Below are 230686 nucleotides of genomic sequence, written 5' to 3' on the forward strand. Positions count from 1 at the left end.
ATATCTTATACATACGCCACCTGATACCTACAAGCGTAGGACGCCACCTACCCATAAAAAACGCTGAGTCTTATATATTTGCATTACTGCAACAGTTATAGTTTTCTACATAAACTTCATTCACACACTTTTAATCCACCTCTAATCAGAACGACATCTGTTTATATTAGTGAGAGTTTAATATAGGCCCCACCGTAACTAAAAATATTAACACTCACTTAAATAACGTTGCTCAACCTAATATTTAATTAAACAAATAGGAACCGTTAAGGTTATATATATGGCAATTGAATCAGATTCACATAAGGTAGGTCTCATACCTGTAACTTTAATGGTTTCAGGTAATATTATGGGGTCAGGTGTTTTTCTCCTTCCTGCAAACCTAGCATCCACGGGCGGCGTTGCTATTTATGGTTGGCTGGTCACCATCATTGGGGCTTTAGCGCTATCCATGGTGTACGCAAAAATGTCCTCGCTGGATGCCAGCCCTGGCGGATCTTATGCCTATGCTCGTCGCGCTTTCGGCCCATTCATTGGATATCAAACTAACCTGCTGTATTGGCTAGCCTGTTGGGTCGGTAACATTGCCATGGTTGTTATCGGCGTTGGCTATCTCAGCTACTTCTTCCCTGCGCTAAAAGACCCCATGATCATGACGCTGACCTGCGTTTTAGTTCTCTGGTTCTTTGTTATTTTGAACATTATCGGCGCAAAAATGATAACGCGCGTGCAGGCTGTAGCAACGGTGCTAGCACTGGTTCCTATTCTGTCAGTGGCTATTTTTGGCTGGTTCTGGTTCAGCGGCGATACCTATATGGCCGCATGGAACGTCAGTGGGAAAGGTACGCTGGGCGCCATTCAAAGCACCTTGAACGTTACGCTATGGTCATTTATCGGCGTAGAGAGCGCGTCCGTTGCTGCTGCCGTGGTAAAAAACCCGAAGAAAAACGTCCCAATTGCCACCATTGGTGGTGTACTGATTGCCGCCGTTTGCTACGTACTCTCGACCACCGCCATTATGGGTATGATCCCGAATGCAGCGCTGCGTGTTTCAACCTCTCCGTTCGGTGATGCCGCGCGTATGGCATTGGGTGAAACCGCGGGCGCTATCGTGACATTCTGTGCCGCAGCCGGTTGCCTTGGTTCATTAGGTGGCTGGACATTACTTGCCAGCCAAACCGCTAAAGCAGCCGCTGACGATGGTCTATTCCCACCAATCTTCGCTAAAGTGAATAAAAAAGGTGTTCCGGTACAAGGTCTTATTGTGATCGGCATTCTGATGACAATATTCCAAGTCGCTTCGATATCGCCTAATGCAGCTGCGCAATTTGGTATTGTCTCTTCAGTTTCCGTTATTTTTACCTTAGTACCTTATCTTTACACCTGTGCAGCGCTCCTGCTTGTGGGACACGGTCACTTAGGAAATCAAAAAGGGTTATTTGCGTTTATCACATCGGTTGCCTTTGCTTATTGCATATGGGCTGTTATTGGCTCCGGCGCACAAGAAGTCATGTGGTCGTTTGTTGCGTTAATGGTCGTAACCGCACTCTACTCTTTAAATTACAACCGAACACACAAAAATCCATTCCCGCTGGATGTTCAAGCTTAATAACAACACTAAGTGGCCTAGTTATCACTAGGCCACAAAAAGTTATTTAATAGTTTATTTAATAGTTTATTTAATTAATAGATAGGACTAAACATGATTGAATTAAATCATCTCAAAAAACGTAAAGTACTAGTGGTAAATAGTGACATTACAAATAAAAACACTGCTAATGGGCAGTCCATCTGTAATTTAATCGAGGCTCTAGAAGAAAGAAACCTCTCGGTTATCGTTGCAACAACCTATAACGATGGAATAGCGAGCATTACCTCTGACGCCTCTATTTGCTGTGTATTCGTAGATTGGACCTCTGAAGAGGATAATGCTGATTCACACAGCCAAGCATTAAAATTGTTGCAAGAAATTCGCCGTCGAAATAAAACAGTGCCGGTATTATTGATGGCAGAGCATGCCTGCCTCGAGACGCTAACGCTCGAAACGATGGAGTTAGCGAATGAATTTATCTGGATGCAAGAAGACACCGCAGAATTCATCGCTTCGCGCAGCATCGCGTTAATCAAAAAATATTTCGACCAGCTATTACCACCTTTCACAAAAGCCTTATTCAACTACACCAACGGCTCGCCTGAATATTCATGGGCAGCACCCGGTCATCAGGGCGGTGTTGCGTTTACCAAATCGGCGGTTGGTCGTGAGTTCCTTGATTTCTTCGGCGAAAATCTTTTCCGTACCGATACCGGAATTGAACGTGATTCGCTCGGTTCGCTGCTCGATCACAGCGGCCCAATCAAAGACTCCGAAGCCTATGCTGCCAGAGTATTTGGTGCCCACCAAAGCTATTCCGTTCTGAATGGCACATCAGGTTCTAACCGTGCCGTCATGTCAGCCGTCGTTGGGGAGGGCCAATTTGCGCTCTGTGACCGTAACTGTCATAAATCTATCGAGCAAGGGCTGGTGATGACCGGCGGGATCCCGGTGTTCTTCATTCCAACACGTAACCGTTTTGGCATCATTGGGCCGATCCCTAAGTCACAGTTCCAACCAGAATCTATCCAGCAGAAAATCGATGCGCATCCACTGAAACAGCTTGCCGTTGACCCTAAACCGGTTTATTCCGTGGTCACCAACTGTACTTACGACGGTATGTGCTACAACGCAAAACAGGCTCAAGATCTTCTGGCTGAGAGCGTCGATACTATTCATTTTGATGAAGCTTGGTATGCCTATGCACGTTTTAATCCACTCTATCGCGATCGTTTCGCGATGCGTGGAAATCCTGCAGAGCATGACGCAGCCGGTCCAACGGTATTTGCCACGCAGTCTACCCATAAGCTTTTAGCGGCGCTTTCTCAGGCTTCCTACATTCACATTCGTAATGGCAAAAAACCCATTGAACACTCGCGTTTCAATGAGTCTTACATGCTGCAATCCACCACCTCACCGCTGTATGCCATTATCGCGGCCAATGAAATTGGTGCAGCCATGATGGATGACCAACAAGGTGAAGCGCTGACTCAGGAAGTGATTGATGAGGCAGTAGATTTCCGTCTTGCACTCGCAAAAGTTCACGCCGCCTTTGCCGCTAAAGGGGAATGGTTCTTCTCTCCGTGGAATGCGCCAGACGTGATTGATGCTGAAACGGGCAAAAAAGTGCCGTTCATGAGTGCGTCTAAAGAACAGCTAACCACCGATCCTGAGTGCTGGGTGCTTCGTCCGGGCGAAAACTGGCATGGTTTTGAACAGCTGGAAGACGATTGGTGCATGCTCGACCCAATCAAAGCCGGCATTTTAGTACCAGGCATGGGCGACGACGGCGAGATGCAGGAAACCGGTATTCCTGCCGCTGTTGTAACCGCATTCCTGTATCAGCACGGCATCGTTCCGTCGCGCACTACAGATTTCATGGTGTTATGCCTGTTCTCCGTGGGGATCACCAAAGGCAAATGGGGAACATTAATTAACGTTCTGATCGAATTCAAAAAACACTACGACAGCAATACGCCGCTGTCAGTCTGTCTGCCTGACCTTGCCGCCTCTCATGCTGAGAACTATGCCGGTATGGGCATGAAAGATCTGTGTGATGAGATGTTTGCCTACATGAAAACCAGCCAGATGGATAAGCTTCAGGCAGCCGCCTTCAGCCATATTCCAACGCCGGTTAAACTTCCTCGCGCCGCATTCCAAGATCATATGGCCGGACGCTGCGAATTACTGTCGCTTGATAAACTTGCAGGGCGTATTTCCGCCGTTGGGGTGATCCCTTACCCGCCGGGTATTCCGATTGTGATGCCAGGCGAAAGCTTCGGCACCACTGAGCAACCATGGCTGCAATATATTTATAGCATTGCGAAATGGGGCAAAAAATTCCCAGGTTTCGAAAAAGAGCTTGAAGGCGCTGAGCTGAAAGATGGCCAATATTATATATGGGCACTAAAAAACTAAGTCGCTCTGTAAAATAACCTATAAAAGAGATTCTTAATGAATCTCTTTTATTTCATTTCTATTAACCCCTCGTGATTTTATGAAAAATTCTATGCAGAAACTTATATGCAGAAATTAGCGACTAAATACATCAAGTTCCATTCAGAAAAAGCGATCGGTTTAGTTGTTATTATTCTGTCCCTAACGGGTTGTTCCTGTGCACCATCAATAGTTCTGTTTGGCGCATCTTTTCCTGACTGGCTGATATGTTCAGGCATTGGCGTTATTGCTATGACACTCATGCACACAATGTTAAGGAAAGGCGAACACCAGTGCTGGCTTGAGCCTGCCGTGATTGTCTATCCCTGTGTTACCGCTCTCAGCGCAATGTTGACTTGGTTGTTGTTTTTTACCCATTAAGAGAAATACAGAATGTCCCTTAAGAATAAGTTTTATATTTGCTTGCTCGTATTTTTAACGTTAATTGCGCTATGCATTGTGATGTTAAAGATCGATGAAGCCCCACAGACTGACGATGCATATATCTATGCCGATACCATTAATGTGGTTCCTGTAATTGAAGGGCATATAGTGACGATCCCCGTCAAAGATAATCAGCTGGTTTCCAAAGGCGATCTGCTGTTTAAAATCGACCCAAGACCCTATGAGCATGCCATTGAATCTGGTACCGCTCAGCTTGCTACCTTAGATGAACAAATAAAGCTCGCACAGCGAACCATTGATGCCCAGCAATACAATGCTCAGGCCGTTTCAGCGAAAGAAGCCAGCGCCAAAGAGAACTACCTGCAGGCACTCAGCACTTATCAACGTATATTGGCGCTTCAAGGCAAGGGATATGTTTCCGCGGAAGAGTTTGATCAAGCTAGAACGGCAAAAAATAGCGCCGAGGCTATGTATAAAGCCTCTCGCAGCGAAGTAGAACAGGCCAAATCAGCGGTAAGCAGCGTAGATGCACTCATTGCACAGCGTAAGGTTGTTTGTGTGGACATCGCAAAAGCCCAGTTAAACCTTGAATACAGTGAGATTCGTGCGCCTTTCGATGGTCGAGTAACATCTCTAAATACCACGATTGGGCAATATGCCTCGCCGCAGCAGCCGGTAATGACGCTCATTGATACCCAAGCATGGTATGTGGTGGCTAATTTTCGTGAAACCGACCTAAAAAATGTCTGTAATGGCGTTCCCGCGCGCATATACGTCATGGGCGATACCGGTAAATCCTTTAGCGGCAGCGTTGATTCCATAGGCTACGGCGTATCTCCTCAAGATGGCGGCGTGAGCAACGGCCTCCCGTCAGTAGCACGCACCATCAACTGGGTGCATGTATCCCAACGCTTTCCTGTCAAAATTCGCGTCGATAACCCAGAACCTGCGCTATTTCGCGTTGGTGCCTCGGCGATTGCCATCGTCTATCGAGATACCGCACCCTAGAGGAAATCAGAATGAAATCATTTGACCTCTTCGTCTCTCGATTTTATCAGGGGCTTGGGTTTTATCCGGGCCGAGCAAACCAGATCCTGCGAACCACCGTGGCCTGTATCATTGTGGTTATTCTCAGCCAAACGTTACAGATCCCCGATCTAGCGCTATCACTTATCGTGGTCTTTTTTGTCACCCAAACCAATATTGTAGTAACCAAGCTCACCGGCCTGTTTTTTATTATCTCTATCGCGCTGGCCGTAGCAACGTCGCTGTTAATTTTAAAAATAACCTGGGACGTGCCTTTTTTACGCATTTTACTGGCATCATTGGTGGCCTTTATTAGTCTATTTATGATGCGAGCCTCAAAGTATGGCGTGATATTCTACTTAGTCGCTCTGATCGTTATTTTTTCACAAAGTTTTGTTGATGTGAGTTCAGATTCAGAAGAGATCATCAGAAATATCTTGTGGGTATGGGTGGCGATGAGCTATGCCATTGCAGTTACTCTCATTATTAATGCTTTATTTCTTCCCTCAGAGCCTGAGAAATTACTCAATAAAACGCTTATATCGCAACTTAACCATATAGCGGACCTCTTAACTCCTGACAATGAACTCAAGAGAAAAGAAAATACCCTCGCCTCGATTGGTCAAGATTTACAATCGCTGTATAAACTACTGCAATATACCAAATCCCGCGATCGATTAAGTTCCAGCGATCATACGGCGCAATTAGCGATGGTAACAATGGTTTCTGAAATGCGCTCTCTTTCGTGCCATTTGCCAGTGGAGATAATTAACCAAAAATCCCGTGATACAGCCTTAAGGATTAAGTCTGTTTGTGAAGTTATGATAGCCAGTTTAAAAAATCACTCAGCACCTCTTACGCCAGATGCTATTAATACGAATATAGGAGATACAACCCTACGTGAAATGGCAAAGGTGATAAATAATTACGATCAAAATAAAAATGTCTCTTACGACAATAGCCCGAGCCAAAAGAAAAATTTCTCATTCTTCGTTCCTGATGCATTCTCAAATAAAATCTATGTTACCTATGCATTAAAAACATTACTTAGCGCGTTGATTTGCTATATTTTTTATACCGCCACAGACTGGTTTGGTATTCACACCATCATGCTAACCTGCCTCGTTGTTGCCCAGCCAGGTTTAGGCAAAACACAGCGAAAAATCACGCTACGTTTATTAGGTGCTATTGCTGGAAGTATTGCGGCACTGATTGCCATTGTTTTTATTCTGCCAAATTTAACCACGCTATTTGGGCTGCTATTACTTTCAGCGCCTATTTTTATACTTTGTTCATGGGTTGCCACTGGCCCAGAGAATATTAGCTATGCTGGCATCCAAATGCTGCTGACCTTCTCACTCGCCGTTCTCAATGGTTTTACGCCGGTCAGCGATCTCACCGAAGTACGCGACAGAATTGTCGGCGTCATTTTAGGCATTATTATCGCTGGGCTGATTCAAACCTTAATCAAGCCCGAAAGAAATGGGGAAGTATTGCAGCTTAAGCTCGCTGGCCTAATGGACTTAATGAAAACCAGCCTATCCATGAAAAATGCTACCGAAGATAAACGAGGTGCATTAATGCTAAGCTTTAAAGAGTGTGAGGATTTAGCCACCGAGATTGCCCTTGAGCCCACTTGGATGAAAGCAGAAGGTTCCCATGATGGGACTTGTCAGAAGTTACAGGAGGTTATGCAACAGGCAAAAAGCATGCTGATCAATACTGATGCGGTGGTGCTTTGGTGTCAGCAAAACGCGCCCGTTAACCCCGAAATTGGATGTTTTATCCAGCAAAATGTAGAAAATATCGGCGTTATAGTTAAGCGGCTAAAAACGGGGGAGAAAAACGATAATCTTACCGAACCTGATTTACCAGAGGATTTATCTAAAAATACATCGGCTATGCTGACGTTGCTCAGTGATTCGATTGAGGATTTTTGTAATGGTATCAAAAAATTATAATATTGAATTTTGAAGTCCGATCTAATTAGCGTTTTTATATAAAAAGCACAAGAGCGGTAGGGTTACTACCGCTCTTGTGGCTAATTATTATTTATTGCTTAACCCAACTGCTGCCATTAAATAGGAAGCTAGTTGGCGTATTACTATTTTTATTCATAACAAGAGTGTTTCCACTGTAGCTTATCGTAGTGTCTTGGATGGCCGCAGAAACTATTTTTACCGCAGATCCTGTTGCTGCTGTAGAAGGAAGTGTGACACTGTTAGACCAGGAACCATCTCTGAAATTATACAGAATAGATTCATACTTATTTAACGATGCAGTCACCATAGCACTTGTAATCGGATTGCCGTTTGAAACGGATTGTGCAACAAAATATCTGTTTATCACAATGTTCAACGAACTCACGTTAAATGCAGCATTGTTTACACGAGCAGTGACAGTTGTTTTTCCAGAGCCACTCAACGTGCTGCTTCCGGAACGAACCGTTGTCAGATCTGCACTATAAACCCCCGTACTTGTTTCTTTCACTGTCCCTACAGTCGATCCATTTAAGCTTGAAACGAAAGCAACAGTTTGCCCGCCGACATTACGCCCAAATGAATCTTGTAACGTCAAGGTGAGTTTAGACGCGGTTGTGCCATCAGCCTGAATCGTCATTGGTGTTGCACTTAATGATGATTTTGCAACCACCGGTGCTCCGACAACGAATGTAACGCTTACGTTCTGGCTTTTTCCATTAGCTGTTGCCGTTACGGTGCTTGACCCCACTTGTGTACTTGTTAGCGTCGTAGCAGCAGCCCCGGAACCGTCTGTCATCACTTTGCTGTTAATCACTTTAGCCGAATTGTTAGCGCTAAAAGTGACCTCAACACCTGGTACTACGTTGCCATTAGCATCAGTGACTATCGCCTTAACTTGGTTGGTTTCAACGCCATCAGCAACGGCACCGTTGCTCGTCACCGTGAATGCACCGCTAGCGAACCCCGCCGTGCTGCTGTCGGGAATAAAGGTGATATCGGCAGTACTGCTCTTACCGTTAACCAACGCCGTCACTTCATAGCTGCCAGCTTTGGTGCTGGTCATCGTACTGGTCGCAATACCAGACTCGTTGGTGGTGGCTTTCGCCGTCCCTACTTTCACATCCTTAGATGTACTAAAGTTTACCGCAACATTCGGCACCGGGTTCCCGTTCGCGTCGGTCACGATAACCTGCACCGCATTGGTGGCAGACCCGTTGGCCGCTGCGTTATTGGTGGTTACCGTAAAGGCACCGCTGGCAATTCCCGCCGTGCTGCTATCCGGAATAAAGGTGATATCAGCCGTGCTATCTTTACCATTCACCAACGCCGTCACTTCATAGCCGCCCGCTTTGGTGCTGGTCATCGTGCTGGTCGCAATACCGGACTCGTTAGTGGTCGTTGTGGCGGTGAGCACTTTCACACCTTCCGAAGCGCTAAACTTCACCGCGACATTCGGCACCGGGTTTCCGTTCGCATCGGTCACGATAACCTGCACCGCATTGGTGGCAGAGCCGTTGGCCGCGGCATCGTTGGTGGTCACCGTAAACGCACCGCTGGCAATTTCCGCCGTGCTGCTGTCAGGCACAAAGGTCACATCCGCTTTACTGCTCTTACCGTTGACCTGCGCAGTCACTTCATAGCTGCCAGACTTAGTGCTGCTCATGGTGCTGGTCGCAATACCCGACTCGTTAGTAATGGTGGTTGCAGTGAGCACTTTCACGTCACCCGGGGCACTAAAGTTCACCGCGGCATTTGGCACCGGGTTTCCGTTCGCATCGGTTACGATAACCTGTACCGCATTGGTGGCAGACCCGTTGGCAACGGCATCGTTGCTCGTCACCGTGAATGCACCGCTGGCGATCCCCGCCGTGCTGCTGTCGGGAATAAAGGTGATATCGGCAGTACTGCTCTTACCGTTAACCAACGCCGTCACTTCATAGCTGCCCGCTTTGGTGCTGGTCATCGTGCTGGTCGCAATACCGGACTCGTTGGTGGTGGTTTCCACCATCCCTATCTTCACGTCTTCCGACGCACCGAACTTCACCGCAACATTCGGCACCGGGTTCCCGTTCGCGTCGGTCACGATAACCTGCACCGCATTGGTGGCAGACCCGTTGGCCGCTGCGTCATTGGTGGTTACCGTAAAGGCACCGCTGGCAATTTCCGCCGTGCTGCTATCCGGAATAAAGGTGATATCAGCCGTGCTATCTTTACCATTCACCAACGCCGTCACTTCATAGCCGCCCGCTTTGGTGCTGGTCATCGTGCTGGTCGCAATACCGGACTCGTTAGTAGTCGTTGTGGCGGTGAGCACTTTCACACCTTCCGAAGCGCTAAACTTCACCGCGACATTCGGCACCGGGTTTCCGTTCGCATCGGTCACGATAACCTGCACCGCATTGGTGGCAGAGCCGTTGGCCGCGGCGTCATTGGTGGTCACCGTAAACGCACCGCTGGCAATTTCCGCCGTGCTGCTGTCAGGCACAAAGGTCACATCCGCTTTACTGCTCTTACCGTTGACCTGCGCAGTCACTTCATAGCTGCCAGACTTAGTGCTGCTCATGGTGCTGGTCGCAATACCCGACTCGTTAGTAGTGGTGGTTGCAGTGAGCACTTTCACGTCACCCGGGGCACTAAAGTTCACCGCGGCATTTGGCACCGGGTTTCCGTTCGCGTCGGTCACGATAACCTGCACCGCATTGGTGGCAGAGCCGTTGGCAACGGCATCGTTGCTCGTCACCGTGAACGCACCGCTGGCGATCCCCGCCGTGCTGCTGTCGGGAATAAAGGTGATATCGGCAGTACTGCTCTTACCGTTAACCAACGCCGTCACTTCATAGCTGCCAGCTTTGGTGCTGGTCATCGTGCTGGTCGCAATACCGGACTCGTTGGTGGTGGTTTCCACCATCCCTATCTTCACGTCTTCCGACGCACCGAACTTCACAGCAACATTCGGCACCGGGTTCCCGTTGGCGTCAGTCACGATAACCTGCACCGCATTGGTGGCAGATCCGTTGGCCGCGGCGTCATTGGTGGTTACCGTAAAGGCACCGCTGGCAATTCCCGCCGTGCTGCTATCCGGAATAAAGGTGATATCAGCCGTGCTATCTTTACCATTCACCAACGCCGTCACTTCATAGCCGCCCGCTTTGGTGCTGCTCATCGTGCTGGTCGCAATACCGGACTCGTTAGTGGTCGTTGTGGCGGTGAGCACTTTCACACCTTCCGAAGCGCTAAACTTCACCGCGACATTCGGCACCGGGTTTCCGTTCGCATCGGTCACGATAACCTGCACCGCATTGGTGGCAGAGCCGTTGGCCGCGGCATCGTTGGTGGTCACCGTAAACGCACCGCTGGCAATTTCCGCCGTGCTGCTGTCAGGCACAAAGGTCACATCCGCTTTACTGCTCTTACCGTTGACCTGCGCCGTCACCTCATAGCTGCCAGACTTAGTGCTGCTCATGGTGCTGGTCGCAATACCCGACTCGTTAGTAATGGTGGTTGCAGTGAGCACTTTCACGTCACCCGGGGCACTAAAGTTCACCGCGGCATTTGGCACCGGGTTTCCGTTCGCGTCGGTCACGATAACCTGCACCGCATTGGTGGCAGAGCCGTTGGCAACGGCATCGTTGCTCGTCACCGTGAACGCACCGCTGGCGATCCCCGCCGTGCTGCTGTCGGGAATAAAGGTGATATCGGCAGTACTGCTCTTACCGTTAACCAACGCCGTCACTTCATAGCTGCCAGCTTTGGTGCTGGTCATCGTGCTGGTCGCAATACCGGACTCGTTGGTGGTGGTTTCCACCATCCCTATCTTCACGTCTTCCGACGCACCGAACTTCACAGCAACATTCGGCACCGGGTTCCCGTTGGCGTCAGTCACGATAACCTGCACCGCATTGGTGGCAGATCCGTTGGCCGCGGCGTCATTGGTGGTTACCGTAAAGGCACCGCTGGCAATTTCCGCCGTGCTGCTATCAGGCGTAAACGTAATATCAGCAGTACTGCTAGCACCATTCACCAGTGCGGTAATCGTGTAACTACCGGCCTTAGTGCTGGTCATGGTGCTGGTCGCAATACCGGCCTCATTGGTTGTTGCTTCCAACGTACCGATCTTCACATCCCCCGGAGCACTGAACTTCACCGCAACATTTGGTACCGGATTCCCGTGAGCGTCGGTCACAGCAACCTGCACCGCATTGGTAGCAGACCCGTTGGCCGCGGCGTCGTTGGTGGTCACCGTAAAGGCACCGCTAGCAACACTTGCCGTACTACTGTCGGGCACAAAATTCACCTCAGTGGTTTGACTCATGTTGTTGATGGTGGCAGTGACCGTAGAGCTCCCAGACTTGGTACTACTTAACGTCGTTGTGGCAATGCCATTCCCATTTGTAGTCACTTGGACAGATGTGACAATGGCACCATTAGTAGCACTGAAGGTGACAATTTCATCAGAAACAGGCTTACCAAAAGCATTGGTCACAATCGCCTGTACTTCGTTAGTGGCAACGCCATTAGCTACAGCATCATTGTTAATAGTGGTCAGAGCACCTTTGGCAATCGTAGCCATTTTCCCGATAATTGCTGTAGCTGGGGCAATTTTTACGTTTTGAATCATTGGCGTTAGTGCAAATACGCCAATTTGCGTGCCCGCAGTCAGCGTGGCCAGATAGGTACCGGGGTGCGCTGAGTCAGCTCTAAATGAGCTCACCTTAACATCCGGTAGTGAACGTGAGGATTGGGTGATATTCATGGTAATTTCATCCGCAACCCCCACAACAGGCTGACCTTTATTGTCCTGCAAAACAAGCGTTAGCGGTGCCGTAGATTGACCATCATTAGGCAACACAATTTCGGCTGGTGTTAATAAACTATTGATGGCACTGACAGCCGCCGACGTCACGATGATCGTGGTGCTTGCCTGCGGCGATGCATTTCCCGCTTTATCGTAGGCAGTCCCGTTCACCGTGTACTGGTTCACCGAACCAGCGCCATATTGAAACTCAGGGAGGATGACGCTGTACTGGTTTTGACCTGCGTGAACGATCTGCCCACCATGGTTCATCAATTCAGGGGCAGACCAATCAATGCGTTCAACACCGTTAGTGCTATTCACAGAAACACCCAGCGATTTACTTTCACCGCTGTAGCCGCTGATTTGCGAGGCTAACCTGAGGCTGATGGTGTCTTTTTTGCGATATTCCAACACGATGTTGTTATTACGATCGACGAAGTCATAGCGATTAGCGGCCAGACTACGACTCACGGCCAGCATGCTGCTATCCAACTGCTGACTGAGCGGCGCGCCAAGGACGTAGTTCAGATCGATGCCAAAGCGGGTATCGTTTTGATTGCTTTTGCCCATGCGGTGATCGACGTTGAACTTCATCAGCGGGAAAGGTGAATAGTTGATCCCGGCGGTCACTGCAACCGGATTTTTTTGCTGATTATCTTTACCAAACAGTCCGACGCGGTCGCCGTAATACTGCTCATACACCAGCTTGCCGCCGATGCCCGGATAGGCAGGTAAATAGCCTTCTGTACGAATATCCCAACCGTTGGCCGGGCGTTCTTCGTAGTTATCGAAGTCCGGTGAATTTTTCCAATTGGTCAAGCGCATATAGGCGTTAGCGGCTACTTTGAGGAAATCGCGCTGATATTCGGCACCGAGGCCTAAACGGGAATGGCTACGCGACCAGTCGTGGTCGAAGAAGGTATTCGCCCCCAACATGTAGGTACCTTCAAAATAACGATACCCCAGCCCTAAGTTAGACTGGTTTCGGCTGTCAGTATGATGCACCGAACCCTGAGTAAACACCTGATGGGCATTGTTTTCCCACAGCGGATACAACACATCCAGCTCAGAATTTTTTAATGAGAAATCACGGTCGGCATCCAATTTTACCCGCGCTTTTCCCTTACCGTTCAGCCAACTGGCAACTTCTTGATTCGCTTTGCTGTTCGCTGCCCCCAACGCTTGGCCGCGCGCTAAATCTTTCGCGCTGTCAGAGCTGGGGTTATTTTGCAGGAAATTACCGGCCTGCTGGGCACGCTGAGCCAGTTCAGCGCTACCATCACTGCCAGCGTCGGTGACACTGCTTTTGGACTGAACAGGAACGTCGATCTCATCCCCAGCGCTCACTGATTCAAAACCGTGGGCAAAGGTTCGATATTGATTCAGCGTTTTAAGCTGCGCCACGGTGAGATGATGCTTCTCAGCGACCTGCGCAAGCGTATCGCTAGGCTGTAAAACATAAGGAATGGTTTTCGCTGCGGTGGCCGCAGCAAAAAACTTTTTTTCTCCGGTCTCGGCTCGAGCAACCATCATCGGGGTAAATGACAGGGCGAGTGGAAATACGACCTGCATTCCAATATTGAGATGCGCAATAGCGCGGATACAACCTTGAGTCATTTTTATATGACCGGATGTTGGAGGTTTTTTGTTATTCATATTTAGCTCTAATAAATAAATGAAAACATTCGATGTTTTGATTACGTGGTTTTTGCTGCGATGGCATATAGCCATTGAAAATCAACACTCATTTTTCTGAATGCCTGCAAATGGAATTATTAAACGTTCCCTAAACATATTTTATATTTAGTGTTAAACCTTTTTTCGTATCACTCCATTTAAACGCTCAATGATTAAATGAAAGAAAAATCTTTCGAATGACACAAATGAAAATAGAAATAGATTTTATTCCCCCTCATAAAAAGGTGCAGACAACATGTCCTTAAACACTCGATTTATAAAGTCCCACTTGCTCATCCTGGAACAATAAGAAAATCAATGAAGGTACTACTGGCCCTTACAGCTCATAGATAGACTGTAGAGGTTAAGGATTAATTTCTTTAGTATTTCCTATCCTTTTGACTACCCGACATGCTTGAAAAACCCATATAAACGCATAGAGAAGGGAGTTCAAAAACCATCAAATGCCGCAACAAAACTGCTTAGCATTTGTCACTAACCCTTCAACATTTAGATCATTATATCATTTTAAACAATATTGCGATCATATGATCTGAAAAATTACAAAAAACAGCATTAAATCCTGTTTAATGGTTTTTTATTCAATTCACAAGTACTTTATATGAAAAGATAAGTAAGTAATGGATTATTTATATCGAATTTATTTTTAACGCTGTCTGTTTCACTTATGTTTAAATTAAATTGTTTTATTTAAAAATAAGTAAAACCAAGTATACAAAAGAAAATAAAACAATATTAAAACTCATGTCGTTTAGTTTTTATTTAAAAAAAGAGTTAACAAATAATGGATAAACAATATATCAACCACATCTTTAATGGCTTTCATGATATTAACAATAAAAATAATAAATTTTAAACATTGAATTAACATTGGATGCTAATTATTTATTTAGAAACAAAACTGCTAGCTGGGTTTACTCATGGATAATTAAAACACTATGCATAGTAGCTTTTGCTATATTCGACGTATATAGGATGTAACCCCAATAACTGGCGTCCAAAGCTTACAGTTGTAAGGTGGCACCTACTGTCGCAGACTTGATAGTCACTGCAGTTAATATAATAAACAGCATGCCCTCTCTTAAACAGACTTCGTTAAGCTCAATATAAATAAGAGATAGTCGCTATTTTCTGTAAAATTTAAACAGAAGGGTAACGTAAAGGCGTATTACTACTGTCAGGCGAAGCTAATTAAACATTGAGTGAAATATTTTAGTTAGGTAGGAAATTATATTAAGGGAAACTTTTGCGGGTATCTGATGAGATATGATGCTAGCCCCCCTACAGGTAAGGGAGGCTAGAAAGGAGAATTGGTGGGTTACTTATAAATACGAACCTTGCAGCTTTTCCCTTTGATCTTGCCTTCCTGAAGCTGCTTGTAGGCTTTCTTAGCTGATGCTTTACGGATAGCTACATAGGCATGAATCGGGAACATATCGATTTTACCCACGTCCGCGGCGGTAAGGCCTGCGTCACCGGTCAACGCGCCCAGAATATCGCCAGGGCGGATCTTGGCCTTACGGCCACCGTCGATGCACAACGTCACCATTTCAGCTTCCAATGGCTGCATCGGTGATGCCATCATTTTATCCGCAGACAACCAAGTCGGTTTCAGGCCGATATAATCTTCCAGCGCATGAGCACGCACCATTTCTGATGGAGCCACAAAGCTCACAGCTAAGCCTTTCTGGCCTGCACGTGCGGTACGGCCAATACGGTGGACGTGAACTTCAGGATCGAAAGAAAGCTCGTAGTTCACAACCATTTCCAGCTCTTTGATATCTAATCCACGCGCGGCGACGTCGGTAGCCACCAACACGCGGCAGCTACGGTTGGAGAAACGTACCAGCACCTGATCGCGTTCACGCTGTTCTAAATCACCGTGCAGAGCCAACACGCTAATATTCTGCCCAGACAGCGCCTCGTAGACGTCTTGGCAATCACGTTTGGTATTACAGAACACCACGCATGATGCCGGTTGCAGATTGCTCAGCAGCGCTTGGAGCAACGCTAATTTCTCACCGCGTGAGGTTTCATAAAACTGTTGTTCGATATCTGGCAGCGCAGAAACATCGCCGGTTTCAATATTCACAGGCTCACGTTGAATACGCGCGCTGATGCGTTCAATGCCCTGCGGATAGGTCGCAGAGAATAAAAGAGTTTGGCGTGAAGTTGGGGTGTAACTGATCACATCGTCGATGGCATCGGCAAAGCCCATGTCCAACATGCGGTCGGCTTCGTCCAACACCAGCACTTTCATCGCATCCAAACTAACGCTTTTCTTGCGCAAATGTTCCTGAATACGGCCCGGCGTGCCCACTACGATGTGCGGCGCATGAACTAAAGAATCCAGCTGATGGCTGATTGGCTGGCCGCCACACAGTGTCAAAATTTTGATGTTCTGGGTGAAACGCGCTAAACGGCGCAGTTCTTTGCTGACCTGATCCGCCAGCTCACGCGTTGGGCACAGCACCAGCGCCTGAGTCGTAAACTGGGTAACATCAATCTGCTGTAGCAGACCGATACCAAAAGCGGCTGTTTTACCGCTGCCGGTTTTGGCCTGCGCCCGAACGTCACGCCCTTCTAAAATGGCAGGCAATGCAGCGGCCTGCACGGGGGTCATTGAGGCATAGCCAAGTTCAGCGAGGTTTTCTAGCTGCGCCGCTGGCAGCGTCAGGGAAGCAAAAGATTGGGTCACAACGGTTACTCTAATCAGACAAAAAATAAGGGGGAGCAAGTTTGCTGTTGAACGCGATTATAGACTCGTAGCGCCAGCGGACTTGTACTCATAGGCGCACATAATAACAGAGAAGCGGTGGGTCGAGCAGAAGTAAAAATAGACAACATGATGAGAGAAGAAATGCGGGGAAAATCCCCGCTTGATAATCCGCGTCGTACAGCCTTGGGCTATTTATATACTTCCGCAATAGCGCTGATTTTGCCGTGCTCACGGCCAGCGATAATTACGTAATATTTACCGCCTTTCTCATCTGCCAGCTTAGACAAGACTTCTTTAGCATCCATTGGCGATGTGGTTTCTGCCGTGGTGCTTACGGTACCAATTTTCGTATATTTTGCGGCTTCTTCTTTCGTGATTTCCTCTGCTGCCAAAGCGCCAAAAGATACTGAACTCACCAGAATCGCTGCGGTAATAGCTTTAATTGCTTTCATAAATCACTCCTTGTTGTTTGTCATTGGATAGAACAACTACAGGATTAAAGGTAGTACAGATTCATGAACGCCGCAGGAAATGCCATTTTTTTGGCCAGAATTAAGAAATATCTCCCCTAGGACGGGGAGATAAAAAGGGAGGAATAATCAGTCCAGCACTAGAGCTCATCACCGTTTGAGCGGATCACTTTTTGGTACCATTCAAAACTCAGCTTCTTCTTGCGCGCCAAGTTATTCTCACGGTCGATATACACAAAGCCGTACTGTTTTTGGTAACCGTTGAGCCAAGACAGCAAATCAATAAATGACCAAGGATAGAATCCACGTACATCGGCGCCCTGCTCAATAGCACGACCAACGGCGCGAATATGCTCGCTCAGATAATCAATGCGCGGCTGATCTAAAACCGCGCCGTCAACAATCGGATCCTTCGCGCCTAAACCATTTTCAGTAATATAAATAGGCACTTCACCGTAGCGATGACGAATACGACCAATCGCGTCGGTCAGCCCTTCTGGATAAATTTCCCAATCCCAATCGGTGTAGACCCCGTTTGGATTTTTCACGATCTTGAATAGGCCTTTGAAGCCCATTCCGCCGCCGCTGCCTTTCTGGCCTGACGTATTAAGATCGAACCCTTGCACGTCATCGTTACGCGCCACCATTTCACGCTTGTAGTAATTCAGGCCGATGAAATCAACGATGTTTTCTTTCAGTAATTCAGCATCACCAGGGTGGAATTCAGGCACGCCAAATGCAGCCTGTGCCATTTCGAGCATGTCGTGCGGATATTCGCCTTTTAGCACAGGATCATACAGCCAGTGGGTGTAAATCCCTTCGGCGATCTCCCACGCGCGCAAATCTTCAGGCTCTTGGCTGATCGGATCGTTAGGTTGAAGCACGTTAACAAAACCAATTTGGCCTTTAATTCCCATCTCACGAAAACTTTTCACCGCACGGGCATTGGACAAGAAAACATGATGACAGGCCTGAATGCCCAACTTAGGATCTTTCAGCTTCGGTGGATGCTGACCGGTGAAATACCCCATGCCAATAAATACGATGGTTTCGTTAAACGTTGACCACAGGTCAACGCGATCGCCGAAGCGTTGATAACAAAGACGGGCATATTCATCAAAGGCATCAACGATTTCACGCCCTGCCCAACCGCCAAATTTATCCTGCAATGCCTGAGGGAGATCCCAGTGATACAGCGTGATCATTGGGCGAATATTGTGGCGCAAAAGCTCATCGATCAAATCGCTATAAAATTTGATTCCGGCTTCGTTCACTTCGCCGGTGCCGTTCGGCAACACGCGTGGCCACGAAATAGAAAAACGATATGAGGTCATCCCCAATTCGGCCATCAACGCCACATCTTCTTTAAAACGATGATAGTGATCGGCTGCGACGTCGCCGTTTGTCCCTTCGTGCGTGGTGCCCGGCAAATGAGAGAACACATCCCAAACAGATAATCCTTTACCATCAGCGTCATGTGCACCTTCCACCTGATACGCTGCCGTTGCGGCTCCCCAGAGAAAATCTTTTGGAAACTGGCTCATAGTTTTATTACTCCGTTAACGCTATAAATAAAAAGATAAAATAGTGATTGCCGCTGTTACCACACGATAGCTTCATCGTCTTCTGGTGCCGGTTCGGCCTGTTCCTGTGCCAAGAGCTGCTTCTCATAAGCCTTAAAGAACGGGTAATAAATCAGGGCAGATAACGCCATCAGCAACAGCACTAATACGGTGACACGGAAATCCCAGCCCATTGCCCACGCGGCACCAATCGGCGCTGGCGATGTCCACGGAACCAGAGAAATCATGTGAGGAAGCAGATTGGTCGTCACAGCGGTGTAGGCCACAACCGCATTGATCATCGGCGATAAAATAAAGGGAATGAAGAAGGTTGGGTTCATAACGATCGGCGTACCAAAAATCACCGGCTCATTAATATTGAACATGCTCGGAACCAGACTCAGTTTCCCCATCGCCCGTAGATGCACAGATTTGCTGCGCAGGAACAACAGCACTAAACCGAAGGTGGCCCCCGAGCCACCGATTACGATCAGAAAATTCCAGAACGCCTCCGTCATGATATGCGTAAGCGGCAGCCCTGCGGCAAGATCGGTTTGATTTAACCCTAAATTCGTCAGCCAAAATGCCTGCAACATGCCGGAAACAATGGCTGAGCCGTGGATCCCTGCAAACCATAACAGATGACAAATCAGCACGGCGAGTAGGATAGCCGGTAGTGAATCAGCGGCAGAAATCAGTGGTTGGAACAGCGCCATAATCGCCTGAGGAAGCAGTTGGTCAAACAGAGCCTGCACGCCCATGCTGATCGGATACAGCGTAATAATGACGGCGAGAATCGGGATCAGCAGATCGAATGATTGTTTGATGTTTGCCGGAACCTGCGGAGGGAGCCTTATTCCAATATTGTGATGTTTGAGAAAACGCGTGAGCTCCGTGACATAAATCGCCACGATAACGGCGGTGAAAATCCCCACGCCGCCCAGTGCAACGGTAGGCATATTTCCGTTAGCCTGTGGTGCTGATACCAATAAAAATCCCATCAGGGCCAGCATTGCCGTCATGAAAGGATCAAGCTGATAGCGTCTTGCGAGGTTGTAGGCAATGGCCGCGGTGATATAAATCGACATGATCCCCATCGTCATATTAAACGGCGTCAGGATCTGGCTTTCATACTTTCCAGACAGCGCCAGCCAACTGCGCGCAAAACCCCAGCTACTCTCAGCGGAAAACGGGGGGTAGACAAATACCAGCAAAAACGAACCAACAATCATGAATGGCATGGCGGCAATAAAGCCATCGCGAATCGCCATAATATGCCGCTGAGAAGAAATTTTTCCTGCCACTGGGCTAATTCGATTTTCGATAAAGCTAAACAGCGATTGACTGATATTCATCATGCTCTACCCCTAATAAGACGCGTAAGGAACAGAGTATAAGGTGCCATTTTCACTTACTGCAACCGGTTTCAGTAACCGGTTTCATTATTCATCTAGAGTGTGAAGGCGATCGAAAAAATCGAAGAATACGCACGCTTAAATCACGCGCACCGAAGTTTCGTAACGGTTTTCCCAGTATTGATCGTCGAGGCGAGAAGTCGTTACCCCCATACTCTTTGATGCATGGATGAACTGACCATTCCCCACATACACGCCAACATGTCGCGTCTCCGGCGAGGTTTTAAAGAAAACCAAATCACCGATTTTGAGCTGCTGCTTCGCAATGTGATTACCGGAATGAATTTGCTCGGAGGTCGTTCGCGGCAGATTAACCGAGAGTTCGCCGAGCACACGGCGCGTAAATGCAGAGCAATCGATGCCATACTGAGAATCGCCGCCCCAAAGATATCTCACCCCCTGCCAGCGCCGATAATCCTGCAAAATCACCTGCTTGATATTGGCCTGCTGCGGATCGTTAAAGCTGTTGCTATTGAGCGCGCCCTGATAGGACGCTCGGTAAGAAGAGAGCGCTGAGCGATGTTTAACATGCAGGTTTTCATTCATCTTGTCGGATTTAAAATATGTGGGTAATTCAAACGCAGATGAAGGCTGAACCACAAACGCGCCAGAGCAAAATACAACGGCTGAGATAAGTTTTCGAAATAACATTTTGAGATCATCGTAGAGAGAGAAGAGCGTCCTTAAGAGGCGTCGCGACTGGCCTCAACATCAAGGGCTTCACGCTGAATCACGTCCATTGCAGGGTGAAAACTACACAGCTATTCACTCAGTCTCCACTGAATCAATTTTGAAGTTATGCTTACGAGTTAAGCATATGTTTTATGAATTTATGTTTTGCTTGGTGAACCATAGCGTTAAAACAAGAAGAGAATGTTAATAAGAAAATTTGTCAGGAATAAAAATTAAAAAACCGCCAAAGAATGGTAACGCTGTTCACTTAAGCTCGATTTTAGGGGGAGCACACCGATGGGGTCGTAGCGGCGAAAGCCGCCGACAACTTTGCTTGAGCAAAGTTGAACCACGCTTTAGCGTTGGCCCGTAGGGTGGAACACAAGGATGTGTTCCATAACGGCCCCGCGGTGTGCTAGACCCGTGTATCTCTTAAATGAGCGGCGTTACCACATAGCGATCTATGCCCAAAATAATTCAGGTGGCTTGAAAGTAAGACGGGGATAAATCCGCTATTTCCCCTGCCCATAATAGGCACCCGCACCGTGTTTACGCAGGTAGTGTTTATCCAATAAAGCACGCTGCATCGAGTCAATTTCTGGCATCAGTTGGCGGGAGAAGATCCCCATGTAAGCGCACTCTTCTAGCACCACGGCATTATGCACCGCATCTGCGGCATCGCAGCCCCACGCAAAGGGCCCGTGTGAATGCACTAACACTGCGGGAACCTGCATAGGGTCAATATCACGCAGGGTGAAGGTTTCAATAATCACTTCACCGGTTTCATGCTCATAGTCGCCTTCAATTTCGTCTTGATTCATCAGACGCGTGCACGGAACAGTGCCATAAAAATAGTCTGCGTGCGTGGTGCCCCAAGCAGGCAAATCAAGTCCGGCCTGAGACCAAATGGTGGCGTGGCGCGAATGGGTATGAACGATACCGCCAATGTGCGGAAAAGCCCGATACAGCGCGAGATGGGTGGCCGTATCCGACGATGGCTTTTTATTTCCCTCCACCACATGACCGCTGGCTAAATCTACCACCACCATATCTTCTGCCTGCATTCCGTCATATTCGACGCCAGAGGGCTTAATCACTACCCGCCCAGATTCACGATCGATTGCACTCACATTTCCCCAGGTAAACGTGACTAAGTGATGCTTAGGCAGAGCCAGATTGGCATCTAAAACCTGCTGTTTTAATTGCTCTAACATAACAAACCTCCTTCCAGCATCTTCGCTTCGATCCACTGCCGCGCTTTGATGATTTCCAGCACCGGCTCCGCTGATTTTTCCGTCCACATTTCGATCAAGAATGAACCACGATAGTTCAGCCGTTTTAGCGTTTGGAACACGCCGACAAAATCAACGCAGCCATCACCGAATGGCACATCGCGAAACTGCCCTTGGCTGGTTGCCGTCACCGGATAGGTATCTTTCAAATGAATCGCCGCAATACTATCGATACCCAACTCCAGTTCGGCAGAGACATCATTGCCCCACGCGCTCAGATTTCCCACGTCGGGATAAACGCTAAACCACGGCGATGAAAGCAAACGATCCCATTTTTTCCACTTGGTAATGGAGTTCATGAATTCGGTATCCATGATCTCAACGGCCAGCATCACCTGCGCACCTGCGGCCTGCTCCACCGCCCACGCCAGCCCCTCGGTAAAACGCTGCTGAGTGCCTTCATCTTGCTCTTCGTAATACACGTCATAGCCCGCAAGCTGAATCGTTCTGATGCCTAAGTCGCGCGCCAGATAAATCGCTTTCGTCATAATGCTACGCGCCTGCTGGCGCACATTTTCGTCGTGACTGCCAAAAGGAAAACGCCGATGCGCTGATAAACACATGGAGGGAATAGCAACCCCACTTTCCAGCATTGCTCCCACCAACGAGGTTCGCTGAGCAACGCTCCAGTCTAAACGGCTGAGTCTTTCGTCCGTTTCATCCACCGACATTTCAACGAAGTCGAACCCACAGCTTTTTGCCAGCGCTAAGCGCTCTGGCCAGCTTAAGGTTTTTGGCAGGGCTTTTTCATAAATGCCGAGTGGATGACGTCGTTTGATGATGTTCATCGTGATGCCCCCCAAATTTCATCGATCTGCTGATGAAACGCCTGTGCAACCTCTTGCGGATGCTCAGCTTCAGACAATGCACGGCCAGCGATAAACGCTCTGACGGAGATATCTTTAAACAGCGCGAGATCCTGTGGCGTGATCCCTCCGGTGATCGACAACTCCAATCCCAGATCGGAAAGCTGCTTCATTCGATCCAGATCCTGCGGGCTCCAAGATTGCCCGCTAGCCTGAGCGTCGCGCCCACGATGATAAATCGCCTGACGCACTCCGGCGGCTCGCCAGGCTTTCGCATCGTCGAGCGTCCAATTGCCAAATAGCTCAATTTGAATCTCACCGCCGCGAGACTGAGCCACCTGATGCGCTTTTATCACCGTCGCCAACGGGGCTGCGCAGATCACCGTCATCCAGTTTGCACCGGCGTCGAAGGCCTCGGTTGCCAAGGTTTCTCCGGCATCTGCCACTTTGAGGTCGGCAACAATAATGCTATCAGGACACATCTGACGCAGCGCCCGCACAGCCTGCAATCCTTCACTGATGCACAGGATCGTACCGGCTTCGATAATATCCACGTGGTTTCGCAGCGCACTCACGCTTTGCAACGCCGGGTTCAGGCTCGTGTGATCCAGCGCGAGCTGGAGCAAAGGTCGGTTCATAATGAATAGCTCCTCAAGACTTGGACAACGATGAGCAGCGCACGTGATAGCCATGCAATGCTTCAATCAAATATTGGTAACGGGTAAATTTGTGCTGATAGGCCGACCACGCCGAGCTATCGGGTTCAATGCGTTGAATGGCGTGGTTAAGCTGGCTTTGCGCCTGTTTAACGCTGGAGTACACACCGCTGCCCACCAGCGCCACCAAGGCCGCGCCTAAACAGCCCGTTTCTTCAACCTGTGGCAATTCAACGGGTAAGCCACTGACATCAGCCAGCATTTGCATCCAGACTTTTGAGCGCGCAGGCCCGCCGGTAACGCGCAGTTTGCGTACCTGCGTAAAACGTTCACGCATACGGTTGAGATGCGTCATGTGGCTAAACACCACGCCCTCATAAACCGCCTGTAAAAGATGCTCGCGCCGATGGAGCGATTGCAGACCATAAAAACCGGCGGTCATATCCAAACCGGCATTGCTGCCATACAAAAACGGCAAAAACATCACGTCGCTGCCGGCCTTCGGTAAAGCGCCTACCGACTGATTAATCTCTTCAAAACTGATACCGCCGCACTGTTGGGTTAGCCATTCCAAGTTGGCAGAAGAGGTTGGGCTGGCCTCATGCACGATGTAATTATTCTCATCGTCGCCCGGTGCATTGGCATAACGCCCATAGACGTAGGGATAGGGTTCATTCGGGGAAATATGTTTGGCAACACCGCTGGTCACCGCCCAGGTTCCCATCACGGCGTTAAGCGTGAGCTCATCCTGTAGGCCCGCACAGATCGCGGTAGAGACCACATCAAACAGCCCACCCACCACGGGAGTACCCGCGCATAGCCCCGTAGCTTCAGCCACCTCATGCGTCACTTTCCCGCATATTTCAGTGGAGCCCACAATCGGTGGCAGAGCACAAGAAACCTCGGAAATCCCAAGCCACTGCGTGAGCTGAGGGTCATATTCGCCCTGCATCATGTTGTAGAGATTGGATTCAGAAATGTTCGTCTCTTCGCAGCCGCGCTCTCCCGTCAGGCAAAAACGCAGATAGTCATGCGCCATCATTACTGAGCCAATTTTCTGATAACGCTCTGGCTGATGCCGTTTAACCCAGCGCAGTAAAGAAACCGGATGGCCGGTCCACAGAGTTTGCCGTGTCAGTGGATAGAGCATCTCCGGCAGCCCATCACGTTGCCATTGCGACACCACGTCAATCGCTCGCCGATCCGATGACAACATGGCATTGCCCAGCGGCCGGTTTTCTTTATCTAAGAGAAACAGTCCCTTGCCCTGAGCCGATATCCCGATAGCCTGCACCTGCTGACCATTTACACCGCTTTGGCGCAACAGCGTGGCGATAGTTTCTATGCAGGCTTTCCACAGCAGAGACATATCACGTTCGGCCCAGCCCAGATGCTCACTTATCACCGGCAATGCTTGGCGGCTAATACACAATTCCGCACCTTGCCTATCGTATAATCCCGCTTTGAGATAGGTTCCGCCGCAGTCGATACCCAGCCAATATTCCGTGGATGTCGCACTCATAATCATTCCTGTTATTTGCATTGATTGCCCAACCAGTCCCCCTACCAACTTCCCCCTTGTCAGGGGAAAGGGCCGATCGAGACCCTTACAAACTACGCTGAACGGTCCCCTCCCCTGCGAAGGGGAGGATTAGGGTGGGGTCTATTTATGCCGCCGTACGTTTACCTTCTGGCAGTTGCGCACCAGACTGCGTTGGCACATCACATTTTGCTGGCAGCAACAGGGCCAGCAGCGCCGCTATCGCCAGCGACAGCGCAAGGCAATAAACACCGGCGTCTTTGTTGTAATAAGTAATCAGCAAGCCAACCGCATACGGCCCGCAAAATCCGCCGAGATTACCGAGCGCATTAATTACCCCACGCGCCCCACCCGCCATTTCTGCGCTAAATAGCTTGGCTGGAATGGTCCAAAATACGCCCGCGGCCGACTGTAGAAATACGCCGCAGCCCACCAGCATTGCGTATGACCACCACACATGGTTTTTCAACGTCACAGACAGGAACATACACGCGGCAAAACCCAGCAGCGGTAAGAACACAAACAGCTTGCGTTTGCCGGTGCGGTCAGAGAGTGAAGAAAAGAGGAACATGCCTGCCATCGCTCCCACATAAGGGAGGATGGCCAACATGCCCACCTGCCCCATTGAGGTATGCGTCAGCTCTTTGAGGATGGTCGGCAGCCACAGGGTGTAGCCGTAAATACCGGTTTGATAAAAGAAGTTCAGCGCGATCAACTGCCACATGGTTTTATCGGACAGGACCGCACTCAGAGAGGCGTTTTTCACCTCTTTTCCGGCAATCGCGCGCTGCTCTTCGGCTAAGGTGGCGATCAGCCAATTTTTCTCTTTTTCCGAGATCCAGCGTGCCTCTTGTGGTCGGTCACACACCGCCATAACCCACAGAACCAGCACCGCCACCGACATCAAACCTTCAATAATGAACAGCCAGCGCCAGTCAAGCGCAGTGATAATCCAGCCCGAAAGCGGTGCCGTGATAATGCCGGCAATCGGCACAAACATAATCACAATCGCATTGGCGCGTCCGCGTTCCGCATCTGGGAACCAGTTGCTGATCATGGTGAGCACGACGGGCAGCATTCCCCCTTCCGCCACCCCGAGAGCAAAGCGCAGAAACAGGAGTTGGTAATGATTCGTCACCAAGCCGGTTAAAATGGAAATAACTACCCACGCAACCAGTGACCAGCCAATAAATTTTTTCCCGCTGCCATGCACGGCAATTTTTCCACCGGGAACTTGCAGGAATAAATAACCAATAAAAAAGATGCCGCCAGCTAAGCCTGCCATGGAGGCCGTAATACCGAGATCTGCATCCATGCCTCCAGGCATCGCAAACGCGATATTCACCCTATCCATATAGGAAATAATGCAGGCAATTAAGATCGGTGGAATTATTCTTAGCCATCGCTGACGAGGAATATCATTTGGTATATTATTTTTATGTAGGGTATCAGAGTTAGATTTCATAACTTCACGCCTTAATCATTATTGATACGGCCCGTACAGTGATATGCACAGATTTCCCCATTGACATGGGTTTATTTGGTGAAGACTTAATGCATTTAATCCATTAAAAAAAGATAAAGTTTTATTACTGATTTCGTGTCGCGATATTTAAAGCCTTAATTCCATCGCGCAATATATCAATACGATGTGCAACGCTGGCTTGCGGATCAATTTCTAATAGTTTAATTCCAGCAAAACTTAATGATTCCAATGGCGCTAACGCAAACATTTCAGACGCCAGTTCTACGGTCATTAAACTTTCAGCACAGTTAACCCGTGCGCTTGCGAACGGCGCAAAAGGCGCGTGTAAATCTTGCCAATCACCGTATGCGCCACCTGTCGTGGTGCCAGAAAACATCAACGCTTTGAGCACTCCGGCCTGCTGGCTTTGTTGCAGATGCTGTAATGGCAATTCCGTACTGCGTCCTTCAATCGCTGAACGAGCCCAGTTAATGGCTACCCCAACCTCTTTTTCCAATGCCTGTATCACCGCAATTTCCTGCTCTAAAGGCAAAAAGCCTTTGCGTGAATCAGATTTATTCATTGCGTCGCAGTGTTCAATCACCAGTTCGCACGGCCAGTCCCAGCGCACAATCTGCTGCATTGACTCAGCAAAGCATTCTGCCGCCAGCGCAACATCATCAGAGCCAGCCAATGGCGCAGACTGAATCTCCAAAGCGAGGATTTTCTTCATGCCAAAGCGATCGTTGGTACGGTTAATTTTATTCAAAATATGGCGATAGTATTCAACGCAGGCCAAGCGCTGCGCTTTATCTGCCGAAGCTAAACCAAAGCCACCATGCCCTGCACGACGGCGCATCGTTTCCATGACGGCGGTAACAACAATTTGCCAGTCCGCGGGGATCTGTTGAAATAAATAGTCATCGCCATATGGATGAAGGTTTTCTAAACAAGGCTGTTCAATCCCACTAATTCCCTCAACGTCCGCAAGGCCACGCCAGAACGCCGTCTCTTGATCGCGGTCGAGTTGATGAAATGAAGGTGCGCAGGGGTATGCCCCGACGATAAAGCCGTGATTATGATTCATTGAAAATTATCCCTTGGTGGTGGAAATAATGAATACTTTAAATAAGCTCGCTCAGTGCGACTTTTACGACAACTTTACGAATTGGCGTCGCTTTATTTTTTATACATCCGGGACGATGAACATCTTGTGGGAAGAAAATAGCATAGCTTCCCTCGGTCATCGTTAATTCTGATTCATCATTCACATCGTGATAAAAAATAATATCTCGCTCAGCTAATAATGATTCAGATATTTTATTATTTCCGCGTTCCGCCGCAACGCAGATAATTTCTTCACCCTTGGCTAAAAATTGAATATCAATATAGCGGCGATGAACTTCTGGGTGATTATCTTTTTTGGGGCGCGTTGTCATATCAATAATTTGCGCATAAATATTGCGCCCATCGATTTCGACTTCCCCAACCTTTTGCTGGCTGAAATCCGTGGTACGTAAAAAATTGAGCGCTCTTTGGATTGCCGTTGGCAATACACACGGGTTTTCATTGCTAATATGGCCGAATATCATGATATTGCGTCCTTAAAGTGCCTGAATTTTTGCCCATACGCTGTCGTCAATGGTGATACCATTGCGGCGGTTTTCGGCCAGCAGTTGAGTAAACTCATGGCCTGGCAAACGAATCGCCACCTCAGGATTAGCGCGTTCAGCCCCTTTCACGTAATCCATAATGCGCTGTAGCTTGGCATCGCGAGTCGCACCTTCAATTAAGCGATCGACCTCAATGGCGATAAAAATCTGTGAAATCCCATATTCATCAGAGTTGTCCTCTGTCACTTCAGCAACCGAGGCACCATCAGACAACAGCGTCGCAATCATATCCAGCACGATGGATAAGCCGGAACCTTTCCAGTATCCCATCGGTAAAATACGGCGATTTTTCTCTATCACGCCCGGTTCACGAGTGAGATTACCCTCATCATCGAAGCCCCCGTCAACGGGCAATTCACGTCCTGCTAAGCGGTTCACTTCCAACATGCCGTAAGAGAACATCGACATCGACATATCTACCATGGTGATCGGATTTCCCGGAATCGCCACGATCAACGGATTCGTACCAATGCGACACTCTTTTGCTCCCCACGGTGGCATAACGGCAATCGAATTCGTCCAGCAAATACCAATATAGCCCTTCTCAGCGGCCTGCCATCCGTAGCTTCCGCCACGCATCCAGTGGTTGGCGTTACGCACCGCAATTAAACCAATGCCGTGGTCTGAGGCCAAAGACATCGCGCGATCCATCATTTTTTTCGCCGTGAGATTGCCGATAGAACGCTGCGCATCCCATTGCTCAATCGCCCCCAATGCTAAAACGCGTTTTGCCTGTGCATCAGGAATAATATCTCCCGCCTCAAGCTGTTGGATAAAACGAGGAAAACGGTTCACCCCGTGAGAATACACGCCGGATTCCGTGGTTTGGGCAAACATGGTCGCGCACTCACTGGCGGTTTCAGCCTGAACGCCACGTGCCAATAGCACGCGTTCAAACTCCTGTTTTAACTGGTCAAAACTCACTCGCATACCGCTCTCCTCGTGATTCAGACAATCTATCTGTTGGTTTTTAAATCTTTAAATTTCACTATGTGAAATCAGATTCCAAAAAATAATACCGCTCAAATTTTAACAAGTCAAAGCACTGACGTTTTTTAAAAGGCATTAAAATCAATAGTTTGTTTTTTATCATTCAAGAACGTGACGTGAAACACACTTCGGGTAGGGGGAACAGGGGAAGGGAAATAATGCAAAGGAATAGCAAAAAATGGCGATAAATTGGGTTAACATCACTGCAGTGTGATTTGACTGGAAAGATTAAAGGCGAATGAAAACAAAAGAGAAAGAAACCGAGATCGAGCCAAGCAAAGAAAAACCAGCAGGAAGCCAAAGTCTTTTTCGCGGCCTTCAGCTTATTGAGATCCTGAGCAACTACCCTAACGGCTGTCCGTTAGCGCATCTTTCTGAGCTAGCGCAATTAAACAAAAGCACCGTGCACCGCCTGTTACAGGGCCTGCAATCCTGCGGCTATGTCACTCCGGCACCAGCGGCAGGCAGCTACCGTTTAACCACCAAGTTTATTGCCGTTGGACAAAAAGCACTCTCTTCGTTAAACATCATCCATGTGGCTGCCCCTCATTTAGAGGCGCTGAATATTGCCACCGGAGAAACCATTAACTTCTCCAGCCGCGAAGACGATCACGCCATTTTGATTTATAAATTAGAGCCAACGACCGGCATGCTGCGAACGCGCGCCTATATCGGCCAGCACATGCCTCTGTATTGTTCAGCGATGGGGAAAATCTACATGGCCTATGGCCATCACGACTATGTAGAGCCTTATTGGAAGAGCCATCAAGATGAGATCCAGCCGCTTACGCGCAATACCATTATTCAGCTAGATCAGATGTACCAAGAGTTAGAGCAGATCCGCCAGCAGGGAATGGCGATGGACAGAGAAGAAAACGAGCTGGGCGTATCCTGTATTGCGGTACCGATCTTTGATATTCATCACCGCGTAAGTTATTCCGTCTCCATTTCCCTTTCAACCGCCAAGTTGGGGATGATTGGTGAACAGAATTTGTTAAAACCACTCAAAGAGACCGCAGCGGCGATATCGCGCGAGCTGGGCCTCAATACCTACGAATAGTCCCGCTGTGTTGTCTACCGTTGCCGCCTAGGCGGCAACGCCTTCGCTGGCGACTCGCGTCATTAATTCATCAAACATCTGCATAACGTTTACTAACTGCTGGCGCTGATCGTGATGCAGTTTTTGATACCGACGCTCTACCGGAACCTGACTAATCACCTCGGACGCCGCGTAGTGCTCAATTTCCAGCCACCACTGGCCTTGCTCTGCGCGCAGATTTAGATGGCGGAAATGCAAGTTTTCCAGAGCTGCAAAAATATGCGGATAACAATTCAGAACCGCTAACAAACGCTGGCTATCGTCATTTTTATCTTTGCAGCGAAACTGCACGCCGCCGCGCCCTAAAATATTGCCATTATGCGCCTTCAGCCTGACGGGCTGCTGCAATCCGGTCGATCCCTGAAGATGAAAATGACTACACACCACAAATGAGCGAAATAGCGCCGTCGCTTTTTCCCGTATTTCGATCGTTAATCCCTGCGGCAAAGCAACCGTCAAACTACACGATGAGGTGCGCTCACAGGCATAAGGACGAAAATCACGCGCCACCAGATTTAACATCTGCCCAGGTCGATAACCCACAGGTTCACGCGACGTCATCAACCAATGCCACGCACGACTCAGTAACGGAACTGCGCTGTTCACCACTCACTCTCCATCGACATAATTCATATTGTTGCGTTAGCCAAGCGTGGCCAACAGGCGGCGTAATATACACAATCCGCAGACTGATGCAAAAGCACTCATGTGGATGAGGTTTAGAGAGTTTAGGGGAGAGGTATTTTGAGGTGAGATTACTATTTATTTACATTTTTGCAACTTAATCCTAATTCAAATCATGCACACGCTACCGATAAGGCCGCGTATGCATAGCTTCGTTATTTATTTAAAAAAATATTATCTCTATGAAAATCAAGATAAATAATTTGATTCGGGTTGAAAGAGCCTACATTTTGTTCGCTGATATTTTTTAATCCTAGCTTGTTCAGCTCATCCTCAGACAGATTTGGAGATACTAAGACCTCGCCAGAATCAGCAAAACTGATAAGACCTTTATCAAATAACCAGTCAATATGAGGGGCAAGCAATAAACCATTATTTCCATCGAGTCTTTCATTGCCACTTTCACAGCAGCGCCACGGTTTTATATGACTTGCAATGAGGAGGCTAGGGGTATCAATTTTGGTGATGCGGCACGATGGCTCTACTTCCTGTAGATTACGACGAAAATCGCCTTGGCCTCGTCTTGCTTTGATCAGTTGCTCTTTAATGGTATCGTTTAAATCAACATCAGCAATAACTTGTTTTTCAACCTCATCATCGAGTTTCTCTCTTAGATCTGTCGGTTCTTTATCGATACCTTTACCCACCAAATGCTCTAATTCTTCGCCAGCATTCTCAACAATGTTAAAAACATCTTCTCCAACTTCAGTCAGATAAATATGCTGATATCCATGAGCATTATCGAGCCGTATAGGGGAATAGATATTTTCTTTTGATAAATGTGGACGAAGGTCATCAAGAATATCGAATGGGCTTACAGGGTTGGAGAATTTCTGCCAATCGACAGGGAGTAACCAACCATCATTACCCCAAAGCTTACCCGCAGCCCCGAATTCTGGCTTTGACGCACTGATGGCAAAATCAGTCACTACACCAACATAGGCAACTTTTTTATTCGCATAAGAAAGCACCTTATCACCCGGTGCCGCAATACAGAGATTGTCGTAATAGCGATTTTTAATATTTCCCTTTTTGGTCTTCGGAGACCACAGAAAACCGCCATTGACCTCATGCTTAACTGTTTGCTTATGGTTAACCCACCAATATCTCATCGCAGCCTCAAAGATGTCTTAATGATTTTTTATCTATCAATTAAAACAATCTAAAGAATAAGTTAATGGCTAACAATGATATTAGATAACTCACTAATAGCTAATTTTTTGCGAGGACGATTCCAATATCCGCAACAACTTAGATGTAAATGTGCTTGGCCGCTTTAGGTCGGTGCATTTCTTAGCGCCGCAGCGCATCTGATCCCTGCATTGACCGTGCTTGGTGAATATCCACGTAGCACGTACTGAGTCGCTATAAACAACAACCCCAACATCAAACTCATTCAATGTTGGGGTCGTAGATAAGTCTTAGATTTGGGTAGAGAGGAATTAAGCCGCCACACCTTGCACCGTCACGCGATCCATCAGTTTTTGGAACATCTGCATCACGTCCAACATCAGATGACGCTGCGCGTAAGGTAAGCGTTGATAGCCGCTACATACCGGACGCGGGCCTACCAATTCTGTTGCTGCAAATAGCTCAATTTCAAGCTGCCACTGCCCTGCTTCAGAACGCAGATTCAAGCGGCGGAAATTGAGGCAATCCAACGCATCGGTGATTTCAGGGTAGCAATCCAGCACCGCCATCAAACGACGGCTATCGTCATTGCTGGTTTTGGCACTAAAACGGGTATCCCCGCGGCCAAGAATATCGGTATTTTTAGCCTGAATGTGGATCGGTTGCTGCAAGCCTGTCTCACCACGCAGATGGAAATGGCAGGTCACGCTATAGCTTCTGAAGCTGGTCACAACGCGCTCTTCAACTTCCACTTCCAACCCTTGCGGGCAAACAACGTGGAGCACGCGATCGGACAGGCGTTTGCATTCAAATGGCTGTAGGTTTTTTTCAACCAGATGCAATACTCTTCCAGGCTGATAACCGATAGGATCACGCTGGCCGCTCAACCAACGCCATAAATTATTCACGACCTGAACTTCACTGTTCATATCATTATCTCCCGTGCTCACAAAAATGAATCAAAACCAAACTTTGGCTGCTGTTGTTACGTTTTTATCCTGCTGAACTGTCTGACATGAGGCCATTCGCTACAGCGCTAATAAGTTTGGATAAATCGTCACTGGCGTACGCTACTTCTCTCGAACTTCTTTCGGACTTTTCTCTTTACTCTAAATTTAGAGTGAGTGAAGCCACACAAATTTCGCATATAGATGCAATTGATTTGTGTTTTAGTGAATAACTGAGTGAGTAATCACGACCTTGTTATTCATAAATGCCAGCTTGCCGTGACAAATACAACAGAGATAATCATCTTTAATAGTGAGGTTATTGTCAGAAGTAATAGTAATAATTTCAGTGACTAATATAGTTAGGCAAAAATAAAGCTGTTTTATTCATTTTTATATCGGCTATTTTTACTGATAAAATCGCGTTATCGGTATACGACCAAAACGAAATAAATTGCTACGCGAACAATAGGATACTTACCCATGGATACCGGCTGGTTAGAAGATTTTTTAGCACTGGCTGAATTGCGTAATTTCTCGCGAGCCGCGCAGTTACGCAACATCACTCAGCCCGCTTTTGGCCGCCATATACGCGCATTGGAAGAAAGTATTGGTCAGAAATTAGTCGATAGAAGTTCCTCACCGGTGACGCTCACGCCTGCCGGATATCAGTTTCGTTTAATTGCCCACAGCATGGTAAATCAGCTTAAAGAAGGTATTCAGAAGATAAATGGATTACCGTCCGAGATGATTAATCCCGTTCGTTTTAGTGCCCCGCATTCTCTTTCATCCCCCTTTTTGCTCGATTTAATTGACCGTATTGATCCCACAACGCCATTTTCCGTTGATATTCTGCGCGTAGATTTTGCCGTTGAATCGTTAATTGAAGGCGCCAGCGATTTTCTTTTAGCCTTTGATACCCACGCCTTGCTTCAGCCGCCTTTCACCAATTTGCTATTGGGGAAAGGCAATCTTCTGCTGGTCAGCGCTGCCGATAAGCAAGGCCAACCATTATTTAAACCCGACGAAAACCACCAGCAGCCAGTACCCTATTTACGTTATTCGCCAGACTCTTACAGCGCGAGAATGGTAGAGCGGCTCATGCCGCAGCAACCTTTTGCCTGTCAGCCGGTGTTTGAATCTTCGCTGTGTGATTTGCATCGGCAAATGGCTCTGCGCGCTAAGGGATTGGCTTGGTTACCAGATTGTCAGATTGAAAACGAACTGGCAGAAGGTAAGCTGGTTGCCGTCAACCGCAGCCGCTGGCACATTCCCTATCAAATTCGCCTGTATCGCAATCAAGCGCAGCTTCACCAGCGCGCAGAAACATTCTGGCATTGCCTGTCTCAGCAAATAACACAGGGCATCTCTTATTGGCCACCGGTGCAAAACTAGACGTCTTACACGAAACCACTCACATAGTGCCTAAACGTACCCGCCAATGCCGGAATAGCATTTCACCACTTCAGTCGCTTTATTTATGATGGCGTTTTCTTTTTTATCGATGAGCGCTGTTAATGATGCAGGATACGCAAACGATTACGTTACCAGAATTTTTCGCCAACTTCCCTAAAGTGGATCTCCATTACCATCTGCTTGGCGGAGTTCGTCTCACCACCATGCTGGCGTTGGCAGAGAAATACGGGGTGCCGCTCACCGAATCCGAAGCCAAAAGTTACTATCGCCGTTATCAGCATGAAACCAGCGTGGTGAAAGGCGGGATTGCGGCGCTTAACTTTTTATATCCGCTGATGCGCAGCGCCGAAGATTATTTCCGTGTGACCTATGAAGTCGCACAAGACGCCGCAGCAACCGGTATTCGTCATCTGGAACTGTTTTGGAATCCCTCTGATACCGAACTGTCCTATGCCGACGTCACCGAAGCGATGAGCCGCGCAATGGCGAAAGCGGGCGAAGAATGGGATATTCGTGCGCTCTTTATTCCTTCTATCAACCGCGAAAAATCGCCCGAAGAAGCCGTGGCAATGGTGGATGCCGTGCTGAGTTATCCGCACCCTTTAGTGCCCGGTATTGGCATTGACTACAAAGAGAATGACGCCCCTATCGAGCATTTTTGGAAAGCCTATCGCAAAGCACAACTCGCTGGATTACGCCTCACGGGGCACTGCTCAGAGTTTGGTTTGCATTGGCGTAACGTAGAAACGGGCTTAGATTTGATTCATCTGGAGCGCATCGATCACGGCTATACCGTATTGGATAACCCAGAACTTACCGCCCGCTGCGCCCGCGAAGGCATTCCATTTACCGTCGTGCCCAGCAATACCTATTACCTCAAAAAATGGCCGGATGCAGACCAGTGGCGTAAGCATCACCCCATTCGCCAAATGGCGCTGGCAGGCATGAATATCATCCCAGCCACCGACGACTGGCACATGCACAATACCAACGGTGCCGAATGCTATCGCGTTATGGTGGAAGAATTCGGCTTCGATCTTGATGGCGTGCGCCAACTGATGCTCAACGGCATCAATGCCTGCTGGCAGCCTGAAGAAATCAAACAGCAATGGCGACAGGCGTGGACCGCCGAATTTGACGCCCTACGCAGCAAACTGGCGCACGAACCGCAGATCGATCCGGCTCAGCATATTTCCTATCATCGTTCCCAAACGGCATAGCATCGAGAACCCCATGTTGACCTTAACTCTTGGCGTAATAATTCTGCTGTTAACCATCATCCTGCTGATCAAAAAGCAGGACACCCGCACCGTTCTGCTGTTTTCCGGCATGTTGATGTGCCTGATCTCATTAGAACCGATGGCCGCGATGAACAGCTTTGCGGAAAAGATGGTGTCTGAAGGGCTGATCCAAGCCATTCTGTCGGCCATTGGATTTGCGACCGTCATGAAATTCACCGGCTGCGATCGTCATTTAGTCCGCCTACTAAGCGCCCCACTTAAACACGTTGGACTCTTTCTCATTCCGGGCACTATTTTGCTTACCACGTTCGTGCAGTTGGCTTTGCCAAGCGCGGCAGGTGCTGCGGCAGCCGCGGGGATAACCATGATCCCGTTACAGCTAGCTGCGGGGATCCATCCCGTCATGGCGGCGGCATCGGTATTAGCCGGAACCTTCGGTGCGAGCTTACTCAATCCAGGTAGCCCGCATATGGCACTGGTGGCGAAAATCGTGGGTGGCGACGTCATGACGATCATCGGCGACCGCGTGATGACCGTCGTTTGGCTAGGCCTGATCATCATGATTGGTATGACGATCACCGCCGTGCTGCGCAAAGAACACAAGGGCTATCATTCGCGCCTTGACGCTGAAGATCCGCAAGAAGGCCCGATCAATATTTTGGCCGCGCTGATGCCGCTGGTGCCTATTGCGCTGCTGATGCTGGGTGCATTTGGCGGCGTAAACTGGTTAAAAATGGGCGTTCCTCAAGCCGTTATGTGGGGCGTTCTTGCCACTCTCGCCGTCACCCGCACGCATCCTGGCAAGGTGGTTCCCGCCTTCTTTGATGGAATGGGCAAAGCCTACAGCGACGTATTCGGCATTATCATCTGCGCCGGTGTGTTTGTAGCGGGGTTAACTTCGGTCGGGCTGATTGATGCGGCGAAAAGCGCGCTGATTGATTTCCCTGAAGCCGCCCGTTTTGGCGGTACCGTAGGGCCATTCCTAATGGCCATCGTGATTGGCTCTGGCGATGCAACTGCCTATGCTTTCAATGAAGCCATCACGCCACACGCCGCTGAATTTGGCATGAACCCCACGAATCTTGGAACTGCCGCCGCGTTTGCCAGCTACTTGGGCCGAACGGCCTCCCCGCTTTCGGCTGCGGCCATCGTGGTTGCGGGTATGGCCGGTGTTTCTCCTATCGACCTGATTAAACGAACCGCTCCCGTTATGCTGATTGGTTTAATTCTGCTGATTGTGCTTATTTAACGGGCGTAGAAATACCCTGACAGAAAATATGTTTTGATTTATAAAAGAGGGCGATAGTTATCGTCCTCTTTTATTCTTTCTTTTATTCGCTGTTTATTCATTATTTACACTAACCGTTTAGATAAGGTTCAGACTCAATCCGCTATAATTACCGGCGTTATAAATTGAATACCTACGTTATCTGCACCAATCTAAGGAAATAGTATGGACAACGACAGACCGAGATCGCGTGTTTTTCTCAGCTGATCGCATGATGTGATACTGTCCCCCTTCACATCCTGCATAGACAAAGGATGTGGTGCTATTCTCCGTTTACCACCGCAGTTTCATTGTTAAGGCTTACGCTATTTTGCGTAAACAGCCTCGTTGAATTAACACGCCTCAATCTCACAATCACGTGGTTATTAATCAGATTTATTTCTGATGAATTGCTGCTGTTTATTTTTCTGCTTATTCGCAACGGAAATAACGTTCTTCATCCTTTGTTGTGCAAGATATTGCGACAAATTAATGATGACGAAAGTTTCGTGGCACCGCCACGGGCAAAATATGCCTATTTTCGTTACTAAAAAGCAGAGTCTAATTTCTGAGGCTTATTACATGAACTTCACTCTGCATTACGAAACATTTTCTATTTTACTGGTCGCATTTTTACTCGGCGCCATTATTGGCTACGAGCGCCAATACCGCCAGCGTACGGCTGGATTGCGCACCAACACGCTGGTTGCCACCAGCGCCGCTATTTTTGTCCATTTGGCAATGAGCATCGATACGCCTAGCGGCGCTGTACGGGTGATCTCTTATGTGGTTTCTGGCGTCGGCTTTCTCGGCGCGGGAACCATCATGAAAGAAGGATTAAACATCCGCGGACTGAATACCGCAGCTACGCTGTGGGGCTCCGCCGCCGTAGGTGCCTGCGCAGGTGCAGGAATGATTGCCGATGCCTGTATGGCAACGTTTTTTGTCGTGGCATCCAATACCTTGCTGCGCCCAATGGTCAACATTATCAACCGCCAGCCGCTCACCGACGAGCGTGGTGACGCCACTTACGAGATTTGCGTTATCGCATTAGAAAACGATCAGCGCGAAGCGCTGACGCTGGTAAAACAAACGTTAAAAGCGGAGAACTGCTTTATGTCGCACCTCGACGTTGAGCCTTTCGGCGATGATGACGTGGAGATCACCGTAGCACTGATCCCTGCATCGGTTTCCGCCGATGATTTGGATAATCTGGTTAATGTGTTGCTCGATGAAAGCCTCGTCAAACAGGCCTATTACAGCCGAATTGGCGGCAGCTCCAGCTAGAATGGGAATGATGAGGGCATCACTGCAACTCGGCGCTAAGTGGTATAGGATGAAATATCGGTGCTTATCCTATACCCAATAACGAGCGAGCGACTATGAACAACAGCCCTACTCCCCTACAGCGCATCACGTCCCGTATTAAAGACGTTGGCGGGATCCCCGTTTCGCGCGCCATTCCGGTTAAGGAACGTCGTTTGATTGGCGCATGGTGTTTTCTCGATCACGCGGGTCCATCGGTGCTCAAGCAAGACAACGGTGGATTCCGTGTTGCCCCTCACCCACACACCTGTTTGCAGACGTTCACATGGATGCTTGAGGGCGAGGTTTTACATCGCGACAGCCTTGGCTACGAACAAATCATCCGCCCTGGTCAGGTGAATTTAATGACGGCCGGACACGGCATTGCCCATACCGAAGAGTCGGTACCGGGCTTTTCGCGTCTGCACGCAGCTCAACTATGGATAGCCTTGCCCGAAGCGGTTAAAGATATGCCGCCGCGTTTTGATCACTATCCAACGCTGCCCGTATGGGATGCGGATGGCATCCGCCACACGCTTCTGGCCGGAGATTACGCCAGCTATCATGCGCCAACCCTGTGTTTCTCCGATTTACTGGGCGTCGATCTCTATACGCCCGATGGTTCAAACACCCAGTTAGCGCTGCAGCCCGATTTTGAATATGGCCTGTTTGTACTGGAAGGTGAGATCAATATTGAAGGCGAACGTTTTGCGGAAAATGAGCTGGCCTATATTGGCACGCAAAATACGCAGCTCAACGTCACGCTGGCGCCAAAAACACGGGTGTTATTCCTCGGCGGTGAGCCTTTGGGTGAACAGGTGCTGATGTGGTGGAATTTCGTGGGTCGCAGCAAAGAAGAATTACGCCAATCCATTGCCGATTGGAACCAAGACACGGGCCGCTTTGGCACCGTTCACGGCTTTAAAGGCGAACGCACACCGTCGCCAGAAATGCCATAGGCGTGTATGGCTTCGCCAAAACGGGAAGCCATTTGCTCGAATATCACTGTGGGGTGTTTAGGACTCTTACAGGCATTTGATTTCTTATACCTTTCTTAAGGTAAGACGCTGACGACTTAAAATCATATAGTCTCCCAGTGACATTGATCGTAACTTCGCCCATCGCATACCCCCATGTGAACCGATCGCTATTACTCACAATAAAAGGCTCTTCATGGCTTAATTGAATATCGATAGATCGCGGGTCGATTTCTTCCCCTATGTAGTATCGATAAGTCATAGGCACGGTTGCGCCGCCGTTATTTATTTGAGTAACGTATAGATATAAATCATTCCCAATAGGCTGTACTGCGGCAATCGTAACGTTTGGCGCTGTGGGCTTTCCAACCGGAGAAAAGTATAACGCTGCAAAAACAATAAGACCGGCGATGATAGCTGCACTAATAACCGTGCTTTTTCGCATAGTCGATTCCCTGCTTTATCCAGAATTGATCATGCGGGTCATCTCCATACGGAAAGTCACCGAAACAATTATTCCACTCGGGGAGTGAGGTTCCAGCACGTTGCTGTGCGCACCCAGCGCCACGATGCAACATTTCCTCGGGTATGCCCGCGGCAATTCCTGTTGCGCCAAAATTAAAATTACCAAAATTTTGATAAGAAGAACTCTCTTGTTTGTAATCCCACTTCCCATGGTTTCTTACTTGCTTATAAAACCAAAAATAAGTCATTGGCGTTGCCATACCGTGCCCTTCCCCACGCTGGCTAGCTTCTCTCATATTAGCATCAACTTCGTATATTGATTTCCCTATCGGTATAACTGCCATTTATATCTTCCTTAATTTTATCTTTCACACCTATTCTAGATTTGTTAAGTGTAGATTTTCCCCAGTAGCGGTAGAGAACTAAGGTCAGATGAATTATTTATTCAGCATAATAGCTATCACAAAAATACCTATGCGCAAAATCACCTTCATAAAGGAAATCATTACACTCACATATCCATTTTATTTTTAATATATTGACATTAATAATCTATATTATAAGGATTATAACTTACCTATTATACTGAACCAAAACTGTTAACTCATTAGCATTATTTAATCATGCTGAAAATACCAATTTCTGAAACTTCCTTTAGTAGAGGTGACTTATATCTCTATTAATACCCTTGAATATTAAGGGGAGTAAATTAAGAAAATAAACGTGAGAATCATATGAGACATATCAGTCTCCAATTTCCGTAGCAGATATCCATCAATAAACCCAAATGAAAACTGCCACGGAATCCACCTTAACTTAAGCCATCGAGCTAATGGTTTTACGGAATCGGCTCAGGGCAAAACCAAAGAACGCCATACCAATCACTAGCAGCGTAGCAAACTGCGGCCATACGATGCTGAAATCGGCACCGCGATACAGTATCGCCTGCGCAAGGCTGACAAAGTGCGTGGTTGGCATGGTTTGCATAATGTTCTGCACCAGCTGCGGCATGCTTTCTCGCGGGGTTGAGCCACCCGAAAGCATCTGCAGCGGGATCAGCACCAGTATCATCAGCAGGCCAAGCTGCGGCATTGATCGGGCGATGGTGCCCATAAAAATCCCGATGGAGGTGGTGGCAAACAGGCTAAGCGCCACGCCCAGCATAAACAGCGGAATCGAGCCTTCAATCGGCACATGCAGCACGCCCTGCACCATAAAGATCAGCGACAGTCCCGATGCCACTAACACCACCAGCCCCATCGACCATACCTTCGCTAGCATGATTTCAAACGGCGTAATTGGCATCACCAATAGGTGCTCGATGGTGCCGTGCTCGCGTTCACGGATTAGCGCTGAGCCCGTCAGAATAATCGCCAGCATGGTGATATTGTTGATAATCGCCATCACCGCACCAAACCACGACTGATCGAGATTCGGGTTAAAGCGCGCTCTCACTTCTAAATCTACGGGTAATGCACTTCCCGCCCGATAGCGCGCCATAAATTCGCTCACTTCGTCATTCACAATATTCTGAATATAGCTGTTACCCAGAAAAGCCTGACTCATGCGCGTAGCGTCAACGTTGAGCTGAATGGCGGGCTGACGCCCAGCCAATACATCTCGCTGAAAATTCGGCGGAATATCCAATGCAAAAGTGTAGGTTCCCGCATCCAACAGCGGATCGATTTGATTCGAATCGATCATTGCCGGAGGCATAAAATAGGGCGCGTAAAAGCTATTCACGATACGGGTGGAAAGCTGGGATTGATCCTGATCGGCAATCGCAATCGGTGCCATATGCAACGAGCCCGGCGTTACGGTTGCCGAGGAGTAGATCGATAGCGTGAACGAAAACACGATCAGCGCCAGCATAGCTTTGTCGCCCAGTAAGGTGCGTAGCTCTTTGATCCCCAGATTAAAGATATTGCGTAAGCTGCGCATCAGCCCTCCTGCTTTTTCAATAGAAGAACGCTGAGCCCAATAACCACCGGAACGGCAATCAGCAACGGGATAAACGAAGCCTGAAGATCAAACAGGTTTAGCGCCTTTGAGAAGGTGCCGCGCGTGATGGTTAAAAAGTGGGAGGTTGGGTAAATATTACCGATCCACCGTCCGATCCCTTCCAACGAAGAAACCGGATCGATCATGCCGGAGAACTGCGTCGCGGGAATTAAGGTGATGATCGCAGTGCCGAAGATCGCGGCGATCTGGCTTTTCATAAAGGTCGAGATCAGCAGGCCCATGCCGGTGGCGATAATGATGTACAGCAGCGCCGCCAACGTCAGCGTGAGAAAACTGCCCTTATGCTCAACGCCAAACAAAAAGACCGATAACGCGCATAGCAGTAAAAAGTTAAACATGCCCAGTACGATATAAGGCAGCTGCTTGCCGATCAGAAACTCGGCCTTGGTCACCGGCGTCACATACAGATTGATGATTGAGCCCAGCTCTTTTTCACGCACCACGCTCAACGCGCTGAGCATCGCGGGGATCATCATCAACAGCAGCGGGATAACCGCAGGCACAATAGCAGGCAAACTTTTTACATCAGGGTTATAGCGATAGCGGGTTTCAATATCCATCAGGATATTCCCCATATTGGCCGTTGGCTGACGCGAAGCCATATCACTCAGCCACGCCAAGTGCATCGCCTGCACATAGCCGCGCACGGTTTCAGCCCGATTCGGCATTGCCCCATCAACCCAAACGCCAATTTTCACCGTATGCCCACGCGCAATATCACGGCCAAAGTTAGGCGGTATCTCAATTGCCACGGCGAGTTCACCGTCGCGCATTCGGCGCTCCAACTGCTGATAATCAGTAATCGGCGGCTGTTCGATAAAATAGCGCGAGCCCGACAGATTGAGCGTATAGGCTTGGCTGGTGCCGGTCTGATCGCGGTCTATCACCGCAAAACGCAGGTTTTCCACATCCATACTGATACCGTAACCCATGATAAACATCAGGATCACCGTCCCCAACAGAGCCAAGGTTGAGCGAATAGGATCGCGCCGCAGCTCCAAAGCTTCTCGACGGCTATAGCTGAACATCCGCGTGAAGCTAAAGTGATGGCTGATGGCAGGCGTTGTCGTTTCAACCTGAGGTGTTTCAGGCATCTGCTCCGGCGGAGCACCGCTATCACCAGAAGCCTCACGTAAGTAGGCAATAAACGTGGCCTCAAGCGTGCCTAAACCACGCTGCTTCACCAGCGCCTCTGGCGTATCGCTCGCCAGTATTTTTCCCGCATGCATCAGCGATATACGGTCACATCGCTCGGCTTCATTCATAAAGTGCGTTGAAATAAAGATGGTGACGCCATCGCGCCGTGACAAATCCACCATCAAATTCCAAAACATATCGCGCGCGACCGGATCGACTCCCGACGTTGGCTCATCCAAGATAAGCATTTCAGGTTTATGGATCACCGCAACGGCGAGAGATAAACGCTGACGGATGCCCAACGGCAGCGCCTCTGGCAGCATATCTTCTACATCACTCAGCATGAACCGCTGATTCATCTCCTCAACGCGTGCAGGAATATCCTCCTCGGGAAGATGAAAAAGACGTGCGTGCAGTTCAAGGTTTTGTCGCACCGTAAGTTCGCTATACAACGAAAAAGCCTGCGACATATAGCCTACTCGGCGGCGGGTTTCGATATCTTTGGGATCGACCTCCTGCCCAAATAACCATGCTTTCCCTTCGCTGGCGGGCAGTAATCCGGTCAGCATCTTCATGGTGGTCGATTTGCCGCAGCCGTTAGAACCGAGGAAACCAAAAATTTCGCCGCGTGGTATGCGCAAATTGACATCGTTAACCGCAACAAAATCGCCAAAGCGCATGGTTAGCCCCTGCGCCTCAATGGCTACCACGTCATCCTGCGAAGTATCACGCGGTGGGATAACCACCTTTTGGTGCGCGTTGCGTTTCTCTTCCGGCAGCAGGGCAATAAAGGCCTCCTCTAGCGTTGCGCTGCCGATACTTTCACGCAGTTCCTGTCCGCTGCCGGTGGCCAGAACCTGTCCCGCATCCATCGCCACCAGCCAGTCAAAACGCTCGGCTTCTTCCATATAGGCGGTGGCTACCAACACGCTCATGTTGGTTTGCCGTTCACGAATACGATCGATCAGCTCCCAAAACTGGGCGCGTGACAGTGGATCGACGCCGGTCGTCGGTTCATCAAGGATCAACAGTTCAGGATCGTGGATCAGCGCGCAACATAGGCCCAGCTTCTGCTTCATACCGCCAGACAATTTGCCCGCCGGACGATCGCGAAACGGAGCTAATCCAGTGCTTTGCAGTAAGTCATTAATACGCTGCTCTCGCTCTTGAGCGCCTTGCCCAAACAGTCGACCAAAGAAATCGACGTTTTCGTAAACCGACAGCGTGTGATAAAGGTTTTTCCCCAAGCCCTGCGGCATATAAGCCACTTTCGGGCATACCTTGCGTCGATGATCGGCGTCCGCCATATCACCACCCAGAACGTTAACGTTTCCCGACTGAATAACGCGTGCGCCCGCGATCAGCGATAACAAGCTGGATTTTCCTACGCCGTCAGGCCCAATCAGCCCCACCATTTTTCGCGCAGGAATATCCAACGTTATCTGCTGTAATGCCTGAGTATTGCCATAGTGCTGGCTCACCTGCTCAAGCCGAACGATGGGTGCCGCCAGCGGGTCTTTATTAGCACCTAATGGCCTCATTGCGGCAACCTCACATCCAGATCTTCTGGCCAGCTTTTATTGTTATCCAAACGCACATAGGCCATACCCGGCAAACCCGTTTTCACGTATTCGAGGTATTTTTCCAGCAGTTCAGGGGAAATGCGCGCTTTTACGCGGAACATCAGCTTCAGGCGCTCGTTATCGGTCTCGACCGTTTTCGGCGTGAACTGCGCCACGCTGGCCACAAAGGTGGCTTTTGCCGGAAGACGCAGCGTTGGTGCGGCATCAAGAACAACGTGCACGTCGCTACCGATGGCGACCCTGCCCGCCTGTTCGGTTGGCAGGAAAAACGTCATGTAAACATCGCTGAGATCGACCATATTCAGCACGCGACCACCCGCGGCTAACACCTCTCCCGGTTCAGCCACGCGGTACTGGATCCGCCCATCACGCGGCGCCTTCAAGGCGCTGTCTTCAATATCAGCGGTAATACGGCGCTCGGTGGCTTTAGCGGCTTCCACGCGTGTATTAGCCTGAATGATGCCCGCCTGTGCGGATTCGATAGCGGCCTGCGCGGCTGAAACCTGAGCCTTAGCGGATTCCAACGCTGCGCGAGCGCTTTGCGCCGCTGCCATATCGTCATCAAGCTGCTGCGCCGACACCGCCCCGCGCTTAGACAGCGCTTGTGAACGGGCATAGCGTTTATTCGCCGAGTTCAATTCAGCTTCACGCTGTTTCACCACTGCCTGCGCCGCCAGTTTTTCACTTTGCCGCTGCGCCAGTAATGACTTCGCCGTAGCTACCGCGCTTTGTGTTTCGCGGATTTGCGCTTCGGCTTCTATACGTTGCTCGTTCAAAACACGCGTATCCATGTGCGCTAGCACTTCACCCTGCTTCACAAAGTCGCCTTCGCGCACCACGATTTTATCGATACGCCCCGCCACTTTGGTCGAAATATCGATTTCCGTGGCTTCAATGCGCCCATTGCTGCTGGCGAATCCGTCAGGCAAACCGGGCGCACGCAGGCTCCACCACGCGGCAAAGGCCACCACGACGGCGATGATAATAATTGAGTAAAAAGTGAGACGTTTTCTATTTTTGATATCCATAAATACTCGCTGTGTTCCATGCTAGTAAAAACAAAAAGCGCGGCACTCGGCTACAGACGCAGCTAATCCGCTCTGTGATGAAGAGTTTCGGTCAATGGGACAAGGTTAAAAGAGGGGAAAAAATGCGTGAAAACAGATATCTGCCCATCTAAATGGCAGACATCAACGCGGATTGGGATAACGCCAACAATGGATGTTTTCATAACAAGACGTCCTATCTTTGTATGAATGAAACAAACACATTAATAGCTTTTGCTTATGTATAGTAACATGAGAAACCACATTGTCTACGTGACTATCCCACCGCTATTAGAGAATCGTTTAACGCCTCAAACCTCTCTGTCATATCCCGCCAATCGAATGTCAGGCACAGCAAAAAGATAAAACTATCCTTGTTATAGACTCATCAGGTGATGACTGGTTTTGTCGCGCCGCGACAACCCCACTCTACTAATCCATTTTTCGACCGACGGGAGGGCTTATGCCCGACAACACAGTAGCAATCCTCGACAGCGTTACGCGTTTTCTTGACCGTCAGCACGGACTTTATATTGATGGGAAGTGGTGCGATTCCTTATCGGATGCACGCTTAGCGATTTATAACCCCGCAAACGGCGAACAGATCGCCTCTTCGGCTGATGCCAACACCGAAGATGTTTCCCGCGCGGTCACGTCTGCTCATCAGGCCTTTTGCGCCGGTGTATGGTCACAACGTTTGCCCGCCGAGCGCGAGCGAATTTTGCTGCGCTACGCTGACTTAGTCGAACAACACGCAGAAGAACTGGCGCAGCTAGAAACCTTGGAACAAGGCAAATCGATTAACATTTCCCGCGCCTTCGAAGTGGGCTGTACGCTGAACTGGATGCGCTATACCGCCGGTCTCACCACCAAAATCACCGGGCAAACTATGGATGTATCGATACCGATGCCCGCCGGTGCGAAATATATGGCTTACACCCGCAAAGAACCGATCGGCGTAGTAGCCGGCATTGTGCCGTGGAACTTCCCGCTGATGATTGGAATTTGGAAAGTGATGCCAGCGCTGGCGGCGGGATGTTCTATCGTTATCAAACCATCTGAAACGACGCCGTTAACCCTGCTACGCATGGCGGAACTTGCCAGCGAGGCGGGAGTTCCCGATGGCGTATTTAATATCGTTACCGGCAAAGGATCGGTGTGCGGCAAAGCCTTAACTGAACATCCGCTGGTGGCTAAGGTCAGCTTTACCGGCTCAACGCCGGTTGGCAAGGGCATTGCTCGCGCCGCTGCCGACCGCTTGACGCGAGTCACTCTGGAACTGGGCGGTAAAAACCCGGCCATCGTGCTAAAAGATGCCGATCAGCAACAGGTGATTGAAGGCCTGATGGCGGGAAGTTTCCTCAACCAAGGACAGGTCTGCGCCGCCAGCTCACGTATCTATATCGAAGCACCGATTTTCGACAATCTGGTTGCCGGTTTTGAACAGGCGGTAAAATCGCTTTCCGTCGGCCCAGGTATGGATGCCACCACCCAAATAAATCCATTGGTTTCACGCCAGCATCGCGACAAAGTGGCGTCTTATCTGCAAGATGCTAAAGCCAAAAATGCCGAACTGATCAGCGGAGCCACTGGGCCTGATGCGCAGGGCTTTTATATTCCCCCAACGCTGGTGATTAACCCTGATGCGGCGCTGAATTTATCGCGAGAGGAAGTTTTCGGCCCCGTCGTTAACCTCATTCGGGTAAAAGACGCCGAAGATGCGCTACATCAGGCCAACGATACCGACTTTGGCCTCACTGCTAGCCTATGGACCACCAGCCTGCAAACCGCGATGGCCTATACTCCGCGCATTCAAGCTGGCACCGTGTGGGTGAATAGTCATACGCTGATCGATGCGAATATGCCGTTTGGCGGCGTAAAACAGTCAGGAACCGGACGTGATTTTGGCACTGATTGGCTGGATGCCTATACCGAAACCAAAACGGTGTGCGTGCGGTATTAAGAACGGCGTTTTCCTCAGCAACCCCCTCCCAACCTCCCCCTTCGCAGGGGGAGGAGCAGATTGAACACTTAATCAACATTAAAGCTCACTCAGCTCCCTATTCACCTAAGGGGAAAAGATTGAGCGCTTAATCAACATCGAGGCACATTCGGCTCCCTCCCCTGCGAGGGGGAGGGTTGGGGTGGGGCAAAAAAGGTGAGGGGGTCACAGCCGAAGAATAAACTACTCCTCCTACTCCCCCTTCTTCCCATTCAAATCCAACGTTGGCGTTTCACTGAAGAAGTTCCACGGTTTCAGTAATGCATGCACCCATTCCGTTGGCATAATCGGCCACTCTTCCGCGCGCGCCACGTGCGTGGTGCCGGTGGTCAGCCACACCACGTTATCCGTATTTTCAATCGACTGATTGTCTGAGGAATACTGCCCCAGACCGGTATCATGGATAGAACGGTTGGGATATTTCCCCTCAGGGTAGCGTTCTTCTGGGCTATAGCGCGTCACCCACAGCTGTTTATCCATAAAGCTCAGGCGATGATAAATCCATTCGTCTTTACCAAAGTTCGCCCCTTTGGCGATTGGATGAGTTCCGCCCGCGTAAGGGATCAACTGATAAGAAACCGGATTGCCCATTTTGTTGGTAATGTTAGCGTTGCTCAGCAAGCGGATAGTGGAAGGATCAAACTTCTGCGCCGCCTCTTTTTCGGTTTTCACATCGACCTGATCCACCTGCATGGTACTGGTGCGTGGGCCGCTACGATCGTTTGGCTTCACATCAGGATTCAACTCAACCAAGCTATTGTTTTCGCCGTCGATGTCCATATCCAATCGGAAATTGTAGATATGCTGATGCGTGGTTCCGACGATGTTGTGATCGATAAGGGTGCCGTATTTGGTATCTTCTTTGGCGGTTGGATCCTGCATGGTGCGCGCTTTCACGCCTTTCACCGCTTCGATCCCCGTTGCACCCGCGTCGATGCCAATGGTGCCGTTTTGATGGAATACCCAGTCAAAAATATAGTCATAGTTGCCCACGGTGCTGATCCAGCGCACCACCAGCTCACGGCGCTCGGCGCTCACGTTGGGCGGCCCCATTTCCTGATGCTTATATTCTGGCCCTGCGTAGCGTTCAAAGATGGCGATCGCCCGCGGAATAGTCATCGGCTGGCCGGTATAATCCGCGATCGTTTGGTCGATCAGCACCGCATTTGACGGTGCATCTTTGCCACGTGCAATCGGGGAAGTTAACGTGCCCATGCCATAATCGCCTGAATCAAGATAGGCTTTGAAGTACCAGCCAATATCCGGATCGCCATAAGGCACGATCATGCCGCCTAGCGATCCTTCATACATGATCTTGCGCTTTTTGCCCTGATCGTTGTAGGTCACCGTCGAAATGATCGGGCCAACGCGAGAGTTCAACCCCACGTGGAAATCCCAGTTCTGCCAGTGGATCGTATTGCCGGTGATGGTGTAGTTTTTACCTTCCGGCTCAACGATTTCCAGCGGTTTGATGTCTGGCGCTTTACGGTCGCGGCCATCATACGGACGCGGAGCCATCGGCACCGGGATCACTGGCCCCTCTTCTATTTTGATAATTTTTTTCTGTTCAAGATCGACCACCGCCACAAGGTTTTCGATCGGATGCGCCCAATAGTTGCCGTCACCCACATCCAGATAGCTGATCACTTTGAGCAAGCGCTGATCCTGCGTTAGCCCATCTTTACCATCGAAATAACCCACGGTCAGCGGCGTGGTGATCACCTTGCTTGGATCGGCAATTCCACGTTTTTTCAGCACGGCGGCAAAATCTGTGCTGGCGGTGATCACCGACTGAACGGTGGCAAAATCATCTAATAGCACCATGCCCTGCGCATCTTTGATTGGCGTCCACGACACCACTTTTTTGTCAGTTAAATCCACCACGCTTTCCACAACGTGCTTACCATCCAGCACGGTCACATTCGCCTGACGCGGTTGCTCAACGGTTTTTCCGCTCAACACAAACTGCCAAACCTCATCTTTTGGCGGCTCACGCAGAGAGATTTCCGTAAAGCGGAAATTATCGTGATAGTTACCTGAAGCTTTGATCGCCTCTACCGCCGTTTTGATTTCATCTGCGCTCAGCGGGTTAAGCGGATGCGCGCGTTTTTCAACGGCGAAAGTCTGGTCTAAGCCAGATTGAAAAACTTCATTGATAAAGTCTTCCGACATATAGGCCACTTTGCCGCGAAACACCACCGGCACCGCCAGTTTCAACGGTTTGCCATTCACGATGGCTTCGTTGGTATCAGGTTTAACCTTGATATAAGCGCCGTCTTTGGCAATTGTAAACATGCGGGCATAATCATCCCACTGCACATCCGCCCCAAATTCAGCCAGCGTTTTCTCCATCGGAACCATATGCGCCGCCGCACCGTGTGCCTGCGCGCTGTTTTGCCAACCCGCAGACGTCAACAGCCCGAGCGCCAGCGCAATCGCAACCGGCAGGCGTTTTTTCATCATTATTTTGCGAGTCAGTTTTTTATAGGACTGGGTTTTATAAAACATAGCTTTATTACCTCACCGCTAAAAGTTGGCATTCATGTCAGTGAATCAGTGCGCGGGATAATCTCGACCTGGTATACGAGCGTGCTATTGAAATCGGTTCCTCAAGAGATCTTTTAGAGACTTTTTTGGTGTCTTATTGTTGGTCTGCCGCCACGCGCTGCTACGGTTATGCAGGGCCAGTATCGACTGACCCAGCTCAAACATAGCAATTCGTCGGGGGGATTAATTTGTTGTGTATGCCATCAGCTTTGTCGCTGGTGACAAACTCACGAAGATGAGACTAACGATACTGTTTGCGGTATTCGCCCGGCGTAATGCCGAAACGCGTTTTGAACGCGGTAGAGAAATGGCTGTGGTCGGCAAAGCCCCACGAGTAGCCAATATCTGATAGTTTTTGCCGCACCGGCGCACTGCGCAACGCGTGGGCGCAGAGATCAAGACGGCGATTTTTGATGTATTGCGCTACCACCAGCCCTTTGCGCGCAAACATGCGATACAGGCTACGCACCGAAACGCCCACTTCGCTGGCAATCCACTCTGGACGTAGCGATTCCGACTGAATGTGTTTATCGATAAAAGTCAGCGTGCGGCTGAATACTTTATCCTGTGGCGCATCATCATCACGCGCAATCAGCGCCGGACGCAGCAAGGTAGCCACCGCATCTAAGACCGCTTCGCTTTCCTGCTGATCTAACGTGCTATTACGCATACTCTCTTGTACCAGCTGTTGGCTAAGCCGCACCATCGGCGCGCCTGCCGCCAATCGTTGCGCACAGCGCAAATCGGCAAACTGCAAATTACGTTCAAGATAGCCGCGCGGCAGCAGCAATGAAATTTGCCTAGAGGTGTCGCTGAAGGTAAAAGTGCTCGGTTTGGCGGCATCAATCAGGGTGATATCCCCCGCCGAAAGCAGCGCTCGCTGCCCTTCTTGCTCCATTTCAGAATGACCGCTGAGCTGAAATACGGTGTAAAAGTAAGAACCGTCGCTCTGGGCAATTTCCTTTGGCGTGCGGTAAAGCTTGGTTTGCGCAATATCAACCATGCTCAAACGCAGAGCACCGGTGCGAAACTCCTGCACCGAACCACTAAATCCTTCCCCCAGCGTTTTGGCAGCAAAGCGCCCACAGGCCTGATTAATACTGGCCAGCCAGCCTTCAAAATCGGCGTCTTTTAGCGGGTTGGATGTCGTCATGCTCTACCTCACACGGATATCTTATTGCAACTCAACGGTGGTAAAAGCGTCCAATAGTAGACGCTTTTTACGATAACAACTGATTAACAGTTGAGCAACAAAGATAAGCATAAGATGCGAAGCACCGCGCAATTATTAACGCGCCTTGGCCATGCACTTCTGCCAGCGCCCATCCACGCGTTTGGCAAACCATGCCGTGGTTAGTTGGCGGGTAATCTTAGGACTTTCCAGCGTGATCCCCGGCAGGATCTCACGCGGCAGCTTTTTACCACTCGATTTCTCGGCCAGCGCATATACCTGTTTATAGAGTGACGTTTTCTCGAAATCGATGCTATCCCCTTTCTCTAACGCTCGGCGGATAGTGGAATCGCTCATATCCAAACGCTTGCCCAGAGAACGCACGGCCAGCTCCGTGGATCCGGGTTTATCAGTGCCGTAGTTAATCAAATCGCCATCCAGCGCGAGTTTAATTCCGCTAACGCGGCTGACGGCGCTCTGAAACGCCGCATTCCGGCTGGCGTACCATCCGGCATTGAAGTCAGCAAAACGATAGATAGGCTGTGGGTAATTAGCCGGATAGCCAAGCAAATGCAGGGTGCCGAAATAGACACCGCCGCGCCGGCTGAAAACTTCACGGCGAATCGTTCCGTCGATTTTATACGGATAGCCTTTGGCGTGCGCTTCGGCAAACGCAATGCTGACCTGCATCGGGCCGCCGGTACGTACCGGATTCAAACTGCCAAACAGTTTTTGCCCCATTGGCACCATGTCGATAAAGTCATCAAAAATCGCGCTGAGCTCTTTCTCACTACGCACCTTATCTAAGCGTTCACTATAGCTTTTCCCATTGGGGGATTTGATCAACAGCGCGGTGTGCACCAAAAAGTTGGGGATATGCATCTGATCGGCGCGGCGGTCGATCTCCTTCCATGCAATTTTCCCCAGTCCCGGCACCTGTGGATCGGCTTGAAAGGTCGACTCCTGCTCGGTCACGGCTAACACCGCACACAAATTTTCTGCGGTTGGCGCAATATCCTGTGCGGTAAATGCGGCGGCGATATCCGTCGCCCAGCCTTGACTGTCGCGCACGTTATTCGGCATTAGCTTAACCAACTGTGATTTCACATCGGCCGGTCGTGGTGCAGGCGTTTGACTGGTTTTGGTTGAGCAGCCAGCCAAGACCAATAGAGCCAATAAACAAACGGGACGTAACGCTACAGCGTGAAAATTTGGCATTTTTCTCGAATTATCATAGAGGCAGGAGATAAGGAACGGTAACGCAGATAGCAAGACGGGTCTAGGGTTTGCAACGATGCATGGGTCATATCGACCATTTTCGCGAGGTGGATTCCAGATAAAAAAACAAACGCTGCACAACCTCTACAGTCTATTTCATCTTAAAAACAGTCGGAATATAGTTTTCGCGCTGAGAGACAAACCATTCTCTTCTGAACAAGAATCAAGCCGTCATCTTAGATGAGTGACTACCTCATCAGCGACCAAGGATTGGGTAAAACTGTTAAGTTCACATATTGTAAACCAAACATTGCTCGTCTATTATGTTCACATGATGTAAACAGAGAGTCTGACATGCACATCATATCTAGGGATCCGTTTGAAGACGCCGCGCGAAAATACCCAAACGATGCCGCATCTCTCATAGCAGCATACCGATTGCTTAAAGAGAATGAATTTGAAAGTCCTGCAGAATTACGCAAACTGTTTCCTAACCTCGATAACTTCAAATATAGGAACAAGTGGTGGGTAATCAACATTGGTGGCAACAATCTGCGGATGATTTCCTACATCAACTTTGTAAACCAGCGCTTTTACGTCAAACACATCGTCACCCACGCAGAGTATGACAAGCTAACGAGGCAGTACCGGGAGATAAAAGAATGATTTTAGAACCGACCAAAGCGCTAGAGGCCGCAAAAGTATTGGCAGATGCCGTGCCTTTTTTAGGCGGCAATACTTCTGAGGAGGCCTATCGCGATGCGCTCGCTATGGTTGATTATCTTATCGAGCACGATGACGAAAGCCCGCTAATAGATTTTCTAGCGTTAAAAATTGCTGAATATGAAGATAACAATGAGCGATTTAAAGCCTTCAATCAGGCCGTGACTGATATGCCTACTGGCGTGGCCGCGCTACGGGTTCTTATCGAACAACATCAGCTTTCCTACTCAGATTTAGCCTCAGAAATTGGTTCAAAAAGCCTCGTCAGCATGATTTTATCCGGCAAACGCTCATTAACCATTGAGCATATCAAAGCACTCTCAAAGCGCTTTAACGTTAGACCAGACCTGTTTTTCTAATGCGATTCGGTCGGTATCAGTATTCGTAAAAAAGCCACGTTAAACGTGGCTTTTTATTCATGAAAGTCAGGCTAGTTCCCCAACTTAAAAAATCCCTTTCTGACGGATTTTTTTCATTTTTTCGGTCGGTGGTGCGATATCAGCCAGATCGACCTCTTCCGCGTTGCCGTTACGGGTTGGCTCTACGACGGCAGGCGCTCGCTGGCTAAGGCGCAATTGCTGGAGCTGTAAATTTTGCTGTTCCAACAGTTTGCTCATCCGCGCAAGCTCGCTGCGCAGATGCGTAAACTCAGCCTGTTGCTCAGCGCTAATCCCTTCGGCTTGTATCGTTTCACTGACCGCGGAAGGCGTTGATTCAATGGTTTTAACTTCAGTGATCGACTGCTCAAACACCTGACGCAGTTGCTCTAACTGCTGTGCCGAGAAATCGGTATTTTGCGCTGAAGACGCCGCTGGAATCTCTACCGGTAAAAGCTCGCAGCGCACCAGTTCTTCAGCCAGTTCGGGCAGCGTTAAGTGTTCACGCCCTATCGATTCTGCCACATGATGACAGAGCTGCGGGTTGAGCTGATGCAGCTGTAAACCCGCCAGATACACATTACGATGAAAAGTACGGGTTTCCATATTTACATCGTTGCGATCGCTACCGCTCTGTTTTAGCTGACGATGCAGCTGTTGCAACACCGTCATAGTACGTAAATCGGCCTGAGACTGAGCGGGGCTGAGATAAAGCGAGAAGTTAACTCGGCTCGTCTGCCCTTTACTCATTTTCCTCTACCTCAAGCATCAAAGGCTCTGCCAGCGCATCGGCCCCAGACTCTGAATGATACAGGCAAATTTCACGCGACAACGCGCTCTGCGGATTATCAATGGTGATAATGCGATCGCCCAGCGTGGAATAGGCTTCGCGGATCGCTTCTTCCACCAGCGTTGCTCCACCGCCTACCAGATAAACGCGGTTTGGGTTTTTAGCAAACTTCTTCGCTTCATAGGCCACCTGATCGCCTAGCTCACGAATTTTGGTTTCAATGCGCTGCAAGATGTCTGGAATACGCGTTTCGTCATTCACCACGCTACGCACGAAAGCCATATCGTGACGGCGTTTAATCAGCTCATTCGCCACCAAATAGCTTGAATCGCTGTCGGCAGAAGCCAGCGCTTTGCGAATGGCATCCGTCACCATCGCCACACCGATTTCGTTGTTGCCGTAAATCGCAGATACGTCGTCAAATTCACCGACGATGACGCCCATATCCAACGTTGTACCGCCGCAGTCGACCACTAAAGAGCGGGTGAATTCGCTGGTTTCAGAATTCAATAAATGTGAAAGCGCCGCAGGCAAACTTTCTGGCATCACCTCAACGCCAACGATTTTGAACAGCTCGCCTTTGTTCAGCGAGATTTCGCGCATCAGATTGCGGCGTTTGGCTTCAATTTTATCTTCGTTGCGCTGGCAGTCATCGGGGTTATAAAACTGGGTAATCGGCAGCGTCACCACTACGTCAACTTCACACGGCTCAAGACCGCTTTGCAGCAGGGCATGATGCACCGCCAGCAGATTTAAATCGTCATACTGATACTCGATATGCGTGGTCGATAATGCTTTATCGGAGGTCGCATCGTAGGTGTATTTGGTGGTGCCAATGGTGTAGTTGAATACCTTTTGCCCACGCAGCAGGGCCGCACTTTTCCAGTCTTTACGGAATGAGTTAGGGGAAACAACGGTTTTTAGCGTGCCGTTCTCAATCCAACTGATTTTGACGTTGGTAGAGCCATCATCGATGGCAAATTTCATGCGGGCTTGGGTAGTCATAGCGTTTGTCTCAATGAGCATATTATGTGGGCAAAGCCAGCCATAGCAGAGTGCTTCGATGGGGCTTTGTCTAAAATTTTTAAAACCAATTAACAGGATATTGGGAGAGGGGATATCGACAGTGATATCTAAGCGAATACATCAATGCGAATGAATCAATGTGAATAAATCAATTGCAGAATATTGCTTCATCTCCCCGCCATCAGCAGAGATATCCTTAGAAGGTTAAGCGAATTGTATCTTATGCCAGCGACGTATTGAGGAAATGCTAACCGCATTATGATGCATGTCAGAAAGGTGAGATCTTTAAAAAATAATATTTAAGTTCTGTATTTATTGTGTCGCCATTGATCTTCTATTGCTCCAGCAACATGTTTTATATGGCGTTCAAAATTAAAGCAGCGGCCCTATTTCTGACCGCTTTGACAATCCTATCGCGCTGTTATCCCACGCATGAAGAGACATTTTTCTTGCACCTTGGGCACCACGTTTGGCACTGATTCAGCATGCTGTACAGTTGGCCCCTAATGCGCTGTTGGCAGCCCGGACACGTCACATAGCGTGACCCCAGCAAACTTTGCATACCCGCATTGTTTGCTGAGTTGCTTGCTGAGTTGTTTGCTGTACCGGCGCTCTGCTGCTGTCTCTCCGGCTTACACGCCATGAAACTAGCGTCCTTTCCAGACCGGTTCACGTTTTTCCGCAAAGGCGGTTGGCCCTTCCAGCGCATCTTCAGAGTGCAATACCGATGGATAGTGTTTTAGTTTTCCGCTGCGTGCATGACGATACCCTTCTTCAACCGCCAGCTCGCTGGTTTCACGATAAATTTCTTTAATCGCCGCGACGGCAAGTGGTGCATTAGCCGCAATTTGCGCCGCCAGTTCGCGGGCATGTGGCATGAGCTGTTCGCTCTCCACCACCGCATTCACCACGCCCCAGCGCAGCGCTTCCTCCGCGTCCATGCTGCGACCTGTCATCATCATTTCCATCGCAATCGCTGGAGGTAAAATCTTCGGCAAACGCAGCATTCCGCCGCTGTCTGGCACAATCCCTAACTTAGCCTCAGGCACTGAAAAACTGGCATTGCGCGAGCAGACGATCATATCGGCAGCCAGCGCCAACTCGAACCCGCCGCCAAAGGCATAACCGTTGACCGCCGCGATCACCGGCTTATCCAAATTAAACAGTTCGGTGAGGCCAGCAAAACCCCCGGGGCCGAAATCAGCATCGGGTGCTTCACCCTCAGCGGCGGCTTTTAAATCCCACCCCGCTGAAAAGAAACGTTCGCCCGCACCGGTGATAATGGCGACGCGTAGCTCAGGATCGTCACGAAAAGCGATAAAAGCTTCACCCATCGCAAAACTTGTTTTGGCATCAATCGCATTGGCTTTCGGTCTGTCTAACGTAATTTCTAGAATGTAGCCATTCCGCTTAATATGTAATTCACTCATGTTAAGACCTCATCTTAATAAGAAACTTCAACCAGGCTTTTTTTAATTACTTTTCCCGAGCAGCTTCTAGGTAGACTCGTTCTTATTTCAAAGAAAGAGGGAACCTTGAATTTTGCCATGTTATTTTCACAAAACGTGAAGAACTCTTTTTCCGTCATAAACTCACCGTCATTTAAAACCACGACGGCTTTTATCGCTTCATCTCGGATCGAATCTTTTAAACCAATCACCGCGACGTCCATAATTTTTGGATGGGTTGAGATAATATTTTCTATTTCAACGCAGGAGATATTTTCCCCGCTACGCTTAATCATGTTGCAGCTGCGCTCAACAAAATAAAAATACCCGTCATCATCCATATAGCCGTAATCACCGGTACGCAGCCATCCGTCTGCATTCAGGGTTCGCACACTTTCCTGAGGCAGTTTGTAATACTCTTTGAACAGCGTTTTTCCCGGAATGCCTTTTATCCAAATTTCACCCGTTTTTCCCTCCGGCATTTCATTGCCTTGCGCATCGCTGATTTGAGCTTCATAGCCCATCCCCACTCGCCCAATCGACGGCCAGCGGCGCTTATCTCCGGGCCTGTCGCCAATGGCGCCCACAATGGTTTCGGTCATGCCATACGAGGTGAGTAACCGCACACCAAAACGCTGAATAAATTCATCTTTTTCTTGCTCGGACAAATTAAGATAAAACAGCACCTCGCGCAGGTTATGCTGTTTTTCCCACGGCATAGGCGGCTGCATCATCAGCGTTTTTATCATCAGAGGGATGCATTCCGTCACGGTGGCGCGGTATTGGCATAGCTGCCCCCAAAACGCCCGGGCGCTGTATTTTTCAAGCAGCACAAAGGTGGCTCCCGCCGTAAATGTGGGCATAGCGGCGGTACACTGACAATCAATGTGAAAGGCTGGCATCGGCGTTAAATAAACGTCATCTGCCCGTAGTGCGCATTGCCAAGCCGTGTAGTAGCCCGCAAATAACAAATTATGGTGGGTGATCACCACGCCTTTCGGGCTGGAGGTCGTACCAGAGGTAAAAAGAATTTCCGCCACATCATCGCTATCAAGCTCAACCGAATAGATAAGCGTATCAGGCTGAGTCTTTTGCAATGGGTGAAAATAAAGAACATCGCGGGAACTCTGAGGATCTATATCATTATCAATTAAAATAATGGGCCACAAACAAGACGAATTCTTTGACGTGAGGTCGGCGTAGATAGAATAAAATTCCGTGGAGGTCACCACCATTTTGGCCTCACACTGATTTATGATATAAGCGCTCTCTTCACGTAATAGATTGGCGTTGATAGGCACAACGATTGCACCAATTTTCGCTAAGCCAAACCAGCAAAATATAAATTCAGCACAGTTATTAAGATGCAGAGCAACTTTATCGTCCTTATTCACACCCAGTGAATGAAATAGATTAGCCGTGCGATTAATTTCTTTATTTAACTGAATATAGCTATATTGAGAAACCTGCCTTGCCTGATCTTCGAAGACAAGCGCCGTTTTATCACCGTGCATATCCGCTAAATCATCCCAAGCCTGACGCAAGCTTCGTTTGCCTATCATATCCATATCTATCTACCCAAATAATTTCAGTGCCTAGTCAGCCTTGGCTAAACCTTTAGCCACCAGCGTTTCAATGTCGGCATCAGAATAACCAATACTGGCAAGAATGGCCGCGGTATCCATGCCGTGCGTTGGCATTCCACGCCAAATTTGCCCTGGGTTATTCTTAAACTTCGGCATAACATTTGGCCCTTTGTAGGTACGGCCATCGATGGTGTTCCACGTCGTGAGAGATTCACGGGCGATATACTGTGGATTGCTTTCTAATTCAGGGATGGTCAGGACTTTTGCCGAGGCAATATTGAGTTCAGCAAAGCGCGCCAGCGCCTCTTCATACGGCTTCGTCGCCAAATATTCATCCAGTTTGGCTTCAACCAGCTCACCAAACGGGCATTCAACGCGATGGATTAACTGTGTGCCGACAGGGATTTCAGGCGTGCCCAGCAGGTGCGCAATGCCCATATCCTCAAACATTCCCTGCATTTGGTTAACGCCAACCAGCTCCATCACAATGTAACCATCTTGGCATTTGTACAGACCACAGCCCGCGTAGTACGGATCTTTGCCTTTGGTCATACGTGGGCATACTTCGCCGCCGTTGAAGTAGTCCATCATGAAGTACTGCCCCATGCGCAGCATCACTTCATACATCGCCACATCAATACTTTCGCCCACGCCCGTTTGCTGCATTTTATACAACGCCGCCAGCGCCGAGGTGGTCGCCGTCAGGCCGGAGAAATAATCGGCGGTATATGGGAATGCAGGCATCGGCTGATCTTTATCACCGTTTTGGATCAGGTATCCGCTGAATGCCTGCGCAATGGTGTTGTAAGCCGCCAAATTGGTGTATTCCGGCGTGCCGTACTGACCAAAACCTGACAGGTGCACAATAATCAGCTTGGGATTTCGTTCCCAAAGCACTTCATCGCTAATACCACGACGCGCAAAGGCGGGGCCTTTACTGGCTTCAATAAATATATCGGTGGTTTCCATCAGCTTTAAGAAAGCTTCACGCCCTTCGTCTTTAAAGATATTCAGCGACAGCGCATGTAAATTACGGCGTGAAAGCTGAGGATAGTTTGGCTGAATACGGATCGTATCGCCGTAGGAGACATTTTCGATCCAAATAACTTCAGCGCCCCACTCGGCAAACATTTGCCCTGCAAAAGGGCCTGCGATTTCAATTCCAGAAAAGACCACGCGTAAACCCGCCAGCGGGCCAAATGTTGGCATAGACATAAAATATTCCTTCACAATGAGAGATGGTGTAGTCACTACAACACCGCCTTTTAACCCGAGATACCCGGGCATAGCGCACCGCGGGGCCGTTATGGAACACATCCTTGTGTTCCCCCCTACGGGCCAACGCTAAAGCGTTGTTCAACTTTGCTCCAGACAAAGTAGTCAGCGGGCAAGCCCGCTACGACCCCATCGGTACGCTCTCCCTAATATCTGACTTAATCTGTTGTCTATTACCGATACTGCTTCAGCACCGCACGACCCAGCGTTAGGATCTGCATTTCATCCGAACCACCGGACACACGATCCACGCGCAGATCGCGCCAGAAGCGGGTAATACGATGATCGCCTGCGATCCCCACGCCACCGAGTACCTGCATCGCCGAATCCACCACTTCAAAAGCGGCGTTAGCGCAGAAGTATTTGCACATTGCGGCATCGCCGGAGGTCATCAAACCGTTATCACTCTTCCATGCTGCTTCAAACAGCATGTTTTTCATTGAGTTCAGTTTGATAGCCATGTGAGCAAACTTTTCTTGGATCAGTTGGAAGCGCCCAATGGCTTCGCCAAACTGAACACGCTGGTTGGCATAACGCGCGGCGTCTTCAAAAGCACAGAATGCGGTGCCGTAGTTGGTGAGTGCGACGATAAAACGTTCGTGATCAAACTCTTCTTTCACGCGATTGAAGCCGTTACCTTCGCGTCCGAACATGTCTTTTTCTTCGAGCTCAACGTTGTCGAACAGGATCTCGCAGCAGCTATCCATGCGCAGACCTAGCTTTTCCAACTTATTGACCTTCACACCCGGCTTGCTCATATCCACAAACCATTCAGAGAAAATCGCTTTATCCGGTGAAGCCGCATCCCTCGCCATCACCACGATGTAAGGCGTATGCGCGCTGCTGGTGATGAAGCATTTGCTGCCGTTGAGATAAACTTTGCCGTTTTTACGGGTATACGATGTTTGCATGCTGCCCACGTCAGAGCCCGCGCCAGGTTCGGTAATTGCCGAGTTCCACATCTGCTTGCCGGTGCCGCGGAAAGCCATAATCTTGTCGATTTGCTCCTCCGTTCCTTCACGCAGCACCGTGTTAAATCCACCCGGCAGCTGATACAGCACATAGGTTGGCGCACCAAGGCGTCCAAGCTCCGCCCACACGGCGGCTAAGGTAACAAAGCCCGCATCCAAGCCGCCGTGCTCTTCTGGCAACAGCAGGCTATCAATGCCCATATCGGCCAGTTCTTTGACGAACCGCTCTGGATATTCGCTGTTACGGTCACATTCCGCGAAGTACGCTTCCCAGTTTTCTTGCGCCATCAGGTCGCGGATACCGGAAACAAATAACTCTTGTTCGTCAGACAGTGCAAAATTCATAAATCAGGCCTCTTGGTGGTTAATATCGTTCGAATTCAAACAGGGTAAAACGCTTAGTATTTCCAGTGCGTAGCCTTGGCATCTTTTAAGAAAGATATGGTTATCAGTATGTTGACGAAGAAAAGCGGACATCCTCCGGCAATGATCGCGGTTTGAATCGGTTTCAGCCCACCGAGCGCCAGCAGAATGATGCCGATAACGCCTACCAGCACAGACCAGCCAACGCGAACCCAAATCGGCGGTTCGTCATAGCCGTTTGCGCCCTTACAGGTCGACATGGCCAGCGTGTAGGAACAGGCGTTAATGAGCGTAACGGTGGCGAGGAAGCACAGAATAAAGAACGCCCACATCGTGACGGTGCTGAGCGGCAACGTGGCCCAGGTTTCAATGATGGCGCGCGCCACCCCGTGTTGTTCGATGATCTGCGGGATGTTGATTTTGCCGTTATTGATCAGGGAGAGCGTATTGCTGCCCAAGATGGTCCACAGCAACCACGTTGAAGCCGTTAACCCACCAACCATTCCCAAGCAGAGCTGGCGCACGGTACGGCCCTTAGAAATACGCGCTAAGAAGATGCACATCTGGATGCCGTAAACGATCCACCATGCCCAATAGAACACCGTCCACGCCTGCGGGAATCCACTCTTACCTACGGCATCGGTGTAGAACAGCATACGAGTAAAGTTAGAGAGCAGAATGCCAACAGAATCAGTGAAATAGTTGATGGTGAAGCTGCTCGCGCCGATGATGAATACCCACGCAAGTAGGATCAGGCTGAGATAGTTTCGAACGTCGCTAGCCACCTTAACCCCGCGCTGCAAGCCAAAGGCAACGCACACGGCGTTAAACACCACCCAACAAGAGATAATCAGCGCATCCAGCTCTAACGTGTGCGGCACCCCAAACAGATACTGAATACATTCGGTCACCAGCGGTGTTGCAAGCCCAAGGCTGGTTCCCATTGCCAAAATCAGCGCCACCAAATACAGGTTGTCGATGATGGTGCCAATAATTCCGTTGCATCGCTTTTCCCCAAAAAGCGGTACCAGCGTTCCGCTTGGACGCACCACGTCGATTTTCTTCACATACAGGAAGTAGCCGAACGCCACGGCGAGGAAGCTGTAGGTCGCCCACGGCAAAGGCCCCCAGTGAAACAGGCTATAAGCTAAACCAAGATCTTTGGCCGGATTTGAAAATGGCGTTAAGCCAAACGGCGGAGAAGAAACGTAGTAGTAGATCTCAATCGATCCCCAAAACAGCACGGCGGCTGAGGTACAGGAGGCGAACATCATGAAGATCCAGCTTACGGTACTGAACTCCGGCGCTTCTTCGCCGAGACGACGCTGGGCAAAAGGGCCAAAGATCAGCCAGAACCAGCCGACAAACATCACGACCATATACCACTCAAACGCCCATCCCCACTGCGTTGTGATGTAGTTGAATACCGAATTAATCACGATATTAGAGGCGTTCAGATCACGGATAGTTAAATAACAAAGTAGTGCGACAATTATCAATGACGGGAAAAAAACCTTCGGTTCTATCCCTATTTTCCGTTTGCTCGTTTCTGTCTTCATTTACACATTTCCCTCATGGAAAGGAGTTCCTTGCCATAACAACTTGAGATGCAATATTCAGAATAAACGTCAGAATTTCTGTCATGAAAAGACAGAACACCAACACTAATTTTGCAGGTAAATTTTCAATTAATGGTGGATCTAGTTATTACGAGTTATTTAGCTTGCCAAAAATATCTGTTAAAACTTCGGCTAATAATAGTTAAAGGTATCTGATTGAATGTGTGAAGCCTTTACCGTTTAACGCCGAGATATAATGAGATTTGGCTGTTCAATAATCCGTGATCTTAATCAAACTATTTTCTGACACCCAACACATGCCCAAGCGCCTCGAATGAGGAACACAAATTAAATCCTTTAAAATCATCAAAATAACAAAATCAAAACATTATCCACAAAGGTTTTTCGCCCCTAAGTCGTTCAATATTGGTGATCTAGGTATTATTTTGGTCTGGTGAATCATGGTATTTCTATTAGCGTGATAACAAGGCACGAATAACAACTTACAGGGATACCTTTATTAGATATTAATTAATTTACTCCATTCTTTATTTTAGTGATTTTAATTACACCACTAATAGCGTTTAAATCGGCTATGGCGTACACACATTTATATATATAGCGAACCTTCGCTTTCGTTATTTTTATTTATCTTTGCCTAGCGTTTCTCGCTGCAGAAATAATTACACCTGTCATTACGGGCATCGTCTTATGTACAGGGTATTACGGATATTGTATTGCCTATCGAAATCGGAGAAGTGATGAAAATTATTGCATGTTACAAACTCATCCCCGAGGAGCAGGATATCACCGTCAATAGTGATGGCTCTCTGAATCTCAGCAAAGCGGATGCCAAAATTAGCCAATTCGATCTCAACGCTATCGAAGCGGCTATCGGCTTGAAATCGCTCAATGACACCATCCAGATTACGGCGATGAGCGTGGGGGGCGAAGCGCTGTCCAACGCCAAAGGCCGCAAAGACGTGCTGTCTCGCGGCCCCGATGAGTTAGTTGTCGTTTCCAGCGCAGGTTTGGAGAAGATGCTTCCTCACCAAACGTCTGCCCTGCTGGCGGCCGCTGCGCGAAAAACCGGTTTTGATTTAATTCTTTGTGGTGACGGCTCAGCCGATCTTTATGCACAGCAGGTTGGATTACTGCTCGGCGAGGCGCTAGGCGTCGCCTCCATCAACGGGGTGAGCCGGATCGTATCCCTCAGTGACGACAGCATTCAGGTTGAACGCACGCTAGAAGACGAAGTTGAAACCTTAACCATTCCGCTGCCTGCGGTGATTTCGGTATCCACTGACATCAATACGCCTCAAATCCCCTCCATGAAAGCCATTCTCGGCGCGGCTAAAAAGCCGGTAACCGCGTGGCAGCCAGCCGATCTGGAACTGCCAGAGATCACGCCATACACCGAGTTGCTGAGCGTACAGGCTCCACAGCAGAAAGCGCGTGGGCGGGTCATTATCGAAGGCGATAGCGACGATCAAATTTCAGAATTCGCAGAGCACCTGCGCAAAGTCATTAGCTAATTGGGGGCAATATGAGCAAGTTTGCAACAGTATGGGTGTTCAGTGACACCCACTCACATCTACCCGAGCTGATTGGCGGTGCACGCGAGCTGGGTGAAATTATTCACGTCATCAGCCACAGCGCTGAGCAATCAGCTTTGGCTTTCCGTCTCGGCGCTAACGCCGTTTACCATATTGGCGAACAGCCCGCCGATCGCATCATTGAAGATTATGCCGATACTCTGGCTCAGGCGATCAAGACGCATAGTCATAGCTCGCGCGCTTTATTGCTGCTGCCCGCAACCCGTCGCGGCAAAACGCTGGCAGCGCGCTTAGGCGCTCGCCTAAACGCTGGGGTAGTTAACGATGCCGCGGAGCTAAGCCTCGAAGACGGATACCCGGTTGCCACGCACATGGTTTACGGCGGTTTAGCCTTCGGCAAAGAGAAAATCACCACCGACTACGCCGTCATCACGCTCGCCAGCGGCGTATTCCCTGCGGTGTCAGAAGACAGTGCCTTAGTAGGCAATGCCGAAACGCTGGCCTTTATCCCACCAGCCCATGCAATTTCCTGCGTATCACGTCGAGCCAAGCAAGGCGAAAGCGTCGATCTTGGCAAAGCACGTTTGGTGGTGAGCGTTGGGCGCGGCATCGGTTCACAGGAAAACATCGCCATTGCGGCGGCGTTAAGCAATGCCATTGGCGCAGAGCTGGGATGCTCGCGTCCGGTCGCCGAAAACGAAAAATGGATGGATCGTGAACGCTACGTGGGCATTTCAGGAATCATGATCAAACCAGAACTCTATCTGGCGCTGGGGATTTCTGGCCAGATCCAGCACATGGTCGGCGCCAACGGTGCGCAGATCCTGATGGCCATCAACAAAGATAAAAACGCCCCGATCTTCCAATACGCGGATTACGGGATCGTCGGCGATCTGATGAAGATCGTCCCTGCTCTGACAGAAAAACTAAAACGATAAAATATCGACGGAGCACGGATTAGCCAATGGCTTCCGTGCTCCATCGAATTTGGAGAGCCTATGTCTGAAGATGTCTTTGACGCCATTATTGTTGGCGCGGGCCTGTCTGGCTGCGTTGCGGCGCTAGTGCTTGCCCGAGAAGGCGCTAACGTATTGGTTATCGAGCGCGGTAACCATGCGGGAGCCAAAAACGTCACCGGTGGTCGCCTGTATGGGCACAGCTTAGAACGCATCATTCCCGATTTTGCGGCCCATGCGCCCGTTGAGCGCCGCATTACCCGCGAAAAAATATCGTTTCTTACCGACGACAGCGCAGTCACGTTGGATTATCACCATGCCAATGCGGCCGAACCGGCGCAGGATTCCTATTCGGTTTTGCGCAGTAAATTCGATCCTTGGTTGATGGAACAGGCTGAAGCCGCCGGTGCGCAATTCGTTCCTGGGATCCGCGTAGATAAACTGATTGAGCGCGATGGCAAAGTGATCGGCGTTGAAGCCGATGGCGATATTTTAGAAGCCAACGTGGTGATCCTCGCTGAAGGCGTTAACGCGCTGTTGGCCGAACAGCTGGGCATGGTGCAGAAACAGGTTTCTGCCAAGCATGTGGCCGTTGGGGTAAAAGAGCTGATTGAACTGCCGCGTGAACTGCTCGAAGCGCGCTTTAGCCTAACGGAAAATGAAGGCGCCGCCTGGCTGTTTGCCGGAACGCCGTCTAACGGCCTGATGGGCGGTGGCTTTCTGTATACCAACGGTGATTCATTGTCTTTAGGCATCGTTGTTGGCCTCAGCCATATTGCCGATGCGGGAAAATCAGTACCGCAAATGCTAGAGGATTTCAAACAGCATCCAACCGTTCGTCCATTAATCGCCGGTGGCAAAACCGTGGAATACGCCGCCCACGTAGTGCCTGAAGCCGGAATTAATATGCAGCCCAAATTGGTGGGTAACGGCGTGCTTATCGCCGGTGATGCCGCAGGCATGTGCATGAATCTGGGATTCACTATCCGTGGAATGGATATGGCGATTGCCTCTGGTGAAGCGGCCGCACGCGCCGTGCTGCAAGCCAAAGAGGCCAATAATTTCAGCGAGCAGGGATTGAACGGTTATCTCACGTTGCTAGAAGAATTGCCGGTTATGAAGGATTTACGCCACTACCGCAAAGTCCCCGCCATGCTGGAAAATCCGCGCATGTTTACCCAATACCCACAGATGGTCGCCGACATCATGGCGAATGTGTTCACCGTCAACGGCCAGCCGCCGCAGCCAATCCGCAAAATGGTGATGCGTCACTGCAAGAAAATTGGCTATCTCAACCTGTTGAAAGACGGCATTAAAGGAGTGACCGCGCTATGACCGAATCCGTCAAACCCGCCAATTCCCCCGTCAATGAGCCCGTTAACGTTGATGTGAAATTAGGCATTAACAAGTTCCACGTTGATGAAGGGCATCCGCATATCATCATTCGCGAAAACCCTGATATGGCGGCGTTTCATACCCTCACGCTGGCCTGTCCGGCGGGGCTATACAAGCTCCAGCCGGATGGAACTATCCGCTTTGATTACGCGGGCTGCCTAGAATGCGGCACCTGCCGGATCCTATGCCGTGATTCCGTTTTAGATGAGTGGAACTACCCGCGTGGCACCTTTGGCGTTGAATATCGCTACGGCTAAAAAACGATATTCTGGCCTGCCCGTCTCTGTCACTTTTTTTACCCACTATAGCCACTTAGCTCTGCGATAAATGCCAGAGCTAAGCAGCTATCAGGCTGATTAAAACCACCATTATGGAAAAATCCAAAAGGTTTGATGACATCAGTTTTACCCCGATCCACCGCAAAATTATGCTGTGGGGAAGCGGTGGCCCTTTTCTCGATGGCTACGTGCTGGTCATCATCGGTATTGCACTCGAACAGCTGACTCCCGTGTTACAGCTCGACGCTCGCTGGGTGGGGTTAGTCGGGATCGCAACGCTGGTTGGGCTGTTTATCGGTACATCATTGTTTGGCTACATCGCCGATGTGCTTGGCCGCCGGTTGATGTTTCTGATTGATATTATTGCCATCGGTGTTATCTCTGCCGCGACCATGTTTGTGACATCGCCGCTGGAGCTGGTGATCCTGCGTTTTCTGATAGGTATTGTGATCGGCGCAGATTACCCCATTGCCACCTCGATGATTGCCGAATTTTCTACCACGCGTCAGCGCGCTTTCACCATGGGGTTTATCGCCGCGATGTGGTACATCGGTGCAACCGCCGCCGACGTTGTGGGCTATCTGTTATATGACGTCGAAAACGGCTGGCGCTGGATGTTGGGCAGCGCGGTTATTCCCTGTATTATCATTTTGTTAGGACGTTTTGAACTGCCCGAGTCTCCTCGCTGGCTAATTCGTAAAGGGCGTGTTGAAGAGTGCCGTGCGCTGATGTTTAAGCTGTTTGGCGAACACGTGGTATTCGATGACGAAGCCCCACAGGAAACGCGTTATAGCCAGATTTTCACCCGCAGGCACCTAACATCGATTTTGTTTGTCGCCATTATTTGGACGTGTCAGGTGATACCGATGTTTGGCATCTATACCTTCGGCCCACAAATTATCAGCCTGCTGGGGCTCAACGAAGGCAAAGAGGCCGTGCTCGGCAACGTGGTGATTAGCCTGTTCTTTTTGATTGGCTGCTTGCCAGCGATGTATTGGCTCAACAGCATCGGGCGCCGTCCGTTGTTAATTGGCAGCTTTGCCATTATGACGCTCGCGTTAGCGGTGTTAGGAATTGTTCCCGACCCTAGTATTACGCTGATTGTGTCAGCCTTTGCGCTTTATGCATTTTTCTCAGGCGGCCCCGGCATTTTACAATGGCTCTATCCAAACGAACTTTTCCCTACTCACATTCGCGCTTCCGCCGTGGGCGCAGCGATGTCGCTCAGCCGGATTGGCACCGTGGTGTCAACCTATGCGCTTCCGCTGTTTATGCAACAGCATGGGATCGCAATGACGATGCTGGCCGGTGCGGGGATCTCGCTTTTTGGCATGGTCGTATCCATATTTTTAGCGCCCGAAACACGCAATTTATCGCTGGATAAAACCAGCCAGATGGATCTGTATTAAAAATACTGGCGGGCAATCTCATCGACTGCCCGCTTTTTAATTGCCTATTTTTGGTAATGACTCCAACTTATTGATAGTGTTTTATGTTCAGATAATGCCCGATGACTTTGTCATGCAGCTCCACCGATTTTGAGAACGACAGCGACTTCCGTCCCAGCCGTGCCAGGTGCTGCCTCAGATTCAGGTTATGCCGCTCAATTCGCTGCGTATATCGCTTGCTGATTACGTGCAGCTTTCCCTTCAGGCGGGATTCATACAGCGGCCAGCCATCCGTCATCCATATCACCACGTCAAAGGGTGACAGCAGGCTCATAAGACGCCCCAGCGTCGCCATAGTGCGTTCACCGAATACGTGCGCAACAACCGTCTTCCGGAGCCTGTCATACGCGTAAAACAGCCAGCGCTGGCGCGATTTAGCCCCGACATAGCCCCACTGTTCGTCCATTTCCGCGCAGACGATGACGTCACTGCCCGGCTGTATGCGCGAGGTTACCGACTGCGGCCTGAGTTTTTTAAGTGACGTAAAATCGTGTTGAGGCCAACGCCCATAATGCGGGCAGTTGCCCGGCATCCAACGCCATTCATGGCCATATCAATGATTTTCTGGTGCGTACCGGGTTGAGAAGCGGTGTAAGTGAACTGCAGTTGCCATGTTTTACGGCAGTGAGAGCAGAGATAGCTCTGATGTCCGGCGGTGCTTTTGCCGTTACGCACCACCCCGTCAGTAGCTGAACAGGAGGGACAGCTGATAGAAACAGAAGCCACTGGAGCACCTCAAAAACACCATCATACACTAAATCAGTAAGTTGGCAGCATCACCCTATTTTTGTCATGCTTCAAGCTGCTCGCAAAAATAGCGGGCGCCGTCGCGCAATGCCCGATCGGCACTTTCCATCATGCGCGAATAATGCAAAAACGCATGCAGAGTACCGGGATACATTTTATAGCGGCAAGGTTGTTGATGTTCAGAAAGCGTGCGATGCAGCGCAATACTGTCGTCAACCAGCGGATCAAATTCTGCGGTGGCAATAAAACAGGCGGGTATGTTATGGCTAAGATCGTTATTAAACAGACAGTAATAAGGTGACTCTTTATCGTGTTCATTAGCCAAATAGGCGTGCTGATAAAATTCAATATCGGGCCCGGTTAAACCGTCCCAGACTCCGCCGTATAATCGACGGCTGGCAGAATCCTGTAATCCATAAAGTCCGTAATAAAGCAGAACGCCTTTAACATGACCACAGTCTATCTCGCGATCGCGCAGCCATAACGCCGTTGCTAGCGCCAACATTGCACCGGCAGAATCTCCGGCAAAACCAATTGACTGCATATTGAGTTGATAGTCCGCTGCACGCTGAGAAAAATAGCGACATACCGCAACCGTCTCTTCGATAGCCTGCGGAAAATGTGCTTCAGGCGAAAGCGTATAGTCAACGCCAATCACGGCGCATCCGGTGTAATCGGCTAATAAACGCATAATACGGTCGTGAGTATCAAGATTACCGACAATAAAACCACCGCCGTGTAAATAAAAGATCGTTGCCGCCGTTTCACGCTGTGGATAATATATTCTTACGCTGATTTCTCCGTAAGAAGTAGCTATCTTTTCATGTAGGGTCTTAAGCATTTTAGGCCCCTCCTCATTCCAATACTTTCGCTCCTCAATATAAGTTTGTCTAATCGTTGAATTATCAGCATCCGCTGCGATTGGTTTTGCATTTTCATACTGAACACGCAATACATCACGCATCTCTGCTGATATTTTATCAGGGACATTAATTTTATTGATTGGATTCATTACACAATCTCATTAGCTATTTAATTCATTATAAAAATAGAGCTAACGCCACATGGCATTAAGAAACAAAAAGCATGATAAACCAGATAGCTATGACGTCATCAGCAAGCAAAAAGCGCGCCAATACGCATAGTTTTTTGCTTATTCTGGTGATATCAAATTAATTATGTTGTTTATTATTTTAAATCAAAAAATTCGCTTTTATAAACATATTCTCAATCACAAAAATAAATTAACACCATACAGCAATAAAACATTATCACTACAATAAAACAACAATAATTGCGGTTACAATCCTTCGCAACAAATCAAATAAAATACATAGCGAAGGCGTCATTAGATAGGTATATTCAGATCAAACCATGATTATAAATGTGAATATGATCGCATATATTTGAGCCCATCCATTTATATGGTAAACAAATGCTAATCTGATAAAAAATTGCTTTAATTTAAAGGTGAGCCTATGTGTAGAGAATACGTACCAGAGCCTTTGTATTTGTCCGTGGCGCGTTGGGCAATGCAACAACAACGTTGGATAAGCTCGCGAGAGATTGCCGAGCAGTTTGATCTCACGCCGTGCAAAGCCATCAACCTTGTCTCTTATATCCTTTCTGCCGTTGATGAGATTGACTGCCAAACCAAAACCGTTCCAAATCAGCTAGAAGGCAGAGGCTGTCAGTGTCAGCGCATGATCCAAGTGGATCATATCGACGATCACATTGCCGAACGAATTAAAAACGCGGTTAACGTTGATGGCGAAGAAAATGACTCAGAATCAATGCCTAGAATGCTGATTCCGGTTCCTCCTTCAGAGCTGAATCAGGAGCAGAGGTGGAAATGGATGCTGTCTAAATCACAAAGAAAGTAGAAATGAACCGTTAAAGGGAGGTCTACTACCTCCCTTTCCCTAATGTTTTTGTGACTCAAAGCCAACCACTCCAGTCTTCCTTTTCTCATTTTTGTTAAGCCACCGCCTAGATCACACCTCTTCGCTTTACCTAATCCCATAGCTTGACTATGGGTTTTTGCCAATTCATTATATAAATAATTATATAACGAAAAAACTTCTGGTTATGACATGGATATCACCCGTCGTAAGCTGATTGGGTATTTGCTTTCTGGCGCTGCTTTATCGGTCAGCCCTTTTGCTACCCACGCCGCTGACGCCCTTTTAGTCCCTTTCGGTACTTTGCCACCGCCACAAAAAGCACATCGCGTATTGAGCGCGGGGGCTCCCGCCGATCTCTTATTGCTCGCGCTAGCGCCCGAGATGCTGCTGGGATTATCCTCGTTTGATTTCTCAGTTTCCGGCAGTGAGTTTCTTTCCGATACCATTCGAAAACTGCCAAAGTTAGGGCGTCTATCTGGCCGTGCAAGTACGCTTTCCCTCGAAAAGATAGTGTCGCTGGCTCCTGACATCATTATTGATTGTGGCAGCGCCGATGAAACCTTCCGCTCCCTTGCGCAGCGAACCGCAGCACAGACTGGCGTGCCCTACGTCTTAGTGGATGGGAAATTGCGGGATTCGGCCAGCCAACTGCGTCAGGTTGGCGCGCTGTTAGGGGTTTCATCAAGAGCAGAGAAGCAGGCTCAGTTGGCAGAGCGTTTCTTGCAAGATGCCGAACGTTTTGCGCAACTGAGCAGTAATCCTCCTCGTTTTTATTCCGCACGCGGTGCCACAGGGTTGGAGACGGGCTTGCAGGGATCTCTGCATACGGAAGCCGCAGAGCAGTTAGGGCTAATCAACGTGGCTAGCGAACCGTCGCAGCATGGTTTAGCTCAGGTGTCTTTCGAGCAACTATTGCTGTGGGAGCCCGACATTATTCTGACTCAGGATGCCAACACCTATCGCTACATCACTCAGAATGGGCTATGGAAAAACCTTCAGGCGGTGCGTAAAGGTCAGGTTTTGTGTTATTCCGGCTTGCCTTTTGGTTGGCTCGATTCACCACCGGGTATTAATCGCCTGCTAGGGATGCGCCGACTACAGGCGCATTTTGATGGCAAGATTCAGGCAAACTGGATGGATGACCTCCAGCAGTTTTTCCGGCTGTTCTACCATTCGGATTTAAACCAAACCCAACTCCAGCGCTTGTTGGAGGCTGGATGAATCTGACCAAAAATCTGGCTCTTTTTTCCAGCGGTATTCTGATTGCCATTCTATTGGCGCTTTTGGTTGGCAAATATCCACTCACGCCCACTGAGCTGTTAGATCTGTTGGTGCATTCAGACACGACGCAGGCGGATCCGCGCGTTGCTATCGTGTTCTGGCAAATACGCCTGCCGCGTATTTTAGCTGCTCTAATGATTGGCGCCGCGCTTTCGGCAGCCGGAGCGGCTTATCAAGGAATGTTCCGTAATCCACTGGTTTCACCCGACATTCTGGGAGTATCCGCTGGGGCAGGAATGGGCGCGTGCGTGGCGATGTGGCTTGGTTTGCCTATCGTTATCGTTCAGCTGTTGGCTTTTGTTGGCGGTATGCTGGCCGTAGCGCTCACCTGTCTGATTGCCTCGATGGCAAAACGCCACGATCCGGTGCTCTCTCTGGTTCTGGTTGGCATTGCCATCGGCACCCTGTGTGGCGCAGTCATTTCGCTGATAAAAATCTTGGCCGATCCCTACACTCAGCTCCCTTCGATCACCTTCTGGTTATTAGGCGGCCTTTCTACCATCACTCATGACGATCTCTACAGCAGTATCCCCGTTTTATTGTTGGGCATGCTGCCGCTTTTGCTGCTGCGTTGGCGTATGAATCTACTGAGCTTGCCTGATGATGAAGCCAAAACCATGGGCGTTAATGTTAAGCGCCTGCGGCTGATCTTTATCATTTGCGCGACGTTGATCACGGCAAGCGCGGTATCGGTCGCCGGTATCATTGGCTGGATTGGCTTAGTGGTTCCGCATATCTGCCGCTTAGTCACCGGCGATAACTATCAGCGTTTATTTCCAGCCTCCATGCTGGGCGGGGGGCTACTTCTCTTACTCACGGATACCTTGGCCCGTAGCCTATTCACCATCGAGCTGCCTTTGGGGATCCTCACGGCGCTGATCGGCGCTCCCTTTTTCCTGATGCTGTTACTTCGCGGAGGCCGCGGATGAGCATGGTGTCATTTAGCCACGTGGCCTTGGGATATCGCGATCGCCCCATTTTGCAGAATATTAATTTTGCCATCCAACGCGGGGAAATCTGTTGTCTGCTGGGCGCTAACGGCTGTGGGAAAACCACGCTAATGCGGACGCTGCTTGGGCTATTACCCGTGCTCAAGGGCGATATTACCTTGGCAGGAAAACCGTTGCAGGATTGGTCATCGGCTAAGCTTGCACAGCAGGTTGCTTATGTTCCTCAGGCTCACAGTGGCCCTTTTTCTTACAGCGTACTGGATATGGTGAGCATGGGCCGCAGCGCTCATCTGGGCTTATTTTCCTCCCCTCATCAACGCGATCACCAGCTCGCCAGAGATGCACTGGATGCTCTTGGTATTCTTCACTTGGAACAACGCAGCTTTCCAACGCTCAGCGGCGGCGAACGGCAGCTGGTATTAATCGCCCGCGCGCTAGTACAACAGCCAACGCTTTTAGTGATGGATGAACCGGCAGCCAGCTTGGATTTTGGCCATCAGATAACCCTGCTTAAGCGTATTCGCCAGCTAAAAACGGCTGGGATCACGCTGTTGATGTCTACCCATCATCCCATGCACGCCAAAGCGGTGGCCGATACCATCGTGACCCTCAGCCCACAGAACGGGGCATTACAGGGAACGCCAAAAGCGATGCTTAATAGCGCTTCATTGTCTCAGCTGTATCACGTCAGTGAAGAGGAAATCGAAGCACATCTGGGAATATGAAAACTAAAAAAGGAACTCACATGCTGATTGATGAAATCGACTTTTCTGCACTCTACCAACAACAGTTAGCGCTAGCGCAACGCACTGAAAAAGCACCAGAACATTGGGATAAGCGCGCTGAGAAAATGGCCGTAATCTGCGCCAACCCGCAAGATGCTTATTTGGTTCAGCTCATTGCTAAAATGGATTTTTCCAATGCGGAAACCTTGCTAGATATGGGCTGTGGTCCCGGTTCGGTGTGCCTCAATGTGGCACACAAACTCAGCCATGTTTACGGCGTGGATTACAGCAAGGGGATGCTTGAGGTTGCGGCCAAACGCGCACAGGCCATGCAGCTCGATAACGTCACGCTACTTCGCCGAGCTTGGGAGGATGATTGGAGCGATCTTCCGCAGTGCGATATCGCCGTTGCCTCGCGCTCAACGCTGGTCGGTGATTTACGCTCGGCCATGCAAAAACTTCATCAGCAAGCACGGCTGCGCGTTTACACCACCCACACCGTCAGCCCTTCGTTCGTCAATGCCGAAGTACAGCGGGTTATCGGTCGCCCCGTCATCGAACTGCCAAACTATATCTACGCGGTTAACGTCTTGTACCAGATGGGCATTCATGCCCGCGTTGATTTCATCACCGGGCCAAACTGTCAGGGAAATACGGATACTTTCGAGCGTTTTTATGAAAGCACCAGTTGGTCGTTGGGCACGCTAAATGATGAAGAACAGCAGCGCCTTTTCGATTATTACACCCACCAGCAAAAACACGGATTAACCATTGCTTCGCCAACTCGTGATTGGGCGCTAGTTTCTTGGGAGAAAAAAACGTCACCGCAGGGGGCGCTATGATTTTCATCCCTGATGCGCAGCTCGATCAGTGGCTGATGGATGACATACAAGGTGGAGATCTAACGACACGCGCGCTGAACATCGGTGCGCGTAAAGGATCAATGCGCTTTCACCATCGGCAAGGCGGCTGTATCAGCGGCATCGACACTGCTCGCCGTATGCTTTTACGGCTGGGATTAGAGGTTGAGCAGCACCTCCACGACGGCGAGATCGCCGAGGCAGACGCATGTTTGCTCACCGCCCAAGGCCGCGCCGATGCGTTGCATCAGGGCTGGAAAGCCGTCCAGAACCTGTTGGAGTGGAGCTGTGGCGTATCTGATTATGTCTATCAAATGCGTCAGGTCCTACAGCGTTATTCACCACAGGGAAAAATTGCCTGCACGCGTAAAACTATTCCAGGCACCCACTTACTCGCCATGCAAGCCGTAATCGCCGCAGGTGGCATTATTCATCGTGCGGGCTGCGGCGAAACTATTTTGCTGTTCACCAACCATCGACGATTTTGCCCCTCCCCCGATAACTGGCAGAGCATCATTGCGACCTTACGCCAGCAGGCGCCGGAAAAAACCATCATCGTCGAAGCCGATACCGTGGATGAAGCCAAGCAGGCGCTATTGGGCATGCCCGATATTGTGCAACTCGATAAATTCTCACCCGATGACATTGTCGCGCTCAAAGCCTATGCACAGAGATTTTCGCCTCACTGCCGACTGTCCTTAGCGGGTGGAATTACTCTCGCGACCATTGATAAATTTGCGCAAACCGGCATTTCACTGCTGGTCACTTCTGCGCCTTATTACGCGCCACCGGCAGACATCAAAGTTCGGCTTGGCGCCTCTGACTAAATAACACAGCGTTCCACATTGGCAGGCTAATGACAGCCTGCCAATCGACACCATAAGCGTTATATAAAAATAAACATATCGATCCTGGGGATAATGATGAAAATGAGAAAAACAACTTTATGTACGGCAATAACTCTATGCATGTCAGGCGGCATTGCCATGGACGTTCAGGCTGCCGATGACGATGATGTCATGACCGTTTGGAGTAGTCCGGTGGCAAACACCAGCGAGATCCTCACACAAGACACCATCACCAAACTCGATAAGCGCAACGTCGCCGATGCTCTCAGCGTGGTTCCCGGCGTATCCTTGCAAAAATCGGGCGGACGTAACGAATTACAGGTTCGCGTTCGTGGGTTCGATAACCGACAGGTTCCCGTTTTTTATGATGGCGTCCCAATCTACGTTCCCTATGACGGCAATTTGGATTTAGGTCGCTTCCTTACGTCAAATTTGGCTTCGTTGGAAGTCTCGAAAGGCTACACCTCTCTGCTGCAAGGCCCCAACCAAATGGGGGGCTCAATCAACCTCACCACGACAAAACCAAAAAAAGATTTAGAAGGCAACATTAGCTACCGTCAAGGATGGGCGCGCGGCAAAGACAATGCTTTTGACACCAACGCCTCGCTGGGTATGAAAGGCGATTTAGGCTATCTACAGATCAGCGGCAGCGAGCTAAAACAACGATTTGTAGGCTTGCCAGACAGCGTAGATAACCGCACCGCAGGCACCGACGGCAAGCGCACTAATTCAAAATCTGACGATAAACGTGGAATTGTGAAGCTCGGTTTTACCCCACGCGAAAATGATGAATACACCTTTACCTATATCAAACAGGATGGTGAAAAAGAGAACCCACCGTATGCCGGAACCAGCGATCAAAAACCGAAATATTGGCAGTGGCCGGAATACGATAAAGAAAGTTATTACTATCAGGGAACCACCAAGCTCGGCGATATCTTTACCCTTAAAAGCCGAGCCTATCGAGATACCTTTAAAAACACCCTGCTGATGTACAACTCACTGAGCGATCTGAAAAATAAAAAAGGCAGCTACAGACACTATGACGATTACACCGATGGCGCAGGCCTCCAGCTATCGGCCGATATGCGCGAGCGTGACCAGCTTTCGTTCGCCGCTCATTGGAAAGAAGACGTTCACCGCGAGCAGGGATATCGCAATGCACCTTACGATCGTTACAAAGATCGCACATGGTCGCTCTCTAGCGAATACCAATGGGCAGTCGACGATCAGTGGGACGTTGTGGCAGGGATAAGCTACGACTGGCGAGACAGCCTTGAAGGGATGAAGCACGAAAAAGACGGCTCGATTACCCACTACGACAGCAATAATCAAAACGCCTTCAACTGGCAGGCCATGACGAAATATCACTTCGACAACCGTGATGATATTGCGCTCTCGGTCTCCGATCGCAGCCGTTTCCCTACGCTGAAAGAGCGCTACACCACATCTCGCCCCGCGTTCGGACAGGTGGCCTTGGTCAATCCAAACCTCAAAGCCGAGCGCGCTCGCAGTATCGACCTCACCTATACCGGCTATCTCAGCGAAGATTGGGGGTATGAAGCGAGCGTTTATTACAACCGCATTAGCGACGCCATTCTCACGCAAAACATCGATGCCAATACGGTACAAAACCGCAATAGCGGACGCGTTGACTACACCGGCCTCGATTTAGGTGTTAACGGACTGATTCTGAACGAAGTAAAAGTGGGCCTCAGCTACAGCCTGATTCATAGCGATGTTAAGGACAAAGACGTTGGTAAAGTGACCGGACTACCGACTCAAACGGTCATGGGCTGGGTTACTTATACGCCATGGCAGCCGCTTAGCCTTACCCTTTCTGAAGAAGCCCGTTCTTCAAGCTATAGCAACAGCGATGGCAGCCAAAAAGCGGGCGGATTTGCCGTAACCAATGTACGGGCAGATTACGAGATTGCGAAAGGCCTCAGCGTTAACGCCTCGGTGAATAACGTGTTCGATACCGCTTATGCTTATACCGAAGGTTTCGTCGAAGAAGGACGTAACTACTGGGCGGGCATCGAATATAAATTCTAAGTAATCCCCCCGTATAAGCGGGGGATTTAACGATGTTTATATCCAACACGATGATGGATATAGGAGTAATAAATGAACACTCAGCAACCGCTCGCCACTCTCGATGTGATTTTATGCAACCAGCGCCAAGCCGATGGAGCACAGCTAAAAAAACCGGCTAACGGGCGCGTTTATGTAGGCACCCACGGAATTGAAACCGAAGCGGGACACCAAGAGCATTTTGATGATCCTGAATGCGCCGTCATGAACTATGCGCTTGAGCATTATGATTTTTGGCGCTCACACTATCCGGCTCAGGCTGAGCTATTTAAAACCCCCGGAATTTTTGGCGAGAACTTTGCCACCCGCGGGATCACCGAACACACCATCTGCATTGGCGATACCTTTAGCATTGGCACAGCACGGCTACAAATATCTTGGGGAAGAGTGGCCTGTAACACCATGGCTGGTCGCTTAAATGACCCAAACGCGCCGGAGCTTATGCATCAGCAATCACGCAACGGCTGGTTCTATCGTGTTCTACAGCCGGGGGAAGTTCAGGCCGGTAATGCCATCATGCTGGTTGAGCGCCCTCATGCCGATTGGCCGCTGAGCCGCGTGCAAAATATCATCTTCAACCCCAACGCATCTGCCAGCGATCTGGACGCGCTGAGCAAGCTTGATTTACTGGCCGCAATCTGGAAAAACGAAGCTAAAGCAAGATTAGACAACCGGTAAGCCGCGTCGCGCAGCGGTACAGACTTGTGCAGTACCGCTGTTCGATTTGGCTAAAAGCGCTCAGTTTGAAGCTGAGCGGCAATATCACTCATCACATTGCGCCCCGTTTGGCTAACGCCACCGAGCTGGAAAAATCCGTGGATCACGCCAAGATAGCGTTGCGCACTACAGCTCACGCCCTGCTCGGTAAGACGTGCGAACAGCGCCTCGCCTTCATCGCATAGCGGATCGTATTCCGCGGTGATAATGTGCGTTGGCGGCAGGCCGGAGAAATCACTGCGCCACAGCGGGCTGACTTCAGGATGCTTAAGATCGATCTCTGAGAAATAAGCCTCATAGCCGCTGATCAGCGTGTCGCGGGTAATAATATAGTCGTCGCCGTTGCGCTGATAGCTATCAAAAGAGGCCGTCGCATCCAGCATCGGGTAAATCAGCAAGAGCTTATGCGGCAACCAACGGCTCTCATCGCGCAGACGCAGCGCCGTGATTAACGCAATATGCCCGCCCGCGCTGTCGCCCGCCAACGTGATTTGCTCGCGATCCACACCTAAAAAATCAGCGTGCTGCCACGCAAGCATTGCCGCATGATGCGCATCATCGTGCGCCGCAGGATAGACGTGCTCCGGTGCCAAGCGATATTGCATGGCAATCACTCGGCATCCGCTGTGATAAGCCAGTTGCCGCAGCTGCTTTTCATGCGTGGCAAAACCACCGCTGACAAAACAGCCGCCGTGGTAATAAATCACCGTAGGCCTATTTCCATGCGCTCCCTGTGGGGAAATCACGCGCAGCGTCATCCCTTCAAGACTCACGTCGCGCACATCCACGCGCATCTCTTTTTCGCCCGCCAATATCGTGCTGGCCACATACCCCGCTCGCCGCTCGGCAACGGTTTGACGACGCGGCGATGGCCGTCCTGCCGCAATAAAATCGTTCACCAGTTCAGCGATTGCAGGTTCTAAAGGCATATCTATATCCTTGATATTATTGATTCTGAGCCGTGATGAGTGCGGCACTCTGTACCTGTTCGACGATAAAATCTCGCAGCCAGCGGTGAGCAGGATCGCGATGAGATCGCTCATGCCACAGCATCGACATTTCATATCCAGCAATGGGCATCGGCGGCTCAATATATTGCAGTTCGGGACTAGCGATGGCTAAGCGCAAAGGCAGCATCGCCACTAAATCCGTGCTCGCAAGCACCGACTTCACAAACAGAAAATGCGGCACCGACAGCACCACTCGGCGCGTAAGCCCCGCCTGCGCTAAAGCCTCATCGGTCACACCGCAAAAACCACCGCCGCTGGGCGACACAATAACATGCTCTAAATCGCAAAACTGCGCAGGGGTTAGAGCCTGTGACAGCTGTGGATGCTTTCGCCGCCCAGCCAGCACATAACGTTCAGAAAAGAGCTTTTTTAGATGCAGTTCCGGTGCGGCTTCATCGCTTACGTGAAAGGCAATATCGATTTCGCCCTGCTCAAGCTGTTTAGCAATTTTAGCGGGCGCCAGTTCAATGACCGATAACCGCGTATTGGGCGCCACGGCGCGTAAGCCGATTAAAACCGGCAAAACAACCGTGGACTCACCGTAGTCGGCGGCAGAAACCGTCCAATCATTTTGCGCCGTTGCGGGCTCAAACGGTTTGGTCGGCGCAACAACACCTTCTAATGCATTCAATGCCTGCCGCAGCGGTTCGCGCAGTGCCTCAGCTTTCGCCGTTGGCAACATGCCTCGTGGCCCCGGCAGCAACAAAGGATCGTCAAAAATATCGCGCAGTTTAGACAGATGCACGCTGATTGAAGGCTGAGAAAAATTAAGCTTTTCAGCAACACGCGTCACATTGTGCTCGGTCAGCAACGCATCGAGCGTCACCAACAAGTTCAGATCCAGCCGACGAAGATTACTCATAGTAATACCTGAGATATCAGAAATTCATTTCTCATGAATATGACAAAATTCTACCCTGCTATCTCTTTATTTTTGAGATAACGACTGAGATAGCCACAATGAAAGTACTTCTTGTTTATGCCCATCCCGAACCTAAATCACTGAACGGTTCATTAAAAAACTTTACCATCCAACACCTGCAAAATGCGGGGCATGAAGTACAGATTTCAGACTTATACGCTATGGACTGGAAAGCAGCGTTAGACGCAAATGACAGCAAAAATCGACTTGATGAGACCTATTTCGATGCTTCTCTCGACTCACAGCACGCGTTTAAAAACGGCCTACAAAGCGATGATATTGCCCTTGAACAGAGCAAGCTACTGTGGGCTGATACGGTTATTTTCCAGTTCCCACTGTGGTGGTTTTCTATGCCCGCCATCATGAAAGGCTGGGTGGAGCGCGTATACGCCTATGGTTTTGCCTATGGCGTGGGCGAACATAATGATAGCCATTGGGGCGACCGCTACGGCGAAGGCACACTGGCAGGCAAACGCGCTATGCTGATGGTCACCGCCGGTGGCTGGCAGCCACATTACAGCGCACGCGGTATTAATGGCCCAATCGACGATATTTTGTTCCCTATCCACCACGGTATCTTGCACTACCCGGGATTCGACGTACTACCGCCATTTGTGATTTACCACACCAGCAAAGTTAACCCAGACAGCTATGCAACAATCTGTGAAAAATTAGGCCAGCGCCTCGATACTTTATGGAGCACAACGCCCATCGCTTTCCGCCAGCAAAACGGCGGTGATTACACGATCCCAGAACTAACGCTGAAACCCGATATCGCCCCCGAATTAACCGGCTTTGCGGCGCATATTAAATAACGGTAGAGATGACTAAGGGCTGCGGGGGATGCGGCCCTTGAAGGGATTAATTATCCATTTGGCGTTCGAAGGCTTGATGAAACCTAAATAGCTCTCAGTGTTTCAACTACTTTCGGATTTCTTTCTATTAGACATAGCATTCTTAGCGCTATACCACTCGGCACTCGGCGATTTAGCTCCCAGCTTTGTATCGTTGCTGAGCTAGCACCAATCATTTTTGCAAACTCAGCCTGATTCAGGCCGATACTTTTGCGAATTGATTTCACATCAGGGATCGCGTGACGGTGTACATTTTCTGGATTTACTGCCGTCTCACCCTTTTCGATAGCAACCATTTCATTAATGCTGCTAAGCAAATCATTAAACAATTTTTTTTCCATAAATGAGCTCTCCTTATAGGCAGCTATTATGAGCCACTTTGCTTAGGCTTTTCTCCTCGTTTCTTGCGAACACGATTCCATATTTAACTACAACTGCCTGTAAATCCATCCAGCCTATTTCATTGGCAAAATCTCAGGCATATATTCATCTGGCTGCGGCAAAATCCGTAGCCGGAGTTAGCGTTCCGAGACTTACACTGTGGTGTTATGTGATAATGCCGCACGCTTTGATTCACCCTAAATTATGGTGGCTCAGGCAGGGGCTTCGAGAGAAGCACCGGACCGTGTAAGCCGGTGACGCTAACCCTGTCTGAGCTGCCACCCAAGTTTAGCGTCTTAAGTGGCTATCTAATTCTTACTTACACGAGACACAAACGATGACTGACACTTTTTCTCAAACTACAATCCACGACAACTCCATCACCGTTTTCCGTTCCCTGATTTCCGATCTGTCATTCGAACCGTTAATCGACACGCAGCTGTACGATCTCAGCGGAATTGCCGCCGAATCAGCTGAAGGACTGTGTCATGGATTATTGTATTTGAGTGAATCACTAGAAAGTGGAAACCAAATTCCCCAAGAAAGTCTCGGGCAGATTGGCGCATGGCTGAAAGCCTCTGCACACGTGATTCCAGTGATGTTCGAACTGTATGAACAGGCCAACAACCGCCTATTTCAAATGAAAAATGCGGATAGTGCTGAATAGCAGATAGAAAAAAGGGATAGCCATCGCTATCCCTTTTAGAATGATTTGAGTATCAATGAAAACGATTAATACTCATCAAAATACCAATAGCCCTGATTCACTAAATCAGTCAGCTCAGCCACAAAGGCCGGATTGTTCAGCGCATCACCCAGCTCTTTTTTGCCTACGCTGGTGTAACGACACAGCGCATCGGCGGCTTTTGGTTCAACCGCTTTCATTGGTTCGCTGTTAACAAAGAAGCTATCGCCAATGTTCAGCACGCGCAGACCGCTTAAGCGGGTTAAAACTTCGTCGCCCAGCAGCGCATCAAGAATTTCATCAGGTTCATAAGCCGGTTCCGCAGGCGCAATATCCAGTTCATGACGCGGCGTAGTCGCAAAACGACCCAGCCACTGTTTGAAATCTTCCGGCTGGTTCAGCATCTCGATCATCATCCCGCGCAGGCGGTCAACTTCATAATCTTCAATGCGACCCACGTGATCGCGGCAGGTCAAATCAGGATCGCTGTAGTGCTCGCCACCCAGATCGTTTTCCAACGCATAGTCAGCAAAGCTGCTGATTAAATCTCTGCCGTTTGGTCCACGGAAGCCAACGGAGTAGTTCATCGCGGTTTCATGGGTGAAACCATCGTGCGGGAAGCCCGGTGGAATATACAAAATATCGCCCGGCTCGAGATCTTCATCGATGATCGGTTCGAACGGATCAACGTGCAACAGCGCTGGATGTGGACAGAACTGACGCATCGGCAATTTATCGCCCACGCGCCAACGACGGCTGCCCATACCTTGAATGATAAAGACATCGTACTGATCGATATGTGGTCCAACGCCGCCGCCCGGCACGGAGAAGGAGATCATCAGATCGTCTAAACGCCAGTCCGGCAACACACGGAACGGACGTACCAGCTCGGCAGATGGCGCATGCCAGTGGTTAACGGCCTGAGCCAGTAACGACCAGCCGGTTTCGCCCAAGCCATCAAAATCTTCGAAAGGCCCGTTGCTGGCCTGCCACTCACCGTTTTTATGGCTAACCAAACGGCTATCGACTTCCGGCTCCATCGCCAAACCCGCCAGCTCATCCGGCGTGATAGGATCAACAAAGTTCGGGAAGGCATTTTTTAATACAACTGGCTGTTTTTGCCAGTATTTTTCAAGAAATTCGGGCCAGTTAAGATTGAGTTGATAAGCCATGCTTTCACACCAGTGAGAAGAAAAACGGGCTCGATTATAAAGAAGCTAAGCGTGGGGCTGCCTTGTCATTGGTCAAGGATAATGTTGAATAAGTCGAGAGGGGAAATCAGTTAAGCGTTGCTTAACTGATCGCATAACGAAAAACGGCGCGCCACACACAGATATGGCACGCCGATAACGTCAGTTTTTAGCGTCGATTAACGAATAAAATCTTTATCATCAATCACCCGTAGCGGATCGATATCACTCTCTTTCTTAATCACTAAGCCCGTCTCTGAACGCACGCATACACCGCCGTAATGACCGCCAACAGTAAACGCACACAGCTGAATATAACGCCCCGCCACTTCAGGCAGACACCACAGCTGCTGGTAGATATTTTTCTGTTCGGAGAACTTACCGGAAGTTTCATCCAGCACCTGATCTTCATGACTGATCAAACCGATGTTGTTACCGCAGCGTCCGGCAATCGGTTTCACCGCATAGCCGCTTTGCTCCAGCTCTGCGTTTAGCTCAAAGTCGGCGTCTAACAGATAACGATGGTGCGGGAACAGCGACCATAGCACCGGCAAAATGGCTTTATTGCTTGGGATCACCGTCCACAGCGGCTCAAAGACCATCACTTCAGGACGAAGCAACACGTCGATCAAGCGAACGCTGTTTTCCGGATGTCCGGTACGAATGGGCAGCGCCGAGTGCTCCGCTTCGCTCTCTTCACGCAGCTGATCGAGCGCGGTTTCCCATGCCCACGTTTTCCACACACAGTTTACAGGGCGATGATCGCCATCCACCAACTGACCAGACGCATCCCAGTGCAGCTCATCTAAACCGTGCAGAATTTTGCTTTCAAAACCGGCTTTGGCTAATGCGCGCTGCATAAACTGCGCGTGATAGCTCTCTTCAGCATCATGATCTTGCAGGATATGAACGAATGGGCTGGCGTCGCTGTGTTTCCAAGTGTTCGCCAACGCATCCAGCAAATGCTCACCCGGATCTCCGCCGAGAACGTCTCCGGCCTGCTCTGCCCATTGGCCTAGAATCAGCCCCGTTTCAGCGTGGCACGACGCGGAATCCGCGTTGTATTCATAGACTTTAAGCCCGCGCTCATCCATACAGAAATCCAGACGACCGGTAATCATATGATGACGACGGCGCTGCCAAGACAGACGCAGGCGCGGCCACAGCGCTTCAGGGATATCAAACAGCGCCAGCAGATTGTCATCTTTCAGCACTTTATCCGTGGCATGCAGATACATCAGATGCAGCTCATTAGTGGCACGAATAAGCTCTTGTTCCGCGCTGCGTGAGATTGTGAAATAGCGGTAAGGATCGGCGTTCAACGTATGGCCGCCGTTGGCCTGCACGTAGGTATGCTGCAACGGATCCTGCTCGTTCAACCACGCGCCGCTAAACTGGCCGCGATTTTCTACGCGCTCGCTGTGGATAGCCAGGTACGGCGCAGGGATCTGCGGCTGCGGCAGGCTAAAACTATCGTCAGCGGTTTGGGTCATCCAACCCAATATTTCGGTGTCGTCGAAGGTATCCTGAATCACGTATTTGCCGTCTTGGCACACCAGTGGCAATTCACGCGTCCACTGCTGCCCTGCGGGCAACGGATGGTGGATCACGTTCTGCTCCGCCACGCGGATGCGGTCTTCCAACACTTGAGTGATAATCGCGACGTGCCCCGTATGCTCAAACTCACCGCCCTGCTGCCAAATCAGCAAAGAACCCGCCACCGGCAAGCGCTCGCAGCCGTTGGCAAATGCCTGTAGCGGCAGAATATTATCGTTCACGACCTGACGCAGATAGCGCAGCGAAAAAATATCGTAGGCCATGCGCACGTCGGTAAACACGGTGCCGTAGTTGAGATAAAGGAAGCGGCGGGCAAACTCGACGCACTGCCACTTATACCCCATGTACTCTTTGTCCAGATAGTGACGGAATGCCGCATCATCCATCTGGTCAAGGTTTTCAAGGGAGTCATAATCCGAGGAGTAAATCGCTACGCCACCGGGGGCATAACCTAACAACGTACCGAAAGGGGCATGTTTTTCGAGCGTGTTCACACACATAGCGAGAGCCTTACGCGAATTTCACTGTTGCAGTAACAGTTGGGGAAAGATCTATCTTAAAACTTTTTCTAATGCGGATCACACTTCTCCGCGGGTTAAATGTTTCGATACTCTTAAATAGAACGTATCAATAATAGCAATGAGACGCTATTTCGACTCTCACAAGGTAGGTGAGGATTAGCGAGCACCCTATGAACACGGTCATATTGGCTCGTCGTTGGCGGGTATCCTTGATTCTCTATCGCCAAGCACGAATATTTTTTCACCGATACAATAACTAGCACTCGTAAGCATATTTTTTATGTTTATCTGAGACTTATTTCCTTAAGCAACGGCGTTTATTGACACACCTTCGGCCCGTAGGCTATTCATTTCCTGCTCAATAACGGTAAGTACTTTTTGTAACTGCTGTAAATTCAAACTTCCAAACCCAAAGAGTATCACCGACTGGTTATTCATTTGCTGCCATAGACATTCAGAGCCATTGGCCATCTCATTTAACGTGTCAAAGCGCACACCTGCGCGCAAACAACGCTGGCGTAACGTTTGAATAAACTCAACGGAAAGCGGTGTGATTAGCGTTAAGTGTAACCCTGCCGCATGTCCCCATATTTTCCCTTCAGGAAACAAACGTAGTAAACCTTCGTGTAATAAGCGCTGACGTTCTTCATAAACACAGGATAATTTACTTAAATGGGTATAAAAAACCTGATTATGCATAAACTCAGCTAGGAACTGCTGGAATAACCAGTTACTCCCACTGTTATTTAGCGCCTTCATACTTTGCACCGATTCAAGAATCGAATCTGGGCAAACCAGATATCCTAAACGAATACCCGGCCCCAGAGTTTTGGAAAACGTTCCGGCATAGATAACCCGGTCACAACTGTCCATCGACTTCAGCGCAGATAGCGGCTTTTCCTCCCATGAGAAAACGGCATCATAATCATCCTCGATGATATAAGCCCCTACGCGTTGTGCCCAAAGTAATAATTTTTTTCTCCGAGAGAGTGAAAGCTTGCTCCCCAGCGGATACTGATGTGAAGGAGTGACATAACAAAGTTGGGTTGAACACTCAGGCATTCGGGAAACACATATCCCTTGCTCATCGACATCTACCGCGGTGACCTGTGCACCGTAATAATTGAACGAATGCCAGGCTCCTGAATAACATGGCGATTCTGTGACTATATGGCAACGTGAAAGATTGATTCTGGCCTGATTAAGTACGAAAAGCTGAGTTAATAACGACAGCCCTTCCTGTGTACCATTTGTGATAATAATATTTTCCGGCTGGGTATTAATTGCGCGCGACAAGCGTAAATAGCGCACAATCTCCTGACGCAGAGAAAGCAATCCTTGCGGAGAGTGATAGCGCGTTGCTAATTGCTCTTTGAGGTATGAAGGGGCGTTATTCCATTTCCGCCAGCTTGACCAAGGGAACGCATTAGGATCGGGAATACTCATCCGACAATAAAGCTCAGCCGTTGGCTGGTTATATAAATCCCCCGGAACCTCCGCGGCGATTAACCCAGTTGGTTCAGGCCCTATGGAATAAGGTATTTCCTGAAGCGCCATCTCTATGGGTCTATCAAATATGACCTGATAACCAATACCCGGACGGCTTTTAATATAGCCGCCAGATATCAATTTTTCATACGCGAGCACGACCGTAATTCGCGCTATCTGTAATTTTCCAGCCAACATACGTATAGATGGCAGCATATCGCCCGCGACACATTCACCAAGTGTGATTGCTTGATAATAGTATTGGAAGATTTGTGATTGCAGAGGCATACCACAGGTTTTATCAAGCTCGATATCCCATATCAAAATAACCTACCTCTTAGAGACTGCCAGAATCAATTTGCACACTCTACGTCAACATCCCCGATCAGTATTTGACGCTACGCATGCTGAGCAGGCTGGCCCTATGACACACCGCGGCCGTATCTAATGCGTCCGATCGTTTCTCCTTTAGTTTAACGGCAAAATTACAAGGATTGAGGCAACTTGATAATGTCGTTGATACGCAAAAAATCACTCTGGCTAGTTGCTGCCGGGGCACTCGCTATGTTGGTCGTTATCTGGGGAGGCTGGCAGGGAGTCCACCAAACCAGCTCAACAGAATTCTGTTTGTCCTGCCATACCATGAGTACGGTGGGTCAGGAATATGAGCAAAGCATTCATTTTAAAAATGCTTCTGGCGTACGGGCTGAGTGCAAAGACTGCCATATCCCGCCGGGCATCATTCCCACGTTAGTGCGTAAAACGGAAGCGCTAAACGATATCTATCACGAGTTTATCTCCCCTTCGATTGATACGCCTGAGAAGTTCCAAAGCAAACGCGCGGAGCTTGCGCAGCGGGAATGGACAAGGATGACCGAAAACCGCTCTGCGGCCTGCAAATCCTGCCATAGCTATGGCGCGATGGATCACACAAAACAGTCATCCAACGCCGCGATGCAAATGACGCCAGCGGCACTGAAAGACAGTAACTGTATTGATTGCCATAAGGGAATTGCGCACCACAAGCCGAATATGAGCAATGGTTTCCGGGTCCAGTATGAAAAGCTGCAGCGGCAAAGTGCATCCTTACCAGACGAGAGCACGCTGTATACCTTAGGTGAAAAAGCCATCACCGCCACAGCTTCATCTCCGGCCGGAAAAGCCCTTTTGATGCCAGCGACTCAGGTTACCGTACTGAAAAAACTCGATGATCAGGTAGAGATCCAGATCGTTGGCTGGCGCGAAAGCGTGGGACGTGGCCGCGTGATAACGCAATATCCGGGTAAACGGGTATTTGCCGCCGTGCTAGATCCATCATTGCTACCAGCAGTAAAAATTCTGAAGACCCAGATTGATCCAGACTCTCATCAGGAATGGCAGCAAATTAGCGTTGTTGCCTGGACATCTTCAGAAGGATTCTCAGCCAGCATTGAACCCGTTTGGCAATATGCCGACCAGATGTTCCAGTCCACCTGTAGCGCCTGTCACAGCGTTCCTCCAACGACCCGTTTTAATGCCAATGGTTGGATTGCAGGATTAAAAGCGATGTCAGCCTACTATCGCCTGACATCACAGGAGGAGCGCACCTTGCTGAAGTATCTGCAAACCCACGCCAATGACACCACTGACAACCCGACTCATTAAAACGAGGAACTGACATGGAACTTAATGATTTCAAACTATCCCGTCGCCGGTTTATGACAGGTGTTCTGGCTACAGGCGCGGCAAGTATTCTGGCCCCCAACCCTCTGATCGGCAAGGTCTGGGCCGCCGGAGAAATGCCTGAGCAATGGCTCCAGTCGGGATCGCACTTTGGCGCTTTTGAAGCCAAAGTGGTTAACGGCGAATGGATAGAAACCCGCCCTTTCAAACACGACAAATACCCATGCGACATGCTCAACGCCGTGCGGGAAATCGTTTACAACCCTTCCAGAGTGCGTTACCCGATGGTGCGTTTAGACTGGCTACGCCAACGCGAAAAATCTGACCGCAGCCAGCGTGGCGATAATCGTTTTGTTCGCGTGAGCTGGGATCAGGCGTTAGATTTGGTGTATCAGGAACTTGAGCGAGTACAAAAAGAGACTGGCTCATCCGGTGTGTTCACCGGGCTAGCTGACTGGCAGATGATCGGTAAACTGCATAAAGCAGGTGGTGCCATGGACCGTGGGCTGGGTCTGCACGGCAGCTATGTCACCACGGTGGGGGATTATTCGGCTGCGGCAGCCCAGGTCATTCTGCCCCACGTGATGGGATCGCTGGAAGTGTATGAGCAACAAACCTCACTCCCGCTGGTCATTGAAAACACCAATACCATCGTACTCTGGGGCTGCGATCCGATCAAAAACCTACAAATCGAATACCTGGTTCCCGATCATCAGCCATTTGATTATTGGCAACAGATTAAAGAGCGCGTGGCACAGGGTAAAATGCGTGTTATCAGCGTCGATCCTGTGCGCAGTAAAACGCAGAACTATCTAGGCTGTGAGCAATTAGCGCTCAACCCACAGACTGACGTCGCACTGATGTTAGGCGTGGCTTGGACGCTGTATCAAGAAAAGCTCTATGACTCTGCATTCATCAAAGATTACTGCGTGGGCTTTGAACAGTTCCTTCCCTACCTGTTAGGAGAGCACGATAACCAGCCTAAAAATCCTGAATGGGCAGCAAAAATATGCGGGCTGAGCGCTGAAAACATTCGTGATTTCGCCCGGTTGCTGGTCAAAGGGCGAACTCAGTTTATGGGGGGCTGGTGTGCACAACGTATGCATCACGGGGAACAATACCCCTGGATGCTGGTGGTGCTAGCCAGCATGGTAGGACAAATTGGCCTACCGGGCGGCGGCGTGGGATTTGGCTGGCATTACAATGGCGGTGGTACCGTAACCTCTCTTGGGCCTGTGCTATCCGGTTTGGGCAGTATCAACAATCCCCCAGCCCCGATCCATGCTGCCGACTTCCGCGGTGCTTCAGAACAGATCCCTGTTTCGCGTATCGTCGATTGCCTACTTTCACCGGGAAAAAAGGTCGAGTTCAACGGTACAACCATTACCTATCCCGACATTAAAATGGCTATTTATAGTGCGGCCAACCCCTTCCACGCACAGCAGGATCGCAACCGTATGATCGAGGCGTGGAAAAAACTAGAAACTGTGGTAGTGCTGGATCATCAGTGGACAGCGTCGTGTCGTTTTGCCGATATCGTACTCCCCGTCACCACACGTTATGAACGAAACGATATCGAGCAATTTGGTACACACTCCAATAAAGGGCTGATGGCGATTCGTCAGATAGTGAAACCGCAATATGAAGCTCGTCATGACTTTGATGTATTCACTGATTTATGTAAACGCTTTGGTCGTGATGAGGTGTACAGCGAAAAACGCAGTGAGATGGAATGGATAAAAGCCATTTATGAAGAAGGAGTTACTCAAGGGGCCGCCATCGGTGTAACCATGCCTGATTTTGACACCTTCTGGAATGGTGAAGGTTATATCGAATATCCAGCGGGTAAGCCCTGGGTACGCCACGGCGATTTTCGCGATCAGCCCGATCTCAACCCGTTAGGAACCCCGTCTGGCCTGATTGAAATCTACAGCAAAACCATTGCCGACTTTCATTACCAAGATTGCCCTGGGCACCCAGTATGGATGGAGCCTTTTGAACGTAACCACGGAGGCCACGGTGCAGAGCAGCATCCTTTACATCTGCAATCGTGTCACCCCGACAAACGCCTGCATTCACAAATTTGCTCAAGCGATAGCTTTCGTAAAACCTACACCGTCGCAAATCGCGAGCCGCTATATATCAGTCCGGAAGATGCTAAAACCCGAGGGCTCAAAAACGGTGATGTTGCGCGCGTATTTAACGCTCGCGGACAGGTTCTGGCAGGCGTAGTAATAAGCCCAGATTATGCACCGGGCGTGGTTCGTATTCACGAAGGGGCATGGTATTCCCCGAAGGAAGGCGGCAAGAGCGGCACATTATGTACCTATGGTGATCCGAATGTCCTGAGCGCAGATATTGGCACATCCAGCCTGTCGCAAGGCCCCTCTGCCCACACCACGCTAGTGCAGGTAGAACGTTACAAGGGCGAACTGCCTAACGTGACAGGATTTGGAGGGCCGCATGAAATACAACTCACCACCGGTAAAGAGGAACCTCATGCCACTGCTTAATGAGATGGCCCGGCAACGGGCCAGTATTTATCGCTGGTTCGCTCAAATTCTTTATCAGGAACTGACTGAAGAGGCACTCATCCATATGCGGGATGACGATACTCAGGCGCGACTTAGGGCGCTGAAGTCTATTCCAGAACTGTGGTTGGACGTACAACAGTTCCAGCTCCGCCTACGCACGGCATTAAAACGCAAAGATCGCCAGCTTGAACTCGCTGCAGATTTCGCTTCATTGTTTTTAATTCCCCCTCCTGCTGGCGTTTCACCCTATGCGGGACACTACCCGCACACCACCTCGCATGAAGCGCGCAAAATCATGCAGCAATGGCTGGTTGGTTATGAGCTTGCACCACAAAACAACGAAGCCCCCGATCATCTCGCCATCCAGCTCGCGCTGATGGAAGTTCTGATAACAAAAAACAGCGATACGGCAGAAGGATTAGAACAGCAGAGCCAATTCCTAAAACAACATCTTTTAAGCTGGTTACCCTATTTTTCTCAACGCTGCGGCCAGCGTGATAGCTTCGGTTTTTACGCCACAGCAATTAGGGTGATGGTCTGCTTCATTAAGCAAGATGCTCAATGGATTGAGGATTATTTAGAGGCCGTGAAAATAGCCCAGACGCCTGATGCCAGTCACGTAAGGTGACCGGCATGATCTTTAAATGACTTGATTTTCAGACTATTGCGAAGGCCGGACTCATTAAATCAACTTAATCAACTTAATCAACTTAATCAACGGAGTATTATAAAAATACTAATATAAAAACGAATTTATATATTCAATCGGTTTTAGCTAGCATGCACTCAAATCAATAATTTAATAGCCTCTCAGCAGGGTAAAACATTATTAAAAGGTACGAAGTGTCGGAACGTTTCTGACATTCGCCCCCTAGTCTAACTCTAGGTAAATTTAATTATTAAATAGCCCTTGGGCGGTTCGCTTTAAAAATGACTCTGAAGTTTTTATACCATCAGAGTCAGCTCAGTTTGAGGCAGTATTCAGCTCTACATGAAACGTCATGCCAAACCTCAATTTGATCAATCAGCTCTGCAGGTACTTTTTGAAGTTCTCCGCCTGCTCTAGCACGCTTTTGTAGACCTCATCATTGGCCACAGGAGGGAAACCATAGCGGTGTAGCAGTAGGATAAGATCTACCTTCAGCTTGGCCTTAATGTCATCGCGGTTGCTCCAGTCAGGGTACTGGGCGCTGTCGTCGACAATCACCTTCATATCCTTGGCTAATTCCAACATCTTATCTTTGTCATAGGTGAAATCGTACTTTTCGCACATATGCGCAAGGATATCGAGAAACGCCTTCTCTTCCATGTCGATGCCGATATCAGCAAACGACATCATCTCGGTCTTAATATCGTAGATCATGTCGGCCATCTGCTGAGTGAACGTGTCGAACTCTTCACCGTTGAGCACATCGTTCTCTTTGCGCTGGTTGTACTGTTCAACCAATGCCTGAAAACGCTTGGAGAAATTAATGCCTTGCAGCTGGTTCACCTTTTGGAAATCGCTAATGGCTTTTGCCAGCATCTTTTGCAGCAGCTGCATTCGGGTATTAGGTAACTTGATCTTGCCGATACGAGCCATGTACTCGTCGTCAAAGATGTCGATAGTCTCGGCTTTATCTTCGCCTAAGGTGAAGATCTCTTCTACCCCTTCAGCCTTGAGCGCCTCGGCAATCATCTCACGCACTTTCTGGTTCATCTGCGCGGTATCCGGCGCATCGCCCTTAGTCAGTTTGTAGACAATAGAACGCACGGCCAGATAGAAATGAATGCGCTCACGCTCATCCTGAGTGATCTCTTCACTACCCACGCAAACGTCATAGGCGGCTTTCAGGCGTTTCACCAATCCCATAAAACGCAGCTCAATCTTCTTGGTCCGCAAAGCAAACTCGGCGGCCCGGTTAAGGCATTCCAGCTGTAGCGTCGGTGTGCCAGAGAAGTAACCCCGGCTATCGAAAGTATGGAACACCTGAGCAAGCAGATGCAGGTGATTACGCACCTCACTCAGCGACTGTTGGATATCTTCAAAGTTGGATTTATCAGCCTTCGAGTACATCGCTAACGCCATATTCATTCGACTTTTGATGCCAATGTAATCGACTACCAAGCCCTTCTCTTTGCCCTCAAAGCGGCGGTTTACCCGCGAGATCGTTTGAATCAGATTGTGCTTTTGTAGCGGCTTATCGATGTAAATGGTATCAAGTTCGGGCACGTCAAAACCGGTTAACCACATGTCCACCACAATGGCAATTTTGAAGTTGGACTTAGGGTTCTTGAACTGTTTGTCTAGCTCACGGCGGTACTCCTTAGTACCGAGCAAGTTATACATGGCCTCATCATCGTCTTGGCCTCGGGTCATGACCATGTTGACCAGAGGAAGACTCATCAATTCATTTTTCTCTTGCTCGGTCAGAGTGACACCATCGATAGCCTGTTTCGCCTCGAACCACTCGGGGCGCTGAAGTTTCAGTCTCTTATAGAAATCGTAGGCAATCTCGCGGCTGGCACAAACAAACATCGCCTTGCCTTTGATAGTCGAGCCTTCCGTCACCCGTTTTTCGTAATGCTGGGCGAAATCCTTGGCCAATGCTTCGATGCGATCCGGATCGCCCAAGATGGAGTTCATATTGGCCGTGGTTTTCTTGCTCTCTTCAATCTGGTGTTCACTGGCACCCAGTTTTTCGCATTCTTGGTAGTACTGCTCGATCTCTTCCAGCTTACTGTTATCAAGCACCACTTTGGCGGCTCGCCCTTCGTAGACAATCCGCACCGTGATTTCATCGTTAACCGATTCGGTCATCGTGTAGCTATCGATGGTAGGGCCGAACACATCCAGAGTGGCGTCGATAGGGGTGCCGGTAAAGCCAACATAGGTCGCGTTAGGCAGCGAGTCGTGTAGATACTTAGCAAAACCGTAGGTCTTTTTCACCGTTCCGCTTTCAGCATCAATGCTGATCTTTAGGTCGAGGTTGATCTGGCTGCGGTGGGCTTCGTCAGAAATACAGATGATATTGCTGCGATTGGAGAGCAGTTGAATATCTTCAGTAAACTTGTGAATGGTGGTCAGGAATACCCCGCCGCTAGCGCATCCGGCCAGCTTGTCTCGCAGATCCTGACGGCTGGTGACCGGTTCAATCACCGCATCGCCGATAAAAGCGGTAGCATTGCAGAATTGCTTGGCGAGCTGTTCATCGAGATCGGTACGGTCGGTAATCAGAACAATGGTCGGGCTGGCAAAATCGACGCTCTTCATCAGCAGGCGGGCCAAGAACTGCATGGTGTAGCTCTTGCCACAGCCAGTAGCACCAAAGTAGGTTCCCCCTTTACCGGTGCCACCGATATTCTCGCCGTTGGCCGCTATCTGCTTGCGCTCTTTTTTAATGTTGTAGTAAAGCTTGCGGGCGGCGTAATACTGCGGATAGCGACAGCAGATCTTCACTTCCTGTTTGCTGGTGTCTGGGAAGAAAACGAAGTTCTTTAACACGTCCAACAGACGGACCGGATGAAATAACCCTTGGATTAGAGTGTAAAGACCATTGATGCCATCTTGCTCGGTGGATTCATTACCGTTCACCTTGCGCCAAGCGTAGTAGAATTCGTAAGGGGCAAACAGGTTTCCCAGCTTATTGTTCACCCCGTCGCTGAGAATACACAGCGCGTTATAGACGAATAGCTTAGGAATATCGCGCTTGTAGCGCACACAAAGTTGGCGCCAAGCGTCATAGGTGGTGGCCTCTTCTTCACGTACCGCCGACTTAAACTCGAAGACTACCAGCGGCAGGCCGTTCACATACAAGATACCATCGGGGATGCGCAGTTGCAGCCCCCCGTCACGGGTCTGGCCTTCTATCTCCAGTTGATTGACCAACCGGTAGATATTATTGCCCACCTCGGCCATCTCTTCGCCATGCCATGTAAATAAGCTGGCTAACTGCTCTGACAAGGTGCGGGTATCCATCAGCTCAATATAGAGGTCTTTCTTATTACGATCTTCACGTTTAAGTAAAAAGCCGTTGCTGAGCCAGTGGCAGAAGGTTTTATTGCTCTGGTAGAGGTCGCTGGCAGGAAGCGTCTGCAACTGATGGAGGATGTGAGAAATCTCCCCTTCCGTGATCCCCTCTGCCTGATACTGGTTGGCTAAATACTGGCGCAGGTCATCGGTAATCAGCACCTCACTTTTTTCTTTGCGCGGCACATTGCCACCCACAAAATGAGGGTAACAGGGTTGGCCCTCCGCATTCGAGTGCTGCCCCAGTAGGGAGATAATGGCCTGTTCCAGCTTCGCTTCCGTGAAAATATGGCTCATGGCAATGGCTTCTTATTCGTGTTGTTGTCGGTATGGCCGATCAGATAACAAATGCTGCCTCACCGCAGGTAAACAGTGGGGCAGATGAACTGTTTATATCAATACCGCGTTTGCGATCTCAGCTCCATTTTCGTTAAGTTGAATCTCGCCGGAAATCAGTTTAGGTAGCAAGGTGTCGCGAAGATTGACTAACGATTCATTTTCTTGTCGATTTGAAGACGACTTTTCAAAGAAAGGTTCTAAATAAAGTGAGACAAATCTCTCCATTATTCCCCCAGTTGAGGGAAGAACAAATTGTATCAATGACAATTCATTGAAAGTTATCTGTGGAAATGTTCCTGAACGAAGTTCAGCAATTCTTTGGAGTTCATCTGTAGTTTGATTAAGCGTTAACAAAAAATATGCAAACAATGGGTTAAAAACATCTTTAGCTCTTAACACCATTAATTTCGTTGAAACTACATAATTGTTTGATTCAAACCCCACATAAGCAAATCTTTTATTTTTCGGTCTAATTTCACTAAAAAGAATATCACCTTTTCGAATTGATTTTTTTGCCTGTCCAGGCAATCCATCTACTTTAGAATAATTTGCGTGAAGAAAATTACCATTTTCAATATCTCCGGTGTTAAGGAAAATCACCTCATCAACTGTTTTTAACGGATAGGTTTTTGAAACAGTATCAACTAACTCTGAAAGTTTTGTTTCCAACCACCCTTCCGGCACCCAACCCCCCAAACCAAGTGAAGGCTCAGAGCACTCCTCAAAAGCTGCAGGGAATAGCTGGCGGATATCCTCCGGCAATGGTTTGAAGTCGGCACTTTCGCGCACGGCTTTGCGGGCCTCAGCACGGCGTAGCAGCTCATCAGAGAATTCTAAATCCTGCTCGAAAAAGCCTGCATCCAACGCGTTATCAACCACGGGATCGAAGTCTACAAACCAGGATTTAAACAGGGTTTGTGCCATATTTTCTAGGGTCTTATTGACTTGGCAATTGAGAGTTATTTTTTTGTCTAGTGGCGTAAGATTAGCAATAATTACTTTTTGTGTTTCAAGCGAAGGTATGGGAATCGGTAAAGCTTTAATAGTTGCAATATTTGTATAGCCTTGAACTGAACCACCTTTAAATTTCTCTAAGATTTTTTTGAACGAGGCACTTGATATGTAGTAATACAGGTACTCTGGCAGCAATTTACTTTGGGCCGGACGCAGTATTGCAACGGAACTTGAAATCCCAAAGTAATCCGTTTCCTTGTATAAATAACAATTCCCGAATGTCCCTATGATTCCCATCAGCACATCGCCAGCTTGTAACTTCCTTTGTGCTTTTTTTGTATTCGTAAATAGCTTTGAAAAACTTGATTCAGAGATAAAATCAAAATTATCAAGTTTTAATTTTCCGTCACCAATATTTTTCGACGTTAAATACATAATACCGGATACTTGTCGCTCAACTTTTGCATGGGCGCCATCAGTTATGTAACAAACATCGCCAAGAGTCATTAATGTTGTTTTATTTTCCATACCCCAGCGCCTCCATATTGGCGCGGATCGCCTGATCCAGCGTTACCGCTTCATCCAACTGTCGATAAAGCGTTTGGGTCAGCTCCTGCATCTTGGTTTCAAAAGCAATCCCATCATCCTCAATATCAGCAGCTCCCACATAGCGGCCCGGAGTCAGCACAAAGTCGTTGGCCTTCATATCATCAAGCGTCGCAACTTTACAGAAACCGGCCTGATCCTGATATTGCTCGACACCGATCTCCTTGGCCTCGATGCGACGCTTGAGTTCGCTCTCGCTGCTGCGCCAAGCGTGGAAGGTATCAGCGATGGTGGCGATATCCTCTTTAGTCAGCTCTTTTTGAGTACGGCTTACCATAGTGCCGAGATTGCGGGCATCAATAAACAGGGTCTCACCGCGACGATCGCGGTAGCCATATTGAGGATTAGCTTGTTTGTTTTTGCTGATAAACCACAGGCATACCGGGATCTGGGTGGTGAAGAACAGCTGCCCCGGCAAGGCGATCATGCATTCGATACGGTCATCTTCAATCAGCTTTTGGCGGATCTCGCCTTCACCGCTGGTATTCGAACTCATGGAACCATTGGCCAGCACAAACCCCGCGGTGCCGTCTTCACTCAGCTTGGAGAGCATGTGCAGGATCCAAGCATAGTTAGCGTTGCCGGTTGGAGGAGTGCGAAAACCCGCAAAGCGCGGATCGTTGGTGAGCTCCGCCTCGTTGCGCCAGTCCTTCAGGTTAAACGGTGGATTGGCCATGATGAAATCAGCCTTGAGATCTGGGTGCTGATCGGCAAAGAAAGTATCAGCCGGACGCTCTCCCAAATTGCCGGAAAGCCCACGCACCGCTAAGTTCATTTTGGCCAACTTATAGGTGGTACTGGTCAATTCCTGACCGTAAATAGCGATGTCCTTGCTCTTACCCTGATGACTTTCAACAAATTTGAGGGACTGCACAAACATACCGCCAGAACCACAGCATGGGTCATAGATCTTGCCTTGATAGGGTTCGAGCATTTCAGCAAGCAAGGTCACCACGGCTTTCGGGGTATAGAATTCACCGCCGCCTTTACCTTCGCTGGCGGCAAACTTGCCAAGGAAATATTCGTAAACGCGTCCAACCAGATCCTCTTCGCTCAGATCGCATTCGTTGGCGAGGGTGTCGATGTTTTCAATAGTATCAATGAGCGAAGCGAGCCTTTTCACCTCTAACCCCTGACGGGAGAAGTAGTTATCCGGCAAGGCACCGGTCAGCGACGCATTGCGTTTCTCTATAGTAGAAAGGGCTGTGTCGATAATCACCGCGATGTCATCTTGCTTCGCGCGGGCTTTGACATAAGACCAGCGGGCTTCTGGCGGTAGGAAGAAGACGTTATCCTGCTGATAGAAAACATCCATATCAACAAAGGCTTCTTGGCCGTTGTCGATTAACTGCTGACGCTTGGCTTCGAATTTATCGCTGATAAATTTCAGGAATACCAAGCTCAACACTACGTGCTTGTATTCGGAAGACTCCACGCTGCCGCGCAGCTGGTTGGCGGTATCCCAAAGTGTTTCTTCGAAGCCTTTGCCAGCTTTCTTGGTTGGTGATTTAGCCATGTAAATGCGTTCTCTTTTTCTTATGAAAAATAATCGACGCCCAAGCTTTGGGGGAAAGCCCCAACAAGAAGAAAACCCATCATTGATGACTATCTAGCGAGCGTCAGACACTGTATGCGAAATGATATTGGCCGAGATTATCTCATAAAATCAGCTGAACTTAAGTGCTTCAAACCAAATGAACTCAAGTTTGCTGTTCTCTGACTCGATGAGGCAACCGACTGTTCGCAACGAGTATTTTTATAAACAATATAATGGCGAGTATACCCGCAGATGTACCCACATCAGTAAGCTAATGTAGATTGAATCAGGTTGAATTAGGCTGGTTGAAAAACGGAGCAAAACCTTGCGGGGACTGAATTTCAGGCATAAAAAAAGCCACCCTGAGGTGACTTGATTTTCATACTAATGGTGCGAAGGCCGGACTCGAACCTAACTCTCCGTAACCTACTGTAATCGCGCATACCATATGATTGAGAAAGGAAATTGTAGTAGCGCTCTGTAAGATGGTCTAGTAAATCATTACCACCATGCAGAGCGCCCGCCCGTTACACCTAAGGAGAAACCGATTCAACCAACGATTGCCAATGTAACGGATCGTTAACAGAAATCATGTCAAAAAGATCTTTAACTGCGTGCTCCAGATCGAAAATTAAATCATTGTTGCCAGCTAAACGCTCTATGCTATTTGCATGACTAAAGAAATGGACAACCTTTAGAATTCTCTTGGCCTTTTCATCGCCAAAAAGTATCTCAGCGCGTTGGTCTACTGTGCCCTTGTAAATCCCGGGAAGTCGAGAGTAAGTATATAATTCAACGAAACGTCTAACAGCATTTGGTAAAAGCATAAGTATCTCATGATCAGTTTTGACGGGAGCATTGTGAAACTTATGGATGACACCAAAAAGGAAATGATATTCAGAGGCATATTTAGCAAGAGAGCTAGGCATGTTGCCGAAGGTCGTGGAGTTCTCACTTATCCTTTTAATTAAATACATACGAGCTTGTCTAGGCCCATCTGGTTTAAGTTCTCTAAGCAAATGCAGAAATTCAAAATTATGAGTAGATACAAATAACTGTTTACACTGTGTTGTCCATTCAAAATTCCCATTGGCCTGAACCTGATGGAAGAAAAATTCGCGAATTGCTGCCGTTATTTGAAAAATATGATTGGCATCTAAACTAGAAATCGGATCATCGATATAGACAATTGCGTCACTGAATTGTTGTGGAGTTAACTCTTTAAGTTTTGTCAAGAAATAAGAGAAGGCAATAGCTGTCTTTTCCCCATCGCTAAGATTTTTTGCTACCCTGCCATTTTTACGGACCAACTGAAAGCGCTCTTGCCCATTATCCTGAACGACTCGAATTTGAACAGCCTCACTACCAAGCATGGAAGATAATCTCTTATTGATTTCCTCACGCCCCAACTGAGCCAAACTTATTATAGCCTTCTGAGTGTCAGACTCATTTTTAAGGATTGATTCAAATCTAGCAAGGCGTTCTTTCTTAGCACCCAGCCATTTTAATTTTATATCACGGCCAGTTTTATTTTGTTCATTTATAAATTCCTGAACAAAGTGAAGTTTAACACGTCCTACAGCCCGTTTTTTCTCCGTTACAAAATTCGCTGCTAGTTTATTGTTATCCTCAATCACCTGATTGATATTATCTACAGCATTGGAAATAGCATCTATAAGGTCTTCTGGCAATGCTTGCGGTTCGAGCGATTTGAAAGGAGAATCGATTTTTTTTTGGACATCACTAGCCAATATCTCAACTGCATCGTTAAATGTTCCAACAGAGTTGGTTAACGGTTGAACAGAAGCACGGTATCTACTACGAAATTGAGCATTAAATTCAGCTTCTTTTGGCAAGTCTAAATTTATTAATGTAGCCTTAATTTTATTATATAGGCGCTCGACTCTATTTTTATGCTCTGCTAAGTCTTTAGAGAAATGCGCTTTCAGAGCTGATAATCTCTCACTATCTAAAGAACCTCCGCAAAACTCGCATGTTTCTTTATCCGAATGAAAATGCAAGCCAGATTCAACCCACTTTTCAATAAGGGGATTTTCCTCTAAATGTTTGATGGTATTGCTGAGACTTGGTGTTGTCGCAAGCACTTCACGTGCTTCTTTATACAGAGGAGAAATTGATGGGGTTAAATTAATTCTAGTTACTGTTAGCGGTCGAACGTTATCAGGAGTCAATGCAAGCTTTAAATCATCCCGCAGTTTATCCTCGTCTAGAAGTTGAGAATTATTGTTGTCTGTGATGGTTTGCATATCACTTGATAAATGACGTGCAGTGTATGTTTCTATAAGACCAAGTGTCTTTTTAATTTTTGCAGCCGTAGTAGTTTTAGCAGAGGAAAAATTAGACTCAAGCTCTTCTTGTTCTTTATTCAACGCATTAATTCTTGCGAGAGTTCGTTTGGTTAAATCTTCGTAGTGAGTAAGCTTCTCCTGAGCCTTTTCAGAGTCTTTGCCCAGAAGAAGAATTGGTCTAAAATTCTGACCACTAAAATTTAGAGTATCTCGAATAAAATCCGAATTGAATACTCGGATAATTAAATTTGACTGTGTGAAATTATCCTGTGTGATCCTATCCCCATCAGTAGAAAGTGTAAATGAACACCCTTGCAAATCAGGATTTAACGTTTTACTCTCGAGCTGTGCGAACAGCCTTGAAAGAGTTGTCTTACCTGAGTAATTCCAGCCGTATATTAAATTCTTAACACCGAATTCTTGCATCCCAGCAGGCTGAGTATAATTTTCATAAACTCCCAACCCACTGATATTCAAAATTCCTTTAATCATCCCTCTTTCCTCTAAAGTGTATGATCATCCTCTCATACGAAAAGTGTGAAAATCATGAGATAAGAGGTTAATCATTTGTATGAAATGCAACCGAAACGCCTATGTAACGCACCTGAATTTTCGTATTTCATCCACTCTTATAGAAACAAAAAGCTGATGAAACGGGATACTACTAGCATCGAATGAATACAGTTCATTTATACAGCATTAGAATTCTTAATCTTACACTTGCTCTACTTTCTCAGTTTGTCCCAACGCACCGCTGACACAATACCCCAATTGCCACTAGCATTGGGCCTACGCCACTTTGCAGTCTCCATGCTACGTAAATACTCAAGTGCTTCGGAAAACGTGCCAAAACGCTTCTGAGAGGCTTTATCGCCAACGCCAAACGAACCATCGCGGGTGCTTGCCAGATCTGGATGAAAACATGAGCCATCAGCCGCATAAGGAACCAGAATTTCCGGATCGTTATCTTCAGATGAGTCTGACGATAACAACTCCCACGGCTCGACGCTCAAGGCATCAGCCAGCACCTCAATCGCATCAAGAGACGCATTGGAGCCACCACGTTCAATTCTACTCAGATAGCTTCTCGCAAATCCGCATAGATCAGCAAACGCTTCCTGGCTCATTCCGGTGGCGATGCGCAACTCTTTTACTCGTTGTCCAAACAGGATTCTTAAAGATTTCTTCATGCCCTGAATGTGCAAGTTTGACCTCTGTAAGGCCACGCTCCAATTGAGACATTTCGAATCTAACAACTTCCTTTGTGAGCAACATCACCATCATCAACATCTTTCATCCCTCCGCCATTAGATTCAAAATGAACATCAATAGTGACATTATGAACCCAACAAGTATGATGACCATTATCGGCTGGGCGAAGCCAGCATTCTCTATCAGGTAGATGTGGTTTGGAAAACGAGGGAATCATGACGGGATCATACTTTTTATTACCGATGGCAATGGGTGCCGTGCTTGGTTGGGCCAGTTACAATGTAGTCGCTCACGTTACATCGAAACGGCAGATTAACACGCTACGTGCTATATCATGGGGCGTTCTTGCAACTCTCACACTGATGCTTGGCGTAAGCGCTTTTTCCGCTATAGGAGCGGAACAAACGGTAAATAAGCAAAACGTCAGATGTTCAAATAACAGCCCGGAATGTTATGCGAAAGCGCACTATAACCCCGTAAGAAAGTGCAAGCAGGCAATTGATGAAAAAGCAGAATTTCGCCATATATGGTTGGAAAACGCATCACAACAGATTTTTGAAAAATATCTTTGGCACGACCAGACCAAACGAACTATACAGATCTTCGGTCAACAGGCTAAAGCGATAAACAGTTTAGGAATATTAACGCCACTCCAATACTTTTGTATTTTCAACGCTAACACCGGAGAAATTATCGCTGCGGCATTTGAGTGAGTAATGCTTCCCAATATTTTTGAAGAAAGTATCCTAAAGATGCTTTCTTCTTTACTAACAAAGCAAACAATAAAAACAGTTCGATTAAAAAAACTTTTTAATTAATTTATCTATTACTCATTCATCATTAAAAATCTACTTATTATAAGTAGAGGCTATTTCAAGTATTTGTTTGAAAACCTCATAAAAACCACCATAATCGACATTATTAAAAGGTGGTTGGCCGCTGCAAACATAATCTGCAAATTTGTTTTTAGGCAATGCTACATTTTTCCTCTCTGAGAGATTAATCACATTGTCGTCATACACAAGAGAACTCTTGCTAATCCGGCAGAAGAGATTAGGATCAGTTTTATGACAGTTAAGGTTGTCGAACTCATCCTTAAAATACAAACGCCTTCCCTCGCTATCACAAGTAAAAAGTAACGAGTCTTGATACAGATTCTCAATACATATTGAGTCATTCCCCTTTCTAAATTCAGGAATAGGGATGATTAGACTAAATACGTTATTCCCGTGATCTCTGTAATTACCCGGAGAACCACTCATCTCATTTACTATATTTTTTTCATCTCTATCAAAGATGCATAAAGTGAGATGTTTTTGTGATGTTTCTCGCAGGTTTTCACACAGCGTTTTAAGACTTGCGCTTCCAGGTCTGCTTGAGTTTTTGAATATTATTTTCAAATCAAGGAATTCACCACGCTTTTGAAATGCATTCAGCGCAGCTTGGAAATGTTTTGTATCCGTCACACCCTCGGTATAAATATGAATTTCGTCGGTTATCTCTCGTCGAAATTTCTGCTCATCAATTTTAAATTCGCTATCAAGTGCTTGTAATCGTCTAACAAGTGTAAGGAAAGTTGCATCGGTATATCCTTTTACATGACCAACATGGATTATTTTACCGCGTATTACCAATCTCATTTGTGGCGGTTGAGCATCAAATTTATTAGATCTTTCTATTTCTTTCTTCCAATATTCTTCAGCAGCGTCCAAGCCAAATTTTTCCCATGCATAAAGTCCTGCACGGATAGACTTTATATACTCCTTTGGTATATTGGTTTTTTTGTTAACTACAACTCCGGTAACAAGTTGCCTCTCGGATTTTTTACGAAGAGTCGTCTTACCAGCATTCACTTCAAAACCAGAATTTATAATAATATTTTTTATTGCTTCACTAAGCTCTACATTACCATCGTCGCCTCTTATTGCTATTGCCGAAGGGAATACACTTCCATTATTAGAGATAAATATATCATCAGCATATCGAGTGTAGTAACACTTGTTTGAGGAAGCTAGTTGCTTAAGTTTATAATCTAATCCCTTGCAAAGGATGTTACTAATCACTGGACTAGCTGGTGAACCTTGTGGTAAGCGCCCATCTTTTGTGCAAAGACGTGCTACAGTATTTGCTGGCGATTTAGCAAAGCAAAATGGAGCGCGTCTTAACACTCCTGAAACTCGAGCCGAACTTATTGAATGGAAGAAATCCTTTAAATCCAGGCGTAATAGCCATCGTTGCCCAACATGAATTGAGGCATGTTCAACTATATCTCTTTCTTTAACATACGCAAATACGCAAGAACGAGGTGTATAGTTTCTCTCCAGAAAATGAGAAATTGTTTTTTGGATATCTTTAAGCCCTCTATTTGGAGCTTCAATTAATCTTTCCCCATTAATTCGCTTACGAATTTTGAATGAATGATACTTATCATCATCACTTAAATAATAGGCGTAATAAGTTAACTTAGCAGTAGTAATACCCAATAGCGCAGCTAATTCTTTATTGTTTTCTATCTTATATTTTGGCGAGGTATTAAAAGGGAAAAATGTATCCATCACTGGCTCATGCTCCTTCTGGTATGAGAGGGCAACTCAGGACCCCAACAACCGCGAGTAACCCGTGGCGGCGCGACGCGTTAGCGTCAAAGGTAAAGGCACGACAAGCCGAGACGTATACATCTCAGAAATGCGGGTCCTGAGGCCCAACACAATCGTAACCATGTTGTTTCTATTGGTCAATGTATCTAGCCAACTGGTTTCTAAATCAACAAACATCTACTGTTTTTTTTCGGAAAAAATCATTACTTAACAATAAATTAATATAAACCTAGCCGTGAAATCACCCTTTGGAGCTGCGACAATCCCCACTCACCACCTTTCGGTGCTGGTGTCCGTGAAGCATTTAGCGTTTCAACCATTTTGCGCTGCGATAGTCCGCGCACTTTCATGCTTTCGATTAGCGGCCGCATATTCACTGCGAAGCTCTCTGCCGCATGTTGGCGGGCTTCAATGTTACTTTTGAGGTTAGCACTACCCGCCACCCCCAGAACCTTACCACGTGCTTTAGCGGCTGCGAGAGCTGCTTTTGTCCGGGCGCTAATCTGGTCGCGCTCATGCTCAGACATAACCGCATGCATCTGGATCATCACCTTGTCAGCTTGCGGCATATCAGCGGCCACAAAGTTAATCCCGGTTTCAATTAGCCCGGTAACGAAGTGCACGTTACGGGCTAAGCGGTCAAGCTTAGCGATTAGCAGAGTAGCATCTTGTTTCTTACACGCGGCCAGTGCTGCACGTAGTTGTGGACGTCTTTCGAGAGCATTTGAACCCTTACCTGTCTCAATTTCTTCAAACTCGTCGACAACTTCCGCATTAGTGATTCTGATGTAAGCGGAGACTGCCTCCCGTTGAGCCGCCAACCCTAAGCCGCTCTTTCCTTGCTTAGCTGTGGAAACTCTGTAGTAAGCGATGAACTTACCTTTTGCCATGTCGCTGACCTCATTGCTAATCGAACGTTTAATGTGTGGTCAGCATACATCAAAACAAAATCAAATCAACACTTGATCAGTTAATGATTAGATCATAAAATACTCACACATTTTGAGTTGAGGTAGGGGATCGAATGGAGCTACTTAGCAGCAAATTGGCAGCAGAGCGATTGCATGAAGCTTTACCAGGTCATTCAATAAAATATTGGCAGCAATGGTTAACTAATAATCGTAACCATTCACGCCGGACAGTTTATCGCATCCCATTTCATAACGTGATTGGTATGAGATCTGCGCACTATGAACCAGAGGAACTCAAAAAATTTATCGAGTTTGAGAAAACGCGACAACTCGGAAAGATTGAATTAAAAGGCCGAGCAGCCGAGGTGCTTCGAGCTTACGGTATTGGTGAACAAAAAGGTGGTATTACTGGGAGACAATGGGAAGCCAGTATCATTCCTCAAGTTGATGAGGTTACGCAGTCTCCATACATACAAATTATTTTAAATGATCCATTTCTAATTTTCCGGCTAGAAATTGAACAAGCAGAAAAATTAAGCTGCGAATTAATTGATGGCCTAAATGTATGTAACCGAGTCAAGAGGGATAAATTAAAATGATTGTGAATATTCTTTCAGCAAGCGAGACTGCTTTTTTCCTCAGATTCCAGCTAGGTAACCTCCGCTCTTGGGAAGATGTATTAGCTGATATGCGTCGTGGAAAATCTTCTTATTACGGCTTAACTTTGCTTCCTTTTTGTAGGATTCAAGGAAGCGGTTTGCCCCGTCCTGCTTATCGACTAACAGATGTTCAAGATTTTATTGATAAAGTATCACTGCTGCGCCATTCACCTGCTAAACCACACATGCTTTCTATACAGCAAGTAGAGATCGATCCGACAGATAAACGCCACTGGAGCGTCCGGGTGCCATCATCAGCATTCTGAGGTGGATATACAGTGAGCCTAAGTAAACAGAAGTTAGGAAATGCCCTGAATGAATTCAGGGCAACTGCTGTCATTGACTGGCTCGATGTTAAGATTCACACCGTAAGCCGCACACAACATCAACACGTTCGTGCTGTGTTGAGAGAAATAACGGGGATTTATAGCTGGTGGGCTGGCGCAATCGACATACAGCCGGGTGATGTTACAAACACATTTCGCATTCGCTTTCATGACGAGCTGGCGAACAACTATCAGAAGCTAAACACTACACTTGATGCGTTAGCCAGACGATTTCATTTTGCTTCTGAACCAACTATTGCCGGGATCGAGATTAGCTGTGACTTCTGGCACAAACAGCAATCTGTCGGAGCAACCCGTGCCCTAACATACCGACTACAAACAAGCCTGTTAGCACCGGGCCTCAATCAGCGTCAATATAACAGTTACACAAAAGCCAATCAGTTCCTGAATAAACCGGGAGATCGTATCAACCCGGTGTTTAACCTGCGTATTGGTAACGAAAATGAACCCGTTTCATGGCACTGCTATCACAAGCGCACCGACAAAAAACAGCCGCTGCCTCTTGGTCAGCAACGCGCTCGAGTTGAGGTGACGTTACAGGGTGATGCGTTACAGCGGTATGGCTTGGGTATTCTCTCCGCGATTCAACACTTCCAGTTCGAAACGCTAGCTAGCTTGTTCACGTTCCGTCGTGCAATACCAGCGGCAGAGATGGCTAAAGGAGATCTATTCCGGCTAACTTCAATCAACTGGATACGCACATACATGGACGCAACAACAGGACGCGGCACACACGCATTCAGCAGCGTAGGGCAGCGCGACAAGAAAGGTCGAATACGAAAGGAAAGCAGTCATCTCACCGCTGACAAAGAACTAAGTAACCGAGTTAGAGAGGCATTGCGGAATCTACATCCGTAAATTCCATTCCAAAAAAGTGCGGGAATTTCGAGGCAGGGATCCGCTTGCTTGCTGGGCTGACGCGCAGTGACCTAATAACTTAAATACTACTGCCTTTAACCAACTACGTTTAAACTCAACAAAGTTAACAGAGCAAGCAGCGGAAGTGAGAAACGGAGCGGCGAACTTCATCAACAAAGCATCGAAAAACAGCCTCTGGAAAGTGAGGAGTCTTAGGTTTAAACAGCCCCTAGAGAGGGGGAGTATTCAAAAACTTCGGTGCTTTAAAAACAGAACCTTATACATAGAATTGCTGGCAGTCATTCGCGATCAAACGAGCCATAAGCACGCCGCAAATTCCACCCCGTAGATTCTACTACCCAAATTAAAAAACGCGGCTGAGAGCCATACAGAGCGCCTCAGCCGTTATTAGTCGGATAACCAACTACTTCGAATCTTTGCCTCGCTTTCTTCGTAGCGCATCTCTAACAGCATCCAATCCATCAGGAATGTTGAATTTAGCTATCTCAGGCAACAAAAAATCAATTTTCTCCACAACTTCAATCATATGGATCGGTTTGAGGTCTTTGCTATATCGCACTTCCGTTTCCGTTTCGCCGCGCACATGCCCGACTAGCTGCGCACGTAGTTCCGGGCTGACGCCCTTCTCTTTAAGTAAGGTTGAGACGGAGTGGCGGAACGAGTGAAAAGACTTGGCTCTGTTCCTCTCAATTTTCAATCGACGCGCCAGTAGCGATTCATTGAACCATGCGGAAACTGGCCTGCCATAGCCTTTGGTTTTATGCGGCTTAAGCTCGGGAAAGAGACGGATATACCCGGCATTTTTTAGGGCGTTAACGTAGTCGATGAAACCGAGACTAATCAGTTTGGAATGGATCGGAATCTTGCGGCGAGCATTAGCATTTTTTAGTTTCTTTCCGCTTTCGCTATCGCTTTCAAGGTTCAAATAATAGACGCCATCGTCTGCCAGAACATCATCCAACAGTAACTGAGCGATTTCATTAACTCGCGCGCCCGTCATCAAACCCAGCAAAGGTGCCCAGTAATGAAACGGGCAATATTGATGGAATCGCCTTTGCGCATTACGTTCTCCAGTCCCAGCAACAAACCAAGGTAACGAGAAAACCGCTTGAATCTCATGCGATTCGAAAACGTCAGTGTGATCCTGGTCTCGCTCGTCTTTATCGTCACGGGGGAAAAAGTTTTCGCATGGCGATTTCAGTAGCTTCCCATCATCAACAGCCCACTTCATTGCGCCATAGAGACCGTTTACATACTTCCTGACGGATTCCTCAGTCATCAACTTATCGCCACATTCCGCCGCCTTAACGATTAACTCATCCAACGTTTTCACCTCATATTTAGCTTTCACCAAATTGCGGTTTGCCGGGATTGTGCGCAACTTGCTCTCGTAAGCCCGAAAGAAGTCACGATCAAGTTTTTCAAGCTGAATATCACCCATCGCTTCAATCATAAAGGCAAAGTAGTTGCGGATATCACTAATCGCTGACTCCGACACTTTGCCCTTACTTCGATGCTTTACATACTCAGAACATAACCACGAAAGATTCTTGGCGTAATGTTTACGGTGAACATACTCGTTAGTAATAGCGGGAGCAGTAAGAGGCGCAGCGTGAGAAACGCTAATCGCGGGTGGGGTGCTCTTAGCCAGCCAATCTAGTCGGAGACTTTCTGCATGGACTTTATTGATCAATAGCGTATCGGGTTTAATTACCGGGCAAATGGAGGTGAAAAACCAACCTCCTTTAGCTTCGCTTCCAGCAGTTTTGAACACCGAAGCTTCTGAATACCCGTCGCTTATAATCTTACGTAAATGCGCTGGTTGCGCAGTGAGTTGCAGATAGCCTTTAGCAATCCCCTCGATACCTTGCTCTTCGCCATAATTAAGAACGTAACTGCCATCAAGCGGGTCTAGCTCAGCCTCAGAGAGAGCTGCAACATAAAAGCCAGCCTGCCCCGTCGACAGCCAGAACACGGGCAGATTGCGGTTCATCACCGCCTGGATTAGCTGAGCAACAGGCAGCTCGATTGACTGAGCAAAGTTTGAAAACGAGATCATACCCTCACCAGCAAGCAGCGGGGCGCAGTCACTTAAAGTTCGATAATCCAATTTTTCATACTCTTGTAAGGTCTGATACCAGACCGCCAACAGGAGCGCGGACTTCTGCTTTGCTTTATGAAGATCGTGTGTGCCTGTTGAAGTGTGAATCTCACACTGTCCTGCGTATCGACGAAAACGTTGGGGAACGCTAATGCGGACAACATAAATGCCGCTGGTTCGACGATAGAGGTTATAACGCTGAGACATCGCCTCGTATACCCTTTTGTAATAGGGTAACGCGATATTGAGGTCTAGAAACAAAAAAATCCTTACAAAATAAGGATTTAATTGAGTCATGGTGCCGAAGGCCGGACTCGAACCGGCACACCTTGCGGCGGTTGATTTTGAATCAACTGCGTCTACCGATTTCGCCACTTCGGCACAGAAGTAGTATGCGGAAAACGAGTGCATTATACCTAGCCACGACCCTCACGCAATACTTATCCTGCATTCAATTGTTTAAGTGCCTAAAAAAACGGCGAAGGCGCGGTAAAAAACATCTGCGCGAGTATTTTATCAACAATTATCGCCTTTAATCTGCGGTCTAGCAGCGGTTGGGGCGCCGTTTTTACCTAACGTAATCCCGTTTCCATATGCCTACAGGAGAGATTGTAACATTTGCCCCTGTCTCTCTGGGGTTGCTGTTCGTAAGTTCCATCATTACATTGCGGTATACGCTTCTCTCTAGGAAACCTTATGTCCGCAAATAACCCGTATTTTGTTGAAGTTGTCGAATCACATGAGCTCATTCAGCGGTGGTTTGCCAATGCGTCTGCCAGCGAAACGCTCTGTGAACAGCTGCTATCGCATTTTAGCCCTGCATTCACCATGGTGGGGATGAGTGGCATGCAGCTGAATTATCCTGCGGTGTGTACATTTTTCCGTGCAAATGGAGGAGTCAAAGCGGGGCTGAACATTGAGGTCTCGGAGATGACCATCATCGCTGAATGGGAAAATGGCGCGGTCGTTAGCTATAAGGAAACACAGACTCAGCCGGAGCAGCCAAAAACCGTTCGCTTCTCAACGGCAGTCTTTGAAAAAGACAGTCAGGGGAAAGTGTTATGGCGTCATCTGCATGAAACCGCAGCGCATCTCTGAGCGTGAGACGTAAAAAAGGCGGGATATATCCCGCCTTTCGGTAACTCACATCAAGTGATTATGCAATCAGTTGATTTTAATTGGCATGCCTGAGCGTGCTGCTACTGCATTATCCACTGCGCTGGTCTGAACGCTTGGATCAGAAACAATTTTGTTGATGGCGTCGGTCAGCACCACAGGCACTGGCGCATCAGAGTTGAACTGCTGCTCAGTGGTAGACAGCGGATTGTGAACCTCAATATAGCGAGATCCATCAGGCTCTACGGTCGCTTTTACAGGCTCATTGATGAACTGCAAACGAGTACCAACTGGAACGTTATCAAACAGGTATTTGATGTCGTCATCACGCAGACGCACGCAGCCATGGCTTACGCGCAGGCCGATACCGAAGTTGGCGTTAGTACCGTGAACGGCATACAAACGGCCGATGTACAGCGCGTACAGACCCATTGGGTTGTCTGGACCAGCAGGGAATACCTGCGGCAGAGTCTCACCGTTAGCGGCATACTCTTCGTGCATTTTTTTGGTTGGCGTCCACGTTGGGCCCGCTTTTTTACGCTGAACCGAAGTGACCCAGTTCATCGGCGTATCACGACCTAACTCACCAATACCAATCGGCAGAACCACGACGGTTTTAGAGCCTTTTGGATAGTAGTACAAACGCATCTCTGCACTGTTAATGATAATGCCTTCACGTGGAGTATTAGGCAGAATCAACTGGTGCGGGATAGTCAGCGTCATACCCGGCTTTGGCAGGTATGCATCTACGCCCGGATTCGCTTCCAACATGTTACTCAGGCCCATTTGGTACTGAGCAGCAAAATGTTCCAGAGGCTGTTTGTTATCTTCTGGCACTTTTACCTGAATGTTTTCACCAATCAGACGGCTGTTATTCGCCGGTAAAGGGTATACCACGGCAAATGCAGACTGCATAAAAGCAGTCGTTGCCAGAAGCACCGTGAAGAGCGCACGGATACTCATTTTCATGTTTATATTCCTGTTGGGTGCTAGTACCGCGCGCAGGCGGTTGTCGATTTTAGCCAGTGAAGACTGGATGCGCATTATATGTGCACAAACGCAAAAGAGGAAAACATTAGTGCTCATCTTCTTAACGTATTTTTGTCATCACCAAACCAGACTGGGTTCTATTCTAAGATTAGCTGTGTGTGTGAGCTACGTCACAACCATTTTTGTTTCCACATGTACCGTTTGGTTTTATTTACAAAAAACTGATGAATTCCGCTCTGCCAGCGCACACGGTTAGCATTAAGATGTTCCCACTAGAAAATCTGACCTGTCTCTTGCCTGAATAAATGGATAAACGCGTGTTGAAATTTTTCCCTGCGACGCTGCTGGGCGTCGCCTGTGCGGTAGTGCCACTCACAAGCTATGCTCAACAACCTCAACCTCTCGCTTCACAGGTGGTGGATGGTTACGCCGAACATATTTTTTATAATAGCGGTGCCGCGGCAATGGCCATGGTTGCTATCGATAACAACCAGCAGGTGTTTAGAAGTTTTGGCGAAACTCGCCCCGGCAATGATACCCGCCCACGTAAAGACTCTTTAATCCGTATTGCTTCCCTTACCAAACTCATGACCAGCGAAGTATTGGTTAAGCTCGCCGATGAAAGGAAAGTCAGTCTCTATGATCCATTGAGAAAATACGCGCCAAGTGGAATGCGGGTTCCGTCCTATACCGCCAACCAGCCGATTGTGCTGATGAATCTCGCCTCTCACACCAGCGGTTTACCGCGTGAACAGCCAGGCGGCGTTGCACATCGTGACGTGTTTACTTGGCCAACGAAATACGATCGCTGGCAATGGATGAAAAGCGCCAAAGTCGCGGTGCCACCGGGCGTTCGAGCATCTTATTCAAATTTGGCGTTTGATCTGCTGGCCGATGCGCTTGCGCAGGCCACGGGCAGAGCGTACCCAAGCCTGCTCAAAGAGAAAGTCACTCTACCGTTAGGCATGAAAGACACCACATATACGCCCTCACCTGAACAGTGCTCGCGGATGATCGTCCCCGCACGCGGTGCAAGCCCATGCCAAAGTAGTTTGGCTGCGATTGGCAGCGGTGGTGTTTATTCCACGCCAGAAGATATGCAGCGTTGGATGCAGCAGTTTCTATCCTCATCAACCCATCCTCGTAGCCCTTATGCCGATAAGTTGCTGAAAATGTACTATCAGCGCGAAAAACTGACTTTGGTTAAAGGAATGGATGTTCCGGGTAAAGCCTCGGCGCTGGGCTTAGGCTGGGTATATATGGCACCGCAAAACGGTTTGCCGGGTATCATACAAAAAACCGGCGGCGGCGGAGGCTTCATTACCTATATGGCGATGATCCCAGACAAAAACGTTGGCGTATTTGCGGTTGTTGCCCGCACTGAACTAACCAAATTTACTAATATGAGCGATGGTGTTAATCAGTTAGTCAGCGAGCTCGCGCAGCAGCAGCAATAACTTTGGCTTGAGTATAATCATATCTATTAAGGGGCATATTTATGCCCCTTAATTCGATCTAAGAATTATATTAAACATATACATAAAACCTATTCCACCCAACCAATAATAATATTTTAATATTGAAAAATATAATAATTTTCACCCTAAATAAATTTAGGTTATCTCCGATAACGCAATTACCACGGAAAAACCTTTCCAAAGATGTGGTTTACTAATGGAGCTACACCTATGTTTAAAAATATTAAAATCGCCAGCGGGATGCTGTTGGTGCTGTATTTATTTGGTTTGATACAAATAGGCTCTAACCTGATTGGCTTCTATTTCATCAAAAAAAATAGCGATAGCATTAGTACGATGAGTGTTATCGCCGATGAGCAAAATGCATTAAGCAGCAGCGGCGCGTATCTCCAACAAGCTCAGTCGGCCATCAATAATATTGTTCTCGAATATGCCGTTAACCCACAAGGCGCTATCAATAAAGAGTCTCTCCAAGTCGCTCGTGAAAAGATGGCGCTAGCCAATAAGTCTTTTGATATTTTTTGGGGGATCCCCGGGTTAACTAATCACGATCTCAAACTAGGTGATGAGATAAAAAATGCATACAAAAACAACGCCGATAATATAGAGAAACAGATAAGCATTGCTTTATCAGAACCCTCCGCAAGCATCGTGGTTGATAAGCTTTTTCAGTTGAAAACCGAAAAATTAGAAACGCGAGCCATATTTCAAGGATGGGTGAAAAAATACATTGGCATCTCGCTTAAAAACAACGACGACGCTAGAGACGCAGCCCTACAGGCCTATTCCGAATTTATTCGTTTGCTCATCATTGCCCTAATTTTATGCGTATTAATGTGCTTAGCCGTACATTTTTGGATTAAAAGAGTCCTCGTTCATCCACTGCGAGAAGCGACTGGATACTTCGAACTCATTGGGCAGGGTGACCTACGTAGCGTCATTAACATACAAAATAGCAACGAGATTGGACTGTTAATGGCTGGGTTGCAAAAAATGCAGGATGGATTACGCACAACCGTTTCTAGCGTGCGGCAGGGCGTTGAGTCTATCAATATAGGCACTCACGAAATCTCTGCGGGTAACACTGACCTTTCGAGCAGAACCGAGGAACAGGCGGCGGCGCTGGCTCAGACAGCCGCCAGCATGGAGCAAATCACCGCCACCGTGCAGCAAAACGCCGATAATGCGCAGCAAGCCGCCCAAATGATCAATAGTACCGCCAGCATTGCCCATAGCGGTGAGCAGGTGATGGAGTCGGTCATTGCTAAAATGCGTACGATTAACCATAGCGCACAGAAAATGAGCGATATTATCAGCGTAATCGACGGCATCGCCTTCCAAACCAATATATTAGCCCTTAATGCCGCAGTTGAAGCCGCTCGAGCGGGAGAGCAAGGGCGCGGTTTTGCCGTTGTTGCCGGTGAAGTCCGTAGCTTGGCTCAGCGATGCGCACTTTCAGCAAAAGAGATCAACGATCTCATTGCAACGTCTAGCAACGATATTAAAGAAGGGATGTCACTCGTTGAGCACGCAGGAGAAACCATGGCCGACATCGTGCTTAACGTCAACAAAGCAACCAGCATCGTAGACAGTATTTCTTATGCCTCTGACGAACAAAGCCGCGGTGTTGCTCAGGTAAGTATTGCCATTAGCCAGATGGATCAGGTGACCCAGCAGAATGCTGCGTTAGTGGAACAAGTTGCCACTACCGCTGCGAATGTAGAAGAGCAGGCCGATACGCTAGCCAAGGCAGTCTCTATTTTTCAACTCACCGAGCAGCTATGGCAGGAGCCAAAAAAGAATCTTGAGTTAACACCGAGGCCAGATCCACACGATACCCATTGGATTTAAACATAAAAAACGGGCCATAAGAATGGCCCGTTTTATATTTAGAGATTACGCTACGTCACTACGATTTTCTGAGCAGCATATAAATACTGATCAACAAGAACAGCAGACTTGGCAGCAGAGCGCCTAATACTGGAGGTACGCTGTATACCAAACTTAGCGGCCCAAAAATCTGGTCAAGTACGTAGAACAAGAAGCCAAAGCTGATACCCGTCAATACCCTCACGCCCATCGGAACGCTGCGTAATGGACCAAAAATGAAGGACAGCGCCATCAACATCATTACCGCGACAGACAGCGGTGCAAAAATTTTGCTCCACATATTGAGCTGATAACGGCTAGATTCTTGACCGCTTTGCTTGAGGTATTTCACATAGTGGTAGAGGCCGCTGATCGACAGCGAGTCAGGGCTCATGGCAACCACGCCCAGTTTGTCTGGCGTTAGGTTGGTTTTCCACATACCGCTAATCGTTTGTGAACCGGTGATCCTTTTGCTGTCGGTGAGATTTGATTCTTCCACCTGCGAAAGCTTCCACTGATTGCCCTCAAACGTTGCTGAGTTGGCATAGCGCAGCTTTTGCAAATGACGTTCTTTATCAAAGGTATAAATACTTATACCTTGAATCGTCTTCTCACCGGTCACACGCTGAATAAAGATAAAATCGCTACCGTCTTTTGCCCATAGTCCGTTTTGCGTCGATAGCAACGAACCGCCATACATCTGTTGGGCACGGTAGTTGCGTGCAGCCTGATCGCCCTGTGGCGCAACCCACTCACCAATGGCCATCGTGAGGATCACCAACGGAATCGCGGTTTTCATCACCGAAGAGGCAATCTGCATGCGGGTATAACCTGCCGCCTGCATCACCACCAACTCGCTGCGCTGAGCCAGCATACCGAGGCCTAATAGCGCACCCAGCAAGGCAGCCATTGGGAAGAAGACTTCAATATCCTTTGGCACGCTGAGCAAGGTGAAAAGACCCGCGCCTGCCGCAGAGTAATCGCCCTGCCCCACTTTACGTAGCTGATCAACGAACTTGATAATCCCAGACAGCGACACCAGCATAAACAGCGTTGCCATGATGGTGCTGAAAATCGTGCGCCCAATGTAACGGTCTAATACTCCAAGCATCAGGCGACTCCTTTACCGGTGATTCGCGCACGGATCCGGCGCATCGGCAGCGTATCCCAAATATTCAACGCAACTGCGAGCAACAGATAGAATCCGTTCACCGCCCAAACCCAGATAAACGGATCAATTTTGCCCTTCGCCGCATTAGAACGTATCGAGCTTTGCAGCAGGAAGAAGATTAGATAGAGCAACATGGCTGGCAGCATACTCAGCACACGCCCTTGGCGTGGGTTAACCACGCTCAAAGGAACCACCATCAGCGCCATCACGAAGACAGAGAACACCAGCGTAATACGCCAGTTCAGCTCCGCACGGAAGTCGTTTTCTTTGGATTCCCACAGCGCTGTCATCGGCGCCTGATCGGCATTGCTTGGATTAAGCACCACCGCCTGATGGCCGATAACGGCTTCGTAATTCACAAAGTCGGTGATACGGAAATCACGCAGCATCGCGGTGCCTTCATAGCGCGTACCGGTATCCAATACCACCTGCTGAGAACCGTCTGGGCGCCCTTCCATATGGCCAGTATCCGCCACCACCACCGATGGGCGTTGGGTGCCGTTAGGACGGAGCTGAGCTAAAAAGATATTTTCAAACTTTTTGCCCTTCACGTCGCCCACAAACAGCACGTAGTTGCCATCTTTCGACGGCTGGAATTGTCCTTCTACCATCGAAGCTAAACCAGGGTTTGCCTTGGCTTCGGCCATCACTTCATCAGAGTGGAACGACGACCACGGACTCACCCAAAACGCGTTGACCAATGCAAACGCGCCGGTAATGAAGGCAAGGATCATCGCGGTTTTTATCAGTACGCCTTTGCCTAAGCCGCAGGCGTGCATAACCACGATTTCACTTTCGGTATACAGTTTACCCAGCGTCATCAATAGCCCAAGGAACAGGCTAAGAGGCAGAATAAGCTGAGCCATCTCGGGCACACCCAGCCCAAGGAGAGATAACACTAAGTTTGTCGGAATTTCGCCGTCAACCGCCGCTCCGAGTATCCGCACCATCTTTTGACAAAAAAAGATCAGCAGCAGGATAAATAGAATAGCAATCTGACTCTTAAACGTTTCCCGTACCAGATATCTAATGATGATCACGCTTATTACGCCTGTGAAAACTTGTCTTTTTGCAGGAAAATAGATAATTTCTACGCTAACCCGCCATTTTTATGATGATTATGGCGGCGGTTACAATCAGAATAGCATTACAGCATGTGTCTCAAGTGTAACCTATAGGAACACACTTATAACTGACACATCGTAGAAGGCTAATCACCCACTACGTATGATGCATACCCAAACTTGTTGTCGTTGCAGCAAACAACGAACACCGCAGCAACATCGCGATAAGCAGGGTAAACTGATTGTACAGTAAAACAATTGTACCGTAATCGTTAGCAACGAAAACGAGAAAATAACTACCGATTATATAACGTCCCTCTGCACAGCCCATAAAAAGCCTTGCAGAATGAGAGAAAATCGCGCGATTTCCTATGAAAAAGTGGATAAAAGCCACCATCATCAGAGAAAACCGTGAATGAGTGTTCCAGTCAGTTCAACGGCAAAGGGCCGAGATAATAGTGACTTGAGCAATGTTTCTGGCTTCAAGAAACGAGTATAGCTTAGTCATCGCCCCGCGCCGCTGCCTTTAAGATTCAGGAGAGTGCATGGAGTTCAGTGTAAAAAGCGGTAGCCCGGAAAAACAGCGTAGCGCCTGTATCGTCGTCGGTGTTTTCGAACCGCGCCGACTGTCCCCAATCGCCGAACAGCTCGATAAAATCAGCGATGGCTATATCAGTGCCCTACTGCGCCGTGGCGAACTGGAAGGTAAAGTGGGTCAGACACTCTTGCTGCACCACGTACCTAACGTACTCTCAGAACGCATTTTGCTGATTGGCTGTGGCAAAGAGCGAGAGTTGGACGAACGTCAGTATAAACAAGTCATTCAAAAAACGATTAATACCCTGAATGACACCGGTTCTATGGAAGCGGTTTGCTTCCTGACTGAGCTGCACGTCAAAGGCCGTAATACCTATTGGAAAGTGCGTCAGGCGGTCGAAACGGCAAAAGAAACGCTTTATACCTTCGATCAGCTGAAAAGTAATAAAGCAGAACCACGCCGCCCACTGCGTAAAATGGTGTTCAACGTTCCAACGCGTCGTGAACTCACCAGCGGCGAGCGCGCTATCCAGCACGGCTTAGCCATTGCTGCCGGTATTAAAGCTGCAAAAGATCTTGGCAATATGCCGCCAAACATCTGTAACGCAGGCTATTTGGCTTCACAGGCTCGTCAGCTTGCCGATAGCTTCAGCCCGAACGTTAGCACCCGCGTTATCGGTGAACAGCAGATGAAAGAGCTGGGCATGAATGCCTATCTCGCCGTGGGCCAAGGTTCACAAAATGAATCGTTGATGTCCGTGATTGAGTATAAGGGCAGCAAAAATCCAGATGCTAAACCTATCGTATTGGTTGGTAAGGGTTTAACCTTTGACTCTGGCGGTATTTCAATCAAGCCTGCTGACAGCATGGACGAGATGAAATACGACATGTGCGGTGCCGCTTCTGTATACGGCGTAATGCGCATGGCTGCTGAGCTTCAGCTTCCGCTGAATATCGTGGGCGTACTGGCTGGCTGTGAAAACATGCCGGGCGGTCGCGCTTATCGTCCTGGGGATGTTTTGACCACCATGAACGGCCAAACCGTTGAAGTGCTCAATACCGATGCCGAAGGACGTTTAGTTCTGTGTGACGTGTTAACCTACGTTGAGCGTTTCGAACCTGACGTGGTTATCGATGTGGCTACGTTAACGGGTGCCTGCGTTATCGCACTGGGTCATCATTTGACGGGCTTAATGGCAAACCATAACCCATTAGCTTCAGAGCTTATCAGCGCATCAGAACAGGCCGGTGACCGCGCATGGCGTCTGCCGATGATGGATGAATTCCAAGATCAGCTAGATTCCAATTTTGCCGATATGGCCAACATCGGTGGTCGCCCTGGCGGCGCGATTACCGCAGCGTGCTTCCTGTCTCGATTCACCCGCAAATATAGCTGGGCGCATCTGGACATCGCAGGCACCGCATGGCGTTCAGGGAAAGCAAAAGGTGCAACGGGTCGTCCTGTTGCCATGCTTTCTCAGTTCTTGCTCAATCGCGCAGGCCTAAACGGCGACGATTAACAAAATTGAGTTAAAATAAAGAGAACCCCCACCCCAGCCCTCGGTTTGAGAGGTGACTGGGAGGGGGTCTTTCGTTATTGTATTTCATTACTTCATAAGTGCTGCACAAGCGTAAGGCTATATCACATCATGAAACAGGCAACCTTCTATCTCATGGAGCATCATCAACCCGATGGTGAACTGGATGCCGTTGAGGCTTTGGCCTGTGATCTCGCCGCCCAACACTGGCGCTCCGGTAAACGAATTTTATTGGCTTGCCAAAGTCAGGAACAGGCTCAAAAGTTAGATGAAGCCCTTTGGGCCCGCGACCCGCACCAGTTTGTGCCGCATAATCTGGCCGGTGAAGGCCCGCATTATGGTGCTCCTGTCGAACTTTCATGGCCGGGAAAACGGGGCAATTCGCCGCGTGAACTGATGATCTGCTTGCAGACCGAGTTCGCAGATTTTGCTACTGCTTTCCATGAAGTGATAGACTTCGTTCCTTATGAAGACGCTTTAAAACAGTTGGCGCGTGAGCGCTATAAAATCTACCGCAGCGTCGGCTTTCAATTGACCACGGCTACGCCGCCAACTCACTGATCGATCAAATCAAAGAACAGACGAACCATGGAAAAGACATATAACCCGCAAGACATTGAGCAGCCGCTCTACGAGCACTGGGAACAGCAGGGCTACTTCAAGCCGAATGGCGACACCAGTAAAGAAAGCTTCTGTATTATGATCCCGCCGCCGAACGTCACCGGCAGCCTGCATATGGGTCATGCTTTCCAGCAGACCATCATGGATACCATGATCCGTTACCAGCGCATGCAGGGCAAAAATACCCTGTGGCAGGTTGGTACCGACCACGCCGGTATCGCCACTCAGATGGTCGTCGAGCGCAAAATTGCAGCCGAAGAAGGCAAAACTCGTCACGACTATGGCCGTGATGCCTTCATCGACAAAATCTGGCAGTGGAAAGAAGAATCTGGCGGCACCATTACTCGTCAGATGCGCCGTCTGGGCAACTCCGTCGACTGGGAGCGCGAGCGCTTCACCATGGACGATGGCCTGTCTAATGCGGTGAAAGAAGTTTTCGTTCGTCTGTATAAAGAAGACCTGATTTATCGCGGTAAGCGTCTGGTTAACTGGGATCCAAAACTGCGCACGGCAATCTCCGATCTGGAAGTAGAAAACCGTGAAACCAAAGGCTCCATGTGGCACCTGCGTTATCCGCTGGCCGATGGCGCTAAAACCGCCGATGGTAAAGATTATCTGGTGGTGGCTACTACGCGCCCTGAAACCCTGTTGGGCGATACCGGTGTTGCCGTTAACCCAGAAGATCCGCGCTACAAAGATTTGATCGGTAAATTCGTGGTTCTGCCACTGGTTGGCCGTCGCATTCCTATCGTCGGTGATGAACACGCCGATATGGAAAAAGGCACCGGCTGCGTGAAAATCACCCCTGCGCACGACTTCAATGACTATGAAGTTGGCCGCCGCCACGCACTGCCAATGATCAATATCCTGACCTTCGACGGCGACATTCGTGACGAAGCAGAAGTCTTGGATACCAACGGCGAAGAAACCGACGTTTACAGCAACGAAATCCCAGAACAGCTCCGTGGCATGGAGCGTTTTGCCGCTCGCCGTGCCGTGGTAAAAGCCTGTGACGAAGCGGGCCTGCTGGTTGAAATCAAACCTCACGATCTTACCGTTCCCTACGGCGACCGTGGCGGCGTGGTTATCGAACCAATGCTGACCGACCAATGGTACGTTCGCACTGCGCCGCTGGCGAAAGTGGCGATTGAAGCCGTTGAACAAGGTGAAATCCAGTTCGTACCTAAGCAGTATGAAAACATGTACTACTCTTGGATGCGCGACATTCAAGACTGGTGTATTTCTCGTCAGCTGTGGTGGGGTCATCGCATTCCCGCTTGGTACGACAACGAAGGCAACGTATTCGTTGGTCGTGACGAAGAGGAAGTACGCCGTGAAAATAACTTGGGCGCAGACGTTGAACTGAAACAGGACGACGACGTTCTGGATACGTGGTTCTCTTCTGGTCTGTGGACTTTCTCAACGCTGGGCTGGCCTGAACAGACCGAAGCGCTGAAAACGTTCCACCCAACGAACGTGTTAACCAGCGGTTTCGACATCATCTTCTTCTGGATCGCGCGCATGATCATGCTGACCATGCACTTCGTGAAAGATGAAAATGGCAAACCACAGGTTCCATTCAAAACCGTCTATGTGACCGGTCTTATCCGTGACGACGAAGGACAGAAAATGTCTAAGTCTAAGGGTAACGTCATCGATCCACTGGATATGATCGACGGTATTTCTCTGCCAGAACTGTTAGAGAAGCGTACCGGCAATATGATGCAGCCACAGTTGGCTGAAAAAATTGCTAAACGTACCGAAAAACAGTTCCCAGAAGGCATCGAGCCACACGGTACCGATGCCCTGCGCTTCACCTTGGCAGCGCTGGCCTCTACCGGTCGTGATATCAACTGGGATATGAAGCGTTTGGAAGGTTACCGTAACTTCTGTAACAAACTGTGGAACGCAAGTCGCTTCGTACTGATGAACACGGAAGATCAGGATTGCGGTGTGAACGGCGGCGACATGGTTCTGTCCTTGGCAGACCGTTGGATCTTGTCCGAATTCAACCAGACGGTAAAAGCTTACCGCGAAGCACTGGATAACTTCCGCTTCGATCTGGCTGCCAATATTCTGTATGAGTTCACGTGGAACCAGTTCTGTGACTGGTATCTGGAACTGGCTAAACCGGTCATGAACGGTGGATCTGAAGCTGAACTGCGCGGCACCCGTAATACACTGGTCACCGTGCTGGAGGCCCTGCTGCGCTTGGCGCATCCGGTGATCCCATACATCACCGAAACCATTTGGCAGCGTGTGAAAGGCCTGAAAGGGATTACTGCAGACACCATCATGTTGCAGCCATTCCCAGAATACGACGCATCTCAGGTTGATGAAAAAGCGCTGGCCGATCTGGAATGGATCAAGCAAACCATTATCGCCGTGCGTAATATTCGCGCCGAGATGAATATTGCGCCAAGCAAGCCACTGGAACTGCTGCTGCGTGAATGCAGCGCGGATGCTCAGCGTCGCGTACAGGAAAACCTAAGCTTCATTCAAGCTCTGGCGCGTCTGGAAAGCATCACCGTGCTGGCGGCGGGTGATAAAGGCCCAGTTTCTGTCACTAAGCTGGTTGACGGTGCAGAATTGCTGATCCCAATGGCTGGCCTTATCGACAAAGACGCCGAGCTCGATCGCTTAGCGAAAGAAGTGGCTAAGATCGAAGCTGAAATTGGCCGCATCGAAGCGAAACTGTCTAACGAAGGTTTCGTGGCTCGCGCACCTGAGGCCGTTGTTGCCAAAGAGCGTGAGAAGATGAACGGTTACGCCGATGCCAAAGCGAAGCTCATCGAACAGCAAGCGGTAATTGCAGCGCTGTAATTCATTTTGGTTTTGTATCACTGAAGGGGGGAGCTAAAACAGCTCTCCCCTTTTTTATGCGCTATATGCGCTCAACGACCATGGCGATCCCCTGCCCTCCGCCTATGCACAAGGTTGCTAAGCCTAGCGTTTTATCTCTCGCGGCCAAAGCGTGTAACAGAGTCACCAAAATACGAGCACCGCTTGCACCAATAGGATGACCCAATGCTATCGCCCCACCGTTGACGTTCACTTTATCTTCATCAAAACGCAGAGTTTTGGCCACGGCACCAAACTGCGCAGCGAAGGCTTCATTAGCTTCAATCAGATCAATATCTGCCAAAGCCAAACCACCGTTGCTCAACGCCAATTGCGTTGCAGGTACCGGCCCCATCCCCATCAGTGCTGGCTCAACACCCGCGCTAGCATAGCTACGGATCCGTGCTAACGGCATTAAACCCTGTTCTTTTGCCATGCTTTCAGACATCAAAACTAGAGCCGCTGAGCCATCGTTAATACCAGAGGCATTGCCCGCCGTTACCGTTCCATCAGATATGAAGGCTGGCTTTAAGCTGGCTAATTTATCTAACGATGTCATACGCGGGTGTTCATCCACAGAAAAAATTTGATCGCCCTTTTTACTCTTAATTACTACTGGCGTAATTTCTTTCTCAAAATGCCCATTGGCAATCGCTGACGATGCTTTTTGCTGCGAGGAAAAGGCTAGGCGATCCTGCTCTTCACGGCTAACACCGTACTCCTTAGCCACATTCTCTGCGGTGATCCCCATGTGATAACCTTCGGTTGCACACATAAGCCCATCGCGCAAAATCACATCATAAACTTGGCCATCACCTAGCCGGTATCCCCAGCGAGCTTGACTTTCCAACAGATAAGGCGCTCGGCTCATATTCTCCATACCACCGGCAATAACAGCTCTGGCATCACCTGCACGAATAGCCTGAGCAGCCAAAGCGACACATTTTAAGCCTGATCCACATACTTTATTAACGCTATAGGCAGGCACTTGCTGCCCAATACCGGCCTTAAGAGCCGCCTGCCGTGCTGGGTTTTGTCCTAACCCGGCCTGAAGCACATTGCCCATAATAACTTCATCAACCAAGTTCACATCCACGCTAGCACGCTTTAATGCCTCTCGAATGACGATCTCCCCAAGGGAAACCGCAGAAATAGAAGAGAGTGAGCCATTAAAGCTGCCAACGGCAGTACGGGTTGCGCTAACAATAACTACATTTTCCATAATGAAATTCCCTAGAAGAAGACCAAACCAATGATGAAAATGGGACACGTCAGGAGCAGCACAGTGACGCAATAACCCATAATGTCGCGTACTCCCAATCCCGCTATGGCCAACGCTGGCAATGCCCAGAAAGGCTGCGCCATGTTCATCCACTGCTCGCCATAGGCTATCGCCATGGTGGCTTTGCCCAAATCAGAGCCGAGTGCTTGGGCTGCGGGTATTACAAAAGGCCCTTGGATCACCCAATGACCCCCACCAGAAGGAACAGCAAAATTAATAATCGCTGAGCTAAAGAAAGCCGTTACAGGGAAAGTGTCTTTGTTCGCAATCTCGATAAACCATTGCGTAATCATTCCGCCTAGCCCCGAGTGTTCCATCATCAGTTGGATACCCGCGTAGAAAGGAAACTGCACCAAAATACCGGCTGTGCTGCGTGCCGCTGCGGTTACTGCCCGCATATACGCCATTGGCGTTTTATGCAGCAGCAAACCCGCAATCATGAACAACAAATTGACAATGTTGATGGTGAGGTTGAAACCGTTCTTCCAGAAATAGAACGCGAGATAGCACAAGCCCAGTAGGCTGATAATGAAAGTAATAATTCGACTTTCTTCCATTTTTTCAGCCACCGTTGCCTCTGCTGACAATGTTTTTTGAAAATCAACATCGTCGGCTAAAAGCGCAGGATCAATCGAAACAACCTGGCTCGCTTTTGGCATCATCATTCTGGTGACGAACGGCAATACAATAATCAACGCCAAGGTGATAAAAATATTGGAGCCAGACAATAGCGTATGGCTAACGGGGATCAACCCGGCGATATGCTCAACAGGATTACCAGGAGTTGCCGCCAGTAACGGCATCGAACCAGATAGTCCACCTCCCCATGTCATAAAGCCAATGTAAGCGCAGGCAATTAGCAGCGGGTAATCAGAGCCAGGAACTCGGCGAGCCACTTCTCGCGCAAACATAGCACCAACGATCAACCCAAATCCCCAATTAATCACACAAGCAACCAGCCCGAAGAACGTCACCAGCATCACGCCCTGGGCGGGTGTTTTTGCCAGAGATGCTACGTCTTTCAGAATTCGTTTAACCGGCGGGGAGCTGGCTAAAGCGTGGCCGGTAACAATAATTAACGCCATCTGCATTGCGAATCCCAGCAGGTTCCAGAACCCGTCGCCCCACATTTGCACCATATCCAGCGCAGAATGCGAGGTAAAAGAGAATCCGATGACGAACATAATTATCGTCAACAACATGGCAAAAATAAGAGGGTCAGGCAGGTAGCGGCTCACCAACGCTGACATCGCGCGTGATATACGTCCAATCATACCTGCGCTCCATCAACCGAAATCGGCATTACAGAAAGATCAGGTGCAACGCGAAATGCCGCTGCCGTTTTCTGCTGGATGGTTTGCAAAGTTACGCCTGGTGCGTGTTCTTTCAAAACGAGCTCACCTTGCGACAACACAAATACGGCAAGCTCAGTAACAATCATATCAACGCAGTTTTTAGCCGTTAATGGCAAAGTACAGCGCGGTAATATTTTCGCCGAGCCATCTTTGGCGCAGTGCTCCATGGCGATAATCACGTGGCGAGCTCCGGTCACTAAATCCATCGCTCCGCCCATACCTGGAACCATTTTCCCCGGCACCATCCAATTCGCTAAGTTTCCCTGCTGATCAACTTGCAACCCCCCGAGAATACTCGCATCTACGTGGCCACCGCGAATCAGCGCAAACGAAAACGCGCTATCAAACATTGCAGCCCCGGTCCGCAGGCCACAAGGTTTGCCTCCGGCATCCACCAAGTTTGGACAGGTTACAGTCACCGGGCCTAAACCTAAAAATCCATTCTCTGATTGCAAGGTGATATCAATTCCCTCAGGCAAATAATTCACCACCTGCGTCGGCAGCCCAATGCCTAAATTCACAACGTTGCCGTCTTCAAGTTCCAGCGCAACACGGCGCGCAATTAACTCTTTCGCATTCATGAGCAAACCTCCGGTGAAACCACAACGTAATCAATCAATGCGCCAGGCGTGACAACCTGATCGGGCTGGATACAACCGACATCAACCATCTGGTCCGTTTGAGCAATAACCAGATCGGCTGCTAAGGCAATAATGGGATTAAAATTTCTGGCGGTGAGTTGATAAGTAAGATTGCCGACACTATCGGCGGTATAGGCATAGATCAGTGCCAAATCGGCACGTAGCGGAAGTTCTAATAAATATTCAATACCGTTTTGGACAATCTTTTGTTTGCCTTCCTCAACCACGGTTCCAACGCCCGTTGGGGTTAAAAATCCCCCTAGCCCAGCACCGCCACAGCGAATACGCTCAATCAGCGTCCCCTGCGGGACAAGCTCAACCTGCATTTCGCCAGCGATCATCCGACGCCCAGTTTCAGGATTAGTACCGATGTGAGAGGCAATCACTTTTTTGACTCGACCACGACTAATCAGCGGGCCAACGCCGGTATCTACAAATGCGGTATCATTGCCAATAATTGTTAAATCTTTGGCACCAGATTCAAGCAAGGCTTCGATTAATAATGGCGGTGTCCCAACCCCCATAAACCCGCCAAACATAATCGTCATCCCATCACGGAAATAAGGGATCACATCAGTGAGAGGTATTTTTTTATTTTTCATTGCGGCTCCTTAGAATTTACCCTTACTGGGCTACACCAAGGTAACTGCAATGAGCAGGCCATTATTTATCAGCAGAAGAAAATGAATATATGCAAACCTATTTACATGAATTTTAAGGGAGTATTTTACGCAGCTAAAAAAACAAGAAAGTAGCAAGCGCTAGCAGGTGCAATTTCTTGCACTCACCGCTGCAAGAAATTTCACCTGAACACTAATTAATGTGACAAAGGTAACCAAAAATAGATGAGCGTAAATAACATTACGACAGTCAATTAATACTATATTCCTGAAGTTTATACATTAAAGCGCGACGACTGATCCCCAATGCTTTAGCTGTGTCAATTCGATTACCTTGATATATTGTTAAAGTTCGTTCAATTACCTCTTTCTCATACTGTTTTAAGCTTTCTTTTAATTTTATTGGTGTATCAAGCCGTTCTTTTACTTTAGGCTCTCTTTCCATCACTGTAATATTTTGAGTAATTTCTCGCTGAAACCCTACTGGCAGATCATCAACAAAAATCATATAACCCGTACTCATAATAACTGCATGCTCAACGACATTAGCAAGTTCACGCACATTACCTAACCATGAATGACTTTCCAGCATACGAATAGCAGCTACATCAAAGCCAATAATGTCTTTATTATTTTCTACGCTAAATTTTTGCAGAAAATAGCGAGCCAGTAATAAAATATCCTCAGGCCTTTCACGTAGAGGCAGCGAATATAAGTGCATCACATTAAGACGGTAATAAAGATCGCGCCTGAACTCACCTTGGGCGATCATGTCATTCAAATCACGGTTAGTTGCAGCCACAATACGCACATTCGTTTTGATGGTTTGGCTGCCACCAACACGTTCAAACTCCTGTTCTTGTAATATTCGCAACAACTTCACTTGTAAGTTAAGCGGCATCTCGCCAATTTCATCCAGCAACAGTGTTCCCTGATGAGCGCGCTCAAATAATCCCTGTCGCTGCATCTGCGCACCGGTAAACGCCCCTTTCTCATGACCAAATAATTCGCTCTCTAACAACGACTCAGGCAATGCACCACAGTTGACCTTAATAAACGGTTGTTTGGCGCGCGGGCTATTATAATGAATCGCCTTAGCAATAAGCTCTTTGCCAGTACCGCTTTCTCCCGAGATCAGCACGTTGGCGTGACTTTGGGCAACTTTCGCAATCGCGCGACACAACTCCATCATTTTAGAATTATTGGTCAAGATACAGTCACAGTGATAACTCTGAGAAAGCTCACGATGTAAAATATTAATTTCTTGCTTCATCTCTCGCAGTTGTATTGCACGACTCATGAGAAGCTTTAACTCATCCAGCTCAAACGGCTTGATCACATAGTCAAACGCGCCCAATCTAAGAGCTTCAACTGCGGTTTCAACCGCTGCATAAGCGGTCATTAGAATAATCGGCGTATCCGCATCAAATTTACGCATCAACTGTAGCGATTCAATGCCACTCATTTCTGGCATTCGTATATCCATTAAAACAATATCAGGCTTATCCTGTTTAAACAGCCGCAATGCATCTTTGCCATTATCAGCACAGGCTATTTGATTTCCTGCATGAGAAAATACAGTCGTCAGCATCTTAAGAACATTTTTTTCGTCATCAGCAATCAGTATTTTATAATTCATCATGGTTGTTTCTTATCATGGGTAATGTAATAATCACTTTAGTGCCATAATTCATACAGCTTTCAATCACAATATGACCGCCGTGCTCATTGATAATCCGTTGTACAATCGATAGTCCAAGGCCAGTGCCAAGCGGTTTTGTGGTAAAAAAAGGCATGAAGATCTTTTTCTTAATGTCATCATTCATTCCAACACCATTATCTTCTATTTTTATTTCTATCTTATCTATCGCAGATTGAACTGTTGAAATCGTTATTTCACCTCTAGCTTTAATTGCTTGAACTGCGTTAATCAGTAAATTCAGGAAAACCTGTTTTAAACCGCTAGCATCCACATCTATATCAGGAACCCTATCATCAAGATGAATATTAAAATCAACTCTACTGGTTAATCCATTAGTTTGAACGAGGATTAAGCTATCGCGTATTATTTTATTAATTGAAGATTTATGAAATATTTGAGGGTGCACATGTGAGAGATTCAACAGCTGCTGGATAACGTTATTTATCGAACGTACTTCATGCAAAATAATATCTATATATTCAATGCGCTGCAGATCTCGTTCGCTCTCTTTTAAATATTGCACAAAACCACTGATTGCTGTTAATGGATTACGCACTTCATGCGCCACGCTGGCCATGAGCTCACCTAACGTTGCAAGTCTCTCTGCTTGAGCCATATGGCGTTGCATCTCTTTTTGCTCGGTGAGATCGGTAAAAGTAACCAAGGCACCAATAATTTCTTCGTCAGCATTGCGCAACTGACTGCTACTGGCCTTGATTTGTAATATATGATCCTTAGCGGGATAGCTAACTTCTATACCAATATGTTCAACACCACGTTTTAATGTATCCAGTAAAGGGCTGTGGAAGCCCTCTTTTTCAAAAATATCAGCGTAACTTTTATTAAATAACTCATTAAAAGAATATCCAGTGATCGTTGATGCGGCAGGATTACACATAATAATTCGCCCATGAATATCAATACTTATCATTCCGTCAGCGGCGCTTTCAATAATCAACTCATTCAACGTTTTAGCTTCTTTCAAGGCATAAGATAGATGATTGATCTTATCGGCAATCCCCTCCATTTCACCGGCAAGGGGAGGAAGCTTAGTATTGAGATCGAACGGTAGTTTGCTTAACCGTTGTTTAATCATATCTACATCGCGCGATAGTCGACGAGAAAACGAAATAATTAATAATAAACTACTCATTAAACCAGCGATACTAACGCTGATAATGCTCGCATCCATTGCCCATGTCTGTTTATTAATATCATTAGAGGATTCGTTTGCCCATATATAACCAATGACTTTCCCATCTCGCCGAATGGGCAACATTACATTTAAAATATCCCCTCGAACCTGCGTACCTAATTTTATCTGGGTAATACCGGTTTCCATCGCAATTCGCCCTGGATGACTTTCATCAATCGATACTCCAACTTTATTTCCATATAATTTTTTCGGGGCATAGGTAATAATCGCATCAAGTTCTTTATTGTAAAATCCCGCACCGACACGAGGAAAATCACGAGTTATAACCTCTGTTCTTTCAGTAAGTGTATTATTTAATGCTGTAATTCTATCTTTTCGTAATAAATGAGAAAACCGCGAAAAATCATCTCCTAAAGATTGATCAAGTAAATGGGTTATAGATAGTAACTTGTTTTTCTTCTCATTTAGTAAGGCATCCTTTCCTTGCTCCTCAACAAGATAGGATATAACCAAGATTGGCAAAAAAACCATAAATACAGCTAAACAGATCATCCTAGAACGTAGCGTTCTTGGAAGTAAAAAAGCACCAATCAATAATTTTACTTTAACAAATATACTCATAAGCATATCTCAGATAAAATAAATAAAATTTAGTTATTCGTTATCAACGATGCTGTTTTCTTGACACTATTCAATGAAACTGGTTTAAAACTAAACTGTCACGATAAAATAAGCTTTGAAGCACATCCCAAAGTAAAAAAATCACCGGATAGCACTAGCCTCTATTGCATCCTCACTATCAGCGGTGGTATTAAGGAATTTCGTGCGCCATCACGCGGAGCAAACGCCCCGTGACAACAGCCTAAAATAGCGATGTGCGTCGGAACGTTTACACAACGGAACAACCGGGTAATGACTATGACAACAGAAACGCCTTTACGCCTTCAGGTGCGCCGAATCACGGCAAACGACAACGCCGCCATTGCGCAGGTTATTCGTGAAGTTTCAGCTGAATGCGGCCTCACCGCCGACAAAGGCTATACCGTATCTGATCCAAACCTCGATCATCTCTTCGACGTTTATAGCCAGCCACGCTGCGCTTATTGGGTGGTTGAGCTTGATGGGCAAGTGGTTGGCGGCGGCGGCATTGCCCCGCTTGAAGGCGCAGACGTCAGCCTGTGTGAGCTACAAAAGATGTATTTTCTTCCGGTATTGCGCGGAAAAGGCTTAGCCAAACAATTGGCTATCCAAGCGATGGATTTTGCCCGTGAGAACGATTTTAGCCAATGCTATCTAGAAACCACGGCCTCTCTCACCGCGGCTATTGCGCTCTATGAGAAGCTTGGGTTTAGCCATATTACCGAAGCACTCGGCAGCACACGCCATGTGGACTGCGAAGTCAGAATGCTGAGAGAGCTGTAAGCGCTACTTTTTGGCAGGTCGATATATTCGGCCTGCTTCAAGTGATTCGCCATCTTGCCTGTTCATCCAGCGATAGGACGCTAATATAGCCACCAATAAACCGCCTTCGGCAATCAGCATACTTATTCCCTGCGGGCTGCACCACGTACCTATAATAACCGCAGCATTCAGTATGATTGAAATCCACGCAATCCACGGAAAGAACGGCGATTTGTATTTTATGCTCTCCGCAGAATAACGTCCCGCTTTTACCTGCATACGAAACTGATATTGGCACCATGCAATAACCATCCATGCCAAACAACCGACCTGCCCTGTACTTGAAATAAGATATAGATAGAGTGTTTGAGCAGAAATATATTTGGTTAGCAATGAAACTAGCGCAATCGCTGCGGTAAATAAAATACCGCGAGCCGGAACACCTTGCGTATTCACTCTTGCGAACATCTTTGGCGCAAAGCCATCCTTTGCCATTGACCACAACATACGTGAACTGGCATAGATCGCCGAATTGGCGGCAGAAAGCGCAGCCGAAAGAATAACAATAGTCATGAATGTGCCAGCATTAGGTAACCCCGCACGCTCAAATACCCAGACAAATGGACTTACGCCAAGTATCGGGTGATCGTAAGGATAAACCAAGGCCAAAATAGAAATAGCCAGAACATAGAAAAGAATAATACGAATGCCAATCCCTTTAATCACCTTGGGTAACACTGTCTGTGGCGATTCGGTTTCACCCGCCGCGTTCCCCACGAGTTCAACGCCTTGAAAAGAATACACCACGATGGTCATGCAGATAAAAATACTCCACTGCCCGTGAGGGAACCAACCATCGGCTGTTTTTAGCGTAGGCTGCCACGGCGTGCTGCTATACATTTGGAAAATTAAATAAAGGCCAACCAAAATAAATAGAATAATGGCAAAGACTTTAATTGCAGAAAACCAATATTCACACTCACCAAATATTTTTGCGGATAAAAGGTTAACCGCCGTTAATAGTAATAAAATACCTAAACAAAAATAATAGACAGGGATATGCGGTATAAATTGATGGGCAATCAACCCCGCCGCGGTCAGATCGGCAGCAAGAGAAAAGACCCAGCTCAGCCAATAAAGCCAACCAATGGTATAGCTCCATATCGGATGGGGGAGAAACTTCAAAGCATAGTGTTGAAATGAGCCAGAATGTGGAAATGCGCAAGAAAGCTCGCCTAAACACATCATCGTCATCATCATGATCCCACCCGCGATAAGATACGCCAGCAGCGTTCCTAGTGGGCCAACAGAATGTAACGGCTCGGCGATACCTATAAACAGCCTTGTTCCAATGGTGCCGCCTAAAGACATCATCAATAAATGACGTTTTTTCAGCGTGCGTCGTAGCTTCGTTCCCTCTTGCGAATCAGGCACTTCCTGTATATAACCCATAGGTTTCCCCTACCGGTAGGCTTCACCTACCGGCATCAGGTTAAGTATCAATATTTGAAATGTCTTTGTACGCCACGTGTCTGGCAGGCCATCAGTAAACCGGTGTAATCCAGCTCAAAGCTAATGATATCCCCGACTTTTAGCTGTTGTTGGCTGTCTTCAATATCAACCAGCGTATGATCGCTAGTTTGGCCTAACACCGTGATGGTTTCATCTTGAGGCACACAGTTTTCCGCGGGTACATCTTGTCGGCCAAACGCCAGCAATGCGCGCTTACGCGTACCGTGATCGGTAAATGACTTCGGCTGTAGGAAAGCATCCACCCCTAACTCGCCCACCGGAACCGTTGGTTTACTATTCAGCTCAATAATTTCTGCGTGCAGCAAATACATGTCTGAACAGGCTTTACCGACATCTTTTTGCGAATGGTGGAAAGCGTCCAAATATTTCATATCGACATATTCAATGCCAAACTCGTGTAATCCACCAATCCGCAGATGATTTAATCCTACCGGCCAAATACCTTTATCTAATAGGTGATAACTGGTGCAGTTCCCAGCCGAGAGATGCTTAATTTTCGTGTAGGTATCGGCTTCAATACGCGCGGCAATGGCGAGAAAATCCTCCCCGTTTTTTACCGTTGGCAGCACTGTGCCATAGCAGTTGAAATTAGTCCCTAGCCCGTATAATGCCAGTCCAGGCAGTTCTTCAATCAGCTTTACGGTTGATAAGATTTGCTCATAATGCGCAAACCAAATTCCCTCCCGTAAATCGCCCATATCAATCATTAACAGGACTTGATGCGTTTTTCCCTGACGCTGAGCTTCATCTGACAGCGCCTGCATCACGGCAGGCTCACTGTTCAGGCTGATATCTGCGTAACGCACTACGTCTTCAATTTCACTCAGGCAAGGGCTGCGTAATAGGCAGGTCGTACAGCCCGTGGCTCGGATTTTTTTTAAGTTATAAGTACGTGATTCTGCAATCACGTTAATCCCGCCGTCTATCACGGCCTGAGCCGTTTCAATGCAGCCATCAAAGACTTTATTCACCGCCATCACTTCTATGCCATGTGCGGCTAAAAGCGCTTTCTCGATGCGGGCATTGTCAGTCAGTTTTTTTAAATTAATTTCAAGCGTTGGCATATACATGTTACTTCACCTCACCAGCAAACAATTTTGCATTTCTGCGTTGAGCACGGTGATAAATCACTTCTGCCACAACGACGGCTAATAGTGCCCCACCGATAATTTTTCCGGCATATTGGAAATATCCCCCCATATCGATCTGCGAAGGTGGAATAAACAGCAGGCATACGGCAAAAGCGATTGAAATAAAGCCGAGAGCAGGTAATAGAATCGGTAAAATGCGGCCGGGAATTCTAAAGCTACGAGGCGTATCCGGTTGAGTCATGCGCAGACGATAAAATGCAGGGAACATCACCAGATAAGGAATAAAATAGGTGATAGTAGTTAGCGCGGTCAGCATCCAGTACGCAGCGGCAACGCTAGGTGACACAAAGGTTGAAAAGCATAAAACGGTAACAATTAGCGCCTGCATTGTTAGTGCAAAAGCAGGTGTTTGATATTTGGGATGCAGCTTGCCAATGCGTTCCCCAAGCAAATTATCTTCGCGCGAAGCTTCTTGCAGCATATAAATAGGGCCAACCAGCCAAGAGTTAATTTGCCCCAGCGCCCCGAAAAACATGCAGATAGCCATCACAGGTAATAACCAAGGCATATGCAAGGTATCAGCCGCCGAGCGCATCGCCTGCATAACGCCCGCTACGATATCAGTATTCCCCGCAGGTAAAAGCGTATTCAGCGCCCACGTTCCCACCATATAAATACCGACAATGACGCCAGCGGAAACCGCCATGGCTCGTGGGAAATCACGCTGAGGATTACGTGTACGGCCTGCAATCATTGGGGCAACTTCTAATCCAGCAAAGGCAAACATCATGCTAGATAAGAACACCACGGTATCCCAATGCCTTAAATCAGGGATCCAATTAGCCGCCGTGGCATAATCGGTTTGCATTTTGTGTCCGGTACATAGCCAAACAACGGCTAATAGAATCAAAATGGCAGAAGGAATAAAGACGCCGCACCATGCGCTTACGCTATTAATAATTTTAGTCCACTGCATGCCGCGAATATTAAGCAGCGTCAGCAGCCAAAATATCACCATCGAGCCCACGCCGATAAAGACCTTACTTTCGGCTAGACTGTCGCTAAACATATAGCCCAGCGCAGTAAAACCGAATTGCAGCATCAGCGGGAAAAAAAGGACGCAAGAAAACAGGAAGCAGACCACCACAATCCACGCGATACGTTTACCAAATGCTTCTTTAATCCAAACAAAAATACCGCCGTCTTTTGGCCACCCGGTAGAAAGCTCACCGCATACCATGGCTAATGGGAAAAACAGGCAGAAAGCCGCGATTACCCACAGCAGCATAGCCGATGCCCCATAGGGCGCCACGTTGGGTATTTGTCGTAAACTCAGAATCGCAATGACGTTCATAAAGACGATGTCTTTGATTCCAAGCAGACTTGAGTTGCTATTACTCATGATCATCTCCAGAGAGAAAATCAGAGGGCGACAACCGCCCTCTGTCGCAAAGGGCAAATTAGAAAATGTCGTACTTGACCATATCTTCGTAGGTATCTTCACGGCGGATCAGACGATCTTTACCCTGATTGTCGATCATCACGACCGCAGTACGTGGGCGGTTGTTATAAACCGTCTGGCTCTCAATGGTGTAAGCACCCGCATCAAGGAACACCACAACATCGCCAATCTGAGTATCGTGTGGCAGTAAAAACTCTTCGCCTTTGACGCCCATATGGAAGTAATCGCCACCGTCACACAGCGGGCCTGCCAGCTTGATATATTGATCGTGTTGCTCGGTGATCCGAGAGGCGTTATAGACATAGAAGAACCAGTCGAAATGCTGGCTATCAGACAATACGCTGTAGCCTGCATCGACAAACTTCCATTCAACGTGGCATTCAACGTTACCGTCTAGGTCATAGTTGGTTTTACGTTTTTCACAGGAAACATCGGTTAACAGAACAGCGGCAGAACCCGTGACTTTGCGCCCTGGCTCAATACAAATCTCAACGTCGGTACGCCATTTATGCACTTCATGAATCACCGCATCAGCAAAGTCCTGAGCCGTGATCCCTGCATACATATTGTCTTTTAACGGATCGCCATTCTCTTCGTCGTATTTGTAAGGCACTGGAATACCGCCCCCCACGTTGATCAAATCAAATTTGATCCCCAAAACCTCTTCTAAACGACGCGATTCATCCACCAAAACCTTGGTCGCTTTAGCAAATGGCTCAGACTCTGGCACCTGATCGCCCACATGCATATGCAGACCACGCAGCTTCACATAAGGCATTTGTAAAATACGGCGGCAGGTTTCCTCGGCCTGTTCGAGATCCAGTCCTGATTTAGCATGAAACGCGGTCACAAGCTCAGCGTGCGTTGCGGAAGGAACGTTTGGCTCAACGCGCACACAAACGTTGGCGGTTTTTTTCAGGCGACGAGAAATTTCATCAATATGATCAAGTTCATATAGGCTATCGACGTTAATCAGATAGAGTTCATTATCAATCGCATATTCGAGATCTTCTGGTTTTTTCACCACGCCGTTAAATACGATTTGGCTCCCAGAAAAACCAATTTCCAAACACTTACGCACTTCATAAAGTGAGTTAGCTTCCGCACAAATGCCCGCATCTTTGATGGCTTTTAACACCCCCATCACCGAACAGGTTTTTGAGGCAAAGAACGTTTTAGTTTTGGCATGTGCGGAAAAAGCCTGCTCGATTTCTTTGATATTGCGCACAATCTCAGGCTCAGAAAACACATAAAACGGGGTACCGTATTTTTTTGCCAGTGCTTCGACATCTAAACCTTCAAAGCATAGTTTTCCATTGTTGCTGGTGAAACGACGATCGTGCTCAATAACATTTTGACGCAGTTGGTTGTAGTTCTTAACGATGTTATCTGACATAAAATCCTCTGCTTATCGATGGTTTAATGCGTGATATGTCCCTACAGATAACATTGTTACTGCAACCGTCATGCCATAATTATTTATCTTTAAAATCAATAAAATAAAAAAAGCCCTACTAATAATTTCGGTCATATATTCTAAAAATTGCCTAAGTGACGAAAATCCGTCACCCAGTGAAAGGACCAAAAAATGCCTCCGCTCGACCCAGAATTGCAGTATGCCCTTGAGATGTTTTCGCGCTTTTTTGATCTTATTCATCAACCGTTAGCGATAATTAATCGTGATGGTGAATACGTTTATTACAACCAAGAAAGCGCAGATTTGGATGGCTATACCGTAGAGCAAGCACTCGGCCACCACATGCTAGACGTCTACCCCAAGATGAAAGAGTCACAGAGCACCATGCTGCACTCACTAAAACAAGGAGTGGAATACATCGGCCATTATCAGGTTTATTACAACGCTAAAGGGCAGGCGGTGGATTACCAGCACACCACTGCGCCGCTGTATGCACGCAACGGTGAGATGGTAGGCGTGATTGAAATTGGTAGAAATATGTCTAGCGTGCGCCGCCTACAAGAGCAGGTGGTGGAACTAAACCAACTGCTTTATTCGAATCAAGCTGAAAACACCCACGATATCATTACGGAAAATCCCGCTATGCTGGCGCTGATAGACAAAGCTAAACGTCTAGCCGTCAACGATATTCCGGTTGTTATTGTGGGTGAAACAGGGACAGGCAAAGAGCTGTTTGCTCGCTTAATACATCGCTGTAGTAAACGCGTGAATAAGCCATTTATCGCCCTCAACTGCGGTGCGCTCCCCTCAACGCTGATAGAAAGTACCTTATTTGGCACCGTTAAAGGGGCATTCACCGGCGCTGAAAATAGCCAAGGCTACCTTGAGCTGGCAGACGGCGGCACGCTATTTCTTGATGAGCTCAATGCCATGCCCATCGAGATGCAAAGCAAATTGCTGCGCTTTCTACAGGATAAAAGCTTCTGGAAACTCGGCGGAAATCATGAACTGCACTCCAACGTGCGCATTGTGGCAGCAATGAACGAGTCGCCAACGCAGCTGATTAAACACAATAGAATGCGTGCCGATCTCTTCTATCGGCTCGGCGTCGGAATGCTGGCGCTGCCGCCGCTCTCCACTCGCCCAGAGGATATCCTGCTGCTAAGTCGTTATTTCATCGATAAATACCGCGATGATGTTGAGCATGATATTCAGGGGATCAGCGAGAATGCCTGCGGTATTCTGCTAAAACGCGCATGGCCGGGTAACGTGCGTATGCTAGAAAATACCATCGTGCGCAGCATGATTATGCAAGAACACGATGGGCCATTAGAAAACATTGCCTACGATGAAGAATGCCCAGAACTGTTCCCTGAAAATGCAGCTCCAATTACCGAAGAGCAGCCCATGTCCGCCAGAACATTTGAATGCGATGGCGACCTTGTCAGCCAAGTCGCATATTTTGAACAACAGCTCATCACAAAGGCGTTGAATCAGGCGAATAGCAATGTGGCAGAAGCGGCAAAAAGGCTGGGAATTTCACGAACGACCCTGCACTATAAAATTAAAAAATATGCCATCCGCTTAGGCGTATTAGCGACCCACGCATAGTTAATATATAAAAAAATCCGGTGCCATCGCTGGCACCGGATTCGCTATTCTCACTATGACGTCAACTATGCTAACTATACGACGTTAAAGATTAGTGGCGAACGCCATTGTCATCTTCATCAACGCCTTCTGCGTCATCATCTTCTTCGTCGTCACCGTCTTCACCGTTAGGATCTTCGAAGTAGGTGCCCCAGCCGTCGTAGTTCACGTTCATCTTCTCAGCGAGGTTCACCAGCTGTTCAACCTGAGTATCGATCACTTCCGCATTCAGGCCAACTTCGCTGATCACATCGCAGCACATCAGCAGCGTACCGTCTTCAACTTCCAGCTCTTCAGCATCAGTCACTTCGTAGCCGAGTTTAAAAGCTTCAACCGCCGCTTTTTCTAACAGCTCAAAGTTATCCGCCGAAAGGTGATGTTCAATGGTGTATAACGCGTCTGGATCGCTGCCGTCGTCCAGCAGTTCTTCAATGATCAGGCGGGTTTCTTCACGTTGTTCTTCTAATAGCTCAGGATTTGCCATGCCTTTGTCCTCAATCTGTATGCAATCACGCTACTTTCATTCTCCCACAGCCGCGCTCATGCCTCCATAAGAAACGTGAATATTTATCTCTCAGGGGTTGATTTTGAATTTTAATACACATAATGTGAATATTAATTCATGCAGCACAATAAAAACACAACTGGGGATGAGCACTATGAGTCAGCTATATCAGCATCATTTTCTTAGATTACTGGACTTCACGCCTGCAGATATCGCATATCTACTCACTTTAGCCGCTGAGCTTAAGCAGGCTAAAAAGGCAGGGAATGAACCACAAACGCTGAAAGGCAAAAATATCGCGCTCATCTTCGAAAAAGACTCCACCCGAACCCGCTGCTCTTTCGAAGTTGCCGCTTACGACCAAGGCGCTAATGTCACCTATTTAGGCTCAAACGGCAGCCAAATCGGCCACAAAGAATCCATCAAAGACAGCGCGCGCGTGCTGGGCAGAATGTACGACGCCATCCAGTATCGCGGCTGGGGGCAGGACGTGGTGGAAACCCTGGCACAGTATGCCGGTGTGCCGATTTGGAATGGATTAACCAATGAGTTTCATCCAACCCAAATTTTAGCCGACCTGCTCACTATTCAAGAACATATGCCAAATAAGCCGCTGTCACAGGTGAAACTGGCATACCTTGGCGATGCGCGTAATAACATGGGTAATTCATTACTGGAAGGCGCGGCGCTGATGGGGATGGAGCTGCGTCTCGTTGCGCCAAAAGCCTGCTGGCCGGAGGCCGAACTGGTGGCTCAATGTCAGGCAATAGCCGACAAAACCGGCGCGAAGCTGGTTTTAACCGAAGATCTGGCGGAAGGCGTGAAAGACGCCGATTTCCTTTACACCGACGTTTGGGTTTCCATGGGCGAACCAAAAGAGGTGTGGAAAGAGCGTATTGCCCAACTGCTGCCTTATCAAATCAACATGAACGTCATCAAACTGACCGGCAACCCGCAGGTGAAATTCCTGCACTGTTTACCGGCTTTCCATGATGATCAAACCGCCGTGGGCAAACAGATGGCCGAGCAATATGGGCTGAATGGCGGTATGGAAGTCACCGACGAAGTATTTGAATCCGAGCACAGCATCGTGTTTGACGAAGCGGAAAATCGTCTGCACACCATTAAAGCCGTGATGGTAGCGACGTTAGGCAAACTGTAATAACTCAATAAATCAGCGCGCCTGGTATTCACGGCGCGCTGATTTTGTTTTATAGAACAGCCGCAGTTTCTGGCGTAATACAGGTACCTTTCTCCCGACGTAAAATCGCTTCGGCATCAGCTAATGCACCGATAAATGCCGTTCCGCCCGTTTGTTCAACAAACGCAATCACCGCCTCTGCCTTCGGCCCCATCGCGCCATCAGGAGCCGCAAACGGGCGCAATACCTCAGGGGTAACATGTCGTAATGCCCGCGCCTGTGGCGTTCCCCAATCCTGATAAACCGCATCCGCATCGGTCAAAATCATTAAATATTCCGCATGTAACTCTTCGGCTAACAACGCGGCTGATAAATCCTTATCAATAACAGCTTCAACACCGCAATATCCCTGTTGGCTTGCGACAACCGGCATTCCACCGCCGCCCGCACAAACCACAATATGATCGCTATCTAACAGGCACTTGATCGAGGCCAGCTCAACCACTTTTCTCGGCTTAGGCGAAGCCACCACGCGACGAAAATATTGGCCATCCGCTTTCATCGTCCAACCATAGCGGAGTTTAGGTTCATGCTGTTGGTCAGGCAGATAGACAGGGCCAATAAATTTACTCGGCTGCTGGAATGCAGGATCGTCTGCCTCAACTTCAATACGCGTCAGCAGGCTAACCACCTGAGGAATGTTCTCTTTCTGCCCTAACGACTGAGCAATCATATAGCCCAACATTCCTTGCGTTTCAGCCACTAAAATATCCAGCGGATACGCTGGGGTTTGCTGATCTAGCGCACCTTGCAGCGCTAGCAATCCCACCTGCGGGCCGTTGCCATGCACAATCACGACGCGATAATCGTTGGCTAGCCCAGCAACCACCTCAGCCACCTGAGCGATATTTTTGTACTGGTTTTGAGCCGAAAGAATTTCTCCACGCTGTAAAATAGCGTTTCCCCCGAGCGCTATGACGACGGTTGGTTTCATTTTATACCCCATAAAAAACGTTAATTTGTTGGGATAAAATTAAGTTTATTTAAAATATAAAATGTGATGGTGGCTACATTTAAAATACAGTCTATTATTTTTTTATAATTGGCATATCACAGAGCTGTTTAATTAAATAAAATTGAATAATAGATTTTTTAATTTTTTTTATTAATAGACCGTAGAATAAGAAAACTTCCCTTACAATAGATCAAATGTGATTTATCTCACCAGAATCCCCCTACGATTATTATAGTTTACCGTCATAGCGATTTGGCACGAACCATTTTTATTATAGCTATGCCCAATAATTTCAATATTTTGGTCGTAAGCATTCTTGACCCCAGTACCTCTGATCTAAGTCAGTGATAGGGATGAGCAGGACGGCTAACGCGCCATAAGCAAGAGATGCTGGGTATTCAGGGGAGTATCTTATGTCACAATCGATAGAGCATGCGGGCGCACCGCAAAAAACAGGCATACCCGCTTGGTGGATAACCGTATTTTTATTTTGGCTCGGCTGGATATTTATGTATGCAGACCGTACGGTATTAAATCCGGTGATGGGTGAGTTGGAAAAAGAATTCGGATTAAATGGAACACAACTAGGAATATTAAATTCAGTGTTTTATTTCTCCTATGCATTGTTGCAAGTTCCGGCAGGGATCTTAGGAGATAAAATAGGCAAGAAAAAAGTATTAGTTCCTGGATTCTTATTATTCGGTATTTTTACCGCCGTCACAGGATGGGCGAAAAGTTGGACAACGCTACTATTTTCCCGTGTCGTCACCGGCGCAGGCGAAGGAACTTATTACGGCCCTCAATATGGCTTATCTTCGGAACAAATTCCCAAAAAATATCGTTCTCTCGGTAGTGCCATCATTAACAGCGGTATGGCATTCGGCATTGCTCTCGGGCTGATGTCATCAAGCTGGTTAGTTTACGATCAGGGCCACAGCTGGAGAATGCCATTTTACGCCATGGCCGTGCCTAGCATTCTGACCGGCTTAGCGATCTGGTTCTTCGTTAAAGAAAAGAAACGCAGCGCGGTCACCGCCGATGGCGTTGCGGTTAAAAAAGGTAAATTCAGCGATTTATTAAAAAACCGCAATCTGCTGCTGGTCTATCTGATGGTGTTTTGCAGTCTGTTCGGATTCTTCGTCATTCTGACATGGCTACCGTATTACCTCCAAAGCGAGCGTGGGATCCCAGGCAGTGAAACCGGCTTTATCTCGTCCTTAGTGGCATGGATTTCGATCCCCGGCGCCCTGCTGTTCTCAACCATTTCTGACCGTTTGGGAAAACGTAAACCGCTCATTTTGATTCTGGTTCCTCTCGCGATTCTGAGCATGCTCTCAATTGTTTGGATGCCAACCATGGGCGGCGTTATTGCAGCGCTGTGTATTTATGGTCTGGTGGGCAAGCTGGCGCTTGATCCCGTTCTGGTGGCGTTGGTCGCCGACAGCGTGGACGAAAATAACTACAGCACCGCCTTTGGTTTATTCAACTTCATCGGCATGAGCTCCTCTATTTTAGCGCCGATCATCGCCGGTGCCGCTCGCGATATCACCGGCAGTTTGGCCTCCAGTTTCTATGTATCAGCAGCCCTCTTGGTCATTGGCCTGTGCGGCATGTTGTTCCTGAAAGAAAAGAAATAATCCGAGGGAATTAAAATGATTTATGCATCTGTAAAAAAAGGCAGTTTTCAGGATTCTGTAAGCCTGATGCTGATATCACGCAAGCTCAGTGAGTCACCGCAGGTGGATGAGGTCTCCGTCATGATGGGCACTCCAGCCAACAAATCACTTCTGGAGACCACCGGTTTTTGGCATGAAAGTTTTACCAGCGCTACGCCAAATGATATTTGCGTAGCCATCCGTACTCATGAAGAGATCCCAGATATTGCGCAGCTTATTGGCCGTCAGCTAGAAATCGAGCTGAGCGCTATCGCCCAAGGGCAAGCTTCTGGACAACATTTGCAAAAAGTTCGCCGCTGGGACAGCGCACAACAAAAGCTTCCCGATGCTAATTTGCTGCTCATTTCCGTTGCCGGTGAATATGCCAACGATCTGGCGCGTCAGGGATTGGAAAACGGCAAAAACGTTATGCTGTTCTCCGACAACGTGCCCGTTGAACAAGAACTCGCGCTGAAACAAACCGCACGTGAAAAAGGGCTGCTGGTGATGGGGCCAGACTGCGGCACCGCCATGGTCGCCGGTGCGCCTTTAGCCTTCGCCAACGTACTCCCTAAAGGCTCTATCGGGGTGATTGGGGCCTCAGGCACGGGTATTCAAGAACTTACCTCGCAGATCGCGCTACTCGGCCACGGCGTCACCCATGCTCTGGGTCTCGGCGGCCGAGATCTTAGCGAGGCCATTGGCGGCATCAGCGCGTTAAGCGCCCTAGAAATTCTCGCGGGTGATGATCAAAGCAAAGTACTGGCCTTCGTGTCTAAACCTCCGGCCGAAAGCGTACGCAAGCGGGTGATAACCGCCATGCAAGCAGTGGCAAAACCGGTTGTCGCGCTTTTCCTTGGCACTAAACCTGAGCAAAAACATGAAGGTAATGTTTGGTTAGCCAGTTCATTAGCCGAAGCCGCTCACCTTGCTGTGATGCTCGCTAGCGTCGAAGAAATTGCCGCTGCCCAGCCGAGCGTCATCGGCAAGAAAATCCTAGGTCTCTATGCCGGTGGTACGCTGGCGGCTGAAGCCGCAATGTTATTGGCTGAGCAGATAAATGCCAAAACCGATAGCAAACACGATCGCGGCATCATGCTGCACGCTCAGGGGCATACCCTTATCGATCTGGGTGACGATGCGTATACCGTTGGCCGCCCACATCCAATGATTGACCCTACCAGCCGTTCACTTGAGATCCAAAAAATTGCCCACCAGCCAGACATTGGCGTGCTGCTAGTCGATGTGGTGTTGGGCTATGGCGCATGTGCCGATCCTGCCACCGCAGTGTTAGAAGCGGTCGATAAAGTCCGCACGGCACGGGGCGCCGAGAATCCACTAGTGGTCATCGCAACCGTAACCGGTACACAGCAAGATCCTCAGCCGCGCGCTGAGCAGATCGACACGCTGATTAACGGCGACATCGTCGTCATGAATACGCTGCAAGAAGCGGTGTTACTGGCTCATCATCTGATTGTTCGCGTGCCAGAACCCCCTCACTACCCCCGTAATCCACTGCTTGATGGCGTCAAAGTCATCAACGCTGGCCTGCGCAGTTTTGCTCAAGACTTGCAAAGCACCGGTTGTCCTGTCGTGCATTACCAATGGGCCCCTATCGCGGGCGGCAATGCTCATTTAGCCAGTTTGCTAAAACAATTAAATTAAGAGGTCTGCTATGTACTCATCTATTGCGCACGCCAATGAGGCGATCGTTGCACGCATTAAAGAAGCCCGTCCATTCTGGACCGGCGTTCATTTGGCTAAAGAGGTGATCCCTGCTTTACGTGAAGGAAAAACCTTGCTGCATGCAGGCCCTCCAATTGAATGGCAGGACATGACGGGACCAATGCGTGGAGCATGCCTCGGCGCGTGCCTCTATGAAGGTTGGGCTCAGAATGAACAACAGGCGCATGCGTTGTTGGAAACGGGTGAGATCACCTTTATTCCTTGCCATCACGTTAACGCCGTTGGCCCTATGGGCGGGATCACTTCGGCCAATATGCCGGTACTTGAAGTTAAAAATCACGTCCACGGCAACAGCGCCTACTGCAATTTGAACGAAGGTATTGGCAAGGTCATGCGTTTCGGTGCCTACGGTGAAGACGTCCAGCGCCGCCTGTGCTGGATGCGTGACACCTTAGCACCAGTATTGCAGCAAGCGCTCAGCGAAACTGAAAACGGCATCGATCTTAGCGCACTGATGGCTCAGGCCATCACCATGGGGGATGAATTCCACCAGCGTAATATTGCCGCGTCAGCGCTGCTGATGCGCACACTAGCACCTAAAATTGCGCTACAGAATGACGATAAAGCACGCTTGGGTGAAGTATTACAGTTCCTCAGCGTGACCGATCAGTTCTTCCTAAACCTCGCGATGGCCTATTGCAAAGCGGTAATGGATGCCGCCGCAGATATCAAAGCCGGTTCCATCGTGACAGCCATGACACGTAATGGCCGAGACTTCGGCATTCGCGTCAGCGGGCTGGGCGATCGCTGGTTTACGGCGCCGGTGAATACGCCGCAAGGGCTGTTCTTTACCGGCTTTAGCCAAGATGATGCCAACCCTGACATCGGCGATAGCGCCATTACGGAAACCTTCGGCATTGGCGGTGCGGCGATGATTGCGGCACCTGGCGTAACCCGATTTGTCGGTGCCGGTGGCATGGATGCAGCTCAAGAAACTTCGGAAGAAATGAGCGAAATCTATCTGCAACACAACCCGCTGCTGCAGATCCCATCATGGAATTTCCAAGGTGCCTGTTTAGGTCTGGATATCCGTCGCGTCGTCGAAACAGGGATCACGCCGCTCATCAATACCGGCATTGCTCATCGCGAAGCGGGTATTGGCCAAGTCGGCGCAGGCACCGTGCGAGCACCGCTGCCCTGCTTTGAGCAAGCGCTAGAAGCGCTGGCTGAAGCGATGAATATTCATGCATAAGGTCTATGCATAACACACCAAGCGCCTGCCTACTGGCTGTAATGTTGTTCATTTAAGCCTGATTTTAGGGGGAGCACACCGATGGGGTCGTAGCGGCGTAAGCCGCCGGAGCGCCCCGCGGTGTGCTAGACCCGTGTATCTCGATCGCTTAAACAATCAGTATTATGACTCACCGTAGGCGCTTTCTCCCCTTCAACTCTTAGGAGAACGGATAATGATTTGCTCTCCTTTAGCCGCCAGTGACTGCCTGCCGCCAATACACGGTGTCTGGGTATGCGATAATCGATTTAATCACGCCATTAATCTGCGTAATGCATCCAATCAGTTATTAACCTTGCATCGCTATGGGCACGGGATTAGCCCGATGGGATGGCTCATACGCCGCGCTGAGTTTGACCAACTCAGCCATTATTTAGCCCCCGGAACCCGTTTGACGGCGATTAACGGTGGGCTATTTACCCCGCATATTCAGTTGCTCAAACCACGGCGAACGCTGTATTTACGCATATCCGAAAAGCTTTCCATTGCGCCACAGCGCTTTGAAAAATACCTTTCGCGCCATAGCGCTATCACCGGATTATGTGGGCCGCTTAATCAAGCTCCCCAATCGTCGTCACCTTACACCGCTATTTTCACCCAGCAGCTTTCTCGCTGGGCGCAGGGCTTCGCCCCAGACTGGCGTTCTATTATTGGTTTAGGCCCCGGTTTAACCCCCAGCGGTGATGACATGTTGGTTGGCATGATGGCCATTCTTCACGCCACGTCACAGACGGCGCTGCGCCCTTCACTGCTTCCCAGCGACAACCTGCTGATAGCGTTAACCACCAGCGTCAGTGCCAGCTATCTTTACTACGCAAAACGGGGTTATTTCAGCACCACAATACACTCTCTGCTACGCCGACTTGCACGTGGCTCACAGGCTACAGAAAGGTCGCTTGAAAGCGTCCTGCGGCATGGACATACTTCGGGGGCGGATACTTTATTGGGAATGGATCTCACTCTGCGCTGGCAATACGCTCATCAACGGAGGGTTGAATACGATGTTTGATCAAGAGACGCTCCGCACGTTTATTCGAGTCGCTGAAACACGCAGCTTCTCTAAGGCGGCGGAATACCTACATAAAACGCCCGCGGCCATCAGCTATCGTATTAAAACGCTGGAAGAAAGCTTGGGAACACAGCTGTTCCTGCGCACCACGCGCACCGTCAGCCTCACGCCCGCTGGCGTTCATTTGCTAGAACGTTGCCATCAGTGGCTAAGCTGGATTGACGCCATGCCCGATGAACTCAGTCAAGTCAACGACGGTGTAGAACGACAGGTTAATATCGTAGTCAATAACCTGCTTTATAACGCAGCATCGGCGGCAAAACTGCTGACATGGCTCAATCATCGTTTTCCTTTCACCCAGTTTCAACTTTCACGTCAGGTCTACATGGGGGTCTGGGATGCGATGCTTTATGATGATTTTCAACTTGCGATTGGCGTTACCGGCTCCGAATCACTTTCCAACTCGATACGCACTCTCCCCTTCGGCGAAGTAAGCTGGGTCTTTGTGCTTGCCCCCCATCATCCCTTAGCCGCCAGCACTACGCCCTTAACCAACACGCTATTACGCGGCTATCCAGCCATCAATATCGAAGACACGTCGCGGAACTTAACCAAACGCGTGGCTTGGCTTTTACCTGGACAAAAAGAAATTAAAGTGCCAGATATGCAGACCAAGCTCGAGTGCCATCTTGACGGGCTCGGCGTGGGTTTTTTACCTAAGAATATTTGCCAGCCTTTCATCGATCGCGGCCAGTTGCTAACGCGGGAAGTCGACAACAAACGCCAGCCCTCGCCTTTGTCGCTCGCCTGGAGCAAAGACCGCAATGGCAAAGCGGTGCAGGAAATTGTTTCACTGTTTAAACATGGGGATGAGCGGATTCGTGGTTTTCTGACCAATATCGACAAATACACGCTGCGGTGAGGGTTTCTGCAAGACTTAGTCATCGCAGTCGCGTAGACTGCGATGAATCACCGATCTATTGACACTCAATCACTTCACTAAAATCTTCACGACCGCTTTTTTAACCGGTGCATTCTCACCCACGGTGCACATGGGCTTATGTAACTCACCGGGATAGAACACCACGAAATCACCTGCGTTCATGATAAAGCTTTTCTCTTCTAAGCCCTGCTGCTCTAGAGGCAAAAAGGCAATGTCTTTACCCTCAAGCCATTCAGCGCGGCCTTGCGGTGCGGCTAGATTGCTAAAGACCATTTTTTCCTGCCCGGCTAAAACAATTTGGATATCCAAATATTTACCGTGCAATTCCTGACGGCGCTCTTCCGCTGGAGAGGTTGAATCGTTAAAAATCATCACGAACTGATTTTCGCCATCCACATCAAACTTGCCTAGCGCAGAATCCGCATTGAAATTCGCCATAACATGTTGAATCACCTGCTTGAGCTGAGCAGGTAAATAAGGCAATAGTTCTAGATGATTAACATTTCCAGTGATCATACATTCCTCGACATTTCTCTTAAATTATTTTGAAACATCGTTTTAGTATAAAGAAACAGTAGCATCCGAAACGAGGTGCCAACCACAATTTAATGAGGATTGCCGCCAACAAAAATCCCCCAAATCAGGGGGATTCACGTCAGACAGTTATGCGTCTACAAGCCAATAAATACTTTCATATGGCCGCAGCGACTGAGTAACTGCGCTTTGCTGAGGATAGTTACTCATCAGCACACGCCCCTGTTTCGGCAACTCGCCGCTTATCTCCAGCGTCTGCGTTTGCGCGCTCAGGTTGGCCAATACATATAGGCTTTTCCCCTGATAGCTACGACGGTAGCACCATTGCGCCGGATGATTCGGCAGCAAATCCTCATAGTCGCCGTGGGTCAGCAACGGCAATTGCTTGCGCAGCTTAATCAACGACTGGTAGCAGTAATACACCGACGTTTCATCGGCGACCGCCGCCTGAGCGTTGATCTCGGTATAGTTGTCGGCAGGTTCTATCCACGGTGTTCCCTGCGTAAAGCCCGCATTTGGACTCGCATTCCACTGCATTGGGGTGCGGCTGTTATCGCGTGATTTAGTCGCCAGAATCGCTAACAGCTCTGCGCTGTCTCGCCCCTGTTCGCTGAGCTCTCGGAACATATTCAGGCTTTCAACATCGCGATACTGCTCGATATCGGTAAAGCCCGGATTAGTCATACCCAGCTCTTCACCCTGATAGATATACGGCGTGCCTTGCATACCATGCAGCACCATTGCCAGCATTTTTGCCGACAGGCTCCGCCATTCACCCTCATCACCAAAACGCGACACAATGCGCGGCTGATCGTGGTTACACCAGAACAGCGCATTCCACGCTCGGTTATGCATTCCCTGCTGCCAATAGGCAAAAATCCTCTTCAACTCAACGTAGTCTGGCTTCGCCAGCGTCCATTTTTCACCACCGGGATAATCCACCTTCAAATGATGGAAATTAAACGTCATCGAAAGCTCGCTGCCGTCTAGCGCCGCATAGCGCTGACAATGTTCAAGCTGCGTTGACGACATTTCACCAACGGTCATTAAGCCCCGAGGCTTAAAGACATCACGGCCAAACTCGCTGAGAAACTCATGAATACGCGGACCGTCTGTATAAAAACGACGCCCGTCCCCTTGCAGATCGTCTGGGAAATCCTGCTGTTTAGACACCAGATTGATCACGTCTAAACGCAAACCATCAACGCCTTTGTCCGCCCAGAAATGACACACGGCTTTCAGTGCTTCACGCACCGGCGGATGTTCCCAGTTGAGATCTGCCTGCTGAGGTGCGAACAAATGCAGATAATATTTCTCTGCGCTTTCAGACCATTGCCACGCGTTGCCACCAAACTTCGAGCGCCAGTTATTCGGCAACGCCTGCGCTTCGCCGTCACGCCAGATATAAAAATCATGCTTCTCGTCGCTAGGATCCTGCGCCGCAACAAACCATGGATGCTGAGTCGACGAATGGTTAAACACCATGTCCATCACGATACGCATTCCACGCTGATGAGCTTCATCAACCAAACGCTCAAAATCCGCCATCGTTCCGTAATCAGGATTGATCGCGCAGTAATCAGCAACGTCATAGCCATTATCAATCTGCGGCGACGGATAGACCGGCGTCAGCCACAGTGCGCTCACGCCAAGCTTTTGCAGATAATCCAGACGCTGAATAATCCCGTTGAGATCGCCTGTGCCGCTGCCGGTACTGTCTTGAAAACTTTTCGGGTAGATTTGATAAATCACACCGTTTTGCCACCACGGCACTGTTTCGCTCATCGTCATATTCCTATTTTCACTCTACGGCCACGAGACTCGCAGCCGTATTCATTCGTTATACCGGCAACTCGCCGCGCTTCTGTTTACGCTTATAAATCAAGATAGTTAGGGCAAGAGGCACTACAATCGCAACCACCATCGCCACGGCATAAATTCCCCAGAATTTCGGTTGGATAGAAAGAATCCCCGGCAATCCACCCACGCCGATGCCGTTAGCCATCACGCCAAACAACCCACAAATCAATCCCGCACAGGCACCGCCAATCATGGCGCACAGCATCGGGAAACGGTATTTAAGGTTGATACCGTACATCGCAGGCTCGGTAACGCCGAGGTAGGCAGAAATCGCCGCTGGCACCGAAATTTCACGTTCGTTAGCTTTGCGGCTAATGAAAATAATCGCCAACACGGCAGAGGCTTGAGCAATATTCGACAACGCGATAATCGGCCATACCGGCGTTCCGCCCATGCTTTGCACCATCTGCATATCGATCGCTAGCGTTGTCTGATGCACGCCGGTAACCACCAACGGTGCATACAAGAAGCCAAACAGCGCCGCGCCAATCGGAGCAAAACTGCCGGTCATCACCGCTTTCACAGCCCATGCAACGCCGTCGCCAATCATGCGACCAAACGGGCCAATCAGGGTGTGCGCCAAGAACACCGCCAGAAGCAGTGACGTCACCGGCACGACGACCAGATACAGATAATCGGGGATCAGGCGTTTTAAGCGAGTCTCAATCCAACCCAAGGCTAAACCCGCCATCACGGATGGAATCACCTGTGCTTGATAGCCAACTTTTTCAATCGTGAACCAGCCAAAATTCCATACTTCAGGCAACTGCTGGCCCAGCATGTACGAATTCATCAGCTGTGGAGAAACCAACGTAATCCCCAGCACGATACCGAGGATCGGCGTACCGCCCATCTTCTTCACCGTTGACCAGCAAATACCTACCGGCAGATAGAAGAATATCGCTTCGCCCAGTAGCCACAGGAAGTCATAAACCGTTTTCCACGCCGGATGTAATGCCGTCAACGGCTGTCCATCCACCAACGGAATATCGCCGATCACATTACGGAAACCGAGGATCAAACCACCGCTGATTAACGCAGGCAGCAACGGGAAGAAGATCTCGGCGAAATGCGAAATCGCAATTTCCCACCAGCTCATATTCTGACGAGCGGCTTTCTTGGCCTGCTCTTTGTTACTGGCATCGACGTGTGCCGTGCTAATCAACGCCTGATACCAATCGCCCACGTCCGTGCCAATGACAACCTGAAACTGCCCTGCATTGGTGAAGCAGCCCTTCACCATCGGCAATTCTTCAATCTTTTTAGGCGCAGCCAGCGCCGGATCGTTCAGTACAAACCGCAGTCGGGTAAGGCAATGACTGACGGTAGCAATATTTTCACGCCCGCCCACCAGTGCGATCAGCCGATCAACCTGATCTTGTTTTACCTTGCTCATATTGAGTACCTGTAGAGTCGTTCTGATTTCAGAGTAACGTGGATCGGCGCCATACTTTCGATCCATAAAAACTGAGTTGCATAAAGCGTAGTCACTATGACGGTTTTATGGAACGGGAACGTTCCCGAAACTAGGTATTGATCACAAGATTTGTGGTGGGGGATGAGGGAGGGGGAGGAGAATGGCAGCGGTCTAGACAGTGAAAGGTTTCGTACGCCTGTACTGTATATGTTGGATCAGTGGAGGGTTTCGTCCGCCAGTCGCCTGTACTGTATATGTTAGATCGGTGGAGGGTTTCGTCCGCCAGTTAGCTTTTATATTCCCATGAAACCGCTGTCGTAGGCGTCCGAGAAGAGGTTGCCAGCGCGCAACCTCTTCACTCTCGCGCTTTTTACCGAGTCGTTTGGCCGACCGGTCTCGGAGCGTACATCCTGTACGCCCTCAACCTGCCACCAGCATCCCTGCTGGCGGCTCTAAAATGCATTCTTTCAACACGAAAACACAAAAGACAAAAGACAAAAGACAAAAGACAAAACCCTATCTGGTTTCTTGTTTAAGTTTAGGTAGTGGGAGCAGTGGAAACAGGATGTTTCCACTAGGGGAGGAGGCGCCAAGGATGGCGCATGCCGACCCGGCGCGGAGATGGCATCTCGGATAAAAGCGCGCGAGTTGAGAGCCCCCGCGCAACGGGGCTCTCATCGGACGCCTACGATGGGCATTACATATAAAATGGTTACTGATAGGCGGACGAAACCTTCACAGCCCTAACATAAAATTTCGTTTAACACGAAAAAACAAAAGATATTTTCTATCTTTTTATTTTCTTTGAATTGTTTAAGTCTTGGTAGGGAGAGCCGCCGGTACAGGGATGTACCGGCGGAGTTTGGGGCGCCCTGGATGGGCGATACCAAACCGTAGCGGAGATGGCGTCTCGGATAAAAGCGCGCGAGTTGAGAGCCCCCGCGCAACGGGGCTCTCATCGGACGCCTTCGATTGGCGTTACATGTGCAAACCGTTATTGATAGGCGAACGAAATCTTTCACAGATCCAACATATACAGCACTAGCGACTGACGGGTGAAACCTTACCCCAACGCCCGCGCCAGCAACGAAATCGGATGCTCACATTTCTTACTCGTCGACATCTCAATCTGCCACTTACAGGTTTCGCAGTCCGTTACCACCAGATCCACCCCGCTCTCTTCGATCTGGCGGAATAACCCCGCACCAATTCCCTGCGATGTCTCGTAGTTCTCTTTCTTGAAGCCATAAGTTCCCGCAATACCACAGCATTGGGAATCCAGAACCGTCAGCTCTACGCCGGGGATCATTTGCAACAGCGCCAGCGTATACGGCGTCCAGCCCATTTTTTCCATATGACACGGCGTGTGGTACGCGATCTTCATCGGCGTCGATTTCAGCTTTAACTCACGTCCACCGTCTAATAAGCGGTAGAGATAGCGCGTTGCCAGCTCAACGTGTTCACGCACCTGTGTGGTATCCACATCCAGCACGTGCGGATATTCATCACGGATGGTAAATGCGCAGGTTGAAGACGTGGCAACCACCGGAATGCCTTTGCCAATCACGGCGTCGGTCAAAGACTCTGCGTTAACGCGAGCCTGCTTTTTAGCCTGTTCGATAAATCCATTCGCGATCAGCGGTACGCCGCAGCATTTTTCACGCTTCAACAGCTGCACGCCGATACCCATCGCGTTAAACACGCTCACCAAGTCTTTGCCGAGCTGCGGATGGTTATAGTTAACGAAACAACCGTGGAAGAACGCGACCTGTTCGGCGAACTTAGCCTGTTCTGCGGCCTGTTTTTTGTACCAATGACGGAATGTCCCCAGCGAATATTTTGGCAACTCACGGCGATGGTCGATCTTCAGCGCTTTATCCAACAGCTTACGCACTGGTTTCAGACCGGTAGTCATATTCACAATCGGCGCGAACGGCGTTGATAGCGTCCCCATCAGATCGGTATGGCTGAGGATAGCGTCACGCAGCGTCGGTTTATGCTGGCTATAATTCGCCTTAGCGCGTTGAATAATATCGCCAATTTTTACGTCTGATGGGCAAGCGACCTCACAGCGTTTGCAGTTGGTACAGTATTTCAACGCATCATCATAAAGCAGAGGATCTTTTAAACGCAGACGTTCACCGTCTGGCCCTGCCTGCTTTGGCCCCGGATAATTCGGATTAACCTTCGCAACAGGACAATAGGTGGTGCACACCGTGCATTTAATGCAGTTTTCAAAGCTGTTATCTGCGAGCAGGTTCATAGCGCGCCCTCCGCTTTTGCCAAAATTTGTTCCGCTGCATGCAGCGCCGTTAGCATTGAAACACCGGCACCACAGCCTTGCTGAATAGGATCGTATCCCCCCAGAACAGCACCAATGACGCGTAGATTACTCACGACTTTGCCACCTACTGTTGGGCGCAGTTGCTCATCGGTGCTCACACCAAACTGCAAATACGGCTGAGGCGAGAACATATTTTCAGTGCTCCAGTTAGCCCGCTCGTTTTCACTGATAACGTCTAAGCCAAACACAGGTTCAGTCACGCCGTTGAAATCAGCCTTAAGTCCATTACTGAAGAAACTACCGCTCGCCAGAACTACATTTTTCGCCCGCAAAGGAATGTCAGTGTGGTTACGCGTGTAAATTCTCGCTTCTTGCCCCTCTTCCAGATCGGCTCTTAACACCGCATCACCGGGCATGATCACGCCGCCCAGCGCCTGAAAACGGCGGCGAAGCAGATGATGCAAACGCATTCCCAGCACCGATGGCGGCAGCGTTGGCAACAGTAATAACGGCACTCTGACTCGTGAGCGCAGATGTTCTAATGCGTCAGCTTGTTCCATGCCAACACAGGCAGGCATGATGATGGCATTCACCTGCTGGGCAAGACGGTTAAGTTCGTCAATCAACAGCTGTTGGTTATCAGGTAAATCCAACACGCGCGCAATATTCACCGCGCGGAATTCACTTGGGTTATTGCGTAAACGATCTAACGCGGGCAGCGTGAGCTCCGCGATTTTGGTTTCTATGCCCTGCTCGGCCAACGAATTCGCCACGAGATGCGGCTGGAAATCGAGGAATCCTTCAATACCGGCAACCAGCACGCGTTCCCACGGCAGCGGCTGATCCAGTGCGCTCACCGGCACTTCGTTTGGGCTCAGCCACGTTGCTCTGCGCGTTCCCAACGGCGTGACGCGTAAATGGTTTTGTTGGCAGCTTCCCACTAACGCCAGCCCGCTGCGTTCCAGCAAACGTTCCGATTCCGCGGCATAACGCACCACGGCATCATGCCCCATTAAGCTATAAGGATGCTGTGGAGCCTGAGCCGACAAAGATTCCAACGCGGCCAGCGGTTGCTCTACGGCGCTGCCGTCAGGCAGATGACATAACAGATCCAGCGAGCCAGAAGAAAAATGCAGCGCGCTTTGACCCGAACTCACAATGGCGCATTTTTGCCCAGCCTCAGCTAATCGAATACCGCACAATAGCCCAGCCAAGCCGCCGCCAATCATTACCGTGTCAAATTTCATTGTCATTCTCCTGAGCGCCCTGATTCTGCGCGGGTGCTTCCATGCCGCATAAACCTTGATAAACCCAAGCCGTAAATTCGCTTTCGCGCAGCGCGTCGCCCCATGCTATTGGGCGCACGCCTTTCCAACGTTCATTAAGGAAATGAGAGAGCTGATCGATAGATTGCTTCGGCGTGGTAACTTTAAAACGATTAAGCAGACCCGCAGCGCGGCAGGCACAAAGCTCGCCCTGACAGGTGCCCATGCCCACACGGGTACGTCGGCGCAAATCCACCAGATTATTCACCGTCAGAGAATCAACCGCATAACGCACTTCCCCGGCGGTAACGGCTTCACATTCACATACCAAACTGTTGCTAAGACGATCGCCCGCCAGCATACGATCGGCGCGATCGCCATGACGATAAACCGCCGACCCCCTGATCGTGGCAGGCAACGAGATCACCTTACGTAGCGTCTCTTCGGCGGAATGTTGAGATCCCGGCAGCGCCTCGGTCGCGGTGGTACACGCGGTTGTAATGCCGAGTTTCTCACAGACTTTATCTGTCGCCCATTCCGCCATCAGGCGATAGGTCATCAGCTTGCCGCCGGTGATGGTGATAAAGCCTTCTAGGCCATCTCGAACCGCATGATCGAGCAGCACAATGCCGCGGCTCACATTACGCCCGCTTGGATCGTCGTCGCTGGCAACCAACGGACGCACGCCCGCATAGGCGCGCAAGATTCGCGTTCTCGCCAATTTAGGCGAAAGCTTCTCGCCCTCGCGGATCAAGATATCGACTTCTTCCGGCGTCACGATCATGTTGTCGATCTGATCGTAATCGATGTGCGTTGAGGTGGTGCCGATCAGCGAAATGGTATCGCCCGGTACCAAAATATCGGCATCGGCGGGCTTGCGACAGCGGTTGATCACCATATTGTTGATGCGATGTCCAAGGATCAACAGCGCGCCTTTGGCTGGGAACATGCGTACCCGTAAATCGGCATACTCAGCAATGTGCTGACCCCAAATCCCCGCGGCATTCACCACGATTTGTGCATGAATTTCATAGCTTTCACGCGATTTATGGTCGATAACGCGCACGCCGGTGATGCGATCGCCGTGGCGTAATAATCCGCTCACTTCGTGATAGGTCAGCACCTGTGCGCCATGCTCACGCGCATCCAACATATTGGCGGCGGTGAGACGGAATGGATCAACGGTGCCATCAGGCACGCGTACCGCGCCAATCAGAGCGGGGTTAGCCGCAGGCTCCAGACGTAGCGCCTCTTTAGGATCGATGGCCTCCGCATCAATACCCGCTTTTTGACAGGCCTCGATAAAGCCAGATTGAAAACCTAAATCATCTTCAGGAAGCGTGATAAACAGGCCATCTGAGCGTTCAACGCAGTGACGAGCAATGCGCTTAAGAATTTTGTTTTCTTCAATACATTCACGCGCGGATTCGCCGTCGGTTACCGCATAACGCGCACCGCTGTGCAAAAGGCCGTGATTGCGCCCCGTTGCGCCCGTCGCAATATCGTGGCGCTCCAATAAAATACAACGCAGGCCACGGCGTGCGCAGTCACGTGCAATCCCTGCACCGGTCGCACCGCCCCCGATGATGATGACATCAGTCTCTTGTGTCGCTGGGCTTTGTAGCATGTGTGGCTCCCGACCTTAATCACAACAATGAATGTACTGATAAATAGTTGTGCTTATTAAGACATAACCCACACAGAAATTGTTTGATAAGGAGCAAATACGCGCACAAAACGAAAGTGATTAGCGCGTATTTCACCATTTTTGTGATCATTATCACTAGATGTATGTGATTTTTGGTTTCAAAAAATTAACTAACCGCTCAAAATCAGCATCGCATTCATAAAACTGTAACAATTTGCGCGATCTCTCACAGTAACGAAATGCGCGTTTGAATACTCTACGCTCGAAAAAGAAAATGGAATGACCACCACTGAACGGAAAATAGCGTAAGACAACACCATTGCTGTTCTATTTTTTGTTGGCACACAGCAAACCTTAACCGGGCTCACTGGGGAATCGGTTCAGGATACATATAAAGAAGAGAAAGCCATCGGAGGCATATCTACATGTTAAGTATTTTTAAACCCGCAGCGCACGCGAAGCGCTTGCCTGACGCTCAGGTCGATCCGACCTATCGTCGTTTACGTTGGCAGATCTTCATGGGGATCTTCTTCGGCTACGCTGCCTACTATCTGGTGCGTAAAAACTTTACGCTAGCAATGCCGTACCTTATCGAACAAGGTTTCTCTCGTGGCGATCTGGGCTTTGCCCTTTCCGGGATTTCAATCGCGTACGGTTTCTCGAAATTCATTATGGGTTCCGTCTCTGACCGCTCGAACCCGCGCGTATTCTTGCCTGCCGGTCTGATTTTGGCCGCTGCCGTGATGCTCTTTATGGGCTTTGTGCCATGGGCAACCTCCAGCATTGCGGTCATGTTCGTTCTGCTGTTCCTGTGTGGTTGGTTCCAAGGGATGGGATGGCCTCCATGTGGACGTACCATGGTTCACTGGTGGTCACAGAAAGAGCGTGGCAGCATCGTTTCCGTGTGGAACTGTGCGCATAACGTCGGCGGCGGCTTGCCTCCACTTCTGTTCCTGTTGGGGATGGCGTGGTTTAACGACTGGCACGCGGCGCTGTATATGCCAGCCATCGCAGCCATTGTTGTTGCTCTGATCGCTTTCGGCCTGATGCGCGATACTCCGCAGTCTTGTGGTTTGCCACCGATTGAAGAGTATAAAAACGACTATCCGGATGATTATTCTGAGAAAGCCGAAGAAGAGCTGACCGCTAAGCAAATCTTCATGCAGTACGTGCTGCCTAACAAACTGCTGTGGTACATCGCTATCGCGAACGTGTTTGTTTATCTGCTGCGCTACGGCATTCTGGATTGGTCACCAACCTATCTGAAAGAAGTGAAACACTTCGCGCTGGATAAATCCTCTTGGGCTTACTTCCTGTATGAATATGCGGGTATTCCAGGCACCCTGCTGTGCGGCTGGATGTCGGATAAAGTGTTCCGCGGCAACCGTGGCGCCACCGGCGTGTTCTTCATGGTGCTGGTCACCATCGCCACCATCGTTTACTGGATGAACCCAGCCGGCAACCCTGGCGTCGATATGGCTTGTATGATTATCATCGGCTTCCTGATTTACGGCCCTGTTATGCTCATCGGCCTGCACGCCTTAGAGCTGGCACCGAAAAAAGCAGCGGGTACCGCAGCGGGCTTTACCGGTCTGTTCGGTTACTTAGGTGGCTCGGTTGCAGCCAGCGCCATCGTGGGTTACACCGTTGACTTCTTCGGCTGGGACGGCGGCTTTATGGTGATGATTGGCGGTAGCATTCTCGCCGTTATCCTGCTGTTAGTCGTGATGATCAACGAGAAAAAACATCACGAAGAAATCGCGGCAAACCGCGGGAACTAATCTTTAAAAAGTTTCACTAGGCCGTGTCGTTGCTTCCTGCGTCACGGCCTTTTTTTTACCCAAATAGACCCAAAATAATTCGAGTTGCTTGAAAGCCGCAAGAGAAAGAATCCCGATGAACTTACTCTGGTAAGTGATTCGGGTGATTGAACGCAGCCAACGCATGAGCAGCTTGAAGTATGGCGGGTATAGACCTCTAAAAATAAGGAAAACCTCTATGACCCTACGACTCAATACCATCATGGCAGGATTGCTATTAAGCGGCACGCTGGCGATGAGCGCACAGGCCGCCGATAAAGTGGTTATTGCGCACCGCGGCGCGAGCGGCTATCTGCCGGAACATTCCCTGCCTTCTAAGGCCATGGCTTATGCTCAAGGCGCAGATTTTCTCGAGCAGGATTTGGTGATGACTAAGGACGACAAATTAGTTGTCCTGCATGACCATTATCTGGATCGTGTGACCGATGTTGCCGACCGTTTCCCCGATCGCGCACGTAAAGATGGGCGCTACTACGCGATTGATTTCACCCTCGACGAAATCAAATCGCTGAAATTCACCGAAGGTTTTGACATTAAAGACGGCAAGCGCGTGCAAAGCTATCCGGGCCGTTTCCCAATGGGAAAATCTGATTTCCGCATTCACACCTTTGAAGAAGAGATCGAGTTTGTCCAAGGGCTTAACCACTCAACGGGCAAAAACATCGGGATTTACCCAGAGATAAAAGCGCCGTGGTTCCACCAGCAAGAAGGCAAAGACATCTCCACCAAAGTGCTACAGGTGCTGAAGCAATACGACTACACCGGCAAGAACGACAATGTTTATCTGCAATGTTTCGATCCAAACGAGCTTAAGCGCATCAAAACCGAGCTAGAGCCTAAGATGGGCATGGATCTCAAACTGGTTCAGCTAATTGCTTATACCGACTGGAATGAAACCTATGAGAAAAAACCAGACGGCACGTGGGTGAACTACGACTACGACTGGATGTTTAAACCGGGTGCGATGAAGCAGATTGCGCAATATGCCGACGGCATTGGGCCGGATTACCACATGCTGGTGGGCAAAGATGCTACCCAAGCTAATCCAAAACTAACCGAGATGGTAACCGATGCTCACGCCGCGAAAATGGTAGTGCATCCCTATACCATTCGCGTTGACGCCTTGCCAAATTACGTCAGCAACGGTGACCAGCTTTACGATCTGATCTACAACAAAGCAGGCGTTGACGGCGTATTCACTGACTTCCCAGACAAGGGCGTTCAGTTCCTTGAGAAACAGGGACAACATAAATAATATTTACCCTTTCACAGGGGGCTTTCGCCCCCGCATAAACATCGTTTTCCCTTCCTCCCTATCAATCCTGAAAATCTACACTAAGCTTGAAAGGCGATTAAAAAACCGTCTGATTAATTTTTTTAATCATCGAATTTCGACGGTTTCAAACACTGAACTCAGGATTAAAGCGGTTGCCTTCCGCCTACGTCCTTATATTCCATGCTGTACTACGTCGTAGATCCATCGTTTGAAGGATGAACTGCTGGCTTTGTCGTTAAGGCCGGTCACTCACAAATAAAACCGAGGATACAGATATGAATAAATACTTACTTGCTATTGCCGGTGCCTCTCTGCTCTCTTTCTCTGCATTTTCTAACGCGGCTGATGAAATCAAACATTCCGATATGGAAAAATACACCAAAATTGGCGACGTCAGCGCCGAAGTGCGCGACGGCACCATGGATGACATCGTGAAAAAGCTGGAGAAAAAAGCCGAAGAGAAAGACGCTGACGCTTACCGCATCACTTCAGTCGGAACAGAGGGCATGGGCGATATTGCCCGCGGCACCGCCGAAATTTACAAGAAGAAGTAAACTATTTGCGCCACCGACCACTATTCCGTGGTCGGTTCTCACTTCCTTACCCTAACGTTTCTGCCATACTCATCCCAGTATCCTTTTTTAAACTCATCGTTTTGTTAGTGGATAAGGACAGGGACTATGAAACTCATTGGCAGCTATACCAGCCCCTACGTGCGCAAAATTTTTGTTATGTTGTTGGAAAAAGGGCTGACATTTGAATTTGTTAACGACATTCCGTGGGAAAGCACCAGCCATGTTCCGCAATATAACCCGCTAGGGAAAATTCCCGCGCTCGTCACCGCCGACGGTGAGATCTTTTATGACTCCCCCATCGTTGCCGAATACATCGATCTGTTAGACGCCGCGCCAAAATTCGTACCGGAAGATCGCCAACAGGCGCTGCGTGTACGTCAGCTAGAAGCGCTTTCTGACGGCATCTGTGACGCCGCGGTGCTACTGGTTCAGGAAATGATGCGCCCAGCCGACAAGCAGAATAGCGACTGGATTGTGCGCCAGCGTGGCAAAATCGATCGTGGCTTAGACGCTTTAGAACAACACGCGAAAGAAGGTAAGTGGCTCAACGGAGCACAGATGACGCTGGCAGATATCGCTACCGGATGCTGTCTTGGCTATCTCAATTTTCGTCGGGTCGCGCCGAACTGGAGTTTAGAGCGCCCTGAGCTGGTTAAACTGGCGGAGCGTTTGTTCCAACGGGAGAGCTTTACCCGCACAGAACCACCGGTAACCTGATACTCGCTGTATTCTTAGGCTCTCAGCCTTTATCATATTCACTATTACGATGATAAAGGCGTGAGATCACCATGTCCGTAGACAGCCAGACTCTTTATAGCCAGCTCCCCTCCGTCGATACGCTGTTACGCGACGAAACTTTCCAACCCTTGTTGGAAAATTATGGCGCACAGCTCGTCACCCAAACCTTACGCAGGCTGCAACAGCAGGCGCGAGACAGCATTCGCGTTCAGCAACAGCTTCCTGCATGGTGTGAAAACTGGGCTCTTGCAGTTGAACATCAGCTTTCGCTCAGCCAAAAAGACGCACTCCAGCAGGTTTTTAATCTGACGGGAACCGTATTACATACCAATCTTGGCCGCGCCCTGTTAGCAGAGCAGGCTATCGACGCCAGCGTCATGGCAATGCGCCACTCCGTCACGCTGGAATACGATCTCGACGGCGCAGGCCGTGGCCATCGCGATCGCGCGATCGCCGACCGCCTGTGTGAATTAACCGGCGCGGAAGATGCCTGTATCGTTAACAACAATGCGGCTGCAGTGCTGCTAATGCTGGCCGCGCTGGCGAGCCATAAACAGGTTATCGTTTCACGCGGCGAACTGGTTGAGATTGGCGGTGCGTTCCGTATCCCTGACGTCATGCTGCAGGCCGGATGCGAACTCACAGAAGTGGGCACCACCAACCGAACTCACCTCAAAGACTATCGTCAGGCCATCAACGAAAACACCGCGTTGCTGATGAAGGTACACACCAGCAATTATGCGATTCAAGGATTTACCTCCGCCGTAGATGAAGCCGAGCTGGTGGCGTTAGGTCGTGAAACGGGGATCCCCGTTATTACTGATTTGGGCAGTGGTTCGCTGATTGATATGACCACCTACGGTCTTCCCGCCGAGCCAATGCCGCAAAAGCTGATTGCCGACGGCGTAGATTTAGTCAGCTTTTCCGGCGATAAATTATTAGGCGGGCCGCAGGCCGGTATTATCGTGGGCAAACGTGAGCTGATTGAACAGCTGCAAAACCATCCGCTCAAGCGCGCGCTTCGCTGCGGTAAAATGACGCTGGCAGCGCTTGATGCCACGCTCCAGCTCTATCAACAGCCAGAGAAACTCGCTCAGGCTTTGCCGACGCTGCGACATATGACCCGCACCGAAGCTGAGATCCGCGCCTGCGCCGAGCGTCTATTGCCGCCATTACAGCACCGCTTCGCCAAGCAGTTTAACGTGAGCATCGCACCTTGCCAGTCGCAAATCGGCAGCGGATCGTTGCCGGTTGATCGCCTGCCAAGTATTGCCATCACCCTGATGCCGCACAGCGGAAAAGGCGGCGAACTCGAAGCGCTGTCTCAGCAATGCCGAGCGCTATCCCGCCCAGTGATTGGTCGCATCAGTGAAGGAAAACTGTGGCTCGATCTGCGCTGTTTAGAAGATGAAGACGGACTTTTATACGCGTTATTACAGGAGTTACGTCCATGATTATTGCTACCGCTGGGCACGTTGACCACGGTAAGACCACGCTGTTACAGGCGCTGACGGGCGTGGATGCTGACCGTTTACCGGAAGAAAAACGCCGCGGTATGACCATCGACCTCGGCTACGCCTATTTGCCATTAGACGATGGCAACGTGCTGGGTTTTATCGACGTTCCCGGCCATGAAAAATTTCTGGCCAATATGTTGGCCGGTATTGGCGGTATTCCCCACGCCCTGTTAGTCGTGGCCTGCGACGATGGCGTTATGGCGCAAACACGCGAACACCTAACGCTGCTGCGGTTAGCGGGCAAACCGGCATTAACCGTGGCGTTAACCAAAGCCGACCGCGCCGATAGCGCCCGTGTGGATGAAGTCCACCAGCAAGTCACCGACGTACTGCATGAAATGGGGTGGTCTGACGCGCCGATTTTTACCACGGCAGCCTCTCAGGGTGAGGGAATCGATGAGCTGCGTGCGCATCTTATTGCCTTAACCGAAACACCAGCCCATCTCGATCAACGCTTCCGTTTAGCCATCGACCGTGCTTTTAGCGTGAAAGGTGCGGGTTTAGTGGTTACCGGCACGGCGCTCGCAGGCCGCGTGGAAGTGGGTGAAAATCTGTGGCTAACCGGTTGTGATAGACCCGTGCGCGTACGCGGCATTCATGCCCAGAACCAGCCTTCTGAACATGCCCATGCGGGTCAGCGTATTGCGCTAAACCTCAGCGGCGACGTCAGCAAAGAGCAGATCAGCCGCGGTGATTGGCTGCTGGCACAGCGCCCTTCGGAAACAGCGAGTACGCGTATTTTAGTTGCGCTTGATCTCATTGCACCCATCCAGCACTGGCAACCGCTACATCTGCATCATGCCGCGAGCCACATTACGGGGCGTATCTCATTATTGGATGAGCAGGCTCCGATGGAAGGCGTTCAGTTGGCTGAGCTGGTGCTCGATAGCCCGCTATGGCTGGTCGAAAATGACACCCTGATCATGCGTGATATTTCAGCACGCTTCACGCTGGGTGCAGCCCGAGTATTGCAAACCACCTCTCCGCGCCGTGGTAAGCGTCTGCCTGCATTTTTAGATTGGCTCAAACAGCTCGCCCATGCGCAAAGTGATGCCGAGGTATTAGCCTTACGCCTGCCTAAAGGCACGCTTTCTATTCCTCAGTTCGCCTGGGAGCGCCAGCTCACGGCAGAACGCTGTAGCGAGCTTTTCCATGCCGATAATCTGCTGGTGGTCGGTGACTACGCGTTATCACGCGAGATAGCGGAACGCTTCCAACAGCGTTTGTTAGACACGTTGGCGCTGTTCCACGAGCAGCATAACGATCAGATGGGCGTTGGTCGCGCGCGCCTGCGCCGTATGGCACTGCCCGTCGAACCCGAATCGCTGGTGTTTGCCCTCATTAATCATCTGCTGGCTAATCAGCAAATCGTCAACAGCCGCGGCTGGCTACATCTGCCACAGCATGGTTTAACCCTGAGCGACGCCCAGCAGGTGTTGTGGGAGCGTACACAACCGCTGATTCAGGATGCACCATGGTGGGTGCGCGATCTCGCCAAGGAAGTGAACGCCGAAGAAAATGAAATGCGCCAATTACTGCGTCAGGCGGCATTGCTTGGCTACATCACCGCCGTGGTCAAAGATCGTTACTATCGCACCGAGCGTATGCATCAGTTTGCCGATTTGATCCGCGCCATGGATGCCACGCAGGGCAGCACTTCCGCCGCAGATTTTCGTGATCGTCTGGGCGTAGGCCGTAAATTGGCGATCCAAATTCTGGAGTTTTTTGATCGCAGCGGCTTCACTCGCCGTCGTGGAAACGATCATCTATTGCGAGATAGCGCGCTGTTCAAAGACGATTAACCATCTATCATGGCTTTTTGGTGCGCATTTGCGCACCAAACTGTGATCCCTTCCGAATAAATACGCCCTCCTTGTCCCTCATATATTCAGCCACGCTACGCTTATAGAGCAATATATATACGTTTCACTGTACCTGACACTATGGACTCAAGGAGACAGTAATGACGAATCACGCTCTTGATATTCTCACTCCCGGTAGTGGCAACTCCCCCCTCAAACTCAAATCACGTTATGACAACTTTATCGGCGGAAAATGGGTGCCACCCGTTGAAGGAGAATATTTCTCTAACCTGACCCCTGTCACCGGACAAGCACTTTGCGAAGTGGCCAGCTCCAGTAAGAAAGACGTGGATTTAGCGCTCGATGCCGCCCACGCCGCCAAAGATGCCTGGGGAAAAACCTCAGTACAGCAACGCGCTAGCGTGCTGTTTAAGATTGCTGACCGCATGGAGCAAAATCTAGAATTGCTGGCTCACGCTGAAACGTGGGATAACGGCAAACCGATCCGTGAAACTCTAAACGCCGACGTTCCTCTTGCCATCGATCACTTCCGTTACTTTGCCTCCTGTATTCGCGCTCAAGAAGGAGGTATCAGCGAAATTGATAGCGAAACCGTGGCCTATCATTTTCATGAGCCGCTTGGCGTCGTAGGACAGATCATCCCGTGGAACTTCCCTCTGTTGATGGCCTGTTGGAAAATGGCACCTGCGCTGGCAGCGGGCAACTGCATCGTATTAAAACCCGCTAAGCTAACGCCGATGTCCGTGCTGATCATGATGGAGCTGATCGGCGATTTGTTGCCAGAAGGCGTGCTCAACGTGGTAAACGGTGCAGGTGGCGAAATTGGCGAATATCTAGCAACCTCACCGCGCATTGCTAAAGTGGCGTTTACCGGCTCCACGGAAGTGGGTCAGCAAATCATGGGCTATGCGGCGAAAAACGTGATCCCCGTTACGCTTGAACTGGGCGGAAAATCCCCCAATATTTTCTTCGCCGACGTGATGGACAAAGAAGACTCCTTCTTTGATAAAGCGCTGGAAGGGTTTGCCATGTTCGCCTTTAACCAAGGCGAAGTCTGCACCTGTCCAAGCCGCGCGCTGGTGCAGGAATCGATCTACGAACGCTTTATGGAACGCGCAATCAAGCGAGTGGAATCCATTCGCTCGGGCAACCCGCTCGATAGCAATACCCAGATGGGCGCTCAGGTTTCCGCAGGCCAAATGGATACCATTTTGAAATATATCGAAATTGGTAAAAAAGAGGGCGCTCGCGTACTAACCGGCGGTGGCAAACGACTTCTAGAGGGCGGGCTAGGCAGTGGATATTATTTAGAACCTACCATTCTGTTTGGCAAAAACAGCATGCGCGTTTTCCAAGAAGAGATTTTTGGCCCAGTACTGGCCGTCACAACGTTCAAAAATCAGGCGGAAGCGCTTGAGCTCGCTAACGATACCGATTACGGTCTCGGCGCAGGCGTATGGACGCGTAATGGCACCGTCGCTTATCAGATGGGCCGCGGTATTCAGGCCGGTCGCGTGTGGACAAACTGCTACCACGCCTATCCGGCACATGCCGCATTCGGTGGCTATAAACAGTCTGGCATCGGGCGCGAAACCCACAAAATGATGTTAGAGCATTACCAGCAAACGAAATGCCTGCTGGTTAGCTATAGCGAAAAACCTCAAGGGTTCTTCTAATACGAAAAAGTATTAGCTCAATAAACCCCATTTAACTCTCCCCTTCACCGGGGAGAGTTAAACTGGCGAGCAACGCGCCCAGACTCAAACTGTTCATCACTGGCGTTTCGCGCTACACTTTTTTTATTTGAATCAGTCCCTTTGCCGTGAAAAAACTATTCCACAGATTTATATCTTTGTTTAAACCGCACTGGTGTCTGGCCGTGTTGGTGGCCGCGTATGGCTATCTCTTCATGCGTCCGGTGATGCTGCGAGCGTTTGACTATGTGCCAAACGCCATCAGTTCGTTCAGCTCATGGAAAGAGACGCTTTCTGTTACTGGCCTACTTGAAATCCCGCAGTTTGTGCTTGGGTTTGGCTTAATACTGATGGCTTTTGGGTTGCTGCTGCGCGCACGCGTAGCCTGGGCATTCTCGTTATTGTTGTTATTCGTGACCGGCCTGCTCAGCTTTCTTTCACCTCAGGAAATGCTGAACCTGTTTCTGTACGCCGTGATATTGCTGATTTTACTGATCGCCTATTGGCGGCGCTTTGACCACGCCAGCTTAGCCGCCGGTGGTCTATTTGCGTTAGTCAGCTTTGCGTCTTTACTGCTGTATGCCGTTTTTGGTTCGCTCTATTTAGGTGGCGAATTTGTTCCGCCTATTTTAGATATGCCAACGGCGTTCTATTTCTCGGTCGTCAGTATGTCAACGGTAGGCTTTGGCGATATTGTTCCTCATACGGCAACCGCTCGGCTATTTACCGTCTCCGTTATCGTTATGGGGATTACCGTATTTGCGACGTCAATCAGTGCCATTATTGGGCCAGTGATTGGCGGTAATTTAAAACGATTGGTGAAAGGCAGGATTTCTCACGTGATGCGTAAAAACCACTTTATTATCGCGGGTGCCACTCCGCTCGCATTGAGCGTTTATCTCGGGCTTAAACAGCGTGGAGATGCACTCACCGTTATCGTACCGCCCAATGTGTCTCACGAATATCCACCGGATACGGACTTAATTATCGGCGATCCGTCTAATGCCCAAGTGCTGATCGAAGCCGGTGCGGCGAAGGCGAAATTCATTCTGGCGCTGCGTGACGATGACGCAGAAAATGCATTTATCGTGCTGGCGGCGAAAGAGGTCGCCAATGCCAATACCAAAACCATTTCGGTAGTTAATGCCAGCAAACACCTACAGAAAATTAAGCGTGTGCAGCCTGATATGGTGTTCTCACTTCAACTGCTCGGCAGTGAATTACTGGTGCGCACGCTGAGCGGTGAGCCCATCGACGATAAACTGATTACCGAGCTCTTCTTCGGTAATACGTCATCAGTGAAAGACGCTTAACCTCAATTTGTTACCGCGCTAAAAACAAAACAGGCCAGCTTTTGCTGGCCTGTATAGCATTGATAATCGAGATATTAGCGACGTACTGCGATCGCTTCGATTTCAATTTTCACGTCTTTAGGCAGACGTGCAACTTCAACGCATGAACGCGCTGGGAACGGCGCATTATGCTCAGTGAAGAACGCTTCGTAGGTCGCGTTAACGGTCGCAAAGTCATTCAGATCTTTAACGAAAACGGTCGTTTTCACAATATCTGATACTTTCAGACCAGCAGCTTCAACGATAGCCTGCACGTTTTCCAGAGACTGGCGCGCCTGTGCGGAAACGTCTTCAGCAACCTGACCATTCTTCGGGTTCACAGGGATCTGACCAGAAGTGATGATCATGCTACCCAGATCAACGCCCTGAACATAAGGACCGATGGCGGCAGGTGCGTTCTCTGTACTGATGATGCGTGACATATCTGCTCCTATAGGATTTCGGATGTATGATGAACATTAAAAATAAATTCGTCACCATTATAGGGAAGCAGCCTACTAAAACCCACCCGCTGCCTCGCAAACCCGAGTTAAATCTGGAAATTTGTATTGAGCTTTAATCTAAATACCCTGCATTACGGCATGATGTTCAAACTCTTTTTCACAGTACTTACACTTCAATAACACTTCATCTTGGCGCACGCGAACTTTAAAGCTGGAAGACACCGGTTCGCTGCGGCTGATACAGTTGCTGTTTGGGCAGTCCAATACGTGGTCAATCTGCTCTGGCAGCGTCGGCGTGAGCTTAAGAACCACTTCGTAGTTATCGATGCGGTTTACCGTCGCTTTTGGCGCATAAATCGAGAGTTGGTTGACCTGCTCTTCGGTCAAAAAGACGTTCTCGATTTTAATCAGGTCTTTACGGCCCTGCGCATTCGAAGGCAGGTTTAAGCCGATAGTAATGCGCTGATCGGTCTCGGTGAGTTTGAACAACGTTAATAGTTTGAAGCCAACCTGCGCTGGAATATGGTCAATCACCGTGCCACGTTTAATCGCTTCTACCTGTAATTTATTATCGTGTGTCATCTTAGCGTCCTCGATTAAAAGTTCAGTTCAGCATTCAAAACCAGAGCCAACAAAGCCTGACGGGCAAAGATGCCGTTTCCTGCCTGCTGGAAATAATAGGCATACGGCGTTTTATCAACGTCGTTGGTGATTTCATCAATACGTGGCAGAGGATGCAGCACTTTCATGTTGTCGCGAGCGCCTTCTAAGGACACAGCGCGCAGCACAAACTGAGACTTCACGTTGACGTATTCAGACGGGTCCAAGCGCTCTTTCTGTACGCGGGTCATGTACAGAATATCCAGCTCCGGCATCACTTCTTCGATACTGGTATGCAGGCTGTATTGAATGCCTTTTTCATCCAGCATCTTCAAGATATATGCGGGCATCGCCAAAGCCTCTGGCGCGATGAAATAGAAGCGATTTCCTTCAAACTTCGCCAACGCCTGCGTCAATGAGTGTACGGTGCGGCCATATTTTAGGTCACCGACCATTGCGATATTGATGTTATTCAAACGTCCCTGCGTTTCCTGGATAGTAAACAGGTCGAGCAGCGTTTGGGTTGGATGTTGGTTCGAACCATCACCCGCGTTAACGACCGGAATCGAACCACAAAACTCAGTAGCCAGTCGTGCCGCACCTTCCTGCGGGTGACGCATCACAATGGCGTCCACGTAGGTGCTGATAACCGAAATGGTATCCGCCAGCGTTTCGCCTTTCTTACCCAGCGACGTATTGCTGCTGTCGGAGAAACCCACGACCGAAGCACCGAGGCGATGCATGGAGGTTTCAAAGGAGAGACGGGTACGCGTTGAGGCCTCGAAGAACAGGCTGGCAATCACTTTGTGTTTCAACAATTCTGGCTGCGGATTCGCCTTCAGGCTTGCAGCAGTACGTAATACCAGCTCCAGTTCCTCACGATTCAGATCGTTTATGGAGATGATATCTTTGTTATACAACGGATTAGCCATTTCTTGTTCTCCTGTTTTTCGCGCCCGCTGGCCGGGACTACTGGATGTTTAAAATGTAATCAACCCGATCGCTGGGCAAAAAAAAGCCCCTCATTGAGGGGCGATTAACGATCGTTTTAGCAACGGAAGAAAAAAACGGTGGCAGCCGCCTTGTTCAGGCAGGGCGTCTAGTCGACAAGCGACCCAAACAGCACTGATAGCCACAACGTTTTTCATGCAGTCTCCCGGCAAATTGTCGGGCATTATACTCACCCGCAGCGATGCTGCAAGCGCTAAATCACGATTTTTATGATCCTACGCAAACGATTTCTTTTCCTAAGCCCTATTCGTCGCACGGTTAGGATTTAATCAATTAGCGCATGCTGGTATTTTTCCAACATGGTCGATAGCCGTTTGACCGGGATCGTAACAGTGTACGGAGCCTGATAGTGTACCAAGCGTTCCTGATACTGATTCAGTTCGTCTAACAAGCGGAAAAAGTATCCTCTTCGCTTGCTGTCGCCACCTGCTGAAATCACCTTATTGGCGGTCGCACGTATCTGTTTATGGAAATCGGACAGCTCTTGGTTGACCGGAATCGGCGCATTGCGTAAACGCTGGTGGGCGATGATCAACGTCAGCGCCAAACGGTATTTAGCAATGTCATTCGGGAACAGATTCAACAGCTGGAAGAGCTGTTGGTACAGCGCCGGTAAATGGTTTTCATTGCGCCGCGCCTGATTGGTGGTTAACGCCGATACCGCGCTGTACACAAAACCATTGAGTAAGGCGCGTCCTGTCCGAGCTTTTGAACGATCGCGGATCAAGAACAGCACGATCATCGCCACAAAGCAGCCGATGATCTGGCCAATCGCGTTGTCTAAAAAGCTGCTTACCGGAAACGACATCGGATTGCTTAACACCATGATGTTAATCGTCGAAGCCAAGGTCCCCAGCGATCCTAAACGACGTTTTTGCACTTCCAAACCGATAACAAACGCCATCAGCCCCAAACTAATACACAGCAACAACATGCTTTGCTGGGTCGCGGGAAGGATTAGCATGTAAAACAGCGAGCCTATCGGCAGCGCCATAATCGTGCCTAACAGGAAATCAATCGATGCCATGCGTGGGTTCGGCGTGCGCATCGCCAGCGCGGTCACAACGGCAATCATAACCATACAGCCACTGCCGGATGTCCAACCGGTCCATAGCCAGAACATTGCACCAATGGACGTAGCTGCCCACGTACGCAGGCCGTTGATCATCGCATGATGGCGCTCTGCGGAGGCGGGTTTGACCACATACTCGCCTTCCAGAATATTTTCTTCTACCGAGCTGATACTGCTGTTGGTATGCACCCCTTTTGCCAAGAGCAAGTAGCGCGTAGCGGCGCCAATCCAACTGCTGATGGTTAGCGGCACCGAGTCCGTGGGCTGCATCGATAGCAACTGACGCAGCTGTTTCATCCGTTTGTGAACATCACCGATAGTTTCTACCGGCTCGAGGATCAGAACCTGCATTTCGCTAGGGATACGCTCCGGTGCATTTGAGCTGATAAAGAAGGTTTCACAGGCCTGCGTGATCAGCGTTAAAGAAACGGTGTTCAACGCTTTCAAACGGCGGTTTACACGCACCCACCGAGTGGATTCCAACATCAGATTGCTGCGCATCCCATTGAGCGCGTTGGTGCCTTTCACTAAATCGTTCCACGACTTATCCAGCACGTCTCGCTCGTCAGGCCGAACGCACATTTGCAGTAATCGGAATTGATCGACGATGAGCGAGCTCACCACGCGGTCGATATCACTTTTGATAGAACGTGGCGAAAAGATAATGTCGGCCAGCACCGCACACACGATCCCTAATACGATTTCACTACAGCGCTCAACCGCATACAGCGGGCTCAACAAGGGTTCCGTTGCCGTTGTCACCACGATAATAAGCGCGGTATAGCCCGCCAAACCAAAGGCATAAGAGTTCTCCACGCGTACCAGCGAAGAGATCCATGTACATATGCCCGCCCATGCGCAGCACAGGAGCATCATCACCAGCGGCGCACGGATAAACAACATCATGATCAGCAAACCGCCAATCGAGCCGATAAATGTCCCGATAATACGTAGCCAACCACGGTGACGGATCGCGCCAGAGAAAGGTTCGCCACCCGCGGCAAACGCCGGGCCTGCGGCGACAATAGCCGCGGTTAAAACCGACCAGCGCGGTGTTTCCAGTTGCAAATGAAAGCCAAGAAACAGCGCCAGCACGATAGCAAATGCTAACTTACAGGCAAAACGTAAGCGCAAAAACATGCCACCATTATTCATCATTGCCTCTGTCTGCGCTAAAAAGTGATAGGGACTTGCACGTTAACGTGCGTACAAATCCCCAGTGAAAATAAGTGTAAATATCGTTGGGAGGGCTTAACCAAATTCACGCAGACGATGTAGCAACTGCACAATCGGCGATGATGATTTACGCTCAACGTCTTGCTGGTTGCTCACTACCACGGTGGCCGTTGTCCCAGCCGGATAAGGCGTTTCTTGCTCTTTGTTGTCGAGCAGAATTTTCACCGGAACACGCTGCGCCAAACGAACCCATTCAAGGTTAGAGTCAACGGTCGCCAAGCCTTTGCTATCCGCGGTAGAGCTTTTGTTATTCACCCCTGCAGATACGCTGTCTACGGTGCCGTAAAGGATACGGTTACTGCCTAGCGGCGTAATCTCCACGCGATCGCCGCGCTGGATGCCGTCGAGTTTGGTTTCTTCCATGTAGGCCAGAATATAGAAGGTGCCTTTTTTCACCAGCGCGACTGCCTTAGCCCCACGGTTAATGAACTCGCCCTGATGAACGTTTAGGTTGGTGACCCAACCATCGGCCGGTGCACGCACCACGGTACGTTCTAGATCCAGTTTTGCCAGATCGCGCGTTGACTGTGCTTTAGCCAACTGCTGACGCACCGTTGCCAGCATATTGCTTGACTGGTCGATCTCTTCTTGAGACATCGCCTGAACACCTAAACGTACACGACGCCCAGCCTCTTTCGCTTTTTCACTGACCAGAGTTTGGTAGTAGCGCACATCGGCTTCAGCCTGATTTAGCGCTTCTTGATAACGTGGCTGATCGATAACAAACAGAATCTGCCCTTTCTTCACCAACTGGTTATCATGAATAGGCACGTCCGATAGCAGGCCACTGACGTCTGGCGCAATGGCAACGACGTCGGCGGTGAATTTGGCATCACGCGTCCAGGGGGATTCGGTATAAAAGGCCCATGCTTTAAACACGGCAATTGCCGCTACTATCACGATAATCACGGTGATAGCGATGCGGGTCATTTTTATCATAATTTGATTCACAGTGACCTCAGACAAATAAGCAGGTAATCAAGTAGAACAAACAGCAGTACAACGCGGTATTAAACAACGCCGGATGCCAAACAAAATCGTAGATCCCCGTCGGCTGTAATACCCGCCGGAACAGTAAAAACAGCAGCAAAGCCACCAGCAGTTCAAAAAACACCGGTGGAAAGGACAGGCCAAAAACGACCATTACCGGTAGCAGCCCCATAATTCTCTCCACTCAAATAATATTTAGCCTAGCTCAACGCGGCATTCTTCGTTGGCTGCATAGCGTGACGAACGATAACTTTTGCCTTGCGCGATCCACTAACCGCCCTCACCCTGAAATGCTGGTTGATGGCGTTTAACTCAGAAAAAGGATGTCTGTCAGAGGATGTGAGCTACAGGATCTGATGGCAGAAGGACATTTCGTCGTTTCGATACACAGAGGATTATTTCCGCATCGTCAATGACAATATCTTAGCGCAATAATAATCACCATGTATAGAATATGTGAGCTAAATCACTTTTTATTTAAAATAAACAATCAGTCGTTTTTTTAAGCTATCATCGTTACCTCAAAGGCTGATTGTAAGGCGTTTTCTCCCATGCAGCCTCACTTCCCTATTAAGGTAGATTGAACAATGGAACGACTTAAGCGCATGGCCGTGTTTGCCAAAGTAGTTGAATGCGGCTCCTTTACTAGCGCAGGACGCCAGCTTGAGATGAGCGTTTCGTCCATAAGCCAAACCATTTCCAAGCTGGAAAATGAGCTGAATATTAAGCTACTCAACCGCAGCACGCGCAGCATTGGTTTAACCGAGGCAGGGAAAATTTATTATCAAGGCTGCCGGAAAATGTTGCTTGAGGCGCAAGAAGTCCACGAACAGATTTACGCTTTCAACAATACGCCAACGGGCACCTTACGTATCGGTAGTTCATCCACCATGGCACAAAATGTATTGGCGCCAATGACGACCAGAATGCTGCGTGAATATCCAGGATTATCGATTGATTTAGTCACCGGTGTACCTGCACCAGACCTTATCGCTGACGGGCTCGATCTGGTGGTGCGTGTGGGTGCATTACAAGACTCTAGCCTTTTCTCTAAGCGCCTAGGCTCTATGCCAATGGTGGTCTGCGCAGCAAAAAGCTACCTTCAGCAGCACGGAACGCCAGAAAAACCCGCAGACATCACCAGTTTTAGCTGGTTAACCTACAGCGTTCGCCCCGACAGTGAATTTGAGCTGATTGCGCCAGAAGGGCAAACCCTGCATCTCTCGCCTCAGGGCCGCTTCGTCACCAATGACTCACAAACGCTCATCCGCTGGCTGAGTGAAGGCGTGGGAATTGCCTACGTGCCACTGATGTGGGTCATCGAAGAGATAAAACGCGGTGAAGTTGAAATTCTCTTCAGCCGTTACCAATCCGATCCAAGGCCGGTTTACGCCTTACATACCCAAAAAGATAAGCTGCCGCTCAAGGTGCAGGTTTGTATTAACTACCTCAGTGAATACTTCACCAAGGTTGGGGAGATTTATCAGGATTATCGGCAGGAGGAGTGAGGGTCCGATTGCCCCACCCTAACCCTCCCCCTCGCGGGGGAGGGAACAGATCGGCGCTCAATTAAAGATCTCGATCTGCTCCTCCCCCTGACAAGGGGGAGGCTGGGAGGGGGTCTATGGCGAGGAAGATGTAGCTTACGCCGTTCCCCCCACCGTCATTGAATCCAGCTTCAGCGTTGGCTGACCAACGCCAACCGGCACGCTCTGTCCTTCTTTGCCGCATACGCCAACGCCTTTATCCAGCGCCAGATCGTTACCGACCATAGAAATCTGCTGCATGGCTTCAATGCCTGAACCAATCAGCGTTGCGCCTTTCACCGGCTTGGTGATTTTGCCATTCTCAATCAGATAAGCCTCTGACGTAGAGAAGACAAATTTACCCGACGTAATATCGACCTGACCACCAGCAAAATTCGGCGCATATAGGCCATATTCAACGCTGGAAATAATATCCTGCGGCGATGATTTGCCCGCCAACATATAGGTATTGGTCATGCGCGGCATTGGCAGATGCGCATAAGATTCACGACGACCGTTACCGGTTGGCGCAAGCCCCATCAGGCGAGCATTCATTTTATCCTGCATAAAGCCTTTCAGAATGCCGTTTTCAATCAGTACGTTGTATTGACCTGGAACGCCTTCATCGTCGATTGCCAGAGAGCCACGACGTCCACTAATCGTGCCGTCATCGACAACGGTACACAGTTCGGAGGCTACCAGTTGCCCCATCTGGCCACTGAACACCGACGTACCACGACGATTAAAATCACCTTCTAAGCCATGACCAACCGCTTCATGCAACAGCACGCCCGGCCAGCCTGCGCCAAGCACGACCGGCATTGAACCGGCTGGAGCCGCCACCGCAGACAGGTTTACTAGCGCCATACGTACCGCTTCTTTGGCAAAAGCATCGGCACGCACATCACCATCGACGAGCTCGAGGAAATATTCGTAGCCAGAACGACCACCGCCGCCGCTTGAACCACGTTCACGGCGACCATCCTCTTCTACCAGCACGCTGACAGAAAGACGCACCAGCGGGCGAACATCTGCCGCCAAAGTGCCATCTGTTGCAGCCACCAGAATTAACTCATACACCCCAGTAATGCTGGCAGACACTTCCTGCACACGGGGATCTTCCGCACGCGCAATATTATCAACGCGATGCAGCAGAGCAATTTTCTCTTCACGCGGCAGGCTTTGCAGCGGATCAATGGCGGGATACAGCAAGCTATAAGGCACGTTGCCCAAGGTATGAACTTTGCCATTACCCTGTTCACGTACAATGCTACGCGCCGCCTGTGCGCTTTGATTCAGCGCATTAAGGGTAATCTGGTCAGCGTAGGCGAAGCCGGTCTTCTCACCGCTAATAGCGCGCACGCCAACGCCCTGATCGATATTGTAAGAACCGTCTTTAATGATACGGTCTTCAATCACCCAAGACTCATGGTAACTGGACTGGAAATAGAGATCGGCGTAGTCAAGCTGACGTTCAGCCAGTGTACCCAATACTGAAAACAGATCTCGATGACTCAGTTTGTTAGCAGCCAATAGCTGCTCACTAACGAACGTCAGACTCATAGCGTTTTACTCTTATTGATCCAAAGGATTAACCAGCTTCGGCTGGAATCGGTTGTGTTGTGCGACCGGCATCTGGGTGCGAATATTTTCAAGTGAGTGAGTATTCACCTTCACTTTAATCGGCATGACCAAATCGGCATTCTGTTCAATAACATTGCCCCAGCCATCCACCGCCATGGTATGTCCCCACGTACGGCGCGTTGCGCCATGACGACCAACCTGAGCCGGAGCCAAAATATAGCACTGAGTTTCAATTGCGCGAGCACGCAGCAAGATTTCCCAATGAGATTCCCCAGTTACGCGGGTAAACGCCGCAGGCACGGAAATAATTTCGGCGCCTTTATCACGCAACGCTTGGAATAAACCGGGGAAACGCAGATCGTAACAGATAGTCATACCCAATTTTCCCACTGGGGTATCGACCACGGTCAGATGTTCACCGTGCTGATAGGTATCAGATTCACGGTAGTGACCATGCGTATCTTTAATATCAACATCAAACATATGCAGCTTATCGTAACGCGCTTTCAGCTCGCCTTGATCGTCAAACAACAGGCTGCTGGCAGTGATTTGCTTGCTGTCTTCACGGCTAATTAGCGGCATTGAGCCAATCAGGATCCACACCCCGTAACGGCGCGCCATATCACGAATAGCATCCTGCAACGGGCCTTTGCCTTCTTGCTCGGCCTGCTCGTGATAGGCTTTCGAATCAGCAAACAACAGTGCGTTTTCTGGCGTCATCACCAGCTTGATATTGTTATTCAACTGCTTGATTTGCTGTTCTATTTGCGCCAGATTCGAACGGGTGTTATCTCCGCTGCACAGTTGCAATAAAGCAATATTTGCATTCCTCATCGTGCTATTTCTCCTTTGGCTGGCGTAAAACTTCGTTAATGGTTGGGTGATCCAAACTGCCTGTAATGTTGTAGCGTATCAGCGATATTTTATTCCACAACGGCGCCAATACTCTTGATGCAGCAAACACGGCGGCTCCAACGACAGGGTTGATAACAAATGCCGTTGCAACGCCGACGGTAGCCGAAATCTCCGGCGCGATGACCGCCTGCATGTCGATACGGCGAGTCACAAGGTTCACGTTACCATCCATCGCAATATCAGCGGCTAAGCCATCTACCAGTAAATCATTGGTGGATAGAATACCATCCTTAAACTTACCATTGCCGCGAATGCTGTCATAGTAGAACCCTTGACCGAACGTATCGCTAAAATCGAGTTTTAGTTTACGCAGCAGGGCGTCGAAGCTCACTAACCGGAGCAGTTGTCCAGCGCGACCGCCGCCCGCATTATCAATTTCACCTTTACCCAGCTTACTGCTTAGCGAACCATTAAGCGAGTTCACCTGCGGCCGCCACGGTTCGCCTATCCAGTTCAAATCAAGATGAACATCAAACGGAGAGTTTTTCAGCGGCGAGCTAAAACCAAAATAGTCGCTGCTGGTGGTAATGTTAGCGCCTTTAACCTGTACTTTCAGCCAAGTATGATCTTTGCTGTTACTCTGATTCCACATGCCGCTCAGCGTAACTTTGGTATTTCCGGTATCAATTAGGCCGTTTTTCAGCATCAGTTGATCGCCGTTCGGCGTTAGATCGGCATTTACCTGACGTAGACGCTGTCCCATCATCCAGCAGTCTTGGCAACGCAGGATCATGCTTGGCCACTGACTAAAGGAGACTCGTTCCACGGCCGGTGGCGCATCGCTGTTTGCTGAAGGCGCAGCACTTGGAGACACAGTGCTCCACTGCGGGTTGTAATATAGGTAGGCCACGTTGGCGCGTAACACGTTGTTATTATCTAAATCAGCTTCGCCGTTAATTTCACGTCCTTTAGCGCTGATATGCGTGCCATTCGCCAATTTTGAAGCCGAAACGGTCAACTGATGCCACGTTTGTCCCGCTAAAATGAGCTGTGGTGTGGTTAGGTTAACCTGTTGCGGGTAGCTGAAGTTTGAAGCTGCGGTTCCCGCCTTCTCTCCCAGCGCGGGAGCCAGCGCCGCGAGCCACTCTTCACCATCGAGAGCCGGCAGATTCAACGTTAACGACTCGCTTTCAGGCAACGCAGGGATTTTACGGCTATTGTCGCTCCACGCGGCACGAGCCAGCTTCACACCGTGTTTTTGCAGAATAATTTGGCTATTAAAGTGATTTTTCGGCCCCAGATTCCCTGTCAGCATGAAACCATTCAAATCGCCTTTAGCATTCACTACCAATGGTAATGCCTGGCCATGTGGTTTATCTAACGGTGACGGTAAGTGACTGCTTACATTTTTCAGATCCGCGTTAACCTGAACGTCATACGATGGATGGCCCTTATGCGGCAGCTTAATCGCCACTTTGGTATTCCAAGGCGCAGAGCCCGCAACCTCTTTCGCTAACGCCGACGGCATCCACGGCAGCTTCGCGGGCTGCCAATCAGCGTTCATCGCCACATCTACGCCAAAGTCCTGTGCACCTTCCGCCGTTGAGAAGGTGAAGTTTACCGGTTGACCAAACCAAGCGGCATTCATTGGGCTACTGGTTAAATTGCCATTATCGAAATGCAGTGAACCATTGAGCTGAGTAAAGGTGCTATCCAGCGGCTTGATCAACAAGGAGTTATTCTTAAAAGCAACGTCACCGGTGGCACGAGTTTCTTTGCCATCCAGCGGGATATCAAGATGTAAGCGCCCACTGACATCGCCGCCCACTTCCAACTCATCCAAGGCCGCGCCGACTGAATCGGCTAATGGCGATGTTTTAAAGTATTCATGAACAGCCTTGCCAGAACCTGCCACCTTTGCGTCAACGAGCAGCTTTTCTTTTTGGTAAACAGGGATTACGGCCGTGATATCTGTGCCGTCAACGTCGCCTAACTTGGTGTGCGGCGCATTCATCCACAGACCATCGTTGAGGAAATTCAAATCGATAGCGAGATTATTCAGCGGCTCCCAGTTTGGCTGGAAACGGAAAGTGGCATCACGCAGGGGAACAAAGACTTGGAACTGCCCTTCATTATGCAGATAAGGAAAATAATGCGGATTCCCTGCGTAGACCAGCGTAGCATTGTCCACCTTCCCACCTTCCAATGCGCCGGTGAGATAATCAACCAAATGCGTTCCCATCAAGGGCTCTGGGAAATAGCGCCATGCCTGTGCCGCGTCATACAGACGGATCCCTGACAAGATGCTCAACCATGGCTGGCCCTCTTTAGGATGCTGATAATTAAACTCGCCGGTCGCCCACAAAGACTTCGCCTGTACGTCAAGATTATCCCCCGACAGCGACCAGCCTTTGTCATTGTTGATAAACGTGGCGAAACCGCTGGCGTGACTCACTTCGAGCGGCGCTCGGAACATATCGCCATACGGCAATAAGCTGTCTTTCAACGAGAATTTCAGGCCCGCGTTCATCGCACTACCGGATATGCTGCCGTTGAAATGATTAACACCAGGCAGCAATTTCCACGGCTGCCAGCTGACGTCTTGCCATTCCCCGATAAAGCGCGCTCGTTCAGGTTGTTGCAGGGGAATATCAACACCCGCGAAGGCGATATGGCCCTTGGGGCGAATATCGTCCCAGCGCCCTAAGGCATCAGGCGTAAGAAACGCCAGCGTAGGCAAAATAGGTCCAATGCGTTCTAACTGTAAATCTGTCGCACGCAGACGCAGTTCTTCAGGCTGATCTGGGCCGATAAAATGGGTATTTTCGGGACGATACATGGCGCTCAACGAGCCTTTCGGCCATGCAACGCCATCGGTGCTCAAATTAAGCTGCGGAATATCAAACGTCCAACCGCCGGCAATGCGCCCAACCTGTAACGTAAGATTATCCACCGTCAGTTCATGTTGCTTATCCGCAGTGCTCCAGTTGGCCTCGCCCTGTTTTAACAACAGATGCCCACCTTGGATTTCGCCATCGGTCACGGTTAACCAAGACGCTAAGCTGAACCGCGCGCTATGCAACCCAGTATTGCGGTTTACCCAGCGGCTCAGCCATGGCTTCATCTCTATTTCATCGGCCTGCAAATAAACGGTGCCATCGCTGAGCAAGCCGTTTTTGTCATGCAGATCCATTCTGACCTGCATATTGCCGTGCTGACCTTCTGGCGTAGAGAACATGACCTGACCTTCTGCGCGGTGGCGCGTGGCGGTGTTTAGCCAAGTCAGATTAGGGATTTCAAGCTGGATACGCGGGCCCGACGGGCTTGGAAAGGTGATCTTGCTGTCGCGCAGGATAAAGTGGTCAAACTGGTAAAGGAAGATGTCCGTAATACCGTCACTTTCGATGCCCTTTGAATCGGACGAGGAACCGCTTAAAGGCTCATTACTATCGGCCTGTAAGTGATAAAAAGTGAGATCGCGGAACTGCCAACGCCAATGCAGCAGGGACTGCCAAACATCCAGCGCAACGGTTACTCGCTGAATGCTGATATTACCTTTTGGCTGCGCAACAGAAATATTGCGCACTTCCAGCGTGGGGCCAAATGACTGCCAGTTTGCATTCAGCGCGCCGATTTTTACCGGCACACCAGAATACTGTTCAATCTTTTCAACGATCTGCGGGCGAAATGTTTCAAGGTGAGGCAGAGCCAAGCGCAGACCACTCACTATCAACGCCACCAGAACAATCAATGCCACCAGTGTCGCTAGTAAGTATCCAGACAGTCGCCTCACGCTCTTCTCCTTGAAATCATAATCGTAAGCTGAGCGTTCAAATCACATCATAACCACGTCGAATTGCTCTTGGTTGTAAAGCGGCTCAATCTGTACTTTGACCTGTTTACCCACAAAAATCTCCACCTCAGCCAAAGAATGAGATTCTTCGCTTTTCAGCGCTTCGCCAACGGCAGGTGACGCGTAAACCAAGAACCGATCGCTGTCATAAGCATGGTGTACACGAACGATCTCACGCAAAATCTCGTAGCATACGGTTTCGACGGTTTTCACCGTTCCACGCCCGCGACAGGTTGGACAATCGCTGCACAGCACATGTTCAATGCTTTCGCGCGTTCTTTTGCGCGTCATTTCCACTAATCCTAGCTGGGAAAAACCGTTTATGCTGGTTTTCGCACGATCTTTGCTAAGCGCCTGCTCCAACGAATGCAGCACGCGGCGACGGTGATCTTCACTGCTCATATCAATGAAATCAATGATGATAATTCCGCCTAAATTGCGCAGCCGTAGCTGACGAGCAATCGCCTGAGTCGCCTCAACGTTGGTGTTGAAAATGGTTTCATCCAGATTACGATGGCCCACAAACGCACCGGTATTAATATCCACCGTCGTCATGGCTTCCGTTTGATCGATAATCAGATAGCCACCCGATTTTAGCTCAACACGGCGATCGAGCGACCGCTGGATCTCGTTCTCAACGTCATAGAGGTCGAAAATGGGCTGCTTGCCGGTATATAACTCAAGCTTAGACGTCATCTCCGGAATGTACTCACGGGTGAATTCGGTCAATGAATCAAAATTCAGGCGCGAATCAACGCGGATGCGATCTAACGCGGCACCCGCAAAATCACGCAATACGCGGTGCGCTAAGGCTAATTCGCCATACAGCTTACATTTGGTTTTATTACGACGCTTGCGTTCCATTACTTTGGTCCACAAACGTTTTAAAAATGCGGCATCTTGTGCCAATTCTTCGTCATCAATACCTTCCGCCGCCGTGCGGATAATAAATCCGCCCTGCTCATCACAGTATTCAGAAACGATAGACTTCAGACGATTGCGCTCCGCTTCGCCTTCAATACGCTGAGAAACGCCAACGTGGCTCGCTCCCGGCATAAAGACCAGATAACGAGAAGGCAGCGTAATATCCGTGGTTAGGCGTGCGCCTTTTGTTCCAAGGGGATCTTTGACAACCTGAACCATCAGGTCTTGTCCCTGACGAACCAGCTCAGCGATATCACGTACGTGGAAGTTTTTTTGCTCATCACCCGCCACGCATTCGGTGTGCGGCATAATGTCCGAGGCATGTAGAAATGCCGCTTTATCTAATCCAATGTCGACAAAAGCCGCCTGCATGCCGGGAAGTACACGGCTGACGCGCCCTTTGTAAATATTACCCACAATGCCACGCTTAGATTCACGCTCAATATGGATTTCTTGCAGGATCCCCCCGTCAATGTAGGCGACCCGTGTTTCTGAAGGTGTAACGTTAACTAGCAATTCAGCTGTCATGGTCTCTCCTCACGTCCCGTAACGCCATAAACTGTTTAAGTAGCTCTTGTGTTTCTACTAACGGTAGTCCCATTACGGCATGATAACTACCGGTAATAGATCTGACGAAGCAGCCACCTTTTCCTTGTATCCCGTATGCACCCGCTTTATCCATGGGTTCGCCGCTGGCGATATAGTCGTGAATATCTTGTTCGCTGAGAGATCGAAATGTCACGTCGGTTACCACATGACAATATAACTGATGCTGTCTATCTGCCAATGAAACCGCGGTAATCACCTGATGAGTTTGCCCAGATAGTTGGCGCAACATCTGTGCCGCATGAGCCTCATTTTTAGGTTTTTCTAGCACTAAGCCATCTAGCACAACAATCGTGTCAGCACCCAGCACCGGTTTGTCTTCTGGCGCAGCATCAACACCTGCACGCGCTTTATCCTGAGCCAAACGGCAAACGTATTCCAATGGCGTTTCTTCTGGCTGGCGCTGTTCTTCCACATCAATAATCAAGCGCTCGAATGGAATATCCATTAACGCTAATAATTCGCGACGGCGCGGCGATCCAGATCCCAGATAGATAGAGTCCATTGATAATTCTCGTTATAAATAAATGAGCTTTACCCTAAGGTAAATTATTGCACCGCAAAACGACGACGAACTTTGCGCATCAGCAAGAATAGCCACGGCCACAGCACGCCGTTAACCACACTACTCCAGAATACCTCTGGACGGAAAGAGGCATTTGCCACAACAAATTCACCCCAGAAAACAACAACGTCCATGGCAGCCGTGAGTAATACCACCATCAGAGCCTGCTGCCAGAGTGCCATATTGCGGAATAGTTGGAATTTGAATGCGACCAGATATGCCAACAGGCTAAACGCTAACGCGCGAACGCCGAGCGTGGAGCCTAAAATGAGATCCCAGATCAGGCCCAGCACAAAACCCGTGCCAACGTTAACCCGATGCGGCAACGCCATCACCCAGTAAATCAGAAACAAGGCTAACCAATTCGGCCGAAACATCATCAATTCGTCCGGCCACGGCATTATTTGCAATACGAAGGCCAGCAGAAAGAACAACCAAATAATCCACCGTCCTTGGCTACGATATCCCGACATTAACGACCTCCTTGCGCACGAGCAGGAAGCGTTGTGGCTGAAGGCGAAACCGCAGGAGTGGCTGAGCTGGTAGCGTTATTGGTAGGCGTTACTGGCGCAACGGGAGTCGTTCCCGGCGGGATAATACCTGCAGCTGGCGCGGGTTGTTGGGGCCCCATTTCTGACGGCGTCGGTAACACCTGCGGCATCATCTGCATCAAACGTTCATTGGCAACACGATGTACTTCATCTGGCGGCAGCGGCATGGTGCCATTGCGATCGGCACCCCACAGCAGCAGCAGATAGCGCAAGCGCTGTAGCCCCGCCGTTGGACGCGCTTTGATCACGGTATACGCACGTTGGTTATCCACTTTAACCGAAGAAACCACGGCAACCGGATAGCCTTCAGGGAAACGTCCACCCAAGCCGGATGTCACCAAGACATCACCGACGCGAATATCGGTATTGGCAGGAAGATGCTCAAGCTGGAGATCGTCAGTACAACCGTTACCCGCGGCTAACACGCGAATGTCATTGCGCAATACCTGAATAGGCAAAGCATGTGAAGCATTACAGATCAGCAGCACTCGGCTAGACATTTTGCCGACGGCAACAACCTGACCGACTACGCCTTTATCACTGATGATAGGCTGACCAAAATAAACGCCGCTGTTGCTACCTTTATCTATCACCACCTGATCGCTATAGGGATCGGGCAATGTGGAGATGACCTGCGTCACCATTTTGTGCTCATCCTGACGCAACGGCGATCCCAGCAGCTCACGCAGACGGGCATTCTCTTGTTTGAACTGACCGAGTAACAGGGTATCGCTATTTTTTAATAGGAGTTCTTGGCGTAATGCCCTGTTTTCCAGTTCCAATTGTTCGCGGGTGGCCAACGTACTTGAAACGTTGTCCAGAATCTGACGAGGTCCATTTGACAGATAATAAAAAGGACTAACGGCGGTATCAAGATAGCTACGAATCTGCAGAAAAGTACCAAAACGGCTATCTGCAATCACTAATCCAATAGCAACAACCACCGCCAGAAAAAGTCGGAGTTGCAGAGAAGGGCCTCTGCTAAATATGGGCTTCATAAAATTGCGTTATCCTCGACAGCAGGGAAACAGGCAAGCGTTTCCCGAGCGGTTTTAGCGATTCCACGATGCACAACCACCGGCTTGGGAATTCCCAATCCGGTGGCAAACACGTGGCATCACCGGCAAGCAGGAGCCAAGCTCCTACCTACTGGCCGATTATTCTTCGCTGAACAAATCACCGCCATGCATATCGATCATTTCCAACGCTTTACCACCACCACGCGCCACACAGGTCAGCGGGTCTTCGGCAACAACAACTGGAATACCGGTTTCTTCCATCAGCAAACGGTCTAAGTTGCGCAGCAGTGCGCCGCCGCCGGTCAGAACCATACCGCGCTCGGAAATATCAGAAGCCAATTCTGGTGGACACTGTTCCAGAGCAACCATCACCGCGCTTACGATACCGGTCAGAGGCTCTTGCAGAGCTTCCAGAATTTCGTTGGAATTCAGCGTGAAGCCACGAGGAACACCTTCTGCCAGGTTACGGCCACGAACTTCGATTTCGTGAACTTCATCACCAGGGTAAGCAGAACCGATGCCGTGTTTGATGCGTTCGGCGGTTGCTTCACCAATCAGTGAGCCATAGTTACGACGCACATAATTAATGATAGCTTCATCGAAGCGGTCACCACCGATACGTACAGAAGAAGAGTAAACCACGCCATTAAGGGAGATAACGGCAACTTCAGTGGTACCACCACCGATATCCACCACCATTGAGCCGGTAGCTTCAGAAACAGGCAAACCTGCGCCAATGGCTGCTGCCATTGGTTCTTCAATCAAGAAGACCTCACGAGCACCTGCGCCCTGCGCAGACTCACGGATTGCACGACGTTCAACCTGCGTTGCACCTACTGGCACACACACCAAGACACGCGGGCTTGGACGCATAAAGCTGTTGCTATGCACCTGTTTGATAAAGTGCTGAAGCATCTTTTCAGTCACGAAGAAATCGGCAATAACGCCGTCTTTCATTGGACGAATCGCGGCAATATTACCTGGCGTACGGCCCAGCATTTGCTTAGCTTCATGCCCTACCGCGGCTACACTTTTCGGGGAGCCTGCGCGGTCCTGACGAATCGCCACTACGGACGGTTCGTTCAATACAATGCCTTGTCCTTTCACATAAATCAGGGTATTGGCTGTACCCAAGTCGATGGACAAGTCATTTGAAAACATGCCACGAAATTTCTTAAACATAACTGAAGGATAATCCTGAAAGCTGGGGGCGAAAAATAAAATCCGCCTACTTTACCAACCACGCGAAGCAGCGACAAGGCGCAAAAACGTCCTACTTCGGTGAAAATTTACACCATGTTTGAGATTCAATGAATTAGGCCTACAGGTCAGAGAAATAACAGCACAATCTCACCTTCAGCGGCCACAGAAACACCACGCCGGTAATTCGTTGAACGGTAAAACACAGCACACATGAGCTTTGAAACTGACCGACAGACAATATTTGACCAATAGACAACCTATTGCTGAACAGTTTCGATACATTAATGCGTCGAATACTGCGGACGGTCTTTTGTATCAATCGGCAGGTGGTCACTAACGTTAGCACCTACCAACTATGAATGACTTGGTCGCGCGCTATTCTACGTGAATTTCACGCGACAAAAAGGCCAATTTATTGTCGATGTGAATATTTTTTTTACACACGACTAACAGGCCTTGGTTTTGCAAAAAAATCTCCTTGGCCACCGGCGATCCCTTTGTCTTTTAGTACCTGCCATTCTTCTTTAGTTCGTACGCCTGCGGCAAAAACCTGTGCCGACGTGCCTTCACACGCGCCCGTCAAGCTCTGAACAAACAGCTGATTTTCTACCCGCTTATGGATATTACGAACCAAGCCAGGATGAAGTTTTACCAACGTCACCTGTAATTGCTTGATATAAGAAGTGCTAACCACTTTGAGCCCTGCTTGAGAGATAACAATGTGGCAGCCCAAACCTTGCAGCAAGCGCACAACAGGGCGCAAACGGTCAATATGCTGGCTCACATCCGCCTCAGACAGTTCAAACAAAATACGCTGGCGAAGCGATTTTTCACTCTGAAGCAGCGTGTCACGCAGCCAACGTTGGAAACTGCGCTGCAATAATGAGTCAATACTAACCGGAAAGGCTAGTTTCTCAGCAGAAAAATGACGTAATAAAGGAATAATCTGAAGCAGCATCTGCCGGTCATAGCTTTCAGCCATGCCAAGCTGTTGAACGAGCGGATAATATTCCGCGCTTGGAAGCGCCTGCCCCCCATCGTAAATATAAGGAAGAATATCGTGATGATGCACTTCTCCACTCACGCTGACCGCTTCTTTTTGCAACAGCGTTGGGCCGCCTCGTGCAAGCGTTTGTTCTAATAGCGTGCGCCATTTCACACTACCGCGTACCACTTCCGGTACGGGGTTACTATCAATAAACCAGCCGTTACTGCCCTGTAGCACCGCGTTGCGCGCTGCCTGTTCGGCCTGATCCATCACCTGCTCGGTACTTTGCCCATAATGGTAAAGGCTAATCCCGATGTGCAATACTTCCTCGCTATCAATCCCGTTGGCAGGAGGAATAGCGCTGACCGAGTTAATGAGCTGAGATGCAAACCCTTCGGCTTCTTTTAACGATCGATGAGGAAGCAACACGGCAAAATTGTTTTGGAAATAGCGGGCTAATAGCCCAGATGGATAACGCATGACCGACGTCGACAGCATATTCACCAGTGAATAGCGGTATTCTTCACGCTCGCGTTTACCTGGCAGACCCGCCATCGATTCCCAGTCTGGCACACGGATCACCATCACTACGCCGTGCGCACCTTCATCTTCTAACTGCGTCGTCAGTTGATTATCAAAAAAGAGACGGTTATTGAGGCCAGTGCGAGAATCTTGCGCCGCAAAAGCGCGGATCAAGGTATCGACCCGCCCGCGCTCTTCGCGCGCATCGGCCAGATCGGAGAGTAGACGATCGACAGCGCTACTCGCGTTAGGTGGAAACTCATGTACGTCGCCACGAACCGCATTTTCTCGCTCACCGCCCAAGATTTTCCGCGCCCGCCGCTCTAGCTTTTCGAGCCCCAGCGTTTGTTCACGTAGCCAGCGATAGCTAAATAGCAGCACCAAAATCATCAGACCGATAGAAACCGTCACGGGAAACATGGTTTCCAGCGAGCGTGTATAGCTCGCCGTGGGATCGATATACACCATTTTTAGGCTATAGCCTGGATGATGCATTAAAGGCGCGTCAACATAGCGCTGGTTGGTTAGCGTATCCCACGCGTTGTAGCTGGTCGGTAATTTAAGCTGATAGACCTGATGAGAATTATTGTGGACGATGATTTCATTTACGCCAGATGAGCGCATAACCACCGGCAGCCATTTTTTGATATTGCTGCGCGGCTCGGTCAACAACAGCTGATCAATAGTCGTCGCGAGGGCATTAAGCTGGTTTTCAGCCCGATGATGGCTTTGATTGAAAAAACTGTATGTACTTCCCAGCAACATCAGCAACATCGCCAATGCCACTAAGACCGTAATAAACGCAAACAACTTGGTTGTGATACGCATCCCTGTCAGTACCCACCTATATAATGTAACTTAGCCGTAAATTTGGCTCCCAAGCGCCTTTCCATTGCGCACACCGACATCCTAAGAGCTTCATTGCTCTATATCAAAGACAACTTTTGAAATTATTCACACACTGATTAATCTATTAGCATAGCGAATTCCTAATTAATCCGAGACGATTTTTGTCAATGAATGAGGCGTCTCGCGGTATTTTCTCGATCTTTTGGCAATTTAATGACCTCAACGAGGGCTCCCGAATGAAAGCTTTAGTGCTTGAACAAATTGATGGCAAAACCGTTGCCAATATTCAGACTCTGAAAACTGACGATCTCCCCGCAGGAGATGTTCTCGTTGATGTCCAGTGGTCCAGCCTTAACTATAAAGACGCCTTGGCGATCACCGGTAAAGGCAAAATTATCCGTAATTTCCCAATGGTTCCCGGCATTGATTTTGCCGGTACCGTCCATCACAGCGAAGATCCGCGTTTCCATATTGGTCAATCCGTGATCCTCACCGGCTGGGGCGTGGGAGAAAATCATTGGGGCGGTTTATCTGAGCAAGCTCGTGTTAGCAGTGAGTGGCTCGTTGCATTACCTCAGGGGCTGGATGCGCGTAAGGCCATGATTATTGGCACAGCGGGCTTTACCGCCATGCTGTGCGTTATGGCTCTCGAAGATGGCGGCGTGACGCCAGAAAGCGGTGAAATTCTGGTTACAGGTGCCAGCGGCGGCGTGGGCAGTACCGCTATTGCGTTACTGACTCGCTTGGGCTACCACGTTGTTGCCGTGAGTGGCCGTGATAGCAATGAAGAATATCTAAAATCACTAGGCGCAGAGCGAGTTCTGCCACGCAGTGATTTCACCGCCGACAGCCGTCCATTAGAAAAGCAAATTTGGGCCGGTGCCATTGATACCGTTGGCGATAAAGTGCTGGCGAAAGTCTTGGCTCAGATGGACTACAACAGCACGGTTGCCGCCTGTGGGTTAGCCGGTGGCTATCAGTTACCCACCACAGTGATGCCATTTATTTTACGCAATGTGCGCTTGCAAGGCGTTGATTCCGTGATGACTCCGCATGAACGTCGCACCCAAGCATGGGAGCGTCTGGCTGATTTACTGCCGGAAAGCTTCTATGAACATGCATCAACAGAAGTTGCGCTGGAAAAAGCCGCAGAAGCAGCCGCGGCCTTAATCGATAACAAAGTCACGGGCCGCACCTTAGTGAAAGTTCGCTAAGCAGCGTCCTGCTAGTTCACACTAAACACTTCCCTCTCCCACTAAGGAGAGGGAACCTTCACGCTAAGTATGACGAGTTTATAACAATTTCGTGATACTCCTCCATTACGCGTAATTCCTGCCATCATGTTTTTCAACAGCGACGATAATTAAGAAAAACAAGAGGCATCGATCATGGTTAAATTTCCAAGATTCACTGAATCAGATGTCACGCCGGAGAGCGTGTTTCAGCAACGCCGCAGCGTACTCAAAGCGTTAGGCATTACCGCTGCATCTTTAGCACTTCCCCATGCTGCTCAGGCCGATCTTCTTTCTTGGTTTAAGGGTCACGATCGCCCAGCGGCTCCGGCAGGCAAACCACTGAAATTTACCCAACCGGCAGAGTACCAAGCAAAGCTCGCGCTCACGCCGGAAGATAAAGTGACAGGCTATAACAACTTTTATGAGTTCGGCTTGGATAAAGCCGATCCCGCAGCCAATGCCGGAACGTTAAAAACCGAAGGCTGGAAAATTCGCATCGACGGCGAAGTCGCCAAACCGCTCACGCTCGATATGGATGACATCTATAAACACTTTGCCTTGGAAGAACGCATTTATCGCATGCGCTGCGTTGAGGCTTGGTCGATGGTGGTGCCGTGGATAGGATTTGAGCTGGGAAAACTGCTAAAAATGGCGGAACCCACCAGCAAAGCTCGCTACGTGGCGTTTCAAACTATTTATGACCCTGACAACATGCCGGGGCAAAAAGATCGCTTTATCGGCGGCGGGCTTAAATATCCCTATATTGAAGGTCTGCGTTTAGACGAGGCCATGCATCCACTCACCATGATCACTACGGGCGTCTATGGCAAAGCGCTACCGCCGCAAAACGGTGCCCCTTTGCGTCTCACGGTACCGTGGAAATATGGCTTCAAAGGGATTAAGTCGATTGTCAGCATCCGCTTAACTCACGATGAGCCGCCGACAACCTGGAATGCCAGCGCACCGGACGAATATGGTTTCTATGCCAACGTGAATCCACATGTCGATCATCCTCGTTGGTCGCAGGCCAGCGAACGTTTTATTGGCTCCGGCGGCATTTTGGACGTCAAACGTCAACCAACGCTGCTTTTTAATGGTTATGCCGAACAGGTCGCACCGCTCTATCAAGGCATGGATCTGAGGAAGTTTTTCTAACCATCTAACCCGATGCGCTCAAGATGATCCATCAGAAGCCTAGAGTACGAGGTCAACAGCCCAAACATGAAAAGACTCACGCTCAAACAGATAAAGATAGTCAAAGTGCTGATCTGGCTAGCGGCAAGCCTGCCGCTGCTCTGGTTAGTATTTGCGACCACACAGGGACTGCTTAGCGCCGATCCCGCCAAAGATATTCAGCATTTCACCGGCAGAATGGCGCTAAAACTGCTGCTGGCCACCCTTCTTATTAGCCCACTGGCGCGCTACGGGAAACAACCGTTGCTAATTCGCTGCCGCCGTTTGCTTGGAGTTTGGTGTTTTGTTTGGGCATCAATTCACTTAGCCAGCTATACAATTCTGGAACTTGGGTTAGACTTCACCCTGCTGGGCAGTGAGTTGATCAAGCGACCTTATCTCACCTTAGGTATCATCAGTTGGCTGATTTTATTTGCTTTAACGGTGACATCCACCCAGTGGGCGATGCGAAAAATGGGTTCTGGCTGGCAGAAATTACATAATTTTGTCTATATTGTGGCCATCCTAGCGCCGATTCACTACCTGTGGTCGGTGAAAACACTCTCACCATTGCCTATTTTTTACGCGATTGGAGCAATTATATTGTTAGCATTCCGTTATCAGAAAATTCGCCAATGGTGGCGGTAACGGTTGGAACTTATTAGTATTTTTCTATTCAAATTCATTCAACGTGTTTCTATCTATCGGAATTCGTAGTTGAATATCTTCGCTGATTCGACCAGTATTTAGCTGCTAATTGCCACGAAATCATTATAATGCCCGACCTTATACGCAGATCTGTGCCACAAATTGACACAGAAAAGGTGACAAGTCGGTGACATAGGGTTATTTTGACGATGATCGTCTGATTGCCGGAGATAGCAGCACAATGGCAGATAAGTTCAACATTTTGCTTTTAAACGGGCCTAACCTAAATTTGTTAGGAACGCGTGAGCCAGACAAATACGGCAGCACCACGTTGCCAGAAATTGTCAGCCATTTAGAACAGGCCGCCGATGCGCTGAATGTTTCGCTCAGTCATTTGCAGTCTAATGCCGAATTTGAGCTTATCGATCGTATTCATGCTGCCCGAGGCAACACTGACTTCATTCTGATCAACCCTGCGGCATTTACGCATACCAGCGTAGCACTCCGCGATGCACTGTTGGCAGTTCAAATCCCGTTCATCGAGATCCACCTGTCGAACGTGCACGCACGCGAGCCTTTTCGTCATCACTCCTATCTGTCTGATATCGCTGTTGGCGTTATCTGCGGCTTGGGTGCAGGTGGATACGAATTCGCCCTGCAGGCGGCAGTTAACCGCCTGAAAAAATTTAACTAAGGATGTCATCTCGGTCGATCCGAACCCAGGGTTCAGATTCAGACAGATGAGCATCTATATTCTACGTAACAACAAAGAGTACGGAATCACACATGGATATTCGTAAAATCAAAAAACTGATCGAACTGGTTGAAGAATCTGGCATTTCTGAGCTGGAAATCTCTGAAGGTGAAGAATCAGTACGCATTAGTCGTGCCCCAGCAGCAGGCAGCATGCCTATGATGCAGCCTTACTATGCAGCAGCACCTGCGCAAGCGGCAGCTCCAGTAGCAGCAGCGCCTGCGGCAGCACCTGTAGCAGACGCTCCGGCAGCGATTAGCGGTCACATTGTACGTTCTCCGATGGTCGGTACTTTCTACCGTACTCCAAGCCCAGATGCGAAAGCGTTTGTTGAAGTGGGCCAAAAAGTGAATGTTGGCGATCCACTGTGCATCGTAGAAGCAATGAAAATGATGAACCAGATTGAAGCCGACAAATCCGGTGTGGTGAAAGCCATCCTGCTGGAAAACGGCCAACCGGTTGAATTTGACGAGCCTCTGGTCGTCATCGAATAACGAGGCGAGTCATGCTAGATAAAATTGTTATCGCCAACCGTGGTGAAATTGCCCTGCGTATCCTGCGCGCTTGTAAAGAGCTGGGAATCAAAACCGTAGCAGTTCACTCCACGGCTGACCGCGATCTGAAACACGTGCTGCTGGCAGACGAAACCGTCTGTATCGGCCCTGCACAATCAGTCAAAAGCTATTTAAATATCCCTGCGATTATCTCTGCGGCTGAAATTACTGGCGCCGTAGCGATCCATCCGGGTTATGGCTTCCTGTCTGAAAACGCTGATTTTGCTGAGCAAATCGAGCGTTCTGGCTTTATCTTTATCGGCCCACGCGCTGAAACTATCCGCCTGATGGGTGATAAAGTTTCTGCGATTAGCGCGATGAAAAAAGCAGGTGTCCCTTGCGTACCGGGTTCTGACGGCCCATTAGGCGACGATATGGTGAAGAACAAAGCCATCGCCAAACGCATCGGTTACCCAGTGATTATCAAAGCCTCTGGCGGCGGCGGCGGACGCGGTATGCGTGTTGTTCGCGGCGATAAAGATCTGGAACAATCCATTATCATGACGAAAGCGGAAGCCAAAGCGGCTTTCAACAACGACATGGTTTACATGGAAAAGTATCTGGAAAACCCACGCCACATCGAAATTCAGGTGCTGGCAGATGGTCAAGGCAACGCGATCTATCTGGCTGAACGTGACTGCTCAATGCAGCGTCGTCACCAGAAAGTCGTCGAAGAAGCACCAGCGCCAGGCATCACACCTGAGCTGCGTCGCTACATCGGCGAACGTTGTTCTAAAGCTTGTGTAGACATCAACTATCGCGGTGCGGGTACTTTCGAGTTCCTGTTCGAAAACGGCGAGTTCTATTTCATCGAAATGAACACCCGTATTCAGGTTGAACATCCAGTGACTGAAATGATCACCGGCGTCGATCTGATTAAAGAACAGCTGCGTATCGCTGCAGGACAGCCTCTGTCTATCAAACAGCACGAAGTCCAGGTTCGTGGCCATGCGGTAGAATGCCGTATCAACGCCGAAGATCCTGATACCTTCCTGCCAAGCCCGGGTAAAATTACGCGCTTCCACGCGCCGGGCGGCTTTGGCGTTCGTTGGGAATCTCATATCTACGCGGGTTACACTGTACCTCCGTACTATGATTCCATGATTGGTAAGCTTATCTGCTACGGTGAAAACCGTGACGTAGCTATCGCTCGCATGAAAAATGCGTTGGCGGAACTGATCATCGACGGCATCAAAACCAACGTTGAGCTGCAACAGAAGATTATGAGTGATGAGAACTTCCAACACGGCGGTACTAACATTCATTATCTGGAGAAAAAACTCGGTTTGCAGGAAAAATAACTGCGCGTGAGTTTTAGCTCCCTAAAAAGGCCGGGTAACCGGCCTTTTTGCTTTTTAGCTGCCGAATCGTCCAGAGAAACGATAACGCTGCATTAAAAGTAGGGTTGCCGTAAAATCCCGTACCTTCTGACTTCTTATTCAAACAGGGGAGATCCCCATGGATGCACGCTTTTCGCAGGCGAACCGTGAAGCACGCTGGGCTTTATGGCTAACCATTGCTTATTTGGTGCTATGGATCGCTGCCGCATATATCCCAAACAACTTGCAGGGCATAACAGGATTACCACACTGGTTTGAAATGGCCTGTTTACTGTTGCCGCTGGTGTTTATTTTGCTGTGCTGGGCGATGGTTCGCCTGATTTTTAAAGACATACCTTTAGGGAACAATGATGCAGACTGATGTCATTTTACCGCTGGTAGGCTACCTATTATTGGTATTTGGTTTATCGGTATATGCCTATCGTCGCCGCCAAAAGGGCAACTTCCTTAACGATTACTTCATTGGCGATCGGTCAATGGGCGGCTTCGTGCTCGCGATGACGCTAACCGCCACCTATATTAGCGCCAGCTCGTTTATCGGTGGACCCGGCGCAGCCTATAAATATGGGCTAGGATGGGTACTGTTAGCAATGATTCAGCTGCCTGCCGTTTGGCTGTCGCTTGGCATTCTCGGTAAGAAATTCGCTATTCTGGCACGCAAATATAATGCCGTTACGCTTAACGACATGCTGTACGCGCGCTATAAAAGCCGTTTATTAGTTTGGGTGGCGAGCCTGAGTCTGCTGGTCGCTTTCATCGGTGCTATGACCGTGCAGTTTATTGGTGGTGCACGCCTGCTGGAAACCGCTGCGGGTATTCCTTACGATACCGGCCTGCTGATTTTTGGCGTCAGTATTGCGCTCTATACGTCGGTGGGCGGCTTCCGTGCTAGCGTGCTTAACGATGCCATGCAGGGCCTCGTGATGCTGCTCGGCACCATTATTCTGCTGGCCGGTGTTATCCACGCCGCTGGGGGTTTGCACGCTGCCGTAGATACCCTGAAAAATATCGACCCTAAACTTGTTGCACCGGAAGGGGCTGACGATATTCTGAGCGCGCCGTTTATGGCGTCATTCTGGGTATTAGTTTGCTTTGGCGTGATTGGCCTGCCACACACCGCCGTGCGTTGTATTTCATACAAAGACAGCAAAGCGGTACATCGTGCCATTATTATTGGCACCATCGTGGTCGCCATTCTGATGTTTGGCATGCACTTAGCCGGTGCGCTTGGGCGCGCGGTTCTGCCCGATCTCAAAGTGCCCGATCTGGTTATTCCAACGCTGATGGTGAAAGTCCTGCCGCCGTTTGCCGCAGGTATCTTCTTGGCCGCGCCGATGGCCGCGATCATGTCCACCATTAATGCTCAGCTGTTACAATCGTCGGCGACCATCGTCAAAGACCTGTACTTGGGAATGCAGCCTCACGCGCTCAAAAATGAAAAGCGTTTGGCAAGAATGTCCAGTCTGTCTACGCTGATTTTAGGTCTGCTATTGCTGCTGGCAGCATGGCGTCCACCTGAGATGATCATCTGGCTGAACCTGTTGGCGTTTGGCGGCCTTGAAGCGGTATTCCTATGGCCACTGGTTCTGGGTTTGTACTGGGAACGCGCTAATGCACACGGGGCGCTTAGCTCAATGGTTGCTGGTGCCGTTTGCTATACCGTTCTTGCCACCGCCGACTGGCATATATTCGGCTTACATCCGATTATTCCGTCACTGTTAATCAGCTTGGCGGCATTCTGGATCGGAAACTTTTTTGGCGAACGTGGTGCGTCCACGTCCGCTGCCACTGAATTAAATTCAAAATAGAGACTTCGAGATGCCTTGGATTCAAATCAAAATCAATACGACCGGCAATCAGGCAGAATCACTGAGTGATGCGCTGATGGAAAGCGGCGCGGTATCCGTTACCTTCCAAGATACTCATGACAATCCGGTGTTTGAGCCGCTGCCGGGTGAAACTCTGCTGTGGGGCGATACCGACGTGATCGGCCTGTACGATGCTGAAACCGACATGAAAGAGATTGTCGCGATTCTGGAAAACGATCCTGCGCTAGGCAAAGGCTTCCACCACAAAATCGAGCAGATCGAAGACAAAGACTGGGAGCGCGAGTGGATGGACAACTTCCACCCAATGCAGTTTGGTCGTCGTCTGTGGATCTGCCCAAGCTGGCGTGATGTTCCCGATCCAACTGCGGTGAACGTTATGCTCGATCCGGGTCTGGCGTTTGGTACGGGTACGCATCCAACCACCGCCCTTTGCCTACAATGGCTGGATGGCTTGGATCTGGAAGGCAAAACTGTGATCGACTTCGGCTGTGGCTCAGGCATTCTGGCGATCGCAGCGCTGAAACTGGGTGCCGCACGCGCTATTGGGATCGATATCGATCCGCAGGCAATTCAAGCTAGCCGCGATAATGCCCAGCGTAACGGCGTTTCTGAACGTTTAGAGCTTTATCTGCCAAAAGATCAGCCAGCCGACCTGAGTGCCGATGTGGTTGTCGCCAATATCCTCGCAGGCCCGCTACGTGAACTCGCACCGCTGATCAGCGATCTGCCAAAATCAGGCGGCCATTTGGGCCTATCGGGCGTATTGGCCACGCAGGCGCCAAGCGTTGCAGAAGCCTACGAAGATAAATTTATTATCGATCCGGTAGCAGAACGCGAAGAGTGGTGCCGCATTACCGGTATTCGCCGCTAAGCGATATTCCCACGTTCACAACGAACCACCATTAAAAACAGCGCCTTATTCTGGCGCTGTTTTTGTTTCAGCAATACCCAATAACCGGAAATACTCACAGACCAGCCACATATCCTCAGTGAAGTTTTTGTCTATCGCCGCAAGGGACTCTTCAAAAAATGTCTGATGAGCCTGCCGCCAATAAGCCAAAGACTTATCCCCTTCCCCCTCTGCCGCCGCGAATACGGCGTCTACATCACGAAAGCGGCGCAAAGACACCTGCGTGGTTTCTATCGCCGCCACGGGCTTTTCACGCCCATCTAGCACAATAGTCAGGTAACCCACGTGAGGAATGGTGCTTCCCTGTTGCTGATACTCCACCAAGGCACCGCAGGTAGCATATTTATCGCCGCTGACGATAAGGTCTGCAAGCTGCTGCGCTAACTCACCCGGCGAACCAAACTGTTCAGCATGATAAGGACGGCCCGCTAAATCTGGGTGTGCTTGTACTATTTTCGACCAAAATAATGCGATTTCACTGTCCATATCATCCTCTAAAATGCGATATGCATCCCATTTATAGCGTCATTATTGCTGCTTTAATCAGCAATTTGTTTGACTGACGCTGCCAAAAACAGGTTAAAACCACGAATACTAAAGGTAAAAAATAAAAGAGCATTTTTTAACCATCGCAATATAACCATATGTTAAACAACAAAAATAATCAAACACCAGCCCTCAGCCCGCGATTTCATTGATCTACAACAGAGGATTGTTCAAAGTTTGGCCTTTCATATCCAAGCAAAAATGCGTAATATACGCGCCCTTGCGGACACAGTATGGTCAGTCTTTGTCTATGCGCATTGGACACATTGAACTTAAAAATTGCCTTATTGCTGCGCCTATGGCCGGCATAACCGATCGCCCTTTTCGGACGCTTTGCTACGAAATGGGTGCAGGGATGGCTGTCTCTGAAATGCTCTCTTCCAATCCGGAAGTGTGGCAGACAGATAAGTCGCGTCTGCGTATGGTGCATTTAGACGAGCCTGGGATCCGAGCCGTGCAAATTGCCGGGTGTGACCCTGATGACATGGCTGCTGCGGCCAAAATCAACGCTGATAGCGGCGCGCAGATCATTGATATCAATATGGGTTGCCCAGCGAAAAAAGTGAACCGCAAACTCGCGGGTTCTGCGCTTTTGCAGTATCCCGACTTGGTTGAAAAAATCCTCAGCGCGGTAGTTAACGCTGTGGATGTACCGGTAACGCTAAAAATTCGCACGGGCTGGAGCCCAGAACACCGTAACTGTGTTGAGATTGCCCAATTGGCTGAACGCTGCGGAATTCAGGCCCTGACTATTCATGGCCGAACACGTGCTTGCTTATTCAACGGCGAGGCGGAGTACGACAGCATTCGGACAGTTAAGCAGAGTGTTTCCATCCCGATTATCGCGAATGGAGACATAACTGACCCGCATAAAGCCAGAGAGGTACTCAACTACACCGGAGCCGACGCTCTGATGATAGGACGTGCCGCTCAGGGGAGACCCTGGATCTTCCGGGAAATCCAGCATTATCTGGACACAGGGGAGCTGCTTCCGCCCATGCCGTTGGAGGAAGTTAAGCACTTGTTATTAGGGCATGTACAAGAACTGCATCATTTTTACGGTTCTGGTAAGGGATTTCGCATTGCCCGCAAGCACGTATCTTGGTATCTCCAAGAACACGCCCCATGTGACCAGTTTCGGCGCACATTCAACGCCATAGAGGATGCCAGCGAACAGCTGGAGGCGTTGGAGGCATATTTCGAAAATCTTAGCGTAAAAAAAGAGCTGACAGAACTATGTTCGAACAACGCGTAAATTCTGACGTACTGACCGTTTCTACCGTAAACTCCCAGGACCAGGTGACTCAAAAGCCACTGCGTGACTCGGTTAAACAAGCCCTGAAAGGCTATTTTGCTCAACTGAATGGTCAGGACGTTAATGATCTGTATGAGCTGGTACTGGCTGAAGTAGAACAGCCACTGTTAGACATGGTGATGCAGTACACTCGCGGTAACCAAACCCGCGCTGCGCTGATGATGGGAATTAACCGCGGAACTCTGCGTAAGAAATTGAAAAAATACGGCATGAACTGATACTAATCAGTTAACGTATTGAAAAAAGGCGCTTTTCCTTGACTGGATTAGCGCCTTTTTATTGGAATTGACTACACCATTGACTACACATGGTTCTGAACGAACTTAAACATTAGCGAACCAATACGGAATTATTTTCTCTACTGCATATTGGTTAAACACCCAGCAACCGTCGAGCCTGTCCCCGCGTTTGGAAATCTTGCAATATATCCATTCGCGCTTTTTTAGCCCCATCGTTGGCACCCTTGCGGGCGGCTTCCTCCATGGCCCTTATCAAAGCAGCATCACCGTTACCATTGACATGAATGTGTTGAGTGATATTAGGCGAGGATGATCCGTTACTCATTTCTGGCTGACTACCCATCACCCTTACCCCAAGAGAACCATCCGGCGAGCGAGTTAACGGCATGATTGCCTCTGGCCCTGCCTCACCCATAAGTCCCGCACCTTTGGCAAATGCGAAATAAGTAGGAGTATCAACAATGCTATTGCTGTAAGCGCTTAGCCCCTCTGAGGCATACGCACCACCTTTGGCGTTAAGAGTGAGATTACCGTAAGCACCACTACTAAATGCCCCTCCGGCGTCACCCGAAGCCCCAGAAGCGCCGCCTCCGAACATGCTCATGAATCCTGCGCCACCCAGTCCTTTAATGCTGTTGACAAGCATGGCGTTAAGAATAATTTTTTGCATAGATTGCAGCACGGATTTAGACCAATCCTCCCAGCTAGATTTATTCCCACTAAGAGCGTCAGAAATACTCCCCACAAACCCGCTCATGGTGTTACTGACAAGGCTTGCAGTTTGATCAGCATAATTTGAGGCGGTATCCATCCAGTTAGATAAGCCCTCGGCAGAGCCAGCATTCCAGTCATTACGCATGGCATCAGACGCAGAGTAATAGCCCTCCTGATCACGTAAACGCTCATCAAGATATTTTTTGTTGAGTGCAACCTCCTGTTTATACAGGCTCTCAGAGATTTCCCCTCCCTGATACTGGCGTTGGATCTCAACATTTTTCTGCTCAAACTCTTCACGTATTTTGAGCATTTCCTGCATACGCCCACGAGTCAATGAACCTTGACCATAGCCCACCAGCTCAGCATTGTTAGAAGCGCGTGCACTGGCGTTACTATCAGCGAGATTGGCCTCATAGGCGGCGATTTGCTGTTTTATTTTCTGCTGATCAATCAGCGCGGCATTTTGTAGTAACGTTTGTTTCTGTGAAGCGGTCAGCGTTTGTAGTTCACCTTGGCTAATTTGATACTTAGCTTTCGCGAGTTCGGTGTTCTGGCCATCCAATGCAATTTGCTCTTTCTGCTGCTTAATCAGCTTCTCATAGGTATCAGCGGTTTTCTCTTCCTCGGTCTTGGCACCTTTATGCGGTTTACTTTGCCGTAATGCCTCGAGCTTTCTTTCTCCCTCAACGGCAAGATTGATATATTTTTCATACTGCCCAGAGGGGAGGTTAAGATCATCAGCCTCAAACGTTGCCTGCTGTCTCGCTTTTTCTAATCCCTGCAATCCTGCCAATATATTCTGGCGCTGTGCCTTATCCATCGCCTCTTGTTGCTTTTGTGTCAAACCTTTCGATGCACCAGAAGTACCTGACTGATTGCTTTTTTGATTTAAGGAGTCAATAAATTGTAAGGTTGTAGCCATTGCGTTTACATTGGCAATAGCAAGGTTCGTAGTATCTGATAGGTTTTTCTGATACTTGGCAAAAGCAGCATCAGAGGCAGAAACCTTACCGTTCAATTCCCCCTGAAGCTTTGCTTGATTATCTGTAGCATTATTTAACTTGTAGGTTGATTCCGAAACGTCTCGAGAAATTTTATCGAATTCTCTTTGTGCTTCATTTAATCTTTCCTGTGCATCAGAAATGATAGCTATCGGGGCTTCAGAGTCTTTTAACCCGTCAAGTTGCTTACGATATTCGGAAACTGCTTCTGCAGCTTCTCGTTGAGATGTGGCCTGCTCATTTATTTTATCCCTAAGAGCATCAATAGAAGATCCTGCATCAGCGATAGCCCCTTTAAGCTGCAGTTGGCTCATCTCCCGAGATTTAGCGACAACCTCATCAAGTGTGCCTGCGTACTGTATCGCCGATTCTTTGGCTTGTTCTTGTTTTTGGTACATCATGTACCACGCCCCAGCACCTAGCATTAGCGCCCCCGGAATACCACCGACAAGCGACAATAGTCCAGCAGCCCCAGAACGCACCAGCGACATAGCCGATGTGGCTTTATTTAACGCCAATTGAGACGCAGATACCGCTTTATTGGATTGTACGAGCGTCGCGTTTGCAGCAATCAGCGCACTGCGCTTGGCGGTGGCGTTCTGTGTGGCCATCGCTTCTTCGTTGGTATTTTTTGCGAGCGCAAGTTCTTTTGCCGCTAACTGGTGTGCTTGTTCGGCAGCAATGGCGTCTGCAGCTGCTTTACGTTGCGACTGAATCGCCGCTTCTGCGCGTGCGGCAGATAAGGCAATCTCATTCTTGCGGGCGTCAATCAACTGCGCTGTCTGAGTGCCAACGTTTCCGAGCATTCCACCGACAAAACGCGCCCCGCCAATGGCAGCTAATGCGCCAGCAGCGGCGGCAACGGTATTCATATTTTCAGCGACGCTATCTAGCGTACCTGCCAGCATTGCCGACGCGCCTGAGGCTTGGTTGGCACCACCAACCCACGCCATAAAGGAGTTTTGAACCTTCTGAGCGGATCCGCTTACTGTCGCCGGCAACGTATCAAACTCTTTACGCAATTGCTCAACGTTCGTTAGTAGCGGAACGATGCGGTCAGTGGTGAGTTTTCCGGCTTCTGCCATATTTCTCAAACCACCAACGCTTGTCCCCATCCCATCTGCTAACAATTTTGCCAGTCTGCCCCCATTCAGCATGATGGAGTTAAACTCTTCACCACGTAATACACCAGAAGCAAGAGCCTGACTTAGCTGAGTGATAACGGAACTCGCCTCCTCCGTGCTGGCACCAGAAAGCTTTAGTGAAGTTGCGATAGTCTCGGTGACGGAAGCCACATCCTTTGATGCATATCCCGCGTCACGTAAAGAGGAGGCAATACGGCTATATAGACTCGAGTTTGCTTCGAGAGACGTCCCTGTACGCTGGCTAATTTCCATCAAGGCACTTTGAGCTGCAGAAAAATCGTCCGTTGATGTTGACGCCAAGCGAAGGCGACCGCTCAACTGGCTCCAAGTATCTGCATACTGGATTAGCTGATGAGTTGCAAAAGCCCCTGCAAATGCCCCAGCCATGCTCGCTGCACTCGATTTAACCGAGGCCATTTCTGAATTTAGGTCTTGAAGCGCTCTCTGTGTTTGTTTTGTTGCTGCAGATGCCCGCTTTCCTCCTTGTTCCATCGTTTTGTAATAATCATTCCCCATGCGGGAGGCTCGGGCGATCTCGGTTTGAAAAGAACTCGAGTTTGCCGATACCTTGATAATTAATTCTCGCAAAGTTGCCATATTGTCTCCTATACCCCGTCAAATTTACTAAGGCGTTGTTTGTAGTTGTCGCTCATATCAAAGGCGAAATCCTCGTGCTCAGCTTGGAAGGTGCCGAACGCCATTAGCCCAGCAATTGCGGGGTCAATTTTGTTAGAAGATTTCTTTTTGTTGGGCTTAATGTTGGCGTTAGCGTCAGACTCCATCACCACGTTACCAATAGCCCAAGTCAGCACCGGATCACCGTTATGGCGCACCACCTTACGGTTAACGAACACCTCAAAAGATTTCGCTACGGGACTGAATTTCAGATAAGTTTGCGGGAATGGCTCAACATCGAGACCTGCTCCCTGTAGTTGTGTGCGCAGATGCGTAGCGTTCCACGTATCAAAGCCCACCAGCCTGATATTAAAAATCTCTGCATCATGTAAAATATCGTCGCGGATACGGTCATAGTCGATGCAATCACCAGGAGTAGTGCGTATCCATCCCGCCTTTACCCACTGGCGATAAATCGCGCGGTTTTTGTTAGCAACATTCTGAAGTTGAGCTTCTGGCAGGTAGTGGCGGGTAAGTAGACGGATTTCTTTATTGAACGGAAAAACATAGCTAACGCTAGTAATGTCGCTGGTTGAAGATAGGTCAAAACCTGCGTAGCACTCCATTCCAGCTAAATCGTTCTCGCTATAATCCTCCTTGCAGGCATCCCAAGCACCCGCCCCCATCCACGGTGTAGAGCCCTGACACCAGATATTGAAACGCTTGGTGAGCATTTCGACCCATTGAGAGGGGATCCCGCGGGCTTTTTGAATGGTGGACTCAAGCTTTGCTGCATCAACTGATACATTTAAATTGGGATTGGCCTTAATCCACATTTCCGGCTGATCCACCTCATTTTCATCGTCTAACTCATAGATCAAGACAAACAATGAATCATTGCTATCCTCGCCGGATAAAATCTGGCAGCAATAGTCGTAATGCTGTTTACAGGCCGAAACAACGTTACTCCCAGCCGTAGTGATCGCGAACAAAATGGCCTCAGGACGAGCCCCCATCCCCAATTCAAGTGCGGAATACACGCCGTTATCGGGGTGAAGATGATACTCATCCACAATAGCTAAACTGGGGTTTGTCCCTTCAATGGTTGCCGCTTTAGCTGCCAGCGGTTTTAACAGGCTATTATTCTTGGGATAGATAAGCTTGTGAGCTTGAATATTGACGCGTTTTTTAAGCGGCTTTGATAATAAACACATCTGCCTAGCATCATCGAATACGATACGGGCTTGGTCACGACTTACCGCAGCGGTGTAAATATCCTGCTGGCCTTGCTCCATGACCAAAAACCAATTAGCCAGCATCGCGGCAACGGTAGACTTTGCATTTTTGCGCGGCACCTCGATAAAGGCGCTGCTGTACTTCCGGCGCCCAGAATCCTTAACCTTAAAACCCAGCAAATTAGCAAAAGCAAACTGTTGCCATGGTTCGAGATCAATAGGCTTGCCTCGTAGTGGCCCCTTGACGTGTGGACACAAGCGAGAGAAAGCAATAAATCGCTCTACAGTGGGGGTATCGAACTCATAACGGGGGTCATTCAGGTCTGAAAAGTACCTGTTCACGGCCTGTTTTACGCGCTTACAGGCGTTAATTTCCCCTGATTTTATGGCGTTCGCATACTCATGCCATACGGTCAATTTCATCTTCATCTTCCGTTTCTACCGGGTTTCGGCGGCGGCTGACGGGATCAAATCCCAGCAACGACGACATTTTAATCATGATTTTTTCTGCGTCAGACTTCGCGCTTAATGCTGGATTTCGACTCTCTCCGCCTTGGCTGTTCTTGATGCTGAACCCTCGGGTGCCAAGGTCTTCAACCGCTTTTCGATACATCGAATAATTCACGCAATACAATTCAAGGTTGTTCCAATCTGCCGGAGTCAGATCCCCGCGTTCTGCCAGTTGCTTTGCCTTCGCTTTCCACTGTTGCGCGGCTAACTCATTGAGGTAAGCAGGCGGTTTTGGTGGTCTTGCCATAAAAATTTCTCGTTTCCATCGCTTTTTATTTTCAAAAAAATCACTGTGCGTAAAAATTTGAGGGGGGGGTCGGTGCCCAGCAATGAGGGTTTTGTCCTGAAAACACCCCCCACCCGGTCTGTGCCTCCTGTCAGCGGTTGCGCATGCATTCTCTTAGCTCCCGTTCACGTTGAGCGTTGCGGGTGACTGGCTGCTGTTGGTGGAATTTGGCGCGATCCTGCATGAAGCTGTCACAGCATTGGCTTAATGATCGATATAGATTCACCACGTCTTTCTCATTCACGTCCAACCTCATATATCCAATCATTGCGCTGGGCTGCTCGTTGCTCTTGCTCCCGATACATTCCAGCCTTTCGATTGGCTTTAGTTATAGGGTCTTGCTGTGTTGTCTTGCGGTTATGATGTGTTTGGCACAAGCCCTGATGATTCCACTCAGGCCAAAACAAAACATCGTCGCCACCATTGATAGGGATGATGTGGTCAACAACTTTTGCAGGAACGTAAAGACCTAGCTTCTCGCAATCCACGCACAGAGGATGAAGCTTGAGGAACTGGAGGCGGTACTTATCCCATTTGGCTGAGTAACCACGCTCACGGCGATTACCTCGCCTTGAGTCATGCATACGTTGCGCCTGTCGTTTATGCTCATCACACTTACCTGACGGCACCCGCTTGTTACAGCCCGGCTCTGTACATCGACGTAATGGTTGCCATGGCATCAGTACACCCCCACATCACGGTATACAGACCACAAAGCCGAAATAGCCATAGGGATTTCTTTAGCTTCGATATCGCTGATTGGTGAGCGATATTCATACAGCTGTGAGATGTACATCATGCAGCCAATCTTGATAGCTGGGGTGAACTCCAGACCGTTACTAAACTGCTTGCCAATATGGCGTTGGCATACCTCTAGCGCTGCCGCCATGTACGCCTGAATCAAAGCATCTTCATCATTCGAATCAATACGGCAGTGCAGCTTCACCTCTGTTAGGTCGAGTAATTCGCTCATGGCTTGACGCCTCCTTTACACAGCAATTCCAATCGGCTGTAGGGGATATCAGGGATAGCCGCCACAATGTCGTAAGCCTGTTTTTCGTGTCCTTTCTGTTGCCACAAGATACGGCTGGCGCTGGTGACATCTGTCCGGTACCGTAGCCAAATACGGAACGTGGCCTCAGAACGTTCAGCACCAGAGGCTATGAGCTCCCGCCCGCTGATTGCTTTGACTTCTGCCCAGACGGTAGCAACATCAGCCCAGACTTCCTTCTCCTGACCGGATGGCAATTCGATGGTGGTAAAGTTCTGAATGGTTATGCGATCGCGCATTTTTCCTGCTCTCATTTTTCACCGCCTTTGCTGCCTTTCACCTCTACCGTTTGTTTCCATGCCTGACTGAATTCATCACCACCTGTTCGAGGTGGCATACCCTCACGCTCTCGGGCTTCGTTTGGACACATCACGCCAGATTTAATACCTGTCTCGTAAGTCTCGTAACGTTCGGTAGGTGTAGCGCGTAAGAGGTCAGCAGAATCAAATTCAACCTGATAGCGGATACCCGGAACGGGTGAGGTAATGAGTAAAGATGACTTAATCTGTTGCTCAACGTTCGCCAGCCAAGGACGCATGGTCATCGTGAGAAAGGCGCGGCTTGCTTCGCTAAAGTTGCTGTAGGTGCTGTTGCTATATTCCTGCAGGAAGATGGGCGAGACGTTGAACATGCGGGCTATGTCTTCAATGGTGAAACGACGAGAGGCCAACCACTCGGCATCCTGATTGCTCATGCCGAGCTGCTCATACTCCATACCACCTTCAAGGATGGGTGTTTTACCCGCGTTACGCGCCCCCTTGTAGCGCTCTAACGCCTCGAGAGCCTTTGCCCCTTTGACGCTATCCAACCACTCACCTGATTTGATAATGCCCGCTGCCATCATTCCATCTTTCATGATGCTGGCACCGTGGCGCTGTTGGGCTAAACCAAGCCCCAATGTTTCACGGCAAATAGTGATAGGGGAGCGCCCCAAAAAACCATCATCAGTGGCGTAGCGTAGGTGCAGAATCTCTTCCTGCAGATAGGTACGCACGTTTCCGGTGTATGGCTCAGTGATAGTGTATTTATAGCGATGTTCAGCAATGCGCTCGGGAACCACTGAACCGGGGGCGTAGGGGTGCAGTGAAATTGGTTGCCCCGTCTTATCCCACTGAATAACGGCGTAGGCGTTACCGTTAAGCAGGCAATGACGCATCATAGTACGTTTAAATTGGTACGGTGTTTGGCAGTCGTTAGGATGCTCGTTGAGTAGAAAATCAACCGGATGATTGCTCAGCCATTCCCGCGCCTCTCGCCCCTTGTCATTCCTCACTTTGTAGAGATAACACGGCATAGTGGCGACGGCTTCACTGATAACAGCCACCGCGTTCATTACAGCCGGAAGAGACTCAGCCGTACCTGCAGACACATATTCACCGGAGCCAGTATTAGGGATACCTGCCAGCGCCATGAACTCATCGATAGTCATGCTTCGTTGCTCTGGTTTGCGGCTAAAAGGCCAAATATTCCACATATCAAATCCCCGCTAATTCAGCCCAGCGGCGGCGATTATCGCTAGCACGGCGTAATTCTGGGTGTTGGGCAAAAAGGGAACGATGTGCAATCTCGACATCAGACTCAGGATAGGCAGGCATCGATGTGACGGTGATTTCCCGTAATTCAGCAGCAGTGACAGTGCGTAGGTAAGGGGATTGGGCAATATCCCAAGATTCTTTCAAAGCTCGGAAACCAAAGCTCATGCCTGAAATATCGCCGCGTTCCACCAGCTCGATAACGTCATTACCAAGTTGAGTATTTGGCGGCGTCAGTTCGAAACGCAGACCCGTATCATCCTCAGACAGTTTGAGTGTGCCGGATTTTGTGCGCCCCAATAGCTGGGTGCTGTTGTGTTCGAACAAGGCTCTAACATCTGTACCGGAAGATAGACTTTCGCTGAATGCACCAGGAGCAAACTGTTCTCTGAACTCATCCCAGATAAGTTCTGAAAGACTGTTCCAGCGCACAGCGTAACCCACCAGCTTTTTATTGCTGGCGGTAAGTTCTGAGGTTCTAATTTCAAAATCGATTGTTTTCATTGTGGGACTCCATAAAGGCTAAAAAGGGGCCGTAGCCCCTTTACACATCAGATCAGGACGTAGCGCCTGAGAGCTCAAGTATTTTGATAGCGTTGGAATCCACCACGCCGCCGCCAAGATATTTGTCTGTGTGGACCTTGTAGAATCCCGGTTCCGTAATGTTGTCAGGTCGGGTACGTACACCCGTAGTGTGATCAACAATGAAATAACCGCGTTTGAAATCGCCTACAGCTAAGAAAGGTTTTCCAGCCTCAGCATCGGGCATCGTTTCTAGATATTGGACAGGGCGCCCAAGAAGGGTGTCAGGTGAACCGGCAACTAAACGATCGCGCCAAATATAATCACCATTACCGTTTTTAAGTTTCTGCAATGTAGCCGCGGTATTGGAGTTCATCACCCACACGGCATTTTTGCGGTATTTGGCCTTGAGCTTATACAGGAGATCGATAAGACCATCAGAAGTTACCTCGGCAGTATCCATTTTTTCCAGCGTGCCGAATGGGCGGGTTTTATCGCTGGTGTCCACACGTGGGTAAGCTAAGAAACCTTTAGATTTTTTATCGCCGTCACCATTCACCAAATCGTTCTCTTCGGTATTGGTAAACGTGTCAGCAACTTCGGAAGATAACCAACCCAGAATATCAACCTCGGAAAAGTCGAGAATTTCCTGTGTGGTTTTAGGGTATGCATAGATCGGGTTTAGCTTAATATCTACGCGCTCAAGTTTAGGTGTTGATGTTTCTTCTCGCTCTTCGCCTTCGGTACCGCGCTTAACCGTTACACCACCTACCGAGATCAATTTCTGATATTCGTTGGTTTTGGTGGTCTTAACCGTAGCAATAGAGCGCATCACGCTTTCGTCTTGCAACTGTCGCATGATCTCTTTATCCAGCTCAGGGATAACGGTATAGCCACCATCGGCAGGAACGAGCGTGGTAAGGGATCGAGTGTCACCGGTCATGATGTAATGGCGTAGTTCACCATTGCTCACACCTTTTTCATCTACAGGTTTTCCTGCCTGACTTCGTTCATCGTCGGCAACGGCTTCAAGGCGGGAAATTTCAATATCAAGCGAATCAACACGGGCGCGGTATTCATCAAACTGCTTACCCTCATCATCGTTCAGGCTACGTTTTTCACTATCGGCTTTATCCAGCAGTGAGCGCATCTGAGTTTTAAGGGTGGTTTTTTCCTGACGGAGTTCGAGTAATTTCTTCATGAGTGGTTTCCGTAACAATGAATGTTGAGACGTGAAACCAGCGCGGGAGGGATTAGGCCGTTTAACCTTTTTCTGCATCTCACAGGCTGTAGTCGCTACAGCTTGATTAAACGGCCAAAGTGGCGGCTCACGTCTGAGTGCCACTCATCAAAATATACAGTGAAATTTAATAGTAAATAGGGGTAAATTCACAAAAACAGCCACGAACAAATACGAACAAAATCTTTACAAATCTTTTTTCGTACAGTCCAAAGCAGGTGCCATTTTCTTTCTCAGCTCCTTTAGATTCTCAATGAGAATATCAACCTGCTCTTGGGTCGATGCGATAATTTCACCGGAAAACTCATGGCGCAAGCAGTCATGGTGATCCACGCAAAAGAAAGCCCCTCCATTAACAATGGCTCGATACTCATCATCGGTGAGCAGCCATAGCGACTCTGGAATACCAAACATTTCTCGATGTTCAATAGCTTCCTGTAGCACACGTTGTGACCTTTCAATATCGTTCTGGATTTGGCTTTTCATATTTGTAAAATGTCCTCATGGTTATGATTAATTACCGACTAATTCCGCGCACCTGTGCGCACTTTCCGCGCACTTTTTAAGTCCGGCATTTTCCGCGCACTTGCATAACTAGGTGCGCACGAGTAAAACCCAGTATTGGCGCGGCTTTCAGAGATGTTTTTTCCTGTTTGCGCACTTTTGTCGTATATATACATGAAAAGTGCGCAAAACAGGTTATTGCCCAAAAATCCGCGCACCTGTGCGCACTTTCCGCGTACTTTTTAACGCTCCAATCTACCTAACGGGCTAACCTCATCCCCATCGATTTTTATCAGTTCGTCACGCTCCAATTTCTCCAACCAGCGGTTAAACCCTCGGCGTCCGTTATCACCCAACATGGCGATCATATCGTCGCGGAGTAGGGCGCGGGTGCAGTCCTCACCGCTAGCCGTTCGGCTGCGTATACACTGCCATAATGCCGTATGGTTTTTAGATAGGTTCGCCACGACAGACAATTCCGGATCCTCGTCTTTCGCCTCACGTGGTACATCGATAACCACCAGCGAGCATATTAGCTCACCATCATCATCAGTGAACAACTCCGCCGTTCGCAGGTCGTAGGCTCTTTGTGGCTGTTCTTCTGAATCCTTCATTTTGGTGCAGGTCAGAACTAACGCGCCACCGTCACCCTCACGCTTTACATGAAACTCAGCATCTAACGCCGCTCGGAACGCACTAGAGCCGCGCGCACCTTTCCCCTCGTCTTTGCCTGAGTGATGCACCACCAGAAGAGTAGCCCCTGTTTCTCGCTTGATTAGGTCGCATCCCTCAATAAACGCCCCCATGTCTCGTGCGTCGTTTTCATCGTTCCCACCAAAGCAACGCGCCAGCGTATCAATGACAATAAATTTCACAGGTTCACCCGTTGTCGCCTCTACCTGTTTGGCGGCAATAACAACCTGATTAGCTTCATCTGGACGAACAGGAAACACAGGACGGTTAACAAGATAAAAATTATCGAGCGGTACCGCATCGTTGTAGACGTTTTCCCATGCTTTAATGCGGCGTGGCACACCTATACCACCCTCACCGACGATATACAGCACAGAGCCACCAGACACACTCTTGCCTGACCATTTAAGCCCTGCCGCAATATGACAAGCCCACGACACCGCAAGAAATGATTTATACGAACCACTTGGGCCATATACGCTACACAGGCTATTTGATGGTAGGTGGCCTTTTATTGTGTAGTCCTGCTGGCGGTCATACCCCGTTGAGCCAACACTTAACGGGAGTGTTGTTTTCTTTATCCCTACAGGCGTTGGCGGGAATAATAACGTCACACGGCTATCTTTCAGGATCCCCGCCGCCTCAGATTTTCCGATCACGCTTTCCACCAGCTCAAATCGTCTTTCTCTCGCCTGTTCGGGATGGCGTACAGACATATAACCTGCACCCTGTATATCGTCATATCCGGCTTTACGTAGCTCTTCCAGCTTGCGTACCAATACGCCTACCGGTTCCGTTTCACTCGTTTGGTTAACTGCGGCGGATAATGTCACCTTGTCCAGCTCGCCGCCCGTTTGCATCCAACGATAGAGACAGCAAAAAACAGCATCAGGGATCTTTTTTACAGCGCTCATTTTTTACCTGCCTCTTTTTTTGCCGTGAGAACAGCACGTAGGGATTCGATTTTTTCTGCGGTTTTATTTCGTTCATTCCATTGGGCGAACGTCATTTTTTCCACAAGGGTAAATTCACGCTGTAAACGCCCCAACGAACATACGCATTCATTTGCATAGCCTTGACGCTTGTATGTCACCCGTTCACCAAAAACATAAGTGATTTCTATTAGTGAACCGTGGCTATCTTTATACTTATCGCCCTTTTTAGGTTGAGCGTGACCACCAGCAACTAAGCCGGAATTTTTTATAGTCATGATTTTTACTCCGTTACTGGTGCGGTGATCTGATAGCCAACCTGTTCCATTAGCTCAAGTAGGTCAGGCAGTGTCGCTACTTTATGGTCAGGGCTTAATTCTCGCTGGCTGGTCTTTTTGCCGTTTTTTGCATGAACCAAAATATCGCCCGTAAATCCTTCTCGAATAGCGACGGATTCATACGCATTTTTTTTGTATCCCGCTCGTTCTGCTAACTCCATAAACGCATCAACGCTAGCCACAATGTGATCGCTCGGTATCAGCGTACTAGATACAACGCGCCCATTGAGAACCTGCAAAAGAATGCGACCAGTAATCGCAGGATCAATCCGTAAGGTGCTCAGGTCAGATACAGACATGTTACGCATGCAGCACCCCCGTAATATCTTCTACTACCGATGAACCGTGAACGTGCCATGACATACCAGTAATGGGATCATACCAGCCGACTTGATAGGGCGTTCCGGTACGGATTTGCGCAGCAAATACCAATGACCAGCCGATAAAACGTTTACGGGCTTCATCCTCGGTATTGGCCTCAGTACGTACAACGATAGGCGTTACATTTGGGTGTCCCGTTGGAGTAGCCAAAAATAACCATGTGAATGCTGGGCGTGGTGGTGTGTTACTATTTATCGTAGTCATAGCGTTACCTTTCTTAACGTTGTGATTAGAAGCCCCGCTAGTGTTCGAGCACTGCGGGGTTTTGCCGTTTGTACACCGAAATAATTAGTGTATACACACATTAATTCAAGGTGTGTATTTAGGTCAAGCATTTTACTTACACACTTTTTCGTGTAATGTATGCACACCAAAACAAAACGCGGTGAACTTATGGCTACGGGAAACGTAAACAACAAATCACAAATGAAAAACATTCGCTTTCCACATGATTTAATACAAGAAATGGAAATGCTTAAGCGAGATGATGAAAGCACCGCAGGTTTTATCGTAACCGCCGTACGTGGTGAAATAGCCCGTCGCCAGCTCGGGGACGTTGGATATGATGCGCTTGCTTCTGCCGTTCGTACGCTCGCTAGCATCGCAGACACCAGCGATAAGGCAGCGAAAGAGCTTGAAGAAATTTCACGCGAAGCGAGGCAGAAAATCGAGCAGTTACACGCAAGGCCAAAGCGCTGATTACTGACTCTATATCGTGCGCCGTTGCCTCCCCGTTCAACGAGATTGCAACGGGTGTCACGCAGTGTCACGCAAACCAGCGCGAATGGCGCAGTTGATTTAGCACCACAAGCTAACAAGCTATTGACCTGATCGATCAGCGTGATAAGCTGGCTAGGAATTTGATAAGCGTTTCTACATTGGCGGCCCTGCAAGGCCGCTTTTGTTTTATTGGCCATCATCATTTTTAGCGTCCTCCAGTTCCTTATCGTGAGTAAAAACCCCGTCCCAATTCTTTTTCATCGGTAGCGATCCCTTTAAATACTTGCGGTACAGCCACACGGCCCCCTTGTGCAAAAGAATAGGCTTATGTGCTTCAAAGGATTCTTTGTCTTGTTTGGCTATTGTGTGAGAGGTTTCCGTTAGGTATTTATCTCGGGCGTAGGAATACACGCGCCAGCGGGAGTGGTGGTTATTTTGGCGATCGTCGTACAGCCAACCTGTAGACTTGAGAAAAGCATTAACCTTGCTGGTGTTGACGCCGTTCAGCCGCTTACAGAACTGGACGGGGCTTAACCCCTCGGTGAATAGGTTTTCAAGATGCCCGATGTATCGCGCCTGACGGTGTACGTAAGTGATTGCCTTGTTTTTGGCCTCATACTCGTCAGCCCATGCACGAGCTGCAGCGGCAGGATCGGAAAATTTCGGCGTGGCCATATCAGTAGTCTTTCCACGAGAAAAATAGCTTTCCTCCATTTTCTCGAAAAATTCCCATGCCTCATCGGTATCAACTATTTTTGACATACGGGCAGCGCCGCGTTCTGTCCAGAGGATGAGTGATGTTGTATGTTTACTAACCGAGTGAATATCGTTCACGTGGTTCCTGAACGCCTTCAAAGCCGCGTTCTTCAACGTGAAAATATGCACATCATCTACAAAGCGAGTCCGGTTGTTGGAAAGGTTCTTACGGATCGTATTTTCCGGTACGCCGTAGCCCATAGCGAGGGTTTCGGTGGTAACGACACGAGCGCCGCACCATTCAATGACTGGTAGGTCATTAATCGAAATATTACCTACCTGATTTTGGGCGTAGAGAAGCCCCTGACCGTTAGGCCGCTTTTCTATTGGTTTCATTTTTATGTCCTGCTAATAAAATTATGCGCGGTTAAAAATGGCTACACTAGCGACCAGTCGCAGTGTTACGGGATACTTTAGGTTGATTTGCGATCCAGTATTGAACCTCTGAAAGCATCCAACCAATAGAACGACCGCCAAGTTTGCGGCGTTGGGGGAATTTTCCAGCCTTCTCTAGCTGGTATCGGGTTGTGCGCGCCAGTCCTGTTAACTGGCGGCACTCTGATTCGCGGATAGCTCGGTCTTGATAAATTTTTTGATTGTTCACTAATGTATGCCCTTGTTCATTGAAGTTCACGGGCATTATTTAGATGTATGAGTGATTTTTGTGTGATATCACATAACCAAAGTGTGATATCAATCTCTGCCAATGTATTTTTTCCATGTTTGCCAATGGGTCTTAGGTAATCCAATGCCTTTAGAAGCAGCAACGGATTCAATAATATTTACTATTTTAGTCACTTTTTCATTATCAAAATCTATATCTGATAATTCAGGTATCATTTTCAGTATTGGAGGAATTAACTCAGATGCCTTAGCTGTTGTTTTTGGCGAATCACCAGAAATTAAAAATTTTTCTTTATTATTTCTTACGCTACCGCTTAGAATTTTATATATTTCATCTGCTGTTATATATAGCCGATCTTTAGTAACACTTACTCCATCGGTATTTATATCAAAAAAATATACGCTGTCATTATTTTCACATGGTGTACAACCATAGATACTATCAAAATCGCTTTCACCATAGAATTCTATATTTCTCAGTATAGTTGGTGAAATTGCCATCATACCATTGAAGTGCAATTTGGATGGTTTATCATCTAAATATACAGCAGCAAACGAACAATACACCCCGTAAACCCTAATAGTTTCTCCGCCGACATCTACTGGCTCAGATTTTATAGAATAATTTTCAAATGAATCCTCTATAAACAAACATATTTCTAATTCCCCAGTGGATCCAAAATGGATTAAATCATCCTCATCACAGCATAATTTTTTTGCTGCTTTACTTAATGGATAATAAGCACGTTCAGGAAGGTTCATTTTTTCACCTGCAATAGAATGACGTTTTCATATTCACCAGACAGTAAATTTAATCTCTCACACCATTTATTTAGTGCGTCTTGCTTCTCTGGTAAATATTGGCTGTGATTGTATACCGACATAACACCAGGCATCGTGTGGCCTAATAGCTGCTCAACAACATGGGGAGCTATCCCTAATTCATTCAGCTTAGTGGAGAACGAGCGCCGCAAGTCATGTAGTGACCACGCCTCGGAGTGCCCTAACCGCTTCCAAACTAATCTTCCCCACGCGCTCACGGCGCTGGACTCTTTCAATTCACCAAGCAATAAGCCAGTGTCTTTATGTTGCTGGTACAACGATTTAATCAACGGTTGTATGGCCTCGGGTATGGGTCGAATAATTTTTTCACCGCCTTTGCTATGCTCTTTCGGCACCGTCCAGATCCAGCGTTTCATATTCCACTCTGACCATTTCGAGAGCCGTACCTCTTGAGAACGGCTACCGAACACCACCAGCAAACGGATCATTGCTGCATAGTAAGGCAAAAATTTTAGTTCTTCCGTTGCTCGCCATAATTGCCCTAGTTCCTCATCAGAGTGAACACGGTCACCCTTTTCTTGTTTCTTGCCCACATCAGTGATCGTTAAATCGTCTAACGCATTGCTAATGGCGTACCGACGCACACGGCAGAACTTGAGAGCCTGTTTACACATCTGAAAAACGTAACCTGCGGCTACAGGCGTTGTTTTCTTCATACGGTCAAAGCAATCCAACCAGTAACGAGTTTCACACTCTGAGAGAGGATAGGAGCCGATATAGGGATATATGTGCTTTTTAAGTTGGGCTTTATGGCGTTCTACATTGGCGCGATTTTCGGTGGCGTACTCTCTGATCCAGTAATCGATGGCCTCTTTAACCGTTACCGGCTTCAATGTCTGTGCCGTGGTTAAATTTAGTTGGTGTCGTGGGTCTTTTCCCTCAGCTAACCATGCTCGGCATTGTTCGCGGCGTTCTCTCGCCAGCTTTAACGGCATATCTGGGTAGTTACCGAGCTTTAATCTCTGTGGCTTGGCCTCTCTCCCACCAATTCGATATGCGAAAAGCCATGTCATCACACCTGATTTCGAGACACGCACACTTAACCCGTCACCATCAGCATAAAAATTATCTGAGGAGCTTACTCGGCCTAATAATTTTCTTAGTGATGTGTCGCTTAGTTTTTTCATTCCACCAGCCGTTAAAAATATCAGTTCATACGTTTCATTGACTACACCGTTGACTACACATCTCGATGTTTCTCCATAAACAACGATAAACAAGCATGAACGATAAACATCATTTATTCAATGTATATCATAAAGTTATGTGAACAACTACGAACGTATATAAACCGTAAAAAACACTGTTTTTGAAAATACGGCATGAACTGATACTAATCAGTTAACGTATTGAAAAAAGGCGCTTTTCCTTTATGGATTAGCGCCTTTTTTATTATGAATACCCCATGGGGTACCCCACAAAAAAATGCAACCGTGTAGTGGTGAGATTTTAATTTTCTGGCATAAATCTTTGATGGGATAATCCATTGCGCCTCCTAAATTCTCCAGCGTTTGACGTAAACTTTAGCACTGGCACACTCCGCCCTAATGACATTGGTAAGCAGGCCAGCCAGAAAGAACTTTCTAGACTTTTACTGGCAGGCTTGGCGCGGTGGTTTTGTTTGTCACCGGTGATATGTTGACCAGAAAAAATATAACCAGCTTAGTATACACTTTTAAAAGACTGCTTTTGGTGGATACCTCAATGGATACCTTGCAAATAGGATTGGTTGTTCCGTCTTTCCATATAGTCTGCAAAACCTTAACAAAACTTAACATGCTTGGTTTACATTCCTTTTTTTAGGAACTCCGAAAATTTACCCGGATTCGATTTACAGTTCTTTTTTGTGGCTCATTAATATCCGGTTTGAGCAAGCCTGAATACCGCGCCGGCGCTGGTGCGTCCACGGAAAGCACTATTAATCATTACGCCGAGTGTCTTCCTCTTGCCATTATAAAATGACAGGTTTTGATAGATTCCTTTCCCCGAACTTTATTCTTGGATTTATGGTTTCCCTGCGTGATAAACTATACTTTTATGAAGTAGTAAACTAGATAGCTTAGAGTTGGTACTCATAATTATTTTAGTTACTAATACTTTAAAAAAATAGTTAACGACTGAAATATCATGATTATTTCTGGTATACACGGATGTAATTGCGTACCTGTGTACCATAAGCGAATTAGGTACTTATTTTATTAAATTAAAATTAGAAAACATTGAAAATACATATATTAAAAATTAAATTCTATAGCTGAAAACAGAGAGTATAATTCAGGTGTTAGGCATCACGTTGTTGTCGTTAATAACAGATTAGGCTTCATATTAAACCCTAGAAAAGACTTTGAGGAGATTAGTGTGCACAACATTGATTACGCAAAAATAACCTTCCATTATTAACCAATCCATTAAATAAATTAAAAGACTTAACCAAAGCATTAAGTAATTTATCTATGTGGAGAATGTAAAATGTCTGTACCTTCTCATTTGTGGTTATACGATAACAAAAACGCTCTAATCAAGGGTGGTTCTGGTATTGTCGTTCGTGAGAGTAGTATTGAAACTCAAAGTTTCAACTACTGCGTGCCCGTTCCCGCTAATGGCAATATGACATACTCCGATGAATGGAACTCAAACATTATAGCGCGAGGCGATTTATGATTTATTGCCGAATGGACCTAGATAAGGTTTCACCCGATGGGAAAACAATCTTGTTGTACTGTTCTGGCGTTGGCATCTTTCCTGTATTTACTGGATTAGCCCCTTATACCAATAAAGCGGGCTGTGCTAGCAGAGAGAACGGCCCAATACCTACGGGTAAGTATTGGATTATAGACCGGCCAAGGGGAGGTATTCGTACAAGGGTTAGAAATGAGTTTCAGTCACTATGGACTGGAAACAATTATGATGAATGGTTTGCGCTATACCGCCAGGATGGTGTTTTAGATGATGGTACATGGTTATACTATACCCATAGAGGTAATTTTCGTCTGCATCCATTGAGGCCGGATGGCTCTGGATATTCTGACGGCTGCATAACCTTTTTTAATCAGCATGATTTCCAGACCCTAAGACATGCTTTATTAGCTGCCCATATTGAGCCGGTACCAGATAGCAACTTGCGGGCTTATGGAGAGGTGACGGTACTAGGAGATATGAATGCGCTGTGTGTTTAACAGGTTTGCTCTTTATCTCATGCGATTTATGGCTTATCTGATTTTCGTCAATGCCGTGGGAATGTCACACGTGTTCAATCACTGGGTAGATTCTCATTGGGTTGCCATTGGTAATTTGCCCTATATCTCGTCAATAAATAATGCAGAAGATAATGCCTACTTTTTGGTGCTGATTCTTGTGTCCTCTGTTTTAGCGATACCTGCAGTTTTCATTTCTGAATTTCTGCTTAGGAAGCTCATTGCGTTAAAATTTCAGCGCCAGGAGAGATAGTGCATTGTATGTTTTCTAGGATTGTAGTGTATTTTGCTCGGTTTACTGCCTCCCTATTGGCTGAATTCATACTTGGTAGCTTTCGCATTTTTAATTCATGGGTAGATGCTCATTGGCCTACCATAGGAAACTTGCCTTACATCTCGTCTATCAATAACTCTGAAGATGAGGCTTATGTGCTGGTACTTTTGGTTATGGATTCTATAATTCTGATCCCGCTCATCATCGTGGCTGAATGCCTGATTAGAAAAGTAATAAGAAAACATAAAATACGACACCAATTATAGACGTCCGTATGCGTAAACAGGGCTAGTAAATATTAATTCAACTTGTAACCAATAAAAAACATGGCAACGGCGAGCGAAGAAAAACATAATTTTTCAAGATACGACATGAACTGATACTAATCAGTTAACGTATTGAAAAAAGGCGCTTTTATCGAAAGATAAAGCGCCTTTTTGCTATCTATTCATCTCTAATATGTTCATTTCTCACCAATATCCCCTCAGAAGTAACAATGTTAAGATAGCGCGAGCGTGATGCTTATTCTGTTCAATTGAACCCTGTTTTCTTCTTACTGTGACCACCGAGAGAGTCATGAGCAAACCAACCTCTTCTGTTTCTGAATCCATCACCCGTGATCTGGCTATTCGTATCATTCGTGGCGAACTAGCAGAAGGCATGGCGATCCCAGGCGAGCATGAACTGGCGCAGCAGTACGACGCATCAAGAACGTCGGTAAGAAATGCGCTTCAGGTATTGGGAGCTAAAGGAATGTTACTGATTCAGGCTAAGCGCCGCAGTACGGTCACGCCGCGTGAGCAGTGGAGCTTTCTGGATGCCGAAGTTCTCTCTTGGTTAGAGGACGTTGGGATTGAATCCGAACTGGTTGAGCAACTGATGCTAACGCGCCTTATATTCGAACCCGACGTTGCGGCAATGGCGGCGCTTAACGCCAACGGCCATGATTTAGCCACCATCGAAGATGCTTGGACTACCATGCAGGCAGGGCAAAAAAATAACTCCGCAGAGCAGTTTGAGCGCGGCGATTTGGCCTTTCATACAGCGGTGCTGCGCGCCTGTCATAACCCTTTTCTCGCCTCCGTGGGCAACGCGCTTTCTGCCGCCATGCTGCTGTCATTCAAGCAGACGCTGGAAGACGATCTCCAATTAACCCAAGACGCCGTCCAGCAGCACCGCGATCTATTTGAAGCAATTCGTTTAAAACAGGCTGATACAGCGCGCCAATGTATGCGCCACATCTTATTGAGCGCAGCCCATAAGCATATTTGGCGTGAAATCCCAGAAAAGTATCAGCACTTTTTCTAAGCTTTTTTTCATCATTCTTCTACGCGTGTAGCTAACTTTCGATCTCCCTCACAGATCTAAGGTTATTTATTCGCCATCATTCTTGTCATACAAGAATTGATTTGTTGTGGGTCAAGAATGAATAACCACTGGATTGCGATCGACTGGGGAACCTCAAATTTTCGAGCGTTCCTGATGAACCATAACCAATGCATTGATACCGTCAGCGCGCATCGCGGGCTGCTTAGCGTGCCCGATCGTCAGTTTGACGCTGCGCTTTTACCTCTAATTGCCCCCTGGTTGGCGCAATCCCCTAACATTCCTTTACTCATGGCGGGAATGGTCGGCTCACAGCAAGGCTGGCAAGAAGTGCCTTATGTAGAATTGCCCGCCAGTGGCCAACGTTTTGCTCAGCAAATCGCACAGGTTGTTACCTCATGGGGAAGCCCTTGTCGGATTATCGCCGGAGCCTGTGGCGTCAACGCCTTCGGTTTGCCAGATGTCATGCGTGGCGAAGAAATTCAGCTAATTGGGCTAGCAGCGCAATACCCGCAGGAACGCCATCTGGTCATTCTGCCGGGCACTCACAGCAAACACGCCACGCTTGAACACGACCATATTTTGCATTTCAACACCTTTATGACCGGCGAAATCTACGCCGTGATGCTGAACCATTCACTGCTAGGCAAAGATTTACCGGAGCCTTGTGAAGATAATCCCGCCTTCACCCTTGGGGTGCAGAATGCACAAACTGCCCCTTATCTCAGCAACGCACTCTTCTCTACACGCACGTTAAAGCTCAGTGGTGCAATCAGCGCGGCTCAGGTTGCTAGCTACCTATCCGGATTGCTCATTGGCTCAGAGCTGGCTGCTTTATCAGAAACCCAAGCGTGGATCGTCGGTTCACCAGCACTCTCTGAACGCTATACGCGCGCAGCCAGCCTGCTGGGCATCACGTTGACCTCTGTCGATGGCGATAGCTGCTTTATCCACGGCATGAGCAAAATCTATCAATCCTTAGACGGAGCATTCGCATGAACTACCTTAGCTTTGCATCTCGCTGGCAGCAGTGTTCATTGCCGCTAATCGCTATCTTGCGTGGAGTTACGCCTAAAGAAGCGCAGGGCGTGGCGGAAACGCTGCTTGAATGCGGTTTTACCTATTTGGAAGTGCCGCTCAATAGCCCTCAACCATTCGAGTCTATTGCGATTATGGCGAAGGTCGTCGGTAACCGTGGGTTCGTGGGTGCCGGAACGGTGCTAACCGAGCATCAGGTTCATCAGGTCGCTGACGCCGGTGGACAACTGGTTATTTCTCCAAATATGGATCCTTCTGTAATCCGCGCCACCTGTGAGTTAGGGCTTACCAGTCTGCCCGGCATCGCAACGCCGAGTGAAGCGTTTACTGCGCTGCGTGCCGGTGCCTACGCGCTGAAACTCTTCCCCGCTGAATTGATCACGCCAACCATCGTCAAAGCGATGCGAGCCGTTTTACCCGCAGAAGCCGTTTGTCTTCCCGTAGGCGGTATTAATCCTGACGCCGAGCAAATGCGCCGCTACAGACAATCAGGTGCGCGTGGTTTTGGCTTAGGCGGTGGCTTATATCAGCCAGGTATTTCGCTCGTCACGCTACGTGAACGAGCACTGGCCTATCACGACGCTTGGCATCAGGCTGATAAAAAATGAACCACGACGCGCTGCAAAATCCGTCTATTGTCGACAATTACCGCGCCATGCTCGGAGAATCTCCGGTGTGGTGTTTCCGCTCTCAGTCGCTGATCTGGGTGGATATTTTGCAGCACCGCCTGCTGCGCTATTGGCCGCAGCGGGATGATCGTATTGAGATCCACGAATTACCTTTTCTCTGTAGCGCTGCGCTGCTCACAACTGAGCCAGAGCAATTCCTACTGGTCACCACGCAGGGCGTGATGCTGTACGACTATCGCCAGCAAAGCTACCGCCTGTTGTGTTGTTGGCCTGAAGATCATCGAACACGCCCGAATGAAGCAGCCATTGCACCAGATGGCTCGCTGTGGTTTAGCACCATGGACAAAACTGCTCAGTTAGCCATCGGCAGTTGGTATCGCTTTACCTACGGCAGCGTCCAGGCAGAAAGAATGCTCAGCGGGCAGCATGTTCCCAATACGCTGGTCTGGCACGGCAAACACGCTTGGTTTGCCGATACTTTTCGCCATTGTTTTTGTCGCTGTGATGCGCAGCGAATCAGCGAAAGCACGCTCCATGAATGGCCGATCGCCTCATTGATGGCCGACGGTTCAGCGCTTACGCATAACGGAATATTGCTCAATGCCTGTTGGGGAAGCGCCTGTATCACGGCCTACCGCTTGGGCGATGCTGCACCTGAATGGCTGGCAACCCATTCACTTCCCGTCACTCAACCGACAAGCGCTGCCTTCGGCGGGCCCGATTTACACGATCTCTATATCACTTCAGCGTCTGATGGGCTCGTCGAGCCTTCAAACACCGAAGGCGCACTTCTGCGTTATCAAACCTCCTACACCGGACAGCGAGCCACGCTGTTCACCCTAAATACTCATTAAAACAATTAATTATTTTAGAGGCTTACCATGACTACGCATTCAATTCCGCAGTCTGTACCCCACACCAATCGGCAAACATTGCTGATCTGTTTTTTAGCCGCATTGGCTGGCCTGCTCTTTGGCCTCGATATGGGCGTGATTGCCGGAGCCCTCCCATTCTTAGCCAAAGAATTCGCCCTTAGCAGCCACCAGCAAGAGATGGTTGTCAGTATCATGATGTTAGGTGCGGCACTCGGCGCACTATGCAGTGGCCCGCTATGTACCCGCATTGGACGTAAAAAAACGCTGCTCATCGGCTCTATTTTATTTGTCGTTGGTTCGATTGGCTGTGCGCTGGCAGGTGATTTGCACATGCTGGTTATTTCACGCTTTTTGCTCGGCGCAGCGGTTGGTGTAGCCTCCTTTGTCGCGCCGCTCTATCTCTCTGAAATCGCGCCAGAACACATCCGAGGTAGCATGATTTCCCTGTATCAGTTAATGATCACCATTGGGATTTTAGCCGCCTTTTTATCCGATACGGCGCTCAGCGCCAGCGGCAACTGGCGTTGGATGCTGGGCGTTATCACCATCCCTGCTCTGATCCTATTTGTCGGCGTGCTTACGCTGCCTGAAAGTCCTCGCTGGCTGATGATGAAAGACAAACATGCGCTGGCGGAAAAAGTTCTGCTATTGCTGCGTTCCACCCACACAGAAGCCCATGCCGAACTCGAAGCCATTCGCCAAAGCGTGCAGATAAAGCAGCGCGGCTGGCAGTTATTCCGCGCCAATAGCCATTTCCGCCGCTCCACCTACTTGGGCATTTTGTTGCAGTTTATGCAGCAGTTCACCGGCATGACCGTGATCATGTATTACGCACCGAAGATCTTCGCCATTGCTGGATTTGCCTCTACCGAGCAGCAAATGTGGGGAACCGTTATTGCTGGACTCACCAACGTGCTCGCCACCTTTATTGCGATTGGCTTGGTGGATCGTTGGGGACGTAAACCGATCCTCAAACTCGGTTTTGGCGTGATGGCGATCTGCATGGCATCAATGGGCTATATGTTCTTTGTCGGTATCACCACCACTACCGAGCAATATACCGCCGTCACGCTATTGCTGATCTTTATCGTCGGCTTCGCCATGAGTGCTGGTCCGTTGATCTGGGTGCTCTGTTCCGAGATCCAACCGTTGGCTGGCCGTGATTTTGGTGTCACCTGCTCCACCATGGCCAACTGGATCGCCAATATGATCATCGGCGCCACTTTTCCTCACTCTCATCGACACCATCGGCAGCGCGGGCACGTTCTGGCTCTATGCCGGACTCAACGTGGTTTGCATCGTGCTTACCCTGCTATTTGTCCCTGAAACTAAAAATATCTCGCTGGAAAACATCGAGAAAAAACTGATGGCTGGCTCACCGCTGAGAAGCATCGGCAGCGCCCTCTAACTCAAGATTATTTTTTAATTCACGATTATTTTTGTTTCGTCGAGGTCACCCATGACAGCTTTGGACATCAGTAATACCTCTGAAAATGAAAAAAGGATCGCCGCGGTATATAACAAAATTACCCGCCGCCTCATTCCCTTCTTGATCCTGTGCTACTTCTTCGCCTATTTGGATCGCGTGAACGTCGGCTTTGCCAAACTGCATATGCAGGATGCACTCAGCTTCAGCGATACCGTATACGGCGTTGGCGCGGGGATCTTCTTTATCGGCTACTTTCTGTTTGAGCTACCGAGTAATCTGCTGATGCAGCGTTTTGGCCCGCGCTTTTGGATCGCGCGGATCATGATCAGTTGGGCCGCTCTCTCTGCGTTGATGATCTTCGTAAAAACACCCACTCAGTTCTACGTGCTTCGCTTCCTACTCGGTGTGGCAGAAGCGGGATTCTTCCCCGGCATCGTGTTTTATCTCACGCTGTGGTTTCCATCGTGGCGATCGGCTCGCACGCTAGGGCTGTTTATTCTCGTCACACCGCTATCCACCATCATTGGCAGCCCGCTGTCTGGTTTTATTCTAAAAGCGTTTGAAGGCGTTGAAGGCCTACATAACTGGCAATGGTTGTTTGTGGTCGAAGCGATCCCCTCGTTCTTGCTGGCATTCGTGGTATTACGTTATCTCGACAACGACGTGAAATCAGCCCGTTGGCTTAGCGATGAGGAAAAGCAGGTCGTCAGCGACGACCTTGAAATCGACCGTCAACGCGGCCTGAAAGCGAATGCAGGCAAACCACCGCAAAGCCTAAAAATGATGTTTCGTAATGGCTATGTTTGGCTGCTGGCGCTGATCTTTTTCAGCTTCAATATTGGCTACTACGGCATCAACTTCTGGCTTCCTTCGATCATTAAAAGTTCTGGCGTGAGTGACGATTTCCATATCGGCTTACTCGCCGCGCTACCTTATGTTTTCGGCGCCATTTTCATGGTGTGGAACAGCCGTCACTCCGATCTGCACTGCGAACGCCGCTGGCACATTGCCATTCCTGCGGTGCTGGGCGCGGTGGGGCTCACGCTCAGCGCATATTGCAGCGGCTCAACCGTATGGATGATGGCGTGGATATGTCTGGCGATGTCCGGCACGTTGGCGCTGATCCCAACCTATATCAGCCTTCCCGGTACGTTGCTGTCTGGCACAGCCGCTGCGGCAGGCATCGCGTTAGTCAATTCGATCGGTAACCTAGCCGGGTTCTTTGGCCCTACGGTTCTTGGCTGGCTCAAAGACAACACCGGCAGCACCAATGCCGGGCTGTATATCCTCGCCGCATTTTTATTGCTGTGCGCCCCCCTGATGTTTTTGTTACCAGCCAAGCTGGTTAATCCCCGCCGTGATGCAGGCAGATCCTGAATGCAAAGCACGGTAGGCGTTGTATCGTTATTGAAAAGAGGCTGTTTATGAGTGGATGTAAAAGCTGTGGCACCTGTGGTGATGGTCATTTTAACCCAGTATTAAGCGGCGACGACGGCGCGCTTAAGCGTGCGCTATACAAATCAATGGGGCATACGGATGAGCAGCTACGTCGTCCGGTCATTGCGGTCGTAAACAGCTATACCAACGCTACGGCTGGTCATGCGGACCTCAATGATCTTACCGCCGAAGTGTTGAAAGGAATTGATGAGGCCGGCGGTGTTGGCATGGTCTTTGGCACTATTGCGCCCTGCGACGGTATCGCCGAAGGGCATTTGGGCATGCGCTACATTCTTGCTGCCCGCGAAGTGATTACCAGCTCCATCGAAGTCATGATGCGCGCCCACCGTTTTGACGGCATGGTGCTGCTCGGCTCCTGTGACAAAATTGTCCCCGCCATGCTCATGGCCGCAGCACGTCTGGATATTCCGGCTATTCTGGTTAACGGTGGCCCAATGTATCCAGCGGAATATCACGGCAAACATTGGGACGGTAATATCGTTACCGAAGCCATTGGCTGGAAAAAACGCGGCGAAATCGACGAAGCAGAGTTCCGACATATCGAAGATATCGCTGAACCCGGCCCCGGTTCCTGCACCATGTATGGCACGGCCAATACGATGTGCAGTATCTCAGAGGTGTTAGGCATGAGCTTGCCTGGCAGCGCTATGCTTCCTGCCATATCTCATGCGCGTCGCGAATGCGCCTACCGCACCGGCCAAGCCGCCGTTGACTTAGTCAAACGCGGCGTCAACGCACGGCAAATTATCACCCCACAGTCAATCCGCAACGCCATGATTTATCTGCTGGCAACCGGCGGTTCAACTAACGCGATCCTGCATTTACAAGCGATTCACTACGAAGGGGAATACGGTCATCTACCGTTGTCAGACTTCGATAAGTTAAGCCATCAGGTTCCGCTCGTTGCGTCGCTCTACCCAGCATCAGAATACGACATGATCGATTTCTGGGAAGCGGGCGGCGTGGCGGCGGTTGAAAAAGAGATCGCGTCGCTGATGGATCTCAACGCACTCACCGTCAATGGGCAAACCAAAGGCGAATGGCTGGCTCAGGTTCCAGTCAGCCATCGTCCTGAAGTCATCCACACATTGGCTATTCCGGTACGCAATGAAGCCGGGGTTGCGGTCTTACACGGCAACCTATCGCCGCTCGGCTGCGTCGTAAAACCGGCCGCCGTGCCTGAACACCTGATGACTTTCACTGGCCCTGCGGTCGTGTTCAACAGCGAACAAGAATCGGTTGATGCCATTCTTTCCGGAGAGATCGCCCCCGGAAGCGTGCTGGTTCTGCGCTATGAAGGGCCAAAGGGGGGGCCGGGTATGCCCGAAATGTATAAGCCTATGAAGTATCTAGAAGGCATGGGGCTTTCTGATAGCTGCGCGCTGATCACCGATGGTCGCTTCTCCGGCTCCAACCGAGGGCTGTTTGTTGGCCATATTTCACCTGAAGCCAGTGACGGTGGCGATCTGGCGCTGGTCGAAAATGGTGATCTCATCACCATCAATATTCCGACCCGCGAACTCATGTTGAACGTTGACCAAGCCACGTTGGCAAAGCGCCGCCAGCATTGGGCGCCGATTGAAAAACAGGTGCCACGCGGATTCCTACGTTTATACCGCCGCTGGGCGCTACCTGCGGCACAAGGCGCCGTGCTTGCAGACCGAGATGAGGAGTAAGCCATCATGTACCAATCAACAGATATCCGTGGCGTAAACCCAATTGCAGCCATGCCGTTCACACCGCAGGGCGAACTAGATTACTCAAGCTTTAGCCGTATGTTGGAACATCTGGCGGCAACCGGTATTCAGGGATTAACCCTATTTGGCATCGCCAGTGAATTTCCTAAGTTGGAGGATGCTGAACGCCTCCAGCTCTCCAATCAGTTTTTGTCCGACCTTCGCGGCAGCGGCGTTTTTCGCGCCATTTCCGTCACCGATCACAGCACAGAGGTTGCCGTAAAGCGCGCTCGCGATTATCAAAAGCGTGGTGCCGACGCACTCATGCTATTGCCGCCATTCTTTCTACAACCAAGCCCAGAGGCGATTTCACATCATATTTTCTCGGTGCTAGAAGCGGTCGATATTCCGGTTATGGTGCAATACGCGCCGGGTGAAACCGGGCTGGCTATCACCCCTGCACAGCTGGCCGAGGTCGCGACTCGCTATCCACACGCGGTGTTTAAAATTGAATGTAATCCACCAGTAGATTACACCCGTGAATTTTTACAACAAGCGCCTCAGGCCAGCGTCCTCAACGGTTATGCAGGGCTTTATATGCTGCAAATGCTTGAGGCAGGAGGCAAAGGCGTGATGCCGGGTTGTTCCTTCAGCGAGGTTTACGTGCAGATTTATCAGCACTGGCAACAAGGAGAAAAAGGCGCTGCACAGGAATTACATCAGCAGCTACTGCCGTGGATCCAGCGCTGGATGACACACTGCGAATACATCATTCAAGTGGAGAAAACGATCCTACAACGCCGAGGGATCATCGCCAGCGATTACTGCCGTCACCCTGGCTGGTCACTGACAGCGCAAGATCGTCTGATGATCGACAGTTTCATTTCAACATTTGCTCTTTAAACTGACGGAGTATTTATGTCTACATCAGCCCAGCAGCCGCGCGTAGTCATCGTGACCGGAGCCAGCCAAGGCATCGGCCACGCTATCGCGCAAACATTTTTGAAAAACGGTGACATCGTTATTGGCTGCGCTTTTTCCCCATTGGAAAAAGCGCCCCATGCCAAAACGCTGTTAGATCACTACCCCGAACATTTTTGCTACTACTCGGTCGATATCACCCGCACCGAAAGCATCAGTGAATTTGTTGCCGCCGTTGAACAACGCTTTGGCCGTCTTGACGTACTGGTTTCCAACGCAGGTAAAAACGTCTTTAAAGGTATTGATTGCGAGCTGGAAGATTGGCACCACAATCTCGATCTTAACCTGCGCTCACATTGGTACATGGCGAAATGCTGCCGTGGGATGTTAGAGAAATCACGGGGCGTTATTTTGGTGATGACCTCAAACCACGCTTTTTCAACCATGCCAGGCTGCGCGCCTTACAATATCACCAAGCGTGCGTTGCTCTCACTGGTACAAAGCCTCACCATTGAATGGGGCTCGGCTATTCGCAGCGTGGGAATTGCACCTGGCTTTATTGATACTGCAGGAAATCAGGTTTGGTTTGACTCACAGGGTGACGGAGAAAAGGCGCGGCAGGAAACTATCGCCAAACATCCCGTTGGCCGTATTGGGACATCTGAAGAAGTGGGCGAACTTTGCCTGTTCTTATCCAGCCCAGCGGCTGGGTTTATCGCGGGCACCACCATCGTGATGGACGGTGGACGTAGCGCTCTGATGCAAGACTGATTAACTGATCATCCAATAAAAAAGGCGCACTACCTTAATCGGTAGGCGCTTTTTTGCTACAGAGCACAACATTGAAAGTCATTGATTCCTAAAAAGTGTTGCTGAGATTTTCAATTTGAAGCATCCAGATAACAACGCTCATTTCTGCATCTCTTTGAATTAAAAATAATTTATATATCTTTACCTTCAAAGTCGCGAGAAAAGCTTCCCAACGACCTACCTCTAGACATAAATTCTTGCAGTGCAAATTGGACAGATATCGAAGGTTTTATAGAATCTGTTGTCCAAGCTACTGACCAAATAAAAGCGAATTAGCTTAACACGCTGAATAGTTTAATTTTTAACCATTGAGAACAATTTCATGAAGAAAACACTGTTAGCCTTATTCGTTCTCTCACCGTTCGCCAGCTTGGCCGCAGCGCCAGCACAGCCGATGATCGGCAACTATCATGCGGTAGGCTATACCACCTGCGGCGGGTTCAAAGTGCTCTCCAGCGCCATCAGTAACGAGAATGTGATGGTGTTGCAAATCACCGATCCTATCAGCAAGGCATCGCAGATTTATTACGGGAATCGTACTGACGACGAGAGCGAGAAAGTGCAGTATGTGCTGTCTAATTACGATGAGAAAACCAAACAGTTCACGCCAGATCCATCGAATACCACCATCAATTTCGGCATCAAAATGGGCCATCCTGGCACACCGGGCAATGACTTATACAATCTGACGATGGCTGGCCAAACCTATATTTGTAAGCAGTTCACCATCTTCAATTCATTAAGCAAAAAATAAAATCGTCTAATTTGAAGACGTAAAAAAGCCATCTGCAAATAGCTGATGGCTTTTTTGTTTTTTTATTTAAATCAAACTGCTACAACTTCTCACCATTGCTCTCAATCACTTGCTTATACCAATCGAAACTCTGTTTTTTCGACCGCTCCTGCGTGCCAGTGCCATCATCATGTTTATCAACATAGATAAAGCCATAGCGCTTACTGTATTGACCGGTTGTGAAAGAAACGCAATCGATGCAGCCCCACGGGGTATATCCCATAAGCTCAACGCCGTCATCGATCACCGCTTTTTTCATCTGCTCAATGTGGGATTTTAAATACGCGATGCGGTAATCATCGTGAATTTGCCCATCGGCGCCGGCTTTGTCGACCGCGCCAAAGCCGTTTTCAACGATAAACAGCGGTTTCTGATAACGCTCATACAATATGTTCAGCGTATAACGCAGGCCTACGGGGTCGATCTGCCATCCCCATTCTGACGCTTTCACATGCGGGTTCGGCACCGATCCCTCAAAGCCGGCCAGCGCCGTACCTGTTCCCGCCGAGTTCGCCTGCACCGCATTACTCATGTAGTAGCTCAGGCCGATATAATCCGCACATCCGTCTAACAAAATCTGCTTATCATCCGGTTGCATTTCAATGTGATACCCTTTGCGCTCCCACTCTTTAAGAATGTATGAAGGGTAATAACCACGCATATGCACATCGCCAAACAGGAAACGCTCACGCATCGCTTCCTGCGCATACATCACATCATCGGGATGGCAGGAGTACGGATAGAGCGGCACCATTGCAATCATGCAGCCGATTTGTAGCGCAGGATTAATATCGTGCCCTAATTTCACCACCTGTGCGCTGGCAACGAACTGGTGATGCAGTACCTGATACATGCACTCTTCAGGGTTAGGCTCATTGGTGTAAATCACCCCTGAACAGCAATAACCAAACAGCGGTGTTTTCCAGTTACGCTGGTTGTTGATCTCGTTGAACGTCATCCAGTATTTCACTTTATGCTGGTAACGTTTAATAACCACTTCGCTAAAGTGAACAAAGAAATCAACGACTTTACGATTTTTCCAACCGCCGTACTCTTTCACCAAATGCCACGGCATTTCGAAATGCGACAGCGTAATCACCGGCTCAATGCCGTATTTCAACAGCTCATCGAACATCTCATCGTAAAACTGTAGCCCCGCTTCATTCGGTTCTACTTCATCCCCATTCGGGAAGATGCGCGACCACGCAATCGAGGTGCGAAAACATTTAAAGCCCATCTCAGCAAACAGCGCGATATCACCTTTGTAGCGATGATAAAAATCGACCGCGTCGTGGTTGGCATAAAGATAACCGTCTTGGATACCGTCGGTGATCACGCGATCGACGCCATGCGATCCGCTGGATAAGACATCAACGATGCTTGGCCCTTTGCCGCCCTGATCCCAGCCGCCTTCAACCTGATGAGCCGCGACCGCGCCGCCCCACAGAAAATCATCCGGTAACCGTTGTTGTTTCATGCTGTTACTCTCTTCTTTAATGAATTTTGTTACGTAATCAAGCGACTTCAGGCTGCGCCGCTGCTTTGGTATCTGTCACTGCTGCTGGAATTTCTTCTTTAAATCCGGCAAACCAGGTGAATACGGCACCGAGGACAAAGGCCACGCTTATCGACAGGACGAAACCAAGGAACTGAGGCAGATGCCCTTCTTTGAAGAACACCGGCAGCACCGCAATCCCAGGGATACAGTAACTCCACGATACCGCATTGAAGGAGCCGGCAATGGCACCGCCGACCGCACCCGCCATGCAGGCACAGACCATCGGACGTTTTAAGCGTAATGCCACGCCATAAATTGCAGGTTCAGTAATCCCGAACAGACCCGTCATCCCCGCAGATAGCGCAACGCGCTTCATCTCGGCATCTTTAGATTTCAGGTAAACGCCCAGAACTGCGCCCGCCATGGCAAACACGGCGGAGGCTTGCAGGCCAGTAAAGGTGTCGTAGCCCAAAGTCGCGTAGTTGCCGACGGTGACAGGAGTAATCCCCCAATGCACGCCCAAGGTAACTAACGGTGTCCACAGCGCGCCAACCACAAAACCAGCTACCGCAGGACTAAGGTGATAAAGCGTGTTGTAAACCCCGCCGATGGCACCGCCAATCATGTTGCCAATCGGGCCAAATACCAGCAGAGTCAGAGGAACAATAATCGCCAGACAGAACATCGGCGTGAACAGATTGCGGATCACCAGCGGCAGAATTCGTTCAAAGAAACGCTGCACATACGACATCATCCACACCATCAAAATGATCGGAATAACCGCCGAGGTGTAGCTCAAATACTCCACAGGCATACCTAAAAACGTCAGTGGATCTGCGCTAAGCGGGATCCCCACAACTTCCGTTAGCACACGGGCGATCTGTGGATTATTTACCGCTTCTTTCATCAGCTCCTGCATCGCCGGATCGGCTGAGTTGACCAGCAGGATCTTGTTGGCTGTCAGCATGCTCATGTAGTCAGGGCAAACCAGCGCACAGGCGGCAA

At 49.0% G+C, this 230686-nt stretch carries 187 protein-coding genes, 1 tRNA gene and 1 pseudogene (1 of these 189 only partly in view); 82 read left to right on the forward strand and 107 right to left on the reverse strand.

Annotated elements, in window-relative coordinates:
- Window positions 1–280: 280 nt before the first annotated feature.
- The 5 genes from adiC (at window position 281) to U0008_RS18485 (ending at window position 7419) form a co-directional block, all read left to right on the forward strand.
- Window positions 281–1609, forward strand: a complete 1329-nt coding sequence (gene adiC, locus U0008_RS18465; RefSeq protein WP_025801093.1) for an arginine/agmatine antiporter — start codon at window positions 281–283, stop codon at window positions 1607–1609.
- A 93-nt stretch (window positions 1610–1702) separates the two neighbouring features.
- Window positions 1703–4009: an Orn/Lys/Arg family decarboxylase gene (locus U0008_RS18470; RefSeq protein ID WP_043489241.1), complete on the forward strand. Its 2307-nt coding sequence runs from the start codon at window positions 1703–1705 to the stop codon at window positions 4007–4009.
- A 105-nt stretch (window positions 4010–4114) separates the two neighbouring features.
- Window positions 4115–4408: a YtcA family lipoprotein gene (locus U0008_RS18475; RefSeq protein WP_072008130.1), complete on the forward strand. Its 294-nt coding sequence runs from the start codon at window positions 4115–4117 to the stop codon at window positions 4406–4408.
- 12 nt (window positions 4409–4420) lie between these two features.
- Window positions 4421–5440 carry a multidrug transporter subunit MdtN gene (mdtN, locus tag U0008_RS18480; protein ID WP_043489239.1) on the forward strand — a complete coding sequence of 340 codons (1020 nt, stop codon included), beginning with the start codon at window positions 4421–4423 and terminating at the stop codon, window positions 5438–5440.
- A gap of 11 nt (window positions 5441–5451) precedes the next feature.
- Complete coding sequence (locus U0008_RS18485) at window positions 5452–7419, forward strand: FUSC family protein (RefSeq protein WP_051874035.1); 1968 nt, start codon at window positions 5452–5454, stop codon at window positions 7417–7419.
- A gap of 91 nt (window positions 7420–7510) precedes the next feature.
- Here U0008_RS18485 and U0008_RS18490 read toward each other — a convergent pair whose 3' ends face one another.
- From U0008_RS18490 to yiaK, 14 genes are all read right to left on the reverse strand, one after another.
- Entirely contained in the window at window positions 7511–13891 is a 6381-nt protein-coding gene (locus U0008_RS18490) for an Ig-like domain-containing protein (protein ID WP_319841402.1), read from the reverse strand.
- A gap of 1360 nt (window positions 13892–15251) precedes the next feature.
- Complete coding sequence (dbpA, locus tag U0008_RS18495) at window positions 15252–16631, reverse strand: ATP-dependent RNA helicase DbpA (protein ID WP_025798220.1); 1380 nt, start codon at window positions 16629–16631, stop codon at window positions 15252–15254.
- 209 nt (window positions 16632–16840) lie between these two features.
- A complete protein-coding gene (locus U0008_RS18500) occupies window positions 16841–17104 on the reverse strand; it encodes a YdgH/BhsA/McbA-like domain containing protein (RefSeq protein WP_040046064.1) in 264 nt (87 codons plus the stop codon).
- A gap of 158 nt (window positions 17105–17262) precedes the next feature.
- A complete protein-coding gene (locus U0008_RS18505; RefSeq protein WP_043489218.1) occupies window positions 17263–18666 on the reverse strand; it encodes a GH1 family beta-glucosidase in 1404 nt (467 codons plus the stop codon).
- Window positions 18667–18722: 56 nt separating this feature from the next.
- Window positions 18723–20039, reverse strand: a complete 1317-nt coding sequence (locus U0008_RS18510; protein WP_043489230.1) for a PTS sugar transporter subunit IIC — start codon at window positions 20037–20039, stop codon at window positions 18723–18725.
- A gap of 138 nt (window positions 20040–20177) precedes the next feature.
- The gene (locus U0008_RS18515) at window positions 20178–20750 is read right to left on the reverse strand and encodes a C40 family peptidase (protein WP_043489217.1); all 573 of its coding nucleotides are present in this window, start codon (window positions 20748–20750) and stop codon (window positions 20178–20180) included.
- A 533-nt stretch (window positions 20751–21283) separates the two neighbouring features.
- Complete coding sequence (gene araD, locus U0008_RS18520) at window positions 21284–21985, reverse strand: L-ribulose-5-phosphate 4-epimerase (protein ID WP_043489214.1); 702 nt, start codon at window positions 21983–21985, stop codon at window positions 21284–21286.
- Entirely contained in the window at window positions 21979–22851 is an 873-nt protein-coding gene (locus U0008_RS18525; protein WP_043489212.1) for an L-ribulose-5-phosphate 3-epimerase, read from the reverse strand. Before U0008_RS18525 ends, araD begins: the two co-directional genes overlap by 7 nt.
- Window positions 22848–23507 (reverse strand): 3-keto-L-gulonate-6-phosphate decarboxylase UlaD, encoded by a 660-nt coding sequence (gene ulaD, locus U0008_RS18530; RefSeq protein WP_043489209.1) that lies wholly within the window; start codon window positions 23505–23507, stop codon window positions 22848–22850. The genes U0008_RS18525 and ulaD overlap by 4 nt, the downstream gene beginning before the upstream one ends.
- 13 nt (window positions 23508–23520) lie before the next feature.
- Window positions 23521–25047, reverse strand: a complete 1527-nt coding sequence (locus U0008_RS18535; protein WP_043489207.1) for an FGGY-family carbohydrate kinase — start codon at window positions 25045–25047, stop codon at window positions 23521–23523.
- 145 nt (window positions 25048–25192) lie between these two features.
- Window positions 25193–26530 (reverse strand): MFS transporter, encoded by a 1338-nt coding sequence (locus tag U0008_RS18540; RefSeq protein ID WP_043489204.1) that lies wholly within the window; start codon window positions 26528–26530, stop codon window positions 25193–25195.
- Window positions 26531–26654: 124 nt separating this feature from the next.
- Window positions 26655–27617 carry a DUF4862 family protein gene (locus U0008_RS18545; RefSeq protein ID WP_043489202.1) on the reverse strand — a complete coding sequence of 321 codons (963 nt, stop codon included), beginning with the start codon at window positions 27615–27617 and terminating at the stop codon, window positions 26655–26657.
- A 37-nt stretch (window positions 27618–27654) separates the two neighbouring features.
- Window positions 27655–28122: a NanQ anomerase/TabA/YiaL family protein gene (locus U0008_RS18550; RefSeq protein ID WP_043489199.1), complete on the reverse strand. Its 468-nt coding sequence runs from the start codon at window positions 28120–28122 to the stop codon at window positions 27655–27657.
- Between the two features lie 12 nt (window positions 28123–28134).
- The gene (gene yiaK, locus U0008_RS18555) at window positions 28135–29133 is read right to left on the reverse strand and encodes a 3-dehydro-L-gulonate 2-dehydrogenase (RefSeq protein ID WP_040046074.1); all 999 of its coding nucleotides are present in this window, start codon (window positions 29131–29133) and stop codon (window positions 28135–28137) included.
- A 298-nt stretch (window positions 29134–29431) separates the two neighbouring features.
- On the opposite strand from yiaK, the gene U0008_RS18560 reads away from it, so the two are divergent.
- Window positions 29432–30253, forward strand: a complete 822-nt coding sequence (locus U0008_RS18560; protein WP_025798246.1) for an IclR family transcriptional regulator — start codon at window positions 29432–29434, stop codon at window positions 30251–30253.
- A 27-nt stretch (window positions 30254–30280) separates the two neighbouring features.
- Here U0008_RS18560 and U0008_RS18565 read toward each other — a convergent pair whose 3' ends face one another.
- The 3 genes from U0008_RS18565 to U0008_RS18575 form a co-directional block, all read right to left on the reverse strand.
- Complete coding sequence (locus U0008_RS18565) at window positions 30281–30898, reverse strand: DUF3156 family protein (protein ID WP_043489228.1); 618 nt, start codon at window positions 30896–30898, stop codon at window positions 30281–30283.
- A gap of 233 nt (window positions 30899–31131) precedes the next feature.
- A complete protein-coding gene (locus U0008_RS18570) occupies window positions 31132–32088 on the reverse strand; it encodes an HNH endonuclease (RefSeq protein ID WP_043489195.1) in 957 nt (318 codons plus the stop codon).
- A gap of 330 nt (window positions 32089–32418) precedes the next feature.
- Window positions 32419–33036 carry a DUF3156 family protein gene (locus U0008_RS18575; protein WP_025798252.1) on the reverse strand — a complete coding sequence of 206 codons (618 nt, stop codon included), beginning with the start codon at window positions 33034–33036 and terminating at the stop codon, window positions 32419–32421.
- A 501-nt stretch (window positions 33037–33537) separates the two neighbouring features.
- Here U0008_RS18575 and U0008_RS18580 point away from each other — a divergent pair.
- The 5 genes from U0008_RS18580 (at window position 33538) to U0008_RS18600 (ending at window position 39242) form a co-directional block, all read left to right on the forward strand.
- Complete coding sequence (locus tag U0008_RS18580) at window positions 33538–34449, forward strand: LysR family transcriptional regulator (protein WP_043489192.1); 912 nt, start codon at window positions 33538–33540, stop codon at window positions 34447–34449.
- 122 nt (window positions 34450–34571) lie between these two features.
- Window positions 34572–35690 carry an adenosine deaminase family protein gene (locus U0008_RS18585; protein WP_193065746.1) on the forward strand — a complete coding sequence of 373 codons (1119 nt, stop codon included), beginning with the start codon at window positions 34572–34574 and terminating at the stop codon, window positions 35688–35690.
- 13 nt (window positions 35691–35703) lie between these two features.
- Entirely contained in the window at window positions 35704–36960 is a 1257-nt protein-coding gene (gene dcuC / locus U0008_RS18590; RefSeq protein ID WP_043489189.1) for a C4-dicarboxylate transporter DcuC, read from the forward strand.
- A 600-nt stretch (window positions 36961–37560) separates the two neighbouring features.
- A complete protein-coding gene (locus U0008_RS18595; protein ID WP_025798259.1) occupies window positions 37561–38265 on the forward strand; it encodes an MgtC/SapB family protein in 705 nt (234 codons plus the stop codon).
- A gap of 95 nt (window positions 38266–38360) precedes the next feature.
- Window positions 38361–39242 carry a pirin family protein gene (locus tag U0008_RS18600; protein WP_043489187.1) on the forward strand — a complete coding sequence of 294 codons (882 nt, stop codon included), beginning with the start codon at window positions 38361–38363 and terminating at the stop codon, window positions 39240–39242.
- 43 nt (window positions 39243–39285) lie between these two features.
- On the opposite strand, the gene U0008_RS18605 is transcribed toward U0008_RS18600, so the two are convergent.
- The 5 genes from U0008_RS18605 to U0008_RS18625 all read right to left on the reverse strand — a co-directional run bounded on the left by U0008_RS18605 (window position 39286) and on the right by U0008_RS18625 (window position 45495).
- Window positions 39286–39705, reverse strand: a complete 420-nt coding sequence (locus tag U0008_RS18605; RefSeq protein ID WP_043489184.1) for a hypothetical protein — start codon at window positions 39703–39705, stop codon at window positions 39286–39288.
- Window positions 39683–40069: a polymorphic toxin type 44 domain-containing protein gene (locus tag U0008_RS18610; RefSeq protein ID WP_051874033.1), complete on the reverse strand. Its 387-nt coding sequence runs from the start codon at window positions 40067–40069 to the stop codon at window positions 39683–39685. The genes U0008_RS18605 and U0008_RS18610 overlap by 23 nt, the downstream gene beginning before the upstream one ends.
- 472 nt (window positions 40070–40541) lie before the next feature.
- Window positions 40542–41666 (reverse strand): ABC transporter permease, encoded by a 1125-nt coding sequence (locus U0008_RS18615; RefSeq protein WP_043489182.1) that lies wholly within the window; start codon window positions 41664–41666, stop codon window positions 40542–40544.
- Window positions 41666–44425, reverse strand: coding sequence for a ribosome-associated ATPase/putative transporter RbbA (gene rbbA, locus U0008_RS18620; protein ID WP_051874032.1), 2760 nt, complete (start codon window positions 44423–44425; stop codon window positions 41666–41668). The genes U0008_RS18615 and rbbA overlap by 1 nt, the downstream gene beginning before the upstream one ends.
- Window positions 44422–45495 carry an HlyD family secretion protein gene (locus tag U0008_RS18625; protein ID WP_043489180.1) on the reverse strand — a complete coding sequence of 358 codons (1074 nt, stop codon included), beginning with the start codon at window positions 45493–45495 and terminating at the stop codon, window positions 44422–44424. The genes rbbA and U0008_RS18625 overlap by 4 nt, the downstream gene beginning before the upstream one ends.
- A gap of 481 nt (window positions 45496–45976) precedes the next feature.
- Here U0008_RS18625 and U0008_RS18630 point away from each other — a divergent pair, with 481 nt between their 5' ends.
- On the forward strand, window positions 45977–47476 hold the full coding sequence (locus U0008_RS18630) for an aldehyde dehydrogenase family protein (protein WP_043489178.1): 1500 nt from the start codon (window positions 45977–45979) through the stop codon (window positions 47474–47476).
- Between the two features lie 231 nt (window positions 47477–47707).
- Here the strand turns inward: U0008_RS18630 and tynA are convergent, their stop codons facing one another.
- From tynA to U0008_RS18645, 3 genes are all read right to left on the reverse strand, one after another.
- A complete protein-coding gene (tynA, locus tag U0008_RS18635) occupies window positions 47708–49975 on the reverse strand; it encodes a primary-amine oxidase (RefSeq protein ID WP_121626078.1) in 2268 nt (755 codons plus the stop codon).
- 328 nt (window positions 49976–50303) lie between these two features.
- Window positions 50304–51215 (reverse strand): transcriptional regulator FeaR, encoded by a 912-nt coding sequence (feaR, locus tag U0008_RS18640; RefSeq protein ID WP_043489174.1) that lies wholly within the window; start codon window positions 51213–51215, stop codon window positions 50304–50306.
- Between the two features lie 135 nt (window positions 51216–51350).
- The gene (locus tag U0008_RS18645) at window positions 51351–52451 is read right to left on the reverse strand and encodes a DUF1615 domain-containing protein (protein WP_043489172.1); all 1101 of its coding nucleotides are present in this window, start codon (window positions 52449–52451) and stop codon (window positions 51351–51353) included.
- A 354-nt stretch (window positions 52452–52805) separates the two neighbouring features.
- On the opposite strand from U0008_RS18645, the gene U0008_RS18650 reads away from it, so the two are divergent.
- Both U0008_RS18650 and U0008_RS18655 read left to right on the forward strand, forming a co-directional pair.
- Complete coding sequence (locus U0008_RS18650; protein WP_043489169.1) at window positions 52806–53117, forward strand: type II toxin-antitoxin system HigB family toxin; 312 nt, start codon at window positions 52806–52808, stop codon at window positions 53115–53117.
- On the forward strand, window positions 53114–53533 hold the full coding sequence (locus U0008_RS18655; RefSeq protein ID WP_043489166.1) for a helix-turn-helix domain-containing protein: 420 nt from the start codon (window positions 53114–53116) through the stop codon (window positions 53531–53533). Before U0008_RS18650 ends, U0008_RS18655 begins: the two co-directional genes overlap by 4 nt.
- A gap of 84 nt (window positions 53534–53617) precedes the next feature.
- On the opposite strand, the gene U0008_RS18660 is transcribed toward U0008_RS18655, so the two are convergent.
- The 7 genes from U0008_RS18660 to caiT form a co-directional block, all read right to left on the reverse strand.
- Window positions 53618–54301, reverse strand: coding sequence for a hypothetical protein (locus U0008_RS18660; protein WP_043489164.1), 684 nt, complete (start codon window positions 54299–54301; stop codon window positions 53618–53620).
- A complete protein-coding gene (gene parM / locus U0008_RS18665) occupies window positions 54294–55328 on the reverse strand; it encodes a plasmid segregation protein ParM domain-containing protein (RefSeq protein WP_038503035.1) in 1035 nt (344 codons plus the stop codon). The genes U0008_RS18660 and parM overlap by 8 nt, the downstream gene beginning before the upstream one ends.
- Before the next feature lie 686 nt (window positions 55329–56014).
- Window positions 56015–56797 carry a crotonobetainyl-CoA hydratase gene (gene caiD, locus U0008_RS18670; protein ID WP_043489162.1) on the reverse strand — a complete coding sequence of 261 codons (783 nt, stop codon included), beginning with the start codon at window positions 56795–56797 and terminating at the stop codon, window positions 56015–56017.
- A gap of 14 nt (window positions 56798–56811) precedes the next feature.
- On the reverse strand, window positions 56812–58383 hold the full coding sequence (gene caiC / locus U0008_RS18675; protein ID WP_043489160.1) for a crotonobetaine/carnitine-CoA ligase: 1572 nt from the start codon (window positions 58381–58383) through the stop codon (window positions 56812–56814).
- A 27-nt stretch (window positions 58384–58410) separates the two neighbouring features.
- Window positions 58411–59616 carry an L-carnitine CoA-transferase gene (gene caiB, locus U0008_RS18680; RefSeq protein WP_043489158.1) on the reverse strand — a complete coding sequence of 402 codons (1206 nt, stop codon included), beginning with the start codon at window positions 59614–59616 and terminating at the stop codon, window positions 58411–58413.
- Window positions 59617–59849: 233 nt separating this feature from the next.
- Window positions 59850–60992: a crotonobetainyl-CoA dehydrogenase gene (gene caiA / locus U0008_RS18685; RefSeq protein WP_025798286.1), complete on the reverse strand. Its 1143-nt coding sequence runs from the start codon at window positions 60990–60992 to the stop codon at window positions 59850–59852.
- Window positions 60993–61045: 53 nt separating this feature from the next.
- Window positions 61046–62569 carry an L-carnitine/gamma-butyrobetaine antiporter gene (caiT, locus tag U0008_RS18690; protein WP_043489156.1) on the reverse strand — a complete coding sequence of 508 codons (1524 nt, stop codon included), beginning with the start codon at window positions 62567–62569 and terminating at the stop codon, window positions 61046–61048.
- Window positions 62570–63330: 761 nt separating this feature from the next.
- Between caiT and U0008_RS18695 the strand changes: the two genes are divergently transcribed.
- The 5 genes from U0008_RS18695 (at window position 63331) to U0008_RS18715 (ending at window position 68163) form a co-directional block, all read left to right on the forward strand.
- Window positions 63331–64104: an electron transfer flavoprotein gene (locus U0008_RS18695; protein WP_025798290.1), complete on the forward strand. Its 774-nt coding sequence runs from the start codon at window positions 63331–63333 to the stop codon at window positions 64102–64104.
- Between the two features lie 11 nt (window positions 64105–64115).
- Entirely contained in the window at window positions 64116–65063 is a 948-nt protein-coding gene (locus U0008_RS18700) for an FAD-binding protein (RefSeq protein ID WP_043489153.1), read from the forward strand.
- Window positions 65064–65123: 60 nt separating this feature from the next.
- On the forward strand, window positions 65124–66416 hold the full coding sequence (fixC, locus tag U0008_RS18705; protein ID WP_043489151.1) for an FAD-dependent oxidoreductase FixC: 1293 nt from the start codon (window positions 65124–65126) through the stop codon (window positions 66414–66416).
- The gene (locus U0008_RS18710) at window positions 66413–66733 is read left to right on the forward strand and encodes a ferredoxin family protein (protein WP_043489148.1); all 321 of its coding nucleotides are present in this window, start codon (window positions 66413–66415) and stop codon (window positions 66731–66733) included. Before fixC ends, U0008_RS18710 begins: the two co-directional genes overlap by 4 nt.
- A gap of 113 nt (window positions 66734–66846) precedes the next feature.
- A complete protein-coding gene (locus tag U0008_RS18715; protein ID WP_043489146.1) occupies window positions 66847–68163 on the forward strand; it encodes an MFS transporter in 1317 nt (438 codons plus the stop codon).
- Window positions 68164–68230: 67 nt separating this feature from the next.
- On the opposite strand, the gene U0008_RS18720 is transcribed toward U0008_RS18715, so the two are convergent.
- Together U0008_RS18720 and aes are read right to left on the reverse strand one after the other, a co-directional pair.
- Window positions 68231–68928, reverse strand: a protein-coding gene (locus tag U0008_RS18720) for an IS1-like element IS1A family transposase (RefSeq protein ID WP_327058433.1) whose coding sequence is annotated in 2 segments (ribosomal slippage) — window positions 68231–68679 and window positions 68679–68928 — 699 coding nt in all. Because the reading frame shifts where the segments join, the coding sequence is not laid out codon by codon here.
- A gap of 64 nt (window positions 68929–68992) precedes the next feature.
- The gene (aes, locus tag U0008_RS18725; protein ID WP_043489120.1) at window positions 68993–69961 is read right to left on the reverse strand and encodes an acetyl esterase; all 969 of its coding nucleotides are present in this window, start codon (window positions 69959–69961) and stop codon (window positions 68993–68995) included.
- 466 nt (window positions 69962–70427) lie between these two features.
- Here aes and caiF point away from each other — a divergent pair, with 466 nt between their 5' ends.
- The 8 genes from caiF to U0008_RS18765 all read left to right on the forward strand — a co-directional run bounded on the left by caiF (window position 70428) and on the right by U0008_RS18765 (window position 78289).
- Window positions 70428–70832: a carnitine metabolism transcriptional regulator CaiF gene (caiF, locus tag U0008_RS18730; protein ID WP_043489118.1), complete on the forward strand. Its 405-nt coding sequence runs from the start codon at window positions 70428–70430 to the stop codon at window positions 70830–70832.
- A 210-nt stretch (window positions 70833–71042) separates the two neighbouring features.
- Window positions 71043–72074, forward strand: a complete 1032-nt coding sequence (locus U0008_RS18735; protein ID WP_043489116.1) for an ABC transporter substrate-binding protein — start codon at window positions 71043–71045, stop codon at window positions 72072–72074.
- Window positions 72071–73063 (forward strand): FecCD family ABC transporter permease, encoded by a 993-nt coding sequence (locus U0008_RS18740; protein ID WP_043489114.1) that lies wholly within the window; start codon window positions 72071–72073, stop codon window positions 73061–73063. The genes U0008_RS18735 and U0008_RS18740 overlap by 4 nt, the downstream gene beginning before the upstream one ends.
- Window positions 73060–73809 (forward strand): ABC transporter ATP-binding protein, encoded by a 750-nt coding sequence (locus tag U0008_RS18745; RefSeq protein ID WP_043489112.1) that lies wholly within the window; start codon window positions 73060–73062, stop codon window positions 73807–73809. Before U0008_RS18740 ends, U0008_RS18745 begins: the two co-directional genes overlap by 4 nt.
- 20 nt (window positions 73810–73829) lie before the next feature.
- Window positions 73830–74651, forward strand: coding sequence for a class I SAM-dependent methyltransferase (locus U0008_RS18750; RefSeq protein WP_043489110.1), 822 nt, complete (start codon window positions 73830–73832; stop codon window positions 74649–74651).
- Window positions 74648–75496 (forward strand): ModD protein, encoded by an 849-nt coding sequence (gene modD, locus U0008_RS18755; protein WP_043489108.1) that lies wholly within the window; start codon window positions 74648–74650, stop codon window positions 75494–75496. Before U0008_RS18750 ends, modD begins: the two co-directional genes overlap by 4 nt.
- 96 nt (window positions 75497–75592) lie before the next feature.
- Window positions 75593–77572: a TonB-dependent receptor plug domain-containing protein gene (locus U0008_RS18760; RefSeq protein WP_043489107.1), complete on the forward strand. Its 1980-nt coding sequence runs from the start codon at window positions 75593–75595 to the stop codon at window positions 77570–77572.
- A gap of 72 nt (window positions 77573–77644) precedes the next feature.
- Window positions 77645–78289: an MOSC domain-containing protein gene (locus U0008_RS18765; protein ID WP_051874030.1), complete on the forward strand. Its 645-nt coding sequence runs from the start codon at window positions 77645–77647 to the stop codon at window positions 78287–78289.
- A 50-nt stretch (window positions 78290–78339) separates the two neighbouring features.
- On the opposite strand, the gene U0008_RS18770 is transcribed toward U0008_RS18765, so the two are convergent.
- Both U0008_RS18770 and U0008_RS18775 read right to left on the reverse strand, forming a co-directional pair.
- Entirely contained in the window at window positions 78340–79257 is a 918-nt protein-coding gene (locus U0008_RS18770) for an alpha/beta hydrolase (RefSeq protein WP_043489104.1), read from the reverse strand.
- A gap of 16 nt (window positions 79258–79273) precedes the next feature.
- Window positions 79274–80200 carry a LysR substrate-binding domain-containing protein gene (locus U0008_RS18775; protein ID WP_043489102.1) on the reverse strand — a complete coding sequence of 309 codons (927 nt, stop codon included), beginning with the start codon at window positions 80198–80200 and terminating at the stop codon, window positions 79274–79276.
- A gap of 98 nt (window positions 80201–80298) precedes the next feature.
- On the opposite strand from U0008_RS18775, the gene U0008_RS18780 reads away from it, so the two are divergent.
- Window positions 80299–81075 carry an NAD(P)H-dependent oxidoreductase gene (locus tag U0008_RS18780; RefSeq protein WP_043489101.1) on the forward strand — a complete coding sequence of 259 codons (777 nt, stop codon included), beginning with the start codon at window positions 80299–80301 and terminating at the stop codon, window positions 81073–81075.
- 83 nt (window positions 81076–81158) lie between these two features.
- On the opposite strand, the gene nadS is transcribed toward U0008_RS18780, so the two are convergent.
- Entirely contained in the window at window positions 81159–81455 is a 297-nt protein-coding gene (gene nadS / locus U0008_RS18785) for a NadS family protein (RefSeq protein WP_043489099.1), read from the reverse strand.
- 377 nt (window positions 81456–81832) lie between these two features.
- On the opposite strand from nadS, the gene U0008_RS18790 reads away from it, so the two are divergent.
- Window positions 81833–82162, forward strand: a complete 330-nt coding sequence (locus U0008_RS18790; protein WP_043489097.1) for a hypothetical protein — start codon at window positions 81833–81835, stop codon at window positions 82160–82162.
- A 65-nt stretch (window positions 82163–82227) separates the two neighbouring features.
- Here U0008_RS18790 and U0008_RS18795 read toward each other — a convergent pair whose 3' ends face one another.
- From U0008_RS18795 to pdxR, 3 genes are all read right to left on the reverse strand, one after another.
- The gene (locus U0008_RS18795; protein WP_043489096.1) at window positions 82228–83352 is read right to left on the reverse strand and encodes a ribosomal protein uL16 3-hydroxylase; all 1125 of its coding nucleotides are present in this window, start codon (window positions 83350–83352) and stop codon (window positions 82228–82230) included.
- Window positions 83353–83549: 197 nt separating this feature from the next.
- Window positions 83550–85427 (reverse strand): bifunctional glutathionylspermidine amidase/synthase, encoded by a 1878-nt coding sequence (gene gss / locus U0008_RS18800; protein ID WP_043489094.1) that lies wholly within the window; start codon window positions 85425–85427, stop codon window positions 83550–83552.
- 324 nt (window positions 85428–85751) lie between these two features.
- Window positions 85752–87257, reverse strand: a complete 1506-nt coding sequence (gene pdxR, locus U0008_RS18805; RefSeq protein WP_051874031.1) for a MocR-like pyridoxine biosynthesis transcription factor PdxR — start codon at window positions 87255–87257, stop codon at window positions 85752–85754.
- 189 nt (window positions 87258–87446) lie between these two features.
- On the opposite strand from pdxR, the gene torC reads away from it, so the two are divergent.
- Genes torC through torD form a run of 3 tightly spaced genes read left to right on the forward strand, consistent with a single transcriptional unit; the run spans window position 87447 to window position 91760 of the window.
- Window positions 87447–88580, forward strand: coding sequence for a pentaheme c-type cytochrome TorC (gene torC / locus U0008_RS18810; protein WP_025798336.1), 1134 nt, complete (start codon window positions 87447–87449; stop codon window positions 88578–88580).
- A gap of 14 nt (window positions 88581–88594) precedes the next feature.
- On the forward strand, window positions 88595–91111 hold the full coding sequence (torA, locus tag U0008_RS18815; RefSeq protein WP_043489091.1) for a trimethylamine-N-oxide reductase TorA: 2517 nt from the start codon (window positions 88595–88597) through the stop codon (window positions 91109–91111).
- A complete protein-coding gene (gene torD, locus U0008_RS18820; RefSeq protein ID WP_025798340.1) occupies window positions 91098–91760 on the forward strand; it encodes a molecular chaperone TorD in 663 nt (220 codons plus the stop codon). The genes torA and torD overlap by 14 nt, the downstream gene beginning before the upstream one ends.
- 396 nt (window positions 91761–92156) lie before the next feature.
- Here the strand turns inward: torD and U0008_RS18825 are convergent, their stop codons facing one another.
- The 5 genes from U0008_RS18825 to U0008_RS18845 form a co-directional block, all read right to left on the reverse strand.
- A complete protein-coding gene (locus U0008_RS18825; protein ID WP_043489089.1) occupies window positions 92157–95438 on the reverse strand; it encodes a type I restriction endonuclease subunit R in 3282 nt (1093 codons plus the stop codon).
- 93 nt (window positions 95439–95531) lie between these two features.
- Window positions 95532–96962 (reverse strand): restriction endonuclease subunit S, encoded by a 1431-nt coding sequence (locus U0008_RS18830; RefSeq protein WP_051874029.1) that lies wholly within the window; start codon window positions 96960–96962, stop codon window positions 95532–95534.
- Window positions 96952–98556, reverse strand: coding sequence for a class I SAM-dependent DNA methyltransferase (locus tag U0008_RS18835; RefSeq protein ID WP_043489087.1), 1605 nt, complete (start codon window positions 98554–98556; stop codon window positions 96952–96954). Before U0008_RS18835 ends, U0008_RS18830 begins: the two co-directional genes overlap by 11 nt.
- 554 nt (window positions 98557–99110) lie before the next feature.
- Window positions 99111–101378 carry an AAA family ATPase gene (locus U0008_RS18840; RefSeq protein WP_043489084.1) on the reverse strand — a complete coding sequence of 756 codons (2268 nt, stop codon included), beginning with the start codon at window positions 101376–101378 and terminating at the stop codon, window positions 99111–99113.
- A 233-nt stretch (window positions 101379–101611) separates the two neighbouring features.
- A complete protein-coding gene (locus tag U0008_RS18845; RefSeq protein WP_039184727.1) occupies window positions 101612–102076 on the reverse strand; it encodes a helix-turn-helix domain-containing protein in 465 nt (154 codons plus the stop codon).
- Between the two features lie 237 nt (window positions 102077–102313).
- Here U0008_RS18845 and U0008_RS18850 point away from each other — a divergent pair, with 237 nt between their 5' ends.
- A complete protein-coding gene (locus U0008_RS18850) occupies window positions 102314–102811 on the forward strand; it encodes a hypothetical protein (protein ID WP_039184723.1) in 498 nt (165 codons plus the stop codon).
- Between the two features lie 135 nt (window positions 102812–102946).
- Here the strand turns inward: U0008_RS18850 and U0008_RS18855 are convergent, their stop codons facing one another.
- Window positions 102947–104653, reverse strand: coding sequence for a reverse transcriptase domain-containing protein (locus U0008_RS18855; RefSeq protein ID WP_039184720.1), 1707 nt, complete (start codon window positions 104651–104653; stop codon window positions 102947–102949).
- Between the two features lie 260 nt (window positions 104654–104913).
- Window positions 104914–105585: a recombinase family protein gene (locus U0008_RS18860; protein WP_039184718.1), complete on the reverse strand. Its 672-nt coding sequence runs from the start codon at window positions 105583–105585 to the stop codon at window positions 104914–104916.
- A 134-nt stretch (window positions 105586–105719) separates the two neighbouring features.
- On the opposite strand from U0008_RS18860, the gene U0008_RS18865 reads away from it, so the two are divergent.
- The 3 genes from U0008_RS18865 to U0008_RS18875 all read left to right on the forward strand — a co-directional run bounded on the left by U0008_RS18865 (window position 105720) and on the right by U0008_RS18875 (window position 107470).
- Window positions 105720–106205: a hypothetical protein gene (locus U0008_RS18865; protein ID WP_121626080.1), complete on the forward strand. Its 486-nt coding sequence runs from the start codon at window positions 105720–105722 to the stop codon at window positions 106203–106205.
- Window positions 106202–106531 (forward strand): hypothetical protein, encoded by a 330-nt coding sequence (locus U0008_RS18870; RefSeq protein WP_039184715.1) that lies wholly within the window; start codon window positions 106202–106204, stop codon window positions 106529–106531. The genes U0008_RS18865 and U0008_RS18870 overlap by 4 nt, the downstream gene beginning before the upstream one ends.
- A 135-nt stretch (window positions 106532–106666) precedes the next feature.
- Window positions 106667–107470, forward strand: a complete 804-nt coding sequence (locus U0008_RS18875) for a hypothetical protein (protein WP_227660065.1) — start codon at window positions 106667–106669, stop codon at window positions 107468–107470.
- 424 nt (window positions 107471–107894) lie between these two features.
- On the opposite strand, the gene U0008_RS18880 is transcribed toward U0008_RS18875, so the two are convergent.
- Together U0008_RS18880 and U0008_RS18885 are read right to left on the reverse strand one after the other, a co-directional pair.
- Entirely contained in the window at window positions 107895–109799 is a 1905-nt protein-coding gene (locus tag U0008_RS18880; protein ID WP_039184710.1) for a site-specific integrase, read from the reverse strand.
- A gap of 89 nt (window positions 109800–109888) precedes the next feature.
- Window positions 109889–109973 (reverse strand) — tRNA-Leu (locus U0008_RS18885).
- A 315-nt stretch (window positions 109974–110288) separates the two neighbouring features.
- On the opposite strand from U0008_RS18885, the gene U0008_RS18890 reads away from it, so the two are divergent.
- The gene (locus U0008_RS18890) at window positions 110289–110690 is read left to right on the forward strand and encodes a DUF4440 domain-containing protein (protein ID WP_043489083.1); all 402 of its coding nucleotides are present in this window, start codon (window positions 110289–110291) and stop codon (window positions 110688–110690) included.
- Window positions 110691–110756: 66 nt separating this feature from the next.
- Here the strand turns inward: U0008_RS18890 and U0008_RS18895 are convergent, their stop codons facing one another.
- Entirely contained in the window at window positions 110757–111677 is a 921-nt protein-coding gene (locus U0008_RS18895) for a L,D-transpeptidase family protein (protein WP_025798346.1), read from the reverse strand.
- 326 nt (window positions 111678–112003) lie between these two features.
- Between U0008_RS18895 and ampH the strand changes: the two genes are divergently transcribed.
- On the forward strand, window positions 112004–113155 hold the full coding sequence (ampH, locus tag U0008_RS18900; RefSeq protein ID WP_043489080.1) for a D-alanyl-D-alanine-carboxypeptidase/endopeptidase AmpH: 1152 nt from the start codon (window positions 112004–112006) through the stop codon (window positions 113153–113155).
- 231 nt (window positions 113156–113386) lie between these two features.
- Window positions 113387–115027 carry a methyl-accepting chemotaxis protein gene (locus tag U0008_RS18905; protein ID WP_051874028.1) on the forward strand — a complete coding sequence of 547 codons (1641 nt, stop codon included), beginning with the start codon at window positions 113387–113389 and terminating at the stop codon, window positions 115025–115027.
- 58 nt (window positions 115028–115085) lie between these two features.
- On the opposite strand, the gene lptG is transcribed toward U0008_RS18905, so the two are convergent.
- Together lptG and lptF are read right to left on the reverse strand one after the other, a co-directional pair.
- Window positions 115086–116156 carry an LPS export ABC transporter permease LptG gene (gene lptG, locus U0008_RS18910; protein WP_025798351.1) on the reverse strand — a complete coding sequence of 357 codons (1071 nt, stop codon included), beginning with the start codon at window positions 116154–116156 and terminating at the stop codon, window positions 115086–115088.
- A complete protein-coding gene (lptF, locus tag U0008_RS18915) occupies window positions 116156–117256 on the reverse strand; it encodes an LPS export ABC transporter permease LptF (protein ID WP_025798354.1) in 1101 nt (366 codons plus the stop codon). Before lptF ends, lptG begins: the two co-directional genes overlap by 1 nt.
- 569 nt (window positions 117257–117825) lie before the next feature.
- Here lptF and pepA point away from each other — a divergent pair.
- The 3 genes from pepA to U0008_RS18930 all read left to right on the forward strand — a co-directional run bounded on the left by pepA (window position 117826) and on the right by U0008_RS18930 (window position 122799).
- On the forward strand, window positions 117826–119337 hold the full coding sequence (pepA, locus tag U0008_RS18920; RefSeq protein ID WP_025798357.1) for a leucyl aminopeptidase: 1512 nt from the start codon (window positions 117826–117828) through the stop codon (window positions 119335–119337).
- Between the two features lie 129 nt (window positions 119338–119466).
- On the forward strand, window positions 119467–119916 hold the full coding sequence (locus U0008_RS18925) for a DNA polymerase III subunit chi (RefSeq protein ID WP_025798359.1): 450 nt from the start codon (window positions 119467–119469) through the stop codon (window positions 119914–119916).
- Window positions 119917–119943: 27 nt separating this feature from the next.
- Window positions 119944–122799 (forward strand): valine--tRNA ligase, encoded by a 2856-nt coding sequence (locus U0008_RS18930; RefSeq protein ID WP_043489077.1) that lies wholly within the window; start codon window positions 119944–119946, stop codon window positions 122797–122799.
- 61 nt (window positions 122800–122860) lie between these two features.
- On the opposite strand, the gene U0008_RS18935 is transcribed toward U0008_RS18930, so the two are convergent.
- From U0008_RS18935 to atoS, 6 genes are all read right to left on the reverse strand, one after another.
- Entirely contained in the window at window positions 122861–124039 is a 1179-nt protein-coding gene (locus tag U0008_RS18935) for an acetyl-CoA C-acetyltransferase (protein ID WP_043489071.1), read from the reverse strand.
- Window positions 124040–124050: 11 nt separating this feature from the next.
- On the reverse strand, window positions 124051–125373 hold the full coding sequence (locus U0008_RS18940; RefSeq protein ID WP_043489068.1) for a TIGR00366 family protein: 1323 nt from the start codon (window positions 125371–125373) through the stop codon (window positions 124051–124053).
- The gene (locus U0008_RS18945; protein ID WP_043489062.1) at window positions 125370–126035 is read right to left on the reverse strand and encodes a 3-oxoacid CoA-transferase subunit B; all 666 of its coding nucleotides are present in this window, start codon (window positions 126033–126035) and stop codon (window positions 125370–125372) included. The genes U0008_RS18940 and U0008_RS18945 overlap by 4 nt, the downstream gene beginning before the upstream one ends.
- Window positions 126032–126697, reverse strand: a complete 666-nt coding sequence (gene atoD, locus U0008_RS18950) for an acetate CoA-transferase subunit alpha (protein ID WP_043489060.1) — start codon at window positions 126695–126697, stop codon at window positions 126032–126034. The genes U0008_RS18945 and atoD overlap by 4 nt, the downstream gene beginning before the upstream one ends.
- A 268-nt stretch (window positions 126698–126965) precedes the next feature.
- Window positions 126966–128357 carry an acetoacetate metabolism transcriptional regulator AtoC gene (gene atoC / locus U0008_RS18955; RefSeq protein WP_043489058.1) on the reverse strand — a complete coding sequence of 464 codons (1392 nt, stop codon included), beginning with the start codon at window positions 128355–128357 and terminating at the stop codon, window positions 126966–126968.
- A complete protein-coding gene (gene atoS / locus U0008_RS18960) occupies window positions 128344–130194 on the reverse strand; it encodes a two-component system sensor histidine kinase AtoS (RefSeq protein WP_226930047.1) in 1851 nt (616 codons plus the stop codon). Before atoS ends, atoC begins: the two co-directional genes overlap by 14 nt.
- A 297-nt stretch (window positions 130195–130491) precedes the next feature.
- Here atoS and U0008_RS18965 point away from each other — a divergent pair, with 297 nt between their 5' ends.
- Window positions 130492–130995, forward strand: coding sequence for a GNAT family N-acetyltransferase (locus U0008_RS18965; protein WP_043489126.1), 504 nt, complete (start codon window positions 130492–130494; stop codon window positions 130993–130995).
- A gap of 3 nt (window positions 130996–130998) precedes the next feature.
- Here the strand turns inward: U0008_RS18965 and U0008_RS18970 are convergent, their stop codons facing one another.
- From U0008_RS18970 to dokD, 4 genes are read right to left on the reverse strand one after another with little or no spacing between them, the layout of a single operon-like run.
- Window positions 130999–132426, reverse strand: coding sequence for an amino acid permease (locus tag U0008_RS18970; RefSeq protein WP_051874027.1), 1428 nt, complete (start codon window positions 132424–132426; stop codon window positions 130999–131001).
- A 47-nt stretch (window positions 132427–132473) separates the two neighbouring features.
- Window positions 132474–133577, reverse strand: a complete 1104-nt coding sequence (locus U0008_RS18975; RefSeq protein ID WP_043489057.1) for an alanine/ornithine racemase family PLP-dependent enzyme — start codon at window positions 133575–133577, stop codon at window positions 132474–132476.
- Between the two features lies 1 nt (window position 133578).
- Entirely contained in the window at window positions 133579–135000 is a 1422-nt protein-coding gene (locus U0008_RS18980) for an APC family permease (RefSeq protein ID WP_043489056.1), read from the reverse strand.
- Between the two features lie 58 nt (window positions 135001–135058).
- A complete protein-coding gene (dokD, locus tag U0008_RS18985) occupies window positions 135059–136456 on the reverse strand; it encodes an ornithine/lysine decarboxylase DokD (RefSeq protein WP_043489055.1) in 1398 nt (465 codons plus the stop codon).
- 192 nt (window positions 136457–136648) lie between these two features.
- Here dokD and U0008_RS18990 point away from each other — a divergent pair, with 192 nt between their 5' ends.
- On the forward strand, window positions 136649–138088 hold the full coding sequence (locus tag U0008_RS18990; RefSeq protein ID WP_043489052.1) for a sigma-54 interaction domain-containing protein: 1440 nt from the start codon (window positions 136649–136651) through the stop codon (window positions 138086–138088).
- A gap of 91 nt (window positions 138089–138179) precedes the next feature.
- On the opposite strand, the gene rraB is transcribed toward U0008_RS18990, so the two are convergent.
- Entirely contained in the window at window positions 138180–138611 is a 432-nt protein-coding gene (rraB, locus tag U0008_RS18995; protein ID WP_043489050.1) for a ribonuclease E inhibitor RraB, read from the reverse strand.
- A gap of 166 nt (window positions 138612–138777) precedes the next feature.
- On the opposite strand from rraB, the gene argF reads away from it, so the two are divergent.
- A complete protein-coding gene (gene argF / locus U0008_RS19000) occupies window positions 138778–139794 on the forward strand; it encodes an ornithine carbamoyltransferase (protein ID WP_172625159.1) in 1017 nt (338 codons plus the stop codon).
- Between the two features lie 49 nt (window positions 139795–139843).
- On the opposite strand, the gene U0008_RS19005 is transcribed toward argF, so the two are convergent.
- Complete coding sequence (locus U0008_RS19005; protein ID WP_043489043.1) at window positions 139844–140767, reverse strand: carbamate kinase; 924 nt, start codon at window positions 140765–140767, stop codon at window positions 139844–139846.
- A gap of 434 nt (window positions 140768–141201) precedes the next feature.
- Here U0008_RS19005 and U0008_RS19010 point away from each other — a divergent pair, with 434 nt between their 5' ends.
- From U0008_RS19010 to allS, 5 genes are all read left to right on the forward strand, one after another.
- Window positions 141202–142425: an MFS transporter gene (locus U0008_RS19010; protein WP_043489041.1), complete on the forward strand. Its 1224-nt coding sequence runs from the start codon at window positions 141202–141204 to the stop codon at window positions 142423–142425.
- A 15-nt stretch (window positions 142426–142440) separates the two neighbouring features.
- The gene (fdrA, locus tag U0008_RS19015; protein WP_043489039.1) at window positions 142441–144108 is read left to right on the forward strand and encodes an acyl-CoA synthetase FdrA; all 1668 of its coding nucleotides are present in this window, start codon (window positions 142441–142443) and stop codon (window positions 144106–144108) included.
- A 10-nt stretch (window positions 144109–144118) separates the two neighbouring features.
- Window positions 144119–145381 carry a YlbE family protein gene (locus U0008_RS19020; RefSeq protein WP_043489036.1) on the forward strand — a complete coding sequence of 421 codons (1263 nt, stop codon included), beginning with the start codon at window positions 144119–144121 and terminating at the stop codon, window positions 145379–145381.
- A gap of 214 nt (window positions 145382–145595) precedes the next feature.
- Window positions 145596–146429 (forward strand): oxamate carbamoyltransferase subunit AllH family protein, encoded by an 834-nt coding sequence (locus U0008_RS19025; RefSeq protein ID WP_051874026.1) that lies wholly within the window; start codon window positions 145596–145598, stop codon window positions 146427–146429.
- Window positions 146422–147351: an HTH-type transcriptional activator AllS gene (gene allS / locus U0008_RS19030; RefSeq protein ID WP_043489034.1), complete on the forward strand. Its 930-nt coding sequence runs from the start codon at window positions 146422–146424 to the stop codon at window positions 147349–147351. The genes U0008_RS19025 and allS overlap by 8 nt, the downstream gene beginning before the upstream one ends.
- 69 nt (window positions 147352–147420) lie before the next feature.
- Here the strand turns inward: allS and U0008_RS19035 are convergent, their stop codons facing one another.
- The 6 genes from U0008_RS19035 to glpA form a co-directional block, all read right to left on the reverse strand.
- The gene (locus tag U0008_RS19035; protein WP_043489032.1) at window positions 147421–147888 is read right to left on the reverse strand and encodes a NanQ anomerase/TabA/YiaL family protein; all 468 of its coding nucleotides are present in this window, start codon (window positions 147886–147888) and stop codon (window positions 147421–147423) included.
- A 147-nt stretch (window positions 147889–148035) separates the two neighbouring features.
- Window positions 148036–149691, reverse strand: coding sequence for an alpha,alpha-phosphotrehalase (gene treC, locus U0008_RS19040; RefSeq protein WP_043489030.1), 1656 nt, complete (start codon window positions 149689–149691; stop codon window positions 148036–148038).
- A 55-nt stretch (window positions 149692–149746) separates the two neighbouring features.
- The gene (gene treB, locus U0008_RS19045) at window positions 149747–151162 is read right to left on the reverse strand and encodes a PTS trehalose transporter subunit IIBC (protein ID WP_043489028.1); all 1416 of its coding nucleotides are present in this window, start codon (window positions 151160–151162) and stop codon (window positions 149747–149749) included.
- A gap of 1084 nt (window positions 151163–152246) precedes the next feature.
- Window positions 152247–153446, reverse strand: a complete 1200-nt coding sequence (gene glpC, locus U0008_RS19050; protein ID WP_025798398.1) for an anaerobic glycerol-3-phosphate dehydrogenase subunit GlpC — start codon at window positions 153444–153446, stop codon at window positions 152247–152249.
- Window positions 153443–154714 (reverse strand): glycerol-3-phosphate dehydrogenase subunit GlpB, encoded by a 1272-nt coding sequence (glpB, locus tag U0008_RS19055; RefSeq protein WP_043489026.1) that lies wholly within the window; start codon window positions 154712–154714, stop codon window positions 153443–153445. Before glpB ends, glpC begins: the two co-directional genes overlap by 4 nt.
- Window positions 154704–156359, reverse strand: coding sequence for an anaerobic glycerol-3-phosphate dehydrogenase subunit A (glpA, locus tag U0008_RS19060; RefSeq protein WP_043489023.1), 1656 nt, complete (start codon window positions 156357–156359; stop codon window positions 154704–154706). Before glpA ends, glpB begins: the two co-directional genes overlap by 11 nt.
- A 446-nt stretch (window positions 156360–156805) precedes the next feature.
- Here glpA and glpT point away from each other — a divergent pair, with 446 nt between their 5' ends.
- The 8 genes from glpT (at window position 156806) to kch (ending at window position 167136) form a co-directional block, all read left to right on the forward strand.
- A complete protein-coding gene (glpT, locus tag U0008_RS19065; RefSeq protein ID WP_025798404.1) occupies window positions 156806–158161 on the forward strand; it encodes a glycerol-3-phosphate transporter in 1356 nt (451 codons plus the stop codon).
- Between the two features lie 241 nt (window positions 158162–158402).
- Window positions 158403–159455, forward strand: a complete 1053-nt coding sequence (glpQ, locus tag U0008_RS19070) for a glycerophosphodiester phosphodiesterase (protein ID WP_395038448.1) — start codon at window positions 158403–158405, stop codon at window positions 159453–159455.
- 296 nt (window positions 159456–159751) lie between these two features.
- On the forward strand, window positions 159752–160030 hold the full coding sequence (locus U0008_RS19075; RefSeq protein ID WP_025798408.1) for a YdgH/BhsA/McbA family protein: 279 nt from the start codon (window positions 159752–159754) through the stop codon (window positions 160028–160030).
- Window positions 160031–160156: 126 nt separating this feature from the next.
- The gene (locus U0008_RS19080; protein WP_043489015.1) at window positions 160157–160768 is read left to right on the forward strand and encodes a glutathione S-transferase; all 612 of its coding nucleotides are present in this window, start codon (window positions 160157–160159) and stop codon (window positions 160766–160768) included.
- 71 nt (window positions 160769–160839) lie between these two features.
- Window positions 160840–162243: an L-seryl-tRNA(Sec) selenium transferase gene (gene selA, locus U0008_RS19085; RefSeq protein ID WP_043489014.1), complete on the forward strand. Its 1404-nt coding sequence runs from the start codon at window positions 160840–160842 to the stop codon at window positions 162241–162243.
- Window positions 162240–164108 (forward strand): selenocysteine-specific translation elongation factor, encoded by a 1869-nt coding sequence (selB, locus tag U0008_RS19090; protein ID WP_043489012.1) that lies wholly within the window; start codon window positions 162240–162242, stop codon window positions 164106–164108. Before selA ends, selB begins: the two co-directional genes overlap by 4 nt.
- 161 nt (window positions 164109–164269) lie before the next feature.
- On the forward strand, window positions 164270–165805 hold the full coding sequence (gene exaC / locus U0008_RS19095; RefSeq protein WP_043489010.1) for an acetaldehyde dehydrogenase ExaC: 1536 nt from the start codon (window positions 164270–164272) through the stop codon (window positions 165803–165805).
- A 146-nt stretch (window positions 165806–165951) separates the two neighbouring features.
- Window positions 165952–167136, forward strand: a complete 1185-nt coding sequence (gene kch / locus U0008_RS19100) for a voltage-gated potassium channel protein (RefSeq protein ID WP_025798419.1) — start codon at window positions 165952–165954, stop codon at window positions 167134–167136.
- A 74-nt stretch (window positions 167137–167210) separates the two neighbouring features.
- On the opposite strand, the gene ridA is transcribed toward kch, so the two are convergent.
- The 6 genes from ridA to aaeX all read right to left on the reverse strand — a co-directional run bounded on the left by ridA (window position 167211) and on the right by aaeX (window position 172699).
- Window positions 167211–167597, reverse strand: a complete 387-nt coding sequence (gene ridA, locus U0008_RS19105; protein WP_025798421.1) for a 2-iminobutanoate/2-iminopropanoate deaminase — start codon at window positions 167595–167597, stop codon at window positions 167211–167213.
- 138 nt (window positions 167598–167735) lie between these two features.
- Window positions 167736–168200, reverse strand: a complete 465-nt coding sequence (pyrI, locus tag U0008_RS19110) for an aspartate carbamoyltransferase regulatory subunit (RefSeq protein ID WP_043489007.1) — start codon at window positions 168198–168200, stop codon at window positions 167736–167738.
- 14 nt (window positions 168201–168214) lie between these two features.
- Window positions 168215–169150, reverse strand: coding sequence for an aspartate carbamoyltransferase (gene pyrB, locus U0008_RS19115; protein ID WP_040046145.1), 936 nt, complete (start codon window positions 169148–169150; stop codon window positions 168215–168217).
- A gap of 344 nt (window positions 169151–169494) precedes the next feature.
- A complete protein-coding gene (aaeB, locus tag U0008_RS19120) occupies window positions 169495–171456 on the reverse strand; it encodes a p-hydroxybenzoic acid efflux pump subunit AaeB (protein ID WP_025798425.1) in 1962 nt (653 codons plus the stop codon).
- Between the two features lie 96 nt (window positions 171457–171552).
- Window positions 171553–172476 carry a p-hydroxybenzoic acid efflux pump subunit AaeA gene (gene aaeA, locus U0008_RS19125; RefSeq protein WP_038503050.1) on the reverse strand — a complete coding sequence of 308 codons (924 nt, stop codon included), beginning with the start codon at window positions 172474–172476 and terminating at the stop codon, window positions 171553–171555.
- Between the two features lie 19 nt (window positions 172477–172495).
- On the reverse strand, window positions 172496–172699 hold the full coding sequence (gene aaeX, locus U0008_RS19130; protein WP_004097177.1) for a p-hydroxybenzoic acid efflux pump operon protein AaeX: 204 nt from the start codon (window positions 172697–172699) through the stop codon (window positions 172496–172498).
- 415 nt (window positions 172700–173114) lie between these two features.
- Between aaeX and aaeR the strand changes: the two genes are divergently transcribed.
- Entirely contained in the window at window positions 173115–174035 is a 921-nt protein-coding gene (gene aaeR, locus U0008_RS19135) for an HTH-type transcriptional activator AaeR (protein ID WP_043489004.1), read from the forward strand.
- Between the two features lie 135 nt (window positions 174036–174170).
- Here aaeR and tldD read toward each other — a convergent pair whose 3' ends face one another.
- The 9 genes from tldD to csrD all read right to left on the reverse strand — a co-directional run bounded on the left by tldD (window position 174171) and on the right by csrD (window position 187551).
- Window positions 174171–175616 carry a metalloprotease TldD gene (tldD, locus tag U0008_RS19140; protein WP_043488990.1) on the reverse strand — a complete coding sequence of 482 codons (1446 nt, stop codon included), beginning with the start codon at window positions 175614–175616 and terminating at the stop codon, window positions 174171–174173.
- Window positions 175617–175628: 12 nt separating this feature from the next.
- Window positions 175629–176471 carry a deaminated glutathione amidase gene (gene nit1, locus U0008_RS19145; RefSeq protein ID WP_043488988.1) on the reverse strand — a complete coding sequence of 281 codons (843 nt, stop codon included), beginning with the start codon at window positions 176469–176471 and terminating at the stop codon, window positions 175629–175631.
- A 4-nt stretch (window positions 176472–176475) separates the two neighbouring features.
- Window positions 176476–180285, reverse strand: a complete 3810-nt coding sequence (gene yhdP / locus U0008_RS19150; protein WP_043488985.1) for an AsmA2 domain-containing protein YhdP — start codon at window positions 180283–180285, stop codon at window positions 176476–176478.
- 42 nt (window positions 180286–180327) lie between these two features.
- Window positions 180328–181797: a ribonuclease G gene (gene rng, locus U0008_RS19155; protein WP_040045631.1), complete on the reverse strand. Its 1470-nt coding sequence runs from the start codon at window positions 181795–181797 to the stop codon at window positions 180328–180330.
- Window positions 181787–182380: a Maf family protein gene (locus U0008_RS19160; RefSeq protein WP_043488983.1), complete on the reverse strand. Its 594-nt coding sequence runs from the start codon at window positions 182378–182380 to the stop codon at window positions 181787–181789. The genes rng and U0008_RS19160 overlap by 11 nt, the downstream gene beginning before the upstream one ends.
- A 44-nt stretch (window positions 182381–182424) precedes the next feature.
- Window positions 182425–182913: a rod shape-determining protein MreD gene (mreD, locus tag U0008_RS19165; protein ID WP_040045629.1), complete on the reverse strand. Its 489-nt coding sequence runs from the start codon at window positions 182911–182913 to the stop codon at window positions 182425–182427.
- Window positions 182913–183989 (reverse strand): rod shape-determining protein MreC, encoded by a 1077-nt coding sequence (gene mreC / locus U0008_RS19170; protein ID WP_043488981.1) that lies wholly within the window; start codon window positions 183987–183989, stop codon window positions 182913–182915. Before mreC ends, mreD begins: the two co-directional genes overlap by 1 nt.
- 159 nt (window positions 183990–184148) lie before the next feature.
- Complete coding sequence (gene mreB, locus U0008_RS19175; protein ID WP_012147106.1) at window positions 184149–185192, reverse strand: rod shape-determining protein MreB; 1044 nt, start codon at window positions 185190–185192, stop codon at window positions 184149–184151.
- 457 nt (window positions 185193–185649) lie between these two features.
- On the reverse strand, window positions 185650–187551 hold the full coding sequence (gene csrD, locus U0008_RS19180; protein ID WP_043488978.1) for an RNase E specificity factor CsrD: 1902 nt from the start codon (window positions 187549–187551) through the stop codon (window positions 185650–185652).
- A 257-nt stretch (window positions 187552–187808) separates the two neighbouring features.
- On the opposite strand from csrD, the gene acuI reads away from it, so the two are divergent.
- From acuI to prmA, 9 genes are all read left to right on the forward strand, one after another.
- On the forward strand, window positions 187809–188786 hold the full coding sequence (gene acuI / locus U0008_RS19185) for an acrylyl-CoA reductase (NADPH) (protein WP_043488975.1): 978 nt from the start codon (window positions 187809–187811) through the stop codon (window positions 188784–188786).
- A gap of 174 nt (window positions 188787–188960) precedes the next feature.
- On the forward strand, window positions 188961–189962 hold the full coding sequence (msrP, locus tag U0008_RS19190) for a protein-methionine-sulfoxide reductase catalytic subunit MsrP (RefSeq protein ID WP_043488973.1): 1002 nt from the start codon (window positions 188961–188963) through the stop codon (window positions 189960–189962).
- A gap of 66 nt (window positions 189963–190028) precedes the next feature.
- Window positions 190029–190628, forward strand: coding sequence for a protein-methionine-sulfoxide reductase heme-binding subunit MsrQ (gene msrQ / locus U0008_RS19195; protein WP_040045624.1), 600 nt, complete (start codon window positions 190029–190031; stop codon window positions 190626–190628).
- 241 nt (window positions 190629–190869) lie between these two features.
- Window positions 190870–191322, forward strand: coding sequence for a type II 3-dehydroquinate dehydratase (gene aroQ / locus U0008_RS19200; protein ID WP_043488971.1), 453 nt, complete (start codon window positions 190870–190872; stop codon window positions 191320–191322).
- A gap of 92 nt (window positions 191323–191414) precedes the next feature.
- Window positions 191415–191876: an acetyl-CoA carboxylase biotin carboxyl carrier protein gene (accB, locus tag U0008_RS19205; RefSeq protein ID WP_025798452.1), complete on the forward strand. Its 462-nt coding sequence runs from the start codon at window positions 191415–191417 to the stop codon at window positions 191874–191876.
- A gap of 11 nt (window positions 191877–191887) precedes the next feature.
- Complete coding sequence (gene accC, locus U0008_RS19210; protein ID WP_025798454.1) at window positions 191888–193237, forward strand: acetyl-CoA carboxylase biotin carboxylase subunit; 1350 nt, start codon at window positions 191888–191890, stop codon at window positions 193235–193237.
- 157 nt (window positions 193238–193394) lie between these two features.
- Window positions 193395–193637: a YhdT family protein gene (locus U0008_RS19215; protein ID WP_025798456.1), complete on the forward strand. Its 243-nt coding sequence runs from the start codon at window positions 193395–193397 to the stop codon at window positions 193635–193637.
- Window positions 193627–195084 (forward strand): sodium/pantothenate symporter, encoded by a 1458-nt coding sequence (gene panF, locus U0008_RS19220; RefSeq protein ID WP_025798458.1) that lies wholly within the window; start codon window positions 193627–193629, stop codon window positions 195082–195084. The genes U0008_RS19215 and panF overlap by 11 nt, the downstream gene beginning before the upstream one ends.
- A 10-nt stretch (window positions 195085–195094) precedes the next feature.
- Window positions 195095–195976, forward strand: a complete 882-nt coding sequence (gene prmA / locus U0008_RS19225; RefSeq protein ID WP_004097150.1) for a 50S ribosomal protein L11 methyltransferase — start codon at window positions 195095–195097, stop codon at window positions 195974–195976.
- 45 nt (window positions 195977–196021) lie between these two features.
- Here the strand turns inward: prmA and U0008_RS19230 are convergent, their stop codons facing one another.
- Complete coding sequence (locus U0008_RS19230) at window positions 196022–196501, reverse strand: ASCH domain-containing protein (protein ID WP_043488968.1); 480 nt, start codon at window positions 196499–196501, stop codon at window positions 196022–196024.
- A 310-nt stretch (window positions 196502–196811) separates the two neighbouring features.
- Here U0008_RS19230 and dusB point away from each other — a divergent pair, with 310 nt between their 5' ends.
- Together dusB and fis are read left to right on the forward strand one after the other, a co-directional pair.
- Window positions 196812–197816: a tRNA dihydrouridine synthase DusB gene (gene dusB, locus U0008_RS19235; RefSeq protein ID WP_043488967.1), complete on the forward strand. Its 1005-nt coding sequence runs from the start codon at window positions 196812–196814 to the stop codon at window positions 197814–197816.
- Entirely contained in the window at window positions 197798–198094 is a 297-nt protein-coding gene (fis, locus tag U0008_RS19240; RefSeq protein WP_004097144.1) for a DNA-binding transcriptional regulator Fis, read from the forward strand. The genes dusB and fis overlap by 19 nt, the downstream gene beginning before the upstream one ends.
- A 154-nt stretch (window positions 198095–198248) precedes the next feature.
- On the opposite strand, the gene U0008_RS19245 is transcribed toward fis, so the two are convergent.
- From U0008_RS19245 to U0008_RS19315, 15 genes are all read right to left on the reverse strand, one after another.
- Window positions 198249–201575: a phage tail tape measure protein gene (locus U0008_RS19245; protein ID WP_043488964.1), complete on the reverse strand. Its 3327-nt coding sequence runs from the start codon at window positions 201573–201575 to the stop codon at window positions 198249–198251.
- An 8-nt stretch (window positions 201576–201583) separates the two neighbouring features.
- The gene (locus tag U0008_RS19250; protein ID WP_035503816.1) at window positions 201584–203245 is read right to left on the reverse strand and encodes a terminase large subunit; all 1662 of its coding nucleotides are present in this window, start codon (window positions 203243–203245) and stop codon (window positions 201584–201586) included.
- On the reverse strand, window positions 203229–203585 hold the full coding sequence (locus U0008_RS19255; RefSeq protein WP_004094761.1) for a phage terminase small subunit P27 family: 357 nt from the start codon (window positions 203583–203585) through the stop codon (window positions 203229–203231). Before U0008_RS19255 ends, U0008_RS19250 begins: the two co-directional genes overlap by 17 nt.
- A gap of 130 nt (window positions 203586–203715) precedes the next feature.
- A complete protein-coding gene (locus U0008_RS19260) occupies window positions 203716–203868 on the reverse strand; it encodes a hypothetical protein (protein WP_168126600.1) in 153 nt (50 codons plus the stop codon).
- On the reverse strand, window positions 203861–204304 hold the full coding sequence (locus U0008_RS19265; RefSeq protein ID WP_043488961.1) for an HNH endonuclease signature motif containing protein: 444 nt from the start codon (window positions 204302–204304) through the stop codon (window positions 203861–203863). Before U0008_RS19265 ends, U0008_RS19260 begins: the two co-directional genes overlap by 8 nt.
- A complete protein-coding gene (locus tag U0008_RS19270; RefSeq protein ID WP_043488959.1) occupies window positions 204304–204597 on the reverse strand; it encodes a head-tail connector protein in 294 nt (97 codons plus the stop codon). Before U0008_RS19270 ends, U0008_RS19265 begins: the two co-directional genes overlap by 1 nt.
- On the reverse strand, window positions 204594–204929 hold the full coding sequence (locus tag U0008_RS19275; RefSeq protein ID WP_004094768.1) for a phage head closure protein: 336 nt from the start codon (window positions 204927–204929) through the stop codon (window positions 204594–204596). Before U0008_RS19275 ends, U0008_RS19270 begins: the two co-directional genes overlap by 4 nt.
- Complete coding sequence (locus U0008_RS19280; protein WP_043488956.1) at window positions 204926–206149, reverse strand: phage portal protein; 1224 nt, start codon at window positions 206147–206149, stop codon at window positions 204926–204928. Before U0008_RS19280 ends, U0008_RS19275 begins: the two co-directional genes overlap by 4 nt.
- Window position 206150: 1 nt before the next feature.
- Window positions 206151–206711, reverse strand: a complete 561-nt coding sequence (locus U0008_RS19285; protein ID WP_004094772.1) for an HK97 family phage prohead protease — start codon at window positions 206709–206711, stop codon at window positions 206151–206153.
- Between the two features lie 52 nt (window positions 206712–206763).
- A complete protein-coding gene (locus U0008_RS19290; RefSeq protein ID WP_043488954.1) occupies window positions 206764–207930 on the reverse strand; it encodes a phage major capsid protein in 1167 nt (388 codons plus the stop codon).
- Window positions 207931–208155: 225 nt separating this feature from the next.
- Window positions 208156–208455 (reverse strand): hypothetical protein, encoded by a 300-nt coding sequence (locus U0008_RS19295; RefSeq protein WP_051874025.1) that lies wholly within the window; start codon window positions 208453–208455, stop codon window positions 208156–208158.
- Between the two features lie 260 nt (window positions 208456–208715).
- Window positions 208716–210080 (reverse strand): helicase RepA family protein, encoded by a 1365-nt coding sequence (locus U0008_RS19300; protein ID WP_043488951.1) that lies wholly within the window; start codon window positions 210078–210080, stop codon window positions 208716–208718.
- Entirely contained in the window at window positions 210077–210376 is a 300-nt protein-coding gene (locus U0008_RS19305; protein WP_043488950.1) for a DUF4222 domain-containing protein, read from the reverse strand. Before U0008_RS19305 ends, U0008_RS19300 begins: the two co-directional genes overlap by 4 nt.
- Window positions 210377–210381: 5 nt before the next feature.
- Window positions 210382–210744: a hypothetical protein gene (locus U0008_RS19310; RefSeq protein WP_043488947.1), complete on the reverse strand. Its 363-nt coding sequence runs from the start codon at window positions 210742–210744 to the stop codon at window positions 210382–210384.
- A complete protein-coding gene (locus U0008_RS19315) occupies window positions 210737–211021 on the reverse strand; it encodes a host cell division inhibitor Icd-like protein (RefSeq protein ID WP_051874024.1) in 285 nt (94 codons plus the stop codon). The genes U0008_RS19310 and U0008_RS19315 overlap by 8 nt, the downstream gene beginning before the upstream one ends.
- Window positions 211022–211288: 267 nt before the next feature.
- Between U0008_RS19315 and U0008_RS19320 the strand changes: the two genes are divergently transcribed.
- Complete coding sequence (locus tag U0008_RS19320; protein ID WP_147440554.1) at window positions 211289–211516, forward strand: YlcI/YnfO family protein; 228 nt, start codon at window positions 211289–211291, stop codon at window positions 211514–211516.
- 207 nt (window positions 211517–211723) lie between these two features.
- Here the strand turns inward: U0008_RS19320 and U0008_RS19325 are convergent, their stop codons facing one another.
- Genes U0008_RS19325 through U0008_RS19340 form a run of 4 tightly spaced genes read right to left on the reverse strand, consistent with a single transcriptional unit; the run spans window position 211724 to window position 214887 of the window.
- On the reverse strand, window positions 211724–212629 hold the full coding sequence (locus U0008_RS19325) for an ORF6N domain-containing protein (protein WP_043488945.1): 906 nt from the start codon (window positions 212627–212629) through the stop codon (window positions 211724–211726).
- Between the two features lie 46 nt (window positions 212630–212675).
- The gene (locus U0008_RS19330) at window positions 212676–212933 is read right to left on the reverse strand and encodes a helix-turn-helix transcriptional regulator (protein WP_072008125.1); all 258 of its coding nucleotides are present in this window, start codon (window positions 212931–212933) and stop codon (window positions 212676–212678) included.
- Between the two features lie 53 nt (window positions 212934–212986).
- Window positions 212987–213679: a hypothetical protein gene (locus tag U0008_RS19335; protein ID WP_043488943.1), complete on the reverse strand. Its 693-nt coding sequence runs from the start codon at window positions 213677–213679 to the stop codon at window positions 212987–212989.
- Entirely contained in the window at window positions 213676–214887 is a 1212-nt protein-coding gene (locus tag U0008_RS19340) for a tyrosine-type recombinase/integrase (protein WP_043488941.1), read from the reverse strand. Before U0008_RS19340 ends, U0008_RS19335 begins: the two co-directional genes overlap by 4 nt.
- Before the next feature lie 1545 nt (window positions 214888–216432).
- Here U0008_RS19340 and U0008_RS19345 point away from each other — a divergent pair.
- The 11 genes and pseudogenes from U0008_RS19345 to U0008_RS19395 all read left to right on the forward strand — a co-directional run bounded on the left by U0008_RS19345 (window position 216433) and on the right by U0008_RS19395 (window position 228144).
- Window positions 216433–216936, forward strand: coding sequence for a DUF2778 domain-containing protein (locus tag U0008_RS19345; RefSeq protein WP_226930216.1), 504 nt, complete (start codon window positions 216433–216435; stop codon window positions 216934–216936).
- Between the two features lie 868 nt (window positions 216937–217804).
- Window positions 217805–218536, forward strand: coding sequence for a FadR/GntR family transcriptional regulator (locus tag U0008_RS19350; RefSeq protein WP_025798474.1), 732 nt, complete (start codon window positions 217805–217807; stop codon window positions 218534–218536).
- 117 nt (window positions 218537–218653) lie between these two features.
- Complete coding sequence (locus U0008_RS19355; RefSeq protein ID WP_043488931.1) at window positions 218654–219553, forward strand: 2-dehydro-3-deoxygalactonokinase; 900 nt, start codon at window positions 218654–218656, stop codon at window positions 219551–219553.
- The gene (locus U0008_RS19360) at window positions 219550–220200 is read left to right on the forward strand and encodes a 2-dehydro-3-deoxy-6-phosphogalactonate aldolase (RefSeq protein WP_043488929.1); all 651 of its coding nucleotides are present in this window, start codon (window positions 219550–219552) and stop codon (window positions 220198–220200) included. Before U0008_RS19355 ends, U0008_RS19360 begins: the two co-directional genes overlap by 4 nt.
- On the forward strand, window positions 220197–221075 hold the full coding sequence (locus U0008_RS19365) for an SMP-30/gluconolactonase/LRE family protein (protein WP_043488927.1): 879 nt from the start codon (window positions 220197–220199) through the stop codon (window positions 221073–221075). Before U0008_RS19360 ends, U0008_RS19365 begins: the two co-directional genes overlap by 4 nt.
- A 27-nt stretch (window positions 221076–221102) precedes the next feature.
- A pseudogene (locus U0008_RS19370) lies at window positions 221103–222504 on the forward strand (sugar porter family MFS transporter).
- 51 nt (window positions 222505–222555) lie between these two features.
- Window positions 222556–223902: an MFS transporter gene (locus U0008_RS19375; protein WP_043488925.1), complete on the forward strand. Its 1347-nt coding sequence runs from the start codon at window positions 222556–222558 to the stop codon at window positions 223900–223902.
- Window positions 223903–223949: 47 nt separating this feature from the next.
- Window positions 223950–225659 (forward strand): dihydroxy-acid dehydratase, encoded by a 1710-nt coding sequence (gene ilvD, locus U0008_RS19380; protein WP_043488922.1) that lies wholly within the window; start codon window positions 223950–223952, stop codon window positions 225657–225659.
- A gap of 6 nt (window positions 225660–225665) precedes the next feature.
- Window positions 225666–226562 carry a dihydrodipicolinate synthase family protein gene (locus tag U0008_RS19385; RefSeq protein WP_043488920.1) on the forward strand — a complete coding sequence of 299 codons (897 nt, stop codon included), beginning with the start codon at window positions 225666–225668 and terminating at the stop codon, window positions 226560–226562.
- A gap of 15 nt (window positions 226563–226577) precedes the next feature.
- On the forward strand, window positions 226578–227351 hold the full coding sequence (locus U0008_RS19390) for an SDR family NAD(P)-dependent oxidoreductase (protein ID WP_043488919.1): 774 nt from the start codon (window positions 226578–226580) through the stop codon (window positions 227349–227351).
- 361 nt (window positions 227352–227712) lie between these two features.
- Window positions 227713–228144, forward strand: a complete 432-nt coding sequence (locus U0008_RS19395) for a hypothetical protein (protein WP_043488917.1) — start codon at window positions 227713–227715, stop codon at window positions 228142–228144.
- A gap of 79 nt (window positions 228145–228223) precedes the next feature.
- Here U0008_RS19395 and U0008_RS19400 read toward each other — a convergent pair whose 3' ends face one another.
- Together U0008_RS19400 and U0008_RS19405 are read right to left on the reverse strand one after the other, a co-directional pair.
- Window positions 228224–229660, reverse strand: coding sequence for a 6-phospho-beta-glucosidase (locus tag U0008_RS19400; protein ID WP_043488914.1), 1437 nt, complete (start codon window positions 229658–229660; stop codon window positions 228224–228226).
- 37 nt (window positions 229661–229697) lie between these two features.
- On the reverse strand, window positions 229698–230686 hold the 3' portion of the coding sequence (locus tag U0008_RS19405) for a PTS transporter subunit EIIC (RefSeq protein ID WP_025798493.1). Its footprint extends 529 nt past the window's final position; 989 of the gene's 1518 nt are visible here — the last part of the coding sequence; the start codon falls outside the window, past its right edge — the gene reads right to left on this strand; its stop codon occupies window positions 229698–229700.

This window comes from Hafnia alvei (assembly GCF_034424155.1).
In the GTDB taxonomy this organism is placed as follows: Bacteria; Pseudomonadota; Gammaproteobacteria; order Enterobacterales; family Enterobacteriaceae; genus Hafnia; species Hafnia alvei.

Coding starts and splice junctions, on each gene's coding strand:
- U0008_RS18840 (WP_043489084.1), bottom strand. CDS start 101,378: ATGATTAAAGGAATTTTGAATATCAGTGGGTTGGGAGTTTATGAAAAT.
- U0008_RS19005 (WP_043489043.1), bottom strand. CDS start 140,767: ATGAAACCAACCGTCGTCATAGCGCTCGGGGGAAACGCTATTTTACAG.
- U0008_RS18765 (WP_051874030.1), top strand. CDS start 77,645: ATGAACACTCAGCAACCGCTCGCCACTCTCGATGTGATTTTATGCAAC.
- treB (WP_043489028.1), bottom strand. CDS start 151,162: ATGAGCAAGGTAAAACAAGATCAGGTTGATCGGCTGATCGCACTGGTG.
- U0008_RS19325 (WP_043488945.1), bottom strand. CDS start 212,629: ATGAAACCAATAGAAAAGCGGCCTAACGGTCAGGGGCTTCTCTACGCC.
- U0008_RS18890 (WP_043489083.1), top strand. CDS start 110,289: ATGTCCGCAAATAACCCGTATTTTGTTGAAGTTGTCGAATCACATGAG.
- glpA (WP_043489023.1), bottom strand. CDS start 156,359: ATGCTACAAAGCCCAGCGACACAAGAGACTGATGTCATCATCATCGGG.
- torC (WP_025798336.1), top strand. CDS start 87,447: ATGTCGTTGATACGCAAAAAATCACTCTGGCTAGTTGCTGCCGGGGCA.
- U0008_RS19375 (WP_043488925.1), top strand. CDS start 222,556: ATGACAGCTTTGGACATCAGTAATACCTCTGAAAATGAAAAAAGGATC.
- pyrB (WP_040046145.1), bottom strand. CDS start 169,150: ATGGCTAATCCGTTGTATAACAAAGATATCATCTCCATAAACGATCTG.
- tldD (WP_043488990.1), bottom strand. CDS start 175,616: ATGAGTCTGACGTTCGTTAGTGAGCAGCTATTGGCTGCTAACAAACTG.
- U0008_RS18760 (WP_043489107.1), top strand. CDS start 75,593: ATGAAAATGAGAAAAACAACTTTATGTACGGCAATAACTCTATGCATG.
- U0008_RS19395 (WP_043488917.1), top strand. CDS start 227,713: ATGAAGAAAACACTGTTAGCCTTATTCGTTCTCTCACCGTTCGCCAGC.
- U0008_RS18825 (WP_043489089.1), bottom strand. CDS start 95,438: ATGAGCCATATTTTCACGGAAGCGAAGCTGGAACAGGCCATTATCTCC.
- araD (WP_043489214.1), bottom strand. CDS start 21,985: ATGTTAGAGCAATTAAAACAGCAGGTTTTAGATGCCAATCTGGCTCTG.
- accC (WP_025798454.1), top strand. CDS start 191,888: ATGCTAGATAAAATTGTTATCGCCAACCGTGGTGAAATTGCCCTGCGT.
- argF (WP_172625159.1), top strand. CDS start 138,778: ATGAGCACTATGAGTCAGCTATATCAGCATCATTTTCTTAGATTACTG.
- U0008_RS18735 (WP_043489116.1), top strand. CDS start 71,043: ATGGATATCACCCGTCGTAAGCTGATTGGGTATTTGCTTTCTGGCGCT.
- U0008_RS18655 (WP_043489166.1), top strand. CDS start 53,114: ATGATTTTAGAACCGACCAAAGCGCTAGAGGCCGCAAAAGTATTGGCA.
- U0008_RS19360 (WP_043488929.1), top strand. CDS start 219,550: ATGAACTACCTTAGCTTTGCATCTCGCTGGCAGCAGTGTTCATTGCCG.
- U0008_RS18775 (WP_043489102.1), bottom strand. CDS start 80,200: ATGAGTAATCTTCGTCGGCTGGATCTGAACTTGTTGGTGACGCTCGAT.
- U0008_RS19300 (WP_043488951.1), bottom strand. CDS start 210,080: ATGAGCGCTGTAAAAAAGATCCCTGATGCTGTTTTTTGCTGTCTCTAT.
- U0008_RS18540 (WP_043489204.1), bottom strand. CDS start 26,530: ATGAAATCTAACTCTGATACCCTACATAAAAATAATATACCAAATGAT.
- selB (WP_043489012.1), top strand. CDS start 162,240: ATGATTATTGCTACCGCTGGGCACGTTGACCACGGTAAGACCACGCTG.
- dokD (WP_043489055.1), bottom strand. CDS start 136,456: ATGTCAGATAACATCGTTAAGAACTACAACCAACTGCGTCAAAATGTT.
- torD (WP_025798340.1), top strand. CDS start 91,098: ATGCCACTGCTTAATGAGATGGCCCGGCAACGGGCCAGTATTTATCGC.
- mreC (WP_043488981.1), bottom strand. CDS start 183,989: ATGAAGCCCATATTTAGCAGAGGCCCTTCTCTGCAACTCCGACTTTTT.
- U0008_RS19265 (WP_043488961.1), bottom strand. CDS start 204,304: ATGCCATGGCAACCATTACGTCGATGTACAGAGCCGGGCTGTAACAAG.
- U0008_RS19350 (WP_025798474.1), top strand. CDS start 217,805: ATGAGCAAACCAACCTCTTCTGTTTCTGAATCCATCACCCGTGATCTG.
- U0008_RS19340 (WP_043488941.1), bottom strand. CDS start 214,887: ATGAAAAAACTAAGCGACACATCACTAAGAAAATTATTAGGCCGAGTA.
- fdrA (WP_043489039.1), top strand. CDS start 142,441: ATGATTTATGCATCTGTAAAAAAAGGCAGTTTTCAGGATTCTGTAAGC.
- U0008_RS18905 (WP_051874028.1), top strand. CDS start 113,387: ATGTTTAAAAATATTAAAATCGCCAGCGGGATGCTGTTGGTGCTGTAT.
- mreD (WP_040045629.1), bottom strand. CDS start 182,913: ATGTCGGGATATCGTAGCCAAGGACGGTGGATTATTTGGTTGTTCTTT.
- U0008_RS18830 (WP_051874029.1), bottom strand. CDS start 96,962: ATGGAAAATAAAACAACATTAATGACTCTTGGCGATGTTTGTTACATA.
- U0008_RS18615 (WP_043489182.1), bottom strand. CDS start 41,666: ATGCGCAGCTTACGCAATATCTTTAATCTGGGGATCAAAGAGCTACGC.
- U0008_RS18660 (WP_043489164.1), bottom strand. CDS start 54,301: ATGAGTAAAGGGCAGACGAGCCGAGTTAACTTCTCGCTTTATCTCAGC.
- U0008_RS19285 (WP_004094772.1), bottom strand. CDS start 206,711: ATGAAAACAATCGATTTTGAAATTAGAACCTCAGAACTTACCGCCAGC.
- pyrI (WP_043489007.1), bottom strand. CDS start 168,200: ATGACACACGATAATAAATTACAGGTAGAAGCGATTAAACGTGGCACG.
- U0008_RS18575 (WP_025798252.1), bottom strand. CDS start 33,036: ATGAACAGTGAAGTTCAGGTCGTGAATAATTTATGGCGTTGGTTGAGC.
- U0008_RS19400 (WP_043488914.1), bottom strand. CDS start 229,660: ATGAAACAACAACGGTTACCGGATGATTTTCTGTGGGGCGGCGCGGTC.
- U0008_RS19330 (WP_072008125.1), bottom strand. CDS start 212,933: ATGCCCGTGAACTTCAATGAACAAGGGCATACATTAGTGAACAATCAA.
- msrQ (WP_040045624.1), top strand. CDS start 190,029: ATGAAAAGACTCACGCTCAAACAGATAAAGATAGTCAAAGTGCTGATC.
- U0008_RS18945 (WP_043489062.1), bottom strand. CDS start 126,035: ATGAATGCGAAAGAGTTAATTGCGCGCCGTGTTGCGCTGGAACTTGAA.
- adiC (WP_025801093.1), top strand. CDS start 281: ATGGCAATTGAATCAGATTCACATAAGGTAGGTCTCATACCTGTAACT.
- lptG (WP_025798351.1), bottom strand. CDS start 116,156: ATGCTTGGAGTATTAGACCGTTACATTGGGCGCACGATTTTCAGCACC.
- U0008_RS18845 (WP_039184727.1), bottom strand. CDS start 102,076: ATGAAGAAATCTTTAAGAATCCTGTTTGGACAACGAGTAAAAGAGTTG.
- U0008_RS19215 (WP_025798456.1), top strand. CDS start 193,395: ATGGATGCACGCTTTTCGCAGGCGAACCGTGAAGCACGCTGGGCTTTA.
- U0008_RS19010 (WP_043489041.1), top strand. CDS start 141,202: ATGTCACAATCGATAGAGCATGCGGGCGCACCGCAAAAAACAGGCATA.
- U0008_RS19345 (WP_226930216.1), top strand. CDS start 216,433: ATGGACCTAGATAAGGTTTCACCCGATGGGAAAACAATCTTGTTGTAC.
- ulaD (WP_043489209.1), bottom strand. CDS start 23,507: ATGAACCGACCTTTGCTCCAGCTCGCGCTGGATCACACGAGCCTGAAC.
- U0008_RS18930 (WP_043489077.1), top strand. CDS start 119,944: ATGGAAAAGACATATAACCCGCAAGACATTGAGCAGCCGCTCTACGAG.
- aroQ (WP_043488971.1), top strand. CDS start 190,870: ATGGCAGATAAGTTCAACATTTTGCTTTTAAACGGGCCTAACCTAAAT.
- U0008_RS18695 (WP_025798290.1), top strand. CDS start 63,331: ATGAAAATTATTGCATGTTACAAACTCATCCCCGAGGAGCAGGATATC.
- U0008_RS18525 (WP_043489212.1), bottom strand. CDS start 22,851: ATGAACATCATCAAACGACGTCATCCACTCGGCATTTATGAAAAAGCC.
- U0008_RS18475 (WP_072008130.1), top strand. CDS start 4,115: ATGCAGAAATTAGCGACTAAATACATCAAGTTCCATTCAGAAAAAGCG.
- U0008_RS18630 (WP_043489178.1), top strand. CDS start 45,977: ATGCCCGACAACACAGTAGCAATCCTCGACAGCGTTACGCGTTTTCTT.
- U0008_RS19290 (WP_043488954.1), bottom strand. CDS start 207,930: ATGAAGAAATTACTCGAACTCCGTCAGGAAAAAACCACCCTTAAAACT.
- U0008_RS18935 (WP_043489071.1), bottom strand. CDS start 124,039: ATGGAAAATGTAGTTATTGTTAGCGCAACCCGTACTGCCGTTGGCAGC.
- U0008_RS19390 (WP_043488919.1), top strand. CDS start 226,578: ATGTCTACATCAGCCCAGCAGCCGCGCGTAGTCATCGTGACCGGAGCC.
- U0008_RS18990 (WP_043489052.1), top strand. CDS start 136,649: ATGCCTCCGCTCGACCCAGAATTGCAGTATGCCCTTGAGATGTTTTCG.
- U0008_RS18645 (WP_043489172.1), bottom strand. CDS start 52,451: ATGCCAAATTTTCACGCTGTAGCGTTACGTCCCGTTTGTTTATTGGCT.
- U0008_RS18500 (WP_040046064.1), bottom strand. CDS start 17,104: ATGAAAGCAATTAAAGCTATTACCGCAGCGATTCTGGTGAGTTCAGTA.
- U0008_RS18855 (WP_039184720.1), bottom strand. CDS start 104,653: ATGGATACATTTTTCCCTTTTAATACCTCGCCAAAATATAAGATAGAA.
- csrD (WP_043488978.1), bottom strand. CDS start 187,551: ATGCGTATCACAACCAAGTTGTTTGCGTTTATTACGGTCTTAGTGGCA.
- panF (WP_025798458.1), top strand. CDS start 193,627: ATGCAGACTGATGTCATTTTACCGCTGGTAGGCTACCTATTATTGGTA.
- prmA (WP_004097150.1), top strand. CDS start 195,095: ATGCCTTGGATTCAAATCAAAATCAATACGACCGGCAATCAGGCAGAA.
- U0008_RS18550 (WP_043489199.1), bottom strand. CDS start 28,122: ATGATATTCGGCCATATTAGCAATGAAAACCCGTGTGTATTGCCAACG.
- U0008_RS18860 (WP_039184718.1), bottom strand. CDS start 105,585: ATGGCAAAAGGTAAGTTCATCGCTTACTACAGAGTTTCCACAGCTAAG.
- gss (WP_043489094.1), bottom strand. CDS start 85,427: ATGTGTGTGAACACGCTCGAAAAACATGCCCCTTTCGGTACGTTGTTA.
- U0008_RS19255 (WP_004094761.1), bottom strand. CDS start 203,585: ATGGCAAGACCACCAAAACCGCCTGCTTACCTCAATGAGTTAGCCGCG.
- allS (WP_043489034.1), top strand. CDS start 146,422: ATGTTTGATCAAGAGACGCTCCGCACGTTTATTCGAGTCGCTGAAACA.
- U0008_RS19035 (WP_043489032.1), bottom strand. CDS start 147,888: ATGATCACTGGAAATGTTAATCATCTAGAACTATTGCCTTATTTACCT.
- U0008_RS18710 (WP_043489148.1), top strand. CDS start 66,413: ATGACCGAATCCGTCAAACCCGCCAATTCCCCCGTCAATGAGCCCGTT.
- atoS (WP_226930047.1), bottom strand. CDS start 130,194: ATGAGTATATTTGTTAAAGTAAAATTATTGATTGGTGCTTTTTTACTT.
- U0008_RS19310 (WP_043488947.1), bottom strand. CDS start 210,744: ATGCGTAACATGTCTGTATCTGACCTGAGCACCTTACGGATTGATCCT.
- U0008_RS18600 (WP_043489187.1), top strand. CDS start 38,361: ATGAACAACAGCCCTACTCCCCTACAGCGCATCACGTCCCGTATTAAA.
- acuI (WP_043488975.1), top strand. CDS start 187,809: ATGAAAGCTTTAGTGCTTGAACAAATTGATGGCAAAACCGTTGCCAAT.
- modD (WP_043489108.1), top strand. CDS start 74,648: ATGATTTTCATCCCTGATGCGCAGCTCGATCAGTGGCTGATGGATGAC.
- caiA (WP_025798286.1), bottom strand. CDS start 60,992: ATGAATTTTGCACTGTCTGACGAACAAGAGTTATTTGTTTCCGGTATC.
- glpQ (WP_395038448.1), top strand. CDS start 158,403: ATGGCAGGATTGCTATTAAGCGGCACGCTGGCGATGAGCGCACAGGCC.
- tynA (WP_121626078.1), bottom strand. CDS start 49,975: ATGAAAAAACGCCTGCCGGTTGCGATTGCGCTGGCGCTCGGGCTGTTG.
- U0008_RS18535 (WP_043489207.1), bottom strand. CDS start 25,047: ATGAGTGCGACATCCACGGAATATTGGCTGGGTATCGACTGCGGCGGA.
- aes (WP_043489120.1), bottom strand. CDS start 69,961: ATGAATCCAATCAATAAAATTAATGTCCCTGATAAAATATCAGCAGAG.
- U0008_RS19025 (WP_051874026.1), top strand. CDS start 145,596: ATGATTTGCTCTCCTTTAGCCGCCAGTGACTGCCTGCCGCCAATACAC.
- U0008_RS19245 (WP_043488964.1), bottom strand. CDS start 201,575: ATGGCAACTTTGCGAGAATTAATTATCAAGGTATCGGCAAACTCGAGT.
- U0008_RS19020 (WP_043489036.1), top strand. CDS start 144,119: ATGTACTCATCTATTGCGCACGCCAATGAGGCGATCGTTGCACGCATT.
- treC (WP_043489030.1), bottom strand. CDS start 149,691: ATGAGCGAAACAGTGCCGTGGTGGCAAAACGGTGTGATTTATCAAATC.
- nit1 (WP_043488988.1), bottom strand. CDS start 176,471: ATGAGGAATGCAAATATTGCTTTATTGCAACTGTGCAGCGGAGATAAC.
- rbbA (WP_051874032.1), bottom strand. CDS start 44,425: ATGAGGCCATTAGGTGCTAATAAAGACCCGCTGGCGGCACCCATCGTT.
- glpT (WP_025798404.1), top strand. CDS start 156,806: ATGTTAAGTATTTTTAAACCCGCAGCGCACGCGAAGCGCTTGCCTGAC.
- U0008_RS19270 (WP_043488959.1), bottom strand. CDS start 204,597: ATGAGCGAATTACTCGACCTAACAGAGGTGAAGCTGCACTGCCGTATT.
- exaC (WP_043489010.1), top strand. CDS start 164,270: ATGACGAATCACGCTCTTGATATTCTCACTCCCGGTAGTGGCAACTCC.
- caiC (WP_043489160.1), bottom strand. CDS start 58,383: ATGGATATGATAGGCAAACGAAGCTTGCGTCAGGCTTGGGATGATTTA.
- rng (WP_040045631.1), bottom strand. CDS start 181,797: ATGACAGCTGAATTGCTAGTTAACGTTACACCTTCAGAAACACGGGTC.
- U0008_RS18865 (WP_121626080.1), top strand. CDS start 105,720: ATGGAGCTACTTAGCAGCAAATTGGCAGCAGAGCGATTGCATGAAGCT.
- aaeB (WP_025798425.1), bottom strand. CDS start 171,456: ATGAATAATGGTGGCATGTTTTTGCGCTTACGTTTTGCCTGTAAGTTA.
- rraB (WP_043489050.1), bottom strand. CDS start 138,611: ATGGCAAATCCTGAGCTATTAGAAGAACAACGTGAAGAAACCCGCCTG.
- U0008_RS18770 (WP_043489104.1), bottom strand. CDS start 79,257: ATGCCTTTAGAACCTGCAATCGCTGAACTGGTGAACGATTTTATTGCG.
- glpB (WP_043489026.1), bottom strand. CDS start 154,714: ATGAAATTTGACACGGTAATGATTGGCGGCGGCTTGGCTGGGCTATTG.
- U0008_RS18965 (WP_043489126.1), top strand. CDS start 130,492: ATGACAACAGAAACGCCTTTACGCCTTCAGGTGCGCCGAATCACGGCA.
- U0008_RS18745 (WP_043489112.1), top strand. CDS start 73,060: ATGAGCATGGTGTCATTTAGCCACGTGGCCTTGGGATATCGCGATCGC.
- U0008_RS18625 (WP_043489180.1), bottom strand. CDS start 45,495: ATGGATATCAAAAATAGAAAACGTCTCACTTTTTACTCAATTATTATC.
- aaeX (WP_004097177.1), bottom strand. CDS start 172,699: ATGGGGCTGCTACCGGTAATGGTCGTTTTTGGCCTGTCCTTTCCACCG.
- U0008_RS18850 (WP_039184723.1), top strand. CDS start 102,314: ATGACGGGATCATACTTTTTATTACCGATGGCAATGGGTGCCGTGCTT.
- U0008_RS19275 (WP_004094768.1), bottom strand. CDS start 204,929: ATGAGAGCAGGAAAAATGCGCGATCGCATAACCATTCAGAACTTTACC.
- U0008_RS19295 (WP_051874025.1), bottom strand. CDS start 208,455: ATGAAAAGCCAAATCCAGAACGATATTGAAAGGTCACAACGTGTGCTA.
- fixC (WP_043489151.1), top strand. CDS start 65,124: ATGTCTGAAGATGTCTTTGACGCCATTATTGTTGGCGCGGGCCTGTCT.
- U0008_RS18595 (WP_025798259.1), top strand. CDS start 37,561: ATGAACTTCACTCTGCATTACGAAACATTTTCTATTTTACTGGTCGCA.
- U0008_RS18490 (WP_319841402.1), bottom strand. CDS start 13,891: ATGAATAACAAAAAACCTCCAACATCCGGTCATATAAAAATGACTCAA.
- accB (WP_025798452.1), top strand. CDS start 191,415: ATGGATATTCGTAAAATCAAAAAACTGATCGAACTGGTTGAAGAATCT.
- U0008_RS18580 (WP_043489192.1), top strand. CDS start 33,538: ATGGATACCGGCTGGTTAGAAGATTTTTTAGCACTGGCTGAATTGCGT.
- U0008_RS18740 (WP_043489114.1), top strand. CDS start 72,071: ATGAATCTGACCAAAAATCTGGCTCTTTTTTCCAGCGGTATTCTGATT.
- caiB (WP_043489158.1), bottom strand. CDS start 59,616: ATGTCTATGCCAACATTTGGCCCGCTGGCGGGTTTACGCGTGGTCTTT.
- U0008_RS18715 (WP_043489146.1), top strand. CDS start 66,847: ATGGAAAAATCCAAAAGGTTTGATGACATCAGTTTTACCCCGATCCAC.
- msrP (WP_043488973.1), top strand. CDS start 188,961: ATGGTTAAATTTCCAAGATTCACTGAATCAGATGTCACGCCGGAGAGC.
- caiD (WP_043489162.1), bottom strand. CDS start 56,797: ATGAGTGAATTACATATTAAGCGGAATGGCTACATTCTAGAAATTACG.
- U0008_RS19315 (WP_051874024.1), bottom strand. CDS start 211,021: ATGACTACGATAAATAGTAACACACCACCACGCCCAGCATTCACATGG.
- U0008_RS18485 (WP_051874035.1), top strand. CDS start 5,452: ATGAAATCATTTGACCTCTTCGTCTCTCGATTTTATCAGGGGCTTGGG.
- mreB (WP_012147106.1), bottom strand. CDS start 185,192: ATGTTTAAGAAATTTCGTGGCATGTTTTCAAATGACTTGTCCATCGAC.
- ilvD (WP_043488922.1), top strand. CDS start 223,950: ATGAGTGGATGTAAAAGCTGTGGCACCTGTGGTGATGGTCATTTTAAC.
- U0008_RS18545 (WP_043489202.1), bottom strand. CDS start 27,617: ATGAATCATAATCACGGCTTTATCGTCGGGGCATACCCCTGCGCACCT.
- aaeR (WP_043489004.1), top strand. CDS start 173,115: ATGGAACGACTTAAGCGCATGGCCGTGTTTGCCAAAGTAGTTGAATGC.
- torA (WP_043489091.1), top strand. CDS start 88,595: ATGGAACTTAATGATTTCAAACTATCCCGTCGCCGGTTTATGACAGGT.
- U0008_RS18560 (WP_025798246.1), top strand. CDS start 29,432: ATGAAAACAAAAGAGAAAGAAACCGAGATCGAGCCAAGCAAAGAAAAA.
- U0008_RS18610 (WP_051874033.1), bottom strand. CDS start 40,069: ATGGCAGTTATACCGATAGGGAAATCAATATACGAAGTTGATGCTAAT.
- selA (WP_043489014.1), top strand. CDS start 160,840: ATGTCCGTAGACAGCCAGACTCTTTATAGCCAGCTCCCCTCCGTCGAT.
- U0008_RS18470 (WP_043489241.1), top strand. CDS start 1,703: ATGATTGAATTAAATCATCTCAAAAAACGTAAAGTACTAGTGGTAAAT.
- ampH (WP_043489080.1), top strand. CDS start 112,004: ATGGATAAACGCGTGTTGAAATTTTTCCCTGCGACGCTGCTGGGCGTC.
- U0008_RS18970 (WP_051874027.1), bottom strand. CDS start 132,426: ATGGGTTATATACAGGAAGTGCCTGATTCGCAAGAGGGAACGAAGCTA.
- aaeA (WP_038503050.1), bottom strand. CDS start 172,476: ATGATAAAAATGACCCGCATCGCTATCACCGTGATTATCGTGATAGTA.
- U0008_RS18570 (WP_043489195.1), bottom strand. CDS start 32,088: ATGAGATATTGGTGGGTTAACCATAAGCAAACAGTTAAGCATGAGGTC.
- U0008_RS18795 (WP_043489096.1), bottom strand. CDS start 83,352: ATGGCTTATCAACTCAATCTTAACTGGCCCGAATTTCTTGAAAAATAC.
- dusB (WP_043488967.1), top strand. CDS start 196,812: ATGCGCATTGGACACATTGAACTTAAAAATTGCCTTATTGCTGCGCCT.
- U0008_RS19320 (WP_147440554.1), top strand. CDS start 211,289: ATGCTTAAGCGAGATGATGAAAGCACCGCAGGTTTTATCGTAACCGCC.
- atoD (WP_043489060.1), bottom strand. CDS start 126,697: ATGAAAAATAAAAAAATACCTCTCACTGATGTGATCCCTTATTTCCGT.
- U0008_RS19335 (WP_043488943.1), bottom strand. CDS start 213,679: ATGAACCTTCCTGAACGTGCTTATTATCCATTAAGTAAAGCAGCAAAA.
- U0008_RS18505 (WP_043489218.1), bottom strand. CDS start 18,666: ATGAGCCAGTTTCCAAAAGATTTTCTCTGGGGAGCCGCAACGGCAGCG.
- U0008_RS18895 (WP_025798346.1), bottom strand. CDS start 111,677: ATGAAAATGAGTATCCGTGCGCTCTTCACGGTGCTTCTGGCAACGACT.
- U0008_RS18605 (WP_043489184.1), bottom strand. CDS start 39,705: ATGCGAAAAAGCACGGTTATTAGTGCAGCTATCATCGCCGGTCTTATT.
- U0008_RS18835 (WP_043489087.1), bottom strand. CDS start 98,556: ATGGCTAAATCACCAACCAAGAAAGCTGGCAAAGGCTTCGAAGAAACA.
- U0008_RS18510 (WP_043489230.1), bottom strand. CDS start 20,039: ATGAATATCAGTCAATCGCTGTTTAGCTTTATCGAAAATCGAATTAGC.
- ridA (WP_025798421.1), bottom strand. CDS start 167,597: ATGTCACGCATCATCAGTACAGAGAACGCACCTGCCGCCATCGGTCCT.
- caiF (WP_043489118.1), top strand. CDS start 70,428: ATGTGTAGAGAATACGTACCAGAGCCTTTGTATTTGTCCGTGGCGCGT.
- caiT (WP_043489156.1), bottom strand. CDS start 62,569: ATGAAGACAGAAACGAGCAAACGGAAAATAGGGATAGAACCGAAGGTT.
- nadS (WP_043489099.1), bottom strand. CDS start 81,455: ATGGAAAAAAAATTGTTTAATGATTTGCTTAGCAGCATTAATGAAATG.
- U0008_RS18980 (WP_043489056.1), bottom strand. CDS start 135,000: ATGAGTAATAGCAACTCAAGTCTGCTTGGAATCAAAGACATCGTCTTT.
- pepA (WP_025798357.1), top strand. CDS start 117,826: ATGGAGTTCAGTGTAAAAAGCGGTAGCCCGGAAAAACAGCGTAGCGCC.
- U0008_RS19280 (WP_043488956.1), bottom strand. CDS start 206,149: ATGTGGAATATTTGGCCTTTTAGCCGCAAACCAGAGCAACGAAGCATG.
- U0008_RS18700 (WP_043489153.1), top strand. CDS start 64,116: ATGAGCAAGTTTGCAACAGTATGGGTGTTCAGTGACACCCACTCACAT.
- U0008_RS18780 (WP_043489101.1), top strand. CDS start 80,299: ATGAAAGTACTTCTTGTTTATGCCCATCCCGAACCTAAATCACTGAAC.
- glpC (WP_025798398.1), bottom strand. CDS start 153,446: ATGAACCTGCTCGCAGATAACAGCTTTGAAAACTGCATTAAATGCACG.
- U0008_RS19385 (WP_043488920.1), top strand. CDS start 225,666: ATGTACCAATCAACAGATATCCGTGGCGTAAACCCAATTGCAGCCATG.
- atoC (WP_043489058.1), bottom strand. CDS start 128,357: ATGATGAATTATAAAATACTGATTGCTGATGACGAAAAAAATGTTCTT.
- U0008_RS19075 (WP_025798408.1), top strand. CDS start 159,752: ATGAATAAATACTTACTTGCTATTGCCGGTGCCTCTCTGCTCTCTTTC.
- U0008_RS18925 (WP_025798359.1), top strand. CDS start 119,467: ATGAAACAGGCAACCTTCTATCTCATGGAGCATCATCAACCCGATGGT.
- U0008_RS18650 (WP_043489169.1), top strand. CDS start 52,806: ATGCACATCATATCTAGGGATCCGTTTGAAGACGCCGCGCGAAAATAC.
- U0008_RS18515 (WP_043489217.1), bottom strand. CDS start 20,750: ATGTTATTTCGAAAACTTATCTCAGCCGTTGTATTTTGCTCTGGCGCG.
- parM (WP_038503035.1), bottom strand. CDS start 55,328: ATGAAATTTGCCATCGATGATGGCTCTACCAACGTCAAAATCAGTTGG.
- U0008_RS19355 (WP_043488931.1), top strand. CDS start 218,654: ATGAATAACCACTGGATTGCGATCGACTGGGGAACCTCAAATTTTCGA.
- U0008_RS19230 (WP_043488968.1), bottom strand. CDS start 196,501: ATGGACAGTGAAATCGCATTATTTTGGTCGAAAATAGTACAAGCACAC.
- U0008_RS19080 (WP_043489015.1), top strand. CDS start 160,157: ATGAAACTCATTGGCAGCTATACCAGCCCCTACGTGCGCAAAATTTTT.
- U0008_RS19160 (WP_043488983.1), bottom strand. CDS start 182,380: ATGGACTCTATCTATCTGGGATCTGGATCGCCGCGCCGTCGCGAATTA.
- U0008_RS18975 (WP_043489057.1), bottom strand. CDS start 133,577: ATGTATATGCCAACGCTTGAAATTAATTTAAAAAAACTGACTGACAAT.
- U0008_RS19305 (WP_043488950.1), bottom strand. CDS start 210,376: ATGACTATAAAAAATTCCGGCTTAGTTGCTGGTGGTCACGCTCAACCT.
- mdtN (WP_043489239.1), top strand. CDS start 4,421: ATGTCCCTTAAGAATAAGTTTTATATTTGCTTGCTCGTATTTTTAACG.
- fis (WP_004097144.1), top strand. CDS start 197,798: ATGTTCGAACAACGCGTAAATTCTGACGTACTGACCGTTTCTACCGTA.
- U0008_RS18750 (WP_043489110.1), top strand. CDS start 73,830: ATGCTGATTGATGAAATCGACTTTTCTGCACTCTACCAACAACAGTTA.
- feaR (WP_043489174.1), bottom strand. CDS start 51,215: ATGACGACATCCAACCCGCTAAAAGACGCCGATTTTGAAGGCTGGCTG.
- U0008_RS18880 (WP_039184710.1), bottom strand. CDS start 109,799: ATGTCTCAGCGTTATAACCTCTATCGTCGAACCAGCGGCATTTATGTT.
- U0008_RS19365 (WP_043488927.1), top strand. CDS start 220,197: ATGAACCACGACGCGCTGCAAAATCCGTCTATTGTCGACAATTACCGC.
- yiaK (WP_040046074.1), bottom strand. CDS start 29,133: ATGCGAGTGAGTTTTGACCAGTTAAAACAGGAGTTTGAACGCGTGCTA.
- U0008_RS18790 (WP_043489097.1), top strand. CDS start 81,833: ATGACTGACACTTTTTCTCAAACTACAATCCACGACAACTCCATCACC.
- U0008_RS18585 (WP_193065746.1), top strand. CDS start 34,572: ATGATGCAGGATACGCAAACGATTACGTTACCAGAATTTTTCGCCAAC.
- U0008_RS18940 (WP_043489068.1), bottom strand. CDS start 125,373: ATGATTGGACGTATATCACGCGCGATGTCAGCGTTGGTGAGCCGCTAC.
- U0008_RS18870 (WP_039184715.1), top strand. CDS start 106,202: ATGATTGTGAATATTCTTTCAGCAAGCGAGACTGCTTTTTTCCTCAGA.
- dcuC (WP_043489189.1), top strand. CDS start 35,704: ATGTTGACCTTAACTCTTGGCGTAATAATTCTGCTGTTAACCATCATC.